The sequence below is a fragment of the Mesorhizobium sp. WSM4310 genome (assembly GCF_007003935.1).
GTDB lineage: Bacteria > Pseudomonadota > Alphaproteobacteria > Rhizobiales > Rhizobiaceae > Mesorhizobium.
The window spans coordinates 1-214870 of sequence record NZ_VFTA01000007.1 but is presented as its reverse complement, the minus strand read 5'-3'; the positions used below and the strand labels follow the sequence as shown (position 1 = coordinate 214870).

Annotated in this window: 200 protein-coding genes, 6 tRNA genes, 3 pseudogenes and 1 riboswitch; of the genes and pseudogenes, 119 read left to right on the top strand and 90 right to left on the bottom strand. The window is 63.1% G+C overall.

Annotation, left to right across the window (positions count from 1 at the left end; all coding sequences use genetic code 11):
- Window positions 1-23: 23 nt before the first annotated feature.
- From FJV80_RS11050 to FJV80_RS11030, 5 genes are all read right to left on the bottom strand, one after another.
- Window positions 24-1169, bottom strand: a complete 1146-nt coding sequence (locus FJV80_RS11050; RefSeq protein WP_185975180.1) for a slipin family protein — start codon at window positions 1167-1169, stop codon at window positions 24-26.
- A gap of 361 nt (window positions 1170-1530) precedes the next feature.
- Window positions 1531-1598: transfer RNA gene (locus FJV80_RS11045), tRNA-Asn, on the bottom strand.
- A gap of 4 nt (window positions 1599-1602) precedes the next feature.
- Window positions 1603-1673: transfer RNA gene (locus FJV80_RS11040), tRNA-OTHER, on the bottom strand.
- Window positions 1674-1902: 229 nt separating this feature from the next.
- A complete protein-coding gene (locus FJV80_RS11035; protein WP_142876359.1) occupies window positions 1903-2451 on the bottom strand; it encodes a histidine phosphatase family protein in 549 nt (182 codons plus the stop codon).
- Window positions 2452-2550: 99 nt separating this feature from the next.
- The gene (locus tag FJV80_RS11030; protein WP_142876358.1) at window positions 2551-5571 is read right to left on the bottom strand and encodes a caspase domain-containing protein; all 3021 of its coding nucleotides are present in this window, start codon (window positions 5569-5571) and stop codon (window positions 2551-2553) included.
- Between the two features lie 112 nt (window positions 5572-5683).
- Here FJV80_RS11030 and FJV80_RS11025 point away from each other — a divergent pair, with 112 nt between their 5' ends.
- The 3 genes from FJV80_RS11025 (at window position 5684) to FJV80_RS11015 (ending at window position 9406) form a co-directional block, all read left to right on the top strand.
- Window positions 5684-6634: an AEC family transporter gene (locus tag FJV80_RS11025; RefSeq protein ID WP_142876357.1), complete on the top strand. Its 951-nt coding sequence runs from the start codon at window positions 5684-5686 to the stop codon at window positions 6632-6634.
- A 201-nt stretch (window positions 6635-6835) separates the two neighbouring features.
- Window positions 6836-8293, top strand: a complete 1458-nt coding sequence (locus FJV80_RS11020; RefSeq protein WP_142876356.1) for an NAD-dependent succinate-semialdehyde dehydrogenase — start codon at window positions 6836-6838, stop codon at window positions 8291-8293.
- 90 nt (window positions 8294-8383) lie between these two features.
- Window positions 8384-9406, top strand: a complete 1023-nt coding sequence (locus FJV80_RS11015) for an aldose epimerase family protein (RefSeq protein WP_095787464.1) — start codon at window positions 8384-8386, stop codon at window positions 9404-9406.
- A gap of 12 nt (window positions 9407-9418) precedes the next feature.
- Here the strand turns inward: FJV80_RS11015 and FJV80_RS11010 are convergent, their stop codons facing one another.
- A complete protein-coding gene (locus tag FJV80_RS11010) occupies window positions 9419-10339 on the bottom strand; it encodes a sugar kinase (RefSeq protein ID WP_142876355.1) in 921 nt (306 codons plus the stop codon).
- 151 nt (window positions 10340-10490) lie between these two features.
- Between FJV80_RS11010 and FJV80_RS11005 the strand changes: the two genes are divergently transcribed.
- Window positions 10491-10940: a FixH family protein gene (locus tag FJV80_RS11005; protein ID WP_095787465.1), complete on the top strand. Its 450-nt coding sequence runs from the start codon at window positions 10491-10493 to the stop codon at window positions 10938-10940.
- 7 nt (window positions 10941-10947) lie between these two features.
- Entirely contained in the window at window positions 10948-12147 is a 1200-nt protein-coding gene (locus FJV80_RS11000) for a cytochrome-c peroxidase (protein ID WP_142876354.1), read from the top strand.
- A 57-nt stretch (window positions 12148-12204) separates the two neighbouring features.
- Here the strand turns inward: FJV80_RS11000 and FJV80_RS10995 are convergent, their stop codons facing one another.
- On the bottom strand, window positions 12205-12657 hold the full coding sequence (locus tag FJV80_RS10995; RefSeq protein WP_064988817.1) for an Lrp/AsnC ligand binding domain-containing protein: 453 nt from the start codon (window positions 12655-12657) through the stop codon (window positions 12205-12207).
- Window positions 12658-12820: 163 nt separating this feature from the next.
- Here FJV80_RS10995 and putA point away from each other — a divergent pair, with 163 nt between their 5' ends.
- Window positions 12821-16429, top strand: a complete 3609-nt coding sequence (gene putA / locus FJV80_RS10990; protein ID WP_142876353.1) for a bifunctional proline dehydrogenase/L-glutamate gamma-semialdehyde dehydrogenase PutA — start codon at window positions 12821-12823, stop codon at window positions 16427-16429.
- Window positions 16430-16441: 12 nt separating this feature from the next.
- Here the strand turns inward: putA and FJV80_RS10985 are convergent, their stop codons facing one another.
- From FJV80_RS10985 to FJV80_RS10970, 4 genes are read right to left on the bottom strand one after another with little or no spacing between them, the layout of a single operon-like run.
- On the bottom strand, window positions 16442-16756 hold the full coding sequence (locus FJV80_RS10985; RefSeq protein ID WP_095772901.1) for an antibiotic biosynthesis monooxygenase: 315 nt from the start codon (window positions 16754-16756) through the stop codon (window positions 16442-16444).
- A gap of 60 nt (window positions 16757-16816) precedes the next feature.
- A complete protein-coding gene (locus tag FJV80_RS10980; RefSeq protein WP_348643957.1) occupies window positions 16817-17905 on the bottom strand; it encodes a TonB family protein in 1089 nt (362 codons plus the stop codon).
- 41 nt (window positions 17906-17946) lie between these two features.
- Window positions 17947-18390, bottom strand: a complete 444-nt coding sequence (locus FJV80_RS10975) for a hypothetical protein (protein ID WP_142876352.1) — start codon at window positions 18388-18390, stop codon at window positions 17947-17949.
- A 4-nt stretch (window positions 18391-18394) separates the two neighbouring features.
- The gene (locus FJV80_RS10970) at window positions 18395-20584 is read right to left on the bottom strand and encodes a TonB-dependent hemoglobin/transferrin/lactoferrin family receptor (protein ID WP_142876351.1); all 2190 of its coding nucleotides are present in this window, start codon (window positions 20582-20584) and stop codon (window positions 18395-18397) included.
- 200 nt (window positions 20585-20784) lie between these two features.
- Here FJV80_RS10970 and hemP point away from each other — a divergent pair, with 200 nt between their 5' ends.
- The 5 genes from hemP to FJV80_RS10945 all read left to right on the top strand — a co-directional run bounded on the left by hemP (window position 20785) and on the right by FJV80_RS10945 (window position 25034).
- Window positions 20785-20991 carry a hemin uptake protein HemP gene (hemP, locus tag FJV80_RS10965; protein ID WP_027051401.1) on the top strand — a complete coding sequence of 69 codons (207 nt, stop codon included), beginning with the start codon at window positions 20785-20787 and terminating at the stop codon, window positions 20989-20991.
- 121 nt (window positions 20992-21112) lie between these two features.
- The gene (locus FJV80_RS10960; protein ID WP_142876350.1) at window positions 21113-22174 is read left to right on the top strand and encodes a hemin-degrading factor; all 1062 of its coding nucleotides are present in this window, start codon (window positions 21113-21115) and stop codon (window positions 22172-22174) included.
- An 11-nt stretch (window positions 22175-22185) separates the two neighbouring features.
- Window positions 22186-23088 carry a hemin ABC transporter substrate-binding protein gene (locus FJV80_RS10955; protein ID WP_142876349.1) on the top strand — a complete coding sequence of 301 codons (903 nt, stop codon included), beginning with the start codon at window positions 22186-22188 and terminating at the stop codon, window positions 23086-23088.
- An 11-nt stretch (window positions 23089-23099) separates the two neighbouring features.
- Window positions 23100-24203, top strand: a complete 1104-nt coding sequence (locus FJV80_RS10950) for an iron ABC transporter permease (protein WP_142876348.1) — start codon at window positions 23100-23102, stop codon at window positions 24201-24203.
- 39 nt (window positions 24204-24242) lie between these two features.
- Window positions 24243-25034, top strand: a complete 792-nt coding sequence (locus FJV80_RS10945; RefSeq protein WP_142876347.1) for a heme ABC transporter ATP-binding protein — start codon at window positions 24243-24245, stop codon at window positions 25032-25034.
- 67 nt (window positions 25035-25101) lie between these two features.
- Here the strand turns inward: FJV80_RS10945 and rirA are convergent, their stop codons facing one another.
- Complete coding sequence (rirA, locus tag FJV80_RS10940) at window positions 25102-25563, bottom strand: iron-responsive transcriptional regulator RirA (protein ID WP_142876346.1); 462 nt, start codon at window positions 25561-25563, stop codon at window positions 25102-25104.
- A 366-nt stretch (window positions 25564-25929) separates the two neighbouring features.
- Between rirA and FJV80_RS10935 the strand changes: the two genes are divergently transcribed.
- The 3 genes from FJV80_RS10935 to FJV80_RS10925 all read left to right on the top strand — a co-directional run bounded on the left by FJV80_RS10935 (window position 25930) and on the right by FJV80_RS10925 (window position 28513).
- The gene (locus tag FJV80_RS10935; RefSeq protein ID WP_142876345.1) at window positions 25930-27225 is read left to right on the top strand and encodes a DUF445 domain-containing protein; all 1296 of its coding nucleotides are present in this window, start codon (window positions 25930-25932) and stop codon (window positions 27223-27225) included.
- Between the two features lie 103 nt (window positions 27226-27328).
- The gene (locus tag FJV80_RS10930; protein ID WP_142876344.1) at window positions 27329-27757 is read left to right on the top strand and encodes a phasin family protein; all 429 of its coding nucleotides are present in this window, start codon (window positions 27329-27331) and stop codon (window positions 27755-27757) included.
- 258 nt (window positions 27758-28015) lie between these two features.
- On the top strand, window positions 28016-28513 hold the full coding sequence (locus FJV80_RS10925; protein ID WP_095772891.1) for a MaoC family dehydratase: 498 nt from the start codon (window positions 28016-28018) through the stop codon (window positions 28511-28513).
- A 137-nt stretch (window positions 28514-28650) separates the two neighbouring features.
- On the opposite strand, the gene FJV80_RS10920 is transcribed toward FJV80_RS10925, so the two are convergent.
- Complete coding sequence (locus FJV80_RS10920; RefSeq protein WP_142876343.1) at window positions 28651-30111, bottom strand: MFS transporter; 1461 nt, start codon at window positions 30109-30111, stop codon at window positions 28651-28653.
- A 128-nt stretch (window positions 30112-30239) separates the two neighbouring features.
- On the opposite strand from FJV80_RS10920, the gene FJV80_RS10915 reads away from it, so the two are divergent.
- Window positions 30240-31130 (top strand): LysR family transcriptional regulator, encoded by an 891-nt coding sequence (locus tag FJV80_RS10915; RefSeq protein WP_095790961.1) that lies wholly within the window; start codon window positions 30240-30242, stop codon window positions 31128-31130.
- Between the two features lie 2 nt (window positions 31131-31132).
- Here the strand turns inward: FJV80_RS10915 and FJV80_RS10910 are convergent, their stop codons facing one another.
- Complete coding sequence (locus tag FJV80_RS10910) at window positions 31133-32551, bottom strand: PLP-dependent aminotransferase family protein (protein WP_142876342.1); 1419 nt, start codon at window positions 32549-32551, stop codon at window positions 31133-31135.
- A gap of 106 nt (window positions 32552-32657) precedes the next feature.
- Here FJV80_RS10910 and FJV80_RS10905 point away from each other — a divergent pair, with 106 nt between their 5' ends.
- The gene (locus FJV80_RS10905; RefSeq protein WP_142876341.1) at window positions 32658-33521 is read left to right on the top strand and encodes a DMT family transporter; all 864 of its coding nucleotides are present in this window, start codon (window positions 32658-32660) and stop codon (window positions 33519-33521) included.
- 20 nt (window positions 33522-33541) lie between these two features.
- On the opposite strand, the gene FJV80_RS10900 is transcribed toward FJV80_RS10905, so the two are convergent.
- From FJV80_RS10900 to FJV80_RS10890, 3 genes are all read right to left on the bottom strand, one after another.
- Window positions 33542-34582 (bottom strand): zinc-dependent alcohol dehydrogenase family protein, encoded by a 1041-nt coding sequence (locus FJV80_RS10900; protein ID WP_142876340.1) that lies wholly within the window; start codon window positions 34580-34582, stop codon window positions 33542-33544.
- 305 nt (window positions 34583-34887) lie between these two features.
- Entirely contained in the window at window positions 34888-35538 is a 651-nt protein-coding gene (gene maiA, locus FJV80_RS10895; RefSeq protein WP_095790965.1) for a maleylacetoacetate isomerase, read from the bottom strand.
- A 10-nt stretch (window positions 35539-35548) separates the two neighbouring features.
- Window positions 35549-36247 carry a fumarylacetoacetate hydrolase family protein gene (locus FJV80_RS10890; protein ID WP_142876339.1) on the bottom strand — a complete coding sequence of 233 codons (699 nt, stop codon included), beginning with the start codon at window positions 36245-36247 and terminating at the stop codon, window positions 35549-35551.
- A gap of 225 nt (window positions 36248-36472) precedes the next feature.
- On the opposite strand from FJV80_RS10890, the gene FJV80_RS10885 reads away from it, so the two are divergent.
- Window positions 36473-37156 carry a response regulator transcription factor gene (locus tag FJV80_RS10885; protein WP_064984109.1) on the top strand — a complete coding sequence of 228 codons (684 nt, stop codon included), beginning with the start codon at window positions 36473-36475 and terminating at the stop codon, window positions 37154-37156.
- Between the two features lie 90 nt (window positions 37157-37246).
- Here FJV80_RS10885 and FJV80_RS10880 read toward each other — a convergent pair whose 3' ends face one another.
- The 3 genes from FJV80_RS10880 to FJV80_RS10870 all read right to left on the bottom strand — a co-directional run bounded on the left by FJV80_RS10880 (window position 37247) and on the right by FJV80_RS10870 (window position 40638).
- Window positions 37247-37681: a hypothetical protein gene (locus FJV80_RS10880; protein ID WP_142876338.1), complete on the bottom strand. Its 435-nt coding sequence runs from the start codon at window positions 37679-37681 to the stop codon at window positions 37247-37249.
- 475 nt (window positions 37682-38156) lie between these two features.
- Entirely contained in the window at window positions 38157-39497 is a 1341-nt protein-coding gene (locus tag FJV80_RS10875) for a hybrid sensor histidine kinase/response regulator (RefSeq protein ID WP_142876337.1), read from the bottom strand.
- Between the two features lie 4 nt (window positions 39498-39501).
- Window positions 39502-40638, bottom strand: a complete 1137-nt coding sequence (locus FJV80_RS10870; protein WP_095772884.1) for an FIST signal transduction protein — start codon at window positions 40636-40638, stop codon at window positions 39502-39504.
- Between the two features lie 313 nt (window positions 40639-40951).
- Here FJV80_RS10870 and FJV80_RS10865 point away from each other — a divergent pair, with 313 nt between their 5' ends.
- From FJV80_RS10865 to FJV80_RS10850, 4 genes are all read left to right on the top strand, one after another.
- Window positions 40952-41452 (top strand): (2Fe-2S)-binding protein, encoded by a 501-nt coding sequence (locus FJV80_RS10865; RefSeq protein ID WP_095772883.1) that lies wholly within the window; start codon window positions 40952-40954, stop codon window positions 41450-41452.
- A 115-nt stretch (window positions 41453-41567) separates the two neighbouring features.
- Window positions 41568-43916: a xanthine dehydrogenase family protein molybdopterin-binding subunit gene (locus tag FJV80_RS10860; RefSeq protein WP_095790966.1), complete on the top strand. Its 2349-nt coding sequence runs from the start codon at window positions 41568-41570 to the stop codon at window positions 43914-43916.
- 12 nt (window positions 43917-43928) lie between these two features.
- Window positions 43929-44726 carry a xanthine dehydrogenase family protein subunit M gene (locus tag FJV80_RS10855; protein WP_095787485.1) on the top strand — a complete coding sequence of 266 codons (798 nt, stop codon included), beginning with the start codon at window positions 43929-43931 and terminating at the stop codon, window positions 44724-44726.
- A gap of 267 nt (window positions 44727-44993) precedes the next feature.
- Window positions 44994-46016: an acyltransferase gene (locus tag FJV80_RS10850; RefSeq protein ID WP_142876336.1), complete on the top strand. Its 1023-nt coding sequence runs from the start codon at window positions 44994-44996 to the stop codon at window positions 46014-46016.
- A gap of 1 nt (window position 46017) precedes the next feature.
- Here FJV80_RS10850 and FJV80_RS10845 read toward each other — a convergent pair whose 3' ends face one another.
- From FJV80_RS10845 to FJV80_RS10835, 3 genes are all read right to left on the bottom strand, one after another.
- Window positions 46018-46515 carry an SRPBCC family protein gene (locus FJV80_RS10845; protein ID WP_095772880.1) on the bottom strand — a complete coding sequence of 166 codons (498 nt, stop codon included), beginning with the start codon at window positions 46513-46515 and terminating at the stop codon, window positions 46018-46020.
- Between the two features lie 61 nt (window positions 46516-46576).
- Entirely contained in the window at window positions 46577-47065 is a 489-nt protein-coding gene (locus tag FJV80_RS10840) for a GNAT family N-acetyltransferase (protein WP_142876335.1), read from the bottom strand.
- Window positions 47062-47820, bottom strand: coding sequence for a copper homeostasis protein CutC (locus FJV80_RS10835; protein ID WP_245318120.1), 759 nt, complete (start codon window positions 47818-47820; stop codon window positions 47062-47064). Before FJV80_RS10835 ends, FJV80_RS10840 begins: the two co-directional genes overlap by 4 nt.
- A gap of 274 nt (window positions 47821-48094) precedes the next feature.
- Between FJV80_RS10835 and FJV80_RS10830 the strand changes: the two genes are divergently transcribed.
- On the top strand, window positions 48095-48550 hold the full coding sequence (locus FJV80_RS10830; protein WP_019858596.1) for a carboxymuconolactone decarboxylase family protein: 456 nt from the start codon (window positions 48095-48097) through the stop codon (window positions 48548-48550).
- A 97-nt stretch (window positions 48551-48647) separates the two neighbouring features.
- Here the strand turns inward: FJV80_RS10830 and FJV80_RS10825 are convergent, their stop codons facing one another.
- Window positions 48648-49079: a cupin domain-containing protein gene (locus FJV80_RS10825; RefSeq protein ID WP_095787488.1), complete on the bottom strand. Its 432-nt coding sequence runs from the start codon at window positions 49077-49079 to the stop codon at window positions 48648-48650.
- 222 nt (window positions 49080-49301) lie between these two features.
- On the opposite strand from FJV80_RS10825, the gene FJV80_RS10820 reads away from it, so the two are divergent.
- Complete coding sequence (locus FJV80_RS10820; protein ID WP_142876334.1) at window positions 49302-49664, top strand: hypothetical protein; 363 nt, start codon at window positions 49302-49304, stop codon at window positions 49662-49664.
- 266 nt (window positions 49665-49930) lie between these two features.
- Window positions 49931-50131: a hypothetical protein gene (locus tag FJV80_RS10815; protein WP_095772875.1), complete on the top strand. Its 201-nt coding sequence runs from the start codon at window positions 49931-49933 to the stop codon at window positions 50129-50131.
- An 884-nt stretch (window positions 50132-51015) separates the two neighbouring features.
- Here the strand turns inward: FJV80_RS10815 and FJV80_RS10805 are convergent.
- Both FJV80_RS10805 and FJV80_RS10800 read right to left on the bottom strand, forming a co-directional pair.
- Window positions 51016-51231: a hypothetical protein gene (locus FJV80_RS10805; RefSeq protein ID WP_142876333.1), complete on the bottom strand. Its 216-nt coding sequence runs from the start codon at window positions 51229-51231 to the stop codon at window positions 51016-51018.
- Window positions 51232-51631: 400 nt separating this feature from the next.
- Window positions 51632-51706 (bottom strand) — tRNA-Asn (locus FJV80_RS10800).
- A 220-nt stretch (window positions 51707-51926) separates the two neighbouring features.
- On the opposite strand from FJV80_RS10800, the gene FJV80_RS10795 reads away from it, so the two are divergent.
- The 5 genes from FJV80_RS10795 to FJV80_RS10775 all read left to right on the top strand — a co-directional run bounded on the left by FJV80_RS10795 (window position 51927) and on the right by FJV80_RS10775 (window position 56236).
- Window positions 51927-52214, top strand: a complete 288-nt coding sequence (locus FJV80_RS10795) for a hypothetical protein (protein ID WP_095772873.1) — start codon at window positions 51927-51929, stop codon at window positions 52212-52214.
- 492 nt (window positions 52215-52706) lie between these two features.
- A tRNA-Cys gene (locus FJV80_RS10790) sits at window positions 52707-52780 on the top strand.
- 91 nt (window positions 52781-52871) lie between these two features.
- Window positions 52872-53540 (top strand): protein-L-isoaspartate O-methyltransferase, encoded by a 669-nt coding sequence (locus tag FJV80_RS10785; RefSeq protein ID WP_095787492.1) that lies wholly within the window; start codon window positions 52872-52874, stop codon window positions 53538-53540.
- Between the two features lie 165 nt (window positions 53541-53705).
- Window positions 53706-55106: a TolC family outer membrane protein gene (locus FJV80_RS10780; protein WP_179295841.1), complete on the top strand. Its 1401-nt coding sequence runs from the start codon at window positions 53706-53708 to the stop codon at window positions 55104-55106.
- Window positions 55107-55411: 305 nt separating this feature from the next.
- Window positions 55412-56236, top strand: a complete 825-nt coding sequence (locus FJV80_RS10775; RefSeq protein ID WP_095787493.1) for a PopZ family protein — start codon at window positions 55412-55414, stop codon at window positions 56234-56236.
- 59 nt (window positions 56237-56295) lie between these two features.
- Here the strand turns inward: FJV80_RS10775 and FJV80_RS10770 are convergent, their stop codons facing one another.
- Entirely contained in the window at window positions 56296-56928 is a 633-nt protein-coding gene (locus tag FJV80_RS10770; RefSeq protein WP_142876332.1) for a VOC family protein, read from the bottom strand.
- A gap of 265 nt (window positions 56929-57193) precedes the next feature.
- Here FJV80_RS10770 and FJV80_RS10765 point away from each other — a divergent pair, with 265 nt between their 5' ends.
- Window positions 57194-59977 (top strand): valine--tRNA ligase, encoded by a 2784-nt coding sequence (locus FJV80_RS10765; RefSeq protein ID WP_142876331.1) that lies wholly within the window; start codon window positions 57194-57196, stop codon window positions 59975-59977.
- Between the two features lie 18 nt (window positions 59978-59995).
- Here FJV80_RS10765 and FJV80_RS10760 read toward each other — a convergent pair whose 3' ends face one another.
- Window positions 59996-60256, bottom strand: a complete 261-nt coding sequence (locus FJV80_RS10760) for a hypothetical protein (protein WP_142876330.1) — start codon at window positions 60254-60256, stop codon at window positions 59996-59998.
- Between the two features lie 80 nt (window positions 60257-60336).
- Between FJV80_RS10760 and FJV80_RS10755 the strand changes: the two genes are divergently transcribed.
- The 3 genes from FJV80_RS10755 to FJV80_RS10745 all read left to right on the top strand — a co-directional run bounded on the left by FJV80_RS10755 (window position 60337) and on the right by FJV80_RS10745 (window position 64416).
- Window positions 60337-61584, top strand: a complete 1248-nt coding sequence (locus FJV80_RS10755) for an OmpP1/FadL family transporter (protein ID WP_095772868.1) — start codon at window positions 60337-60339, stop codon at window positions 61582-61584.
- 290 nt (window positions 61585-61874) lie between these two features.
- On the top strand, window positions 61875-63599 hold the full coding sequence (gene ilvD / locus FJV80_RS10750; RefSeq protein WP_095787496.1) for a dihydroxy-acid dehydratase: 1725 nt from the start codon (window positions 61875-61877) through the stop codon (window positions 63597-63599).
- Complete coding sequence (locus FJV80_RS10745) at window positions 63586-64416, top strand: tetratricopeptide repeat protein (RefSeq protein ID WP_095787497.1); 831 nt, start codon at window positions 63586-63588, stop codon at window positions 64414-64416. Before ilvD ends, FJV80_RS10745 begins: the two co-directional genes overlap by 14 nt.
- A gap of 47 nt (window positions 64417-64463) precedes the next feature.
- On the opposite strand, the gene FJV80_RS10740 is transcribed toward FJV80_RS10745, so the two are convergent.
- The 4 genes from FJV80_RS10740 to erpA form a co-directional block, all read right to left on the bottom strand.
- Complete coding sequence (locus tag FJV80_RS10740; RefSeq protein ID WP_185975179.1) at window positions 64464-64781, bottom strand: hypothetical protein; 318 nt, start codon at window positions 64779-64781, stop codon at window positions 64464-64466.
- A 92-nt stretch (window positions 64782-64873) separates the two neighbouring features.
- Window positions 64874-65668 carry an exodeoxyribonuclease III gene (xth, locus tag FJV80_RS10735; RefSeq protein WP_142876328.1) on the bottom strand — a complete coding sequence of 265 codons (795 nt, stop codon included), beginning with the start codon at window positions 65666-65668 and terminating at the stop codon, window positions 64874-64876.
- A 7-nt stretch (window positions 65669-65675) separates the two neighbouring features.
- A complete protein-coding gene (locus FJV80_RS10730; RefSeq protein ID WP_095787499.1) occupies window positions 65676-66068 on the bottom strand; it encodes a VOC family protein in 393 nt (130 codons plus the stop codon).
- A gap of 4 nt (window positions 66069-66072) precedes the next feature.
- Entirely contained in the window at window positions 66073-66420 is a 348-nt protein-coding gene (gene erpA, locus FJV80_RS10725) for an iron-sulfur cluster insertion protein ErpA (protein WP_019858570.1), read from the bottom strand.
- Between the two features lie 76 nt (window positions 66421-66496).
- On the opposite strand from erpA, the gene FJV80_RS10720 reads away from it, so the two are divergent.
- The 13 genes from FJV80_RS10720 to FJV80_RS10660 all read left to right on the top strand — a co-directional run bounded on the left by FJV80_RS10720 (window position 66497) and on the right by FJV80_RS10660 (window position 82507).
- Window positions 66497-67711: a deoxyguanosinetriphosphate triphosphohydrolase gene (locus FJV80_RS10720; protein WP_142876327.1), complete on the top strand. Its 1215-nt coding sequence runs from the start codon at window positions 66497-66499 to the stop codon at window positions 67709-67711.
- 60 nt (window positions 67712-67771) lie between these two features.
- Entirely contained in the window at window positions 67772-69529 is a 1758-nt protein-coding gene (gene argS, locus FJV80_RS10715) for an arginine--tRNA ligase (protein WP_142876326.1), read from the top strand.
- Between the two features lie 103 nt (window positions 69530-69632).
- Complete coding sequence (locus FJV80_RS10710; protein WP_142876325.1) at window positions 69633-73031, top strand: SPOR domain-containing protein; 3399 nt, start codon at window positions 69633-69635, stop codon at window positions 73029-73031.
- Between the two features lie 151 nt (window positions 73032-73182).
- On the top strand, window positions 73183-74202 hold the full coding sequence (gene nagZ / locus FJV80_RS10705) for a beta-N-acetylhexosaminidase (RefSeq protein ID WP_095772860.1): 1020 nt from the start codon (window positions 73183-73185) through the stop codon (window positions 74200-74202).
- Window positions 74203-74265: 63 nt separating this feature from the next.
- Window positions 74266-75069, top strand: coding sequence for a ScpA family protein (locus tag FJV80_RS10700; protein WP_142876366.1), 804 nt, complete (start codon window positions 74266-74268; stop codon window positions 75067-75069).
- Window positions 75066-75830, top strand: a complete 765-nt coding sequence (scpB, locus tag FJV80_RS10695; protein ID WP_142876324.1) for an SMC-Scp complex subunit ScpB — start codon at window positions 75066-75068, stop codon at window positions 75828-75830. Before FJV80_RS10700 ends, scpB begins: the two co-directional genes overlap by 4 nt.
- A 180-nt stretch (window positions 75831-76010) precedes the next feature.
- Window positions 76011-76232, top strand: coding sequence for a twin-arginine translocase TatA/TatE family subunit (locus FJV80_RS10690; protein WP_010909892.1), 222 nt, complete (start codon window positions 76011-76013; stop codon window positions 76230-76232).
- A 30-nt stretch (window positions 76233-76262) separates the two neighbouring features.
- Window positions 76263-76988 (top strand): Sec-independent protein translocase protein TatB, encoded by a 726-nt coding sequence (gene tatB, locus FJV80_RS10685; protein ID WP_142876323.1) that lies wholly within the window; start codon window positions 76263-76265, stop codon window positions 76986-76988.
- Window positions 76985-77860, top strand: a complete 876-nt coding sequence (gene tatC / locus FJV80_RS10680; RefSeq protein ID WP_095772857.1) for a twin-arginine translocase subunit TatC — start codon at window positions 76985-76987, stop codon at window positions 77858-77860. Before tatB ends, tatC begins: the two co-directional genes overlap by 4 nt.
- Window positions 77861-77964: 104 nt before the next feature.
- Entirely contained in the window at window positions 77965-79269 is a 1305-nt protein-coding gene (serS, locus tag FJV80_RS10675; protein ID WP_095772856.1) for a serine--tRNA ligase, read from the top strand.
- Window positions 79269-80027 (top strand): 5'/3'-nucleotidase SurE, encoded by a 759-nt coding sequence (gene surE, locus FJV80_RS10670; protein ID WP_095772855.1) that lies wholly within the window; start codon window positions 79269-79271, stop codon window positions 80025-80027. Before serS ends, surE begins: the two co-directional genes overlap by 1 nt.
- On the top strand, window positions 80024-80677 hold the full coding sequence (locus tag FJV80_RS10665; protein WP_142876322.1) for a protein-L-isoaspartate(D-aspartate) O-methyltransferase: 654 nt from the start codon (window positions 80024-80026) through the stop codon (window positions 80675-80677). The genes surE and FJV80_RS10665 overlap by 4 nt, the downstream gene beginning before the upstream one ends.
- Before the next feature lie 282 nt (window positions 80678-80959).
- Entirely contained in the window at window positions 80960-82507 is a 1548-nt protein-coding gene (locus FJV80_RS10660; RefSeq protein WP_142876321.1) for a peptidoglycan DD-metalloendopeptidase family protein, read from the top strand.
- Between the two features lie 110 nt (window positions 82508-82617).
- On the opposite strand, the gene FJV80_RS10655 is transcribed toward FJV80_RS10660, so the two are convergent.
- Window positions 82618-83508 (bottom strand): NAD-dependent epimerase/dehydratase family protein, encoded by an 891-nt coding sequence (locus tag FJV80_RS10655; RefSeq protein WP_142876365.1) that lies wholly within the window; start codon window positions 83506-83508, stop codon window positions 82618-82620.
- A gap of 111 nt (window positions 83509-83619) precedes the next feature.
- Here FJV80_RS10655 and FJV80_RS10650 point away from each other — a divergent pair, with 111 nt between their 5' ends.
- Window positions 83620-84444, top strand: a complete 825-nt coding sequence (locus FJV80_RS10650) for an AraC family transcriptional regulator (protein WP_142876320.1) — start codon at window positions 83620-83622, stop codon at window positions 84442-84444.
- Here the strand turns inward: FJV80_RS10650 and FJV80_RS10645 are convergent.
- Window positions 84434-85324, bottom strand: coding sequence for an ATP-binding protein (locus FJV80_RS10645; protein WP_142876319.1), 891 nt, complete (start codon window positions 85322-85324; stop codon window positions 84434-84436). The two genes, FJV80_RS10650 and FJV80_RS10645, sit on opposite strands and share 11 nt — an antisense overlap.
- Window positions 85325-85611: 287 nt before the next feature.
- Between FJV80_RS10645 and yajC the strand changes: the two genes are divergently transcribed.
- From yajC to FJV80_RS10615, 6 genes are all read left to right on the top strand, one after another.
- A complete protein-coding gene (yajC, locus tag FJV80_RS10640; RefSeq protein WP_010909882.1) occupies window positions 85612-85953 on the top strand; it encodes a preprotein translocase subunit YajC in 342 nt (113 codons plus the stop codon).
- A gap of 51 nt (window positions 85954-86004) precedes the next feature.
- Window positions 86005-88554, top strand: coding sequence for a protein translocase subunit SecDF (gene secDF / locus FJV80_RS10635; protein ID WP_142876318.1), 2550 nt, complete (start codon window positions 86005-86007; stop codon window positions 88552-88554).
- 26 nt (window positions 88555-88580) lie between these two features.
- Complete coding sequence (locus tag FJV80_RS10630; RefSeq protein WP_179295843.1) at window positions 88581-88976, top strand: Mth938-like domain-containing protein; 396 nt, start codon at window positions 88581-88583, stop codon at window positions 88974-88976.
- Between the two features lies 1 nt (window position 88977).
- Window positions 88978-89829, top strand: a complete 852-nt coding sequence (locus FJV80_RS10625; protein WP_185975178.1) for a phytoene/squalene synthase family protein — start codon at window positions 88978-88980, stop codon at window positions 89827-89829.
- A gap of 79 nt (window positions 89830-89908) precedes the next feature.
- The gene (locus FJV80_RS10620) at window positions 89909-90337 is read left to right on the top strand and encodes a hypothetical protein (protein WP_142876317.1); all 429 of its coding nucleotides are present in this window, start codon (window positions 89909-89911) and stop codon (window positions 90335-90337) included.
- Complete coding sequence (locus FJV80_RS10615) at window positions 90337-91287, top strand: sterol desaturase family protein (protein WP_179296427.1); 951 nt, start codon at window positions 90337-90339, stop codon at window positions 91285-91287. Before FJV80_RS10620 ends, FJV80_RS10615 begins: the two co-directional genes overlap by 1 nt.
- 10 nt (window positions 91288-91297) lie before the next feature.
- Here FJV80_RS10615 and FJV80_RS10610 read toward each other — a convergent pair whose 3' ends face one another.
- From FJV80_RS10610 to FJV80_RS10595, 4 genes are all read right to left on the bottom strand, one after another.
- Window positions 91298-91780, bottom strand: coding sequence for a T6SS immunity protein Tdi1 domain-containing protein (locus FJV80_RS10610; protein WP_095772847.1), 483 nt, complete (start codon window positions 91778-91780; stop codon window positions 91298-91300).
- Between the two features lie 112 nt (window positions 91781-91892).
- The gene (gene trmFO / locus FJV80_RS10605; RefSeq protein ID WP_095787514.1) at window positions 91893-93302 is read right to left on the bottom strand and encodes a methylenetetrahydrofolate--tRNA-(uracil(54)-C(5))-methyltransferase (FADH(2)-oxidizing) TrmFO; all 1410 of its coding nucleotides are present in this window, start codon (window positions 93300-93302) and stop codon (window positions 91893-91895) included.
- Window positions 93303-93869: 567 nt separating this feature from the next.
- Entirely contained in the window at window positions 93870-94010 is a 141-nt protein-coding gene (locus tag FJV80_RS10600; RefSeq protein WP_019858543.1) for a DUF1127 domain-containing protein, read from the bottom strand.
- Window positions 94011-94059: 49 nt separating this feature from the next.
- Window positions 94060-94200 (bottom strand): DUF1127 domain-containing protein, encoded by a 141-nt coding sequence (locus FJV80_RS10595; protein WP_013531315.1) that lies wholly within the window; start codon window positions 94198-94200, stop codon window positions 94060-94062.
- 235 nt (window positions 94201-94435) lie between these two features.
- Here FJV80_RS10595 and FJV80_RS10590 point away from each other — a divergent pair, with 235 nt between their 5' ends.
- Entirely contained in the window at window positions 94436-95554 is a 1119-nt protein-coding gene (locus tag FJV80_RS10590) for a DUF2157 domain-containing protein (protein ID WP_142876316.1), read from the top strand.
- A complete protein-coding gene (locus tag FJV80_RS10585) occupies window positions 95551-96135 on the top strand; it encodes a GDYXXLXY domain-containing protein (protein WP_142876315.1) in 585 nt (194 codons plus the stop codon). The genes FJV80_RS10590 and FJV80_RS10585 overlap by 4 nt, the downstream gene beginning before the upstream one ends.
- A 217-nt stretch (window positions 96136-96352) precedes the next feature.
- On the opposite strand, the gene FJV80_RS10580 is transcribed toward FJV80_RS10585, so the two are convergent.
- The gene (locus tag FJV80_RS10580) at window positions 96353-97426 is read right to left on the bottom strand and encodes a hypothetical protein (protein WP_142876314.1); all 1074 of its coding nucleotides are present in this window, start codon (window positions 97424-97426) and stop codon (window positions 96353-96355) included.
- Between the two features lie 438 nt (window positions 97427-97864).
- On the opposite strand from FJV80_RS10580, the gene FJV80_RS10575 reads away from it, so the two are divergent.
- Window positions 97865-98257 (top strand): RidA family protein, encoded by a 393-nt coding sequence (locus FJV80_RS10575; protein WP_095787517.1) that lies wholly within the window; start codon window positions 97865-97867, stop codon window positions 98255-98257.
- Window positions 98258-98346: 89 nt separating this feature from the next.
- Here FJV80_RS10575 and FJV80_RS10570 read toward each other — a convergent pair.
- Window positions 98347-98431 (bottom strand) — tRNA-Leu (locus FJV80_RS10570).
- A 371-nt stretch (window positions 98432-98802) separates the two neighbouring features.
- Here FJV80_RS10570 and tig point away from each other — a divergent pair.
- From tig to FJV80_RS10545, 5 genes are all read left to right on the top strand, one after another.
- Window positions 98803-100287, top strand: coding sequence for a trigger factor (gene tig, locus FJV80_RS10565; protein ID WP_095787518.1), 1485 nt, complete (start codon window positions 98803-98805; stop codon window positions 100285-100287).
- A gap of 163 nt (window positions 100288-100450) precedes the next feature.
- Window positions 100451-100975, top strand: coding sequence for a hypothetical protein (locus FJV80_RS10560; protein ID WP_095787519.1), 525 nt, complete (start codon window positions 100451-100453; stop codon window positions 100973-100975).
- 153 nt (window positions 100976-101128) lie between these two features.
- Window positions 101129-101509, top strand: a complete 381-nt coding sequence (locus FJV80_RS10555; protein ID WP_027046909.1) for a cytochrome c family protein — start codon at window positions 101129-101131, stop codon at window positions 101507-101509.
- 36 nt (window positions 101510-101545) lie between these two features.
- On the top strand, window positions 101546-102481 hold the full coding sequence (locus FJV80_RS10550) for a heme o synthase (protein ID WP_142876313.1): 936 nt from the start codon (window positions 101546-101548) through the stop codon (window positions 102479-102481).
- A 456-nt stretch (window positions 102482-102937) separates the two neighbouring features.
- Complete coding sequence (locus FJV80_RS10545) at window positions 102938-103750, top strand: DUF2189 domain-containing protein (RefSeq protein ID WP_095772839.1); 813 nt, start codon at window positions 102938-102940, stop codon at window positions 103748-103750.
- Window positions 103751-103905: 155 nt separating this feature from the next.
- Here the strand turns inward: FJV80_RS10545 and FJV80_RS10540 are convergent, their stop codons facing one another.
- The 7 genes from FJV80_RS10540 to FJV80_RS10510 all read right to left on the bottom strand — a co-directional run bounded on the left by FJV80_RS10540 (window position 103906) and on the right by FJV80_RS10510 (window position 109973).
- On the bottom strand, window positions 103906-104379 hold the full coding sequence (locus tag FJV80_RS10540; protein WP_095772838.1) for an aminoacyl-tRNA deacylase: 474 nt from the start codon (window positions 104377-104379) through the stop codon (window positions 103906-103908).
- A 138-nt stretch (window positions 104380-104517) separates the two neighbouring features.
- Window positions 104518-104907, bottom strand: a complete 390-nt coding sequence (locus FJV80_RS10535) for a cytochrome C oxidase subunit IV family protein (protein WP_095772837.1) — start codon at window positions 104905-104907, stop codon at window positions 104518-104520.
- A gap of 9 nt (window positions 104908-104916) precedes the next feature.
- The gene (locus FJV80_RS10530; RefSeq protein ID WP_095772836.1) at window positions 104917-105636 is read right to left on the bottom strand and encodes a heme-copper oxidase subunit III family protein; all 720 of its coding nucleotides are present in this window, start codon (window positions 105634-105636) and stop codon (window positions 104917-104919) included.
- A gap of 14 nt (window positions 105637-105650) precedes the next feature.
- Window positions 105651-106355 (bottom strand): cytochrome c oxidase subunit 3, encoded by a 705-nt coding sequence (locus FJV80_RS10525; RefSeq protein ID WP_095787521.1) that lies wholly within the window; start codon window positions 106353-106355, stop codon window positions 105651-105653.
- Window positions 106352-108121, bottom strand: a complete 1770-nt coding sequence (gene ctaD / locus FJV80_RS10520; RefSeq protein WP_095772834.1) for a cytochrome c oxidase subunit I — start codon at window positions 108119-108121, stop codon at window positions 106352-106354. Before ctaD ends, FJV80_RS10525 begins: the two co-directional genes overlap by 4 nt.
- Window positions 108122-108144: 23 nt before the next feature.
- Window positions 108145-109029 (bottom strand): cytochrome c oxidase subunit II, encoded by an 885-nt coding sequence (gene coxB / locus FJV80_RS10515; RefSeq protein WP_142876312.1) that lies wholly within the window; start codon window positions 109027-109029, stop codon window positions 108145-108147.
- 263 nt (window positions 109030-109292) lie between these two features.
- Window positions 109293-109973 carry a GntR family transcriptional regulator gene (locus tag FJV80_RS10510; protein ID WP_142876363.1) on the bottom strand — a complete coding sequence of 227 codons (681 nt, stop codon included), beginning with the start codon at window positions 109971-109973 and terminating at the stop codon, window positions 109293-109295.
- Between the two features lie 315 nt (window positions 109974-110288).
- On the opposite strand from FJV80_RS10510, the gene FJV80_RS10505 reads away from it, so the two are divergent.
- The 3 genes and pseudogenes from FJV80_RS10505 (at window position 110289) to FJV80_RS10495 (ending at window position 113013) form a co-directional block, all read left to right on the top strand.
- Entirely contained in the window at window positions 110289-111095 is an 807-nt protein-coding gene (locus tag FJV80_RS10505; RefSeq protein ID WP_095772833.1) for an SDR family oxidoreductase, read from the top strand.
- Between the two features lie 10 nt (window positions 111096-111105).
- Entirely contained in the window at window positions 111106-112053 is a 948-nt protein-coding gene (locus FJV80_RS10500; RefSeq protein ID WP_095787522.1) for a 3-hydroxyacyl-CoA dehydrogenase, read from the top strand.
- Window positions 112050-113013: pseudogene (locus tag FJV80_RS10495) on the top strand (3-keto-5-aminohexanoate cleavage protein). Before FJV80_RS10500 ends, FJV80_RS10495 begins: the two are co-directional and overlap by 4 nt.
- Before the next feature lie 90 nt (window positions 113014-113103).
- Here FJV80_RS10495 and FJV80_RS10490 read toward each other — a convergent pair.
- The 3 genes from FJV80_RS10490 to map all read right to left on the bottom strand — a co-directional run bounded on the left by FJV80_RS10490 (window position 113104) and on the right by map (window position 115875).
- Window positions 113104-113874 (bottom strand): hypothetical protein, encoded by a 771-nt coding sequence (locus FJV80_RS10490; RefSeq protein ID WP_142876311.1) that lies wholly within the window; start codon window positions 113872-113874, stop codon window positions 113104-113106.
- A 354-nt stretch (window positions 113875-114228) separates the two neighbouring features.
- Window positions 114229-114990 carry a DNA repair protein RadC gene (radC, locus tag FJV80_RS10485; RefSeq protein WP_142876310.1) on the bottom strand — a complete coding sequence of 254 codons (762 nt, stop codon included), beginning with the start codon at window positions 114988-114990 and terminating at the stop codon, window positions 114229-114231.
- Window positions 114991-115047: 57 nt separating this feature from the next.
- Window positions 115048-115875 carry a type I methionyl aminopeptidase gene (gene map / locus FJV80_RS10480; RefSeq protein WP_095772828.1) on the bottom strand — a complete coding sequence of 276 codons (828 nt, stop codon included), beginning with the start codon at window positions 115873-115875 and terminating at the stop codon, window positions 115048-115050.
- A gap of 40 nt (window positions 115876-115915) precedes the next feature.
- Between map and FJV80_RS10475 the strand changes: the two genes are divergently transcribed.
- The 6 genes from FJV80_RS10475 to FJV80_RS10450 all read left to right on the top strand — a co-directional run bounded on the left by FJV80_RS10475 (window position 115916) and on the right by FJV80_RS10450 (window position 119719).
- On the top strand, window positions 115916-116110 hold the full coding sequence (locus tag FJV80_RS10475; RefSeq protein ID WP_142876309.1) for a hypothetical protein: 195 nt from the start codon (window positions 115916-115918) through the stop codon (window positions 116108-116110).
- Between the two features lie 64 nt (window positions 116111-116174).
- Complete coding sequence (locus FJV80_RS10470; protein ID WP_095772827.1) at window positions 116175-116471, top strand: DUF982 domain-containing protein; 297 nt, start codon at window positions 116175-116177, stop codon at window positions 116469-116471.
- A 210-nt stretch (window positions 116472-116681) separates the two neighbouring features.
- Window positions 116682-116945: a DUF6074 family protein gene (locus FJV80_RS34990; protein WP_142876308.1), complete on the top strand. Its 264-nt coding sequence runs from the start codon at window positions 116682-116684 to the stop codon at window positions 116943-116945.
- Window positions 116946-117526: 581 nt separating this feature from the next.
- Window positions 117527-118753 (top strand): pilus assembly protein TadG-related protein, encoded by a 1227-nt coding sequence (locus FJV80_RS10460; protein WP_179296426.1) that lies wholly within the window; start codon window positions 117527-117529, stop codon window positions 118751-118753.
- 5 nt (window positions 118754-118758) lie between these two features.
- Window positions 118759-119199 carry a TadE/TadG family type IV pilus assembly protein gene (locus FJV80_RS10455; RefSeq protein WP_179296079.1) on the top strand — a complete coding sequence of 147 codons (441 nt, stop codon included), beginning with the start codon at window positions 118759-118761 and terminating at the stop codon, window positions 119197-119199.
- A 166-nt stretch (window positions 119200-119365) separates the two neighbouring features.
- Window positions 119366-119719 carry a TadE/TadG family type IV pilus assembly protein gene (locus FJV80_RS10450; protein WP_095772824.1) on the top strand — a complete coding sequence of 118 codons (354 nt, stop codon included), beginning with the start codon at window positions 119366-119368 and terminating at the stop codon, window positions 119717-119719.
- Window positions 119720-119751: 32 nt separating this feature from the next.
- Here FJV80_RS10450 and FJV80_RS10445 read toward each other — a convergent pair whose 3' ends face one another.
- Complete coding sequence (locus FJV80_RS10445; RefSeq protein WP_019858477.1) at window positions 119752-120288, bottom strand: J domain-containing protein; 537 nt, start codon at window positions 120286-120288, stop codon at window positions 119752-119754.
- Window positions 120289-120362: 74 nt separating this feature from the next.
- Window positions 120363-120536: a hypothetical protein gene (locus FJV80_RS34495; RefSeq protein ID WP_179296424.1), complete on the bottom strand. Its 174-nt coding sequence runs from the start codon at window positions 120534-120536 to the stop codon at window positions 120363-120365.
- Between the two features lie 825 nt (window positions 120537-121361).
- On the opposite strand from FJV80_RS34495, the gene FJV80_RS34985 reads away from it, so the two are divergent.
- Complete coding sequence (locus FJV80_RS34985) at window positions 121362-121562, top strand: nuclear transport factor 2 family protein (RefSeq protein WP_245318119.1); 201 nt, start codon at window positions 121362-121364, stop codon at window positions 121560-121562.
- 44 nt (window positions 121563-121606) lie between these two features.
- Here the strand turns inward: FJV80_RS34985 and FJV80_RS34980 are convergent, their stop codons facing one another.
- The 4 genes from FJV80_RS34980 to phaC all read right to left on the bottom strand — a co-directional run bounded on the left by FJV80_RS34980 (window position 121607) and on the right by phaC (window position 125924).
- Window positions 121607-122002, bottom strand: a complete 396-nt coding sequence (locus FJV80_RS34980; RefSeq protein ID WP_246688943.1) for a hypothetical protein — start codon at window positions 122000-122002, stop codon at window positions 121607-121609.
- 100 nt (window positions 122003-122102) lie between these two features.
- Window positions 122103-122177 (bottom strand) — tRNA-Glu (locus tag FJV80_RS10435).
- A 438-nt stretch (window positions 122178-122615) separates the two neighbouring features.
- The gene (locus FJV80_RS10430; RefSeq protein WP_142876307.1) at window positions 122616-123872 is read right to left on the bottom strand and encodes a YcbK family protein; all 1257 of its coding nucleotides are present in this window, start codon (window positions 123870-123872) and stop codon (window positions 122616-122618) included.
- 216 nt (window positions 123873-124088) lie between these two features.
- On the bottom strand, window positions 124089-125924 hold the full coding sequence (phaC, locus tag FJV80_RS10425) for a class I poly(R)-hydroxyalkanoic acid synthase (protein WP_095772820.1): 1836 nt from the start codon (window positions 125922-125924) through the stop codon (window positions 124089-124091).
- Here phaC and FJV80_RS10420 point away from each other — a divergent pair.
- The 8 genes from FJV80_RS10420 (at window position 125912) to recJ (ending at window position 133215) form a co-directional block, all read left to right on the top strand.
- A complete protein-coding gene (locus tag FJV80_RS10420) occupies window positions 125912-126418 on the top strand; it encodes a hypothetical protein (RefSeq protein ID WP_179296082.1) in 507 nt (168 codons plus the stop codon). The two genes, phaC and FJV80_RS10420, sit on opposite strands and share 13 nt — an antisense overlap.
- Window positions 126419-126463: 45 nt before the next feature.
- On the top strand, window positions 126464-127681 hold the full coding sequence (locus FJV80_RS10415) for an LL-diaminopimelate aminotransferase (RefSeq protein ID WP_019858471.1): 1218 nt from the start codon (window positions 126464-126466) through the stop codon (window positions 127679-127681).
- Between the two features lie 38 nt (window positions 127682-127719).
- Window positions 127720-129033, top strand: coding sequence for a homoserine dehydrogenase (locus tag FJV80_RS10410; protein WP_142876306.1), 1314 nt, complete (start codon window positions 127720-127722; stop codon window positions 129031-129033).
- A gap of 125 nt (window positions 129034-129158) precedes the next feature.
- The gene (locus tag FJV80_RS10405; protein WP_095772817.1) at window positions 129159-129518 is read left to right on the top strand and encodes a hypothetical protein; all 360 of its coding nucleotides are present in this window, start codon (window positions 129159-129161) and stop codon (window positions 129516-129518) included.
- A 69-nt stretch (window positions 129519-129587) separates the two neighbouring features.
- Window positions 129588-129755 carry a Thivi_2564 family membrane protein gene (locus FJV80_RS10400; RefSeq protein ID WP_010909767.1) on the top strand — a complete coding sequence of 56 codons (168 nt, stop codon included), beginning with the start codon at window positions 129588-129590 and terminating at the stop codon, window positions 129753-129755.
- A gap of 204 nt (window positions 129756-129959) precedes the next feature.
- Entirely contained in the window at window positions 129960-130943 is a 984-nt protein-coding gene (gene glpX / locus FJV80_RS10395; protein ID WP_095790047.1) for a class II fructose-bisphosphatase, read from the top strand.
- 73 nt (window positions 130944-131016) lie between these two features.
- Window positions 131017-131253, top strand: coding sequence for a DUF6434 domain-containing protein (locus tag FJV80_RS10390; protein WP_095790048.1), 237 nt, complete (start codon window positions 131017-131019; stop codon window positions 131251-131253).
- 180 nt (window positions 131254-131433) lie between these two features.
- On the top strand, window positions 131434-133215 hold the full coding sequence (gene recJ / locus FJV80_RS10385) for a single-stranded-DNA-specific exonuclease RecJ (protein ID WP_142876362.1): 1782 nt from the start codon (window positions 131434-131436) through the stop codon (window positions 133213-133215).
- A 12-nt stretch (window positions 133216-133227) separates the two neighbouring features.
- Here recJ and FJV80_RS10380 read toward each other — a convergent pair whose 3' ends face one another.
- The 4 genes from FJV80_RS10380 to folE form a co-directional block, all read right to left on the bottom strand.
- Window positions 133228-133794 (bottom strand): dihydrofolate reductase family protein, encoded by a 567-nt coding sequence (locus FJV80_RS10380; RefSeq protein ID WP_142876305.1) that lies wholly within the window; start codon window positions 133792-133794, stop codon window positions 133228-133230.
- A 159-nt stretch (window positions 133795-133953) separates the two neighbouring features.
- Window positions 133954-134925, bottom strand: a complete 972-nt coding sequence (locus FJV80_RS10375; RefSeq protein WP_095790099.1) for a patatin family protein — start codon at window positions 134923-134925, stop codon at window positions 133954-133956.
- Window positions 134926-135009: 84 nt separating this feature from the next.
- A complete protein-coding gene (gene hisI, locus FJV80_RS10370; protein WP_095773083.1) occupies window positions 135010-135471 on the bottom strand; it encodes a phosphoribosyl-AMP cyclohydrolase in 462 nt (153 codons plus the stop codon).
- Between the two features lie 90 nt (window positions 135472-135561).
- The gene (gene folE, locus FJV80_RS10365; protein WP_095772815.1) at window positions 135562-136197 is read right to left on the bottom strand and encodes a GTP cyclohydrolase I FolE; all 636 of its coding nucleotides are present in this window, start codon (window positions 136195-136197) and stop codon (window positions 135562-135564) included.
- A 240-nt stretch (window positions 136198-136437) separates the two neighbouring features.
- Here folE and FJV80_RS10360 point away from each other — a divergent pair, with 240 nt between their 5' ends.
- Window positions 136438-136884 carry an iron-sulfur cluster assembly scaffold protein gene (locus FJV80_RS10360; protein WP_142876304.1) on the top strand — a complete coding sequence of 149 codons (447 nt, stop codon included), beginning with the start codon at window positions 136438-136440 and terminating at the stop codon, window positions 136882-136884.
- A 2-nt stretch (window positions 136885-136886) separates the two neighbouring features.
- The gene (locus tag FJV80_RS10355; RefSeq protein ID WP_142876303.1) at window positions 136887-137381 is read left to right on the top strand and encodes a cell envelope integrity protein TolA; all 495 of its coding nucleotides are present in this window, start codon (window positions 136887-136889) and stop codon (window positions 137379-137381) included.
- Between the two features lie 25 nt (window positions 137382-137406).
- Here FJV80_RS10355 and FJV80_RS10350 read toward each other — a convergent pair whose 3' ends face one another.
- Complete coding sequence (locus tag FJV80_RS10350; RefSeq protein ID WP_095772812.1) at window positions 137407-138324, bottom strand: LysR substrate-binding domain-containing protein; 918 nt, start codon at window positions 138322-138324, stop codon at window positions 137407-137409.
- A gap of 334 nt (window positions 138325-138658) precedes the next feature.
- Here FJV80_RS10350 and yidD point away from each other — a divergent pair, with 334 nt between their 5' ends.
- Window positions 138659-139033, top strand: a complete 375-nt coding sequence (gene yidD / locus FJV80_RS10345; RefSeq protein ID WP_095772810.1) for a membrane protein insertion efficiency factor YidD — start codon at window positions 138659-138661, stop codon at window positions 139031-139033.
- A gap of 150 nt (window positions 139034-139183) precedes the next feature.
- A complete protein-coding gene (gene blaOXA / locus FJV80_RS10340; RefSeq protein WP_095790053.1) occupies window positions 139184-140011 on the top strand; it encodes a class D beta-lactamase in 828 nt (275 codons plus the stop codon).
- A gap of 5 nt (window positions 140012-140016) precedes the next feature.
- On the opposite strand, the gene FJV80_RS10335 is transcribed toward blaOXA, so the two are convergent.
- Window positions 140017-140853: an SAM-dependent methyltransferase gene (locus FJV80_RS10335; RefSeq protein ID WP_142876361.1), complete on the bottom strand. Its 837-nt coding sequence runs from the start codon at window positions 140851-140853 to the stop codon at window positions 140017-140019.
- A gap of 269 nt (window positions 140854-141122) precedes the next feature.
- Here FJV80_RS10335 and thrS point away from each other — a divergent pair, with 269 nt between their 5' ends.
- Entirely contained in the window at window positions 141123-143099 is a 1977-nt protein-coding gene (thrS, locus tag FJV80_RS10330; RefSeq protein ID WP_142876302.1) for a threonine--tRNA ligase, read from the top strand.
- Window positions 143100-143181: 82 nt separating this feature from the next.
- Complete coding sequence (locus FJV80_RS10325; RefSeq protein ID WP_095772806.1) at window positions 143182-144120, top strand: GNAT family N-acetyltransferase; 939 nt, start codon at window positions 143182-143184, stop codon at window positions 144118-144120.
- 24 nt (window positions 144121-144144) lie between these two features.
- Here the strand turns inward: FJV80_RS10325 and FJV80_RS10320 are convergent, their stop codons facing one another.
- Complete coding sequence (locus FJV80_RS10320) at window positions 144145-145107, bottom strand: hypothetical protein (protein WP_095772805.1); 963 nt, start codon at window positions 145105-145107, stop codon at window positions 144145-144147.
- Window positions 145108-145261: 154 nt separating this feature from the next.
- On the opposite strand from FJV80_RS10320, the gene FJV80_RS10315 reads away from it, so the two are divergent.
- Window positions 145262-145846 carry a nitroreductase gene (locus FJV80_RS10315; protein ID WP_095772804.1) on the top strand — a complete coding sequence of 195 codons (585 nt, stop codon included), beginning with the start codon at window positions 145262-145264 and terminating at the stop codon, window positions 145844-145846.
- Window positions 145847-146455, top strand: a complete 609-nt coding sequence (locus FJV80_RS10310) for a flavin reductase family protein (protein ID WP_095772803.1) — start codon at window positions 145847-145849, stop codon at window positions 146453-146455.
- An 18-nt stretch (window positions 146456-146473) separates the two neighbouring features.
- On the opposite strand, the gene FJV80_RS10305 is transcribed toward FJV80_RS10310, so the two are convergent.
- Window positions 146474-147184, bottom strand: coding sequence for a TetR/AcrR family transcriptional regulator (locus FJV80_RS10305; protein WP_095772802.1), 711 nt, complete (start codon window positions 147182-147184; stop codon window positions 146474-146476).
- Window positions 147185-147329: 145 nt separating this feature from the next.
- On the opposite strand from FJV80_RS10305, the gene FJV80_RS10300 reads away from it, so the two are divergent.
- Window positions 147330-148004 (top strand): isoprenylcysteine carboxylmethyltransferase family protein, encoded by a 675-nt coding sequence (locus FJV80_RS10300; protein ID WP_142876301.1) that lies wholly within the window; start codon window positions 147330-147332, stop codon window positions 148002-148004.
- A gap of 164 nt (window positions 148005-148168) precedes the next feature.
- On the top strand, window positions 148169-150070 hold the full coding sequence (locus tag FJV80_RS10295) for a hypothetical protein (RefSeq protein ID WP_142876300.1): 1902 nt from the start codon (window positions 148169-148171) through the stop codon (window positions 150068-150070).
- 19 nt (window positions 150071-150089) lie between these two features.
- Here FJV80_RS10295 and FJV80_RS10290 read toward each other — a convergent pair whose 3' ends face one another.
- Together FJV80_RS10290 and FJV80_RS10285 are read right to left on the bottom strand one after the other, a co-directional pair.
- Entirely contained in the window at window positions 150090-150971 is an 882-nt protein-coding gene (locus FJV80_RS10290; protein WP_142876299.1) for a CoA ester lyase, read from the bottom strand.
- Complete coding sequence (locus tag FJV80_RS10285; protein ID WP_142876298.1) at window positions 150971-151423, bottom strand: MaoC family dehydratase; 453 nt, start codon at window positions 151421-151423, stop codon at window positions 150971-150973. Before FJV80_RS10285 ends, FJV80_RS10290 begins: the two co-directional genes overlap by 1 nt.
- Before the next feature lie 154 nt (window positions 151424-151577).
- On the opposite strand from FJV80_RS10285, the gene FJV80_RS10280 reads away from it, so the two are divergent.
- Window positions 151578-152702, top strand: coding sequence for a DUF2336 domain-containing protein (locus FJV80_RS10280; RefSeq protein ID WP_142876297.1), 1125 nt, complete (start codon window positions 151578-151580; stop codon window positions 152700-152702).
- Here FJV80_RS10280 and FJV80_RS10275 read toward each other — a convergent pair.
- Together FJV80_RS10275 and parE are read right to left on the bottom strand one after the other, a co-directional pair.
- Entirely contained in the window at window positions 152699-154765 is a 2067-nt protein-coding gene (locus FJV80_RS10275) for an FUSC family protein (RefSeq protein ID WP_142876296.1), read from the bottom strand. The two genes, FJV80_RS10280 and FJV80_RS10275, sit on opposite strands and share 4 nt — an antisense overlap.
- A gap of 44 nt (window positions 154766-154809) precedes the next feature.
- Window positions 154810-156867 carry a DNA topoisomerase IV subunit B gene (parE, locus tag FJV80_RS10270; RefSeq protein ID WP_095790101.1) on the bottom strand — a complete coding sequence of 686 codons (2058 nt, stop codon included), beginning with the start codon at window positions 156865-156867 and terminating at the stop codon, window positions 154810-154812.
- Window positions 156868-157106: 239 nt separating this feature from the next.
- Between parE and cpaB the strand changes: the two genes are divergently transcribed.
- The 10 genes from cpaB to FJV80_RS10220 all read left to right on the top strand — a co-directional run bounded on the left by cpaB (window position 157107) and on the right by FJV80_RS10220 (window position 167300).
- Window positions 157107-158033, top strand: coding sequence for a Flp pilus assembly protein CpaB (gene cpaB / locus FJV80_RS10265; protein WP_246688941.1), 927 nt, complete (start codon window positions 157107-157109; stop codon window positions 158031-158033).
- 90 nt (window positions 158034-158123) lie between these two features.
- Window positions 158124-159509: a type II and III secretion system protein family protein gene (locus FJV80_RS10260; protein WP_246688940.1), complete on the top strand. Its 1386-nt coding sequence runs from the start codon at window positions 158124-158126 to the stop codon at window positions 159507-159509.
- Window positions 159510-159513: 4 nt separating this feature from the next.
- Window positions 159514-159783: a hypothetical protein gene (locus tag FJV80_RS10255; protein WP_095772793.1), complete on the top strand. Its 270-nt coding sequence runs from the start codon at window positions 159514-159516 to the stop codon at window positions 159781-159783.
- Window positions 159784-159818: 35 nt separating this feature from the next.
- Window positions 159819-161033: a response regulator/pilus assembly protein gene (locus FJV80_RS10250; protein ID WP_142876294.1), complete on the top strand. Its 1215-nt coding sequence runs from the start codon at window positions 159819-159821 to the stop codon at window positions 161031-161033.
- Window positions 161030-162451: a CpaF family protein gene (locus FJV80_RS10245; protein WP_095772791.1), complete on the top strand. Its 1422-nt coding sequence runs from the start codon at window positions 161030-161032 to the stop codon at window positions 162449-162451. The genes FJV80_RS10250 and FJV80_RS10245 overlap by 4 nt, the downstream gene beginning before the upstream one ends.
- A 4-nt stretch (window positions 162452-162455) precedes the next feature.
- The gene (locus tag FJV80_RS10240; RefSeq protein ID WP_095790065.1) at window positions 162456-163421 is read left to right on the top strand and encodes a type II secretion system F family protein; all 966 of its coding nucleotides are present in this window, start codon (window positions 162456-162458) and stop codon (window positions 163419-163421) included.
- Between the two features lies 1 nt (window position 163422).
- Entirely contained in the window at window positions 163423-164388 is a 966-nt protein-coding gene (locus FJV80_RS10235; protein WP_095772789.1) for a type II secretion system F family protein, read from the top strand.
- A 103-nt stretch (window positions 164389-164491) separates the two neighbouring features.
- Window positions 164492-165316: a hypothetical protein gene (locus FJV80_RS10230; RefSeq protein ID WP_142876293.1), complete on the top strand. Its 825-nt coding sequence runs from the start codon at window positions 164492-164494 to the stop codon at window positions 165314-165316.
- Window positions 165317-165476: 160 nt separating this feature from the next.
- Window positions 165477-165950 carry a hypothetical protein gene (locus FJV80_RS10225; protein ID WP_142876292.1) on the top strand — a complete coding sequence of 158 codons (474 nt, stop codon included), beginning with the start codon at window positions 165477-165479 and terminating at the stop codon, window positions 165948-165950.
- A gap of 174 nt (window positions 165951-166124) precedes the next feature.
- Window positions 166125-167300, top strand: a complete 1176-nt coding sequence (locus FJV80_RS10220; RefSeq protein WP_095772787.1) for a GGDEF domain-containing protein — start codon at window positions 166125-166127, stop codon at window positions 167298-167300.
- Window positions 167301-167305: 5 nt separating this feature from the next.
- On the opposite strand, the gene gcvP is transcribed toward FJV80_RS10220, so the two are convergent.
- The 3 genes from gcvP to gcvT are packed head-to-tail and all read right to left on the bottom strand — an operon-like array spanning window position 167306 to window position 171609.
- Entirely contained in the window at window positions 167306-170119 is a 2814-nt protein-coding gene (gene gcvP / locus FJV80_RS10215) for an aminomethyl-transferring glycine dehydrogenase (RefSeq protein ID WP_142876291.1), read from the bottom strand.
- Between the two features lie 15 nt (window positions 170120-170134).
- A complete protein-coding gene (gene gcvH, locus FJV80_RS10210) occupies window positions 170135-170503 on the bottom strand; it encodes a glycine cleavage system protein GcvH (RefSeq protein ID WP_095773081.1) in 369 nt (122 codons plus the stop codon).
- Between the two features lie 5 nt (window positions 170504-170508).
- Window positions 170509-171609, bottom strand: a complete 1101-nt coding sequence (gene gcvT, locus FJV80_RS10205; RefSeq protein ID WP_142876290.1) for a glycine cleavage system aminomethyltransferase GcvT — start codon at window positions 171607-171609, stop codon at window positions 170509-170511.
- Between the two features lie 149 nt (window positions 171610-171758).
- Window positions 171759-171845: riboswitch (glycine riboswitch) on the bottom strand.
- Window positions 171846-172018: 173 nt separating this feature from the next.
- Between gcvT and FJV80_RS10200 the strand changes: the two genes are divergently transcribed.
- Window positions 172019-173020 carry a hypothetical protein gene (locus FJV80_RS10200; protein ID WP_142876289.1) on the top strand — a complete coding sequence of 334 codons (1002 nt, stop codon included), beginning with the start codon at window positions 172019-172021 and terminating at the stop codon, window positions 173018-173020.
- Here FJV80_RS10200 and FJV80_RS10195 read toward each other — a convergent pair.
- From FJV80_RS10195 to FJV80_RS10165, 7 genes are all read right to left on the bottom strand, one after another.
- Window positions 173017-173454, bottom strand: a complete 438-nt coding sequence (locus FJV80_RS10195; protein WP_142876288.1) for a GNAT family N-acetyltransferase — start codon at window positions 173452-173454, stop codon at window positions 173017-173019. The two genes, FJV80_RS10200 and FJV80_RS10195, sit on opposite strands and share 4 nt — an antisense overlap.
- Window positions 173454-174245 carry a molybdopterin-binding protein gene (locus FJV80_RS10190; RefSeq protein ID WP_142876287.1) on the bottom strand — a complete coding sequence of 264 codons (792 nt, stop codon included), beginning with the start codon at window positions 174243-174245 and terminating at the stop codon, window positions 173454-173456. Before FJV80_RS10190 ends, FJV80_RS10195 begins: the two co-directional genes overlap by 1 nt.
- Window position 174246: 1 nt before the next feature.
- Entirely contained in the window at window positions 174247-175128 is an 882-nt protein-coding gene (locus tag FJV80_RS10185) for a cytochrome b/b6 domain-containing protein (protein ID WP_095772781.1), read from the bottom strand.
- 97 nt (window positions 175129-175225) lie between these two features.
- Window positions 175226-175903 (bottom strand): DUF1345 domain-containing protein, encoded by a 678-nt coding sequence (locus FJV80_RS10180; RefSeq protein ID WP_095772780.1) that lies wholly within the window; start codon window positions 175901-175903, stop codon window positions 175226-175228.
- Between the two features lie 26 nt (window positions 175904-175929).
- A complete protein-coding gene (locus FJV80_RS10175; protein ID WP_095772779.1) occupies window positions 175930-176397 on the bottom strand; it encodes a YaiI/YqxD family protein in 468 nt (155 codons plus the stop codon).
- 63 nt (window positions 176398-176460) lie between these two features.
- The gene (gfa, locus tag FJV80_RS10170) at window positions 176461-177030 is read right to left on the bottom strand and encodes an S-(hydroxymethyl)glutathione synthase (protein WP_142876286.1); all 570 of its coding nucleotides are present in this window, start codon (window positions 177028-177030) and stop codon (window positions 176461-176463) included.
- Window positions 177031-177097: 67 nt separating this feature from the next.
- Window positions 177098-178225 carry an S-(hydroxymethyl)glutathione dehydrogenase/class III alcohol dehydrogenase gene (locus tag FJV80_RS10165; RefSeq protein ID WP_095790078.1) on the bottom strand — a complete coding sequence of 376 codons (1128 nt, stop codon included), beginning with the start codon at window positions 178223-178225 and terminating at the stop codon, window positions 177098-177100.
- A 200-nt stretch (window positions 178226-178425) separates the two neighbouring features.
- Between FJV80_RS10165 and FJV80_RS10160 the strand changes: the two genes are divergently transcribed.
- The 3 genes and pseudogenes from FJV80_RS10160 to FJV80_RS10150 all read left to right on the top strand — a co-directional run bounded on the left by FJV80_RS10160 (window position 178426) and on the right by FJV80_RS10150 (window position 184921).
- Window positions 178426-180438, top strand: a complete 2013-nt coding sequence (locus FJV80_RS10160; protein ID WP_142876285.1) for an acetyl/propionyl/methylcrotonyl-CoA carboxylase subunit alpha — start codon at window positions 178426-178428, stop codon at window positions 180436-180438.
- Between the two features lie 106 nt (window positions 180439-180544).
- A complete protein-coding gene (dnaE, locus tag FJV80_RS10155) occupies window positions 180545-184072 on the top strand; it encodes a DNA polymerase III subunit alpha (protein WP_142876284.1) in 3528 nt (1175 codons plus the stop codon).
- A 52-nt stretch (window positions 184073-184124) separates the two neighbouring features.
- Window positions 184125-184921: pseudogene (locus FJV80_RS10150) on the top strand (ion channel).
- Window positions 184922-184932: 11 nt separating this feature from the next.
- Here the strand turns inward: FJV80_RS10150 and FJV80_RS10145 are convergent.
- Entirely contained in the window at window positions 184933-185814 is an 882-nt protein-coding gene (locus tag FJV80_RS10145) for a DMT family transporter (protein WP_095772773.1), read from the bottom strand.
- Between the two features lie 189 nt (window positions 185815-186003).
- On the opposite strand from FJV80_RS10145, the gene FJV80_RS10140 reads away from it, so the two are divergent.
- Window positions 186004-186510, top strand: a complete 507-nt coding sequence (locus FJV80_RS10140) for a hypothetical protein (RefSeq protein WP_142876283.1) — start codon at window positions 186004-186006, stop codon at window positions 186508-186510.
- Between the two features lie 42 nt (window positions 186511-186552).
- Here FJV80_RS10140 and FJV80_RS10135 read toward each other — a convergent pair whose 3' ends face one another.
- Window positions 186553-187881: a DNA polymerase IV gene (locus FJV80_RS10135; protein WP_142876282.1), complete on the bottom strand. Its 1329-nt coding sequence runs from the start codon at window positions 187879-187881 to the stop codon at window positions 186553-186555.
- Between the two features lie 66 nt (window positions 187882-187947).
- Between FJV80_RS10135 and FJV80_RS10130 the strand changes: the two genes are divergently transcribed.
- Window positions 187948-188523 (top strand): GNAT family N-acetyltransferase, encoded by a 576-nt coding sequence (locus tag FJV80_RS10130; protein WP_095772770.1) that lies wholly within the window; start codon window positions 187948-187950, stop codon window positions 188521-188523.
- Between the two features lie 317 nt (window positions 188524-188840).
- Entirely contained in the window at window positions 188841-190421 is a 1581-nt protein-coding gene (locus tag FJV80_RS10125) for a hypothetical protein (protein ID WP_095772769.1), read from the top strand.
- A gap of 68 nt (window positions 190422-190489) precedes the next feature.
- Here the strand turns inward: FJV80_RS10125 and FJV80_RS10120 are convergent, their stop codons facing one another.
- The gene (locus tag FJV80_RS10120) at window positions 190490-191143 is read right to left on the bottom strand and encodes a hypothetical protein (protein WP_095772768.1); all 654 of its coding nucleotides are present in this window, start codon (window positions 191141-191143) and stop codon (window positions 190490-190492) included.
- Window positions 191140-191439 carry a DUF3572 domain-containing protein gene (locus tag FJV80_RS10115; RefSeq protein WP_142876281.1) on the bottom strand — a complete coding sequence of 100 codons (300 nt, stop codon included), beginning with the start codon at window positions 191437-191439 and terminating at the stop codon, window positions 191140-191142. Before FJV80_RS10115 ends, FJV80_RS10120 begins: the two co-directional genes overlap by 4 nt.
- Window positions 191440-191686: 247 nt before the next feature.
- Here FJV80_RS10115 and FJV80_RS10110 point away from each other — a divergent pair, with 247 nt between their 5' ends.
- From FJV80_RS10110 to ugpC, 9 genes are all read left to right on the top strand, one after another.
- Complete coding sequence (locus FJV80_RS10110) at window positions 191687-192058, top strand: response regulator (protein ID WP_006334976.1); 372 nt, start codon at window positions 191687-191689, stop codon at window positions 192056-192058.
- Window positions 192059-192091: 33 nt separating this feature from the next.
- Complete coding sequence (locus FJV80_RS10105; RefSeq protein ID WP_095790083.1) at window positions 192092-193465, top strand: PleD family two-component system response regulator; 1374 nt, start codon at window positions 192092-192094, stop codon at window positions 193463-193465.
- Between the two features lie 511 nt (window positions 193466-193976).
- Complete coding sequence (locus FJV80_RS10095) at window positions 193977-195443, top strand: FAD-dependent monooxygenase (protein ID WP_142876280.1); 1467 nt, start codon at window positions 193977-193979, stop codon at window positions 195441-195443.
- A gap of 152 nt (window positions 195444-195595) precedes the next feature.
- Complete coding sequence (locus tag FJV80_RS10090) at window positions 195596-196330, top strand: FadR/GntR family transcriptional regulator (protein ID WP_095772765.1); 735 nt, start codon at window positions 195596-195598, stop codon at window positions 196328-196330.
- Complete coding sequence (locus tag FJV80_RS10085) at window positions 196327-197514, top strand: PLP-dependent transferase (protein WP_095790086.1); 1188 nt, start codon at window positions 196327-196329, stop codon at window positions 197512-197514. Before FJV80_RS10090 ends, FJV80_RS10085 begins: the two co-directional genes overlap by 4 nt.
- A gap of 29 nt (window positions 197515-197543) precedes the next feature.
- Window positions 197544-198821 carry a sugar ABC transporter substrate-binding protein gene (locus FJV80_RS10080; protein WP_142876279.1) on the top strand — a complete coding sequence of 426 codons (1278 nt, stop codon included), beginning with the start codon at window positions 197544-197546 and terminating at the stop codon, window positions 198819-198821.
- A gap of 209 nt (window positions 198822-199030) precedes the next feature.
- Complete coding sequence (locus tag FJV80_RS10075) at window positions 199031-199954, top strand: sugar ABC transporter permease (protein WP_095772763.1); 924 nt, start codon at window positions 199031-199033, stop codon at window positions 199952-199954.
- Window positions 199954-200802, top strand: a complete 849-nt coding sequence (locus FJV80_RS10070) for a carbohydrate ABC transporter permease (RefSeq protein ID WP_142876278.1) — start codon at window positions 199954-199956, stop codon at window positions 200800-200802. Before FJV80_RS10075 ends, FJV80_RS10070 begins: the two co-directional genes overlap by 1 nt.
- 4 nt (window positions 200803-200806) lie before the next feature.
- On the top strand, window positions 200807-201874 hold the full coding sequence (gene ugpC / locus FJV80_RS10065; RefSeq protein WP_142876277.1) for a sn-glycerol-3-phosphate ABC transporter ATP-binding protein UgpC: 1068 nt from the start codon (window positions 200807-200809) through the stop codon (window positions 201872-201874).
- A 592-nt stretch (window positions 201875-202466) separates the two neighbouring features.
- Here the strand turns inward: ugpC and rpmG are convergent.
- The 8 genes from rpmG to FJV80_RS10020 all read right to left on the bottom strand — a co-directional run bounded on the left by rpmG (window position 202467) and on the right by FJV80_RS10020 (window position 211561).
- Complete coding sequence (gene rpmG / locus FJV80_RS10055; RefSeq protein WP_006201775.1) at window positions 202467-202634, bottom strand: 50S ribosomal protein L33; 168 nt, start codon at window positions 202632-202634, stop codon at window positions 202467-202469.
- 152 nt (window positions 202635-202786) lie between these two features.
- The gene (locus tag FJV80_RS10050) at window positions 202787-203245 is read right to left on the bottom strand and encodes a hypothetical protein (RefSeq protein ID WP_095791031.1); all 459 of its coding nucleotides are present in this window, start codon (window positions 203243-203245) and stop codon (window positions 202787-202789) included.
- Window positions 203246-203357: 112 nt separating this feature from the next.
- The gene (locus tag FJV80_RS10045) at window positions 203358-204536 is read right to left on the bottom strand and encodes an MFS transporter (protein WP_095790089.1); all 1179 of its coding nucleotides are present in this window, start codon (window positions 204534-204536) and stop codon (window positions 203358-203360) included.
- A 78-nt stretch (window positions 204537-204614) separates the two neighbouring features.
- Window positions 204615-205355: an NUDIX hydrolase gene (locus FJV80_RS10040; protein WP_095772757.1), complete on the bottom strand. Its 741-nt coding sequence runs from the start codon at window positions 205353-205355 to the stop codon at window positions 204615-204617.
- A 73-nt stretch (window positions 205356-205428) separates the two neighbouring features.
- Window positions 205429-205881, bottom strand: a complete 453-nt coding sequence (locus FJV80_RS10035) for a DUF983 domain-containing protein (RefSeq protein WP_095773079.1) — start codon at window positions 205879-205881, stop codon at window positions 205429-205431.
- Complete coding sequence (rnr, locus tag FJV80_RS10030; RefSeq protein WP_142876275.1) at window positions 205881-208187, bottom strand: ribonuclease R; 2307 nt, start codon at window positions 208185-208187, stop codon at window positions 205881-205883. The genes FJV80_RS10035 and rnr overlap by 1 nt, the downstream gene beginning before the upstream one ends.
- Window positions 208188-208193: 6 nt before the next feature.
- Entirely contained in the window at window positions 208194-210815 is a 2622-nt protein-coding gene (topA, locus tag FJV80_RS10025) for a type I DNA topoisomerase (protein WP_142876274.1), read from the bottom strand.
- Between the two features lie 368 nt (window positions 210816-211183).
- Complete coding sequence (locus tag FJV80_RS10020) at window positions 211184-211561, bottom strand: hypothetical protein (protein WP_095790092.1); 378 nt, start codon at window positions 211559-211561, stop codon at window positions 211184-211186.
- Window positions 211562-211738: 177 nt separating this feature from the next.
- Here FJV80_RS10020 and FJV80_RS10015 point away from each other — a divergent pair, with 177 nt between their 5' ends.
- The 3 genes and pseudogenes from FJV80_RS10015 to FJV80_RS10005 form a co-directional block, all read left to right on the top strand.
- Window positions 211739-212485 carry a cytochrome c biogenesis CcdA family protein gene (locus FJV80_RS10015; protein WP_095772753.1) on the top strand — a complete coding sequence of 249 codons (747 nt, stop codon included), beginning with the start codon at window positions 211739-211741 and terminating at the stop codon, window positions 212483-212485.
- Between the two features lie 158 nt (window positions 212486-212643).
- Entirely contained in the window at window positions 212644-214020 is a 1377-nt protein-coding gene (gene glmU / locus FJV80_RS10010) for a bifunctional UDP-N-acetylglucosamine diphosphorylase/glucosamine-1-phosphate N-acetyltransferase GlmU (RefSeq protein WP_095790094.1), read from the top strand.
- Between the two features lie 200 nt (window positions 214021-214220).
- Window positions 214221-214870, top strand: a pseudogene (locus FJV80_RS10005) (glutamine--fructose-6-phosphate aminotransferase); the annotation flags it as partial.

The following is a 214870-nucleotide window of genomic DNA, read 5'->3' as shown; positions in this document are numbered from 1 at the left end:
CCCCCCCTTCCCATTACGTCAGGTTAGTTGTTGTCACGGAGCTTGACCAGGTCGTTCAGCAGCCCGCCCGTTCCGTTGTGGACAGTCAGCCGCTCGACCTTGCCGGCGATGGTTTCCAGAGCCTCGAGCTCCTTCAGCCGCAGCATCACCGGGTTCTCCGCCATCACCCTGGCCGTGTTGAGCAGGGAACGCGTGGCGTTCGTCTCCTCGCGGCGGCGGATGACGTTGGCCTCGGCCTGCTTTTCGGCCGAAACCACCTGGTTGAGGATCTCGCGCATCTCGCCCGGCAGGATCACATCCTTGAGGACGATATCGCTGACCTCGAGGCCGATATCGGCCATGTCGGCACGGACCTTGGCCGCGGCTTCCTCGTCGACTGTCACCTTCTTTTCAAGAATCTGGTCGAGCGTCAGCGCGCCCAGCGTCTTGCGGAAGGCGTATTGCAGGGCGCGATAAAGGGCCTCGGAGAAGTCCTTCACGGCGCTCACCGCCTTGACCGGGTCGACGACCCGGTATTCGGCGGCGATGTTGACGCGGATCGTTACGCGATCCTTGGTCAGCACTTCCTGCCCGGCGACATCGAGCGACTGGCGCTTGAGGTCGACGACCTTCACCTGCAGCAGGCGTCCGACATTCCAGAAGCCGTGCACGCCCGCGGCTAGCGTCCGGACCAGGACACCATCGACGAACAGCAGGCCGGCCTGGCCATCGACGACCGGATGGACGGACATCAACTCCGCCTTCCGGGCCTGGCCGAGCCGGCGCATGACCGCCGGATCGATGGCCAGATCGGCCGAAGTATCGACCGTCGTCACCGTCCACGGCCCGGCATCGGTCCACAGAACCAGCTTGCGGTCCGGCGCCAGAACGGCATGCAGGTTTCCGTCACGCTCGATGATGGCGACATCCGTGCGCCCGGTGCGAACGACGGTGAAATGACGCGCGGTCACATCCGGGAGCTTGTCGAACAACGCCTTCTCGTATGCCGAAACGAATTCCGGGTTCTTCAGATCGTGCCGTGACACTTCCAGGCTCCCGCGCCGGTTGGCTAGCCAGTGCTCGCCCGGCATCAGGACGGCCTTGATCTTACCCTTGTAGAGGGTGAGGGCACGTTCGTTTTCCCTTACGAGGACGCGCTCGCGTCCAAGAACCTTATCGAGAACAGTCATTGTCTTACTCCTGTCGGGCATGGCCCCATGCGAGGCGTCAACTCATGCGTCGATCTTCCCTTCGTTTCTCGTTTCACATCATCTTCCGGGCACGAATGATCCGGAGACCGGTGGCATCGATCCGTGGCGGGCCTTCGGGAGCGGATCGCGGGGCAGCGAAGCGGGCGCCGGAGGTCGAAGCCTCCCTTGCCGGCGACACTGCGCCTTGATCGTCACCGCGGACCTGGCCGCGAACCGATGGCGTCGGACCTTTCGATACGGCCCTGGCCCGCAGGCTTCGGCCGTTCGTCAGGTCTTCAGCATTCCGGTCCCCGGACCGTTTTTGGATAACACCACCCAAAGGTGTCGGCTTATCAGGCCGTTGGAGAAGGAATCGAACCTTCGACAGTCAGATTAACAATCTGATGCTCTAACCAAACTGAGCTATCCGTGATGCAGACAGCAGGAATCGAACCTGCGACCTCCGGACCCAAATCCGGCGCTCTTCCGCTGAGCTACGTCCGCGATCCCAATCCCCAAAGCGGCACCGTATACAGCGCGGCAAAGCCGCCTGCACGGGCGGAGACGAAAGCTCCAACCGTTGTGCTCACTTCGGTTTTCGTGACCGGGTGCGCGCCTATAGCCCCTGCGACGGGTTGTCGCAAGCGGCATTGTCGCGGCGAATTTACGGCTTCTTTCGGCGGTGGTATTTCGGCAACACTGTCTGCCGCGCCCGGGATGGAACGCAGTGGCCTCAGAAGGTGACGCGGCCGAGCACGCGCAGACCGTCGCCCTGCGGCTCGACGACCACGGCCTCGCCCTCGCGCGGGGAAACACCGGTCAGCGCCACGATGTCTTCCAAATGGGTGACCATGACCAGATTGTCGGAGCCGGAATAGGCGCGGATTTCCTTCATGATGGCGGCGATCTGTGCTGCCTTCTGCGCATCGTCGCCCTTCGGGAGATCGAGCGGGGCAAAAGGCGCCGGCTCGGCCTCGAAGGCGATACGCGCGGTGTCGAGACAGCGGCAGTAACGGCTGGACAGCACGCGTTCGATCGGCGCGGCGCGAGCGGCAAACAAGGCGCCGATCTTGCTTGCCTGCTGCTTGCCGCGCGCCGACAGATTGATCTGGGTGGCACAGCTGTCGATGTCGAAATTGGCCGGATCGGTGGTGCCGGTGACCATGGCATGGCGCAGCAGCACCACATGGCCGCCATCGCGCAGCAACGCCCAGCCGGCATCCGTGGCATGGGCCGCGACGGGAACGACGAGCAGCAACAGGGCCAGGGCAAATCGGATCATCGCAGTCCTTCCAGGGGCCCGACATCGGGTTCCGGCCATTCGCATATAGGGATCGGAACGCCGGCACAAAGACAAGCGGGCGTCGCAGATGTCCCAGCCTCACTTTTTGGCGATTTGCTTTTTCACCAGATCGATCTTCTGGTCGGTAAGCGGGATGGGAATGGTGTAGCCGGCTTCGGTAAAGCCCTGCTTGGCATTCTCGAAGAACGCGATAGCCCTGACATACTCGGCCTTGCCGCCGCCATAGCTGGCGCGGTTCCAGTGGATGTCGCCGAGATTGTTCTGCTCAAAGGCCCACTGCATGGGCTGGCTTTCCCTGGTGAAGACTTTCAGCGTCGCCGTGAAGGCCACCTCGGCCTCGTCGAGATATTTTCCGGTCCGTTCGATATTGCCGAGATTGAGCAGGCTCATGCCGATGCCGTTCTGGGCGTTGGCCCAGTCGACCGGTGCCGTCTCGATGGTCAGCACTTCGAGTGCCGCCCGCCAGGCGGCGATCGAATCCCGCAGGGTTTTGGGATCGGCATTGCTCATGCTCAGCCAGTGCAGCGTCGAGCCGAGGCCGGCCTGGGCGAGCGCCCATTGCCGCGGGTTGGTCTCGCGCTTGTACTCGCGCAACGCATTGCTGTAGGCGTCGACCGCCTCGCTGTAGTGCTCGGGCTTGTCCGTCACGCCGCCAAGCAGTTGCAGCGTGTTGCCGAGATTGTAGTGGCTCATGGCCCAATCCTGCGGGAATTTCCGCCTGACATAGACCTGCCCGGCTGCCTGGAACGCTGCCACCGACTGTTCGAGCCTGGCCGCGTCGCGGGTCCGCTGGCCAAGCGTCTGGTAGATCGAGCCGAGATTGTTCTGGGCGGACGCCCAGTCCATCGGGAAGCGCTGCCGGGTAAACACCGTCAGCGCATCGTCATAGGCCGCGGCTGCCTCTTCAAGCGTGCCCGTGCCCATGTCGAAGCGGGCAACACCGCTCAGCGCGTTGCCGAGGTTGAGCCGGCTGGTCGCCCACGAGACCGGGAAGGTCTCGCGGGTTCGCACCTTCAGCGCGGCGCGGAAGGCATCGGCCGCTTCGTTGATCTTGGCCTTGTCGTTCAGCTGGATGCCGAGCGTCACCAGCGTGTTGCCGAGATTGTTCTCGACCATCGCCCATTCCACGGGGGCTTTCTCGCGCGTGTATTCCTCGAGCGCCAGCCGGTAGGCGGCTTCCGCGTCCTTCAGGTGCTCGCCGGCTGGTTCGCGTTCGGAAAGCGCATAGAGCGCCAGGCCGAGATTGTTCTGCGAAGCTGCCCAGTCGAGCGGCAGCTTGTCGCGCGGGCGCTTTTCCAACGTGGCGCGCATCGCGGCCACTGCCTCGTTTAGACGCTTCGGATCGCTCTCGCGCTCGCCGATCTTCAAGAGGACATTGGCAAGGTTATTCTGCGCGGCCGCCCAGTTGCGATCGTCCTTGTCGCGCTCGAAGACGACGAGCGAAGCGCGGAAGATCTGCGCGGCTTCTTCCAAATGTGCGGTCTCGGTCTCGCGCTCGCCGATGGTCTGCAGCACCACAGCCATGTTGTTGCGGGTGATGGCCCAATCCCTGTTCTGCTCGCCATTGGGAATGAAGTTCAGGATGACGCGATAGGCCTCGATCGCGTGCTGCAATGCTTCGAGATCGCCGGTGGCGTAACCGTGGGCGTTGAGCGCCTCGGCTTCCTGGTTCTTGTAGTTCCAGCGCAGCTTGTCGTCCCATTTCTCGACCAGCGAGAAGGCCTTGGCATAGTCGTTGGCGGCGGATTTGTATTCGAAGACCAGTGCGGCGGCGTCGGCGCGTTTGGCATAGATGGCGGCGTCGGCGATGCGTTTCTGCCTGACCAGTTCTTCGGCCTCGTCGACGGCACCGCTGTTCTGCTCGACCCTGCTGACGGCGTCGTCGAGGAATTTGCGCGCCGTCACCATGGCGCCCTGGCCAATGGCCTTGTCGGCGGAGGCGACCAGCCGCTTGATCTCGGGATCGTCGGTGCGCAGTGCAGCACGCTCGGACATCATCTTCTTCAGGCGCTCGGCTTGCGCGTCGAGCAGCTTCTGCAGGTCGGTCGGATCCTCGGGGATCTTGTCCGTTCCCAGCGCCCTCAGCACGCCATAGAGCGCGTCGAGCGGCACGCCCTCCTGCAGCGAGGCCAGTTCCACCTGCGCCCGCTTCGGGTCGGGCAGGTCGGAAATGGTCAAGAGCAACTGCCGCCTCTCGCCGGTGATCAGCCCGTCGTCGCCGGTCGGTTCCGGTGGCGCGACGCCGAAATACAGCAGGCGGCGCAGGCTTTCATTGACCCAGGGGCGCTGCTTGGCCTTGGTGTCGAGATAGACTTCCTCCGTCACCATGCGCATGACGGAGCCGAACTCCGTGCCTTTCATCGCCGCGAGGTGGCGCAGCAGGGCGGCGGCATAGGGGCTGTTTTCGCCGGCCGCACCGTCGAGCGCCGGTCGGCCCGGTTCGGCGGCGAAGCCGACCACCGTGCCCAGGCTCGCATCTCGCGCCGACGCGTTGGCGAGCGCCTTAGCGCCGCGCACCGGTTCCAGCCCGCCGGCGCCGATCGGCTCGGCGGAAGCGGTCGGCGCCCGGCGCACCACGGCGTCGGCCGGAAACGGATTGGTGCGGCAGGCATCGAGCAGCATGATCGTCACCGGCACGGTCTTCTTCAACTCGTCCATGACGGCGGAAATCGGCACCAGCTCCTGGCCCGCGTCCTTGAGCGACGTGACATCGGCATCGACCGGAACCAGATAGTTCTCGCCGCCGGCTTCGATGCCGTGGCCGGAGTAATAGATGAAAGCGACGTCGGCGCCTTCGGCGTCCTCGACGAAGCGTTCGAGATCGCGATTCAGCTTGGCGGCATCGCGATCGGTGACGTTGCGGGCGTCGAAGCCGAGGTCGGTCAGCATCTTGGCCATGTCGCGGGCGTCATTGGCCGGGTTGGGCAGGGCGGCGATGTGCAGGTAGTTCGACTGGCCGATGATCAGCGCCACGCCCTTGAGGCTTTTCGCCTCGGCAAATGCAAGCGCCGTCGCGGCAAGACAAAACAGGGCGGCGACGAAAGCCGTCAGCCACATCCGTGCAAGAAGATTGCGTCCTGAGGTTTCGACAAAGGTCATTTGCCGTTCGTGTCCGCCCTGATGCTCCAAACCCTCTATAACGTTGCCAGCATACCATGATCAAATTCGGGCGCGATTGCGCCGCGCGCATGGCTCGCCTATCCCTGAAAAAATGTCTCCGCTTACAGAAACCGTGCTTTTCGTCTTCAGTCTCGTGGCGCTCGGCTATTTCGCCGGGTTGACCGGCTATCTCAGACCGGCGAGCGGCGAGAGGATATCGGATTTCGCGGTCTCGGTGGCGATGCCGCTGCTTCTGTTCCAGACAATGGTGAAGGCCGATTTCCACGGCGTTGCGCCGTGGCCGTTGTGGGGAGCCTATTTCGCGGCGGCGGCGATCACCTGGGCCGCCGGCCATCTCGTCACCACGCGGATCTTCGGGCGCGACGCGCGCGCCGGGGTCGTCGGGGGCGTATCGTCGGCCTATTCCAATGTCGTGCTGCTCGGCGCTCCCTTCATTCTCGGCATCTTCGGCCCGAGCGGCTTCGAGGTGCTGTCGCTGCTGGTCTCCGTGCATCTGCCGGTCATGATGATGGCCTCGATCGTGCTGTTCGAGATGTTCGGCCGAGGCGGTGACGAACATGTGCATCCGCTGCGGGTGCTGCGAAGCTTCCTGCGGCGGCTGTTCATCAATCCGCTGATCATCGGCATCCTGCTTGGCCTGGCATGGCGGCTGAGCGGCGTGCCGCTGCCCAGGCTCGTCATGCGGCTGGTCGATGCGCTGGCCAACACGGCAGGGCCGGTGGCGCTGTTTGCCATGGGGCTCAGCCTGCGCCGCTTCGGCATCTCCGGCAATGTCCGGCCGGCACTGGCGCTTTCGGCGCTGAAACTGTTCCTGATGCCGGCGCTGGTTCTTGCCTTCGTCTGGCTGCTCAGCCTGCCGCCGATGACCGCCAAGGTGGCGGTCGTGGTGGCGGCGCTGCCGTCCGGCATCAACTCCTACCTGATCGCCGTGCAGTTCAACACCGGCCAGGCGCTTGCATCGAACCAGATGACCATCGCCACCGCCTGCGCCGCCGTCACCACGGCTTTCTGGCTGACGATTGTCCTGCATGTCTTTGGCTAGGCGATGCGCAAATCCAGGCGAGGCGGTAAAGCTTGCTCTCGTCCCGGGCTGGCCCAACCCCTATATGCCATCTTGCGATTGCTTGCGGGCCTTGCCCTAGGTAAAGAGCAGTGGCTCCGGCGTGCCGGCTTCAAATCATGGCGCACGCTCACCGAAGATTTCACAGACCGGCCCGTCAGTGCGCCGAACGGAGGATAGACCATGCTTCAGAAAACCAGCCATTTCATGCGGCAGGCCAATCTCATCAATGGCGAATGGGTGCAGGCCGATAGTGGCCAGACGGTCGACGTCAACAACCCCGCCACCGGCCTCAAGATCGGCACCGTGCCGAAATCGGGCAAGGCCGAGACCCGCCGCGCCATCGAGGCCGCGGACGCCGCCTTCAAGACCTGGCGCAAGACGACCGCGCTCGAGCGTTCGAAGCTCTTGCGCAGGCTGCATGACGCGATGATGGACAATCAGGACGTGCTGGCCGAGCTCTTGACCATCGAGCAGGGCAAGTCACTGTTCGAATCGAAGGGCGAGATCGGTTCGGCCGCGGCCTACATTCTGTGGTTCGCCGAGGAAGGCCGCCGCACCTATGGCGACGTCGTGCCCTCACCATGGGCCGATCGTCGCATCCTGGTGACCAAGGAACCGGTCGGCGTCATCGCCGCTATCACGCCGTGGAATTTCCCGTCCTCGATGCTGGCCCGCAAGCTCGGTCCCGCGCTCGCTGCCGGCTGCACCGCCGTCGTCAAGCCGGCCTCGCAGACGCCTTATTCGGGTCTTGCCTGGGGCGCGCTTGCCGAGGAAGTCGGCTTCCCCAAGGGCGTCGTCAACATCCTGACCGGTTCGGCCAGCGAGATCGGCGACGAGATCTGCGCCAATCCGCTGGTGTCGAAGATCACTTTCACCGGATCGACCGAAGTCGGCAAGCTCCTCATCCAGAAGTCGTCGGTTACCGTGAAGAAGGTGTCGATGGAGCTTGGCGGCAACGCGCCGTTCATCGTCTTCGACGACGCCGATATCGACCGTGCCGTCGCCGGCGCGATCACCGCCAAATACCGCAATTCCGGCCAGACCTGCGTCTGCACCAACCGCTTCCTCGTCCAGGCCGGCGTCTATGACAAGTTCGTCGAGAAACTGGCCGCCGCCAGCAACGGGCTGAAGGTCGGTTCCGGCCTCGAGGAAGGCGTGCAGCAGGGGCCGCTGATCGACGAGAAGGCGGTCGAGAAGGTCGAGGAACTGATCGCAGACGCGACCTCGAAGGGCGGCAAGATTGTCGCCGGCGGCAAGCGTCATGCGCTCGGCGGTTCGTTCTTCCAGCCGACGGTGATCGCCAACGCGACGCCCAAGATGCGCTTCATGAAGGAAGAGATTTTTGGGCCGGTCGCTCCGGTGTTCAAGTTCGAGAGCGAAGCGGAAGCAATAGCGCTCGCCAACGACACCGAATTCGGCCTTGCCTGCTATTTCTACACCGGCGATCTCGGCCGCGCCTTTCGCGTCATGGAGGGGCTGAAATACGGCATGGTCGGCGTCAATGAAGGCCTGATCACCACGCCGGAGGCGCCGTTCGGCGGTGTCAAGGAATCGGGCCTCGGCAAGGAAGGCGGACATCAGGGCATCGAGGATTACCTCGATACCAAATATGTCTGTATCGGCGGCCTCGGCCTCTGATACCTTGTCCCTGAAGTCGGCGGGCCTGGCCCGCCGCCTTGGGTCGAGAAAACCAGCCGAAATCCTTTGGATCAACTGACGTTTGCGGGCATGGCAATGAAGGACGGCGAGGTTTTCGGCACGACGCAGGCGGGTGAGCCGGTACGCCGCTTCACCATCAGGGGCGGCGGCCTCACCGCCAACGTCATCGGGCTCGGCGCCATCATCCAGGATTTGCGCCTGACAGGCCATGATGCGCCGCTGGTGCTCGGCTACGACACGCTGGAAGCCTATGAGGCCGACAACGCCTTCTTCGGTGCGGTGGTCGGCCGCTATGCCAACCGCATCCGCGACGGCCGCTTCACCATCGGTGGCAACCGCTACCAGACCGAGCAAAACTTCCTCGGCAAGCATACGCTGCATGGCGGCTCACAGGGCTATGCGCATCGGCCGTGGGCGGTTTCGCTGCACGGCAGGGACTTCGTCACGCTGACGCTGCACGATCCCGACGGCGCGATGGGTTTTCCCGGTGCGCTCGACGTCACCTGCACCTACCGGCTGAAGATCCCCGGCACGCTCAGCGTCGAGCTGACGGCGACCTGCGAGGAGCCGACGCTGTGCAATCTCACCCAGCATTCCTATTTCAACCTGGATGATGGCGGCGCCGGTGACATTCTCGACCACAGGATGATGCTGAACGCCGGCGCCTATCTGCCTGTCGACGGCGACATGATCCCGACCGGCGTGGTCAAGCCGGTCGACGGCACGCCCTTCGATTTCCGTCAGGCGCGGCCGCTGCGCATGGAGACCGAGGGCGAGCAGCTCCCCTACGACCAGAATTTCTGCCTTGCCTCGGCACGCGGGCCGTTGCGGCAAGCGGCATGGACGCAAGGGGCGAGCTCCGGCGTCGAGATGGAGGTCTGGACCACCGAGCCAGGCGTTCAGCTCTACACCGGCCAGTATGTGACGCCGCGCAAGGGGTTGGAAGGCCGCGACTACCAGGCTTTTTCCGCCTTCTGCCTGGAGCCGCAAATCTGGCCGGATGCGCCGAACCGGCCGTATTTCCCGCAGGCAACGCTCTGGCCAGGTGCGATTTATCACCACGTGACGGAATACCGTTTCCGCCTTCCATAGGTCTCCGGGCGGCTAGTTTTCGAACGCTGCCCGCAGCGTCTCGAATGGCGCCAGGGCGCCGCGAACCTGGACCACGGCGGCGGCGACGCGATGCGCCCGGCTTGCCGCTTCGCGCGGGCCATGGCCGGCAAGACGCGCCGCCAGGTAGCCGCCATTGAAGGAATCGCCGGCGCCGGTGGTGTCGACGGCGGCCGCGACATGGATCGCCGGCACGTCATGCAATGTTCCGCTCTCGGCGATCAGCGCCGGCTGTTCGCCGTTCTTGACGACGACCTCGCCGACCCATTGCCTGAGCCGCTCGGCGGTCGCCAGCGGCGTTGCATCCTCAAACAGCATCTGTTCATCGGGGAAGGTTGGCAGGGTGATGTCGGTGACGCCGAGTGCCTCGACGATCGCTGCCTGCGCGCTTTCGCGGTTGCGCCAAAGCCGTGGCCGATAATTGGGATCGAAGGCGATCAGCGAGCCAGCGGCGCGTGCCTTGGCGACGGCTTCCAGCAGTGTTTTGCGTGCGGCATCGTCCAGAATTGCCAAAGTGATTCCGGAAAAGTACACAAGCGCCTGATTTTCAAGATTTTTCGACAGTGCGGCGGGATCCGAGGCAAGCTGCCGGGCGGCGGCGTCGCCGCGCCAGTAGGTGAAGGAGCGCTCGGCACCTGTCAGGGTGATCGCATAGAGGCCGGGCCGCGCGCCCGGTATTATCGGACTGGAACCGATGCCGATGCCGTTTTCGGCGAAGAAGCCGATCTGGCCTTGCGAAAAGGGGTCGTCGCCGAAGGCCGAGACATAGGTCGCCGGCCGGTCCTTGCTCAACGCGTGCAGCGCCCATAGCGTGTTGAACGTGTCGCCGGCAAAACCCAGGCGCCAGTTCGGCCCGGTCTGGCCCGACAGTTCGAGCATGCATTCGCCGATCGAGGCGACGCCGTTTCCCGCCATCTGCAATCCTCCATTGATTTCGGTGCTGTAGCTTTTTGCCGGCGGCAGCGCCATGCTTGGCAAGCAGGCTTTTTTGCGCCACAGCGTTTTCCCACAGGCTGGCGGGACGCGATCCACCCGGCCGAGCGTTATCCGCAGAAGAGGAACCGGTTTGGCATCGATATGGCGTTATCTTTTGGCGGGTCTTGGTCTGGCTGCTCTGCTGGTCGGCGTGCTCGCGGTCGTCTATCTAACGGCGCCGCAAAGCGCGCAGCTTGCTGGCCCGGATCTCTCGCGGACGAAGAAAACCGACAACGGGCTTTACATGGCGAGCTTCGTACCGGAACGGGGCGTGGTGCGGCAGGGCGAACTGGAATCCTGGCTGCTGACGCTGAAAACAAAGACCGGGGCTTCGGTGGAGCGAGCTGCGATCGCCATCTCCGGCGGCATGCCGCAACACAATCACGGCCTGCCGACCAGCCCGCAGGTGACCGACTATCTCGGCGATGGCCGTTACCGCATCGAGGGGCTGAAATTCACCATGAGCGGCTGGTGGCAAGTTCGGTTCGCCATCTCGTCCGGCGCCGGCTCAGATACGGTGCTGTTCAACGTGGTGCTGTGAGCGATCGATGAAGCGCCTTTTCTGCTTTCTGGCGCTGATGGTCGCCGTCATCCTCGTGGGCTGCGGCAAGCCGGATTTTTCCGACGCCGAGAGGAAAACCATCGCCTCGCTGGCCCTGAACACGCTGCCGTCGCTGAAACCCGACACCACCAATCGCTTCGCCGACGTGCCGGCCGCCGCGGCCCTTGGCTCGACGCTGTTCTTCGATCTGGGCATGAGCCGCGATGGCACGGTGTCATGCTCGACCTGCCACAAGATCGACCGCCAGTTCCAGGACGACCTGCCGCAAGCCCTGGGCGTCGGCCGCACCAACCGGCGCACCATGCCGCTGGCCGGCGTGGCTCGCGATCCCTGGTTCTTCTGGGACGGCCGCCGCGACAGCCTGTGGGCGCAAGCGCTGACGCCGCTGGAAAATCCGCTGGAGCAAGCAGGAAACCGTACTGCCTACGCGCACTACATCAAGGCACGCTTCGGCGAGCGCTATGAGCGCATTTTCGGGCCGTTGCCCGATTTTGCCGGCATTCCGTTGAATGCGAGCCCGCTTGGCAACGATGCCGAAAGGGCTGCCTGGAACGCGATGAGCGATGCGCAGCGCGACGCCATCAACCGCGTCTTTGCCAATATCGGCAAGGCGATCGCGGCCTTCGAACGCTCGATCGAGCCGGCGCAGACGCGCTTCGACCGGTTTGCCCTGGACCTTGCCACCGGCGCCGAACCTAAGGGCGATGCCGTCTTTACGCGGGAAGAAATCCTTGGGCTGAAACTGTTCATCGGCAAGGCCAATTGCGTGACCTGCCACAATGGCCCGCGCTTCAGCGACAACGGTTTTCACAACACCGGCGTACCGCCCGTCGCGGACCTGCCGCCGGATCGCGGCCGGGTCGACGCGGTTGCACAGGTCGAGGCCGATCCGTTCAACTGTTTCGGCGCGTATCGTGACGGCGACGTCAGCGCCTGCGGCGAGCTGCGCTTCATGGTCAAGGATGCGCCGGAACTGGTGCGCGCCTACAAGACGCCGTCGCTGCGCGGCGCGGCCACGCGGCCGCCCTATATGCATGCCGGGCAGTTTTCGTCGCTCGACGAGGTGGTGGCGCATTACGCCAAGGCGGCGGCGAGCGTGAGGGGGACAACCGAGATCCATCCGCTGCAACTGTCGGACCGCGAACGCGCGGCGCTGGTGGCGTTTTTGAAGACGCTGTCGGAGTAAGCTGTTGTTTGACCATGATCTTGTCCGAAAACCGGCATCCATTTTTCGGGATCATGGTCAGCGATCCTTCACCGTCTCCATCGCCACGAAGGTCGAGGTCTGGGCGACGTGGGGGAGCGCCGAGATGCGTTCGCCCAATACGCGGCGGTAGGCGGCGATGTCCCGGGTGCGGACCTTCAGCAGGTAATCGAAGCTCGACGCCATCATGTGGCACTGCTCGATCTCCGGCACCGCCTGCACCGAGCGATTGAAAGCGTCGAGCGCGGCGGAACGGGTATCGGACAATTTCACCTGGACGAAGGCGACATGGCCTTCGCCCATGCGCTCACGGTCGATGATCGCCTGGTAGCCCCTGATGTAGCCGTCCTTCTCCAGCCGCTTGACCCGCGCCTGCACCGGTGTCTTGGAGAGACCGACCTTGGCCGCGAGTTCCGACATGGAAAGGCGGCCATTGCTGGCCAGCGCCGACAGGATGTTGCGGTCGATGCGGTCCAATTGGTCTTCTGTCATAAAAATTACAGCCCAAACTCTGAGGAATTGACACGATGATAGATCGATCGGTCTGTCCTGTCGATTTCTTTGGACCGACTGGAATCCGCGCCTGTGCTAGCTTGCGCCATTCGGTCCGGTGACAACCGGCCCGCTCCCTGATGCTCGCTCCACGGGATCCGCCATGCCGCTCGACACCATCCGCCAGCAGATCCGTGCCAATTATCTTCCCGACGAAGACGAGGCCGTGAAGCGGCTGGCCGAGGCGACAGGGCTTTCGGCTGCGGATCGCGATGCGATCTCGGCGCGGGCGGCCGATCTGGTGCGGGCGGTGCGCGGCTCCTCCGATCCCCGGCTGATGGAAGTTTTCCTCTCCGCCTACGGCCTTTCCACCAAGGAGGGCGTGGCGCTGATGTGCCTGGCCGAGGCGCTGCTGCGGGTGCCCGACACCGAGACGATGGACGATCTGATCGCCGACAAGATCGCGCCGCATGACTGGTCGGCGCATTCCGGCGGTTCGAGCTCGATCTTCGTCAATGCCTCGACCTGGGCGCTGATGCTGACCGGCCGTGTGCTGGACGAGGGTGAGGGCGGCATCGAAGGCACGCTGCGCTCGATGGTGCGCAGGCTGGGCGAGCCGGTCATCCGCAAGGCGGTGGCCGCCGCCATGCGCGAGATGGGCGAACAGTTCGTGCTCGGCCGCACCATCGCGGAAGCCGTCAAGCGCGGCCGGCAGATGACCCAGAAGGGCTACCTCTATTCCTTCGACATGCTGGGCGAGGCGGCCCGCACCGAGGCCGACGCACTGCGCTACCACAAGGCCTATGCCGCCGCGATTTCCTCGCTCGATAGCGGTTCCAACGGACCTGACATCAGGCAGAACCACGGCATCTCGGTGAAGCTCTCGGCACTGCACCCACGCTACGAGGTGGCGCAGAAGGACGCGATGCTGCCTGTCATGGCCGAGCGGCTGCTGTCGCTGGCGCTTGCGGCCAGACATTCGCGCATGGGCCTCAACATCGACGCCGAGGAGGCCGACCGCCTCGATCTGTCGCTCGATATCATCGAGCGCGTGCTGGCCGAGCCGGAACTCGCCGGCTGGAACGGCTTTGGCGTGGTGGTGCAAGCATATGGGCCGCGCGCGGCCTTCGTCATCGACTGGCTCTATGCGCTGGCCAGGAAATACGACCGCACCATCATGGTGCGGCTGGTCAAGGGCGCCTATTGGGACACCGAGATCAAGCGGGCGCAGACGCTCGGACTGGCCGGCTATCCCGTCTTCACCCGCAAGGCCAACACCGACGTCTCCTACATGGCTTGCGCGAAGAAACTGCTTGGCATGACCGACCGCATCTATCCGCAATTCGCCACCCACAACGCCCATACCGTCGCCGCCATCCTGTCGATGGCCACGAACCGCGATTCCTTTGAGTTCCAGCGCCTGCATGGCATGGGCGAGGCCCTGCACGAGACCGTGCGCCAGGCCGAAGGCACGCGCTGCCGCATCTATGCGCCGGTCGGCGCGCATTCGGACCTGCTGGCCTATCTGGTGCGTCGCCTGCTGGAAAACGGCGCCAACTCCTCCTTCGTGCACCAACTGACCGACGAGGATGTCGAGCCGGAAGACATCGCGCGCGATCCGCTCGAAACGGTCGAAAGCCAAGGCCCCGCCGCCAATCCGGCGATTGCCAGGCCGTCGCAGATTTTTGGCGCGGGCCGCCGCAATTCAAGGGGATTCGACATCACCGACACGGTGACGCTGGCGGTCATCGACAAAGCCAGGGCGGCGTTCGCCGGGCCGGACCGCTGGCACGCCAAGCCGATCACGCGGGCTGCCGGTTATGGCAAGCCACGCCCGGTCGTCAATCCGGCCAAGCCCGGTGAAGTGGTCGGAACGGTTCACGAGGCCGCTGCCAAGCAGGTCACGATCGCCGTGCGCATTGCCGTGGAAGCGCAGCCGGCCTGGGCAAAGCGCCCCGTTGCCGAACGCGCTGCCATCCTCAACCGCGCCGCTGACCTCTATGAGGCCAATGCGGTCGAGTTCTTCGCGCTTGCCACTCGCGAGGCCGGCAAATCGCTGGCCGACGGTGTGGCGGAAGTGCGGGAGGCCGTCGACTTCCTGCGCTACTACGCCGCCGAGGCAGCCAATGCCGAGGCGGGCACGCAGGCGCGTGGCGCTATCGTCTGCATTTCGCCGTGGAACTTCCCGCTGGCGATCTTCACCGGCCAGATCGCGGCAGCGCTGGTTACCGGCAATTCGGTCATCGCCAAGCCGGCCGAACAGACGCCGCTGATCGCTTTCCGTGCCGTCGAATTGCTGCGCGAGGCCGGCGTGCCGGAAGACATCATCCAACTGCTGCCCGGCGACGGCCCGTCGGTGGGCGCGCCGCTGACCGCCGACCCGCGTATTGCCGGCGTCTGCTTCACCGGGTCGACCGATGTCGCCAAGCTGATCGAAAAACAGCTCGCCGAGACCGCCGCTCCAGACGCCATGCTGATCGCCGAGACCGGCGGTTTGAACGCCATGATCGTCGATTCCACCGCGCTGCCCGAGCAGGCGGTGCGCGACATACTGGCCTCGGCCTTCCAGAGTGCCGGGCAGCGCTGTTCGGCGCTGCGCGTGCTCTACGTGCAGAAGGACGTCGAGAAGAAGATGCTGGAGATGCTGAAAGGCGCCATGGAGGCGCTCAACATCGGTGATCCCTGGCGGATTTCGACCGATGTCGGCCCGGTCATCGATGATGAGGCGCAAGGTGCGATCCGCGACTATTGCACGAAGAAGGGTATCGAGGGCCGGCTGATCGCCAAGCTCGAGGCGCCGAAGGACGGGCGCTTCGTCGCGCCGCATGTCTTCCGGGTCAAGGGCATCGAGGAGATGGACCGTGAGGTGTTCGGGCCGGTGCTGCATGTCGCCAGCTTCGACGCCGATGAGATCGATGCTGTCATCGCCGCCATCAACCGCAAGGGCTATGGCCTGACCTTCGGGCTGCACACCCGCATCGAAGGTCGCGTCCAGCATTTTGTCGACGGTATCCATGCCGGCAACATCTACGTCAACCGCAACCAGATCGGCGCCGTCGTCGGTTCGCAACCCTTTGGCGGCGAGGGCTTGTCAGGCACCGGTCCAAAGGCCGGCGGGCCGCATTATCTGCGCCGCTTCCGCAAGGGGCCGGAAGCCGGTACGGCAGTTGGCGATGGCCACAAGGTGACGGCGACCGAACTGGCAGACAATCTACCCGATCCGACCCTTGGCGGCTGGTCGACGCGCCCGGACCGGATCGCCATCCTGAGGAAGCATCTGCGCGGCAAGGGCGCGGCCGCCATCGGCGCCGCCGCAGGCATCGATTTCGGCCAGGTCGACCTGCCCGGACCGACGGGCGAGGCCAACACGCTGTCGCTGTCGCCGCGCGGGCGGGTGCTGTGCCTGGGGCCGGATGCCGCGACGCTGCTGGCCCAGACGATCCAGGCGCTCGCCGCCGGCAATGCGGTACTGGCCGTGGCGCCTGGGGCGCCGGCTGCATTGTCGGCGTTGACCGGCAAGGGTTTGCCGCTGGCGGCAATAGATGGCCGCCCCGATCCGGTCGAAGCGCGTTCGCTGCGCGTCGATGTCGTCGCTTTCTCAGGCACACCGGAGGCGGCGCGCATCGTGCGCAAGGTCATCGCTGACAGAACGGGTCCGATCGTCCCGCTGGTCAGCGAGGTGCTCAACCCGGCGGCCTATGCGCATGAGCGTGCGGTCTGCGTCGACACCACGGCCGCGGGCGGCAATGCCAGCCTGCTAGCTGCGGCCTAGTTCAGCCCATTCTCAGGCGCCTTCGACGACCGAAAACCCCTCGAATTGCGGATGGCCGAGATAGTGGACCTTCGTCGTGCCGACATTCCTGTGCGCGGCGCGAAAATTCTCCGACCTGGTCCAGGCGACGAAATCGTCCTGGCTCGCCCACACCGTGTGCGAGGCAAACAGCGTGTAGCCTTCGGTCTCGTTCACCGGGCCGCGCAGCAGATGGAATTCCCGAAAACCCTTCATCTCGGCTAGGCTGGAATCGCGGTTCTTCCACACCGCTTCGAAATCGGCTTCCGAGCCGTTCTGCACCTTGAAGCGGTTCATGGCGATGTACATGGCGTTCCTTTCTGAATTGGTGGACTGCTGCGATTGAAGGATGCGGCGAGGCGTCGGCTCTCAGAACGGACCGATCGCGCCGGTGAATTCCAGACTGTTGCCAACCTTTGCCGGGATCGGAGGGAAAGGGGCCGCCTTGCGAACGAAACCAAGCACGATCTGGTCGAAAGTTGCCGAGCCCGAGCTTTCGACGACACGCAGCTCATCGATGTTGCCCTGCCTGCCGATGACGAAGGTGACAACGGTGTTGGTGCGCGCCGTCGCTTGCAACGAAGGCGGCACTGCTCGATACACGCGGCCAAGTTTGCCGATGACGTCGCTTCGGTAGCTGGATTCAGCGTCGGAGCCTGCCTCGTTCTGCCTTTTGCCCTTGCTGGCGGCCTGCGCCAGCCGGTCCTGGCCGTCTGCCGTGCCGCGCTTCTCGTCCGCTGCCTTTGAAGGAGCGATCGCCGGAGTGGGCCGAGTGCTGGGGATCGGCGGTTGGTCCGGAACGGCGACAGGCATCTCAGCGCTCTCGGCCTGGACGCTCGGCTGTGCCGGTGTTTCGGTCCTGGCAGCCACACTCTGGTTGTCAGGGCGCGGGGTCGCCGCCACCAGTATGTCCGGCGTGACTGCTGGCTGTTTGACAACTTCCGGCAAAGGTTTGGGAAGCGGTTCGGCTGGTTCCTGTGTGGGCTGAGAAGCTCGCTTCACGGTTTGCTGCTCAGGCTGCGAGGGTTTTGTCGACGGCACCGGTCTGACTGCCGGCTCCGGCTTGGGCGGCTGCGGTTTCGGCTCCAGCGTGACATTGATCGCCGCCGGGTCCTTGTCCAGGGCGCTGCCTGCCACCTTGTCGCCTGTGTGATCGCTGCCTTCCGGTTGCTCCGCATTCGGGAAATCGAATGTGCCGGCGGGCGAGATCAGAAAGAATGCCGCGACAGCGGCGTGAAGCAGGCCGGAGACGACTATGGCAACGGGCCATCGGGCCACCGGCCGCGCGACTGCAAACGGCTCTGCCGGCGCTATCGCCAGCTCGTTGCCAGCGTCGGGGAGGGGGCTGATTTCTTGCATCTCGCGGGCCGGAAATTGCAGCGGCCGGCGGGCAAAAGTCAAATCAAGATCGTTTGCCCGTGGCGTCACTGATCCATGGCCAGCCAGCGACCAGGCCATGGTGTCTCGCGTGAATGCGGGATGCAGTCCCAACGCCATTCTCAGACGCCGAAAGCGATGCCGGTCTTGGTGTCCGTCTTCAGCTTGTGCATGCAGGCGGCCGGTTCGACGCCCGCGCCTGCGCATTCGGTCGCGCTGTTGATCAGCACGCGGCTGACCTTGGTGCAGTCGGTGCCGGCGAGATCAAAGCGGGTCACCTTGGTCTTGCCAGCTGGCAGATCCTTGAAATCGAGCACGGTCAGCCGGTCGACGATGCCGGCCTCATTGAACAGCGCAATCTCGAACGCTGTCTTGGAGAGGTCGGCACCGAGATTGTTGTTGACCAGGAAGGTCAGCCGGCAGCCCTTGTCGGAAGGCCGCGCGGCATTGAGCTCCAGGGTCAGCGCGGGGGCCGGCGCGGACCCTTCAGCCCGCGCCGGAACCATCGCAAGCGACATCGCCAGCGTCGAGGTCAGCAGACGAAGCGATGTCGTCAAGCTTGTCATGCCATCAGCCTCCAAACCGCATGGTTGCCGCCAGTTTCAGCGTTATGCCCGGCTCATAGACCGCAACCGTCGTGCTGCCGTTCAGTGGGTTGGCGTATTTGACGTCGAACAGATTGTCGGCGCGGAAATCGACCTTCAGATTGTCGGTCGCCTGATAGCTGGCGAAGGCATTGACCAGCGTATAGTCCTCGGCCACCGCGTTGCCCTTTGGTTTGCCGTTGTACTGGACCTCACCACCAACGGTCAGCTTGTCCTCGAGGAAGCGCAGCCCGAGCTGGGCGGTGACCTGCGAGGAGGGGATGGTGGCGAGATCGGCTTCTACACCCTTGTAGGAAATGGTGTGGCCATTGGTGATCGAGGCCGAAAGCCCGGCATAGCCCCATCCGGCGTCGTAAACGCCTTCCAGTTCAAAGCCGTCGATCTTGGCCTGGGCGAAATTCTGATACTGGAAGCAGATCGGAATGCCAGGCCCGAACGGGCAGCCGCTGCCTGGAGCGAACGGCGACAGGGTCACGCCATCGATGTAATCGTCGACATTGTTGTGGAAGTAGGCCGCCTTGACGCGAAGCGCGTCGCCGGGTTCGAAGATGTCGTTCTGCTTGTAGTTGATGCCGAATTCCGTCGTCTTGCCGGTCTCGGGCCGCAGATTGGGATTGGGCAGGAACGGGAAGGTGACGCCGGCCGGATGGTTGCCGCTGATCAGCGTTTCCGTCAGCGACGGCGAGCGATAGCCTTCGGCGTAGGTACCGTAGAATTGCAGGCCCGCAAGGCCGGCGGTCTCGAACGGCGAGACGCCGACGGTGATGCGCGGCGACAGCCGGTCGCCCGATGTCTCGCGCGTGCTGTCCTTGAGGCTGTAATTGTCGTAGCGCAGCCCGGCGATGAACTCGAGCCAGTCCCAGGTGAGCTTGTCCTGGACATAGGCGCCGGACCCGTTGCGCTTGCCCGAGGGCGTGTAGAAACTGTCGCCGCCGGCCGTACCGCCGGTCTTCACATTGTCGCCGACCCAATCGCCGCCATAGGTCAATTCGTGGGCGATCCCGCCTGTTTCGAAGCGCGATGTGTTCCAGATGTCGATACCCGTGGTGCCGGCGTCGAAAGTCGATTGCGACCCCGCCGGCAGGACAGTGGGAAGACCCGTTACGGGATCAAACCGTTTTTGCGGAACGAGGCTGGTCAGGTCGAGATTGGTCTTGTTGTAGGAGGTGTTGATGTGGAGATCGAGCCAGCTCTTGTCCTCATCCGTGATGTTGTAACGGGCGGTGAAAGTGTTCGACTTCAGGTCGACATCGTTGACCGGCACGCCGCCGCTGGTTTCGTCCCAGCTGTCGCTTGAGCCGACCCAGCCCAGCTTCAACTCGCTGTTCTCCGTCGGCCGTATGCTGGTCTTGAGCAGGCCGCTCAGGACGTCGAATCCGGTGCCGTTGACGGTGTCGCCGTCGCCATCCTTGTAGTCGCCGTAGTTGCGGTAGACGATGTTGGCGAGCGCGTCCCAGTTCTCGTTGAAACGGTAGGCGCCGGTGGCGCTGGTGGTCCAGCCCTTGCCGTTGCTCTCATAGCGTCCGGTTACCGAAGCGCCCCATGCTTCCTCAGGCTTGAGGAAGTCCGCGGCGTCCTTGGTGTCGAAGAAGACGACGCCGCCGATGGCGCCCGAACCATAGGTGTTGGCGACCGGACCGCGGATCACATCGACGGATTTGACGAGCTCGGGGTCGATGTAAAAGGTCGACTGGGTGCCATGGTCTGAACGCTGGAAATCCTGGCGCGCGCCGTCCACAATGACCGCGACGCGGCCGAAATCCTGCAGGCCGCGGATGTTGATGCTGGTGCTGACGCGCCTGGCGTCGGCCTGTGTCGCGACGCCGGGCACACCCAACAGCATCTCGTTCGGCGTCGTCGCCATGCGGCGGTCGAGTTGCTCCTGGTCGACATGGCTTGCCGAGGCCAGTGATTCGATAGCCGTTTCGCCGGTACGGCTGATAACCAAAATCTTGTCGAGCAGCGTCGCGCCCGCGGGGGCGGCTTTTTCCTGGTCAGCCTGCTTCGACTGATCCGTCCGCTCGCCCGCCGGCTGCGTTGCCTGTTGGGCATGCACCGGTGGCGCGGACAAGGCGATCGCCGCCCCGCTCGCCAACAAAGCCGCGACACCGCTTGCCGTCGACCGGCCGCGCAATTCCCAGTTCAAAAACCCCATGCCCCAACTCCAGATTCCAGGTTTCATGCTGGCTGGCCCGGGGCTTGCTGGCATTTTTCATCGCGTCCGGCGTCTTAAATGTTGACTCGTTTACTCCGGTATTGCACTGACTAATAAACATGATTATTCAAGTCAAGAAATGAATCGGCAATTTCGCAACGCCTAGCCAGATGCCCGGCACAGGAAAGGGATCGACCCAGATGAACACGCACAATCCCAACGATTTTCGCTATCGCGTCCGCCGTTCCGATGATGCCTCCGCCCGCTTCGATCGGATCCCGTTGGCGGTGCGAACGCTCTCCAGCAACACGCTGTTCCAGGGCGAGCACGAGATCGGCATCGAGCATCATGGCGCGCTCTACCGGCTGAAGATCACCCGGCAGGGCAAGCTCATTCTCAACAAGTAAGGCAAGAGCGGTTCACCGTTTCGCGGAAACGCCGAACCACTCTATCTCTTTGTAACGCAATTCCGGACGGAAAACCGTTTCACACTTTTCCTGGAATTGCTCTAGGCAGCAGGGACGAGACATGGACCAGCGCGTAAAACCCGCCCCGCACGAAATCCGGCGGGCACGGACAGAAAACCCGAAAACGCGCGAGCGTGACCTGGCCGCCCAACTCGGCATTTCGGAAGCCGAGTTGGTCGCCGCGCATTGCGGCGACGGCGTCGTTCGCATCGAACCGCGCGTCAACGACCTCTTGACCGGTCTCGAGGCGGTCGGCGAGGTGATGGCGCTGACCCGCAACGAAAGCGCCGTGCACGAAAAGATCGGCGTCTATGACAAGGTCGTCACCGGCAACCACAATGCCATGGTGCTTGGCGAGAACATCGACCTGCGCATCTTCCCGAAGGTCTGGGCGCATGGCTTTGCCGTCGAGAAACGCGAGGGCGACGAGATCCGCCGCAGCCTGCAGTTCTTCGATGCGGCGGGCGAGGCGGTGCACAAGGTGCATCTGCGGCCGGCCTCCAGCCTCTACGCCTACCAGAAGCTGGTCGCCTCGCTGGAATCGCCCAACCAGGAACCGACGGTCGATATTGCAGGGCCAATCTCCGACGATCGGAGTGAGGCCGGGACAACCAGCGCCAACCCTAACGATCTGCGCGACCGCTGGAGTCGGCTGACCGACGTGCACCAGTTCTTCGGCATGCTGAAAACGCTCAAGCTCAGCCGCCGTCAGGCGGTGCGCATGGTCGGAACGGACTATGCCTGGCTGCTCGACAATGACGCGGTCCGCACCATGTTCCACCACGCCGCCGAAGGCGGCATGCCGATCATGTGCTTCGTCGGCAACCGCGGCTGCATCCAGATCCATTCCGGCCCGGTCAAGTCGATCAAGCCGATGGGGCCGTGGATCAATGTTCTGGACGAGACCTTCCACCTGCACCTGCGCACGGACCACATCCATGAAGTCTGGGCGGTGCGCAAACCGACCAAGGATGGCCATGTCACATCGCTCGAGGTCTTTGGCGCTGACGGCGAGATGATCATCCAATTCTTCGGCAAGCGCCATGAAGGCGAAAGCGAGCGCGACGATTGGCGATTCCTGGCCGAGAACCTGCCGCGTATCCCGAGCCCGACGGCAGCGTGAGGAACAGTGTGATGCGGTTTTTCCCGAACCTGCCGGCCATGCGCCTATCGATGCTTGCGCCGATCGTCGGCCTTTCTCTTGCCGCGCTGCAGCCGGCCGGCGCCGCCGAGGGCGTCCAGGTCTTCTCCGATCCGTCGAAGATCGCCGCCATAGGCGGTTCGATCACCGAAATCGTCTATGCGCTTGGCGAGGAGAAACGCCTGGTGGCGCGCGATTCCACCAGCAATTATCCGAAAGCGGCGCTTGCCTTGCCCGATGTCGGTTATATGCGCGCCCTGTCGCCGGAAGGCGTATTGTCGGTCAATCCGACCGGCATCCTGGCGCTGCACGGCAGCGGCCCCAGGGAGGCCGTCGACGTGCTGAAGAAAACCAGCATTCCCTTCATCGAGGTGCCTGAGCACTACAGCCACGAGGGCATCCTCGAGAAGGTCCGCATCGTCGGCAAGGCGCTTGGCGTTGATGCCAAGGCCGAGGTGCTGGCCAAGGAACTTGATGCCAAACTGACATCAGCCGAAAAACAGACGGCCTCGATCAAGGAGCGCAAGCGCATCCTGTTCGTGCTGTCGATACAGGGCGGCAAGATCCTGGCGGCCGGCAGCGAAACCGCAGCCGATGGAATGGTCAAGCTGGCCGGCGGGGTCAACGCCGTCGAAGGCTTCTCCGGCTACAAGCAGATGTCCGACGAGGCGATCATCACCGCCAGGCCTGACGTGATCCTGATGATGAGCAATGCCGGGCCGCCGGTGTCGGAAGACGAATTGTTCGGCACCCCGTCGATCGCCTCGACGCCGGCCGGAAGCGCGCGCAAGCTGATACGCATCGATGGCGGCTATCTGCTCGGCTTCGGGCCGCGCACCGCCGATGCCATTCACGACCTCGCCGTCTCGCTCTATGGCGCTGAAGTCACGGACTGAGCGGGCATATCATGGTAGATCAATCGATCGCCGGCCCGGTGACGGTGATGGCGAATGTATCCGAAGGTGACCGCTCAGGCCGCGCCCGCATCATCATCCTGCTCTTGTGCTTCGGGCTCGCGGCCGCCATATCTTTGTCGCTAACGTCAGGGGCATCGGATGCTTCGGCTGTCAGCGTCCTCAAGGACTGGCTGCTTGGGGCCATTCCGAGCGATGCGGCGCTGAGCGCCCGTGACAGCCTGATCATCTACGACATCCGTTTGCCGCGCATCATCCTCGGCATGCTGGTCGGCGCGGCGCTCGCGGTCTCGGGCGCCGTCATGCAGGGGCTGTTCCGCAATCCGCTGGCCGACCCCGGCCTGATCGGCGTCTCCGCCGGCTCCAGTCTCGGCGCGGTGGCCATCATCGTGCTTGGCACCACGGTGCTGGCGCCGTTGACGACCTTGCTCGGTACGCTTGCGCTGCCGCTGGCGGCCTTCTTCGGTGGCCTTGCCTCGACCCTGGTGCTTTATCAGGTAGCGACGCGACGTGGCCAAACCTCGGTCGCCACCATGCTGCTCGCCGGCATCGCGCTGACAGCCCTTGCCATGGCGTTGACCGGCCTCCTCATCTTCATGGCCGACGATCGCCAACTGCGCGACCTGACGTTCTGGTCACTCGGATCGCTTGGTGGCGCGACATGGGCGAAGATCGGTTCCGTCGGACCGATCATCATACTGGCGCTGGCGGCGATGCCTTTCCTGGCGCGCGGCCTCAACGCGCTGGCGCTGGGCGAGGCGACCGCCGGCCATCTCGGCTTACCGGTGCAGCGGCTGAAATACACAGCGATCATCGGCGTGTCGGCTGCGGTCGGTGCCTCCGTCGCGGTCAGCGGCGGCATCGGCTTCGTCGGCATCGTCGTGCCGCATCTGCTGCGCCTGCTGATCGGTCCGGACAACCGCTATCTCTTGCCGGCGTCGGCGCTGCTTGGCGCCTCGCTGCTGCTGTTGGCCGATGCCGTTGCGCGCACCATTGTGGCGCCAGCCGAATTGCCGATCGGCATCGTCACCGCGATCGCGGGCGCGCCGTTCTTCCTGTGGATCCTGCTGCGCAAGCGCGGCGTGATCGATCTGTGAGACGTGAGTTCGGCGAGACCTGGGACCTGTGAGGCTTTGATGATCGAGGCAAGGGATGTTTCCGTTGATATCGCCGGCAAGCGCATAATCCGTGGTGTCGATTTCGACACGCGGCCTGGCGAAATAGCGGCGATCGTCGGCCCCAACGGTTCGGGCAAGACGACCTTCCTGAAGGCGTTGTCGGGCGAACTCGCCTATACCGGGCACGTCGCCCTCAACGGCCGAAATCTTTCGTCGATGAAGCCGGCCGAGAGTGCGGTGCATCGTGCGGTGCTGCCGCAGGCGACGACGCTGTCCTTCCCGTTCACGGTGCGCGAGGTGGTCAAGCTCGGCCTCGTCGGCGGGCGCTCGGGTGCCTTGCCGGGCGAGGATGCGCGGCTGCCGGAGCGGGCGCTGGCGCGTGTCGACCTCGACGGTTTTGGCGGGCGTTTCTATCAGGCGCTTTCGGGCGGCGAGCAGCAGCGCGTCCAGCTGGCGCGCGTGCTGTGCCAGGTCTGGGCACCGGTGCTCGACGGCAAGCCGCGCTATCTCTTTCTCGACGAGCCGGTTTCCAGCCTCGACATCAAGCATCAGCTGATCATCATGGACATCGCCCGCGACTTCGCCAGAAGGGGCGGCGGCGTGGTCGCCATTCTGCACGACCTCAATCTGACGGCCATGTATGCCGACCGGATCTTCGTCATGCATCGTGGTCGGCTCGCGGCCACCGGTTCGCCACACGATGTGCTGAGTGATGATCTGATCGAAAAAGTATTCGATTGCCGGCTCAGGGTCGGCGTGCTGCCGGCCGGCAATATGCCGTTCGTGTTGCCGCAATCCGCGGTCTATTGATATTCAGGTGAGGCCGGCCTGACCTGGATCTCAACAGACCTACCCAGACGTGGGGAGAGAGACTTGCTCAGGCGGCCGGGGCGCGGCGTTCCAGCATGTCGATGCCGAGCAGGTTGCGCACATTCGGCCTTGCCGCCACCATGTCGGCGATGGTGTAGCGCGCGAGCACGCCGAAGAAGGCGTTGAGGGCCTCGCGCAGCGCCGAATTCAGCGCGCAGCTGTCGACCAGCGGGCATTCGGCGGCATCGTTCTCAAAGCATTCGGCCATGGCAAAGCTTTCCTCGGTCACGCGCACGACGTCGAAGAGGCTGATCGCCTCGGCGGCGCGGCCAAGCCGGACGCCGCCATTCCTGCCGCGCACCGTCTCGACCAGTCCGTTCTCGACCAGCGGCTGCAGGATCTTGAACAGGAACAGTTCCGACACCGAATAGGCGGTCGCGATTTCGGGAATGCGGCTCAACCGGTCATTGTTGGCGGCGCAATACATCAGGATGCGCATGGCATAGTTGGTCTGGCGTGTAAGCCGCATTTCGTCCTCACTAGGCGCCGGCGCGGTTCAACCACGCCTGATTCCTGAAACTTGGCCGCCGCGGTTCTGGTCCCGGAATTTCGGATTCGACGCGCTAGCCTTGACCCGAATATGGCCTATACCTTGGAACAATTCCAGACTAGCCGGGCATCATAGATGAATATTCTCGTCAACTTTATGTGCGCGGCCCTGCAAAACGAGGGGAAAACCGGCTGCTACGGGCATTCCGGCTGATGAAACCCTAGATAGGGCCGAGATCGACAAGAGGTCGACCAGAGATCGACAAGAGGTCGACCAGAGATCGACAAGAGGTCGACCAGAGGTCGACAAGAGGTCGACCAGAGATCGACGAGGAGCAGTTCATCCATGTCCCAATCGGCTTCGTCCTTGGCGCCTGTCCGTTTCGATACTGACGCGACCGCCAAGCTCTCGGCGTTGCGTCGCACCAAATTCATCGCCACGGCCGCGCTGGCGCTTTGCGTGCTGGTGTTCGCCTTGGCCAAGTCGTTCGAGAGCTCCCATCCATGGCTGGGGTTTGTCGCAGCCTTCGCCGAGGCGGCGACCATTGGCGGCCTTGCCGACTGGTACGCGGTGGTGGCGCTGTTCAGGCGGCCGCTTGGATTGCCGATCCCGCACACCGCCATCATCCCGGAAAACCAGAACCGCATCGCCGACAATCTCGGCCGCTTCATCGAGGCCAATTTCCTGGCGCCGGAACCGGTGCGGGAAAAGCTTGCCGAGGTCGATTTTGCGGCACTCGTCGCCGACTGGCTGACCAATGCCGAACGCGCCGCCGGCCTGTCGCGCTTCGTCGTGCGGCTGGTGCCGCAGACACTTGCCGCCGTCGAGCAGTCCGGTCTGCGCGGCTTCGTCACCAGCCGCATGCTCGAGCAGATCGAAAAAGTGCCGCTGGCGCCGCTGGCGGCGGAACTGCTGTCGGCGCTGACCGACGACCGCCGTCATCAAAAGCTGTTCGACGAGTTCATCAAGGTGGTCGGGCGCTTCCTCAACGACGAACAGGCCCTGGCGACGATGCGCGAGAAGATCCGCGAGGAGCTGCCGTCGCTGTTCAACCTGTTCCGCGCCGACGCCTATCTCCTGAAGAAGATCGTCGCCTCGGCGGGCTCCTTGCTTGACGAGGTGCGGGCCGATCCCGACCACCCGATGCGCGCCGAGTTCGACCGTTTCGCGCAAGGCTTCGTCGAACGGCTGCGGACGTCCAAGCAATATGCAAAGCGTGCCGAGAAGATGAAGCACGATTTCCTCGCCCGACCCGAAGTCAGGGCGCTGGCCGGTGACATGTGGGAGAGCCTCAGCCTGTTCATCGAGCAAGATGCCAAGGCGCCGAATTCATTGATCCGCGCTCATCTCGCCAACATGTTCGTCGAGGTCGGCCGCCATCTCGCCGGCGATGCGCAGATCCGGGCCGATATGAACCAGGGGTTCGTCGTGGCGCTGGCCTCCTTCGTCGAAAGCCAGAAGAGCGGCGTGTCGAAATTCATCGCCGATCAGGTCAAGCGCTGGGACCTGGCGCAATTGACGCGGCTGATCGAGATCAACATTGGCCGGGACCTGCAATATATCCGCTTCAATGGCATGATCATCGGCGGGCTGGCGGGTATCGTGCTCTATACGATCGAGCTGCTGCTCCCGGTCAATTGATGCGCATCGATCGTCGGGCCCGTCTTCGAAATGGACAGGCTGCAGCCGAGTGCTATGCTCCCTGCGAGGGCACCCGCATCCGCGGCAAAGGGGAGAAGACAGCATGGCCAAGCTACCGCAATCCGATTCCTTCATGGGTATGTTCGGCAGGTTCGGCCGCGACCTGAAGGTGCCCAATGTCGATGTCGAGGCGATCCTTGCCCATCACCGCAAGAACCTCGAAGCCTTGGAGAAATCGGCGCGAGCCGGCGCCGATGGCGCGACCTCGCTGTTGTCGAGGCAGCGCGAAATGCTGCAGGACACGCTGCTCGAAATTGCCGACATGGCGCAGAGCTACCGGGCGCCGGGCAACCCGCAGGACCTGATGGCCAAGCAGACGGAGTTCGCCAGGAAATCCTTCGAGGCCGCGCTCAAGAATGCCGGTGAAGTGGCTGAACTGGCTCGCAAATCCGGAACCGAATCGATCGAAATCCTGCGCACGCGCATCAAGGAGGCGATGGAGGAAATCCGCGCCGGCTACGGGCAGAAATAGGCTTCCGCGGCCTGTCGTTTCGTCTTCGGCGGGACATGCCGGTTTGCAATTTCGCAACCCTGCGCATAGTTGCATCCGCGCCACGTTATTGGCGTCGGCGCCGCTGGAAGGTCCGAAAATCCGAATTCGGCCTGCCATTGCGCGGCAAGGCATGGCACGGTTCAGCCGGAATTCGACGGAACCGATTCACAAGGGGTGAATTGACAGGAGCCATCCGTTCGTGGTCCGGAGGCACGGCAAGCGATCGGGAAAGCAGGAATGAACGAAGTACGGCCTAAAACGCCGCCGACCTATGAGCAGCTGAGAACGATGTCCGGGCAGGAACTCGGCGTCTCGGAATGGACCACGGTCGATCAGGACCGTATCAACCAGTTCGCCGAATGCACCGGCGACCACCAATGGATCCATGTCGACCCTGAGCGCGCGCGGCGGCAAAGCCCGTTCCGCACCACGATCGCGCATGGCTATCTGACATTGTCGATCATCGGCGCGTTGGCGCTCGGCATGGGCATAGTGCCGGAAAACACCCAGGCCGCCTTCAACTATGGCTTCGACAAGGTGCGTTTCCTGGCGCCGGTCAGGGTCGGCGCCCGCATCAGGCTGCGCACCGTCCTGCTTTCCATGGAAGACAGGGGGCCCGGCCAGTATCTGATGAAGGCAGCCAACACCGTAGAGATCGAAGGCGAGGAAAAGCCGGCGCTGACGGCCGAAACGCTGGTCATGCTCTATGAGCGCCGCAAACGGGCAGGGGCCTGAGCGTTCGCCCAAGCCCGCCGCCGGTTCCCATACTGCTGCCCCAAATTGACGTTGCAGGCATCCGCCTGCGCGCCGTTCAGTAGCAGCCCGGAATCGGCCCGGCAACCTTAGGCAGCACCGGCGAACGTCCAAATGGATCAGGCTATCCCGGGCTGGATACGGCCAGCAAAGCGCAGCAAGAACAGCGCGAGCAGCAGTGCCGCCAGCGCCAGGACCGTTGCCGTCTCAAAGGTGATCTGCATGCCTCGGGCGGCCGCGCCGGCGCTCAGAACATCCTGTCCTGTTCCTTGGCGAGCGCCGTTGGATGCAACCGCGAAGATGGCGCCCATCAGGGAAGCGCCGGTGACGAGGCCGAGATTGCGCGACAAATTGAGCAGGCCCGAAATGACGCCGCGCTCGCCGGCGCCGACACCGCTCATGACGGCCGCATTGTTGGACGTCTGGAACAGGGCGTAGCCGAAGCAGGTGACAGTGATGGGAACGACATAGCTGGCAATGCCGAGTTTCGTCATGGCGAGCGACAGCAGGAAGGTGCCCGTGGCGAGGCTGGTGAGCCCGGCGATCATCATCCGGTGGGCTCCGAAGCGATCGGAGAGCCGTCCGGCCAGCAGTGCCGACAGGGTCGAGACAAGCGGCCCGGTCGAAAGCACCACGCCGACCATTGCCGCATCGAGTCCCAATCCACGCGACAAATAGAACGGAGCGACCACCAGGGTCGCCATCATCACCGTGGCGACGATGAGGCTCATAACCAGGCTGGCGCTGAGCCGCGGATCCCTGAAGCTGGCGAGTTGGACTAGGGGGTTCTTCACCCGCTTCTGGGCGATGGCGAATAGACCGATGCCGAGAGCGGTGGCGGCCAGCAGGCCGATGTTGAGTGCACCGAAATGGCCCCGGCCAAGCGTCATGGCCAATGCATAGGCGGCCAGCGTCAGCGCCAACAGGACAGTGCCCATCGCGTCAAACTTGCCTTGAGCGGCCTGCGCGTTCTTGTTGCCGGTTGGCAAGGCGCGCCAAGCGAGGGCGAAAGTCAGGAGGCCCAGCGGGACATTGACCAGGAAAATCGCGCGCCACCCGAGGCCGGCGATCAGCAGGCCGCCGAGCGACGGACCGAGCGTCGTGCCGATCGCCGACATGGCGCCCAGCAGGCCCATGGCGCTGCCGGTCCGTTCCTTGCTCACCGTCTCGGCGACAAAGGCCAGCGTCAGCGCCATCATCAGCGCCGCGCCAAGCCCCTGCACGGTCCGTGCGGCGATCAGCAGCCAAAGCGTCGGCGCCAGGCCGCAGAGCACCGATGCCGACGTGAACACAGCGATGCCGCCAAGCAGCAGCGGCCGGCGCCCGAACATGTCGGCCAGCCGCCCGGCGCTGACGATCAACGTGGTGATAGCGAGGAGATAGGCCAGAACCACCCATTGCACGGCCTGGAACGACGCCCCGAACGTCTGCATCAGCGAGGGCAGCCCGACGCTGGCAATGCTGGTTCCGAGCGACGACAACAGCGTGGCGAGCGACAGGCTTGCCAGCGCCCAGCCGACCGATTGCTTCTGTTGCGAGGCTGATATCAGCCTTTCCCGATCTTGTGCGGCGACTGCCATGCGATCTCCTTTCCGTTCGCTCCGAAAGCGGAGCCGATGGAGATCTAATCTTGCGGATGATATGGCGGAAGGCGCAGCATTTGCATCATATCAGTGCATGAAACGCCACATCATGCTAAGATCCGCCAATGACGACGCCCGATCTCAACCTGCTCTTTGCTCTCGATGTGCTGCTGGCGGAAGGCAGCGTGGCCCGCGCGGCACGCCGTCTGCGTCTCAGCCCCTCGGCGATGAGCCGGACATTGGCGCGGCTGCGCGACGCAACGGGCGATCCTTTGCTGGTCCGTGCCGGCCGCGGCCTGGTGGCGACGCCGCGCGCGGAGGAATTGCGCCGCCAAATCAGTCCTGTCGTCCAGGAGGCGGAGGCGCTGCTGCGCCCTGCCGAATTGCTTGATCTCTCAACCCTGGACAGGGTCTTCACGCTGCGCACCAATGAAGGCTTCGTCGAGGAGTTCGGGCCTCGCCTGGTCGCCCGCATCGAGGCCGAAGCGCCGGGGGTGCGGCTGCGTTTCGCGCCGAAGTCCGACAAGGATGTGATGTCGCTGCGCGACGCGGCGATCGACCTGGAAATCGGGGTTGCCGGCGAAACCGGACCCGAAGTGCGCATCCAGGCGCTGTTTCGCGACCGCTTCATCGGCGCTGTCCGATCAGGCCATCCCTTGAGCGAAGGCACGGTGACGCCCGAGCGCTATGCGGCGGGCCGGCACATCAGTGTTTCGCGGCGCGGCCGCGAGAAAGGACCGATCGACGAGGCGCTCGGCGCGCTTGGGCTGCAGCGGACGGTCGTCTGCATGGTCTCGGGTTTCTCGGCCGCGCTCGCCATGGCGCGCGCGTCGGAGCTTATCGCCAGCGTGCCCGAGCGGCACACGGCCGGCGCGCGCGCCGGCATGCACAGTTTTCGGCTGCCGGTCACGACGCTGGAAGTCACCATTTCGATGCTCTGGCATCCGCGCCTCGATGCCGATCCGGCGCAACGCTGGTTGCGCGACTGCGTGCGGGAGGTCTGTGCGGGGCGCTGAGATCAGCGCGCCATCGCCGCCTCGAGCACCTTGAAAATCCTCTGGTCTTCGCACTGCGCGACGTTGAAGCGCAGGAAATGGCTGGCCGTCTGCGACAGGCTGAACGCATTGCCGGGCGCCAGCACGACATTGTCGGCAAGTGCCCGGCGGGCGACTTCGGCCGCGTCAACGCCATCGGGGAGCCTGCACCACAGGAACAGGCCGGCCGGCTGGTCGATCCAGGGCGTGATGCCGATCGCCTTCAGCCGGGCGCCGGTCTCGGCCATGGCGCGCGCCAGCCTGGCGCGCAGCAGATCCATATGCTTGCGGTAACTGCCGTCCTTCAGCAGGGTCAGCACCAATTCGGCGGCCAGGCGTCCGCCGCCGAAAGTGGTAGCGATCTTGAGGTCGGTCAGGCCCTCGATCCAGTCGCGGGGCGCGGCGATGAAACCGCAGCGCACCGACGCCGACAGCGTCTTGGAGAAGCTGCCGATGTGGACGACGCGGTTCAGGCCATCGAATGCCGCCAGCCTCGGGGCAGGGGCATGTTCGAAATCGGCGAAGATGTCGTCCTCGACAATGGTGAGGTCCGACTGGTCGGCGAGCTTCAGCAAACGGTGTGCCGTAACCGGCGACAGGATCGCGCCGGTCGGGTTGTGGATGGCGGAGTTGGTGATGTAGAGGCGCGGCCGGTGCTCGGCGAGCGCCTGCGCGAACAGTTCGATATCGGGCCCCGAGGGCGTGTAGCGAACGCTGACGACCTTGGCGCGGTGGGCGCGCAGCAGCGCGTGGAAATTGAAATAGCAGGGGTCGTCGACCAGCACGGTGTCGCCAGGCTCGATCAGGAACCGGCATAGGAGGTCGATGGCCTGCGTGCCCGATTCGGTCAGCATGATCTGTTCAGGCGAGACTTCGATGCCATGCCCGGCCATGCGCCGCGCCAAGAGTTGCCGCAGCGGCGGCAGCCCAAGCGGCGTGCCGTAGTCGGCAAGCGCGACATCATCGGCGCGCGCTGCCGTGCGGAGTGCGCGCCGCAGCCCGGCCTGCGGCATCCAGGAGGCCGGCAGCCAGCCGCAGCCGGGTTTCAACACCTCGTCGCCGGCGTCTAGCGACTGGCGCGAGACCCAGAGCGGATCGACGGCACGGTCGAGCCGGGGACCGATCTCGGCCAGGGACAACGGTGCCAGCGAGCCGGCGGCGTAGAAGCCCGAGCCCGGCCGGGAGCGGATCGTGCCTTCGGCGGCGAGCCGCTCATAGGCCTCGACCACGGTGGATTTGGACACCTGCATGGATTGGGCGAAGGCGCGGATCGACGGCAGCCGTGCTCCCGGCGTCAGGCTGCGCGCGGCGATCCGCTGGCGAATGGCCGCCATGACGCTTTCGACCAGAGTGGCGGCGCCCAGGGTTCGCGCGCCATCAGTTTCCAAGGTGAGGTCAGTCATCTGTACTGCTCAATATACCATTACAGTTTCGTAGAATTGTACCGCATTGTCTCTGGCCGCGCCACGGGCATCTGCCCGATAGAGGGCGAAAGCAATGGAGCCTGCAATGGACAAGACCGCGAGCGGCTGGGTGAACGGATTTGTCGGCGTGCTGATCTTCAGCGGCTCGCTGCCGGCGACGCGTGTGGCGGTGATGGATTTCGACCCGACCTTCGTGACATCAGCGCGGGCCGCGATTGCCGGACTGCTTGGCCTGGCGATGCTGCTGCTCTTTCGTGAGAAACGTCCGATGCGCGGCGACCTGGTGTCGCTGGTGATCGTGGCGCTGGGCGTGGTCGTCGGCTTTCCCTTGCTGACGGCATTGGCGCTCAAGCACATCACCTCGGCCCATTCGATCATCTTCATCGGCCTGCTGCCGCTGGCGACCGCGATCTTCGGCGTGCTGCGCGGCGGCGATCGCCCTCGTCCGGCATTCTGGCTGTTTTCGTGCATCGGCAGCGCGCTGGTCGCCGGTTTCGCGCTGGCGCAGGGCGTGACCGCCTCGCCGGTCGGTGATGGCCTGATGCTCGCCGCCGTCGTCGTCTGCGGCCTGGGCTATGCCGAGGGCGCCGCGCTGTCGCGCAGGCTTGGCGGCTGGCAAGTGATCTGCTGGGCGCTGACGCTGTCGCTGCCGATCATGCTGGTGCTGACTTTCGCGACCCTGCCGCCATCCTTTGCCGGCATCGGCTCCAACGCCTGGATCGGGCTCGCCTATGTCTCCCTGTTCAGCATGCTGATCGGCTTCGTCTTCTGGTATCGCGGCCTGGCGCAAGGCGGCATTGCGGCGGTGGGCCAGTTACAGCTGCTGCAGCCCTTCTTTGGCCTGGCGCTCGCGGCAACCCTCCTGCACGAGCAGGTCAGCTCGCTGATGGTGGTCGTCACGCTCGGCGTGGTGGCATGTGTGTTCGGGGCGAAGAAGTTCGCGCGGTAGTTCGGGAAGCGCCCCTCCGCCTAGAACTTCGTCACCACCCCAATGCCGATCCCCTCGAAACCGCCCATGGCCATCAAGGCCGCGGGCGCCTCGTCGAGGCTGATCTTCTTGCCGACCAGCAGTTCGGGCTTGAGCTTGCCGTTGCGGATCATGTCGATCATCGCCTGGTAGCGATAGGCCTGCATGCCGTGGCTGCCGAGGATTTCGAGTTCGAAGGCGATGATCTTGTCCATCGGCACTTGCGGTCGGGCGTGCTCGCCCAGCATCAGGCCGACCTGCACATGGCGGCCGCGCCGGCGCAGATTGGCGATCGAGTTGAACGAGGTGATCGGGTGCCCGAGCGCGTCCATCGACATATGCGCGCCGCCATTGGTGATCTGCTTGACCGCCTTGACCACATTCGGCGTCGTTGACGCATTGATGGTCGCCACGGCGCCGATCTTTTTGGCGAACTCCAGCTTCTCGTCGGTGAGGTCGATGGCGATCACATTGGCGCCCATCGAACTGGCGATCATGATCGCCGACAGGCCGACGCCGCCGCAGCCATGCACCGCCACCCATTCGCCGGGCTTGACCCGCCCTTGGTCGACGATGGCGCGAAACGAGGTGACGAAACGGCAGCCGAGGCTGGCGGCGGTGGCGTATTCCATCTCGTCGGGCAGGCGAACCAGATTGGTGTCGGCATGCTCTATGCCGACATATTCGGCGAACGAGCCCCAGCCGGTGAAGCCGGGCTGCGTCTGGTGCTCGCAGACCTGATGGTTGCCCGAGTTGCATTCGAAACAGCGGCCGCAGCCGACGGCAAACGGCACCGTCACGCGGTCGCCGGCCTTCCAGCGGCTGACCTGCTTGCCGGCGGCGACGACGACTCCCGCCAGCTCATGGCCCGGCACATGCGGCAAGGTGATGCCGTCATCATGGCCCATCCAGCCATGCCAGTCGCTGCGGCACAGCCCTGTCGCCTCGACCTTGATGACGACGCCATCGGCGGCCGGTTTCGGATCGGGGACGGTCTGGATCGTCGGCGCTTCGCCGAACTTCTCGAAGACGACGGCTTTCATCGGTCACTCCACCCCTGCGCGATAGATCGGTTCATCGCTTCATGGAAACGAAGAACCACTCTATCTCATTGTTTTGACGCAATCCCAGACGGAAAACCGCATCACACTTTTCCTGGAATTGCTCCGGGGAAACGATAGCCGATTCCCTGGCCGGTCAAGCGGAAATCGATTCCGCCAGCCTGACCAGTCTGCTGAACCGGCCAGGGTCAGCCGTTTTCCCGGTTGAGGAAATCCGCGAGCATTGTGTCGCCGGGCGGGCGGCCACATGATCTTCTACTCGCTCGGCGCGTCGGCAGTAGCAGCCCTTACTCCGCATCGATCTGGTTCTGCGGAGCGGCTGTCTGGAAAGCTGGCAGTGCCATGCAGGCGGCGTTGATGCGGGTGATCGTCGGGTAAGGGGTCAGGTCGACGCCGAAACGGGCGTTGCTGGTGATCTGTGCCGCCAGGCAGATATCGGCCAGCCCCGCCGCCTCGCCGTGGCAGAATGTTCCGGTCTGAGGCGAGGAAGCCAGAATCTTTTCAAGTGGCTGAAAGCCTTCGTTCACCCAGTGGCGGAACCAGTTGGTGATGTCCTGGTCGCCGGCGCCGAACAAGGTGCGCAGCGAGGTCAGCACGCGCAGATTGTTCACCGGGTGGATGTCGCAGGCGATCATCTGCGCCAGCATTCGCACGCGCGCCCGGCCAAGCGGATCCTTCGGCAGCAGCGGCGGCGCGGGCTGGATCTCGTCGAGATACTCGATGATCGCCAGCGACTGCGTCAAAAGCGTGCCGTCGTCGAGCACCAATGCCGGCACCAGCCCCTGCGGGTTGACCGCGAGATAGGCCGGCTCCAGATGCTCGCCATGGCGCAGATGATGCGGGACATAGTCATAGCTCAGCCCCTTCATCTCCAGCGCGATCCGCACCCGGTAGGAGGTGGAGGAGCGGAAGTAATTGTGCAGGACGATGTCGCTCATGGCCTGTCATTCATGATTGCGGCTGGCCGATCGTCGCTTCGATCGTGCCGATGCCGTCGACGCCGCCGGTCATCGTCTCACCCGGATTGACCGCGCCGACGCCGGCCGGCGTGCCGGTGAAGATCAGGTCGCCAGCCTGCAATTCTACGCCCTCGCTGCAGATCGAGACAATGTCGGCGATTGGCCAGATCAGCTCGGTGAGATCGGCGTCCTGCCGGACCTTGCCGTCGACGGCAAGCCAGATGCGCGCTTTCGTCGGATGGCCGGTCTTTTGTGCAGGAACCAGCGGGCCGCAAGGGGCGGAACGGTCGAAGGCTTTCGACCAGTCCCAGGGCCGCGCCGCCTTCTTGGCCTCATCCTGGAGATCGCGGCGGGTAAGATCGATGCCGACCGCGTAGCCCCAGACGTGGTCGAGCGCACGCTCGCGGGGAATGCGGAAACCGGCTTTGCCGATCGCGGCCACCAGCTCGATCTCGTGGTGCAGATTGGTCGTCAGCGGCGGGTAGGGGATGACGGTGCCGGAATCGACCACCGCGTCGGCCGGCTTGGTGAAGAAGAAGGGCGGATCGCGCTCGTCATTGCCGAATTCGCGCGCATGCGCCGCATAGTTGCGGCCCACGCAGAAGATGCGCCGCACGGCAAAGCGCTCGGCCGACCCGCTGATGGCGACGGAAGGCGTTGGCGGCACGGGAAGGACGAAGGCGGTCATGGCGGTCTCTGCATTGGATATCAGGATGATGGCGGCACCTTCGGCCGATTTCCGAGACCGGGCAAGGCGTCGCTTTTCATAAAGCACGGGCTTTGCCGGGCCGTACAAGGAATTCAGGGTCCCCATCACCTTTGCAGCGGCCTATCAACCGGCGATAGACTATTTGCTAATAATCCGGCCATGGTCGCGGGACTATGGTGTGGCAGGTAAACCGGAACGAGCCACATGACAGTACCCAACGATCGCGCCCGGTTCCTGATCATCGACGACCATCCGCTGTTTCGCGAGGCGCTGCACAGCGCCGTTCAGATGGCCTATCCGGAGGTCGACACGGTCGAGGCACGCTCGATCGCCGAGGCGCTCGATCTCCTGGCCGATGCCAAGCCTTTCGACCTTGCGCTGCTGGACCTTAGCATGCCCGACGTGCACGGCTTCGACGGGTTGCTGCAGCTCAGAACCCGCTATCCGCGCCTGCCGGTGGTGATCGTCTCCGGCTACGAGGAGCCGAGGATCATCTCCGAGGCGTTGTCTTATGGCGCGGCCGGCTTCATCCCGAAATCGGCGCGCAAGAGCGATCTGGCCGCCGCCATCCGTTCGGTGATGGACGGCGCGATCTATGTGCCGGAAACCTATGAAGGCCAGCCGGCGGACGCCGACAGCGTCGATCGCGCCGACATGGTCCAGCGCCTGTCGAAGCTGACGCCGCAGCAGTTGCGCGTGCTGCAGATGCTGCGCCAGGGCCTGCTCAACAAGCAGATCGCCTACGAGTTGCAGGTCGGCGAGACCACGGTGAAGGCGCATGTCTCGGAGATCCTGCGCAAGCTCAACGTCTACAGCCGCACGCAAGCGGTGATCGAGGTTTCGAAGCTGGATAATGCGGAGCTGTTTCGGGATCAGGCTGGGTTTTGAGCGGCGGGCGCCGATACTCCTGCAAACGAAGCAGCAACATGCTGCGATCCGGTGAGAACAATGTCTCAATGGCGTTTGATTTGCTTGTACCTATCCGAATGATATAGACGAAATGATTTCTCGCGTTTCGCCTAGTTCTTCATCGATGAGGTCGTATTCGTCGCCCTCGGCAAGGTAGGTCACGAATGCAAAATCGTTTCCATTGGACAGATACCATGCCGACAAGGTTTGATCTGCAGTCCGTGACGAAACGCCAACGCACATTACGTCGCCAAATTCTGTCGCAAAAATCCGCTCGACATCTATAAAATTGTTTCGACAAAACACTGTCACAAATGACCTGAGAACATCGAAATTCGCACTTGGCTTTTCCCCGCTACGATATTTCGCAATAGAGAATTGGAGTGCGCCGCCTGCATCTGATGCCTTTGCCAACGTAGGGGGTGACCCCAGAGGAAGGTCGTCAGTTATGTCTTCCCATCCGACGGGCGCGTCGAAGGTGATGCCATGGAATTGAACTATCATTGGATTTAGAGGATCTCTCAGTCGAGCATGGTGAACGCACTGCGTGGTTCACGGCACCGCATGCGCGCGCACTAGCGTGACCCGCCTTATCCGATCTGCACGAGGCTGATACTCAACATGTATTGAATGACGCGCCTCATCAAATCAAGGGCCGAATTCACCCAAAAAAAGATCTCGCCGTGCGGCGCCGTTTCTTTAGGGTGCGCCAAAGCTGCTCAGCACATCGTTGCGCCTGAATGAAAAGGGAATGTCCAAGAAATCTCGATCTAAATTTTCGGCCTCTATGAATATGGTGTCTATTGTTTCGTCGTCGTAGCAGATGAAGGAAAATTTGTCGCGCGCGGAGACGTAATGTATGCGGATTTCCGGAAGGTCAGGATCACCAGTCCGCTTGAACCTCCAGGACTCAAACGGCGGTGACGTCAAAAGAGATGACGCCGGCTTTCCCAGGTAATCAAGCAACGCATGAGCCATTCTAAGCCAGCAAATGCGCCAGCAGAGCGCGCAGTTGCGCCGGCTTCAGTGGTTTGCGCATCAGTTCGATGCCGTCGGCGCGCGCTGCCTTGGCGACGGCTTCGGAACTGTCAGCGGTGACGATCAGCGCTGGCACTGCGCGGCCGAGATAGTCGCGGACCTCCGATATGGTGGCGGTGCCGAGGTCGCCGCCGTCGAGATGCTGGTCGGCAATGATGATGTCAGGCACCCAGTCGGTGTCGCCGAGCAGGTCAAGCGCATCGTCGGTCGAGGTCGCTGCCCGCACCAGGCATTGCCAGCGCTCGAGCAGGAAGGTCATGGCCTCCAGCACCTCGGCGTCGTTCTCGACCAGCAGCACCTTGGTGCCGAACAGGCCGTATCCGCGCGACCGCTCCAGGCTGGTGGCGCTGGCGATGGCGTCGGCGGGGGCGCCGATGCCGACCGGGACATCGATGTGGAAGATCGTGCCGCGCCCGACCTTCGACGAGAAGGTCACGGGGTGGCCGAGGGCGCCGGCCATGCGGCGCACGATGGCAAGCCCGAGCCCCAGGCCGCCGCCGTCGAGCCCCGCATTGGCGGGCAAGGTGCCGCGATGGAATTCCTCGAACACCGCCTCGCGCTGGTCCTCGGGGATGCCGCAGCCGGTATCGGCGACGTCGATGCGGATCGTATCGCCGCGATGCCTGGTGCCGACGAGCACGCCACCCGAGCGGGTATAGCCCAGCGCGTTGGAGAGGATGTTCTGCAGGATGCGGCGCAGCAGCGTGCGGTCGGAGCGGACCACGGCATTGACCGGCCGGAATTTCAGCGACAGCCGCTTCATTTCCGCGACCGGCTGGAAATCCGAGCGCAGCGACGAGAACAGCGCCTCCAGGTTGACGTCGCCGATGTCGGGGTGCACCACGCCGGCGTCGAGCTTGGAAATATCGAGCAGGGTGCGCAGCAGGTCCTCCATCGTCTCCAGCGAGCGCTCGACCTGCCGCACCAGCTTCCTGCCTTCGTCGCTGGTCTGCACCTCGGCGAGCGCCGAGACGGACAGATGAGCCGCGTTCAGCGGCTGCAGCACGTCATGGCTGGCGGCGGCGAGGAACCTCGTCTTGGACAGGTTCGCGAACTCGGCGTTTTCCTTGGCGGCGCTGAGGTCGATGTTGGACTGTTCCAGCCGCCGCAAGGTCGAGTGCAACTCCTCGGTGCGCATGCGCACCCGGTTTTCGAGCGAGATGGCGGTCTGGAACAGCGAGAAGGCATTGCCTTGCTGGTCCATCGAGCGCTCGACGCGGCTGACCAGGGCGGCATTGATCTTCTTCAGTTTTTCGAGGTCGTTTATATCCTTGAGCGGCATCTTGTCATTCTGCAGCCTGGCGTTCGCCAAAGGCAATGCCGGTGAAGGTCTGGTTCAAATGCATCGACCGGTACTGTTCGCCATAGGTGCCGAAGCCGACGACATTGTTGACCCGGTAGAGTTCCGAAATATCACGAAAGACCTGCCGGTTGCGCGCATCGAGCCGGCGCAGCACGCAGTCGAAGCCGAGGATCAGGTCGATGCCGCCAAGCCTCGCCTCGACCTCGCGCAGGGCCGCGCGTGTCGATTCCACCATGTCCTTGGGTTGGGCGATCGACAGCACGACGCCGTCGTCGATGGCGCAGAAGAACGACAGCGAGCCGTCCGCGTGCATCCTCTGGATCGAGCGGCAATAATATTCACCGCCCACCTTCACCACGACCGGGTGCGAGGCGAAGCTCAGCGGCGTCAGGGTCTGCGGGACGATACCGACGGAAGCGGCATATTCTTCTGCCGCGTTGGTGGCGTTGAACTCGCGTACGATGCGGTGATCGGCATCGGACGCCGTGACCACCAGTTTTTCGTCGGTCGGAACGAAATTGTCGGTCTTGAAGACGTGGAACGGAATTTCCGTGGCGATCAGCACGATGATGGCGCTGTCCGAGGTGACCCTGCCGTTCGAGATCAGGCGCGTCGTCTCGAATTTCAGGTCGTCGCCGGCCGAGCCGCCGAGCAGGGGTATGTCGTCAAGACCCCAATGGATGGCAGAGCTGACCGCTTCCTCGGCGTAGGACAGCCCGTCGATGAAGCAGAGCGCGAAGGTGTTCCTGGTCCGCTCGCCGCCCACCCGGACGCGCAGCGTGCGCCGCAAGGCCTCGACCTCGCCGGTGATCCTGTCCATGCCCGACGAGGATAGATTGTCCACCATGGCGCTGACCGCGGTGAACGACGCCGAGGGAAGCAGCATCGCCAGCATGTGGCCTTCCTCGAGCCCCTGCGGCGTGATCTCGCCGGCGGTGGAGCAGCCAGCATGGTGAAGCCCCGGCGCATACGCCGAGAGCGCCCGCGACAGGGCGCCGGCCTCGACAAGGCTTTGGGAGAAGAACACGAGGGCAAAGCCGGCGTCGATTGCCGCGGCCTCGCTGGCGACCGCGCGAGCGAAAGCAACCGGGTCGGGCTCGTCCGTGGTCAGCGCCGACAGGCCGCAAGCGTAGCGCGTCCGTGAACTGGTCAGCGGCGTTCTCCCGCATTTCCTCCGACGCTCTTTTATACGCGGCTGTTTTTATAGGCTTCTGGCGCGCAGGCGTCGAAGGATATTGTTGCTTCCAATCGGTGTTTTGGCAATGGGGCGAGGGGAATGTGCCTCCGGCCGTGGCCATGACCGAAAGTACAATGATCCGCCTTTTCCGTCGCGCTGTTTTTTGTGCGTTGTGCGGTGTACGAATAACGCATGGCCGAAGTGCCAGCGGCGCGTCGGCAGCGTGATGACCAAGGTTGATACCCAGGGAGGATTCATGTCGGACGTTTCGTTGATGGTGAACGGCAGGCGGGTCAGCGGGACCGCCGAGGATCGAACGCTGCTGGTTCACTTCCTGCGCGAGAATCTCGGCTTGACCGGCACGCATGTCGGCTGCGACACCTCGCAATGCGGGGCCTGCGTCGTCCATGTCGACGGCAAGGCGGTGAAGTCCTGCACCATGCTCGCGGTACAGGCGTCCGGCTCGAGCGTTGTAACGATCGAAGGTCTCGCCAACGGCGCCGACCTGCATCCCGTGCAGGCCGCCTTCAAGGAACATCACGGCCTGCAATGCGGTTTCTGCACGCCTGGCATGATCATGGCGGCAACCGACATGATCAACCGCCATCCCGAAGGCCTCGACGAGGCGACGGTGCGAGCCGAACTGGAAGGCAATATCTGCCGCTGCACCGGCTACCACAACATCGTCAAGGCGATCCTCGCTGCATCGAAGACGATGGCGAAGGGGACCAAGGGCAGGGCCAAGCAAGCGGCGTGATGAACAAGACAGTAGGGCAGTAGGGCACTAAGGCAGTAGGGAACCAGCAGAAAAACTTCCCTGCTGCCTTAGTGCCCTGCTCACCTACTCCCCTTAAATTCGGGAGGAATTTCTGATGGGTATTGAAGGTGTTGGCGCTCGGGTCGCGCGCAAGGAAGACAAAAGGTTCATCACCGGCGCCGGCCGCTATGTCGACGACATGGTGGTTCCCGGCATGAAGCATGCGGCTTTCGTGCGCAGCCCGCACGCGCATGCGCAGATCAAGAAGATCGACGTCAAACGAGCGCAAGCCATGCCCGGCGTCATCGGCGTGCTGACCGGCAAGGAGCTCAAGGCCGACGGCATCGGCAACCTCATCTGCGGCTGGATGATCCATTCCAAGGACGGTTCGCCGATGAAGATGGGCGCCTGGTCGCCGCTGGCCGTCGACAAGGTGCGCTATGTCGGTGACGCCGTCGTCATCGTCGTGGCCGAGACCAAGGGGCAGGCCCGCGATGCGGCCGAGGCGGTCGAGATCACCTACAAGGAATTGAAGGCCGTCGTCGAAGCCACCAAGGCGCTCGAAAAGGGCGCGCCGCAGATCCATGCCGAGGCCGAGAACAACCTGATCTTCGACTGGGAGATCGGCGATGCCAAGGCGACCGACGCGGCGATCAAGGCCGCGGCGCATGTCACCCGCATGAAGATCGTCAACAACCGGCTGGTGCCGAATGCCATGGAGCCGCGCGCGGCTCTCGGCCACTACGACAAGGCCGAGGACCATTACACCTGCTGGACGACATCACAGAACCCGCATGTCGCGCGGCTGGTGATGAGCGCCTTCTACAATGTCGCGCCGGAAAACAAGCTGCGCGTCATCGCGCCGGATGTCGGCGGCGGCTTCGGCTCCAAGATCTACATCTATCCCGAAGAGATCGTCTGCCTGTGGGCTTCCAAGAAAACCGGCGTGCCGGTCAAATGGGTCGCCGACCGCACCGAAAGTTTTCTCTCCGATGCGCATGGCCGCGACCACGTCTCGACGGTGGAAATGGCTTTCGACAAGAACAACCGGGTCACCGGGCTGAAGGTCGACACGATCGCCAATCTCGGCGCCTACATGTCGCTGTTCTCGTCCTGCGTGCCGACCTATCTCTACGCGACGCTCTTGTCGGGCCAGTACGACATTCCGGCCATCCACGCCAATGTGCGCACGGTCTACACCAACACGGCTCCTGTCGATGCCTATCGCGGGGCAGGGCGGCCGGAAGCCACCTATCTCCTGGAACGCACGATGGAAGCGGCAGCGCGTGAGCTTGGCGTGTCGCCTGCCGAATTGCGGCGCAAGAACTTCATCACCTCCTTCCCGCACCAGACACCGGTGATCATGAACTATGACGCCGGCGACTATGGCGCCTCGCTCGACGCGGCCATGAAAGCTTCGGATTATGCCGGCTTTGCCAAGCGCAAGGCGGCGGCCGCCAAGAAGGGCTTGCTGCGCGGCATCGGCATGAGCTGCTACATCGAGGCTTGCGGCATCGCGCCGTCGGCGGCGGTCGGCTCGCTTGGCGCCGGCGTCGGCCTTTGGGAATCGGCCGAAGTGCGGGTCAATGCCGTCGGCACGATCGAGGTGCTGACCGGCTCGCACAGCCATGGCCAGGGCCACGAGACTACCTTCGCGCAACTGGTCAACCAGCGTTTTGGCGTACCGATCGATTCGGTTTCGATCGTCCATGGCGACACCGACAAGGTGCAGATGGGCATGGGCACTTACGGTTCGCGCTCGGGCGCGGTCGGCATGTCGGCGATATCAAAGGCCCTCGACAAGGTCGAGGCCAAGGCCAAGAAGATCGCCGCCCACCTGCTCGAAGCCGACGAGGGCGACATCGTCATCGAGAACGGTGCGCTGAAGGTTGCCGGGACCGACAAGAACGTGCCGTGGTTCCAGGTGGCGCTGGCCGCCTATACCGCCCACAATCTGCCGGCAGGGATGGAGCCCGGATTGAAGGAAACGGCCTTCTACGATCCGTCGAACTTCACCTTCCCGGCGGGCTGCTACATCTGCGAGGTCGAGATCGAACCGGAGACCGGAACGACAGAGATCGTCCAATTCGTGGCCGCCGACGATTTCGGCAACATCATCAATCCGATGATCGTCGAGGGCCAGGTGCATGGCGGCATCGCGCAAGGGATCGGCCAGGCGCTGCTGGAGGGCGCCCATTATGACGCCAGCGGACAGCTTCTGACCGCGAGTTACATGGACTATACGATGCCCCGCGCGGGCGACCTGCCGTCGTTCAAGGTCTCGACCTCGAACACGCCATGCCCGGGCAACCCGCTCGGTATCAAGGGGTGCGGCGAGGCCGGCGCCATCGGCTCGCCGCCGGCGGTGATCAACGCCATCACCGATGCCATCGGCATCGCCGACATCGCCATGCCCGCCTCGCCGCCCACCGTGTGGGCCGCGATCCGCGCCGCGAAGCACTGAGGAGGAACAACCATGTATTCGGTCAACTACCATCGCGCCGCCTCGGTTGCGGATGCCGCCAAGCTGGTGAAGAGCGGCGACGCCAAGCTGCTGTCCGGCGGCATGACGCTGATACCTGCCATGAAGACGCGGCTGGCGGCCCCTTCCGATCTCGTCGATCTGTCGCGCATCAAGGAGATGCAGGGCGTCAAGGTGTCGGGAAAGACGGTCACTATCGGCGCGGCCACCACGCATTTCGACGTCTCCAACGACGAGAAGCTCAAGAAGGCCTGCCCGGCGCTTGCCCATCTGGCATCGCTGATCGGCGATCCGGCGGTGCGCTACAAGGGCACGATCGGCGGTTCGATCGCCAACAACGATCCGGCGGCCGACTATCCGGCGGCCCTTCTGGCATTGGGCGCCACCATCGTCACCAACAAGCGCGAGATATCGGCCGACAAGTTCTTCAAAGGGCTGTTCGAAACGGCCTTGAAGGATGGCGAGATCATCACGGCGGTCTCCTTCACCGCCCCGGCAAAGGCGGCCTACGAAAAATTCCGCAACCCGGCCTCACGCTACGCGATCGTCGGCGTGTTCGTGGCCAAGGGCAAGGACGGCGTCAGCGTCGCGGTGACCGGCGCCGGTGACGACGGCGTGTTCCGCTCGAAGGAGATCGAGGCAGCCCTTGCGAAGAATTTCGACGCCGCATCGCTCGCCGGCGTGAAAGTGCCGGCGAAGAACCTGATGAGCGACATCCACGCTTCCGCCGACTACCGCGCCAACCTGATCGCAGTCATGGCCAAGCGCGCGGTGGCAGCGGCTAACGCCTGACAGCATTGGTTGCCGACATGAAAGGGGCCATCTTGGCCCCTTTTGTATGCGGTAGTGTAGCCGTGCGGCTCGTGAAGGAATTCCGCCACGCGGCCGCTCCCTTGCTCGAGGCATTTCCGCCAGCCTGCTGCCCAAGGAACTGCGTCGCTGCCAATCTCGCACTTGCACAAACCTATATTGCACTGCAGTATGGGTTGGGGCGGGAATGCGAGCCGGGTTCGGACATGTACCGCCGTGCCCTTTCGCATGCCAATGCGAAGGATCGGCATGTCCGAAATTACCGCGACCCAGATGGTTCCGTCCCGATCCGCCGTCGACAGATCGGCCCGAACAAGATTGGCCTATCTCGATGGCTGGCGCGGCCTGTCGATCGCCCTGGTGCTGATCGGGCATTTTTTTCCGGTTCCGGGAATCAATCTGGGCGTGCTTGGCGTCGAATTCTTCTTCGTGCTCAGCGGCCGGCTGATGGGCGAGATCCTGTTCATCGAACGCTATCCACTGAAGAAGTTCTTCAAACGCCGTTTTTCGCGCATCTACCCGGCGCTGCTGGTCTTCGTCGTCATCGCCATGATCGCGCTTTCCGGCACCTTCGTCGCCTTCAAGTGGAAGGCGGCGCTGACGGCACTGACATTCACCTACAATTACGCCGGAATTCTCGTCACCCGCGCCGGAGCGCTCGACCATATCTGGTCGCTTTGTGTCGAGGAGCATGCCTACATCATCCTGGCGTTGATCAGCGCGCTCGTCTCCAGCCGCAATCTCGTCATCCCTTTGCTGGTGACGCTCGCCTTGTTCGCAATGGCCAATGGCGCGGTGTCGTACTGGGTGTTCAGGCTGGATTACGAAGCTACCTACTGGCGCACCGATGTGCACATCGCCTCGATCCTACTGTCGGCTTCGATCTGCCTGCTCAAGGCCGAAGGCCGGCTGCCGGAGGTGCTGAAGGGGCCTTATATCGCCCTGGCAGCGGCGGCGGTCGCGGTTTTGCTGTTCATGGACCCGGTGCCGACGCCGATCCACTATCTCCTGGCGGTGCCGCTGCTAGCGCTGGCCGTCAATGCGCTCGATTTCAGCACGCCAATCTTTTCCAAATTGCTCTCGTCCTGGCCCATGGCGACGTTGGGCCTGTGGTCATACTCACTCTATCTGTGGCAGCAGCCCTTCTACAAATTCGTCTACGAGCAAGGCAGCAGTCCGTGGCCGATGCTGGCCGGTGTCTTTGCCTGCGCGCTCTGCAGCTATTACCTCATCGAGCGGCCGGCGCGTGAATGGCTGAACCGCAATTGGTGATTCAGGCGTCATCGCGCCGAGGCACTGTTGTTGCGAGCCTGAGATAGCGCCGCAGGCCGGCTTCGCCGCGCGGCATTGTCCAGCGATGGTTCCAGGCGAAGGCCGGCCGCAGCAGGGGTGCCAGGAATTTGAGGATCGGCCTCTCGACAGTGACCTGCCAGGTCAGTTGGACATGGGTGCCGCTGCCCGACGGCGACAGTTCGGCCCGCCAGAGCCCGTCGAAGTCGCCAAAGGTTTTCACGACGACCAGCCGGCCCGGCTCGAGTTCTGCGGCCTCGATGATGAAGTTCAGCTCATAGGGCAGGGCGCCGCGCGCCCGCGCCCTTGCCCGCGAGCCGACTGACGCCTTGCCCTTGCGGTCGAGCGGAACCACTTCCTTGTAGACCTCGCCCCACCAGAGCGGCAGCAATTCAGCGTCGGAGAGCACGTCCCACACTTGCTGCGGCGTGCCTTCGGGAATGTCCCAGCTTTCGTCGAAGCGGAAGACGTTGCTTGGCATCGCGGTTCCTCCATTTGGTGGAACGCTTATATTAGGCGCGTCTTCTTTATGTGGCCAGCAATCAGGTGACGATCTGCTTGACGTAATAGCGCACCGCTTTCTTGCCGCCGTGGATCACTGCTTCGCCGACCTCGGCAAAGCCCAGCGCGGCGTGGAAGGCGTCCGAGGCGGGGTTGGGCGGATCGGCGTTGACCTCGCAGGTGACCAGCGTGTGGCCGGCGCGTTCGGCATGTTCGAACAGGTCCTGATAGAGCCGGCGCGCATGGCCGCGGCCCCTTGCATGCGCCGCCACGACGACGCGGTCGACATAGATGAAGCGTTCGTAGCGTTCGCGGAACCAGATGAAGTTCGGGCTGTCGTAGTTGGCTTCCTGGTCGAAGGTCATGATGAAGGCTTCGAGATCGCCGATGCGCCGTGCGTAGAACGCCTCGCCGAGCAGGAACGACAGCCGCTCGGCTTCGAGCCAGGACAGTTCGGCGGCATGCTCGTTGTTGAGCGCCAGTATGTCCGCTTCGTCGCCTTGCGCTATGCGGTCTATCGGGGTGGTCATGCCTTGGCCGCCGCGATCGTCGCCGCCACCTGCGGTGTGTCGGTCACTGTGTTGCGGTATTCGCGATCGAGATCGGAGCCGCCCATGCCAACCTTGGGATTGCGGTAGTGCATGGCGCTTGGCACGTCCTTCAGCGCTGCAAAGTGCATTTCGGCCAGTCCGGTTCTTTGGCGCACCTCGGCGATGTTGCCGAGATCGAGCCCGCCGCAACCGAGGATGATGATGCGGTCGCCGGCCTGCCGCACGAGATCCGCCAGTATGGACAATCCTTCGATCGCGGTGTCGCGTTGGCCGCTGGTCAGCACGCGGCCGACCTTGCAGCCAATCAGCGCCTCCAGCGCCTCGGCCGGGTCGCGTGTCATGTCGAAGGCGCGATGGCAGGTGACGTTCAGGGAGCCGGCGGCCTCCGTCAATTCGCTCATGCGCTTCTCGTCGATGGTGCCGTCGGCGTTCAGGCAGCCGAACACCACGCCCGGCACGCCGAGATCGCGCAGCGCCGCGACATCGGCGAGCATCGAGCGGTATTCGGTCTCGCTGTAGAGAAAATCGCCGCCGCGCGGCCGTACCATGACGTGAAACGGCACTGTCGCCTGATCGAGAGCCGCGCGCACCGTGCCGAGGCTCGGCGTGATGCCGCCTTCGACCAAGCTGGCGCACAGTTCGACCCGGTCGGCGCCGGCAGCCTGCGCGGCGAGCAGGCCATCGATGCCTTCGACACAGATTTCGATCAGCGGCAGGCGGGTTTGCGTGGTCAAGGGACGATCCAGTTCATGATGTTGCGCAAAGCCCTAGCACCCGGGCGGCTGGCGCGAAAGCGTGAACGGCGCACCGCCATTTGGACCAGCCGACATTTCCCGGCTTGACAGTCCTATAACTGTGTAGTTATGAATAACCCATAGCTACACGGTTATGGATTGACCGGTGGCCGTGCGGCGGCAGCCGAAATTCCATCTGCTGAAAATCCCGGATGCGTTGCTTCCGGGCTCGGCAAAACACGTCCTGACGAAAACGCTTCAAAAGGAGAAGACCATGCAAGCTAGACTCAAGAATCCCGTGATGCTCATCCCAGGCGCCCTGCAGGCGCTGCTGGCGTTGGACAAGTCGACCGAGGCGGCCGACATACCCTATGTGACGCGCAAGCTCATTCATCTGCGCGCCAGCCAGATCAATGCCTGCAGCCTCTGCGTCGACATGCACGCGCGCGAACTGAAGAAGGCCGGCGAGAAGGACGAGCGCATTTTTGCGCTGGCGGCGTGGCGCGAGACGCCCTACTTCACCGACGCCGAACGGGCCGCCCTGGCGCTGGCCGAGGCCGGCACGAGGCTTGCCGACCGGCCCGACGCGGTGCCGGACGATGTCTGGGACGAAGCCGCCCGCCACTATGATGAGAAGGCCCTCGCCGCGCTGGTTGTCCAGATCGCCCTGATCAACGCCTTCAACCGGCTGAATGCGACGACACGACAGATGGTCGGCAGCTGGGGCTGAGCACTGGTCCTGCGCTGCAGGATGGTCATCCGATACGGAGCGGGAAGGCGGGCGGCGCGTTGCCTCCCGCCTTTCGCCACATGAGCGTGACGCCTGGCTACTGCCGCAATTCGGTGTTCTTGGCGCCTTGCTCGACCTGGTCGATCACCAGGAGCTTGACCGGGCCATCGCCGATGTTCGTGGCCTGATGCCACTGGCCGATCATCTCGATGATGAAATCGCCTGTGTTGTAGGTGTTGCTGTTGCCGGTCTCGACATTGGTGACCTTCAGCGTTCCGGCCTCGACATAGGCATAGCGCGGGAAGGGGTGCCGGTGCACCGGCAAGGTCGCGCCCGGTGCGATGTCATAGCTCGACACCAGCACCTGCACGTTCTTCTGCGGCAGCGTGATCGGCTGGCCGGAAGCGGTGGTCGTGCGTGATGCGAGCGGGGTGACGACGACAGGCGTGGTGCTGCTGTCCAGTGCCAGAGCGCAATTCGCGTAAAGCGCAACCGCGGCCAGCAGAACCGAAATCAGGATTTTGCGCATGATTCCTCCCCGAACCGAGGCATCTATCGCGCGGCGGACAACCGCGCGCAAGCGGGAGTGGCGTTCGACATTGCGATGAATGGCTCAATCGACCAGCCAGCCGAAGACTTCCTTCATATTCCGCCTGCTCCGCGTCGGGCAGCTTGCCGGAATTTGACGCAGAACAATGTGCCGCCCGATCGCCGGCCCTACAGAATTGCGTTCAGTCGTAGGAGCTCGGACATGATGTTTGATGCAATGACCAGACGCACGGTGGTAGGCACGATGGTCTCCTTTCCGCCCATGGGGGTCGCTGCGGCGGAGAAGATTTTTGCCGCAAACTCGAACGAAAGTCCCATCCTGGCGGGTTTTCGGCGCTGGGAGGCACTGACGAATTCGATCTCCCTGGACATTTCCGACCGCGATCTGAAACGCGTTTATCAAGACATGTCGGAGATCGTGAAGGCCATCCTTGCCATCCCGGCTACAAATACGCACGAGTTCGCGGCGCAGTTCCTGGTTGTTTGCAGCGGCGACGCGATCGAATACCAGCGGGCGGCCCAACAGCTCCATGCCCATGCGCAGAGCATTGTCGGTATGGCGTGAGGGGGGCGCCGTGGGATGGCTCCGCAGGCTTCCTCGCCGTTCCACGTAATCCATCGCAAGCTCCCTGGAAAGCAATGGTGAAGCGGCGATTTTTATTGCGCTCGCCCCGGGCTGCTCTCTGGTCTCCGCCGGCTTTGATCTACCTTTAGCGCGCGATCGAAGATGGGTTCGCTTCATTTAATTGATGGATGAAGCCTAATATGAGTAGGTGCTAATAAATACTCACGTCCTATGTTTTGCAGAGACTCGCTGGTGGGTGGCCCAATATGACCAAGACGACACTCATTGCTATCGCTGTCCTTGCCATCAGCATCGGCTATGCCGAGGCCAAGGACAGGGACCGGCCGGTTTGCACCGCGTCGAGCCCGCTCTCCAAGGTTCTCGGTAACAAATGTTTGCTCGTCAAGGGATCGATGATCTATGGCGACATTGCCGAGCTTTCCCAGATAGTTCGTTTGGCCTGGTAGCCAAGGCGGCGGCATGTTTCGCCATCCTGTTTGCCCTTAAGGTCGAGCACCGCGCCGGTCGACTACAAACGCAAACCAGCTCCCTTTCGGAAGTGCTGGACGATTTGGGGCGATGGCGCCGGCGAACTCGCCTTCGTGGAAGAGCTGATTGCCAGTTTGATCTGATTTGACGCGGCCTCTTTGCGGGTCATTCGCAGGGGTTTGCCAAAGCGAGCATGGTTTTCCACCGTTAACTCTTTCGATCGAGTTTTCTTGCTGGCGCTTCGGTGACTCGTTTATTAGAGACTCCTTATGGAGCGACGGCACGCAATCCGAAGGGTCAATGATGGCCTCTGGGAAGTCTACGACATAGACAACAACAAGGTTGTGCGCGTGGGTGGAGTGCCCTTGACAAACTTGTTGGGTGAAGACGCGCTCGACGCGTTGGACCTGATAAGGGATGGCTTCCTGACCCCGGGCCAGTCCAGGAGGACAAAGGCCTAAGCAAGGTGCCAGTTCAGGGCGACTAGTCGGGCGGCGGAAGTTGCAATTCCTGATGCAAACGCTGATTGACAGCGAAAGCGATCGCATCGGACTCACGTTCGAAGGCTCTAGAATAGGTGTTGCCGTCCGTTGTTACGATCGTAACAACCCACTCGCCTAGGGATTGGCTGATTTCTACAGTTGGGGCCATGCTCCTGCTTCAAAAACTGACGGTTTCGGAATGTCTCACGAAGTCGACGCCCTTCATATTAGCGATCCTGAATATAATGCCATGGCTGGCTGTGATTCTCCAAATCGTGCGCAAGCCGAAACCGACTTTCGAAAGCGCCAAGCGAGCGACCTGACAGTGGCCCATCGCGGCTTATTGGAGCAAGCCGGCTATTGCTTTCGTCGGGCCACGCTCATCGTCCGGGGCGGGTCGGCGGGCAGGGTGCTGATCGGCCGTGTCGCCTGACATCACCTTTTAGACCCTGCGCAGCTTTGATCACGGCCTTGCGGCTGTTACCGTGTTTTAGGATCAACTCCCAGACCAGGTCCGCAGTCAAACCGTTCTCCGAAGCGAAACTTTCGACCTGATGGTCGTGAATAGCATCATGCCAGGCCTTATAGCCGCCCATTTGGGTCTCCGCTCCAGGCGCCGCATGGCAAGTATATGCGTCTATGCTAATATTGTAGAAACATGCGAACGAAGGACGCAATCAGGCCCATGGCGCGGTCCAGGAGGCCGTTCAGACGCTTCTCGACTGACTGGCGGCATACCGAAAGGCGGTGGTGAGGGTCCCGCCGATCCCGACGACGACCTCAACTGCCCCAGAAGCGACGGCATTCCAAACCTTGGATGGCATCGCGCTAGCCCCTTTCATTGAAAGTTGGATAGTCGCGCAGGAACGCGTGCGAAAGCAACATCACGACCGGAAGCGACGGGAGACTCGCAATTATTGCCCCAGACATAGCCCCAAAGGCAAAAGCGCAATTTCGCGCTCACGCAGACATCATAGCCAAGTGCTTGGAAATGTTTGGCTCCCCGGGCCGGATTCGAACCAGCGACCAACCGGTTAACAGCCGGTTGCTCTACCACTGAGCTACCGGGGAACGGATGCTCTTCAGCAAGTGGCGCAGCCTATAGCAAACACCTTTCGGCTTTGCAAAGAAGCATTTCGCTTTTTTCCGAGACTTTTTCGCGCGGCGGTTTCTCGCAATCGGCGGCGTCCGCCCTCATATTAGCCGTCTTGGCGATAGGCGCGGAACCGAAACGGCGGTCGCGGCTTTCGTAAACAGGCTTTTTCGAGCGACCAGATGGGCAGCCATTGCGATGACGGCAGCAGACGAAAACCGGATACCGGCACGAAAGATCTCGATTTTCGGGCGCGAATTCACCATGCCGCAATCGCGCGGCCTCAGAATCACGATCGGCATTCTTTTGACCATCGGCGGCATTCTCGGCTTTCTGCCGATCCTCGGCTTCTGGATGGTTCCGATCGGATTGCTGGTGCTCTCCTATGAATTCGCCATGGTGCGCCGCCACCGGCGTCGCTTCGTCGTCTGGTGGGAGCGGCGGCGTCGGCCGGATGGAACGACGGGTACCAAGCCGGGCCTTTGACCGTGCCATCCTTCCGCGTCGTCATGCCCTTGTTCGCGTTTCGGATATTGGCGAATCCGCTTTTCGGTTCCCACCTCTCTCCAAATCCTCGCGGATTTCCCTGAGAACGGCGGCAGCCGAGGCGAGACGCGCGCGGTCGCGCGGCGAAAGCCTGGCGGTGCCATCTATCGCAAGGCAGTCGATGGCATGGCGCAGCAATGCCTCGCATGCTGATCGCGACAAGCCGTCCCAGGCGTTCCTTCCGGTGTTCGGCGCTGCCGGTCGCATGGCGAAGTCCTCCTCGTTTCTCAACGGTGGCGAGGGCGTGGAGTTTCTCGTGATCTGCTGCTATACTTAATGATCGTCTAATATTCGCCGTGACCCACCGTGGCCACGGCGCTCGATGTGGAGGGTCGGATTCTTGCAGAGGAAACCGCGCGGAATGCGTGGTGGCCGCTTGACGCCATTTTCGCCGCAACCTATTGGAACCGGGTGGAACGCCGGGAGCAACGAGGCCTCGTGGCGGAGTGGTTACGCAGAGGACTGCAAATCCTTGCACCCCGGTTCGATTCCGGGCGAGGCCTCCAATACCCGGGCTCCCGCGCGCTCAGCGCCGGAGCCTGACGTTCTCATCGAAATGAACCGCGGTTCTGGCGCGGCAAGCGGATTGGTTGGAACATGAGCGCTGATTTCTCCGAGCTTCGCGTCAAGATGGTCGACGGTCAGGTTCGCACCACCGACGTGACCAGCGCCCCGCTGCTGGAGGCCATGCTTACCGTGCCGCGCGAGGTTTTCGTCGGCGACCGCCAGCGCGATCTCGCCTATATCGACGAGGACATCCGCATTGCCGATGGCGCCGATGGCGCGCGCTATCTGATGGAAGCATCGCCGCTGGCCAAGCTGATGCAGCTGGCCGAGATCAATGCGACCGATTCGGCGCTCGATGTCGGCTGCGGCACCGGCTATGCCTCGGCCATCCTGTCGCGGCTGGCGAGGTCGGTCGTGGCGCTCGAAAGCGATTCGGCGCTGGCGCAAACCGCGGCATCGACCCTTTCCGGCCTTGGCTGCGGCAATGTGACCGTGGTCCAGGGTGCGCTGGCGCAGGGCCATGCGGCCAAGGCACCCTATGACGTCATCTTCATCGGCGGCAGTGTCGAGAAAGTGCCGGCGCCATTGCTCGATCAGCTGGCCGAAGGCGGCCGACTCGTCGCGGTCGAAGGGCGTGGCAATTCCGGCGTGGCGCGACTTTTTTTCAAGGCTGGGGGGGTTGTAACCGGGAGAAGGGCATTTAATGCGGCAATTAAGCCACTACCGGGATTCGAACGTGAGCATGCTTTTGAATTCTGAATGATTTAGCCTTGCAGCAGAGGCTTTGTCATGGTCGCTTACATTTGAACAATCGTTGCTAATCCCAGACTGGGGGCACTTTGGGACCGAGTGACAGGGAACGAAACACGCCACTCCGGCTGCTCTGACGAGAAGCTGGCGCGGCGAAGTTCCCATGGAAAACGAATGAGGGATGTACTCGTGCCGTCTGTATCCAAGACCCTTTTTGCCGCCGTCCTCGTCTCCGCGACCGCGCTGTCCCCACTAACCGCGTCGGCGGAAACCATCACCGGCGCGCTCGCCAAGGCCTATCAATACAATTCCACGCTGAATTCATCCCGCGCCGGCGTGCGCGTCACCGACGAAGGCGTGGCCATCGCCAAATCAGGCTGGCGCCCAACGATTACGGGATCGGCTTCCATCGACTATACAAACACGCGCCAGGCAAATGGCGGCGGCAACTCGAAGCTGACGAGCGGCGGCTACGGCATTCAGATCAACCAGTCGCTGTTTGACGGTTTTCAGACGAAAAACAACGTCGCGGCGGCTGAAGCCCAGGTCAAGGCGTCGGTCGAGAGCCTGCGCAACAGCGAAGAGAACACGCTGTTCAGCGCGGCCACGGCCTATATGGACGTGATCCGCGATCGGCAGATCGCGGTGCTGACCGAACAGAACCTGCAGTTCCTGACCGAGCAGGCGCGTGCCGCGCGCTCGCGTTTCGAGGTTGGTGAGGGCACGCGCACCGACGTCGCGCAGGCCGATGCGTCGCGCGCCTCGGCGGTGGCCTCGCTCAGTGCCGCCCGCGCGCAGGCGCTGGCCAGCGCCGCAACCTACCACCAGGTGGTCGGCGACGAGCCGGGCAAGCTCAAGCCCGCTTCGCCGTTGGGCAGGCTGCTGCCGTCGAGCCTCGATGCGGCGATTGCGATCGGGGCAAACGAACACCCGGCCATTCTCGCTACGCAACATCTGGTCGACGCGGCGGCGTTCTCGGTGAAGTCGGCGGAGGGCGCGCTGTTGCCGCAACTGTCGGCGTCGGCCGGCATCTCGGAAAACTACCGCAAGGCCATTCCAGACATCTCGGGCACCAACGGCAATTCGACCTCGGCGAATATCGGCGCGACGCTGACCATTCCGATCTATTCGGGCGGGCGGACCTCGGCGGTCGTTCGGCAGAACAAGGAATCGCTTGGCCAGGCCCGCATCCAGGTCGACGTCAGCCGCGACCAGGTTCGCCAGGCCGTTGCCACGGCATGGTCGCAATACACCGCCGCGCAGCAGAGCGTCTCGGCCAACAGGCAGGTGATCGATGCCGCTCAACTGGCGCTGAACGGCGTCATCGAAGAGCGCAATGTCGGCCAGAGGACCACGCTCGACGTCCTCAACGCGCAGGCCGCCGTCATCACCGCGAAGATCAACCAGGCCAATTCCGAACACGATGTGGTGGTGGCGAGCTATGCCATCCTGTCGGCGATGGGTCGCCTGTCGGTCGACCGGCTTGCCTTGCAGGTCACCAAGTACAAGCCCGAAGAGCACTACAACGCCGTCAAGGACAAATGGATCGGCCTGCGCACGCCGGACGGCCGCTAAGCGCCGGCGGCCCGACTTATGTCGGGCCAGTCCGAGCGCAACCTTGCTTGAAAACCGGTTCTGCTTCGGAATTGCGCCTGTCTCTTTGCACTTGCGCGATTCCGAAGGGAGCGCGCGGCGCGCTTTCCCCAGGAAACCCGTTTTCACACTTTTCCCGGAATTGCTTCTAATCTGTTGAAATCCCACATGTCCCCAGATTGGGGATTCTCGTGCCGCGATGCGTCGGTTACGCTGTCGCCATGATTCGAATCCGGCTTCTGCCGGAGCGAAAGAACTAACAGGTCACAAGGGCGGCGGATGTGACGATGGCAACGGCAAGCAGCGCACAGCGCGAACCTTCCATGGAAGAGATACTGGCTTCCATCAGGAGGATCATCGAGGACAGCGACAACGGTCGCAAGCAGTCGGGCGAGGCCGAAGAGCTGCGGCAGGATCTGGAGCCGTCGCCGGGCGAGGCTCCCGCCGCCGATGTCGATGCATTTCGCGCCGAGCTGCATGCAGCCCCCGAAAACAGAAAGCCGGGCGCGCTCGCGGAAATCCAGCCGCCTTCGCCCGAGCCGGTGATCGCGCGCGTGGAATCGCAGACGCGCGCCGATCCCGTGCCGCTCAAGCCGTCGATGACGCTTGCCGAGGTCAGCGCCAGGATCGCCGCCGAGCCGGCGCCCGCCGCCACGACCGAAGCGCCGGCCGCCCCGCAGGCCAGCGCGACAAGCGATGCCATCGTTGCCGATTGGCGGCGCGAGATCGCGGCGGTCGGGGAGCAGGCGAAAGCGATCCGCAAGCCGGTCGCCCAACCCGAGACGCCGACGAGCGAACCGGTGGTGGAGGCTGCGTTCGAACGGCCGTCTTCGAGCGAGGCTCCTGCAGACGCCGCTCAGGCGTGGGCGGCGGCGAGCGATGGGCCCGCGGCGCGCCCGGCAATCCTTTCCGAACATGCGGGCCGGCAGGTCGCGGCGGCCTTCGGCGAGCTGTCCGACGCCTTTGCCAGCCGCAGCAAGAAGACATTCGACGAGATGGCCGAGGAGATGCTGCGGCCGATGCTGCAGGACTGGCTGGACAACAATCTGCCGACGCTGGTCGAGCGCCTGGTGCGCGAGGAGATCGAGCGCGTCGCGCGCGGCGCGCAGTAATCTCCTCCAACGATCACTCTCGAAACGCCGCCCATGAGGCGGCGTTTTTGTCGATGAGGTCAGCCCGCGCTGGTCGCGAAGCAGATGAGGTTGCCGTCGGGGTCTTTGACGATGAAGGTGCGGGCGCCCCAGGGTTCGGTCCGCAATGTCTGGTGGAACGGGGCCGTGGCCGCCTGATACTCCAGAAATAGAGCCTTGATGTTGTCGACAACGATCGTCGCCGCCAGTAGGTCATCGGTCGAACTGGCGGCGAGTGGAGGCTTGTCGACATGGCGCAGGTTGAGCCGTGCGCCATCGCGGATGATTTGGGCGTAGAAGGGCGGCTCGCCATAGGTGTAGCGCGTCTCGAAGCCGAGCTTTTGCCGGTAGAAACTACAGGCCGCTACGATGTCGCAGACAAAGAGCTGTGGCTCGGCAAAGGCGAGATGCGGTTTTGCGGCGTCGGTTGCTAAATGATCGGTCACGGTTTGAAGGCCTTCCTTCAGCGCCCGCCAGCTCTCGAAACCTGACTTCCTGGCGACGAGTTCCTGGGCATCGGCAAGCTTGAAGCCGTGATCGAGGATCTGGCCGTCGCTGAGATGGTGAAAACGCGGCAGGACCCATCCAATCACAGCGGCGACGGGATAATACCGTTCGCGATGCCACTTCAGATAGAGTTTGGCCTGTTTCTTGTGGTGTTCGAGGGTCGGCATGGGCGCATTGTGGGTTGAGGTGGCGTAGGCGGGCAATGCCCCTCCGGCTGGAAGCCGATGCGCCCTACTGCAGCGCCCGCACCGTATGGCTGAGACGGCTGGCGGTCAAGGTGCGAGTGCCGAGCGCCACGACCTTCCGTTGAAATGAACGCGGACACACCTATTTGCTTCTCATGAACCGAGGCGGCCCTTGCGGTTGACTTGGCCAAGACCTTCCGATTTACACCGAACCAGCAAAAATCCCGACAGCGCGGACCGTTTCCCCATGCTTGAAAAGACCTACGACGCAAAGACCGTCGAGCCGAAGATCGCCAAAGTGTGGGAAGAGGCGGACGCCTTCCGCGCCGGCGCCGGGGCGGAGGAGGGCGCCGAAGCCTTCACCATCGTCATTCCCCCGCCCAACGTCACCGGCTCGCTGCATATGGGCCATGCGCTCAACAACACGCTGCAGGACATTCTGGTGCGCTTCGAGCGCATGCGCGGCAAGAACGTGCTGTGGCAGCCCGGCATGGACCATGCCGGCATCGCCACGCAGATGGTGGTCGAGCGGCAACTGATGGAGAAGCAGATCCATCGCCGCGACCTCACGCGTGAACAGTTCATCGAGAAAGTGTGGGAGTGGAAGGCCGAATCCGGCGGCACCATCTTCAACCAGCTGAAGCGGCTCGGCGCCTCAGCCGACTGGTCGCGCGAACGCTTCACCATGGATGAAGGCCTGTCCAAGGCCGTGCTCGAAGTCTTTGTCACGCTCTACAAGGAAGGGCTGATCTACAAGGACAAGCGCCTGGTGAACTGGGACCCGAAACTTTTGACCGCGATCTCGGACCTCGAGGTCGAGCAGCAGGAGGTCAACGGCAATCTCTGGCACTTCCGCTATCCCTTGGAGGGCGAGACCTTCGACCCGGAAAATCCGAAAACCTTCATCACGGTCGCGACCACGCGTCCGGAAACGATGCTGGGCGACACGGCGGTGGCCGTGCATCCGGATGACAAGCGGTACCGACGTCTGGTCGGTAAGAACGTCGTGCTGCCGATCGTCGGCAGAAAAATTCCAGTGGTGGCGGACGAGTATTCCGACCCCGAAAAGGGTTCGGGCGCGGTCAAGATCACGCCGGCACATGATTTCAACGACTTCGAGGTCGGCAAGCGCCACAAGCTGCCGGCGATCAACATCTTGACCATCGAAGCCGCCATCAAGTTGAAGGACAATGAGGATTTCCTCGCCGGTCTCGATGCGACACCGGAGCGCCAGGCCGTCTGGGACGAGCTTGACGGGCTCGACCGCTTCGTCGCGCGCAAGAAGATCGTCGAACTGATGGAAGAAGGCGGCTTCCTCGACAAGGTCGAGCCGCATCGCCATGCCGTGCCGCATGGCGACCGCGGCGGCGTGCCGATCGAGCCGTTCCTGACCGAGCAGTGGTACGCCAACGCGGCGGAACTGGCCAGGCCGGCAATCGCCTCGGTGCGCGAAGGCCGCACCAACTTCGTGCCGAAGAACTGGGAAAAGACCTATTTCGACTGGATGGAGAACATCCAGCCCTGGTGCATCTCGCGCCAGCTGTGGTGGGGCCACCAGATCCCGGCCTGGTACGGGCCTGACGGGCGCGTCTTTGTCGAGAAGACCGAGGAAGAGGCGTTGAGCGCGGCGATCGAATATTACCTGGCGCTCGAAGGCCCGTGGAAGGCCTGGGTCGAGGACAAGCTGGAAAACTTCCAGCCGGGCGAGATACTGACCCGCGACGAGGACGTGCTCGACACCTGGTTCTCCTCGGCGCTGTGGCCGTTCTCGACTTTGGGCTGGCCGGACCAGACGCCGGAACTGAAGACCTATTATCAGACCGACGTGCTGGTGACCGGCTTCGACATCATCTTCTTCTGGGTTGCCCGCATGATGATGATGGGCCTGCATTTCATGGACGAGGAGCCGTTCCACACCGTCTATGTGCACGCGTTGGTGCGCGACAAGAACGGTGCCAAGATGTCGAAGTCGAAAGGCAACGTCATCGATCCGCTCGACCTCATCGATGAATATGGCGCCGATGCGTTGCGCTTCACCTTGACCGTGATGGCGGCGCAAGGGCGCGACGTGAAGCTCGACCCGGCGCGCATCGCCGGCTACCGCAATTTCGGCACCAAGCTGTGGAACGCGACGCGCTTTGCCGAGATGAACGAAGTCGCGCGCAACGACGATTTCTGGCTGAATGACGCCAAGCTTGCGGTCAACCGCTGGATCCTGACCGAGTTGACGCGGGCAGCGCGCGAGATCACCGACGGCATCACCTCATACCGCTTCAACGAAGCGGCAGGAGCTGCCTACCGTTTCGTCTGGAACCTGTTCTGCGACTGGTATCTGGAACTCTTGAAGCCGGTGTTCATGGGCACGGACGAGGCGGCCAAGGCCGAGAGCCGCGCCTGCGTCGCCTTCGTGCTCGACGAAATCTACAAGCTCCTGCATCCGATGATGCCGTTCATGACGGAAGAGCTGTGGGCGCAGACGGCGGGCGAGGGCAAGGAGCGCGATTCGCTGTTGTGTCACGCCGCCTGGCCGTCGCCGGACTTCGAGGACGCGGATGCCGCCGCCGACATCAACTGGCTGGTCGACCTGGTGTCCGGCATCCGCTCGGTGCGCTCCGAGATGAACGTGCCGCCGGCGGCGATCGCGCCGCTGGTCGTGGTCGGCGCCAATGATGTGACGCGCGAGCGGCTGGTTCGCGAGGACTCGGCGATCAAGCGGCTGGCCCGCGTCGGCGACATCTCGTTGGCCGAGGCGGCGCCCAAGGGCGCGGCGCAGATCGTCCTCAACGAGGCGACGATCTGCTTGCCCCTCGGCAGCCTGATCGATCTCGCCGCCGAGGCTGCCCGGCTGCAGAAGGAACTGGCCAAGGTGACCGAGGAGATAGCGCGCCTGCACAAGAAGCTGTCGAATGAAAGATTCGTCGCCAGCGCGCCGGCCGAGATCGTCGACGCCGAGCGCGAAAAGCTCGCCGAATATCGCGACGCGCAGGACAAGCTCTCGGTGGCGTTGACCAGGGTTCGCGATGCCGGTTGAGGATAGATTCGCTGGACTTTAGCCGTCTCTAAAATGACGGCCCTTTTTGCCTCGAAAGTAGGCATTCCGTTGCGTTAATTTTGACGTAAACGGAAGTTTTAGCCCCATTGTTGCCATAATGTAACAATGGGGCCGAAAGCCCGTGAAAAGAGCTATTTTTAAGCCTTTTGGAACGAATCTTCCCCATTTTTCGGTCGGATAAGCACGCGTCTGGCCGTTTTTCGGCCTTGCGGTGCCTATCCGCATTTTGTCGGAAATGCGTTTGGCAAGCATGTACATGTACGCTCCAAGAATTCGTTATTGCACCGTTAACCCGAATTGGTTCTAGCTTGATGCACTCGAATTCGGGGAGGACATTCATGACTATTGTGCGACTGAAAGCACTGCTGGGGGCAGGGTGCTTTTCGCTGGCTTTGATCGGGACGGCGATGAGTTCGGCGCATGCCGGCGGCATTGAGCGTGGCGGCTACGATATCGATCTTCTGTTCGATCCGGCGCCGTTCGCAACGGAAGCGGAATCGACTTATGTTATGCCGCAGCGCAAGCTCAAGAATGCGGTGGATACCAACCCGCTCGACGGCAATTTGACATTCCTGGGCAGCACGGCGAAGGACAGCGAGAGCTACTGGGTGCCGCGCATCGGCGTCAAGGCGCAGATCGTTCAGGGTGTCGACTGTATGTTCGACTATTCCCAGCCTTGGGGCGCGCACACCAACCCGGGTCTGTGGGCCGGCGCCGAATCCAACATGGAAACCGATATCAAGAGCAACAACTACGCGACGACTTGCTCCTACAAGATGGATGCCGGCAAAGGCCAGATTCGCTTCATCGGCGGCGTGTATTACCAGGAAGTCTACGGTTTCAAGAAAGACCTGGTGTCGCCGTTGGTACCGGGTTTCCAGGGCACCGGTCAGGTTGATCTCAAAGGGACCGGCTGGGGCTGGCGCGCCGGCCTTGCCTATGAAATCCCTGACATCGCGCTGCGCGCCAGCCTCGTCTACAATTCGCGGGTCAAGCTCGATAATATCTCGGGCACGCTGGACCTGACGCATGTCGGCAGTGTCGTGCTGCCGATCTATGGCTCGACACAATACATGCCGGACACGGTCGAGTTTAAGTTGCAATCGGGCATTGCTCCCGGCTGGCTTGCCTTCGGCTCGCTGAAGTGGGTCAATTGGAGCCTGCTGCAGAGTGTTCCGATTTGCGTGGTCGGCACTCCTTCGGCGGCCTGCGTTACGGGTGATGCTCTGCATTCAGGCCAGATCACCTCGCTGGATCTGATGTATCGCGACGGCTGGACTGTCACGGGCGGAATCGGTCACAAGTTCAACGATCAGTGGAGTGCGGCCGGCCAGCTTTCATGGGATCGCGGCACGTCACACGGATATGGCTCACAGACCGATACCTGGACCGTGGGTGGCGGCGTCGCCTATACGCCCCAGCCCAATATCGAGGTTCGTCTGGCCGGTGCGATCGGCGTGCTGACCAGCGGCCATTCTGGGACAGTGAATGGCGAAAACGGCTATGTGGCCGGCAATGACGTCAGCTACGACTTCGGCAACGATCTGGTCACGGCAATTTCCGGCGGCATCAAGATCAAGTTCTAACCTTTTGAGAATTCGACAAAAAGGCCGGGCAATGCTCGGCCTTTTTGTTTGCAACCGACATCGTCGGTGCCTCCGGTATCCAAGCTGCGTTGTATATAAGCCGCACTGGGATCGCCCGCTGCGATTGTGACGTTTTGGCAACACTTTCTGAACAACCCCCGCGCTAGAAGTCAGGTCGGGGAAATTGCCCATTTCCCGCCATAAACCCGGCGCACCTCGAACCTGTCTCGGGACACGCGCCAAAAGGCTCGGCGACGGGGCAGGCCGCACCGCCCGCGGCAAGGATGAGAATGGACGCCAAGGTCATTTCAAAGGCTAAGCTCCCTAGCCGCTATGTGACTGTCGGTCCGGCGCGTGCGCCGCACCGGTCCTATCTCTATGCCATGGGCCTGTCGGCCGCCGAGATCGCGCAGCCGCTGGTCGGCGTTGCTTCCTGCTGGAACGAAGCCGCGCCCTGCAACATCTCGCTGATGCGCCAGGCGCAAGTGGTCAAGAAGGGCGTCGCCGCCGCCAATGGCACGCCGCGCGAATTCTGCACCATCACCGTCACCGACGGCATCGCCATGGGCCACCAGGGCATGAAGTCGTCGCTGGTGTCGCGCGAGGTCATCGCCGATTCGGTCGAGCTCACCATGCGCGGCCATTGCTACGATGCGCTGGTCGGCCTCGCTGGCTGCGACAAGTCGCTGCCCGGCATGATGATGGCCATGGTGCGGCTCAACGTGCCGTCGATCTTCATCTATGGCGGTTCGATCCTGCCCGGCAGCTATCGCGGCCGGCAGATCACCGTGCAGGACGTGTTCGAGGCGGTCGGACAGCACTCGGTCGGCACGATCGGCGATGCCGAGCTGCTCGAAATCGAGCAGGCGGCCTGTCCGTCGGCCGGTTCCTGCGGCGCCCAGTTCACCGCCAACACCATGGCGACCGTCGCCGAGGCGATCGGTCTCGCGCTGCCCTATTCCTGCGGCGCGCCGGCCCCTTACGAAATGCGCGACCGCTTCAATTTCGCCTCCGGCGAAAAGATCATGGAGCTGATCGCCAAAAACATCCGGCCGCGTGACATCGTCACGCTTAAAGCGTTGGAGAACGCGGCGACCGTGGTTTCGGCCACCGGCGGCTCGACCAATGCAGCGCTGCATCTGCCGGCGATCGCGCACGAGGCGGGCATCAAATTCGATCTCTTCGACGTCGCAAGGATTTTCGAGAAGACGCCTTACATCGCCGACCTCAAGCCTGGCGGCAAATATGTCGCCAAGGACATGTTCGAGGCCGGCGGCATTCCGCTCCTGATGAAGACGCTGCTCGATCACGGCTATCTGCATGGCGATTGCCTGACGGTCACTGGCCGCACTTTGGCCGAAAACATGGAGCACGTTTCCTGGAATGAACATCAGGATGTGGTCCGCCCGGCCAACAGACCAATTACCCAAACCGGCGGTGTCGTGGGCTTGAAGGGAAACCTTGCCCCCGAAGGCGCGATCGTGAAGGTCGCGGGCATGGCGGAGTTGAAATTCTCCGGCCCTGCGCACTGCTTCGATTCGGAAGAGGAATGTTTCGAGGCGGTGACGCATCGCAACTACAGGGAAGGCGAGGTTCTGGTCATTCGCTACGAAGGGCCGCGCGGCGGTCCCGGCATGCGCGAGATGCTATCGACGACGGCAGCGCTCTACGGCCAGGGCATGGGCGGCAAGGTGGCGCTGATCACCGACGGCCGCTTCTCGGGCGCGACGCGCGGCTTCTGCATCGGCCATGTCGGGCCGGAAGCAGCGGTGGGCGGCCCGATCGGCCTCATCCGGGATGGCGACGTGATTTCGATCGACGCCGTGAACGGCACGATCGAAGTGGCATTGTCGGAGGCCGAACTGGCGGCGCGGGCCAAGACATGGAAGGCGCGCACGACCGACTATCAGTCGGGCGCGATATGGAAATACGCGCAGACGGTCGGGTCGGCCAGGGATGGCGCGGTCACCCATCCGGGCGGTGCGAAAGAAACACACTGCTATGCGGATATCTGAGTTGTTGAGGTCATCTGTCCTTCCGGCACTGGTCGCTGCGGCGATCTTTGGCGCCGTGGGCCAGGCTTTGGCCTTCGATGACAAGGTGTTCGACGACAAAACCGGCGTGAAGCCACAGTCCAGTCCCTGGGCGGTGTTCCAGTTCGGCTTCTCCGCCTACAAGAACGGCCACAAGGAACAGGCCGCCGAAGCCTATAAATACGCCGCCGAAAACGGCCAGATCGGCGCCACCTGGAAACTTGCCCGCATGTATGCCGAGGGCGACGGCGTGGCGCGCGACGACTATGAGGCGTTCAAGTTCTTCTCCGAGATCGTCGACCAGGACGTCGAGCCCGGTTCGCCGGAAGAGAGCTACGTCTCCGACGCGCTGGTGGCGCTCGGCGATTACCTGCGCAAGGGCATTCCCGGCAGCCCGGTCACCGAGAACGAGGTGGCGGCCCAGGAATATTACATGCGCGCCGCCGCCAACTACCGCAACCCGAACGCCCAGTTCGAGATGGGGCAGATGTTCCTCAAGGGCGAGGGTGGCGTGAAGGCCAGCGTCAAGCAGGCCGGGCGCTGGTTCCAGCTCGCCGCCGAGAAGGGCCATGCCGGCGCGCAGGCGACGCTTGGCCATCTCTTGTTCCAGAGCGGCAAGATCGTTCGCGGCTTGGCGATGATGACCGCCGCACTCGAGCGCGCGTCGCCGGCCGACCAGCCCTGGATCCGCGGCATGCAGGAAGAGGCTTTCGCTGCCGCAGGCGAAGCCGACCGGCGCACGGCGATTTCGCTGGCCGATGACATCCTGACCAAGGGCACCACCAACGCGGACCAGTAAGGTCGTCTGCCGCTCTCCTCCACGGGGAGATCAATTAAGCGACAAAATCAATTCTCGGTTGGCTCCGTCGGCACCATGCTTGGCGCGGGCGTCGAGATCGGCGTGACATGCGGGTGCGGCGCCATCGTGTTCCCGGGGCAGCTGTCGCCGATCTTGGTCCAGGATGTGTTGTTGAGCACTATCTCGCAGCGCGCCAGATGGCTCTGGTCGGCAACCGTCAGGCAGGCGACCTGACCGACCGGATAGGACTTTCCATTGGCGAGACATTCGGGGGCGGCAAAAGCCGGCGCCACGGCGGCCGTGGCAAATGCCAAGCCGATCGGACACGCAAAAAATCGAATGGTCATGGGAACCCCAGCCGCCATGATGATTTTCCATCATGCGCCCGATTTGTGGCGATACAACGTCGTTGTGACAACACGAGGTCGGGGCGCTTCGCCGGCGGAAGGGTTCCCGGTCAGGCCGGCTGCAAGGCGAGGTCGATCGCCACCGGGACGTGATCGGATGGTTTTTCCCAGGCGCGTACATGCTTTTCGATCGAGGCCGACGAGAAGCGATTGGCGGCTTCCGGCGACAGCAGCAGATGGTCGATGCGGATGCCGTTGTTCTTCTGCCAGGCGCCGGCCTGATAGTCCCAGAAGGTGTAGGTGTCGGGTGCATCGGTGACCGCGCGCACCGCTTCGGTGAAACCGAGGTTGAGCAGCCGGCGGAAGGCTTGCCGCGTCTGCGGCTGGAACAGCGCGTCGCCCAGCCAGTTTTCCGGAAAGCGCGCGTCGATCGGCTCGGGAATGACGTTGTAGTCGCCGGCCAGCACGAGCGCCTCTTCCAGCCTCAGCCGCTCTTCGGCCCAACGCTCCAGCCGCGCCATCCATGAGAGCTTGTAGGGGAATTTTTTTTCGTCATCGATCGGATTGCCGTTCGGCAGATAGAGCGAGGCGACGCGCAACGCGCCCTTGTCGGTCGAGAACACGCCTTCGATGAAGCGCGCCTGCTCATCGGTGTCGTCGCCGGGCAGGCCTCTGATAACTTCGTCAAAGCGCAGCTTCGACAGCAGCGCCACGCCGTTAAAACCCTTCTGGCCATGGGTTTCGACATTGTAGCCCAGCGCCTCGATCTCGGCGCGCGGGAACTGGTCGTCGACCGTCTTGATCTCCTGCAGGCAGACGATGTCGGGCGCGCTCTCGGTCAGCCAGTGGGTCAGGTTGCCGATGCGGGCGCGAATGCCGTTGATGTTCCAGGTGACGATTTTCATGACGGTCTTATTCTTCCTGCGGCGGGTGGCGTTCCACCAGGCCGATCGTATTGCCTGCGGGATCCTTTAGGAAGGCCATCCACTCGCTTTCCCCCGGTGGTCCGAAGGTGCCTTCGGTATCGCGATGCACGAGCGCCGGTGGTGCGGTGAAGGGGACGCCCGCGGCTTTCGCCTCGGCGTGGAAGGCTTCGATGCCCGCTATGTCGAGATAGACTATGCCGGCCGGAACGCCGTCGGTGAACAGCAGCCTCACATCGCCGGCCATGATGAAGGCGATGCCCGGCGGATCGTAGCGGGCATGAACGGCCATGCCGAGCACATCACGCCAGAAGGCCAGCGTCGAATCAAGATTGCGTCCGGCCGACAGCGCGACCTGACGGACCGCGCCGATGGCCGGCATGCCGCTAGACGGAGAAGCTCGTGCCGCAGCCGCAGGAGGCGACCGCGTTCGGATTGCGGATCTGGAAGGACTGACCCATCAGATCGTCGACGAAGTCGATCACCGAGCCACCCATATAGACCAGCGACAAATCGTCGATCAGCACGGTCGCACCGTCCTTCTCGATGGCGACGTCGTCATCGTTGCGCGTGTCGACCAGGTCGAATTTGTAGGAGAATCCAGAGCAGCCGCCGCCTTCGACGGACACGCGCAACGCCGTCTTGCCGGCCTCGCCAGAGACAATCTTGGCGATCCGCCTAGCGGCGGCCTCGGTCATGTCCACTTTCATGGCGGTCTTGGCATCAGCGCCCATCGGCGTCACCTTGCTTTCGGTTTCACATGATAGGTATGAAGCGCAAGGGGCCAAGTCAACTGCGGCAGCATCAGCCATGACCAATGAGTTGGGCGACATCGGGTTCGGTTATCGGCCGCGCGCGGCCTATGCCACCGATCCGGCGCGCTCGCGCGGGCGGCTGTTCGACGAGGTCGAGAGCCCGACCCGCACGCCGTTCCAGCGCGACCGCGACCGCATCATCCACTCCACGGCGTTCCGGCGGCTCAAGCACAAGACACAGGTCTTCATCGCCCATGAAGGCGACCATTATCGCACAAGGCTGACCCATTCGATCGAGGTGGCGCAGATCGCACGTGCGCTGGCGCGGGCGCTGCGTGGCGACGAGGATCTCGCCGAGGCGGTGGCGCTGGTGCATGATTTCGGCCACACGCCCTTCGGCCATACCGGCGAGGACGCGCTGAACGACAAGATGGCGGCCTGGGGCGGCTTCGACCACAACGCCCAGTCGCTGCGCATCGTGACGCGGCTGGAGGCGCGCTACGCCGAATTCGACGGGCTGAACCTGACCTGGGAGACTCTGGAGGGCCTGGTCAAGCACAATGGCCCGCTGACGGACAGCAGCGGCAAGGGCCTGAAAGGGCCGGTGCCGCAAGCGATCCGCGATTATTCGCAGCTGCAGGATCTCGAACTCGACCGGTTCGCCGGCATCGAGGCGCAGTGCGCGGCGATCGCCGACGACATCGCCTACAACACGCATGACATCGATGACGGGTTGCGGGCAGGGCTGCTGACGCTCGACATGCTGAAAACCGTCTCGCTGCCGGGGAAGATCCTGGAGGACGTGCGCCAACGCTATCCCAGGCTCGATGACGTGCGCACCGGTCACGAACTGATGCGGCGGCAGATCACCGCCATGGTCGAGGATGTCATCGTTGCCGCGACGGCAAATCTGCAACGCGTCGGGCCGCGCAGCGCCGACGCGGTGAGGGCGGCGGGCGAGACGATGGTGAGCTTTTCCGCCGAGATGGCCGCGGCCGAGAAGGAGTTGAAGGCCTTTCTCTACAAGCACCTCTACCGGCACGAGGAGGTGATGCGGGTGCGCGCCGGTGCCGAGCAGATCGTCAGGGACCTGTTCGACGTCTATTTCGCCGACCCGCGCGCCATGCCGGACGGCTGGCGCGAGGGGCTGGACCGGGCCGAGGATCGCATCAAGGCGCGCAGCGTCGCCGATTTCCTGGCAGGGATGACCGACACCTATGCGCTCAAGGAACACAGGCGTTTGTTTGACCGCACCCCGGATTTGAGCTAGGGCGAGCGCGATTTTGCCGGCCAATGAGCCGGATTCGCCTAAACCGCCAGAGCAATACCCATGAACATCTTCGCCGATTTCACCGCGCGAGTCACAAAGGCTGTCGAAGCGCTTGATCTGAAAGACAAGGACGGCGTTTCGCCCGACCTTTCACGCATTGCCGTCGAACCGCCGCGCGACGCCAGCCATGGCGATCTCGCGACCAATGCGGCGATGGTGCTGGCCAAGCCCACCGGCCAGAACCCGCGCGCGCTAGCCGAAAGGCTGGCGTTGGCGTTGCGCGATGACAAGGATGTCGCCGCCGCCGAGGTTGCCGGCCCCGGCTTCGTCAATCTCCGGCTCAAGGACGGCTTCTGGCAGGCGCACCTGTCGGCGCTTCTGGGCGAGGGGCGCAATTACGGCCGCTCGACGATCGGCGCCGGCCGGAAAACCAATGTCGAATATGTCTCGGCCAACCCGACGGGGCCGATGCATGTCGGCCATTGCCGGGGCGCCGTTGTCGGCGACGCGCTCGCCAATCTGATGGCGTTTGCCGGTTACGAAGTGACCAAGGAATATGTCATAAACGATGCCGGCTCGCAGATCGATGTGCTCGGGCGCTCGGCCTTCCTTCGCTACCGCGAAGCGCTGGGCGACGACATCGGCGAAATACCGGCCGGGCTCTATCCCGGCGACTACTTGGTGCCGGTTGGTCAGGCGCTGGTCAAGGAGTTCGGCCGTTCGCTGATGCAGATGCCCGATGACGAGGCGCTGGCCATTGTCAAGGACCGCACCATCGATGCGATGATGGCGATGATCCGCGAGGATCTGGCGCTGCTCAACGTGCATCACGACGTGTTCTTCTCCGAACGCACGCTGCATACCGACAATGCCAGGAAAATCCGTTCGGCGATCAACGACCTGACGCTGAAGGGCCACATCTACAAGGGCAAGCTGCCGCCGCCCAAGGGCGAGAAGCCGGACGACTGGGAAGACCGCGAGCAGACGCTTTTCCGCTCGACCGCGGTCGGCGACGACATGGACCGGGCGCTGGTCAAGTCCGACGGCGCGTTCACCTATTTCGCCGCCGACGTGGCGTATCTGAAGGACAAGGTCGATCGCGGTTTCGTCGATCTGATCTATGTGCTGGGCGCCGACCATGGCGGTTACGTCAAGCGGCTGGAGGCGCTGGCACGGGCCATTGCCGGTGACGAGGTCAAACTAACCGTCCTGCTGTGCAATCTGGTCAAGCTGTTTCGTGAGGGCGAGCCGGTTCGCATGTCGAAGCGGTCCGGTGATTTCGTGACGCTTCGGGAAGTCGTGGAGGAGGTTGGCCGCGACGCCATCCGTTTCATGATGCTGTATCGCAAGAGCGATGCGCCGCTCGATTTCGATTTCGCCAAGGTGACCGAACAGTCCAAGGACAATCCGGTGTTTTACGTGCAGTACGCCTCGGCGCGCTGCCATTCGGTGTTCCGGCAGGCAAGCGAGCAATTAGCCGAGGCGAATTTCGATCGCAAGAGCCTGGCTGCCGCCGCGGCTTCGCTGACCGACGAGGGCGAGATCGGCCTGATCCGCAAGCTCGCCGAATATCCACGCCTGATCGAATCCGCGGCTCTTGCGCTGGAGCCGCATAGGCTGGCATTTTACCTTTATGACCTGGCTTCCAGTTTCCACGGACACTGGAACCGGGGTACGGATAATCCGGACTTACGTTTTGTTAAGGTTAACGACCGACAATTGACGCATGCCAGACTAGGGCTGGTGCAGGCTGTTTCGGACGTTCTGACGTCCGGCCTGACGTTGATCGGAGCCGCTGCGCCCACCGAAATGCGTTAGGTTTGACTAAAAAACCTGTCACCTTTTGCCCACATTGCGCTGGTAAGGGCCAACCCTGCGCGACGTCCATGGCGTCCGAATGAGTGCGAGTTCGGGAACAATAATGGCAGACAGAACCCAGCTGAGAGTAGCCGACAACAACGACATCACTGACGATGATCCGTTCGCGGAACTGACCAGGATCATGGGATTCGACCCACGCCAGCCAGTCAAGCCGCAGGCGCGGGTCGAGCCGCAGGCCGCTGTTGCCAGTCAGCCCGTGCAAGAGGACGATTTCGACATCGACCTCGAAAAGGAATTGATGGGCGAGTTCGACGCTGGCGACAGTGTCGCCGCTCCGGTTGTCGAGGCTCATGAGCCGGCATTCGAAACGGCTGCCACAGACGCGGCCGACGACGATCTTGCGCTGTCGCTCGACGACGATTTCCATCTGGACCTCGCGGGTGCCGACGAGCAGGGGCTCGTCGTCAGCCATGCCAACCCTGGCGCTGCCGAAGCCGCGCCGTCCGTCGAGCCTGCCTTCGACGCCGATTTCGACAATGCCGTCGCCAGTTCGCTCGAAGACGTTTCGCCCTTCGAGGACGACCTGCCGATGGAAGAAGAGCTTGCCGCTTCGCTCGACCAGGATTTCCACGTCGAGGACCATGCCGCCGAGATCGAGGACGAAGCCGTCGAGCCCCAGCAGGCCGTTGCCGAAGTGCCGATGGCTGTCGAGCCGGCCGCCGCGCACGAATTCGACGATGCGGTCGCGATTTCGCTCGAAGACGAGCTGATGCTCGACGACCATTCTGCAGATCAGCCCCATGCGGCTGCGGCCGCAGTAGACTATCCGGAGCCGGGGCTGACCGCCGCGAATGAAACCCCGGCGATCGCCGACGAGGATTTCGAGGGGCATTTCGACGACGCCATGGCGGATGTCGATATGGATTTTGACGTTCAGGCGGACCCGCCGGTGGCCTTTGATGCGGCGGAAGCGCACGAAGTGCCCGCTCATGCCGTGGATGCGATGGACGAGTTCTCGAACTCCGAAGCCGTTTCGGAAGATGATTTCGATCTGAACCTGGACGACTCGTTCGCCGAGGCTGCCGAAGAGCCGGTCGCCGAGGTTGCCGCTGCCGCGGTCCAGCCGATAGCTCCGGCAACGCCGGCAGCCGTCATGGCCGAGCCGGCGCCGGCCCCCGTGGCGGACGAGCGTAGCCTCGAAGACGAGTTGAACGCACTTCTGGGCGCCATGACGGCGCGCACGCCGCCGTCGGCCAAGGAGCCCGAGCCCGAGCCCGAGCCCGCCGCCGCTCAACCCGTTGCGGCTCAGCCGGCCGCTGCTCCCGTTCAGTCGTATGTTCCCGCGCCGGCAAAGGCCGCCGAGGAGCCTGCCGATCTCGACTGGGATCTCGACGAACATGCGACCGAGGATCCGCATGCCTCCAGCGCGGCTCACGCCGCCGATGCCGATCTCGACAATCTGCCGCTCGATGAGCTTCACGGCCAGGATCTGGGCGCGGACGCCGCCAATCATAGCGACATCGATTTCGACGATGATGCGTTCGACGCGGCCTTGGCCGGGGATCTCGATCCGCGCGACGAGGCAGCTTGGCGGCAGGATCAGACCGATTCCCCCGATTGGCTGGCCGAACGCTCCGCACCGACCGAGCCGACCCGTTCGTGGAGCCGCGTGACACCGGTTCCCCAACAGCCGGCATTCGCGGCGCAGCCGGCCGCTTCGATGACGGCAAGGACCGCCGCGCCTGAAATGGCCCCAGCGGCGGCTGTGGTGCCGCCCTACCGCGCGCCCGAGCCGGTTGCGGCCGCGCCCTATGCGGCGCCCGCATCCGCACCGCAGCCGCGACAGTCGTCGCGCTACGAAGAGATGCCCGATGTCGAAACGGTCGATGTGCCGGAGCGCGTCGTGGCGCTGGCGGACGATCTCGACATCCCGGAACTGCATTTCGAGGAAGATGAACCGGCCGCATCAGGCTATGACGATCTCGACGCAGAGTTCGCCAGCCTTCTGACGGAAATGAATTCGGTGGAGGTCGCGCCTGCTCCAGCCGCACCCGCAAGCAGCGCTGCCTATGCCGATGAATCCTTTGATGGCGGATTCAAATCGGCCTATCATGCGCCGGCGTACGAAGAACCCAAACCGGCTTATGGCGGGGTCAAACCGGCCCTTCAGCCGGAAGCGCGGACCTATGCGGCGCGGCCGGCGGAAATGCCCGCCCGTGCTGCAGCGAACACCGGCTATGCCGACGCCGCCGACGGCTTCGATCTCGACAGTCTGCCTGGCAGCCAGCCGGTCTCGCAGGCGGACGATTTCACCGTCGATGAGCTCGACTATGATCCTGAACTGGACGAAGCAATGTCCGTTCCGGGTCTCGGCGAGCGGCAAGCGGCCAGGCCGTCGGGCCGCCGTGGCCTGTTCATCGCGGCGATCGTCGGTGCCGTGGCGGTCGCTGGCGGTCTTGGCGCCTTTGCACTGTCTTTCGGCGGCAAGGGCGGCAGCGAAGCGCCGGTGATCGTCAAGGCCGACAATTCGCCGATCAAGGTCAAGCCGGAAAATCCGGGCGGCACCGTGGTGCCGAACCAGGACAACAAGGTTTACGACGCGGTGGTCAAGGGCGCGAAGCCCGCCGAACCGGTGCAGCAGAAGCTTGTCACCAACACCGAGGTTCCCGTGGATGTGCAGGCGAAGGATCCGGCCCGTGCCGCCGATCCTTCTGCCGGCCAGGGTGCTGTCGTCGGCGGAGCCGATGACGGCAATGCCGCGCCGACCGCCAGTGCGGCGCCGGCTGGCAATCTTGCGCCGACCGACAATGCGGCGCCAGCGCCCAAGTCCGAGGATCGCATCGCGCAGGTGCTGCAGGATACCGACAAGGGCAACAACACCGATGTCGTCGCCGTCGCACCGCGCAAGGTGAGGACGATGGTGGTCAAATCGGACGGCTCGCTGGTGCCGCGCGACGATCCGGCGCCGGCCGCGCCGCAGGTGGCGGCCGCTGAACCGAGCGATCCGGCGCCGCAGCACGTCGCGCCGTCCGCCGATGCCGACCAGACCGGCACCGTGGCGCCCGCCGCGGCCCAATCGGGCGATGAGCCGGCCCTCAAGCCGGCGGCCAAGCCGGCCAAGGCGCAGTCGGCCAATACTCCGGCCAAGGTTGCGATCGCGCCGCAGCGTCCATCCGACCAGCCCGTCGACGTCGTCGGCGAGGTCAAGCCCGATCAGGTCGCCTCCATCGACCAGGCAACGACGGCTACCGGCAGCGGTTCTTGGTCGATGCAGGTTGCTTCGCAGCCGACGGTGGAAAGCGCCCAGTCGACCTACCAGGATCTGCAGCGCCGCTATGGCAGCGTGCTTGCCGGCCGCACCGCCAACATCGTCAAGGCCGAGATAGCCGGCAAGGGCACGTTCTACCGCGTCCGCGTTGTGGCCCAGTCACGCAACGATGCCATCAATTTGTGCACCAGCTACAAGGCCGCCGGCGGCAACTGCTTCGTGTCGCGCTAGACGCGTTCAACCAATCAAAGCCGGCGCGGCCCAAGGTCGCGCCGGTTTTTTCATACGCCCAGCGCTTTTTCATGTGGAAGCATTTCGGGCGTCGGACCGCATGCATTTCCAGACGATTCCCTTTGGCCGCGCGAAGCCCTAGACTCCTGGCATGACCGAATCAAAATCCATGATCCTCGGCTGTGCCGGGAAATCGCTCACCCGCGAAGAAATCAATTTCTATCGCAATGAATGCCCGTGGGCCTTCATCCTGTTTGCCCGCAACATCGGCGAGACCGAGCAGATCCGCGATCTCGTCGCCGAGATGCGCGACTGTATCGGGCGGCCGGACGCGCTGGTGTTCATCGACCAGGAAGGCGGCAGGGTGCAACGCCTGCGGCCGCCGCTGGCGCCGAACTACCCTGCGGGCGGGGCGCTTGGAGCGCTGTGGCGCGACGATCATGAGGCCGGTGCCCGTGCTGCCTGGCTGATGGCGCGCCTGCACGCCTTCGATCTACTGCGCTACGGCATCACCGCGGATTGCCTCCCGGTGCTCGACGTGCCGATAGAAGGCGCCAGCGACGTCATCGGCGCACGTGCCTACGGCAAGGAGCCGCGCGCGGTCATCGAGCTCGGCCGTGCCGCCGCCGAAGGCCTGATGTCGGGCGGCGTGCTGCCCGTGATGAAACACATTCCGGGGCATGGAAGGGCCTTTGCCGACACGCATTTCGAGCTGCCGACGGTCGACGCGTCGCTCAGCGACCTGCAGCGGCATGACTTTGCCCCGTTCCGAGAGCTCAACGACCTGCCGATGGCGATGACGGCGCATGTCGTCTACAGCGCCATCGACCCCAAGAACCCGGCGACGACGTCCGGCAAGGTCATCGACGAGATCATCCGCCGCGACATCGGCTTCGACGGGCTCCTGATGAGCGACGACACCTCGATGAAGGCACTTTCTGGGGATTTCCCGACAAAGGCGGCGTCGATCCTTGCGGCGGGCTGCGATCTGGTCCTTCACTGCAACGGCGTTTTCGAGGAGATGGCGGGCATTGCGTCGCGCACCACGGGGCTTGAAGGCAAGTCGCTGGAGCGTGCAAAGCGGGCGCTGACCTATATAAGGAAACGCGACGCGGTAGAGGAAACCGAGATACGCGCTGAATTCGCCACCTATTTCGATGCGGTGGCCTAACCAAGGGAAGTGACAGAGGCAGTGGCGGAAACATTGGAAGGCAAGGCCGCGAAGGCCGCACCGATGGACCGCCTGTGGGCCGAGAATGACGATTCACGCGTCACCGGCGACCCGTCGCTGGTCGTCGATGTGGCCGGCTTCGAAGGCCCGCTCGATCTTCTGCTGCATCTTGCCCGCACCCAGAGGGTCGACCTGGCGCGCATCTCGATCCTGGCGCTGGTCGAGCAGTATCTGGCCTTTGTCGAGAAGGCGAGGGCGCTGCGGCTCGAACTTGCGGCCGACTATCTGGTGATGGCGGCATGGCTCGCCTTCCTCAAGTCGAAGCTGTTGATCCCCAAGCAGCCGGGCGAAGAGGGCGAGAGCGGCGAGGAACTGGCGGCCGTGCTGCAGTTCCGGCTGAAGCGGCTGGAAGCGATGCGTGATGCGGCGGCCCGCCTAGTCAACCGCAATCGCCTCGGCCGCGACGTGTTCGCGCGCGGCATGCCCGAAATGGTGATCATCGAGAAGCGCAACGCCTATTCGGCGTCGCTCTACGATCTCCTGACCGCCTATGCCCAGCAGCGGCAGAAGCAGGCGATCACCAATGTAACGATCGCCAGGCGTGGCGTCTGGTCGCTCAAGGACGCGCGCGACATCCTGACCCGGCTGATCGGCTCGCTGCGCGACTGGACGGCGCTGGACAGCTTCCTCATCCAATACATGACCAGCCCGGAAGAGCGGCGCACGGCGATCGCCAGCTCGTTCGCGGCGACACTGGAACTGGTGCGCGAGCGCAAGATGGATCTGCGACAGGACGAGGTGTTCGCGCCAATCTATCTGCGCGATCACCGCGCACCGGCAATCAAGGCAGTCGAGGTGGCATCATGAGCGAACGCGCCAACGCTTCGGTTATCCCCTTCAAGGTGGACGATGAGCTGGAAGGCGAGCTCGACCGGACTTCGGCCGAGGATCCGATGCAGAACCCGGCCGAGCGCCTGCATATTGCGGAGGCCGTGCGCATGGCGGAGGCGATCGTGTTCGCCAGCGCCGAACCCGTCAGCGAAAAGCAGCTTGCCGCGCGCCTCCCCGACGGCATCAACGTTGCTTTGGCCATGGCCGAGCTGCAGCAGGTCTACGCCCGGCGCGGCGTTAATCTGGTGCGGGTCGGCGACGCCTGGGCTTTCCGTACCGCCGGCGATCTCGCCTTCCTGATGAGCCGCGATACGGTGCAGCAGCGCAAGCTGTCGCGCGCGGCGCTCGAAGTGCTGGCGATCATCGCCTATCACCAGCCGGTGACGCGTGCCGAGATCGAGGATATCCGCGGTGTCGAGACGTCGAAGGGCACGCTCGACACGCTGCTCGAGACGGAATGGGTGCGCATGCGCGGCCGCCGCAAGACACCTGGCCGCCCCGTCACCTATGGCACCACCGAAACCTTCCTCGATCATTTCGCGCTCGAGGAAATCCGCGATCTTCCCGGTATGGAAGAACTGAAGGGGGCGGGCCTGCTCTCGGGCCGCATGCCGTCGAATTTCTCCATCCCGCAGCCGCCGGCCGATCCCGACTTGCTAACGGAAGACGAGGATCCGCTGACCGACATCGATCTCGAGGAACTCGGCCTGCTGACGCCACGCGTCACGGAAGATTGACCACTGGCGCTCTGTCCAAGCGCGCCGATAGGTCGTAGATGCGCCGATTGGTAGCGGGCCAGCGAGTCGAAAAAGCGTGACATCCGTCACCCTTTCATAAACTCTGTCGCTGTTGTGTTTGAATCCCAACGCGAAAACGCATAGATCATCGCCAGGGAAAACATTCGAGAGAGATTTGCTATGGGTTCATTTTCGATTTGGCACTGGATGATCGTGCTGGTGATCGTGCTGCTGGTCTTCGGCCGCGGCAAGATTCCCGAGCTGATGGGCGACATGGCCAAAGGCATCAAGAGCTTCAAGAAGGGCATGGCAGACGACGACGTCGCCGACGACAAGCGCACCGTCGAACACCGTGCCGACGAGACCGTTTCGGCCGTGAAGGAAAAAGCCAGCAAGAGCTGAGCCAAAAAGTTCTAGTCGGAACAGAGTGCCATGTTTGAAGTCGGCTGGACCGAAATGCTGGTGATCGCGGTCGTCATGATCGTGGTCGTCGGGCCGAAGGATTTGCCCAATATGCTGCGCACCTTTGGCCGCACGACGGCGAAGCTGCGCGCCATGGCCGCCGACTTCCAGAAACAGTTCAACGAAGCGCTGAAGGAAGCGGAACTCGACGACGTCAAGAAGTCGGTCGACGAGCTCAGGGGGCTCAGCCCCGTTGCCGAGATCAGAAAACAGCTCAATCCGTTCGAGCAGGCTGCGGCCGATGTGCGTGCCGGCGTCGACTCGGCGATGAAGCCGAAGCCGGCCGCCGATCCGGCAACGCCGGTGGCTACGGCGCCGCAGGCGTCCGAGCCGTTGAAGAACGGCGCGACGGAAATGCCTGGCGTCAGCGCCGCGGGAGCAACGCCGCCAACGCCGATTTTCCCGGCCATGACCGATGAATCGGTGGTGGTGGCGTCCACGGGACCTGTCGTGACGCCGAAGGCGGGCAGGAAAGCCGCCAAGGCCGCGCCGGCGGCAAAGGTGCCAGCCAAGGCCTCGACATCCGCGAAGACGGTGACGGTAAAAGCCGCACCCGCGCCTAAGGCGTCGACAAAGGCCGTGACGAAGCCTGCCGCCGCCAAGGCGACTGCGGCAAAGACCGTGGCGAAAGCCGAACCGAAGCCTGCGCCGGCGAAGAAGCCGGCGGCCAAGAAGACGGCTGGAGCCGCCAAGTGAGCGTTTCGGACAAGGAAAAGGACGAGATCGAGAAGTCGTCGGCGCCGCTGATCGAGCATCTCATCGAGTTGCGCCGCCGGCTGATCTGGTCGCTCGGCGGCTTTTTCGTCGCCTTCCTGGTCTGCTTCTTCTTCGCCAAGAGGCTGTTCAACCTTCTGGTCGTCCCCTTCAGATGGGCGACGAAATGGGCGGGTCTCGACCCGCACAAGGTCGAGCTGATCTACACCGCGCCGCAGGAATTCTTCTTCACGCAGGTCAAGCTCGCCATGTTCGGCGGCATGGTCATCGCCTTTCCGCTGATCGCCACGCAGATCTACAAATTCATCGCGCCCGGCCTCTACAAGAACGAGCGCAACGCCTTCCTGCCGTTCCTGATCGCGTCGCCGATCCTGTTCCTGATGGGCGCCTCGCTGGTCTATTTCTTCTTCACCCCGATGGTAATGTGGTTCTTCCTCGCCATGCAGCAGGCCGGCACGGACGAGCAGGTGCAGATTTCGCTGCTACCGAAAGTGTCGGAATATCTCAGCCTGATCATGACGCTGATCTTCTCCTTCGGCCTGGTGTTTCAGCTGCCGGTGGTGACCAGCCTGATGACGCGCGTAGGCATGCTGTCGTCCAAGGCGCTGGCCGAGAAGCGCAAATGGGCGATCGTCATCGCCTTCGTCGTCGCCGCCGTGCTGACGCCTCCCGATCCGATGAGCCAGATCGGCTTGGCCATCCCGACCATCCTGCTCTACGAGGTCGCCATCTGGTCGTCCCGGCTGATCGAGCGCAGCCAGGAGCGCGAGCGCCTGGCGCGTGAGAAGCAGGAAGCCGGGGAGACCGTGGCCGACAAGACACCGGACGAGCCTCCGGCGTCGGCTGCCTCGTAAGACCTCAGCGGCGGCGGAAAACGACAAGCGCCGCCCAGCCTCATCTTGCATCGGTCAAGGATGCGGTTTACGCCCTCGGAGCTTAGCTCAGGAGCGTTCAAACCATGCTTGACATCAAATGGATTCGCGACAACCCGAAGGCCCTTGTCGAGGCTCTGGTGAAGCGCTCGTGGTCGGCCGGCGAGGCGCAGTCCACGGTCGATGATCTGATCGCCAGGGACGAGGCGCGGCGCGAACACGTCACCGAGCTGCAGACCAAGCAGGAGCGCCGCAACGCCGCCTCGAAGGAGATCGGCAACGCCATGCGTTCGGGTGACGCCGCTCTTGCCGAAAAACTCAAGGCCGAAGTCGGCGATATAAAAACCTTCATCCAGAATGGCGAGGCGCGTGAGCGCGAGCTCGACAAGGCGCTGACCGACGCGCTGGCGGTGCTGCCCAACGTGCCTCTCGACGATGTGCCGGTCGGCAAGGACGAACACGACAATGTCGTCAAACACATTGTCGGCAAGGTGCCGACGCGGCCGAACTGGGTGAAGGAGCATTTCGAGGTCGGCGAAGCGCTCGGCATGATGGATTTCGAGCGGGCGGCAAAGCTGTCGGGCTCGCGCTTCACCGTGCTGAAGAGCGGATTGGCGCGGATGGAACGCGCGATCGGCCAGTTCATGCTCGACCTGCATACGACCGAGCACGGCTACGAGGAAGTGATCCCGCCGCTGATGGTGCGCGACGAAGTGCTTTTCGGCACCAACCAGCTGCCGAAATTCGAGGAAGACCTGTTCTTCACGCCGCATGGGGAGGGTAGGCTTGGCCTGATCCCGACCGCCGAGGTGCCGCTCACCAATCTCGTGCGCGAAGAAATCACCGCGCATGAAAAGCTGCCGCTGCGCTTCACCGCGCTGACGCCGTGCTTCCGTTCGGAAGCCGGCTCGGCCGGCCGCGACACACGCGGCATGCTGCGCCAGCACCAGTTCTACAAGGTCGAGCTGGTGTCGATCACCGACCAGGAATCCTCGCTCGCCGAGCACGAGCGCATGACGCAATGCGCCGAGGAAGTGCTGAAGCGGCTGGAACTGCCGTTCCGCACCATGGTTTTGTGCACCGGCGACATGGGATTTGGCGCGCGCAAGACCTATGACATCGAGGTCTGGTTGCCCGGCCAGAACGCCTATCGCGAAATCTCGTCCTGTTCGGTCTGCGGCGATTTCCAGGCGCGCCGCATGGACGCGCGCTACAAGGACAAGGACGGCAAGGGCAATCGCTTCGTCCATACGCTCAACGGTTCGGGCACCGCCGTCGGCCGCGCCCTGATTGCCGTCATCGAAAACTACCAGAACGAGGATGGCAGCGTAACCATTCCTGAAGTGCTGCGGCCTTACATGGGCGGTCTGGCAAAGATCGAAGCGAAGTAATGCGCATTCTTCTGACCAATGACGACGGCATTCATGCCGAGGGCCTGGCGTCGCTCGAACGCGTCGCGCGCACACTCTCTGACGATGTCTGGGTGGTGGCGCCGGAGCAGGACCAGTCCGGCTATGCGCATTCGCTGTCGATCTCGGAGCCGCTGCGGCTGCGCAGGATCGGCGAGAAGCATTTTGCCGTGCGCGGCACGCCGACCGATTGCGTCATCATGGGGGTGAAGAAGATCCTGCCCGGCGCGCCCGACCTGATCCTGTCAGGCATCAATTCGGGCGCCAATATCGCCGACGACGTGACCTATTCGGGAACCGTCGCCGGCGCCATGGAAGGCGCGCTGCTCGGTATCCGCTCGATCGCGCTCAGCCAGGGCTATTCCTATGTCGGCGAGGATCGCATCGTTCCCTATGAAACGACCGAGGCGCTTGCGCCGGCACTGCTGAAGAAGCTCGTCGCGACGCCGCTGCCGGACGGCGTGCTTCTCAACGTCAATTTTCCCAACTGCCTTCCCGAAGAGGTCGCGGGCACGGTGGTCACCACACAAGGAAAACTCGTGCACAGCCTGTGGGTCGACGAGCGCCGTGACGGGCGCGGCCTGCCTTACTACTGGCTGCGCTTCGGCCGCGAGCCGGTCGAGGGCAAGCAAGGCACCGACCTCCACGCGCTGCGCAACCGTCTGGTGTCGGTGACGCCGTTGCAGCTCGACCTCACCGCGCATGAGATCCGTGACCAGCTGAGCAAGGCGCTTGCATGAATCTGCCAATCGATGACCGCGAAGGATTTGCCGCTTTCCTGTTGCGCCTGCGCGGCAGGGGAACCGTGCCGAAGGCGTTGATCGCGGCTTTCGAGGCGACACCACGGCGCGGCTTCCTGGCGGCCCACTTCCACCAACTCGCCTGGTCCGACCGCATGCTGCCGATCGAATGCGGCGAGGCGATCGAAGGCGCTGACATGCAGGCGGCGGTGATCGCGGCCCTTGCCATCGAAGCGGGAAACCGCGTTCTCGAGATCGGCACCGGCTCCGGCTATACGGCGGCGGTGATGTCACGGCTGGCGGCGCGGATCGTCACCATCGACCGCTACAAGACCCTGGTCGAGCAGGCCAGGCAGCGTTTCGAGGCGCTTGGCATCGGCAACATCATCGTGCGCCAGGCTGACGGCTCCGGCGGCCTGCCTGCAGAAGGCCCGTTCGACCGCATTGTGGCCTGGGCCGCCTTCGACAGCCTGCCGCGCTTCCTGCTCGACCAGCTGTCGAGCGGCGGCATCGTCATCGCGCCGATCGGGCCGGAGGAGGGCGAGCAGGTGCTGGCCAAGCTCACCAAGGTCGGCAGCCGCTTCGAGCGCGAGGATATCGGCCTCGTGCGGCTGCAGCCGATCCTGCGCAGCATAGCTGCGGTCATCTAGGAGCATTGATATTCAGGTGAGACCGGCCTGCAAATGGCTGACACCTGCGCTTCCCCGTTCTACTGCGTCGCAGTAGAACTGTGCTCACGTACTGAAGTACGCTCCGCTCCGGTTCTCGGTATCAACCATTTTCGGCTCGGTCTGACCTGAATCTCAACGCGCCTCCGGCGCACTCGAATGTTTTAAGAAAATTTTCGTCGGATTCTAATGGGTTAACCGACCAGTAACATTAACGCGCTTTAATCCGATCCAGTTGGTGCAGCGTTTGTGCGGGTTAGTGCGATGCAACTCAGTGTTTTGAAGACAAACAGTCGCAATCTGGCGCGGGGCTGCGCTGTTCTCATGATTGCGGGGGCGGCCGCCGGGTGCAGTTCCCAGGCTTCGCGGTTCAACAGTGTCGACGACGTCTTCACTTCCTCGACCAACAATCAGCGCGCCATCATCAACAAGCAGGATGCCGTACAGCCCTATCCGGGCGATGTCTCGGCCGCGCCGCTTGACGGCAGCCACACGCAGTCGATCAGCCGCTCGAGCCTCGACCCGGTTTCGAGCCGGCCGTTGCCGCCGCCCGTTTCAGCCCAGGCGCAACCCGCGCCGGCGCTCGCGCCTGCCGCCAATCCAGTGCGTGTCGCTTCGGCGCCGGCCATGGTTCGGCCTGCTCCCCATGTCGACAGGACGACAACCGGCACCGTGGAGCCGGCCGCCAAGCCGTTCAAGAATGCCCAGCCCGACGCGCCGAAGGTGGCCGAGGCGGGCAGGCCGCACGCGACCGAGATCGTCGTCAGGGACGGCGAGACCATTTCCGGCCTGGCGGCGCATTACAAAGTGCCGGCCGATGTCATCATGAAGGTGAATGGCCTGAGCCCGACCAAGGGGCTGAAGACCGGCCAGAAGATCGTCATTCCGGCCTATGCCTATTCGAGCAAGGCCGAGCCGAAGGTCGCCGACGCCAGGCCGTTGAAGGACGGGCCGGCGAAGGATGGCAAGCACGACCTGCCGGCCACCGCGCCGGACAAGGTCGCCGTCCTGCCGCAGCAGCCTAAGCTCAAGGAAGGCAAGTCCGCCGCGCAGGTCGATGCTTCGGCCGCCGCAAGCCAGCCCAAGGAGCCCAAGCCGGCGCAGGTCGCCAAGGCAACAGGCGCCGCCGGCACCTACACGGTCCAGTCGGGTGACACGATGTCTTCGATCGCCAGAAAGACCGGCGTCGGCGTCGTTGCGCTTAAGCAGGCCAACGGCATGAAGGATGGCCTGCTCAAGATCGGCCAGACCCTGAAGGTGCCGGCCGGTGGAACCGCGACGGTCGCCAGCGCCAAGCCGGCAAAAGTCGATCCGGTGACCACGGCAACCACGCAGCCTCCGGCAAAGGCCACGCCGTCGGAAACGCTGGCATCCTATACGCCGCCGAAGAAGGACGCGAAGGTCATCCAGCAGGCCGAGGACGACGACGCGGTGGCGCCCGATGCCACGGGTATCGGCAAGATGCGCTGGCCGGTGCGCGGCCGGGTTATCTCCGGTTTTGGATCCGGCAAGGACGGCGTCGACATCGCCGTGCCCTCGGGCACGCCGATCAAGGCGGCCGAGAACGGCGTCGTCATCTACGCCGGCGACGGGCTCAAGGAATTCGGCAACACGGTGCTGGTGCGCCACGAGAACGGCCTGGTCACCGTCTATGGCCATGCCAGTTCGATCGAGGTGCAGCGCGGCCAGAAGGTCAAGCGCGGCCAGGAGATCGCACTCTCGGGCATGAGCGGCACGACGGACTCGCCGAAGCTGCACTTCGAAGTGCGCAAGAACTCGGCGCCGGTCGATCCCTCGACCTATCTCGAATAGAACAAAAAAAGCGATTTTGCGGGCCGTCTGACCTCCAGTCCGGCCCGCCGGCTCAGCCCGTTCCGCAAGGAGCGGGCTTTTTCAGTTTGTGCAAAGCCCGCCCGCGCGGTTCACAGATGATCGCGGAGCGTGTCGGCGATCATCTCCTCGAGGCTGCTGGCCTTCACGCCCAGAAGTGCTTCTGTGTCGGAGGCATCAACCAGCAGGGGTTTCTCGAAGAGGTAGCGCATCTCGATGGCCTCATGCATGCCCAGGGATTCGATCTCAGGGGCGGAATAGGAACGTGTCCCTGAAACCTCTCGTCCGAGCACCGCCGCGGTTTTCTGGATGAGCTCCCGTGGTGAGGCGTATTGCGAGGGAACGTGAAACGCGCGTCCCCATTCGCCGTTGTAGCGGGCCGCCGCGACCAGCGTCCTCGCGACGTCCTTGGTGAAGGTCCAGGCATGGGTTGCGTCGAGGTCGCCAATGAAGGCGGTAGGCTTGCCCTCGATGATGAAGGGCAGCGCGATCAGTGAAAAATAGCTGATCGCGCCATGTCCGAGATAGTCGCTGGAGCGTATTTCGATCGCCGGTACGTCGGCACGAACCGCCCGCTGCCACATGATCGTCCTGGCGGTTCCCTTCCTCGAAGTGGGATCCAGGGGCAGGTCGGAGCGAAGCGGGCTATCGGCATTTTCCCCATAGCCATAGAGGTTTCCGAGCACGATGAGTTTGGCGCCGACCGCTTCGGCCGCGCGCACGGTGCCATCGATGATGGGGAAAAAGTCGATCGGCCACCGATCATAAGCGGCCATGGCACACATGAAAATGGCATCGGCGCCTCGGCAGATACGCGATAGTTCCGAGGCATGCGTGGCATCGGCCTGTATGGTCCGCACGTTCGGCAGCGCGTTCGAACCGACGCCTCGGCTGGTGAGAACGACATCATGTCCTTCCTCTCCAAGAAGGCGCGCGGTCTCGCGTCCAACCGGGCCCGCGCCGACGACAACATAGAAACTCATGGCAACCTCTCTTCCAAGCTTGATGGAGAGACGTGCGTACAGGTTCGCGGCATTGAAAATCGCGCGGGAATTGCCAAATCTTGAACAGGTTTCGCCACGAATCGAGAGAGCATGCGTCCACAATTCGCTCCGGCCCGATCCCCATCCGACGTCGCAATGATCTCCCGGCACATCGAGGCAGGTGTCCATCGTCTGCCGCGGGCGCCGCACCATCGTGTCATGGTGCATGCAAGCGCGGCGACACGCTCCTACTGCAATCAGGTTCGGCGCCATTTCGTCAGGCGCGCCGGCGATATCGACCTGGTACCAGCTGGCGAGGAGGGCGGTTTCGAGGCCGAAACCGCGTTCGACACGATCGAGATCGTCTTGCAGCCAGCCCTGATGGAAAGGGTAGCGGCGGAACTTGGCGGCAGGGCGCTGATGTCGCGGCTCGACACGCGCCACCTGCTTCGTGACCAGCGCATCGAGCATCTCGCTCGCGCGCTCCAGAGCGATCTCGATGCGGGCGCACCGAGTGGCTCTCTATTCGCCGACAGCATTGGCGCCGCGCTGGCGGTCAGGCTGCTTGGTGCCGATGATATGGACATCGAACGAACGAACCGCCTGTCGGATATCCAGCTCAAGCGCGTCCTGGAGCACATCGAGGCCGCTCTCCACGAGCCGCTCTCGATCCATCGGCTGGCCCGGGTGGCCGGCGCGAGCAGCTCGCACTTGCGGACATGGTTCAAGGTGGCGACGGGCGTCACACTGCATCGCTATGTGTTGCGACGTCGGGTCGAACGCGCGCGTGCCCTGCTGCAGCAGGGAGATCTCAGCACCAGCGAGGTCGCGGAATTGACGGGCTTCGCGCACCAGTCTCATCTGGCGCATTGGATGCGCCGCGAGATCGGCCAAACGCCGCGCGACGTGCGACTGGCGCGACGCCTCAATCCTTGAGCGGCTTGCCAAGCCGGCCGGCCAGATCCTGCGTGAATTGCCAGGCGACGCGGCCCGAGCGGCTGCCGCGCGTCGTCGCCCATTCCAGCGCCTCCGCCCGCAGCTGCTCGGGGTCGATGTCGAGGCCATGATGGCTGGCATAGCCGTTGATCATCTCGAGATACTCATCCTGCGAGCATTTGTGGAAGCCGAGCCAAAGCCCGAACCGGTCGGAGAGCGAGACCTTCTCCTCGACCGCTTCGGACGGGTTGATGGCGGTCGAGCGCTCATTGTCGATCATGTCGCGCGGCAACAGATGGCGGCGGTTCGAGGTGGCGTAGAAGATGACATTGGCCGGGCGGCCTTCGACGCCGCCTTCAAGTGCCGCCTTCAACGACTTGTAGGACGTGTCGTCATGATCAAAGGACAGGTCGTCGCAAAACAGGATGACGCGGAAGGGCGCGGCCTTCAGCAGACCCATCAGCTTCGGCAGCGTATTGATGTCCTCGCGGTGGATCTCGATCAGTTTGAGCGGCAGGTCGGATTTAGCCTTTTGTGATTTGGCCCGGGCATTGATCTCGGCATGCACGGCCTTGACCAGCGACGATTTGCCCATGCCGCGGGCGCCCCACAACAGCACGTTGTTGGCGGCAAAGCCGGCGGCGAAGCGCTCGGTATTGTCGACGAGGATGTCGCGGACGCGATCGACACCGCGGATCAGGCCGATGTCGACGCGGTTTACCTTGCGCACCGGCTCAAGATAGCCGGGATCCGCCTGCCAGACGAAGCAGTCGGCCTCGCGGAGGTCGGTTTCATGCACCGGCGGCGGGGCGAGGCGGCCGACAGCCTCGATCAGGCGGTCAAGTTTCTTGTTGAGGGCGTCGATGGTGCTGTCGGTCATTTCAGGTCTTCTGGCTCGTTTCCTGGGCAGGCAGGTGGGACACGTTCGAATCCGTCGGGTTCGAAACCTGTCCCAACCTTTTGTTCGAGCGTGATCTTTTCGGTAAACCGGCTCTCGCTTTTCGCGATCCTGCTCTAACACGGGCGAACAGGCCGGAAAAGCAGCCGATTTGGTCGGTCGCGCAGTTGCATTGACAACTTTACCGACTATATTCCGGCCAAATTTCAAGGGGCCGCCAAACTCCGCAGGACGGTTGGCGGCTGTTTTCAAAATTCAGGAGTACCTCGATGTTCGTGACACCGGCATACGCCCAAGGCATTGGCGGCGCCTCTCCCGATATGTTCATCAGCATTTTGCCGTTTGTCCTGATTTTCGTGATCATGTATTTTCTGATCATCCGCCCGCAGCGCACGCAGCTGAAGAAGCGCGGCGAGATGCTGGCGGCGGTCCGCCGCGGCGACACGGTCGTCACCGGCGGCGGTTTCGTCGGCAAGGTGACGAAGGTGATCGACGACAACGAGCTCGAGATCGACCTTGGTGGTGGCACCAAGGTGACGGCGCTGCGCTCGACGATCGCCGATGTGCGCGTCAAGGGCGAACCGGTGGCCAACCAGAACGCCAAGAAATAACCCAATTCAAGGCGGAGCGATCCGCGGACACGCTCTGACGGACGACGCCATATGCTGTATTTTTCGCGCTTCAAGATGATCCTGATCTGGGTGGCCGTCGCCATCACAGTGATCCTCGCCGCGCCCAATCTGTTCCCCGCCAGCACGTTGGCCCAGCTGCCGAGCTGGGTGCCGAAGCGGCAGATGACGCTCGGCCTCGACCTGCAGGGCGGTTCGCACATCCTGCTGGAGATGAACCAGAACGATCTGATCAAGGATCGGCTGGAGACGACGCGCGACGAGATCCGCACGCTGCTGCGTGACGCCAAGATCGGCTATACCGGCCTTGCCGGCACCGGGCGGACCTTGCAGGTGCGCATCACGGATCCGGCCCAGCTCGACGCCGCGAAAAAGGCGTTGAAGACCTTGACCGATCCTGTTGCCGCTGGCCTGTTCTCTGGCGGCTCCATCCAGGAAATGTCGCTGGATGATTCCGAGCCGGGTCTACTCAAATTCACCGTCACCGACGCTGGTATCAAATACCGCACATCGACCGCGTTGGCGCAGTCGATCGAAGTGGTCGAGCGCCGCGTCAACGAACTCGGCACCACCGAGCCCATCGTGCAGCGGCAGGGCGACGACCGCATCCTTGTGCAGGTGCCAGGCCTGCAGGATCCGCAGCGGCTGAAGGAAATCCTCGGCCAGACCGCGAAGCTGACCTTCCAGATGGTCGACCAGTCGATGCCGGTGCAGGACGCGCTCAAGGGGCGCCCGCCCTCAGGCTCCTCGGTGCTTTATTCCCAGGACGATCCGCCGGTTCCGTATCTGATCGAAAACCGCGTCATCGTTTCGGGCGAAAACCTCGTCGACGCGCAGGCGACCTACAATTCGCAGAACAACGAGCCGGTGGTTTCATTCCGCTTCGATTCGAAGGGCGCCGCCCGCTTCGGCCAGGCGACCTCGCAAAATGTCGGCAAGCTGTTCGCCATCATCCTCGACAACCAGGTGATCTCGGCGCCGCAGATCCGTGAACCGATCCTCGGCGGCACCGGCCAGATATCAGGCAATTTCACCGCCCAGAGCGCCAATGATCTCGCCGTGCTTTTGCGAGCCGGCGCGCTGCCGGCGACACTGACGGTCATTGAGGAACGCACTGTCGGACCGGGCCTTGGCCAGGATTCGATCCATGCCGGCAAGGTGGCCGGCATCATCGGTTCGATCCTCGTCGTTGCCTTCATGTTCGTTGCCTACGGCTTCCTCGGCTTCCTCGCCAACATCGCGCTGGCGGTGCACGTGGCGATGATCGTCGGCCTGCTGTCGCTGCTTGGGGCGACACTGACCTTGCCGGGTATCGCCGGTATCGTGCTGACCATCGGCATGGCGGTCGATTCCAACGTGCTGATCTACGAACGCATCCGCGAGGAGCGACGCGCCGGCCGCTCGGTGATCCAGGCGATCGATACCGGGTTCTCGAAGGCGCTGGCGACGATCATTGATTCCAATGTCACTTCGCTGATCGCGACAGTGGTGCTGTTCTATCTCGGCACCGGCCCGGTGAAGGGCTTTGCCATCACCTACGCCATCGGCATCCTGACCACGGTGTTCACCGCGTTCACCTTCACCCGCATGCTGGTGTCGATCTGGTTGCGCCGCGCCCGTCCGAAGGAATTGCCGAAGGCCCCGGTGACCTTCATTCCGCCGGGCACCAAGATTCCCTTCATGGGCATCCGTCGCTGGACATTCACGCTCTCGATCGCGCTGTCGATCCTGTCCGTGGTGACGTTCATGACCGTCGGCATCAATTACGGCATCGACTTCAAGGGCGGTTCGCTGATCGAGGTGCAGGCCAAGAGCGGCAATGCGGACATCGCCGACATCAGAGGCCGGCTGTCGGATCTCAACATCGGTGAGGTCCAGGTGCAGCAGTTCGGTGCGCCAAACGACGTGCTGATCCGCGTCGGCACGCAGGATGCCGGTGAAAACGCCGAACAGACGGTCATCGACAAGGTGCGCGGCGAGCTGCAGGACAATTATGACTTCCGCCGCGTCGAAGTTGTGGGGCCAACGGTTTCCGGGGAGTTGGCCAAGCAAGGCACGATCGCAATGCTGGTCGCGCTGGTCGGCATCCTGGTCTATGTCTGGTTCCGCTTCGAATGGCAGTTCGCGGTCGGCGCCATCGTTGCGACGGTGCACGATGTGGTCATGACACTCGGCTTCTTCGTCATCTCCGGGCTTGAATTCAACCAGTCATCGCTGGCGGCGATCCTGACCATCATCGGCTATTCGCTGAACGATACGATCGTGGTCTATGACCGCGTTCGTGAGGATTTGCGAAAATACAAGCGCATGCCGCTGCCGCAACTGTTGAACAACGCCATCAACGAGACGCTGTCGAGAACGACGCTGACCTCGGTGACGACCAGCTTGGCCCTGCTGGCGCTGGTTTTGTTCGGTGGCGAGGTGATCCGCTCGTTTACGCTGGCCATGCTGTTCGGCGTCGTCTTCGGCACCTATTCGTCGATCTTCATCGCGGCACCGCTGCTGATCCTGTTCAAGCTGCGGCCGCAGGCTTCGGCCGACGAGGAGAAGCCGGTCAACGGCGGCAAGGCGGTCGCGACCTGACGCGCGGCCCCGAAGGGGTGACGAAAGTGGTGACCGGCAAAGGCATCGTCATCCGCGAGGCGCACTTCCCCGGCCGCGCGTCGATCGAGGCCTATGGCAATGGCGGGTTCCGCTTTGCCGACATGTCGCATCGCGGTTCGCTGCTGTGCCTGCCATCCGGCATCCATGGCTGGGAGCCGGCGGACGCTTCAGCGCTGACAGTGGCGGATTTCGAAAAACTGCTGGCCGAGGCCGACAAGGTCGAGATCCTGCTGGTCGGCATGGGCAAGGATTTGAGGCCATTGCCCGCGGCGCTGCGAGCGGCGCTGAAGGAGGCCGGTATTGCCTCCGACCCGATGTCGACCGGGGCTGCGGTGCGGACCTACAATGTCCTCCTGGCGGAAGACCGCGCCGTGGCTGCCGCGCTCATCGCCGTCGAGTGATATGTCGCAAAATGCCAAAATCGTCATGGACGCGGTGCGCGCCGCCGATCATGACCGCTATCTGACGGTACTCTACGCGCCGGCCGACAAGCGCGATGCGCTGTTTTCGCTCTACGCTTTCAATGCCGAAATCGCTGGCATCCGCGATCGCATCCATGAAGCATTGCCGGGCGAGGTGCGGCTGCAATGGTGGCGTGACCTCATCGCCGCCGACAGTGACGGCGCAGCCGTCGGCCATCCCGTCGCCGACGCATTGAAGGCGACAATTTCTGGCCATCACCTGCCGAAGCCGGCCTTCGACAACATGCTCGAGGCGCGCATCTTCGATCTCTATGACGATCCGATGCCGTCGCGTACCGACCTGGAAGGCTATTGCGGCGAGACGGCGGCCGCGCTCATCCAGCTTGCCGCAATGGTGCTCGATCCCGTCGAGGCGCCCCGCTTCGCCGAACTGGCAGGCAGGGCGGGCTGCGCGCAGGCCATGACCGGACTGCTGCTGCTGTTGCCGCTGCACCGCAAGCGCGGGCAGTGTTTTGTCCCGGCCGACATTCTGGCGGCGGCGGGATCGACGCCGGAGGAATTTGTTGCCGGCGATGGCGGGCCTGGGGCGCGGCGTGCCGTAGCGGCGATAACAGCGCTGGCACGCGAACACCTTTCCGCATTCGAGCGGGGCGCCGCCGGGCTGCCGGCGTCGTTGCGCCCGGCATTCCTGCCATTGGCACTGTCGAGCGCCTATCTCGACAGGATGGAAGGCTCGCGCCATTCGCCGCTCGACGGCGTCGCGCGGCTATCCGCCTTGCGCCGGCATTGGCTGCTGGTGCGGCGGGCGAGCAAGGGCTGGCCGGCACTTTGACGTAAACGTCAATCGTGCTAAGGAGTCGGCCATGCCGGGAACTGTCGCTGGAGATGACAGGCCGGCCCGGAGGAAATCCATGAGCTTGCCCGTTCTGGTCGCGATCGTCGTCCTTGGCATTGCGCTGTCGGTTGCCGCGGTGCATTTCACCGGCGGCAGCAAGACGGCCACGCTGGCCGATCCCGATCAGGCGTTGCACCGTTTCGCCGAGGATTTTCCCGACGAGATGGTTGCAACAGTTCGCCTGACGGCGGACGCCAAAACGGCATTTCTGGACCTTGGACGAGGGCGCACCGGCATCGTCCACAGCATCGGCGACTGCTTCTTGACGCGCATCGTCACCGCTACGGACGTCTCGGTGTCCAATTCCGACGAGACGAACACAATTCAATTGCGATTGACGGACTTCACCTGGAAGGGCGGCCGTTTCCGCTTCGCCAATGCCGGCGATGCGCAGGCCTTGCTGAAAGCTTTTGAAGCACGCCATGCCGCCAGGGAGGCCGCGTGATGGACAGCTATGATTTTCCGCAAGTTACCCAGTTGGCCATTCCGTTCTTCGTCGCCGCCATCCTGATCGAGCTCTGGCTGGTGCGCACCGGCCGCGCGAAAGGCTCGTTCGAGACGCGCGACACGGTGACCAGCCTGATGATGGGCACCGGCAATGTCGTCGCCGGGCTGCTGCTTGGCGTCGTCTCCTACTGGGCGCTGCTGTGGCTGTGGCAGTTCCGCGTCTTCAATCTCGGCCTGTCGGTCTGGGTGTTCCTGGCCGCCTTCCTGCTCGATGATTTGCGCTATTATGTCTATCACCGCATTGCGCACCGGGTGCGCTGGGTGTGGGCCGAACACGTCAACCATCACTCCAGCCAGCATTACAATCTGTCGACGGCGCTCCGGCAGAGCTGGACGGGCCTGTTCACCTTCATGTTCGTCCTCCAGGCACCGCTGGTGCTGCTCGGCTTTCACCCCGCGGTGATTGCCTTCACCTTCGGCTTCAACCTTGTCTGGCAGTTCTGGATCCACACCGAGGCCATCGGCAAGATGTGGGGCTGGTTCGAGTTCATCTTCAACACGCCCTCGCACCACCGCGTCCACCACGCCACCAATCCACGCTATCTCGACGCCAACTATGCCGGCACGCTGATCATCTGGGACCGCATGTTCGGCAGCTTCGTCGAAGAGCTGGAAGAGGACCGGCCGCGCTATGGCATCGTCAGGAATCTCGGCACCTTCAACCCGCTGAAAGTGGCGTTCCACGAATGGATCGGCATGTTCAGGGATGCGTTTGCGCCGGGTATTACGCTCAGCGATCGCCTGAACTACCTGATCAAGCCGCCCGGCTGGAGCCATGACGGCTCGCGCGAAACTTCGGAGAGCCTGAAGGCGGCCTATGTCAGGCGCAATCCTGCCGAGGCGGGGAAGCCGGGATTGCCGATGGCGGGTGCCGAGCCGGCGGAGTAGCGTTACGCGCCTAATCGATCACCTTGAGCCGTACCCTTGAGCCGTCGGACAATTCGCTCAGCCGGCGATGAATATCGGCCATGCCTACGAACTGCTCACTCACGGGGACCACAAACATGTTTTCGACATCGAATTTGCCCTCGGCAAAGGCGGGCAAGATGGTGAAGCCGTAGCATTCTCCCGTCTTCGGCTTCTTGTCTGCGGCGCGAAGGCGTTCCACAAGCGGCGGGAGGAACCACTCGTCAACGAGATCAGTACGAAGCCTGATCATCTCCTCAAAATCCGCCCGATTGTGAGCCACCTGCTCGACCAAGCCCGTCCCGGTATCGAGCCAGTGAACCCCGTTGTTCGGCTGCTCGATAAACACGCCTCCAACCATTGAGCAAACAACCGGGTTCCAAGGCTCCGGTAAAAGCCACGACCACGCTTTTGCCGCCGCCAGCGCGACGTCCGGTTCAAGTTGGAAAGCGATCTCCGGCCAGGTGACGCTCATCGGACCTCCACCATGAAGGTAGAGCTAGATGGAGAACTTCTGCAACTAGTCCGTGAAGAACTCTACTTGATGGCGGCCGAGACCGGGGCAGATTGGAGTATGCAATTAAAGGCTACTCTGCCGCCTCTGCCCGCGCCGGCAAACCCAGCCATTGCCGGCAATCGCCCAGCGCGCGCGATGTGATGGCATGGCGCTTGGCAACCGTCTTGTCCTTGCCGCGCAGACGCTTGCCTTCGATCTTCACCGCTTCCACCGGCGGGAACAGGCCGAAATTGACATTCATCGGCTGGAAGGAGCGTTTGCCCGGCTCGTCGTCCGAAACGATGTGGCCGCCGGTGATGTGGTTGAGCAGCGCGCCGAAAGCCGTGGTGAGCGGTGGCAGGGACGGCGCATGGCCGAGCCGCTCGGCGGCGGCGAAACGGCCGGCGAGCAGGCCGATCGCGGCACTTTCGACATAACCCTCGCAACCGGTGATCTGGCCGGCGAAGCGCAGGCCCGGACGCGATTTCAGCTGCAGCGAGGCGTCGAGCAAGGTCGGCGAATTGATGTAGGTGTTGCGGTGCAGGCCGCCGAGGCGGGCGAAGTCGGCGTTTTCCAGGCCCGGAATGGTGCGGAAGATGCGGACCTGTTCGGCATGCTTCAGCTTGGTCTGGAAGCCGACCATGTTGTAGAGCGTGCCCAGCGCATTGTCCTGCCTTAGCTGGACGACGGCATAGGCCTTGACCGTCGGGTTGTGCGCGTTGGTCAGGCCCATCGGCTTCATCGGCCCGTAGCGCAGCGTCTCGACGCCGCGCTCGGCCATGATCTCGATCGGCAGGCAGCCGTCGAAATAGGGCGTGCCTTCCCATTGCTTGAATTCGGTTTTGTGGCCGTCGATCAGCGCCTGGACGAAGGCGAGATACTGCTCCTTGTCCATCGGACAGTTGATGTAGTCCTTGCCGGTGCCGCCGGGGCCGACCTTGTCGTAGCGCGACTGGAACCAGCAGGTGTCCATGTCGATCGTGTCGAAATGGATGATCGGCGCGATGGCGTCGAAGAAGGCGAGCGCATCGGCGCCGGTCGCCTCGGCGATCGACTGGGCCAGCGATGGGGCGGTGAGCGGTCCCGTGGCGATGATCGCCTGGTCCCAGTCCGCCGGCGGCAGGCCGGGAACTTCCTCGCGCTGGATGGTGATCAGCGGGTGCGCCTGGAGCTTCTTCGTCACGGCCTCGGAGAAGCCGTCGCGGTCGACGGCCAGTGCGCCGCCGGCCGGCACCTGGTTGGCGTCGCCGGCGCTCATGATCAGAGAGCAGGCCAGTCGCATCTCGGCGTGCAGCAGGCCGACCGCGTTGTTCTCGGCGTCGTCGGAGCGGAAGGAATTGGAACAGACGAGTTCGGCCAGGCCATCGGTCTTGTGCGCGTCCGTGCCGCGAACCGGGCGCATTTCATGCAGCACGACGGGAACACCGGCCTGCGCGGCCTGCCATGCGGCTTCGGAACCGGCGAGACCGCCGCCGATTATGTGTATGGGATTTTTGCTCATGAGCGCCGGAATAATCGCTTGGGGCGGCGATTGCAATTGCCGTGCCTGGTGCGGGCAAACCGCAGATGGTGAACCAGGCGCCGAAAACAACAACACCCGCCGGGGGAGGAGGTCCGGCGGGTGTCGTTTTGGGGGTCGATCCTCGGGAGGAGGTGAAGATCGACCGTATTCGTCATCGCCGGGGAGGAGGTCGGCTTTGACGAAATCTCTTTCGCGTTTTGAAAAGGGGCGAAACCCTTTGGAGCAAAATTCATTTTGCTCCGGGGAAACAACGCCCGCCGCGGGAGGAGGTGCGGCGGGCGCCGTTTGGTTGGCCAACCCTCGGGAGGAGGTGAAGGTTGGACCTATTCGTCATTGCCGGGGAGGAGGTCGGCTTTGACGAAATCTCTTTTGCCATCTTTTAAAAGCGGCAAAACCCTTTGGAGCAAAATTCGTTTGCCCCGGGAACAGCGCCCGCCGCGGGAGGAGGTGCGGCGGGCGCCGTTTTGGTGGTCAACCCTCGGGAGGAGGATAAGGGCTGACCGTTCGCTGGAGGTCGGGGAGGAGGTCGACCCCAGCGAAATTCCGTTAGATCGCCCGGCGGGCGATGATCTTGATTTCGTCGCGGACGATACCGAGATCATGCAGCTGGCGGTTCGAAAGGCGACCCAGCTCGGTAACCGTCTCGCGATATACGCGCCAGTTACGATAGTTGCGGATCAGGTTCATTGTCGTTCTCTTTTCGGAAACTTGTTCGGACCATTTGCGGTCCGAAAAATTAGACCGCCTTGCGAGCGACGTAAGGAATGTCGCTGCGGCTGATGCCGAGGTCGGTCAGTTCGCGGTTGCTCAGGCGGCTCAGCTCGGACACGGTGTCCCTGTAGCGGCGCCAGTTGCGATAGTTGCGGATCAGGTTCATGGTAGTTCTCGTTTCGTCTTTCTTGCGGATCATTCCGTTTGTGTACGAACTATAAATAGGCGGGCTCATATCGATTTAAAAGCGCTATGGCTGCATGGCAGCAATGCAAATTGTGCAATGCAACATTAACGCGCCTTCATGGACCTGACACAAAGAAGCCAGAATCGGAAAGTGCCGTGACGTCAACGGTTTGGCTGGTTCGGTTAAAAAAACGACCTAGCGGGGGATGCAGGACATGGCGGGCTATTCGACACGGGTCAGATCCGACATTGTGCGGTGGCTCCAGGCAGGCCTGATCGACGCCGCGACGGCCGACGCCCTGACGCGAGACGTCGAGGCGAATACGCGCAAGTCGCTGAGCTTCGGTTCGATCCTGGCCATGATGGCGGCCCTGCTGTTCGGCGCGGCCATCCTGATCTTCGTCGCTGCCAACTGGGATGCCATTCCGCGGCTGGCGCGGGTCGCGGCGCTGTTTGCCATCATCCTTGGCGGTTATGTCGGCGGCGCGGTGCTGAAGACGCGCGACCATGCGGCGATCGGCGAAGCCCTGTGGATCGTGGCGGCGGCTGCCTTTGGCGGTTCGATCGCGCTGATCGGCCAGATGTACCATCTGTCCGGCGACGAGGCTTCCGCGCTGGTCACCTGGGGCGCCGGAGCGGCGCTGGCGGCGGTCGCGCTGCGGTCGAACCCGCTGACCGTCGCTTCGGTCGGCATCGCCGACGCCTGGCTGTTCCTGAAGGGGTTCGACTATTACAGCCGCAGCGAGTTTCCGCATGCCTTCGTCGTCATGGCCATCGTGCTGTTTGCCGTCTCGTTCTGGACCCGCAGCCAGGCCGCGCGGCATCTGATCATCCTGTCGCTGCTCTTCTATCTCGTGCTGTTGGCCAGCAATCACGCGGCGCTGCCGGTGGCGATCCCTCTGGTCATCGTCTCCGCCGTGCTCTTCGCGGCTTCTGTCTTCGCACCGGAACCTGTCGACAGGGTCGTGCAACTCGGCGGCCGCTTGCCCCTGCATGCGCTGCTCGGCTTTCTTACCGGGCTGGCCATCATCCAGTTCGAACTGGCCGACGAAAGTACTTACAACAGCGGTTTCGCCATTGCCTCGGTCGTCGCGCTGGCCGGCATAGTCGCCGCCATCGTGCTGGCGGGACGGGAGAGCCGTGGCCTGCGCTGGCTTGCCTATCTCGGCTTCGCCTTCGAACTCGCCATGATCTATGTCGTGACCTTGCAGTCCATGCTCGACACGGCCGGCTTCTTCCTTGCCGCCGCGGTGCTGCTCGGCATCCTGGCGATCATCATCATTCGCGTCGAAAAACGCATGAAGGGTCCGGCAACGGGGGGAGCCACCGCATGATGACCGGAAAGAGGCTTGTTATCTCGGCGCTGGTGCTGGCGCTCGTCCAGATCGGCTTCCTGAGCTGGATCATCGCCGGCCGGGCGGCGATCCTGCGCAACGGCAAGGAAGTGCTGCTGAGGATCGAACCCGTCGATCCGCGCGATCTGCTGCGCGGCGACTACATCATCCTCGGCTACGCGATTTCGCGTATTCCGGTGAAAATGATCGCCAACATTCCCGCCGGCAAATTCTCCAGCGACGATACGTCGATCGTGGTCCGCCTGAAAAAGGGTGCTGACGGCTATTGGACGCCGACCACCGCCTGGTTCGGCAAGGCGCCGGCGCCGGCCGCTGCCGACGAGGCTGATATTGCAGGCCATGTCGCCGAAGGCTGGGATCTGCGCAGCGAGGGCATGACCATCGCGCCGGACTACGGCATCGAGCGGTTCTACCTGCCGGAAGGCGAGGGGATGGCGATCCAGAGCGACATGCGGGTGCGCCCGTTCGGCATAAGGCTTGCGCTCGCCAGCGACGGCACCGCGCAGATCAAGGCATTGGTCGACGGCGACAAGACGCTATTCGAGGAACCGCTATATTAATAACGATGGATGCCGGTTATCGGTGCGAAGCAAGACCAGACGCCTCTAAATCAGTGTAAGGCCTTGCCGTACAAGCGTTGCGGCAGCGCGGCACCGGAATGGACTCACTTTGTATCAACTGTGGTGCCCACCGGGAGGGGCGAGTGCCACTATGCGAAATAGCTGAACAGATTTTTCGCAAGAGAGTTCACTAACTCAGGATGGAGGACTCCGCTGGTCAACTCCGGACCCTACTCGTCTCGGCGATGATTTTGAGATAGGGGCCAGTCGATATGGTGTAGCTAAAGTCTGCTACGCCTTTGTCCTGCTTGTGTGTCGAGGGGCTGCGCACGACCCAGTCATACACGCCAGAAACCATGCAGCGATCGTTTGCACAGGTGACCACAATGCTGTCAATGCGGACGTTATATATGCGTTCAGGCCATCGCCGGTAATAGTTCCTCTTGTCCTGAATGATCGAACTCAGGTTCGTCAACTTGCCATAATAGTCGACGGTGCGAGCGTAGGACGCCTGAACTTGAGCAAGAGCGAAATCGTCGTTGTCGCCATGATGCTCGATCAGATCCTTGACGAAGGCGACCGCAGCGCTCTCCGCCTGTTGCCTTGCGTCGGGTGCAGGCACTGGCACGGGCGCAGGATCTGGCCGCGTCGACACCTGCGACGTATCCACGGGCGATTGGTTCGCTGCGACATTGGTCACACGCAACTCTGCCATTTCGCTGGCCGATAGGTATCTTATGTCATGCTTGTCATAGCTCGATGCCAATTCAATCAGCTCGGGGTCCACTCCCATCTCGACTACATAGGATGTGATTGCGGCCGTTCCGAGCTCGACACGGGCCTTGGCTTCTTCTCTGGAAATCCCGTCAGTCCATTTCAACCAAGCCCGATGAATGCCGATAGTACCTGGTTCGGCAACACGGTGGACGCCACCCAAGAAGGCCAGCGAGCAGGCTGAAGCGCACTGCAATTGGCGAACCTGAAGCGTATCCAACCCCGCCGCGCGGATCATACGCCCCAACCGAAGCGCGCTGCCGACGTTGCCGCCGGGGGAGTTGAATACGATCATCCGGGCCCCGCTGCCCGCAACCGCGTTGCTAAAGGCGTTCAGGGGTTCATTGTCTTTGAACTCTCCGGAAACAACAAGAAACGGCTGCTGCCCTGGAGACGAAACAGGCGTGTATTCTAGGGCCTCAACCTGAGATGTTGCCGCCGCTAAAATCGACCCTACCGCCAGAACTAGAGACAATACACGCACAAACTGACAGAGCCCCAACCTGCCTTCAGCCAATAAGAACCTGTCTACGTGCTATTTCAAGAGCCTTCTTTGAAAGTTGGATTTCGTGGGGGCCATTCGCCGAAAAGATTGGTGCAGATGAAGGACCCCCACGTCTTTCGGCGCCGGAACCTAAATCCAGGGCATCTACCAGTTCCGCCAAATCCGCATGCTCCGGCGACATTTGGATGCGCCACCGCGCGCCGGCCGGATCAATTGACAGCACGCTGTCGACTGATCAATCATTGCCGGACACCCCATGCGAAATGCACTGAGTTAGCCGTGTTGATGGCGTTGAGCCCAATCGGCGCGCTGGCCAGCGCGTCGTCGCCCTGGGAGATTTCGCGCGGGGCCGTGCCGTTGATGTCACGCGCCCAGCGCTGTCGCCCTGTGTGCCAGCGGCGCGGTGATCATCACTATCGATTTCAGCCGAACAAAGCAGGAGATTGTCCAGTGTCGCTCGAACTCATCAACCCCGATGATCTGCCAGTTCCAGAGATGTACACACAGGTTGTCGTCGCGACGGGATCCAAGCTGGTATTCATCTCAGGTCAGCAGCCCGAAGACATAAACGGCAAGCTGGTTGGGCATGGTGATTTTGCGGCGCAAGCGCGCCTGGCATTCGGCAATCTCGGCCGGGCGCTCAGTGCGGCAGGCGCGCGGCCCGAGCAGGTTTGCAAGATTACGATCTACATTGTCGACTACAAGCGCGACGAACATGTGCCGATCATCGAAGAAGCGCAGATTTCGCTGTTTGGAGATCACAAGCCAGCCAATGTGGTGGTCGGGGTGGCGATAATGTCCCCAGGCTACCTCATAGAGGTCGATGCGATAGCGGTCATTTGACGAGGCCATCAGAAGCTAGCTTCCGAGGAGACTCTTTGCATCTAGCGAGCTTCAGGTGGCCTGCGACCCGAAGCTCGCAGAGCGAAGGGTGGTGCGGATGAAGGGACTCGAACCCCCACGCCTTTCGGCACTGGAACCTAAATCCAGGGCGTCTACCAGTTCCGCCACATCCGCATCGCCCGGCAATCCCATGTAGCCATCATTCTGTCAATGTCGGAGACGAGATGTCAGAGACGAGATGTGGGCCAGGGCTGAAATGTTGGTTATTCGCCTAAGCGCGAAGACTGTTGAAAATTAGGCTCGCCTGTGACAAAAGGCGTGTCAAATGTGACGGGACGCGACGATCCGCTTCTACAGAATGTGATAAGAAGTAGGAAAAACAAGAACTTATTCACATTTTGGAACGCAGTTTGGGAGAGTTTGAGCCGTAATTTCGGTCAAATCGCCAGGTTCCGTACCAAAAGCCATTCCCGGCAAGAATATACCGGCAGGCTGTAAACGGCAGAGGCCGTGGCAGTCTCATTGGTGAAAACAAAGGTTTTACGATGCAGGTCACCGAAACGCTTAATTCCGGTCTCAAGCGCGAGATCAAGATCACCGTGCCGGCCGGTGACATGGAAGCCAAGCTGATGGCGAGGCTCTCGGACGCGCGCAACAAGGTTCGCATCAACGGCTTCCGGCCGGGCAAGGTGCCGGTGCAGCACCTGCGCAAGGTCTATGGCAAGTCGTTCATGGCCGAAGTGGTCAACGAGATCCTCAACGACTCCACCCGTTCGATCATTACGGGCCGCGGCGAAAAGGCCGCCATGCAGCCCGAAGTCATCATGACCGAGGACGAGAAGGAAGCCGAGAAGATCCTGGCCGGCGGGACCGACTTCGAGTTCCGCCTCAACTATGAGGTCATCCCGGCGATCGAGATCAAGGATTTCTCCGATATCAAGGTGACGCGTCAGGTGTTCGACGTACCGGAGGCCGAGATCGACGACCAGGTCAAGCGCGTTGCCGAATCGGCACGCAGCTATGAGCCGAAGACCGGCAAGGCCGCCGAAGGCGACCGCGTCAGCATCGACTATGTCGGCAAGATCGATGGCGAGGCCTTTGCCGGCGGCGCCGGCACCGACCAGCCGTTGGTGCTGGGCTCCAAGGAATTCATTCCTGGCTTCGAGGACCAGCTTATCGGCACCAAGGCCGGTGACGAAAAGCAGGTCACCGTGACCTTCCCGGAAAACTACCAGGCCGCACATCTGGCCGGCAAGGAAGCCACGTTCGACGTCACCGTCAAGGAAGTGTCGAAGCCGGGAGAGCTGGAAATCAACGACGAGACCGCCAAGAACCTTGGCTTGGAATCGCTGGAGCGCCTGCGTGAGATCGTGCGCGGCCAGATCGAGAACCAGTTCGGCTCGATGACGCGCCAGAAGGTTAAGCGCCAGCTGCTCGACCAGCTCGATGCCGCCTATTTGTTCGAAGCGCCGTCGAAGCTCATCGAGGCCGAGTTCAACAACATCTGGGCTCAGGTCACCCGCGACCTGGAGGCCGCCGGCCGCACCTTCGCCGACGAAGAGACGACCGAAGAAGAAGCCCGCGCCGAATATCAGCGTCTTGCCGAACGCCGGGTGCGTCTCGGCCTGGTGCTGGCGGAGATCGGCGAGAAGGCCGGTGTCACCGTATCGGACGAGGAATTGCAGCGTGGCCTGTTCGAGCAGGTTCGCCGCTTCCCGGCCAACCAGCAGCAGGAAGCTTTCGAGTTCTACCGCAGCAACCCCGAGGCGCTGAATGCGCTGCGCGCGCCGATGTTCGAGGAGAAGGTCGTCGACCACCTTCTCGGCCAGATCTCGGTCACCGACGTCAAGGTCAGCAAGGAAGAGCTGATGGCCGACGACGAGGACGCGGAAACCACGACCAAGGCGAAGCCCGCGAAGAAGGCCGCGGCCAAGAAGGCTGAAGCCAAGGCGAGCGAGGCCGGCGACGAGGCGGAAGAGCCGAAGAAGAAGGCCGCGCCGAAGAAAAAGGCCGCCAAGGACGCCGAATAAGTCCCGAGCTTGATGGAATCGACGAAGGCCGCCCTCGAGGCGGCCTTTTTCGTTGCGAAACTGCAACAGCCGATTCGCTTTGCGGGAAATGGCACTTGGCGATACCTGGCGTTGAGCATTATCTGCGCTGCTGTTGCAAACCGTGTGGTTCCTGGAGGGGGCGTTGAGCCTATTCTTCGAAAAGGGGCGTCCCGTCGCCCTGGCGCTCGTTCTGGCCTTCGCCTGCGATGTTGCCCAGGCCGGCGCGCTTGCCGGCGAGTGGCGCTTCGGAACGGACGATGATGGCCTTGTGACCGCTTCGCTTCATGGCACCAACAAGCTGATCACGGGTGGCGGTGCCTTGAGTTACAGCCCGGTGTTGACCATTGCCTGCCGGGCAGACGGAGAACCGCGCTGGACCGAATGGCTGCAGTTGAATGACGGGGTTTCGGCCAGCCGCAAGATCACCATGTCCGTCACTGTTGACGACGGCGGCAAGTTCGACGAGAGCTGGTCGGTCGGATCGCGCGGCCGAATGCTGGTGCGCGACGGCGCCGACGGCATCAAGCGCCTTGTTCCCGCAAGCCGGCTGTCGCTTTCATGGCGGTTCGGCTTGTTGTCAGGCCGCGGCCAGGCGGATTTCGACCTTGCGGGGCTCGAAGAGGCGGTTGAGCAGATCGCCGGAAGCTGCCGGACCGATCCGCCTTGAGCGTGGCTGGGTTCTAAACCTTCGCAATGCTTGGCTTTTTCTACCCGCCGCCTGGATTCCATGGTATGTTTGTACCGCAATTCCACTGGGGAGAGATATTCTGCCCAAGGCGCGATCGTCCGAGGCATAAATGGCGATCAGGGAGGAAATGCCATGCGCGCTATAGCGTTTTTTGCTGGGGTGTCCGTTACGATCTTCATCGCGCATCCGTCGCAGGCACAGGATGCCGCGGCTGGTGAGAAGGTCTTCACCAAATGCCAAGTCTGCCACATCGCAAACGAGGACAAGAACAAGATCGGTCCATCGCTGCACGGCGTCATCGGCCGCACGGCCGGTACTCATCCGGATTTTAAATACTCCGATGCCATGATTGCGGCCGGCAAATCCGGCGTCAAATGGGACGAGCCAACGCTGACGACCTACCTTCACGATCCCAAGGCCATGGTCAAAGGCACCAAAATGACGTTTCCCGGCCTCAAGAACGATGCGGACGTGGCCAACGTCATTGCCTATCTGAAAACCTTCTCCAAGTGACCTGGCCCCCTCGCCACCTATCGGTGGTCGTCCGAGATGTCGACTAGGGAAAGCCCCCTCAAGGATACCTCCATCCGCCTTTCGGAAGCGACGGCGGCCGATTTCTTCGCGCTTTTGAAGCCACGGGTCATGGCGCTTGCCGTATTCACCGCTTTCGTAGGCCTGATGGTGGCGCCTGGCGCGATGAATCCGGTCATCGCCGTGATCGCAATCGGTTCGATTGCGATCGGAGCAGGAGCGGCGGGGGCCCTCAACATGTGGTATGACGCAGACATCGACGCGCTGATGTCGCGCACGTCAAGACGGCCGGTTCCGTCGGGCCGCGTCGCGCCGGGCGAAGCTCTCGGCTTCGGCCTTGTGCTTTCCGCGCTTTCGGTCATGACACTCGGCGTACTGGTAGGCTGGCTTGCCGCATCGCTGCTGGCCTTCACCATCTTCTTCTACATCGTCATCTACACGATGTGGCTGAAGCGCTCGACACCGCAGAACATCGTCATCGGCGGCGCGGCTGGTGCCCTCCCTCCTGTCATTGGCTGGGCGGCCGCAACCGGCGCCGTCGGCATCGAAAGCCTCATCCTGTTTCTGATCATCTTTCTGTGGACGCCGCCGCATTTCTGGGCGCTGGCGCTGTTCAAGGTTGGCGACTACGCCGCTGCCGGCATTCCGATGATGCCGAATGTGGCCGGCCCTGCTTCGACGCGTAGGCAAATCCTTGTCTATGCCTTGCTTCTGGCGCCGGTCGGCGTGCTGCCTTGGCTCTTCGGATACACCAGCGGCTACTACGGAATCGCCTCGGCCGCATTGGGCGTCGGTTTCATCTGGCATTCATGGAAGGTTCTGGCCGCTTCCGAAACGGAGCTGAAACCTGCCAAGGCGCTGTTTGCCTATTCGATCCTCTATCTTTTCGCGATCTTCGCCGCGCTGCTTGCCGACACCATTGCCATGCGCGCGCTGATCTCAGCCGGGATCTGAGCGCAGATCGCCATCCGCGAACCGCTCTGGCCGGCCGGCGATTGCCGTGCCGAAGACGGCGCAGTGCCGTCACGATGGCAGCGCACAGAATCCCAGCAACAGCAGAATGATTATGCCAAGGCCGACTATGAGAAGCGTCCTTGCGTCCATGACCTTCGCCTTCGACCCAGTGCATGGTCCTGAGGATCGGGATCGACTCTGCTGCGCCGCTCTCCGGTTCGCAAAGGATCCAAGTGGTCCAGCGCCTTTACGTGCCTCAAAAAGAGACATGCGGCGCAGCATGAGCATATCGAAGAAGGGTTTCCAGAGCCAGCCATGCGGCCCAACAACGGGCGACAAGTCCCTCACAAGAGAGTATATTGGTGGCGGTGCAGGTCGCGGTTTTGCGTGGCCAGTCACGCAAACGTCAGCACCGCTAAATCGCGACCTTTCCGGACCCGGTCTGGAGGAACGGTCATGGCAAGCTTTCATGTGATAGCAGGCGCCAGCGAGACGCTGGAACATACCAAAATTCGAAAAATCTCTGTTTCCGACCTTTTTGACGCGCTCAGGCGGGGCGTCGATGATTTCATGGTCAAACCGTCGCATATCATCTTTCTCTGCCTGATCTATCCGCTCGTGGGCGTCGTGCTCGCCGCCTGGACTTCAGGCGCCAATGCCTTACCGTTGTTGTTTCCGCTGGTTTCTGGCTTTGCGCTGGTTGGCCCATTCGCGGCGATAGGCCTCTATGAAATCAGCCGTAGACGGGAAGCCGGCCTCGACACCTCCTGGAGGCACGCTTTCGAGGTCAGGAATTCTCCGGCGCTGCCGGCCATCGCGGCGGTCGGGATCATGCTGTTTGCAATCTTCATCACGTGGCTTTTGACGGCGAAGATATTCTACGAATATCTTTTCGGCCCGGCTCCGCCGGAATCGATATCCAGCTTCATCAACGCGATATTTGCCACGGGACGCGGCTGGACGCTGATCATATTGGGGCACGCCATCGGCTTTGTCTTTGCCGTGGTGGTGTTGTGCACGACGGTCGTCGCCTTCCCATTGTTGCTCGACCGCGATGTCGGTGCCTATGAAGCGATCCACACCTCGGTGCGTGCGGTCCTGGCGAACCCGATCGTGATGGCTGTCTGGGGGCTGATCGTCGCCGTCGGCCTGATCATTGGCTCGCTGCCGGTGTTCGTCGGGCTCGCCGTCGTGTTGCCGATCCTCGGCCACGCCACCTGGCATGTCTACCGCAAGGTTGTGGAGTCGCCCGCCAGACCGACGAGTTGAGGACGTTTTGCTTCACCGCACCGGCCAGAGCATTTTACCGTTTCATGGAAACGGTAAAATGCTCTATCTCTTTGTTTTAACGCAATTCCGGACGGAAAACCGATCACACTTTTCCTGGATTGCTCAGGATGCCGGTGCGGGTTTGATCGAAGCCGTCAGTAAGCCCGGTGGCTGAAGCGGGCGCGGTAAGCGCCCATCGTCAAGTTGCGGAAATCCTCGCCGCTGACATGCACCAGCGTTCTGTGGTCGCCGCCTTCGAAGTAGATGTCGGCGGCATCACCAAGGCTGTCATCGACAATCACCGGCACATCGTAGGGGGCGCCGATCGGCGGAATGGCGCCGGTATCGCAATCAGCGAAGAGCGAAGTCACCTCGTCTTCGGAGGCCAGTCCGAGACGCTTGTCCATGACGTCTTGCAATGTGCCGAGCTCGATCCTGTGCGTGCTGGGAACCACGGCCAACGCATAGCCGAGCTCGTGGTGAACAACGACCGATTTGGCCACTATGCTGCCGGGTACATGCGCCGCGATGGCGGACTGTCTGCTGGTGGACGTACGATGGTGGGCGACTGTGTCGTATGAAATTCCCTTCCTGTCGATAAAGTCCTTCAGTCTGGTAGCGATCGTCATCTTGGCCTCCCTTTGCCGGAGTTCGCGACGGGTGGGGAAACGAGGGCAGTCATTCTCCTTATGTCGTTTCCGATACTAAAATAGACCAGCTGCTGATGGTTCGAGGCGCGGCGGCAAGATCTGAATGCGGTTCGTGCCTCAGGGTCCGGCTCCGAAAAATGCCAGCCGGGTGAAAAGCGTGTAGTCGGCTTCGAAGACCATCATTGTCACGAACACCAGCACCAGTATCGGCGGCAGGATGATCGCATAGGCCAGCGCCAGTCGTTCCCAGGCCATGTGCATGAAGACAGCGACGATCAGCCCTGCCTTGAGGATCATGAAGATCAGGATCAGCGACCATCTGAGATAGCCGTGGAGGCCGAAATAGTCGACCAGGTAGGAACAGGTGCTGAGGATGAACAGCCACGCCCAGACCACCAGATAGAGCTTGATCGGATGTTGCTGATGCACGTCGGCACGGGCGACGGCCGCCGGCGCTGCCGCATGAAGTGCGTGTTGTCCTAGGCCGTTTGCGGTTGCTTCAGCCATGTCTGCCTCTCACCAAAGATAGAAGAATGCGAAGATGAACACCCAGACCAGATCGACGAAGTGCCAGTACAACCCCATGATCTCGACATTCTCGTAGCGGCCGGTGCGGCTGGTGAAGAAGCCGCGCCGTCCGAGGTCGTAGTCTCCGCGCCAGACTTTGCGCGCCACGATGATCAGGAAGATCACACCAATCGTCACATGCGTGCCGTGGAAACCGGTGATCATGAAGAAACACGACCCGAATTGTGCGGCACCCCAGGGATTACCCCAGGGTCGCACCCCTTCAGTGATCAGCTTTGTCCATTCGAAGGCTTGCATGCCGACAAAGGTCGCGCCGAGTGCCGCGGTCAGAAGCATGAGGATGGCCGTCTTGCGGCGGTCGTGGCGATAGCCGAAGTTGACCGCCATGGCCATTGTTCCGCTGCTGGAGATCAGCACGAAGGTCATGATGGCAATAAGGATCAGCGGGATATCCGAGCCGCCGATACGAAGCGCAAAGACCTCGCTCGGATTGGGCCACGGCACCCGTGTCGAAATGCGCGCGGTCATGTAGGAGAGCAGGAAGCAGCCGAAGATGAAGGTGTCGCTGAGCAGGAATATCCACATCATGGCCTTGCCCCAGGACACGTTCTTGAACGCACGCTGATCCGAGGACCAATCGGCGGCAATGCCTCGCCAGCCTGTAGGCCGTGGCTCCGTATGGCCGATATGTGTCAGTGTCTCTGCCATCCGCTTGATCCCCTTTAGGTCAGCAACTCCCGGCAAATGTCGATGAACGTCGCGGCCCAGCCGGCCAGCAACGCGAAGATGGCAAGCCAGACGAAGAGCAGGAAATGCCAGTACATGGCGCATAGTTCCACGCCGAGGCGAAGCCGTTCCGGCCGCGCTCCAGTCCAGGCGCTCGTGGTCGTCCTGCCCAGACCCACCAGCCCTCCCAAGACGTGCAGGCCATGCATGCCGGTTATCAGGTAAAAGAAGCTGTTGGCCGGATTGGAGGCCAGGAAATAGCCGTCGGCGGTCAGCTGCCGCCATGCCATGAACTGACCGACCAGGAAGGCGAGCGCGGTGAGCCCGGCCGTGGCAAGGCCGAGCCTGACAGTGTCGATCTGACCCCTGCGCGCCGCCACCGAAGTGCATTGCAGGGCGACGCTGCTCAGGACCAGCACGCCGGTGTTGAGCCAGAGCAGTCGCGGCAGGGGCAACGGCTGCCAGTCCGACACCGCCATCCGCATGAAATAAGCACTGGTGAAGAGCGCGAACAGGCAGCCGACGACAGCAAGGAAAACGCCGAGACCTATCTTGGCTGTTGGCAGGGCCGACCGGTCGAGCTCGACAAAATCACCGGCCAGACCTTGCTCGAGCCATGGCTTCGTCATCAGCCGCTGGTGCGAAAGCCACCATCCGGCAAAACCGGCAATGACGAGCAGGAAGACCAGGATGACGCTCATGCCGGCTCCCTTGAGGGTCCGAAGGAGCCCGGCATGTTCTGCGGGATGAAGTCTTCCTTGGCACCCGGTACGCTGTAATCGTAAGCCCAGCGATAGACGATCGGCAGGTCCTTGCCGAAATTGCCGTGGGCCGGCGGTGTTTGGGGCGTCTGCCATTCGAGGGTCGTGGCCCGCCACGGATTGCCGCCGGCCTCGCGGCCATGGCGGATGCTCCAGATCAGGTTGAACAGGAACACCATCTGGGCGAAGCCGACAATGAAGGCCATGACGCTGATGAAAGAGTTCAGGTGATGGGCCGACTCCGTCATGATCGTCATGTCGGTCAGTTCGGCATAGCGCCGCGGCACGCCCATCAAGCCGAGGTAGTGCATGGGGAAGAAAATCAGGTAGGCGCCGAGGAAGGTGACCCAGAAATGGAACCGGCCCAGCGTTTCGTGGAGCATCCGGCCGGTGACCTTCGGGTACCAATGGTAGATCGCGCCAAAGACCACGAGGATCGGGGCGACACCCATGACCATATGGAAATGGGCGACGACGAACATCGTGTCGGACAGCGGAACATCGACGACGACATTGCCGAGGAACAGGCCGGTCAGCCCGCCATTGACGAAGGTGACGATGAAAGCCAGGGCGAACAGCATGGGTATGGTGAGATGGATGTCGCCGCGCCACAGGGTCAGCACCCAATTATAGACCTTGATGGCTGTCGGAATGGCGATGATCAGCGTCGTGGTGGCGAAGAAGAAGCCAAAATAAGGGTGCATGCCGCTGACATACATGTGGTGCGCCCAGACCACGAAACTCAGCGCGCCAATGCCGACGATGGCCCAGACCATCATCCGGTAGCCGAAGATGTTCTTGCGTGCATGGGTGCTGATCAGGTCGGATACGATGCCGAACGCCGGCAGCGCCACGATGTAGACCTCGGGATGGCCGAAGAACCAGAACAGGTGCTGGAACAGGATCGGGCTGCCGCCATTGTGTTGCAACTGCTCGCCCATCTCGGAAATCGCCGGCATGAAGAAGCTGGTGCCGAGCACGCGGTCAAGCAGCATCATCACGCTGGCGACGAACAGCGCCGGAAAGGCGAGCAGCGCCATGACGGTCGCGGTGAAGATGCCCCAGACGGTCAGCGGCAGGCGCATCATCGTCATGCCGCGGGTGCGACCCTGCAGCACGGTCACCACATAGTTGAGGCCACCCATCGTGAAGCCGATGATGAACAGGATCAGCGAGGAGAGCATCAGGATGATGCCCCAGTCCTGGCCGCCTGGCGTCCCGCTCATGATGGCCTGCGGCGGATAGAGCGTCCAGCCGGCGCCCGTCGGTCCGCCGGGCGCAAAGAAGCTCGACACCAGGACCAGCACGGCGAGCAGGTAGATCCAGTAGCTCAGCATGTTGACATAGGGAAAGACCATGTCGCGCGCGCCGACCATCAGGGGGATCAGATAGTTGCCAAAGCCGCCGAGGAAGAGGGCGGTGAGCAGGTAGATCACCATGATCATGCCGTGCATGGTGATGAACTGGTAGTAGGCCTCCGGGGTGATGAAGTCGAACGTGCCGGGAAAGCCAAGCTGCAGTCGCATCAGCCAGGACAGCACCAGGGCGACCAGGCCGATTGCTGTTGCCGTTGCCGAATACTGGACGGCGATGACCTTGGCGTCCTGCGAGAAGACGTATTTGGTCCACCAACTGTGCGGATGGTAGAGTTCTACTTCCGCGACTTCGGCCGGCGGGATGCCATCTGCAGGGGTGATGTCGACCATAGGAACACCTCCGTGTCCTTTTTTCAGCGAGACCCTACCGTTTCGAGCCTTGCTGCAATTTCGGAACCCGCTGCCGCGGTCTGTCCCGTCGTCTCGTCTGCCGACCCCGTCTTCTGGGGGGCCGACAATTGTGCAAAAGTCTGCTGCTGGCCGAGCCAGGCGACATAATCTTCCTGGGTGTCGACCATCACGACGCCATGCATCATCGGATGTCCCTGGCCGCAAAGTTCGGCGCATAGGACCTGGAAGGTTCCGGTCCTGGTCGGGGTGAACCAGAAATAGGTCACCGAGCCCGGGATCATGTCCATCTTGGCGCGGAATTCCGGTACATAGAAATCATGCAGCACATCGATCGAGCGGAGCAGCATCTTGACCGGTTTGCCGACCGGCAGATGCAGATCGGCCGCTGCGACCACGACATCGTCCTGACCATTGGGATCGCTGGGGATGACCCCCAGCGGATTGTCGGCACCGACGTCGCGCGTGTCTGATGTACCGAGCTTGCCGTCCCTGCCGGGCAGGCGGAAACTCCATTGCCATTGCTGGCCAATGACCTCGACCTCTGTCGCGTCGCGTGGAACGGTAACAAATCGGCTCCAGACGAACAGGCCGGGAACCAGTAGCGCCGTGACCCCAACCGCGGTGACGATCGTCAGCCACGATTCGAGCCGCTTGTTCTCCGGTTCGTACGCAGCACGATTGCCTTCCCGATGACGGAAGCGGAACACGCAATAGGCTATGAAAAGCACGACGGCGGCGAAGACGACGCCGGTGATCCAGAAGGTGATGATGATGGTGTTGTCGATATAGGCCCAGTTCGAGGCAATCGGCGTCCACCACCATGGGCTCAGGAGGTGAAACAACACCGAGCCCACGACGATCAAAACGAGTACAAGCGCTACGGCCATGTCCCGTTCCTCCGGCATTCAAGGGGGAGCGAAGCCGCCCGCAAGAAATGCCAAGCGCATCATAGCTTAATTTGGGGTCGCAATTCCAGAGGCTACTATCTTGACGGGAAAAATGCGTCCTTTGCCGCGGCGAGACGGGCTATCCCTGGATCAGCAGCAGGCTGGAATGACCTTCTGACCGCCTCAACGATCGTTCGAGCAGGAATTCCGAACGGCGCTTGAGGAGGATATGAGCGGAGGCTGTTTTAGCCGGATTCCCAGTGCTATTTCAGCAGGTCGACCAGGACGTCGAAGGCGGCGTCAATATCGGCGCGGACGGCCTGGCGGACGGCTTCGGCATCGCGGTCGCGCAGTGCCGCGAACATCTCCTGGTGATGCTCGTTGGCGGTCGAATAATTTCCGGAATCATGCAGCATGTTGAAATAGGGACTGATCTGCAGCCAGAGATTCTCGATGATGTTGAGGATGTTTTCCGAGCCGGCCGCGCGGTAGATGGAGAAGTGAAAGGCGTAGTTGGCGCGCAGATAGGATTTGACGTCTCCCGCCGCGTTGGCCTGTTCGAGCGCTGTCAGTTGCTGGCCGAGTTGCGCGATGCCCTGATCGTCGATGCGCTCTGCCGCCCAGGCGGCGGCGATCGCCTCGATCTCGAAGCGGACATTCCTGAGATCGATGAGGCGCGCGCGGCTGAGTGCGGGAATGCCGATCGAGCGCCCTGAAACGACCATCAGGGCATTGGCCGCGGTCAGTCGCCGCAATGCCTCCCTGACCGGCATAGGACTGACCCCGAAGGCGTCGGCCAGGCTTTGCACCGTCACCATCTCGCCAGGCACGATGCTGCCGTCGAGGATCAATTCGGTGACGTGGCGATAGACCCTGTCCTGCAGGGTCTCCTTGGACAGGGGCACGATCTCGACACCCGGCTTCCTGAACGCCGCTCCGGCCATTTCCATCAACCTTTCGGCGCAAAGGCCGCGCCATAACTCGTTCCCGGAATCAGGGTTCCGGCTGCCGCGTCAAGCGTCGGCGCCCCAGTCTTGATGTAAGATATTTCATCATTGATCGTTGATCAAATGATGATACGGTCTCCGACATCGAATGACGCGGGCATGCTCGGCGGCGTGCTGCTTTTGACGGCGCTGCAGATGCTGCTGGCCGGCACCACGCTGCCTACGCCACCAGGGCAATTCTTTACGGGCTGGTCGTTCTGGGCGCCGTCATGGCGCTGCGCGAACGGCGGCTGCAATGAAAAGGACAGGACGATGAGCGCAAAGGCACCCGCATCGGCGGACGAATTTCTGGCCGGGCTGAAAGGGCAGCGCGTGCTGGTGACGGCGGGCGCCGGCGGCATCGGCTTCGCCATCGCCGACACGCTGTCGCGGCTCGGCGCACGCATCGTCGTCTGCGACATCTCCGACGAGGCGCTGGCCGCGGCTCCCGGCAAGATCGACCTGGTCGCGGCGGTCAAGGCCGATGTCTCGCGCGACGAGGACGTCGACCGGCTGTTCGAGACGGTCAAGGAGAAACTCGGCGGGCTCGACGCGCTGATCAACAACGCCGGCATTGCCGGGCCGACAGGCGGTGTCGACGAGATCGAACCGGATGACTGGCGGCGCTGCATCGATATCTGCCTGACAGGGCAGTTCCTCTGCGCAAGGCGCGCCGTACCGCTGATCAAGGCAGCCGGCGGCGGCTCGATCGTGTCCATGTCGTCGGCGGCCGGCCGCCATGGCTACGCGTTCCGCACGCCCTATTCGGCCGCCAAATTCGGCGTCATCGGTTTCACGCAAAGCCTCGCCAAGGAGCTTGGGCCGCACGGCATCAGGGTCAATGCCATCCTGCCCGGCATCATCGAGGGGCCACGCATCGAAAGCGTCATCGCGGCGCGCGCCAAACAGGTCGGCATCAGCCACGAGGAGATGACGGGCCGCTATCTGCAGAACATCTCGCTGCGCCGCATGACCAGCCCCTATGACGTGGCCTCGATGGTGGCGTTCCTGCTCTCCGATGCGGGCATCAACATTTCCGGCCAGTCGCTCGGCGTCGACGGCAACGTCGAAACACTTTGAGGACCAAGCCATGGCCAATGTCGCGATTGTCGGAAGCGGGTTCATCGGGCGGGCCTGGGCAATCAGCTTCGCCCGCGCCGGCCATGATGTGCGCATGTGGGATCAGTCGCCTGCCGCGACGGGCGGGGCGCGCCACTACATAGAGGGCGTGCTCGGCGATCTCTCCGCGAACGACCTGCTGCGCGGGCAATCCGTCGACACCGTGCTTGGCCGCATCGCCATCGTTGGCGAGCTGGCGGAGGCGCTGGCCGGCGCAACCCATGTCCAGGAAAACACGCCTGAAAACCTGGATGTGAAGCGGGAGGTGTTCTCGCTGATCGATCGGCTTGCCGGGCCGCAAACGATCATCGCCAGTTCCACCTCGGCGTTGTTGCCGTCGAAATTCACCGACCATCTGCAAGGGCGGCACCGCTGCCTAGTCGTGCATCCGATCAACCCGCCCTATCTCATTCCGGCGGCAGAGGTGGTGCCGGCGCCGTGGACTTCCGCCGAGACGCTGGAGAAGACGCGCGCCTTCCTCATCGACGCCGGCCACGCGCCGCTGGTGATGAGGCGCGAGCTCGACGGCTTCATCATGAACCGCCTGCAAGGGGCCTTGCTGGAGGAGGCTTTCCGGCTTGTCGCGGACGGCTACGCCAGTGTCGAGGATGTCGATATCGGCATTCGCGATGGCTTGGCACTGCGCTGGTCCTTCATGGGACCGTTCGAGACCATCGACCTCAACGCACCCGGCGGCGTGCGCGACTATGTCGATCGTTACCAAGGCATCTATTCCAACATCTTCCCGCAGATGCTGCGCCGCGTCGACTGGGCGGGCGATGTCATGAAAACGGTCGAGGCCGAGCGCAGCAAGCGCCTGCCGAGGGAAAGCCTGGGTGACCGGCAGGTCTGGCGGGATCGCCGGCTGATGGCGCTGGCGGCACACAAGAAGAAATCGGATCAGGAGTTCGGACAATGAAAGAAACCAGCCGCAAATCAGGCGCATCGGCGGCCAAGGGCAAGGTCATCATCACCTGCGCGGTGACGGGTGCGATCCACACGCCGACCATGTCGCCCTATCTGCCGATCACGCCGGATCAGATCGCCTCGGAAGCGATCGCGGCGGCGCAGGCCGGTGCTGCGATCCTGCATCTGCATGCGCGAGACCCGGAAACCGGCAAGCCCGACCAGACGCCGGAGGCGTTCGCCCGCTTCCTGCCGCACGTCAAGCAAGGAACCAATGCCGCCATCAACATCACCACAGGCGGCAGCCCGTACATGAAGGTCGAGGAGCGCGTGCGCCCGGCTGCCCAAGTTCAAACCTGAGGTCGCCTCACTCAATATGGGCTCGATAAATTTCGGGCTCTATCACCTCGCCGACAAGTACGAGACCTTCAAGTTCGACTGGGAAAAGCCGCATCTGGAGGCGACGCGCGACCTCGTTTTCCGCAACTCGTTCAAGGACATCGAATACATTCTGGCGACTTGCTACGACAATGGCACGCGCTTCGAGTTCGAGTGCTACGACATCGCCCATCTCTACAACCTCGCCCACTTCGCCGATCGGGGGCTGGTGAAGCCGCCGTTCTTCGTGCAGTCGGTGTTTGGCCTGCTCGGCGGCATCGGCACCCATCCCGAAGACGTCGCCCATATGAAGCGCACAGCTGACCGGCTGTTCGGCGACCAGTTCCGCTGGTCGGTGCTGGGCGCCGGCGCCAGCCAGCTGCGCATCGCCGCGCAATCGGCAGCACTCGGCGGCAACATCCGCGTTGGGCTGGAGGACAGCCTGTGGGCCGGCAAGGGCAAGCTCGCCAAGTCGAACGCCGAACAGGTCTTGCTGGCGCGCAAGCTCATCGAAGGGCTTGGCATGGAGGTGGCGACGCCTGACGAGGCGCGCGAGATCCTGTCCCTGAAGGGCGGCGACAAGGTCGCCTTCTGACCCGGCCAGGACCGAGGGTGCGAGTTTTTCTCGATGGTCAAGAAATAGCAAGGCCGCCGGCGGCCTTGCTATTGCCGTTCCGGTCGACGCCTAAGGCGTCGTCTGCGGTTCGATCTTGGTAGCCATCTGGTCGATCTTGTCTGCAAGGACGCCTTCGGCCCAGGCGGTGACGTCGTCGTCGACGGGCTTGTTGGCCATGTCCGTCAGCGCTGCATCGAGCGATGCCTGGTCGGTGCCGACGGTTGCCGTGGCAGCCGCCGCCTCAGCCTGGTCCGCCGCTGCGTTGTCGGCGTCGACAACGGCCTGCTGGGCGGTGATCTGATCTTTCACAGCCTGGATCTGCGCAGCCGTGGCATTCGGATCAGCCTGCAGTGCGGTCAGTTGCGCATTCAGCTTATCCAGTTGGGCCTGCGCGGCGGCGGCCGTGGCGGCTGCCGTCTCAGCTGCGGCCTGGGCAACCTTGGCTTTCGCCGACTGTGTCACGAAGGCCTGTAGGGCAGCGAACTTCTTGCTCTTGGAATTCATATAGGCGTTGATGTTGCGCTGCAGCGAATTCAGCCGGCCGAGTTTGGCATGGATGTTTTTCTCCTTCGGCACGGCTGCGACCTTGGTGGTCGTGTCGACCGTGGTGTCGGTCGTGGCATCAGCATCCACCTTGCCAACACGTCCGGGGGCCGACGCAGACTTGCCATGCGAGGCACCGCTGTTGCCTTTGCCATTGCCGCCAGCATTGCCGTTGCCGCCACCGTGGCCGCTGCCATTGCCGCCACCGTGCCCGTTGCCGCCGGCCCCGGCGAGCGCCGGCGACGCCAGAAGCGTCAATGCGGCAAGCGCCGCGAACAGAGTTTTTCGGTTTGTCATGGTGTCTCCTCGGGGAATCGCCACCTCCGCCCAACCGCGCTAGATCAGCGTAATATGAGAATCCACTAATCGTACGGAGTAAACTTTAGACAAATGCGGTCGCAATGCGCGAGTCTGGTAATGGCTTGTGGCTTAACTTATTGATATTTCATGCAAATAGGCGCCGTGAGGTCGCTGTGCTACTGAAGTCCCATACCAGCCAGGACCATGGTCCCGTCCGTCAGACAATGTCGGTCGGAAACGCGTTGGAATACCGGAAGTCGATGACGAAAAGCCTGGCCGAATGCGTGAGGCAGGAACGCCATGGCTTTGCTCTCGGCGAAGACGGCATGGTCGCCATGTTGGTCGTTGCCCCTAGATCAGCAGCAGGCCCTTCATGCTGGCGTATCCCTTGCGCCCGATGATGATGTGGTCGTGCACGCCGATGCCCAGCCGTTTGCCCGCTTCGATGATCTCTTTCGTCATCTCGATATCGGCGCGCGATGGCGTCGGATCGCCTGACGGGTGGTTGTGCACCAGGATGATCGCGGTGGCCGACAGTTCGAGCGCGCGCTTGACCACTTCCCTGGGATAGACGGGCGTGTGGTCGACAGTGCCGGTCTGCTGCACCTCGTCGGCGATCAGCGCGTTCTTCTTGTCGAGGAACAGGATGCGGAATTGCTCGCGCGCCTCGAAGGCCATGGCCGAGCGGCAATAGGCGAGGAGTTGCGTCCAGGACGAAAGGACTTCACGGCCGTGCACCTCGCCATGCGCCATGCGTTGCGCTGTCGCGGCGACAACCTTCAGGTCGAACGCCACCGCCGGGCCGATGCCCTTGACCTCCTGCAGCAGGTTGACGGGCGCGCCAAGCACTTCGGCCAGCGTACCGAAGCGCGCCAGCAATGCCTTGGCGGCCGGTTTGGTGTCGGCGCGCGGGATCAGCCGGAAGAGCAAGAGCTCCAGAAGTTCATAGTCGGGCAGGGCGTCTGGACCCGCCGAGGCAAAGCGCTCGCGCAAACGGTCGCGGTGGCCGAGATATCCAGGCTTTTCAGCTGGAACGGGCCTCGCCTTCGCCGCGGGCCGAACCGGCACCTCGGCGAAGAAACTCCGCTCGTCGTCGTCGCTGGCCTTCCCCATCAGCCCCCGCATCCAGCCAATCAGTCGGGCAAGGCGCTCGCCCGACGTATTAAAATATCAGGCCGGCAGGCCGGGCCGGTCGAGGTTCTTGGGCGAGAGCGTGAAAATCTCGCAGCCGGTGTCGGTCACGCCGATCGTGTGCTCGTACTGTGCCGACAGCGAACGGTCCCGCGTCACCGCCGTCCAGCCATCCGACAGCACCTTCACATGCGGCCGGCCGAGATTGATCATCGGCTCGATGGTGAAGATCATGCCGGGCCGCATCTCGACGCCCTCATTGGCGCTGCCATAGTGCAGAATGTTGGGGGCGTCGTGGAAGAGCTGGCCGACGCCATGGCCGCAGAAGTCGCGCACCACCGAGCAGCGCTCCGCTTCGGCAAAAGTCTGGATGGCGGCGCCGATGGCGCCGGTGCGGGCACCCGGCCGGACGGCGGCGATGCCGCGCATCAGGCATTCATGGGTGACCTCGAGCAGGCGTTCGGCCGCGCGCTTGATGGTGCCGACTGGATACATGCGCGAGGAATCGCCATGCCAGCCATCGAGAATATAGGTGACGTCGATGTTGACGATGTCGCCATCCTTCAGCGGCTTGTTGTCTGGAATGCCGTGGCAGACGACGTGGTTGATCGAGGTGCAGGACGATTTCGTGTAGCCGCGATAGTTGAGCGTCGCCGGCAGCGCGCCGTGATCCATGCCGAACTCGAAGACGAAACGATCGATAGCGTCCGTGGTGACGCCGGGCGCGACCATCGGCACCAGCGCGTCCAGGCAACGGGCGGTGAGGTCACATGCCTTGCGCATGCCGGCAAAGCCGTCCTCGCCATAGAGGCGGATCTGGCCGGTGTTTCTGAGAGGGGCCGTGGCGGCGTCGAGATAGGTGACCATTTTGTCCGTATGGAAGAGTGAGCGCTGCAGGAGTTCTGGCGTGGGTATTCCGCCAGATTTGGCACTTGAGGGCAAAAGGTTCAAGGAAGAACTGGCTGATGCGGGCTTAGCCGGCGGGATATTCGTCTCGTCGGGCCAATTTCGATCGGTTTTTGCACGGTTGCTTTCCTTTCCGGCCATCGTGCGAAGCAAAAACGGCCGTTTCCGCAGTGACGACACATTTGCGTGGCACTGAGCGGGCAAAGCAACTTTTGACGACGAACGGCGCTGCCTGGGCGACGGGGTCGGGAGATTTGCGGATGGATAGATTGCAATTCGAGGTGCCGGTGCGCATTGCGCAAGGCCCCGGCTTGCCCGTCGAGGAGATTTACAGCGTCGAGCAGGCGCTGGATTTCCTGCAGGACTGGCCGGCGCGCCGGCAGGGACCGGTTTATCAGAAAGCCTTCAATGCCTGCTTCGGCGCCACGGTGGACGTGGTCAAGACCGAGGATGCCTGCCGGGCGTTCATGGCGTTCTGCCGTGTCACCGGACTGATGGCCAGCGACATGATGGCGCCGCGCAAGCGTGGCGGCGAGGCAAGCCTGCAGCGGGCCTGAGGGCTGCTTCGCCTGTTCCGATCGACCAACTCCGTTTTCTCAACCAACTTGGCTTGAATGTGCGTGGTGATCTCGTGCCTGGATCATCATCTGCATTTCCTCGCACGATGATGCATCGACAGCGGCGTTAAGCTTCCGTTTCCACCTTGGCGGCTACGCCATTGCTTGTTCAGCAATGGTTGATTCGTTGCGTCAGTTCAGGTTTGGAAGATGTCCCCAGAAAAAGTCCGTGCATTCCCGATCGACCGTCAGCTGTTCTTGGTCAGGGAAGTTGCAGCCAGGCTAGACAATCTGCATGGCGAGCCTGCAGCCTCGTTCTGGAGGGCTAAAGCGGCCGAGTTGCTTGACCTGGTTGTCGGGTCGGGCAGGGACAGAGCAACCGCAAGTGATGAAGTGCGCAGGTTTTTCCTGGCCGTACAGAGAGAGCTTTCGGCTGGATTGGCGACTGAGTCGACTCCAGTTCTTTCCGCCTGAAGAAAATATTTCTTCCAGGCAGCATCAGGCTGCACCTTCGTTGTCCAGGGGCGGCCGAGGACGCGGTCACCGTCAACGGGCGGAGATGGCGTTCGATGACGCTGACATCGAAGCGACATTGCGCGACCTTGATACATCAAAGTTAAATGCGGAGAATTCGCTTCGCTGCTAATAATAAGGTGGCGGGGGCTGCTCGGGAGGAGCGCCCATGGAAATACGGGACCTCGTTGCCAAGATATCAGTTGGGCTGCTGAAGCGCCGTGGCAATGCCCTATCGCTGTCCATCAAGCCGAGACGCGCATCCTTGGCGGACATTCCCATTAAATCGCGGCACAAGCCCGCGCATCGCCCACCGCCTCCGATTCGTCCAGCCAGCAACATGTAGTTCGAAGGCTTTTGCCCAGGCGCAAGGTGCCGAACCGTGCTGACGTTCCAGCGCCGTGAGTTTCTTGCTTATCGCGACGTCTGCATGCACTGATCAGCCGACGGCCCACTGTTTGAAGCCAATCGAAGCCCTCATCAAAAAATGAACCGAACTTTTTAGCCGTTCCTTCATATATGCATGCTTTCTAATTTAAGTTATGATTTTCAATTGCTTCGCCCGAATTCGGATCATGGCGACCGGTATACGCCGGAGCACACGGGCGAATGTTGCCACCATCTTCGCCCTCAGCCTGCCGATCGTCGTCGGCGCGGCCGGCTTTGGCGTGGAGACCTCCTACTGGTACTACAACAGCCTGAGACTACAGGCGACGGCCGATGCCGCGGCCTATGCCGGCGCGCTTGAACAGATCTCGGGTTCCGACAAGCCGACGATCGTCGCGGCCGCGACGCAGTCGGCAGCGACGAACGGGCTGGGCTCGGGCACGATCATCGTCAACACGCCGCCGGCGTCCGGGCCGAATACGGCGAAGAAGGCGGTCGAGGTCATCGTCGCTCAGAACCTCAACCGGATGTTCACCTCGATCTTCACGCAGAGCCAGGTTCCCGAACAGGCGAGGGCGGTGGCCCTCATCACCGATGCCTCGAAGGCCTGCATGACCGCGCTCGACCAGACCGCCTCGCAGGCTGCATCGTTTTCAGGCAATACCACCGTGAAGGTCACCGGCTGCGTGGTGATGTCCAATTCGATCGCTCCGGACGCCATCAAGCTCCAGGGCTCGGCGAGCCTCCAGGTCGATTGCCTGATATCGGCGGGCGGCGTCTCTCTCAGCAATCCCGTCACCACGGTCTGCGCGGCCCCGATCACCCAGGCGCTGCCTGCGGCAGATCCATTTGCAGACCTGCCGGTCCCGGCGGCCTCGAACCCATGCCAGAACGACAACAAGGCGACGCTGAGCCCAGGCACCTATTGCAGCGGCATGACGCTGAAGGGCAATGTCGCCCTCTCGCCCGGCGTCTATGTCGTTCAGGGCGATCTCAAGATAAACGCCAACGCGATCATCACCGGCAGCGATGTGACCATCTTCATGTCGGGCAGTTCGACCGTCAGCATGAATGGCAACGCCTCCGTGAAGCTCAGCGCGCCGACCTCGGGTATCTATTCCGGTGTGCTGTTCTACGGCGACAGGGCCGGCAACAGTGCATCCAGCACATTCAATGGAACAGCGGATTCGCTGCTAACCGGGGCCATCTACTTCCCCAAACAGCAAGTGAATTATCTTGGCAATTTCTCGGGCAACAGCGGCTGCACCCAGGTCGTCGCCAATACGATTCAATGGTCCGGCAGCACGACCATCAACCAGGATTGCACGAGCCTCGGAATGCGCGACATTCCGGCGGCGCGGTCCGTGGCGCTGGTGGAGTAGCCTCCGTGGAGCCCCGATCTGTGCCGATCCTGAGCGATAAAACGGGCGTTGCAGCGGTCGAGTTCGCGATGGTCCTGCCTTTCCTGTGCGCGGCGCTGCTCGGTATCATCGACGGCTGGTCCTATGTGACGAGTTCGCTGTCGATGCGTGCCGGCGTGAAGACCGCCGCGAACCTGATCATGGAAGGCTCGACGAATGATACGGCGACGCAGGCCGTCGCCATTTCGAGCTGGGAGAAACGGCCGGCGGACGGCCAGGTCACGCTAAGCAGGATCTATATGTGCGGGACGACCGTGGTCGACGCCTCCACTCTGTGCAGCGGACCAAAGGTGCCGTCGGTCTATGTTCAGATCCAGGCATCGGCCACCTGGACGCCGCCCTTCACCTTCGGCGTCTTTTCCGCTTCCAGCGTCATCGGCCATCTGGAGGTGATCCGTGTTCGCTAGGGCGTCTCACCGTTTCGCGGAAATGGCGAAACGCCCTCGCTCTTTGTTTTGCCGCGATTCCCAAGCGAAAGCGCTGCGCGCTTTTCCCGGGACAACCAGCTCACACTTTTCCTGGAATTGCGCCAGGCAAGGCGCCTTCCGGCGAGATCGTTCGGGCGGGGCCGGGTTGGAGTTCGCGCTGATCGCACCGTTCCTCATCATATTGCTGTTCGGGATCTTCGCCTTGGGCTGGTCGATGCATTCGGTGTCCAGCGTTCGCTATACGCTGGAGACATCATCGCGCTCGCTGCAGCTTCAGAACACGCTGACCCAGGCCGACATCCAATCGATCGCCAGGCAGAAATTGCAGGCCTTGGGTTTGAAGGATGTGAACGTGACGATCGCCATCGACCCGGCAAGCGGCGGTTTCCGCATGGCGCATCTGACCGCCACCTATGCCTTCGTCGTCGATTTTCCTTACCTCGACACCTTTCCGATCAACTACGCCACCACCGTTACCGTACCGCTGGTCGGCGGTTAGTGAAATGCGGCGCTGACGCGAGCTTCCGCGTTTCAGCCGGCATGGTCCAGCAGTCTTATCGTGGTGTCACGGCGATGTTCGGAATTGGCGCGATCGATGCCTTCCACGGTGATCGCGAAGGTTCCGTTCTCGATCCTTCCAATCCAGCCCTTGGCTTTCAGGTACCAGAGATGAAACTCAAGATGTTCTCGTGGACAGCCTGACAAACGTTCGATTTCTGTATCGCCAATGCCGGGATTGTTTACGTCTTGCCGGCGCTTGACGTAAAGCAGCGAGAGCAATTTCGCCTGAATGGCCACATCTCGTTCGATTGTTGTGTTGTTGCTGGCTTCCCCAATCAACTCCGTTCGCAGATTCAAATGGTCTTTGTGCTGGATATCATACCGCGCGCGCTTCACAGGATCCTTGAGCACATTGTGGGCTTCCAGGATTTCGCTAAAGCGTGATTCATCGCCGGTGTCCTGATTGTCAGGATGGTAGCGCATGGCAAAATAGCGGAATACCCGTTCTATCGTTTCCGAGTTGGCGTTCGGGCTGATTTCCAGGAGTTCGTAGTAATCAACGAACAAGATGGCGCCCCCACAACTTCGCTATTGCGCACACCGTCGAGAGCATGACTGCTGAAGGCAAGGAACGACAGTCCTCAACTTGCGGCTTGGATCGGCGCGAACCGAAGCTGGTCGAGAGAATCCGCGCGTGACATTGCCATCAGTCGCGCAACGGCGAAGGCGGCCAGAATGATGAAAACAGCCGTGAGGTTAAGGAAGGCGGGTGATGCAAAGATGCTCCCGCCCGGATCATAGCAGCTCAGTTCCATGGCGCTCTACCCCTTCAGCGACCTGATGGTTTGGATAATGATCCGGCTTGGTGAGGAACACAAGCGCTTGCTAATAAGATGGTTGATGCGGTTGCTCCGGGACGCAAGGCAAGGGCGGCTGAGATATTCGGCAAACAGGGGGTGGAGTGCACGAAAGCCTGTACGCCGAAGGGGAATCGAACCCCTTGTTACCGCCGTGAAAAGGGCGGGCTTTGCGAGGCTCCCTGGAAGGAAGGCGCCGTTGAAATCGATCGCGCCTGGTGGGCGGCGCCTGAGCAGGCCGGACGATGCGGCCGCGCAACTTGCGGCGACCGGTTCTTCCGTCCAGTAATGGATCAATCGTCGCTGGCACAACAATTGCATTGTCAGCGATGCCGGCTGTTGGGACCGGCAATTGGGGCCGAGGTTGGGGCAGGCCTCGCCGCTTCGCAAATGGAGCGGCGGGGTTTCTGCGTTCAAGCAGATTGCAGGTGCATCCAGAGACACAGCGACTGGCCATGGGCGGGCGTCAGGACGCACGGGAAGCCTCTGCCGCGTAGGACAGCGCCAGCGAGGAACGCGCGCTGGTGCGCCCGCCAGGCGGCATAACGCCTCACCTGAGGATGAAGTACAGCGGAACGAGTATCGAGAATGCCGCGATAGCGGTCAGAAAAATGTCTGTGGTCATGAGCCCCCGCTCGGAATTTCACGACCATCTCACATTCAATTAGCTAAAATGCAAATGAACTCGCGGCCGGCCTTTCGTGGGACAGCACCGGCGCGGCCGCCCGCGGCTGAGCAGGCCAACAGGCGCCCAAGGTTCCGTGGCCTTACCGGGAGGAAGTGATGTCGATCCGCGACGAACTGCAGGAGCTTTGGGACATCTACGTTGCGGCCTATCGGGCCGGCGATGCTGCCGGTTGCGCGGCGGTATTCACCTCTGACGCGGAATTGCATTCTCCCTATGCGCCGCCGGCTCGCGGCCGCGCGGCGATAGAGGCGCTGCATGGCGTCTGGACCCAATACGCCACCCCGACAAAACACTAGCCAGAGGCGGGGGCATCCGGGAAGCTGGCATGGTCTCTCGCGGCCTATTCGGAGGGTGAGGCGACCGGGAACGGAACTTCGCTCAGCGTTTTTGAGCGACAGGCTGCTGGCGGACGCTGGCTGATCCGCATGTGCAGCCTCAACAGCACCGATCCCGGCCAATGACCGACAAAGCCGGCCACAACCTGCTCGCCAGCGTCTTCGGCAAGGCGCACGTGCGCACTATCCTGACTACACAGGATGAGGGTGAAACCCAAGCGCCGGACAGGCGATGCTTCAGCATGGCGCGCGAGGGCTCGGGTCGAGGAGATCACCGAAGCCGAAGGAGCGCTAAAGGGCTCGGCGCAGGCGGCGACATGTCCGGTGATGGAATGGCGAATCTCCGAAAGGTCCGCCGCATCAGACATGCCGCATTCGGCGCGGGTGGTGACGTCCATCATGCACGCGAAATTGTTTGTGTTGCCATTTTGACCAATTCCCTGGAATCGGCCCAAAAATTGGACAGTAAGGACTGGGAGGTCGCTAAGTGTTTGAAAGGTCTGGTACGCCCAAGGGGAATCGAACCCCTGTTACCGCCGTGAAAGGGCGGTGTCCTAACCGCTAGACGATGGGCGCGCTCAGACGAAGCGGCTTATACTGACGTTGTGCGCAACCGGCAACCCGTCAGGTGCCGGCTTGGACAACTTTTTTCCGAGGCTTTGGAATCGGGGGCTTCATCACCCACGGCGCGGCTTGGTGACTAGCGAAAACGCCCATTGCTTCGTCATTCCAAGGCGGAGCAAGGAGCAAAGCTACTCGGCGCAGACCCTGGAGCTGCTCCGCAGCCAAAGGAATCCATGCCGCGACTTCAAGGCGTTGAAACGGTGCGGAATTCTGGTCGGCCTCGCTCGTCAACCAAGGCCACGGAATGGATCCTCGGGTCTTCGCGACGGAGCTTCGCTCCTGCTCCGCCCGTGGATGACGAGTTGGGGGGGCGCTCAGGCCAATGGAAAGTCCACTGGAACGATATTGATGGCACGACCCTAGCCGCTCTGGCCCGTCAAATCGCGCCGTTCAGCCGTCACCGCCGCCGCTTCGCCGGCGGCAGCGCCAGTTCCAGTCGCGCTCGGGCCCGACGTCGACATGTACCGATTCGGTATGGCAATAGGTGCCGACGCCACCGCGGCCGGGCATGGTCCTGATGTAGTTCGCCAGTTCCCATTTGGAGACGCCGGGCACCTGGATGTCGGCGGCGGCGCAGTACATGTGCAGCGAGTTCTTGGCGCCGTTGGCGCGGCGGTTGCGGGCAGGGTCGCGGTAACCTGACGTGACCATCATCTTGCGGCCGTAATGGCCTTCGATCGTCTTCAGCACGCGCACCAGAGACGGCTTCAGGCAGGCGACATCGACGCTTTCGTTCTGCTTCAGCAGGCCGTTTGGCGCGAGCCGGGCCATGCCGGCTGCGGACGCAACCTGATAGCTGCCGCCGATTGGACCCTCGTCCTCATTGAGGTCGACGTCGCTTTCGTCGTCGAGGCCGGATTTGCGCTTGATCTCGAACAGGGCGGTCTGGCGCACGCCAGGCAAGGCATCGCTGCCGGTGATATGACCTGCGTCGTCACCGGTCGAGGCCAACTGTATCGGCTTTGCCGTGGAGTCGGCCGAGGCCAACGTGATGATCGGCTTTGCCGCCGCCGCAGGCGCGGGTTTGGCCTGTGCGGTCGGCTGTTCGCCCGATCGCGTGTTGATGAGCGGAGCCGGTGTGGCCGAAGCGGGCGTGGCGCCGAACATCGAGGCCAGGAAGCCACGTTTCTTTGGCGCCTCGGCTGGTGGCGCCTCACCTGCGGTCACATAGACCGGATTGTTCATCACCGGCGCCGCGGCCGGCTTTGACGTTGTCACCGCGGCATCGGCGGCGGCGATCTTCTGGGCGACCGCGTCTGTCTGCTGCGCCGTCTGGGCCGGCTGCTGCAAGGCCTGCGGCGTTTGTCCCGCGATCGCTTCAGCGCCGGCCGGCGTTATCAGCGGAAAGGCTGCTTGCGGCTTGGCGATCGGTACGTAAGCGACTTTTTCGGGGAGTGCGGTGTCGCCTTCGCTCATCACGGTCGTTTGCGTGGCCGTTGTCTGCGATGTCGAATCGGCGGTGGCGATGGACTTGCCGGTGGCGGCCGCATTGATGTCAGAGGCGGAGGCATTGTAGCCGGGCATTCCGACCGACATTGTCGGGTCGCCGGCCGATGTGCAGGAGGCCAGGAGCACACAGCAGAGCGCTGCCAAGATGGCGCTGCGTTCTCCCTTTGCGAGGCTCCATCCTGCTGATTTCAAAGTCAAATTCCCCCTCGATGTCCGGTCGGTACGTCCTTGGCGCAGCACTGGAAGTCGCTGTCCAAGGTGACCTTTGTCTCCGATCCGGAAACGAGACCTGTGTCAAATCCGCAAGCCTGGAAGTATTTTTGCAGTGATTGCCGAATTACGGCTGCTTGATGGTTGACTACACCATTTCGCCCGCTTTTGACGGGCCGTCAACTCACCAGACATTACAGTCCGTTACACTCGCACCTTCACATAGCTGCCGGGAGCATCGCCCAAGGTTTTCATATGCTTGCCGGGTTTGCGGGCAGGCACACGGGTGTCGTCCTTGGCCTCGATCCAGCTTTGCCAGTGCGGCCACCACGACCCGGGATGCTCAGCGGCCCTGGCAATCCATTGGCCGAAATCGCCTTCCGGTTTGCCGCCGGTCCAATACTGGTACTTGCCGGAGGCGGGCGGATTGACGACACCGGCTATGTGGCCCGATCCCGCCATCACGTAGTCGACCTTGCCGCCGAAATATTTCGAGCCGAGGAAGACGGACAGCGCCGGCGCGATGTGATCTTCGCGCGAGGCGAGGTTGTAGATCGGAATGGTGATATCGCCGAGCGAGACCGTATGCCCCGCCAGTTCCATCTTGCCGCGCGAGAGGTTGTTCTCGAGATAGCAATTGCGCAGGTAGAAGGAATGGTTGGCCGCCGCCATGCGGGTCGAATCGGCATTCCAGTAGAGGAGGTCGAAGGGCAGGGGGTCCTTGCCTCGCATGTAGTTGTTGACGACATAGGGCCAGATCAGGTCGCCGGAGCGCAGCATGTTGAAGGCGGTCGCCATCTTGGTGCCGTCGAGATAGCCCTTCTCGTTCATTGACTTCTCCACCGCCGCGACCTGTTCCTCGTCGACGAAGACTTTCAGGTCGCCGGCATAGGTGAAGTCGACCTGCGTGGTGAAGAAGGTAGCCGACTTGATGCGGTCGTCGCCTTCCTGTGCCATCAGAGCCAGCGCCGCCGCCAGCAGCGTGCCGCCGACGCAGTAGCCGATCGCGTTGACGTCCCGCTCGCCGGTCGCCTCCTCGATCGTGTCGAGGCCATATTGCAGGCCTTCCCTGATATAGGCTTCCCATCCCTTCGCGCCGTGGCGCTCGTCCGGATTGATCCAGGAGATGACGAAGACGGTGTGACCCTGCTCGATCGCCCAGCGGATGAAGGATTTCTGCGGGTTGAGGTCGAGTATGTAGAACTTGTTGATCCAGGGCGGGCAGATCAGCAACGGGCGTTTCAGCACCGTCTCGGTCGCCGGATCATACTGGATGATCTCGGCGACATCGCTGCGGCCGACCACCTTGCCGGTTGTGGTGGCGATGTTCCTGCCGATCTCGAAGGGCGAATAGTCGGCCTGGCGCAGTTTCAGGTCGCCCTTGCCGGCGGCGATGTCCTCGGCCAGCATCTTCATGCCGCGCACCAGGTTCTCGCCGTTGGAAGCGACGGTCTCGCGGAAAAGCTCGGGGTTGGTCAGGATGAAATTCGACGGCGAGATGGCATTGGACACCTGCTTGACGTAGAAGCTCGCCTTGTGGCGGGTGTGCTCGTCCAGACCTTCGGCGTGCTCGACCAGTTCGGACGCCCAGCGCGAGGTGACGAGATAGGCCTGCTTGAGGAAATCGAAGAAGGCGTTGCGGCCCCATTCCGGGTCCTGGAAACGCTTGTCGCCGCGCTCCGGCTTGACGGCGTCGTCGGGGCCTTCGGCGTTGGGGCTGACGCGTTGGATGGCGTTCGCCCACACGGTCATGTAGCCGGCGAACAGCCGCGTCTGCGCTTCGAGCGCGCGCTGGGGGTCGGCGAGCCAGTATTCGCTCAGCTTGGAAAACGTCTTGACCATGTCGACGACCGGCTCGGCGACGTGGTCGCGCACTTCGCCGCGCTCGCGCGGTTCGGCCCAGGCGGACGCCGCCTTGCCGGCCTGCTCGATCATGCGCGCCATGTTCAACGCAAAGCGCTCCGGATCCTTCACCAGATATTGCTCGACGGTCGAAGGCTCGTCATCTTCCGTTTTGCCCGAATCGGGTGTTTTGGACATGGTTCGCAGGGTTCCTCCCGAAGCGTTTTCTTGACATATTAACATGGGACATCCGACAGGGTCCAATCTCGCTCTACCTCGGCTGCCAAGGAAACAATATGACGATTAATATTGGCGAGACTGTTTTTTTTGATGCCGCACGCTTTTGCCGCATCGGCGCGGCGATCGTGCTTTTGGGGATCGCCGGGTGTTCGAGCACGAATACCAGCGCTCCGGTGCCGATGGCCGACAATGCAGGTCCAAAGGATACCGGCACCTTTCCGAACCTCAACATCCCGCCCAAAGTGGCGAACAAGCAGCTGACGCAGGCCGAGACGAACGCCAAGCTCGCCGAACTCAAGGCTGATGGCGGCGCACAGGGCGCCAAAAGCGGCGGCGGCGCTGCGGTCGCCAATCAGGCGGCGTTGGCGGACCTAGCCACGAAACATGGTCCGCAGACGCTGAAGCAGATCGAAGGCAAATGCGATCCCGCCCTCGACCCTACCTGCAAATGAGTATATAGCGCGCGCCCATAGCCCCTTTTGCTGTCTGGAACTGCCATGGAAGAGTTTCACAAGGTCCGCCGGCTTCCGCCTTACGTGTTCGAGCAGGTTAACCGGCTCAAGGCCAGTGCCCGTTCGCGCGGCGCCGACATCATCGACCTCGGCATGGGCAATCCGGACCTGCCGACGCCCAAGGCCATCGTCGACAAATTGTGCGAAGTGGTGCGCGATCCGCGCACCCATCGTTATTCCTCCTCGCGCGGCATTCCCGGCCTGCGCCGCGCCCAGGCGGCCTATTATCAGCGCCGCTTCGGCGTGAAGCTCAACCCCGACACGCAGGTGGTGGCCACGCTCGGCTCGAAGGAAGGCTTCGCCAACATGGCGCAGGCGATCACCGCGCCTGGCGACGTCATCCTGTGCCCGAACCCGACCTATCCGATCCATGCCTTCGGCTTCATCATGTCGGGTGGCGTCATCCGCTCGCTGCAGGTCGAGCCGGACGATGGGTTCATTCCAGCGCTGGAACGCGGCGTTCGCCACTCGATCCCGAAGCCGCTGGCGCTGATCCTCAACTATCCGTCGAACCCGACGGCGCTGGTCGCTTCGCTCGACTTCTACAAGGACGTGGTGGCGTTCGCGAAGAAGAACGACATCATCATCCTGTCCGACCTTGCCTATTCGGAGATCTATTTCGACGGCAACCCGCCGCCTTCGGTGCTGCAGGTGCCGGGCGCCATCGATGTCTGCGTCGAATTCACCTCAATGTCGAAGACCTTCTCCATGCCCGGCTGGCGCATGGGTTTTGCCGTCGGCAATGAGCGGCTGATCTCGGCGTTGACCCGGGTGAAGTCCTATCTCGACTACGGCGCCTTCACGCCGATCCAGGTGGCGGCGGCCCATGCGCTCAACGGCGACGGCGCCGATATCGCCGAGGTGCGCGAGGTCTACCACAAGCGCCGCGACGTCATGGTCGATTCCTTCGGGCGCGCCGGCTGGAACATTCCAGCTCCCGCCGCCTCGATGTTCGCCTGGGCGCCGATCCCCGAACCGTTCAAGCATCTCGGTTCGCTCGAATTCTCCAAGCTGCTCATCGAGCACGCCGACGTGGCGGTGGCGCCCGGTGTCGGCTTCGGCGAACATGGCGACGATTTCGTGCGCCTGGCGCTGGTCGAGAACGAGCACCGGATCCGCCAGGCGGCGCGCAACATCAAGCGCTTCCTGTCGACCAGCGCCAAGCAGCCCAACAATGTGGTGCCGCTGTCCGCCCACCGGTAAGCAAAAATTCGATCTGATTTTGAGGGACGTCGCCTTCCATGGCTGAAGCTCTGCGTGTTGGAATTGCCGGACTTGGTACGGTCGGCGCATCGGTGGCGCGGGTGCTGCGCGACAAGGCAGCGGAACTGACCCGGCAATGCGGGCGCGACATTGTCGTGTCGGCGGTTTCGGCGCGTGACCCGAAACGCGACCGTGGCGTCGATGTCAGCGCCGCCAAATGGTTCGACGATCCGGTCAAGATGGCACAGATCGCTGACATCGACGTGTTCATCGAACTGATCGGCGGAGACGAGGGGCCAGCGCGCCTGTCGGTCAAGGCGGCGCTCGAAGCCGGCCGCCACGTCGTCACCGCCAACAAGGCGCTGCTTGCCAAGCATGGCGTGGCGCTGGCCGAGATCGCCGAGAAGAAGGGCGTGCTGCTCAACTACGAGGCGGCGGTGGCCGGCGGCATTCCGGTCATCAAGACGATGCGCGAGGCGATGGCCGGCAATTCGGTCAATCGCGTGTTCGGCATTCTCAACGGCACCTGCAACTACATCCTCACCCGCATGGAGGCCGAGGGCATTTCGTTCGACGCCTGCCTGAAGGACGCGCAGCGGCTGGGTTACGCCGAGGCTGATCCGACCTTCGACATCGAGGGCCACGACACCGCGCACAAGCTGTCGATCCTGACCAGCCTTGCCTTCGGCACCAGGATCGCCGCCAACGACATTTATATGGAAGGCATTTCCAACATCACCCAGGCCGACATCCGTGCGGCCGGCGATCTCGGCTACCGGATCAAGCTGCTTGGCGTTGCCCAGCGCACCGAAAGCGGCATCGAGCAGCGCGTGCATCCGACCATGGTGCCGACCGCTTCCGTCATCGCGCAGGTGCATGGCGTCACCAATGCGGTGGCGATCGAGACCGACATTCTTGGCGAATTGTTGCTTTCAGGCCCCGGCGCCGGCGGCAACGCCACTGCCTCGGCCGTCATCGGCGACATCGCCGACATCGCCAAGAGCAGGCCCGGCTTCCAGCATGGCCCGGTCTTCGGCCTGCCGGCGAAGGAGCTCAGGCCCTACAAGAAGGCGCAGATGCGCAGCCATGCCGGCGGCTACTTCATCCGGTTGACCGTGCATGATCGCATCGGCGTCTTTGCCGCGATCGCCAAGCGCATGGCCGACAACGATATTTCGCTGGAATCGATCGTCCAGCATGCGGTCAGCGGCGAGGCGGCGGCGCAGAAGACGGTGATCCTCGTCACCCACGAGACCACCGAGGCAGCCGTGCGCAAGGCCGTCGACGGCATCACCAAGGACGGTCACCTGACCGACAAGCCGCAGGTCATCCGCATCGAGCGGGCAGGGTAGTCGTCCCCCGGCGGGTAACGTCCTCGCCGGCGCCTGCGGTCGACAGATGGCGACCAGCCGCGCATTGGCCGGAACGAATTCGTTGCGGCGCCGTTCTCTTGGTCAGTAACCAAGGGAGCCGCTTCATGGCCGATACCAGCAAGTCCGACACCCCCTCCATCGACGATATCCAGAAAACGCTGGAAAAGCAGATCGCTGAACTGCGCAAGGAGATCACCAAGATCAACAAGAGCATTTCGGCAAGGGGCGCGGAAATGCTCGATGATGCCAGCGAACAGGCTTCGGATTTTTATGAGACGGCCGCGGCGCGTGCATCGCGCACAGCACAGCAGCTGCGCAGCCAGGCTCAGGCGGTTTCGGAAGTCGCGCGCGAAAACCCGGGCACGACGACAGCCGTGATCGGCGTCGTCGGCCTGCTTGGTTTTCTGGCCGGGATCGCCGTCGGCCAGTCGATGAACAACGACACGCCCCGCCGTTGGTATTGAGCGTGCCGGTAACGGGCTGGCAGTGCCGGCTCGTTTCCCGTTTCAGGAATTCATTTGAAGGAGGGCATCATGGCTTCATCCATGTTGATAGGCATACTGATCACATTCCTCGTCATCATTCTCGTTCTCTATCTCGTGCAGCGCCTGCCGCTCGACGCCAGGATGCGGCAGATCGTGCAGGTCATCGTTATCATCATCGGCATCATTTCGTTGCTCAGATATCTCGCGGTTTTCTAGATCGCGGCGGCAATCCTCAGTGCTTCTTCAAGGCGGCCCGGTCGTTTCCGACCGGTCCGCAATCTTGTCGGAAATGCGGTTCAATCGATTGATATTGCTGGCTTTTCGATAAAACGTCCGGCAGGTCTTGCCGTTGTCATGCTCGTTTGACAAAACAGGCCCGCCTCCGGCGGGAGGCGCTATGCCAACGAGGATTTGCCGAACATGAATGTGGCCCAGAACATCGTCGCCGGCCTTGACCGGATACTCACCATGGAACTGGTGCGCGTCACCGAAAGGGCCGCCGTGGCGGCCGCCAGGCTGCGCGGCCGTGGCGATGAAAAGGCTGCCGACCAGGTCGCTGTCGACGCCATGCGACAGGAGCTCAACCGTCTTGCCATCAAAGGCACGGTGGTGATCGGCGAGGGCGAGCGCGACGAGGCGCCGATGCTCTATATCGGCGAAGAGGTCGGCACCGGCAAAGGACCGGCAGTCGACATCGCGCTCGATCCGCTCGAAGGCACGACGATCTGCGCCAAGAACCTGCCCAACGCGCTTGCTGTCATCGCCATTGCCGAGAAGGGTAGCCTGCTGTTCGCACCCGACGTCTATATGGACAAGATCGCCATTGGTCCGGGCTATGCCGAAGGCGTCATCGATATCGATGCTTCTCCGGCCGAGAACATCGCGAGCCTGGCGCGAGCCAAGGGCGTCGCGGTCTCGGACATCACCACCTGCATCCTCGACCGGCCGCGCCACGCCAAGCTGATCGATGCCGTGCGCGCCACGGGAGCCGCGATCCGGCTGATCGGCGACGGCGATGTCGCCGGCGTCATCCACACCACCGACCCGGAGGAGACCGGCATCGACCTCTATCTCGGCACCGGCGGCGCCCCGGAAGGCGTTCTGGCCGCGGCCGCATTGCGCTGCACCGGCGGCCAGATGCAGGGCCGGCTGATCCTCGATACGCCGGACAAGGTCGCGCGCGCCGCCAAGATGGGCATTTCCGATCCGAAGCGGATCTACCATGCGGAAGACATGGCGCGCGGCGACGTGCTGTTCGCGGCGACCGGCGTCACCGACGGCAACATGCTGGCCGGCGTCAAGTTCGGCCGCACCTATATCACCACCCACACCATCGTACTGCGCTCATCGTCGCGGACCGTGCGCGAGATCAAGGCGCGGCATCAGGATCTGGATAAGTTCTAGGCCTCCTTGCGAAGCCGCACCGCAGTTGCTAGCCCTTGGCTGCATCTGAACCCTGGCGGCGCAAGGATTGACGATGAATGTGTTCGACTGGCACGCGGATCCGATTTCGTGTGCCACGCCCATCACGAAATCCTATCGCAACACCCAGAATGTGCGCCGCTATTTCACCCGCGAATGCGGCGATACGTTCAGGTTCGATCGGCCTTTCATGGCCTGGCTAAAGGACGGTCGGGACAAGACAATGGGCGACGCCGCCGACGAATGGATCAGGCGCGCCTGGCTGAAAAGCGGAAAGCGTGGTTTGTCTTGAATTCTCCTGCGACGCCACCCGCCGCGAACCACCTGGTTTTGCCCGTCTTTGGCCCTAAAGCGCGTCGCGTTCACGCGCAGCACTTTAGGCTGTTGTCCGCGCATGTCGTTAGCCCAAAACCGCTGCACATTTTTGCGCGACATGCTCTATCCTGCGGCCGACCATGAATTGGCAAAGCGCATAATGGGCGAAAGGCGCCTTTTCCTCGATGTCAGGCAGTCGGCGACCGGTCTCTCCTGGGAGCACCGGCTGACCGAACGGCAGGACATGGTCGCGCTTGCCATCGCGCAAGGTCATGGCGTGCCCGACATCGTCGCGCGCGTTCTGGCCGGACGCGGCGTTACCGCCGACGAGACCGAGCGCTTCCTCGATCCGACGATCCGCGACCTGTTGCCCAATCCGGTGTCGCTGACCGACATGGACAAGGCCGCAACCCGAATCGCGGCGGCGGTGATGGCGCGGGAAAAGGTAGCGATCTTCGGCGACTACGATGTCGATGGCGCCGCCTCGTCGGCCTTGCTGAAGCGGTTTCTGGCACATTTCTCCATACCGTCGGAAATCTATATTCCGGACCGTATCTTCGAGGGTTACGGTCCCAATCCCGATGCCATGCGCGAACTCGTGTCGCGCGGCGCGACGCTGATCGTCACCGTCGATTGCGGCACCAACAGTGCCATTTCCGTCGATGCCGCCAACGAAGCCGGCGCCGATGTCGTGGTGCTCGACCACCATCAGGTCGGCGGCGCGTTGCCGGCCGCGATTGCGGTGGTCAATCCAAACCGTGACGACGATCTTTCCGGGCAGGGGCATCTGTGTGCCGCCGGTGTCGTGTTCCTCGCCCTGGTGCAGACCGCGAAAATCCTGCGTGGCCTGAGCGATGTCGCGCCGCCAGACCTGCTTTCGCTGCTCGATCTCGTGGCGTTGGCGACCGTTTGCGATGTGGTGCCGCTCACCGGCGTCAACCGTGCCTTCGTCGTCAAAGGCCTGCAAATGGCGCGCCAGCAGAAGAATGAAGGCTTGGCCGCATTGGCGCGGGTATCGCGCATTGGCGAGCCGGTCAGCACCTTCCATCTCGCCTATCTGATCGGGCCACGCATCAATGCCGGCGGGCGCATCGGCGATGCGGCGCTTGGCAGCCGGCTGCTTGCGACCGACGATCCGGTCGAGGCGCGGACCATCGCCGAGACGCTCGACCGGCTGAACCAGGAGCGGCAGCTGATGGAGCAGGAGATGCTGGCCGCGGCGCGCGCCGAGGCCGATGCCGAGCTTGCCGGTGGCAGCGGCCCGGCGATCGTCGTCACCGCCAGCAACAACTGGCATCCCGGCATTGTCGGCCTGCTCGCCTCGAGGCTGAAGGATCATGCGCGCCGGCCGGCTTTCGCCATTGCCTTCAACGCTGTGGGCATCGGCACCGGTTCGGGCCGTTCTGTGTCGGGCTTCGACCTCGGCCGGCTGGTGCGCGAAGCCGCCGATGTCGGGCTGATCGTCAAGGGCGGTGGTCATGGCATGGCGGCCGGCATCACTGTGGAGCGCGCCAGGCTCGGCGAACTCAGGGCGTTCTTCGAGGAACGGGCGGCTGCCGACGTGTTTCGGCTACAGGACGAGGAGAGCCTGGCGATCGATGGCGCGCTTGCGGCCGAAGGCGCGACGCTCAGCCTGCTCGACGCGCTGGAAAAGGCCGGCCCCTTTGGCGCCGGCCACGTCGCGCCGGTCCTCGTGCTGCCGCGCCATCGGCTGGCCGACGCCAGGCCGGTCGGCACCAACCATATACGCTGTGAATTGCAGTCGGACAGCGGCGGCCGTATCCAGGCGATCGCCTTTCGTGCCGTCGATACGGTGCTTGGCGAATTCCTGTTCAAGAACCGTGGCAAGAGCGTGCATGTCGCCGGCTCGCTGTCTGGTAATTACTGGAACGGCAACCGCACGGTGCAATTCCGCATTGTCGATGCGGCGCGAGCGTAGCCGCGTCAGTATCTATGCAGCTTGGTTGGCCGGCGCATAACGCATTAGCGTCACATCCTGGGGCAGGCTTTCCCTGCCAAGCGGTTTCAGCCTCAGCGACAGGCCGGACTGGAAGTACGGCTTGCCGCCCCCCAGCACGACCGGGTGCATGTACAGCCGGTATTCATCGATAAGCCCTGCTCGTGCCAGACCGGCGGCAAGGTCTGCGCCGCCGAGGATGACGAGGCCATCCGTCTTTGACTTGAGCGATCTCACCGCGGTCTCGGCATCGCCATTCACCAGCCGGGCATTGGGCCCGACCTGCCGAAGCGTGGTCGAGAAGACGATCTTCGGTGTCTCTCGCCATGCGCGGGCAAAGTCCCGCTCGACCTCGGTGGAGCCGGTCTCGCGCTCAGGGCTGTCCCAGAAGCGCATCGTCTCGTACATCCGCCGCCCGGCAAGCACTGCTGAGGCTAGCCTCATCATGTCATTGAAATGCTGATGCAATTCTGTCTCCGGCACTGGCAGTGCTATGTCCTCGTCCGATCGGGCGATATAGCCGTCCAAAGAGGTGAGCATGGAATAAACGAACTTGGCCATTGGCGCCTCCGTATAAGCAGCACAGGCCAGCATAACCAATTGCGTTTTGCAATCAGTTTTTCACACAACAGGCAAATGAAAAGGCCGCCAACGCTTCAAGGGTGCAGCACCACTCCGTCGATGGGACGCAACGGACGGTGTTTCGGACAGCGGCTGGCCTCAGGCGAGAACGGTCTGCAGCCGGGTCAGTTCGCCGATCTGGGCCATCGTCGCCTGATAGCCGAGCTGGATCGCCTCGTCGGCGCGATGGAATTCGGTGAGGCCGATATGGCTGAGTTTGGGCTGCAGCGACATATCTGGCGGATCGCCCGCCAGCCTGGCGCGCGAGATGCGGTCCTGGATGATGTTGAAAGCCTCGACCATGACGCCGGTGATGCCGAGGCGGGTCTGATGCGACTGGTGCTCGGTGCCGACATGGCCGGGGCGCGGCGCGTCCTTTTCGACAACAAGTTCGCCGGCGCTGTGTTTGATCACGGCGGCGCGGCCGAACAGGTCGTAGTGAAGGTTGACCGCCACGACGAGCGGCTGCTCGTAGGCGCGGCAAACCGATACCGGCACCGGATTGACCAGCGCGCCGTCGACCAGCATGCGGCCGTTGCAATTCACCGGCTCGAACACGCCAGGCAATGCGTAGGACGCGCGCATGGCCGTGATCAGCGAGCCGTGCGACAGCCAGATCTCGTGGCCGGTGCGGATTTCCGATGCGACGCTGACGAAGGGTTTTGGCAGGTCTTCGAAACGGACGCCCGCCACATGCTCGCGCAGACGGGCATCGAGTTTCAAGCCGCCGAACAGGCCGCTGCCGCGCAGATTGAGATCGAGCAGGCCGAAAATGCGCCGCTTGGTCAGGCTGCGGGCGAACTCTTCCAGCTCATCCAGTTTGCCGGCGAGATAACAGCCGCCGACCAGCGCGCCGATCGAGGTGCCGGCGATCATCGAAACTTCGATGCCGGCTTCATCGAGCGCGCGCAGCACGCCGATATGAGCCCAGCCTCTTGCGCAACCGCCGCCCAAAGCGAGCGAAATGGCTGTTTTCTTGGGAGATTTCGTTTCGGACGCGCCGCCGGAAGAGGTCAGGCCGTTGGCCTCCCTGACATCTGGTCTGTTACGCAATGACGCCCACTCGAGCATCATGATCTCCCTTGTCCCAAGACTAATATACGGACAGGCCGTATCGAAATGATGAATCTGTGTGGTTGGTGTGAGGCAGATGGTTCAAGACGATGGCTTCCGATACGTGAATTCCGCATCGAACAGCGGCTTGCTGCCGTCGTCAACAAGTGTCCCCTTGCCGTCGACGAGTCCCACCGTCCGATAAAAGCATGAACGCCGGCCGGTGTGACAGGTTGCGTCGTGGCCCAACACTTTGACGCGCAGCCACAATGCATCCTGATCGCAGTCGGTGCGCATCTCGACGACATGCTGGAAATTGCCCGAGGTTTCGCCCTTCTTCCAAAGCGCGTTGCGCGAGCGCGACCAGTAGTGGGCGATGCCGGTTTCCAGTGTCAGCGCCAAGGCTTGCGCATTCATATGCGCGACCATCAGCAGCATGCCGTCTTGGGCATCGGTGACGACGACGGTGACAAGGCCGGCGGCGTCGAAGCGCGGCGAAAACACCGCGCCTTCCTCCAGGGCTTTCTTGTCTGATGGAGTTTTGGGAAATTCCAGTGCCGACATCGCCGGTGTATCTTCCTGTTTGACCATGATCTTACCCGAAAACCGGTCCGCGTTTTTCAGGATCATGGCCTAGCGATATCGGCCTAGACGTTATGCCCCGCCGCCGCGAACCATGGTGACGAAACGAACCTGCTCCTCGGGCGTGTCCTTGAAAACGCCGGTGAAGGTGGAGGTGAGCGTGGTGGAGCCCTGCTTGCGGATGCCGCGCATGGCCATGCACATGTGCTCGGCCTCGATCATGACGGCGACGCCGCGCGGGTTGAGCACATCCTGGATGACGCCGGCGATCTGCGCGGTCAGCGCTTCCTGCGTCTGCAGGCGATGGGCGAAGATATCGACGACCCGCGCGATCTTGGACAGGCCGACGACCTTGCCATCCGGCAGATAGCCGACATGCGCCTTGCCGATGATCGGCACCATGTGGTGCTCGCAATGCGAATGGAACTGGATATCCTTGACGATGACGAGATCGTCGTAGCCGGCGACCTCCTCGAAGGTGCGGCCGAGTTCATCGGCCGGGCACATGTCGTAGCCGCCGAACATTTCGCGGTAGGCCTTGGCCACGCGCTTGGGTGTGTCGATCAGCCCCTCGCGGTCCGGATTGTCGCCGGTCCAGCGCAGCAATGTGCGCACGGCGGCCTCGACCTCGGCCTCGCTCGGCCGGTCGGTGACCGGCTTTTCCATGTAGACGGACTGGGGCATGAGTTTCTTGATGACGGCATCCATAAAAGGCGTCTCCCGTAGTTCCTCTCCAAGGAGGAACGAGTTGAACGGACCACGACCTTTCGGTGTCGGAAACTCGCCCCGTTTCCAGCCCCGTAAGCGGCGTGAACTTCCCGGCCAGGACAGCGGCGCTCATCGCCTTGTCGTTACCGGACTGCCAGCATTATATAAGGTCGTAGCGAGCGAAAGGAAGACGCAGCAGCGGCAATCGCTGTTCGCTTGGCGGCGACGGATTGGAAAATAATGATCAACGATGTCTACAACGCGAAAATTCTCGGTTTTGCCGGAAACATCGCCCGCATCGGCCGGCTCGAGCATCCGGACGCGACCGCCAAGGCGCATTCCAAGCTGTGCGGTTCGACCGTTACGGTCGATCTCAAGATGGAGGACGGCGTGGTCACCGACTTTGCCCATGACGTGAAGGCCTGCGCGCTCGGCCAGGCGTCGTCCTCGATCATGGCGCAGCATGTCGTCGGCGCGAGCGCCGAGGAATTGCGCACGGTGCGCGACGCCATGCTGAAGATGCTGAAAGAGAATGGCGCGGCGCCGGAAGGGCGCTTCGCCGACCTCAAATATTTGGAGCCGGTGCGCGACTACAAGGCACGGCACGCCTCGACCATGCTGACCTTTGACGCCGTGGTCGACGCCATCGGCCAAATCGAGAAGAAGCGCGCCGAACAGGCGGCCTGATCTTGCCATTTCCCGTTCTGACGATGCGCGGACTTCGCGGCAGCCCGCGACACCGACCCTTTCATGGCCTGGTGTTCGTCTGGAGCCTTGCCGGCGCACTCATGTCAGGCTGTGGCTCGAGCCGGGCCGACGTGGCAGTCACGCGGGATATCCACGACTATCTCATGAAGGCTATCCAGACCTGTTGGGCAGTGCCTGCAAATGCCACGAGTGTTGCGCGCGTCCGGATCAGCCTGAACAAGGACGGCTCTCTCGCCGGTCCGCCAAAAATCCTCGATCCTGTCACACCACAGCCGGACAAGGTCGCCGAGGCTGCCGTCAGGGCCATCAAGCGTTGTGCGCCGTTTCCCGGCCTGACGTCCTATGCGGCGCACTACGATCTGTGGCGCGAGGTCGTCCTCACATTCCACCCGGCACAGGACACGTCGGGCGGGCGTCCAGCAGTCGGGGTAAACGACATCGACAAGCTTCTCGATAAATACAAGAACGCAAAGTAGCGGGAGCCCCGGCCCGGAAACCGGCTTAGACCTTTGCTTCCAATGTCCGTCTGCTTGAGGCAAATTCACTTCGGATCCAGTCGGCGAACGCTGCGGCCGGCTCGGAAAGCTCCTTCAAGCTCCTGGCCACCAGCCAGTAGCCGCCGGACGCAACGTCGATGTCGAACGGCTTGACCAGCGCGCCGGTTTCGAGCTCGTTGCCGATCTGCAAGAGATCGCCCAACGCCACGCCATGTCCGAGCAGGGCGGCCTGCTTTGAAAGCGATATATCCGCCAGCATCGGCCCGCGCGCGGGCACGGCATCGGCCGGCACGCCGGCGGCTTCGAACCAGCGCGTCCAGCCCTGGCGATTCTCCTCATGCAAAAGTGTGTAGCGGGCAAGGTCGATCGGCTTTTCGAGGGGAGGGCCCGAGGCGAGCAGCGCCGGCGACAAAACCGGTGAATCGACTGTGGAGGCAAGCCGCTCCGCCTGGTTGCGCGGCCACGAGGTCGCCTTTGCGCTGAAGCGCAAGGCAAGCTCGGGCTGATCGCTGCGGAATTCGATCAGCCTGGCATCGACTTCGAGGGACACGTCGATATCGGGCCGCAACTGGCGAAACCGGTTGAGCCGAGGCACCAGCCAGACGGAGGCAAGCGACGGCTCGACGCTGACGCGAACCACGGATTGCGCGGGGGCGGCGACCAATTCCGAAAGCAGTTTGTCGATGTCGTCGAAACTCCTGACCAGTTGGGCGAGCAGCCGGCGGCCGGTGTCGGTCAGTTCGACGCGGCGATGGTGACGTTCGAACAAGGGCTGGCGCAGGAAGGTTTCAAGTTCGCGGATCTGGCGGCTGATCGCCGCCTGGGAAACGAAAAGCTCCTCTGCGGCCTTGCTGAAGCTCAGGTGCCGGCCCGCCGCCTCGAAACTTCTCAATGCAGTCAACGGCAGCCGCCCGCGCTTCATTCGCATAACCCAGGATTATCCGAAGTGGAAATTATACTCGTTTGAAGGCCAAGGCCAGCGGCGATCTAATCGCGTCAAAGGAGACCGACCATGATCCAGTTCCTGAGCATCCTTGGCGATGTCATGCGGATCGCAACATTCCAATGGCGTGACGAAAGCCACCATGCAAAGTGCGGCGAGGAGCCTGTCCGCAACGGCCGCTGGGCGCCTCCGGTTGACAGGCTGCCGTCTCGTCGCTCCCGCCCATGACAGCACAGGGGAGCAAGGGGCAGGGATTGCGTTCTCCCGACGAAGCTCACATCTATCGCACGGGAAACGCGATACGGAGACTGCGGTGCACGACCCGCACGGGCATGCCCATACTGTCAGACCGCCGGGGCGAGGGCGCAACTGGCCCGGCCCGTGGCGCAAGACGCCTGGCCGTCTCGTCGGCACTTCGCTCGTGCGTCTCTACCAGCTGACGCTGTCCGGCTTTGTCGGCAATTCCTGCCGGCATCTGCCGACCTGTTCCGAATACGCGCATGAGGCGATCGCCCGCCACGGCCTGTGGGCCGGCGGCTGGATGGGGTTTTTCAGGGTGCTGCGCTGCGGGCCGTTCGGCACGCACGGTGTCGACCTCGTGCCGGAGTTGCTGGCGGATCGCTACGTCTGGTTCATGCCGTGGCGATACTGGCGGATCGGAAAGAAGCGTGGCGAAGCAAAGGGCTGATCGCACCTGACGGGTTTTGCGCGGGCGTCTCGTTCTTTACGAACTGGTAGGGTTAACGCCAGCCTGCACAACAACTGCGCATTTGAGACAAAATCGAGACAAGAGACCTCGCTAAGCCCGCTCGCGAACACCCTTCTGGAGCGAGCATCAATGCGTAACATCGACCGTCTTCCCTTTATCCTGGCTGGAGTCCTCTTCCTGCTCGCCTGGTTGCTGGGGTTCCCGATGCGCGCGCAATCGGCGCCGCTTGGGGATGTGCAGTGCACCCTCATTGCCGATGCGGCGAGCGGCAAGGTGCTTTACCAGGACGGCACCTGCGACCAGCGGTTCAGCCCGGCCTCGACGTTCAAGGTGCCGCTTTCGCTGATCGGCTATGACGCCGGCATCCTGGGCGACGAGCACACGCCGAGCTGGGACTACAAGCCAGAGTTCGCGGCCGTGAAGCGGGACCAGAAGACAGTCGACCCGACGATCTGGGAGAAGGATTCGATCCTCTGGTATTCGCGTGAAATCACTCGCAAGCTTGGACCCGAGAGCTTTGCCGGCTATGTCTCGAAACTCGACTATGGCAACAAAGACGTTTCCGGCAATCCCGGCAAGAATGACGGGCTTACCCATTCCTGGGTCAACTCCTCGCTCAAGATCACGCCGGTTGAGCAGGTCGATTTCCTGCGCAAGCTGCTGGCGCGCAAATTGCCGGTCTCGGCCAAGGCCTACGACATGACGTCAGCCATCATCCCGACGTTCCAGGCCGGAGGCTGGACGGTGCAAGGCAAGACTGGCAGCACAAGGCTGGCCAATGATGCCGACAAGATCAGGGACAAGCGTTCGCTCGGCTGGTTCGTCGGCTGGGCGAAAAAGGACGGCCAGCAGATCGTCTTTGCCCGCCTTGTTGTCGATGCCACCCGCACCGATATGCCAAAAGGCCTCAAAACGCGGGCGGCGTTTCTGAAAGACCTGCCACTGCTGGTGAAATAGGTCGCTCAGATGCTCCTGCGCGCGCGGATGATGTGGCCGCCGGAATTGTTCGTCATTTCCTTCGGGGCCTCGGAAAAACGGGCGGCGATATCGCCGCTCTCGATATCTTCAATCTCGTCGAAGCCGAGCTCGCCCATGGATTTCGCCAGCTCGGCCGGCACGAAGAAGCTGATCCATGGCTCCCCGACAGACGCGACGCGGGCCGCATGGAAGGCCAGCGCCGCCTGTCCCGCCGCGCTGCGGTTCGCAGCCGGTTCGCTGTAGTCGAACACGACCTCCGAGCCGGGGACACTGGCTATCCAGAACAAGGTTTTGAAGATCGCTTCCTTCGTCAGGTAGGGAACGACCCCCAGCCAGATGAAGAAGCTCGGCGCGGTCGACTGCAAACCGGCCGCGGCGAGTTCCGCAGACAGGCTTTGCCGCTCGAAATCGACCGGCACGAATCTGGTGGCGGCTGGCTCGGCGAGACCGCTGTCGGCAATGCATTTGCGTTTCCAGGCTTGCGTGGCCGGGTGATCGACTTCGAACACGCTGAGGTCCCGATACGGATTGCGCAGCGAAAACGTATCGAGGCCAGCGCCAAGCACGACGAGTTGGCGGACACCGCGACGCACCGCCGCCGCCAGCCAGTCCTCGGCGAAGCGGGCGCGCGCTGCCACGAACAGGCGCATGCGCCGGCGGCGCTCGTCTTCTTGCTCAAGCTCGCGCGCCGCGGGAGCGGCTTCACCCAGAATCGCGATCGCGTAGGGATCGCGAAACAACCCTGCCTGCGGTGAAAATTGATGCAGAGCCCTCATGCGGGCGACGCCAAGGGCGGTTCGGCTGGGTGTTGCGTTTTCCATATCGGCAATTCCAGACGATTGCGGGGATGTTCGCAAGCCTGGGCGGAGGGCTGCGACATCACTGCCGACATTTCCTGACGGCCGGCCAGTCAGCACTCTTTACCTGGCCCGGCACTGCCTCTAAAACCCGCGCGCTGCCGTTTGTCCATGTGATTTGGCGCATCCGGCTTTATCTTGTGTATGTCGTAACCCCAGGACCATCATACATTTTTGGGTGACATGCATTTCAACCACCCGCGCTCGTTTGCGGGACTGGATAGGAGAACCATATGCTGAATTCCGTTTCCCTGACATTTCCCGATGGCTCCGTCCGCGACTACGACGCGGCGATGACCGGTGCCGGCCTTGCCGAATCGATCTCGAAGTCGCTGGCCAAGAAGGCCGTCGCCTACGCTATTGACGGCACCGTGCGTGACCTCAGCGACCCGCTCGGCAAGTCCGGCAAGGTCGAGATCATCACCCGCGACGATGCGCGCGCTCTCGAGCTTATCCGCCACGACACAGCGCACGTGCTGGCGGAGGCCGTGCAGGAATTGTGGCCGGGAACGCAGGTGACCATCGGTCCGGTGATCGAGAACGGATTCTATTACGACTTCGCCCGCAACGAGCCGTTCACACCGGACGACTTTCCGGTGATCGAGAAGAAGATGCGCGAGATCATCGCGCGCAACAAGCCGTTCACCAAGGAAGTCTGGTCGCGCGACAAGGCGAAAAAGGTCTTCGCCGACAAGGGCGAGCGCTACAAGCTGGAATTGATCGACGCCATTGCCGAGGATCAGGACCTCAAGATCTATGCCCAGGGCGACTGGTTCGATCTCTGCCGTGGCCCGCACATGGCCTCGACCGGCCAGATCGGCAACGCCTTCAAGCTGATGAAGGTGGCCGGTGCCTATTGGCGCGGCGATTCGAACAACCCGATGCTGACGCGCATCTACGGCACGGCCTGGGCCGACCAGGCGCAGCTCGAAGCCTACCAGACGATGCTGGAGGAGGCCGAGAAGCGCGACCACCGCAAGCTCGGGCGGGAGATGGACCTCTTCCATTTCCAGGAAGAGGGGCCGGGCGTTGTCTTCTGGCACGCCAAGGGCTGGAAGATGTTCCAGAACCTGGTCAATTACATGCGACGCCGCCTCGACGAGCAGGGCTATCAGGAGGTCAACGCGCCGCAGGTGCTCGACAAGAGCCTGTGGGAAACGTCGGGCCATTGGGGCTGGTATCGCGACGCCATGTTCAAGGTGACGGTTGCCGGCGACGATACCGACGACGACCGCGTCTTCGCGCTGAAGCCGATGAACTGCCCTGGCCACGTGCAGATTTTCAAGCATGGGTTGAAGTCTTATCGCGATCTGCCCGTAAAACTTGCGGAATTCGGCAATGTGCATCGCTACGAACCGTCGGGCGCGCTGCATGGGCTCATGCGTGTGCGCGGCTTCACGCAGGATGACGCGCATATCTTCTGCACCGAGGAGCAGCTGGCGTCGGAATGCCTGCGCATCAACGATTTGATCCTGTCGACCTATGCTGATTTCGGTTTCGACGAAATCAGCGTCAAGCTGTCGACGCGGCCGGACAAGCGCGTCGGCACCGACGAGGCCTGGGATCATGCCGAGGCGATCATGGGCAGCGTGCTGGAGACGATCAGGACGCGGTCCGGCAACCGGATCAAGACCTCGATCAATCCGGGCGAGGGCGCCTTCTATGGGCCGAAGTTCGAATATGTGTTGAAGGACGCCATCGGCCGCGAATGGCAATGCGGCACCACGCAGGTCGATTTCAACCTGCCGGAACGCTTTGGCGCCTTCTATATCGGCTCGGATTCGGAGAAGAAGCAGCCGGTCATGGTGCACCGCGCCATCTGCGGTTCGATGGAGCGCTTCCTCGGCATCCTGATCGAGAATTATTCCGGCCATTTCCCGCTGTGGTTCGCGCCGCTGCAGGTGGTGGTGGCAACGATCACATCGGATGCGGACAGCTACGCGACCGAGGTGGTGGCAAAGTTGAAGGCCGCCGGTCTGCTGGCGGAAGCCGATCTGCGCAACGAGAAGATCAACTACAAGGTCCGCGAACACTCGCTGGCCAAGGTGCCGGTCATCCTCGTGTGCGGCAAACGCGAGGCGGAGGAACAGACGGTCAACATCCGCCGGCTCGGCTCGCGCGACCAGGAATCGCTTGGCCTTGCCGAGGCGATCACGCAACTGACCGAAGAGGCCGTTACGCCGGACCGCAGGCGCAAACGCGCGGCCTGATCCGTTAGTTCCCAGGAATGGCGGTGGAGCGATCCACCGCCATTTTCATATCCCTGTCACGCCAACCTTGTAACGAGCCCTCATGCTCAAGCTGAAGACGCGCGAAAAACCGTTTCCCGAGCTTTCCTATGCCAATCCGCGACAGCCGGCGCTGACGCGCTGGGTCATCCATTCCATTGAAGGCCTGTCGGGGCGCGACCGCTATGCCGCGCTCTATGATTTCTGGCGCCGCCAGGTGGTGCCATCAGGCGAGCGCGTGTTCAGCCGCATGCTCGACCTGATCGACGTGCGGATCCGCACCGCCGACCAATGGCCGCCCGCACCATTGCCGGACACACCGCTGGTGATCGTGGCCAACCATCCGTTCGGCATTGGCGACGGCATTGCCGTGCTGTCGCTGGCGGAGCAGTTGGGGCGGCCGTTCCGGGTGATGATCCACAAGGATCTGCTCAAGATCCGCGAGATGGAGCCCTATTCGCTGCCGATCGACTTTTCCGAGACCAAGGAAGCGCTGAAGAACAACATGGCCGTACGCCACGAGGCGGTACGGCTGCTGAAGGAGGGTGTCACCATCGTGGTGTTCCCCGCCGGTGGCGTCGCCACCGCGCCGAAAGGCTTTGGCCGGGCGCGCGACCTGCCATGGAAGATGTTTCCGGCGCGTCTGGTGCAGGATGCCAAGGCGTCCGTCATTCCGATGCATTTCTCCGGACAGAATGGCAGGCTGTTCCATCTGGTCAGCGGGCCGATGAACATGGCCGAGCGCGATGGCCGCGTGGCCAAATTCGTCGGCAAGGCTTCGCTGACGCTGCGCCTTTCGATGCTCATCCACGAATTCGCGCGGCTGTCCGGCAAGGCGATCGACGTGCGCGTCGGCGACGTTCTGAGCTGGAGCGAACTGGAGCCGCTGCGCGACCGCAAGGCATTGCTCGACCGGCTTTACCGCGGTGTGTTCGACCTGGCACCGCAGGTGCCGCGCCGCCGGATTCCCTTCCTGCCCGCGCGGACCAAGCTGGCCGCCTGAAAGCTAGAGAATTCGCAGCGGAGGCTAGTCCGCGCCTTCTTCGGGGTCCATGGCCGCCGCTTCGGTCGCCAGAACCTCGATTTCCTGGTTCTGCCCGGCCACGACCGTGAAATCCTTCTGATAGATGCGGTCGCGGTTCTTGGCGATGATGGTGTAGTCGCCCTCGGCAAGCACCATCGAGGCGAAGGCACCGACGGTCTCCTTGATCGGATCGCCGGATTCGTTCAGCAGCGACCATGACGTGTCGGCGATGGCCTCGCCACCGGCTTCGCGCACCAGCTTCATGGTGATCTCGGCGGCATGATGCTCGACAGTGGCTTCCGTCAGCTTGCCGGCCTCGACGCGAATGTCGGAGCGGATCACCGCATTGACCGCACCGTAGGTCGAGACGACATGGTAGATGCCGGCATTGAGCCGCACGACGCTGTTGGGTTCGACATCGGGAATGATCAGCGCGCGGTCGCCATTGGCCTCGGCGGTGCCCTCATAGATCGAGAAGCGCAGTTTTTTCGGGGGAATGCGCACGCCGCCGGACAGGACCGCGTCGAGCTTCAGGCCACCGGCGTCGAGCACCAGGCTTTCGCGCTTGGCTTCCTTGCCGACAGTGATGCGCTTGGTGGCGCCGGCGCGGCCATAGGAGGCATGGACCAGATAGCTGCCGGGTTCGAGCTGGAAGACGGCGCTGCCGCCATGCGCCGAGGCGACCATCGGCAATTTGCCGTTGACGGCTTCGGGCTTGAAGACACGCCAGACGAGGCCGCGGGTGATATCGGTGCCCTTGTCGGTCAGCTGCGCCGACAAAGTGATGGCGCCACCGCCGCCGAGCGCCAGCGGGGCTTCGCTCTTTGGCGTCGCGTAGCTCGAAATTCCGGGGAGTTTCAGGTCGCTGACGCCGTCCTTTTCCTGCCCAGCAGCCAGGGAGACCGGCAGCAGGAACAGCGCGGCGCAGAGCCAGACCAGGAAAAGACGCAGTCGCCCCTCAAACATGCCTTGCGTTGAAGCCCATGGCGGTGGCAATTTCAAGGCTTAAGAGTCCGATCGATAGACTCTTCAGCCGGCGCTTGCGCGCCTTTGCCCGAGCCGCCCGAATTCCCGATGGTGCGCTTCAGCTCAAAACAGAGTGTTCAGGAGACTTGCGCCCATGGCGTCGCCGATCATCGACTTCCTGCTGACCCGAAATTCAGCGCCGATTCCGGACCTCAAGGAGCCGGCGCCGAGCGACGCCGATATCGCAACGATGATCGCCGCCGCCACGCGCGTGCCTGACCATGGCCGGCTCGAGCCCTGGCGCTTCATCCTCTATCGCGGCGATGCCCGCATCGAGATCGGCAGGAAGCTAGCGACGCTTGCCGAACAGCGGGAAGGGCCGCTGCCCGAGGGCCGCCGCAACCAGGAACTGGCGCGCTTCTCCCGCGCGCCGCTGGTGATCGGCGTGGTGTCGGTGCCGAAAGAGAACCCCAAGATCCCGCAATGGGAGATGTTCCTGTCCGGCGGCATGGCGGCGATGAACCTTATGATCGCAGCCAATGCGCTGGGATATGGCACCAACATGATCAGCAACTGGTATTCCGACGTGGCGGAGGGCAGGGCGATCCTCGGACTGGCGCCGCAGGAGCGCGTCGTCGGTTTCATCCATATCGGCTCCTATGCCGGCCCGGCGCCGGAGCGGCCACGGCCCGATCCGGCAAAGCTCTATGCCGACTACTCAGGAGCCTGGGCAGGCTGAATGTTCTACGAGCCGCCCAAGGGACACGGGCTGCCGCACGATCCGTCGAAGGCGATCGTGGCGCCGCGGCCGATCGGCTGGATATCGACGCTGAACGGGGCAGGCGAGATCAACCTGGCGCCATACTCCTTCTTCAATGCTGTTTCGACGCGGCCGTTCATCGTCTGGTTCTCCTCGGAGGGCGAGAAGGACAGCGCCACCTTTGCCCAGGAGACCGGCGAGTTCGTCGCCAATCTGGTCAGCCGCGATCTCGCGGAGAAGATGAATTATACGTCCGTCAACGCGCCGCGCGGCGTCAACGAGTTCGTCTATGCCGATCTCGCCATGGCGCCTTCGCGTCTCGTGAAGCCACCGCGCGTGGCGGCCGCGCCTGCCGCGCTGGAATGCCGGGTGACGGAGGTGTTTCGCCCGAAGGCGCTGGATGGAACGCCGACGAGCGCCGTCGTTGTCGCCGGTGAGGTGGTCGGCGTGCACATTGACGACGCCTTCCTGAAAGATGGCCTGTTCGACATCATCAAGGCTGGCAATGTGGCTCGGCTCGGCTACATGGACTACGCCTGCGTCAATGAGGTCTTCTCGATGCGCCGGCCACGCTGGAGCAAGGAGTAGGTTTCTGGACCTGGCAAGTCACCGCGCCTTGTCGGCTTTCCGTCGGGCCGTCATGACGGCTCTGATATAGCCGGGTTCCCCGATCCGAATGCTGCCGTCGGGAAGGCCGAGGATGCGGTCGAGAGCGATTTCGTAGAGCCTGACGCGTTGTTCCAGGACTTTGATCGCGACCTCCATATCGGCGTCGCTACCGCCGGCGATCGCCTTGGCGACGACATCGTGCGTGGCCAAGCCGAACTGCATGACGATATCGGCGACACCCTCCGGATCGAAGGTCCTGAAGGTGCCGTCTTCGACACCTTGCCGGATGATCTTGACCAGCAGGGGCGAAAACGACGCGTTGGCCGCCAGGTTGATGCGGTGGAAAAGCACCAGATTCTCCGGCCGGAACATCGTTTCGAAAAGAGCCCAGGCCTCCGCCGCGGTCTCGATCTTGGCCTGCCGCGACTGGCTGAGCAGGCTGTTCAGCCGGCCAAGTGGGTCGAGGCCGGGATCGTCGAGTATACCCTGGACCCCAGCCAGTGCCTGCCGCGCGAAACGGTCAGCCAAGGCTTCCAGAAGAGCCTCCTTGGAGGGGAAGTAGTGATAGAAGGCGCCCTTCGAGATGCCGGCGGAGGCAATCACGTCGTTGAGGCTCGCTCTGTCGTAGCCCTGCGTCAGGAACAGGGCCTGGGCATGGTCCAGAATGTCTTCTCGCCTGATCTCTGGATGCTTGATGACACGGGGCATGACGAAACCTTCTGCACGCGACGGCCTTTCCCGTCCAGCACGGATATCAGATAGTTCGCTTGAAATACAGACCACTGGTCGGTATGATAGACCATTGGTCTGTTTCGGCCAATGCGGGCGAGGGGCATAACGTGGAAGGTCGATCATGATCGCGAAATTGGTGTTTCAGACATTCATCTGGTTCGGCGTCATGGGCGCCTTGCTCTTCCTGTCGGCCGGAACGCTGCATTGGCCCGGGGCGTGGGTCTATCTGATGGTGATGGTGGGGCTCAGCCTCACCATGGGCGTGGCGCTGGCGCGGCGCGATCCGGGCCTGATGAACGAGCGGCTGAGCCCTCCCATCCAGAAGAATCAGACCGCGGCCGACAAGGTCCTGCTCTCCATACTTCTCATCGGCATCTTCGGCTGGCTGAGCTTCATGGGATTCGACTTCCGTTTCGGCTGGTCGGCGGTCCCCTTCTGGGCGCAGGCGGTCGGCGCGCTGGTCCTGCTGGTCGGAATCTGGATCTGCTACCTGACCATGCTGGAGAACAGTTTCGCGGCCCCCGTGGTGAAGATCCAGGACGAACGTGGACAGCGCGTGATCACCACGGGACCCTACAGCTACGTTCGCCACCCGATGTATGCCGGCGCCATCCTCTTCTTCGCCGGCACCGCACTCCTGCTTGGCTCCTGGTGGGGGCTGGTATCCGTGCTCGTGTTCATCGTTCTCCTCGCCATGCGCACCTTCATCGAGGAGAAGACCCTGCGCACCGGCCTGCGCGGCTATGACGACTACGCAACCCGGGTCCGCTACCGCCTGATCCCGATGGTCTGGTAGCCGCCGCACCAGACCGGCGCGTCAGGTTCGCCTCACGGCGGCTTCCTTGGCAGTGACCGCGAAAAACGATTCCCCTTCCTCCGAACACACGCTAAGAGAGCGGCTTCGGCGATGCGTTGGGGTTGGCGCATCGACCTTGGGGATAGTGCGGGGGCACCACTGGCATGAAGAGACGAGACACGCTGGAAACCCGGCTGCGCTACGGCTTTGACAAGAGCATGGCCGCCGGCCCGATCGCGCTGATCGGCTGGCTTGCAGTCGTTTCCCTGCTGATCATCATCGCCGCCGCGGCTTTCCTTACCGTGACCCGCATCGCGCCGGAGGGTGGCGAGCCTCTGAATTTCTTCGAGGCGTTCTGGGAATCGCTGATGCGCACGCTCGATTCCGGGACGATGGGCGGCGACACAGGCTGGGCCTTCCGCCTCGTCATGCTGGCCGTCACGCTTGCCGGCATCTTCGTCGTATCGGCCCTCATCGGCGTGCTCAGCGCCGGCGTCGACGGCAAGCTCGACGAATTGCGCAAGGGCCGTTCTCGGGTGCTGGAGGCCGATCACACCATCATCCTCAACTGGTCGCCGTCGATCTTCGACGTCATCTCCGAACTCGTCATTGCCAATGCCAGCCGTCGCCGTCCGCGCATCGTCGTCATGGCCAATATGGACAAGGTCGCGATGGAGGATGAGATCGCGGCCAAGGTCGGCAAACTGGGCAACACGCGCATCATCTGCCGCAGCGGCGATCCGACCGATCTCTATGATCTCGCCATCGTCAATCCGCAGACCTCGCGGTCGGTCATCGTGCTGTCGCCGGACGGTGACGATCCGGATTCGCAGGTCATCAAGACGGTGCTGGCGCTGGTCAACGACCCAAGCCGGCGCACCGACCCCTACAACATCGCCGCCGAGATCCGCGACGGCAAGAATGCCGAGGTCGCCCGCGTCGTCGGCGGGTCCGAGGTGCAGCTCGTGCTGGCCGATCAGCTGATCTCGCGCATCGTCGTGCATTCGAGCCGGCAGTCGGGCCTCAGCGGCGTCTATTCGGAGCTGCTCGATTTCGACGGCTGCGAGATCTACACGACCGCGCAGCCGGAACTCACCGGCAAGACGTTCGGCGAGGCGGTGATGGCCTATGAGCATTGCGCGCTGATCGGGCTTTGCGACCAAAAGGGGCGCGTCAATCTCAACCCGCCGTCGGATACGGTGATCGGCAAGGACATGCGCGCCATCATCATCGCCGAGGACGATGCCGCGATCAGGCTCGGCAGCACCGGGATCAAGATCAATGCGGCGGCGATCCGCGGCCCCCGGCCCGTCGAGGCGAAGCCGGAGCGCACGCTGATCCTCGGCTGGAACCGGCGCGGTCCGATCATCACCTATGAACTGTCGCGCTATGTCGCGCCTGGTTCGATCCTGACCATCGCCGCCGATACGCCTGGCCTCGAGCAGGAAGTTGCCGGACTGCCGGTCGCCGGCGACAATCTGGAGGTTTCCTGCCGCATCACCGACACGTCGAGCAGCACGGCACTTTCAAGCCTAGACGTGCCTTCCTACGACCACGTGCTGGTCCTCGGCTACAGCGAAACCATGGCCGCGCAGCCGGCCGACACGCGCACGCTGGTGACACTGCTGCATCTGCGCAAGATCGCCGATGATGCCGGCCTGCACATCTCCATCGTCAGCGAGATGATCGACGTGCGCAACCGCGAGCTTGCGGCGGTGACCAAGGCCGAAGATTTCGTCGTCAGCAACCGGCTGGTCAGTCTGATGCTGGCGCAGGCGTCCGAGAACCAATATCTCGCCGCGATCTTCGATGATCTGCTCGACGAGCAGGGCTCCGAAATCTACATGCGGCCGGTCGCCGACTATGTCGCCATCGACCAGCCCTTGACCTTCTGGACGATTGCGGAATCGGCGCGGCTGCGCGGCGAGATCGCGATAGGCTACCGGCGCATCCGCGCCGGAGTTGCCGACCAGCGGGCGCTGGGCGGCGTCACCGTCAATCCCCTGAGGTCGGAAGCGCTGGCCTATCTGCCGGAGGATCGGATCATCGTGCTGGCGCGGGACTGACGAGCAAAGGCTCGCCAGACTAAGCGGAGAGCCCGGCTGCCTTGGCGCGTGCCAGCAGCCGTTCGGCCAGCCGCAGATGCGGGCGGTCGAACATCTTGCCGTCAATGCCGACGACGCCGGGATTCCCGGCCGCCTCAAACGCCGCGACGATCGCCGCCGACTGCTTCACCGCCTCGGCCGAGGGCGTGAAGGCGGCGTTGATCACGGGCACCTGATCGGGGTGGATGGCCATCTTGCCGGTGAAGCCGTCGCGTTCAGCCTCCGCGCATTCCGCGGCAAAGGCCGCCATGTCGCGAAAATTCGGGAACACGGTGTCGATCGCCGCGACCTCCGCGGCTGCGGCCGCCAGGATGGTCGTCAGGCGAGCGTGGCGGAACACGTCGGTGTAGCGTCCGTGCTCGTCGCGGGCCGTGCGCGCCCCGATCGCCGCAGACAGGTCTTCCGCGCCCCAGGTGAGACCGGCGAGCCGCGCGCTTGCGCCGGCGTAGGTCGCGGCGGCGAGCACACCCGCCGGGGTTTCGGTTATGATCGGTACAATCTTGATGGCGCCGTCGGCCAAGCCGTTCTCGGCCTCGCGCACCCTGAGTTTTGCAGAGAGCTGCTGCACATCCTGGCCGCTGTTGGACTTCGGCAGCATGATGCCGTCCGGCTTCGCCGGTACGAGCGCGGCAAGATCGTCATCCGTCAACCCGGTCGACAGGTCGTTGACCCTGATATAGATGGCCGAGCTGGTTTGGCCCCTGCGTTCGACGATAAAGCGTGCCGCGACCGCGCGCGCCGTCGCCTTGTTCTGCGGCGCCACGGAATCCTCGAGGTCGACGATCACCACGTCGGCGCCGGCGCCGAATCCCTTTTCCAGCTTTCGCTCGGAATCGCCGGGGACGAACAGCAGCGAGCGCATCAGGCGGCCTTCTTCAGCATCATCGCTTGCCTGGTGCACTTGGCGACCAGGTCGCCATGCTGGTTGTAGGCGCGGTGCTCGAATTCGACGATGCCGCGATCCGGCTTCGATTTCGATTCCCGTACCGAGATGACAGTGGTCTCGACGCGGATGGTGTCGCCGTGGAAAACCGGATGCGGAAAGGTGGTTTCCTTCATGCCGAGATTTGCGACCGTCGTGCCGACCGTGATGTCATTGACCGAAATGCCGATCATCAGGCCGAGCGTGAACAGCGAGTTGACCAGCGGCTTGCCCCATTCGCTTCTGGCGGCGAAATCGAAGTCGATATGCAGCGGCTGCGGGTTCAGCGTCATCACCGAAAACAGCATGTTGTCGCTCTCGGTCACGGTCTTGCGCAGCGTGTGCCGGAAGACATGGCCGACGACGAACTCTTCGAGGTATAGGCCGGCCATTTTTCAGTCTCCTGCGCTGATTGACGGTTGATAGGCGCTGCATCCGGTGGTCGCAAGCCAGTTAATGAACATGGTGAACCGTTCGTAAACCATTTCTGCCTACCGTCTTCAGCGGGGCCGGAAACCTTCCGGCAAGGGGCGTAAGCAGACGGGCATGGTTGTTGTTTCGCATTTCCTGAAATGGATATACACGGCAAGAGTGTCCGAGCGCGCAGCCGCGGCCAACGCGCTGGCCCGGGCCTATGTCAATTCCGAATTGCCGTTCGAGGACCGCTGCGCCGCCGAGGCGGCGCTGACGCTGCTGCTCGACGATGCCTCGTCGAAAGTGCGGCTGGCGATGGCCGAAGCGCTCTCCATGAGCCACCACGCGCCGCTGCAGATCATCAGTGCGCTGGCGTCCGACCAGCCGGAAGTCGCCGGTGTGGTGCTGGCGCGTTCACCGCTGCTCACCGATGCCGATTTGATCAACCGCGTGGCGGCGAGCCAAAAGGCGACGCAGAAGCTGATCGCCGACCGGCCTGTCGTCTCGATGGCGCTGGCGGCGGCAATCGCCGAGATCGGCGAGTCGGAAGCCTGCGCGGTGCTGCTCGCCAATAGCGGCGCCGACATCGCGTCGGTGAGCTTCCGCCGCATGGCCGAACGCCATGGGCATCTGCCGCTGGTGCGCGAGGCGCTGATTTCGGACGCCCGTCTTCCGGCCGACTGCCGCCACATGCTGCTCATCAAGCTCGGCGAGACATTGAAGACTTCACCGCTGGTCATGGCATTGATGGGCGCCGCGCGGGCCGATCGCGTCCTGCGGGACGCCTGCGTCAAGGCCTCGGTGACGCTGATCGAGGGCACGCGCCAGGAAGAGCATGCCGCGCTGATCGAGCATCTCAGGCTGCGTGGCGATCTCACCGCGAGCTTCCTCATCCGCACCATCGCGCATGGCAAGGTCGATTTCTTCGGCTCCACGCTGGTGGCACTCGGCCAGCAGTCCGAACCGCGGGTGAGGGCGCTGCTGGCTGGCGGCCACGATGTGGCCTTGCAGGCATTGTTCCGCGGCGCAGGCCTGGCTGCCCCCACGCATACGATCATCCTGCGTGCGCTGAAAATCTGGCGCGAGGTCGCCAATGGCAAGCGCGTCGCCGGCGTGCAGGAAGTCAGCTGGCTGATGCTCAAGGAGTTGGGCGGGCAATCCGCGGAAGGCGATCTCGCCGCCCTGGTCAAGTCGATCCATCTCGACGCGCTGCGCGAAAACGCACGCGGCCATGCGTTGGCGATAGCGGCGGCTTAGCCTCGGTCTTTCGCGAAGAAATCCGGAAAATCCTCCATCGCTGCGGCAATGATGCGCAGGGATGCCGCGATCTGCAGCATGTCGCCGGTGGCGTTGCGCTGGGCGATGCTCGCCGCATACTGCCGGGCGACAGCGACCGTCGCTGTCTGCGGATCACCCGGAGCGCGGAACAGCAGCTCGCGCGCCAGCCCTCTCAGGAAATTGGCGATCGAAAGTGCGGTTTCGGACGGGATGGCATGGTTTTGGTTTGTGCCGCGCAGCCTCAGGATCTCCAGGCCGACCGTCACGGCAGCAACGCCGCCGACCAACACCGCCTCGCCCTTCCTGCCGGAGTTCTGCACCAGCGGCATCAGCTGGTTGACGCGGTCATAGGCGAGGCTTTCGAAGGCTGAACGCCTCGGCACGCGCTCGTGCAGGCAAAGCCGTGCCAAATCCTCGCGCATGGCCCGCACGATGCGGTTTGCCGCGAGCCACGGATCGGCGGGCAGCACGGCAATGAAGACGCCGATGGCCAGCAGGATGCCAACCAGCACGGACGCCGAGCCGGCGAAGAACGGGCCAGGATCGTAGGTCATCGCCTGATGCGGACTGAGGAAAGCGAGGAAGTTGATGGCGAAGGCCGTGGCCACGCCGACATAGCGCGGATTGGCCATGCCCAGCGCCGTCGGCACCAGGATCGGCACGACAAACAGGACGAACCAGCCGAAGCCGGGCAGGGCGGGCAACGCTATCTGGCCTATGAGAAAGGCAAAGGGCAGGGCAAGCAGCGTTCCCTTGAAGAAGCCCCAGGACACCTGCACCGGATCGGGGCGAGCGGCGAAAAGGCTGGATACGACGGCAACGAGAATGACCGTACCCGCTGCCTCGGACCATTTCGTCGTCAGCCAGAAGGCCGCGACCAGCAAGGTGGCAAGGGCAGCGCGCACGGCATTGCGCGATGCGCCGGGGTAGTCGCGGTGCACCACCAGCGCAGGCTGCCTGCTGGCGCGGCCGGTACGTGTGACCGGCGCGCGCAAGGCATCGAGCCCGCGCAGCACCTGCTTGAGCGCCTCGGCAAAATCGGCGGCGATGGTGAGGCGCGTGATGGTGCCGACCCTGTCGTCGCCCTGGTCGACCGAGGCATCGGGCAGTTGCCGGGCCTTGGCCGAGATCGCGTCGAGCCGTTCCACCCAGGGTGCCGTATCGTCCAGTGCGCCGGGCTTTGCCGCCAGATCGCCGACAAGGGCCTGCAATTCCGAACGCACCGGGATGAGGGCGGCGTTTTTCGGCGCGGCGTGAGAATGCAGCGCGCGTGCCGCCGACAGGGCCGAGAGCAATTGTCCGATGGTGCGCCGAACCGGGTGGGCACGCGGCGCGAAGCTCGGCGCTTCCAGCCTGGCATAGGCGCGCATTTCGCCAAGTGTCTGGGTGTCCGCGACGAGTTTGCGATGGAGTGCGGAAAGTGTCGCTGTATCACCTCCCGAGAAGGCCCCTGCGGCATAGGTGGCAAGGTCAAGAATGCAGCGCTTCAGCCGCGATATGATGGCATCGCTGGCCAGTTTCGGCAGGATCAGCCTGCTGGTCACGCCGGCGCAGACGATGCCAAGCACGATTTCCGCGCAACGGGCGACAGCGAGATCGACGACCAGATGCGGCTGTCCGAAGGCAGGCAGGCCGATGATCATCGCCGTGTAGCCGGCAAGAGCCGCACCATAGGCTTCGGGATTGCGCAGCAAGGAGGAAACGAAGGTGCAGATGCCGATCCAGACGGCGAGCACCGTCACCAGAACCCATGGGTTGGTGCCGAAGACAGTGGTGATGCCGATCGCCGCCAGCCCGCCGGCCAGCGTGCCGAGCAACCGGTAGAAGCCCTTCGCCAGCACCATGCCCGCGACCGGCTGGGCGACGATGAACACCGTCATCATCGCCCATTGCGGGTGGTCGAGCTTGAGGGCATAGGCGGCGAGCAGCGCGATCAGGCCGGCCGAAACGGTGCGCAAGGCGAAAATCCAGTCCGAGCGCGTCGGCTGCGTCAACCCGGCCAGGCTCGTCTCGAAATAGGCCTTCAGCCGCGCCCAGGTCACATGCCGGTCTCCTTATCGGAAGCGCAAGCTAAACTGGCCAGCGGCTAGATATCCAGCACTTCCGTCTCGGCGAATTCGGCACGTTCCTGGATAAAGCGGAAGCGGGCTTCCGGCTTGGTGCCCATCAGAGCGTCGACTGCGTCCTTCGTCGCTGCCTCGGCGTCGATCACATCGACCCGCAGAAGCGTGCGCTTCCTCGGATCCATTGTGGTCTCCTTGAGCTGCGAGGCCATCATCTCGCCCAGGCCCTTGAAGCGGCCAAGTTCGACCTTGCCGCGCCCGGTGAATTCGGTGCGCAGGAGCTCGTCCTTGTGTGCGTCGTCGCGGGCGTAGGCGACCTTGCCGCCTTGCCGGATCGAGTAAAGCGGCGGCACCGCCAGATAGAGATGGCCGCCACGCACCAGCGCGGGCATTTCCTGGTAGAAGAAGGTGATCAGCAGCGAAGCGATATGGGCGCCGTCGACGTCGGCGTCGGTCATGATGATGACGCGGTCGTAGCGCAAATCCTCGTCGCGGTACTTTGATCGCGTGCCGCAGCCGAGCGCCTGGATCAGGTCCGATATCTGCTGGTTGGCGGCCAGCTTGTCATTGCCGGCGCTGGCCACGTTGAGGATTTTTCCGCGCAATGGCAGTACTGCCTGGCTGGCGCGGTCGCGCGCCTGCTTGGCCGAGCCGCCGGCGGAATCACCTTCGACGATGAACAGTTCGGCACCGGCCGCCGCGTTCTGCGTGCAGTCGGCGAGCTTGCCCGGCAGGCGCAATTTGCGCACCGCACTCTTGCGCGACACTTCCTTTTCCTGGCGCCGGCGCACCCGCTCGTCGGCGCGCGCGATCACCCATTCCAGCAGTTTCGAGGCTTCCTGCGGATTGTCGGCCAGCCAATGGTCGAACGGATCGCGGATCGCGGTCTCGACAATTCGAATTGCCTCGATCGTCGCCAGCCTGTCCTTGGTTTGGCCGACGAATTCGGGTTCGCGGATGAACACGGACAGCATGCCGGCCGCCGAGATCATGACGTCTTCCGAGGTGACGATCGAGGCGCGCTTGTTGCCGACGAGATCGGCATAGGCGCGCAAGCCTCGGGTCAGCACATTGCGGAAGCCGGCCTCGTGAGTGCCGCCTTCGCCGGTCGGGATGGTGTTGCAGTAGGAATTGATGAAGCCGTCGCCGCCGAACCAGGTCACCGCCCATTCGAGCGAGCCATGGCCGCCTTGCTTTTCGCTTTTTCCCGCGAAAATTTCCCGCGTCACCTGGAAGTCGTCGCCGAGCGAAGCCTTGAGATAGTCCTTCAGGCCGCCAGGGAAATGGAACTCCGCCTTGGCCGGCGTCTGGTCCTTTTCCTTGATCAGCGAGGGATCGCAGGTCCAGCGGATTTCGACGCCGCCGAACAGATAGGCTTTCGAGCGCGTCATGCGGTAGAGCCGCGCCGGTTCGAAGGCCGCGCCCTTGCCGAAGATCTGCTCGTCAGGATGGAAGCGGATTTTCGTTCCGCGCCGGTTGTGGACCTCGCCAAGCTGCTCCAGGCCGCTTACCGGAATGCCGCGCGAAAAGCGTTGGCGATAGAGCTGGCGGCCACGCGCGACCTCGACCTCGAGATGATCCGACAGCGCGTTTACGACGGAAACGCCGACGCCGTGCAGGCCGCCGGAGGTTTCATAGACCTTGGAGTCGAACTTGCCGCCCGAATGCAGCGTCGTCATGATGACTTCGAGCGCCGGCTTCTTGAATTTCGGATGCGGATCGACCGGGATGCCGCGGCCATTGTCGGTAACGGTCAGAAACCCGTCGGCCGAAAGCTCGACATCGATGAAGGTGGCATGGCCGGCAACCGCCTCATCCATCGAATTGTCGATGACCTCGGCGAACAGATGGTGCATCGCCTTGTCGTCGGTGCCGCCAATATACATGCCTGGCCGGCGGCGCACCGGCTCCAGGCCTTCCAGCACCTCGATGTCGGCGGCGCTATAGCCCTCGCTGCCATCCTTGGTTGCGGCCGGGCGCTTGGCTGCTGCCTGCACAAGCGGGTCGGCCGGGCGCGCCGTTGTCCGAACCGGCTGCGGCTGCTTGTCCATATTGCCGAAGAGATCGTTATTGTCGTCCATGCCTGCCATAGGGGTCCGGTGCTGCGAATCACCCGTCGATACTGCCACGCTTTTCAGCGCCAAGCGACGGAGGTTCCTGTTACGTTCGGGGATTTGACCCGTCTTATCCTAAAACCATTCGATAACCAAGCGGGCGGAAATAGGTCGAATGCCGCCTTTCAAAATTCCTGTTTCTTTAACAAACCCGCCTAGCGTGAGCCCCAACAAAACAAGAAACGACGGGCATCAGGGGTTTCGGCGTGAGGGGCAAGGCCATAACGATGATCGGCATCGCCGCCGTTTTCGGCGCGATCTCGATCTTTGCCGCGGATTTCTGGGTCAAGAGCCAGGCCAAGGCCGATGCCGAAGAGAAGACGGCGTCGATCGCCGCTCCCGCCCCGCCCAGGATCGAATTCAAGACCATCGTGGTGGCGAAAGCGCCGCTGCGCTACGGCCAGGAGCTCGACCGCGCCAAGCTGATCGAGATCCCGTGGCCGCAGGATTCGCTGCCGCAAGGCGCCTTTGCCACCATCGACGGATTGCTCGGCGAGGGCAATCGCATCGTGCTGTCGCCGATCGAGGTCAACGAACCGGTGCTGCTGACCAAGCTGTCGGGGCCGAACGGCCGCGCCACGCTCTCCAACATGCTGACGCCCGGAATGCGGGCGGTGACCATCCGCACCGACGAGATCGCCGGTGTCGGCGGCTTCGTCACGCCGGGCGACCGCGTCGATGTGGTGCTGACGCGCGATGCCGGCGAAATCCAGGAAGTCGCCAAAAACGCGCAAGGCGCGGCCGGTTCGACCGTCACCTCCGAGATCGTCGTTGCCGACGCCAAGGTGCTGAGTGTCGGCCAGGGTGCCGACGAGCGCCAGACGACGCCGCAGATCACGAATTCCGTGACCATCGAAGTGACGACCGAAGGCGCGCAGAAAGTGGCGCTTGCCCGCACCGTCGGCACGCTGTCGCTGTCGCTGCGCTCCGCCAGCGAAGGCGGCGACGGCAAGAACGGCGTCACCACCATCTCGTCCTTTGGCGGATCGGTGGCGGCCAAGGCTCAGGCCGCGGCCGGCTCGCTGTTCGACGCAGTGACCAAGGAGCCGGAGAAGCCGAAATTCAAGACGGTCATCGTGACGCGCGGCACGAAGGCCGAGGAATATCAGGTTCCTGAGCGGGACCAGAAGTAAAAGCCGGTGGGGACCGGACGGGACAGGGCAATGTTGATGCGTACCCTATATCGAATGATGGACCGATCGCGCTTTGCGCGCGCCTTGGCGATGGCTGCTGCGCTGGTTGCCGGCGGAATGCTCGCCTTGCCCGGCCTGGCCAAGGCGGACAATGACATCGTCTATGTCTCGGCGACCAAGAATGCGTCGATCAAGGTCGCCAAGGGCAAGCCCAAGACGATCGTGACGAGTGCCGCCTTCTACCAGATCGTCATCGGCGATCCTGAGATCGCCAACGTCAATCCGCTGACCGACAAATCCTTCTATGTGCTCGGCAACAATCTCGGCACAACCGGCATTGCGCTGTTCGACGAGAAGAAGCAGCTCGTCGGCACCGTCGACATCGAAGTGACGCTCGACACGGATCAACTGGCCAGCACCATCCGCGCCAGCGTGCCGGACGCCAAGATCAAGGTCGGCTCGGCCAATGGCCGTGTCGTGCTATCGGGCGAGGCGGATGATGCGGTCGCCGCCGAAAAGGCGAACAAGATCGCAACGCGCTTTTCCGGCACCGAGGAAGTGATCAACTCGGTCAACATCTCGTCGTCGCAGCAGGTTCAGCTCAACGTACGCTTCGTCGAGATCAACCGCCAGGCGGGGCAGGATCTGGGTGCCAAATACGCTGCCAATTTCGCCTACGGTTTCGGCGGGCGCGATGTTTCGCTCGACCCAGGAACCGTGCCGACGGCCGGAACCGGTGAAATCATCGGCCGGCTGCTATCGAACGGCGTGTCGATCGACATCGCCATCAAGGCCTTGGAAGAGCGCGGCCTCGCCCGCCGGCTGGCCGAACCGAACCTGATCGCCCGCTCGGGCGACACGGCGAGCTTCCTGGCCGGCGGCGAATTCCCGATCCCGGTCTCTGAAGACAACGGCAAGATCTCCGTCAGCTACAAGAAATACGGCGTCAGCTTGGACTTTACGCCGACCGTCCTCAAGGATGGGCTGGTCAGCCTCGACATCGCGCCGGAAGTCTCCTCGATCGATGCGTCGTCCTCCTACAACATCGGCACCATCTCGGTGCCGGGATTCATCGTGCGCCGCGCCAGGACCTCGGTCGATCTCAAGAACGGCCAGAGCTTCATGATCGCCGGACTGCTGCAGTCGCAAAACGACATCACCACGTCGCGCATTCCCGGCCTCGGAAAGATGCCGGTGCTCGGGGCGCTGTTCTCGTCGAAATCCTATCAGCGGCGCGAGACCGATCTGGTCATCATCGTCACGCCCTACCTGGTCAAGCCGGTCGATCCGTCGAAGAAAATGGTCGAGCCGACCGACGGCACGCGGCCGGCCAGCAATGTCGACTATTTCCTCAACAACACCGAGGAGGTGAAGGCGTCGGACACTGGCCGGGCGCTGGCACTGGCCGATGGCAGCGCCGCACGGACCGCTCCCGCCACCACGGTCGGGCACTTCCTCGACCTGCCGAAGGACTGAAGCCATGCGTGTGGCCTTGAAATCGAGTGTCGCCTTGCTTCTTGCCGGCTTGGCCGGCGGCTGCACCAGCGACGATTACATACGCACCGAAGGGGTGACGCCGGGCTCCGGCGACGCCCAGGCCGCCAACACCGTCATGCAGATGGTCGATCCCTGGAAGTACGGCGTCCAGAACACAAGGCTTCTCGTGCCTGCCAAGCGCGGCGACGCCGTGCCGGTCACGCCGGATCAGGCCGCCGCTACGAAGGCTTCGCAACAGACCACGGGCAACTGACCCCAAAGGGCGATCGCGCTCACAGGCTGACAAAAATGGCAAACGGCATCAAGACCAAGAAGATCCTGCTCGTATCGACGGACAGGACCTTCGTGCAGGACACGCGGACCGCATTCGCCGCCTCCGAGATCATCCAGCTCTCGACAGTGGAAAAGAATGTCACCGAACTGCGCGGCGAGATCCAAGAAGCGGACTTCGGCGCCATCATCGTCGACATGGACGCGGCGAGACTGGAGGAGGTCGAGTCGCTGCAGCGCGTCATGCGCCGGCTGGAGGGCAAGGCGCCGGTGGTCGTGGTCACCCAGGAGTTCAACGCCGCCGCCGTCCGCATCCTGGTGCAGCTCAAGGTCGCGGACTTCCTGGTCAAGCCGATCACCACGGCCGATCTGGTGCGCTCGGTGGTGCGGGCCCTGCAAGGGCCGGGGCGTGAGGAAAACACCGAGTCGCAGATCTACACCTTCATGCCGGCCGCCGGCGGCGTCGGCACCACGACGCTGGCGCTGCAGACTGCGTTCCAGCTGCATCACTCGGTGACGCGCGGCGCCTCGACCTGCGTGGTCGACCTCAATTTCCAGCAGGGCGCCTGTGCCGAATATCTCGACCTCGAGCCGCGTTTCGACATCACCGAGATCGAAAACCAGCCCGAACGCCTCGACCGGCAATTGCTCGACGTGATGCTGTCCAAGCATGCCAGCGGGCTTTGCGTTTTGGCCGCACCGACGCATCCGGCGGAGATGCGCTCGTTCAAGACCGACGTCGTGGTGCGCATGCTGGACCTCGTCTCGGCCTATTTCGACAATGTCGTCATCGACATGCCGCGCACGTGGTTTCCCTGGACGGAGACCGTGCTGCTTGGATCCAACAAGCTCTATATCGTCGCCGAAATGACGGTGCCGTGCCTGCGCCACACGCAAAGGCTGATCCAGGCGGTCTATGAGACCGCCGGCAAGGAAGTGAAGCCGAATGTCATCGTCAACCGTTTCGAGCAGAAGATGTTCGACAACGGCATCAAGCAGGCGGATGTCCAGGAGATCCTTGGCGAGCATTTCGTCGGCGGCATCGCCAACAATTACCGGCTGGTGCGCGAGGCGGTCGACCGCGGCGTGCCGCTGCACGAGATCGATCCCAATGCCAATGTCGTCAACGATCTGAAGAAGATCATCCTGCCGGAGGAGGCGGTCGCGACCGGAACCAAATCGAAGTCGCTGTTCGGTCTCGGCAAGGGCTTCTTGAAGAGGAAGGCCGGATGACCAGCCGTTTTTCCACCCTGCAGAACCGCGATGCGCGTCCGCAGCGCCCGGCGGAGTCGACGCCGGTCGCGCATCATGCGGTCGTCATCCCGACCAGCCGGAAGGCTTTGCCGGCAAAGCCCGATGTCGCGCCGGCAAAGAACGCCAACAAGGTGCTCGATGCACGCGTGCGCATTCATCGCATGCTGCTCGAGGAAATCAACCTGGTGGCGCTGGAGCGCTTGCCCAAGGAGGAGATGCGCCGTCAGGTGCATGATTTCGTTTCGGAAAAAACCCGCCAGGAGCGGATGGCGATCAACACCGCCGAACTCGAAGCGCTGGTCGACGATATCGTCGACGAGATGGTCGGCCTTGGTCCGCTCGAGCCCTTGCTCAAGGATCCCGACATCAATGACATCCTGATCAACGGCCACCAGAACTGCTTCATCGAAAAGAAGGGCAAGCTGCAGCAGGTCCATATCCCGTTCAAGGATGAGGCGCATCTGCTTAGAATTATTAACAAAATCGTCGCTGCGGTTGGCCGCCGCGTCGACGAATCGCAGCCGATGGTCGATGCCCGCATGCTGGACGGCTCGCGCTTCAACGCGGCCATCCGCCCGGTGGGCGTCGACGGGCCGCTGGTGTCGATCCGCAAATTCTCCAAGAACAAGCTCGGCCTGCACAAGCTCGTCGAATTCGGCGCCATCACCCAGAACATGGCCGAGGTGCTGGCGGCGGCCGTCCACGCCCGCAAGACGACGATCATTTCGGGCGGCACCGGCACCGGCAAGACGACGATGCTCAACGCGCTGTCGGCCTTCATTCCCGAAGACGAGCGGTTGATAACCATCGAGGATGCGGCCGAACTTCAGCTCCAGCAGCCGCATGTCGCGCGCATGGAGACGCGCCCCGCCAACATCGAGGGCCATGGTGAACTCAAGCAGCGCGATCTCGTCAAGAACGCGCTGCGCATGCGCCCCGACCGCGTCATCCTCGGCGAGTGCCGTGGCGAGGAGGCCTTCGACATGCTGCAGGCGATGAACACCGGCCATGAAGGGTCGATGGCGACGATCCACGCCAACACGCCGCGCGATGCCATTTCGCGCCTCGAGCAGATGCTGGGCATGACCGGCATGCCGATGACGGTGCAGTCGATCCGCAGCCAGATCGCCAGCGCCATCGACATCATCGTGCAGCTGACCCGGCTTTCCGACGGCAAGCGCAAGGTGACGAGCGTCGCCGAAGTGACCGGCATGGAAGGCGACGTCATCCAGATGCAGGAGATCTTCCGCTTCGTACGCACCGGCATGGATGCCGATGGCGGCATCCTCGGCTATTTCGAGGCGACCGGCATCCGGCCGCGCTTCCTTGAGGATCTGCGCGCCATGGGCATCGAGTTTCCCGGACGGTACTTCGAACCCGGCCGGCCGCAGGAGTAGCCAGGTGTTCGACGGGCTGAGCGCAATCTATGTCGTCTATGCCGGGGCTGCACTTACCGGCATCATGATCGCCGAGGCCTGCTATCTCCTCTATGCCGGACGCAGCGACAAACGCACCGCCATCAACCGGCGCATGAAGCTGCAGGAAAGCAAGATCAGCCAGGAGCAGGTGCTGATCCAACTGCGCAAGGAGCGCGGCCTCGACGCCGGCACCTCGCTGTTCTCGCCGGACCGGTTCCGCGCGCTGCGCACGCAGTCGGGCATGATCATGCCGCTGTCGAAATTCCTGATGATCACCTCGGGCGTGGCGATGGCCGTGGCCCTGGTCGCCATCTGGCATGGCTTGCCGCTGCTGATGGGGCTTCTCCTGTTCGTCGTGCTGATGCCGCTGGTGCCGGTGATGGTGATGCGCTCCAAGCGCAAGCGTCGGCTCAAGCGCTTTGGCATGCAGCTGCCCGAGGCACTGGAGCTGATCACGCGCGGCCTCAAGGCCGGTCACCCCGTGCCGGTGGCCATCGCCATGGTGTCGCGCGAAATGCCCGATCCGATCGGTACCGAGTTCGGCGTCATCGCCGATGAGGTGACCTATGGTTCCGACCTGGTCTCGGCGTTGAATTCGCTGTTCGACAGGGTCGGCCATGAGGATCTGCCGCTGTTCATCACCGCCGTGTCCATCCAGTCCAGTTCGGGCGGCAATCTGCGCGAAATTCTTGACGGCCTGGCGCTGACGATCCGCGAGCGCGGCAAGCTTCGCCGCAAGGTGCGCGCCATCTCGACCGAAGGCCGCATGTCGGCCTACATCCTGACGGCGATACCGGCGCTGCTGTTTGCCGCGATCATGGCGCTGATGCCGGGCTTCTACCGTGATGTCTGGGACGAGCCGAAAACCTGGTACCTGATCGGCGGATCGGTGACCTGGCTGATGCTGGGCAATCTGATGATGTTCAAGATGTCGAATTTCAGGTTCTGACATGCAGGGCTTCATCGAATTCCTCGCCTCGCTCGCACCGACCTCCCTGATGCCGGTGGCGATCCTACTTCTGGCCTTGGGCAGTGTCGCCGTCGCCTGGCCGATGGTGGCGGCGAAGGGCGACCGCAACGACGTCAAGCGCCGGCTCAAGGTCGACCATGGCGCCGTAGCCGCGAAGCCCGAGCCGCTGCAGAAGAAGAACGCCAATGTCGTGCGCGAAAAGGCGGTGAAGCGGGCGCAGGAATTCTACGCCAAGAGCGATCCGGAAAATGTCGCCCGGTTGCGCATGAAGCTGATCCAGGCCGGCTACATGGAGCCGCGCGCCGTCGGCACGTTCTTCATCATACGGTTCTCGGCGCTGGTCGGCGGCGCGATCGGCGCCTTTGTCCTCAACCAGTGGCTGGCCAGCGCCGAAGCGACGATGACCAGCCGCTGGGCTTTCGTCATCCTGTCGGGCGTGGCAGGCTATTTCCTGCCCGGCCTGGTGCTGACCCAGCAGGTGCGGGAGAAGATGCGCGAGTACCGCAACGGCTTTCCCGACTTCATGGATCTGATGATCGTCTGTTCGGATGCCGGCATGAGCATGGAAGCCGGTATCGAGCGCGTCTCGAAGGAACTCGCCAAGACCTATCCGGCGCTCAGCCAGAATTTGCAGCTTGTGTCGCTGGAACTGAGGGCAGGGCGCAGCCTCGACGATGCGCTGAAGGCGCTCGCCGACCGCCTCAGCCTGGACGAGGTTCGCTCCTTCGCCACGCTGCTGCAGCAGTCGAAGGAACTCGGCACCAGCCTGTCGGGCGCGCTGCGCGTCTTCTCCGACGAAATGCGCCACAAGCGCATGTCGCTGGCCGAGGAAAAGGCACATGCCTTGCCGGCCAAGATGTCGATACCGGTGACGGTGTGCATCCTGCCCGTTGTACTGATGATCGCTGTCATCCCGATCATCGTCAAGATGACGGGCAGCCACTAGGCGACATCGATGTTCAGCGGCCAGCCTGGCACATGGCGGCTTGCGGGGGTTAATGCCAAGCTGGGCCGACAGCCCGAACTCGGCCCTTCAACATGAGGATCCCATGCGAATACTGTTATGTGCCGCCGCTCTCGCCGCCAGCCTGTGGCCCGCCCTGGCCGCCGCCGACGATTGCGGCGATGCCGCCGCACTGTTGCGGCAGGCTTATCCCAAGCTTCAAAAGAGCGCCGACGGCCGCTCTTTCACGCTCGAACCGCATACCAGCATCCCGCTCGCGGTTCCTCAGGACGGTATTCCGGGCCTGGTCTGCAAGGTCTGGCCCGCCCATGACGATCTTCTGCTGGCCGCGGTGCCGCTGATCGACAGCGCCCAATCCGTCGACGGCCAGCATGTCGGCGACATCGAGCTTCTGGTCGTCGACAGGAAGACCCTGCAGGTACGCCAGCGACTGCTCCAGCCCAGGCTGATGAACGACGATGCCGTCGCCATCCGGGGCATCGAATTCGATACCGCCCGCTATGGGCTGGCGCCCGGTGTCACGGCCTTCGGCCTGCGCATCGACATGGCCAATCATTCACAGCCCAATCCCTTCAACGAAACCGACCTGCGGCTCTACGCCATATCAGGCAACGCGCTACGTGCGGTGCTCGACGGGCTTGCCGTAGCCGGCTATGGCGGCGAAGGCGACGCCAGTTGCGCGGGGTCCTTTCATTCCAGCCAGGTCAGCCTGGCGATGAGCCCGACGATCCATCGCGGCTATCATGACATCATCGCGGTCGAGCGGCAGGATACCGACGAGCCGTTGCCCGACAAGGATGGCGAGTGCCAGTCCCACCCCGGCAAGTCGGTGAGCCGGACCCACCGCCTGCGCTATGACGGCAGCCGCTATCCAGTTCCGGCGGCGCTCAAGGCCATCGATCCGCCGTGAGAGAACCTCCTGCGTCCGCCTGAGGCGTTGGGGCCCAGTGGTTAATGGCTGGTATTGCGGAACCCAAATCTTAGCTGCATTTCTGCACCGAAGCTTAATCGATTTGCTCTAAAGTCTTTACCTGAAGAACGACCCGGCAAATCGGGCGACGGGGCAGGGCATGCGTCAGACACAATTTGCGGCGGTGGCCACGATGGCGGCCGTCCTTGTTATCACCGGGTGTACGACGAACAACAACGTCGACACGACCAAGACGACCGCGATCCAGCCGGCGGCGAAGGATGTCGACACATCCGACCTGGCGCAGGGCAAGGCGCAGTTTCGCGACGCCAATTATGGTCTCGCCGAACAGCATTTCCGCAAGGCCGTCGAGCTGAAGGCCGACAATGCGGAGGCCTGGATGGGGCTGGCCGCCTCCTATGACGAGCTCGGCCGCTTCGACTTCGCCGACCGCGCCTATGGCCAACTCCTGAAGGTCGCAGGCCGCAAACCGCAGATCGTCAACAATATGGGCTATTCGCAACTGCTGCGCGGCAACAAGAAGAAGGCCAGGGCGCTGCTGCTCGAGGCGAAGGCCGGCTTGGCCGACCCGACGGTCGTCAACGCCAATCTCGCTTTGCTGAACAAGGGCTGATGCGCGTTCGATCCTCGCGCCGGCCAAGGGTCCGATTTCCGGCCAGGCACTGTCGACGCTTTGTAAACCCTAACCGCAGCTTGGGTCGAAAGGCCGGCTGAAAACCATGTTCGAGGGCTGCCGCTGACCTAGAATGCGGCGTAACCGCCGACGCTGGAGAGGCTCCCGCCCGATATGCTGGATTTCAGTTCGCTCCTGCTCGCGGCCGCGCTGTCGGGCACATGCCTGGCCGTCACCATGTTTGCCATCTGGCTCACCGCGCCGCGGGCGCGTTTCGTGTTTACGGTGGCGTGCGGCATTATCGTGCTTGTCGCGCATGTGATCCTGTTCTGGCGCTACACCAAGGAACCCGATCCTCTGCTTTGCCAGATAGCGCTGGCGCTGCTCAGCCTGGGCTTCCTGATCATCTGCCTTTCGGCCATGCAGTATCTCGGCATGCCGGACCACAGGCGTGCGATCGTGCCGACACTTGCCGCCATGGCGGTCTGCGCGGCCTTCACCTTTCTCGGTCTTGACGGTGTCGGCTTCATTGTCACCTACACGACGGTGACCGTGCTGCTGGCGACGATCGGAGCCATGTTCTGGGTCAATGGCAGCCACGATCGCCGGATCCTGCTGGTGGTTTCCTTCCTGAGCGGCACCTGCGCGGTGTCGTTTGCCCTTTGCGGTGTGGTTCTGATGGCCAAGGGGCAATGGGCGCTCGGGGCGGCGCCCGACAACTGGGCCGAACGTCTGAATTCCGTCGTGGCGGTGGCTTGCATGACGGGCCTGGGTGCCTTGACGCTCTCGCTGCACCATCTGCAGGCGCAGATCGAGCTGAAGGCCGAGACGATGACCGATCCATTGACCGGGCTGATGAACCGTCGCGGGTTGATGTCCCTCCACGGCGAGCGGCCGTTCGGTCCGTTCATGGCGGTCGTCATGTTCGACCTCGATCATTTCAAGAGGACGAACGACATCTATGGTCACCCGGTCGGGGACCAGGTGCTGTGCCGCTTCGCCACCGTCATCCGGAAATATGCCAGGACCGGCGTCGACGCCTTTCGCCTGGGCGGCGAGGAGTTCGCCATCGTCATGTCGCGGATGACGGAAGAGCGGGCCCATGATCTCGCCAGCAGGATCGGCGTGGCCTTCGGCACCGAAATCGTTCCTACCGCGCTCGGTCCGCTGCGCAGCACGGTCAGCGGCGGCATCGGCTTTGGCGGCGCCGACGGCAGCAGCCTCGACGAGGTGCTGGCCGAGGCGGACGCCGCGCTCTACGCGGCCAAGCGCGCCGGCCGAAACTGCGTCATCAGCCGCAAAAGAATGGGCAAGGCCGAACCGGTCAAGCCGGCCTTGCGCTCTGCGTAGGACTGCTACTCAGCCGCTCCCAGATAATCCGACAGCGGCGGGCAGGAGCAGACCAGATTGCGGTCGCCGGCGACATTGTCGATGCGCGACACCGGCGGCCAGTACTTGGCCGCCGTATCGGCGTCGCCGGCGGGATAGGCTGCTTCCAGGCGCGAGTAGGGGTGGGTCCACTGGCCGGCCAGCGTCTCGGCGGCGGTGTGCGGCGCGTTGACCAGCGGGTTGTCGGCCAACGGCCAGTCGCCCCTGGCGACTTTCGCGGCTTCGCCGGCAATGGCGATCATCGCCTCGCAGAAACGGTCGAGTTCGCGCTTCGGCTCTGATTCCGTCGGCTCGACCATCAGCGTGCCGGCGACCGGAAACGACATGGTCGGCGCGTGAAAGCCGTAGTCGATCAGGCGTTTGGCAATGTCGTCGACGCTGATGCCTGCGCTCTCCTTGAGTACGCGGGTGTCGAGGATGCATTCATGCGCGATGCGATCGTGCCGGCCCTTGTAGAGCAGCGGGAAGTGCGGCGCGAGCCGTGTCGCCACATAGTTGGCCGAGATGATGGCGGTCTCCGTCGCCTGCTTCAGTCCGGCGGCGCCCATCATGCGGATATACATCCAGGTGATCGGCAGGATGGAAGCGCTGCCGAAGGGGGCCGCCGACACGGCATGCGCCGAGCCTTCGGTGACATGGCCCGGCAGATAGGGCTTCAGATGCGCCTTGACGCCGATCGGGCCGACGCCGGGGCCGCCGCCGCCATGCGGGATGCAGAAGGTCTTGTGCAGGTTCATATGGCAGACATCGGCGCCGATGTCGGCGGGCCGGGCGAGCGCGACCAGCGCGTTGAGGTTGGCGCCGTCGAAATAGACCTGGCCGCCATGCTCGTGGATGAGGGCGCAGAGATGGCGGGCGCCTTCTTCATAGACGCCATGCGTCGAGGGATAGGTGAACATCAGCGCGGCGAGATTTTTGGAATGCTCGTTGGCCTTGGCCCGCATATCGTCCATGTCGATATTGCCGTCTTCCAGGCAGCGCACGACGACGACGCTCATGCCGGCCATTGCCGCGCTCGCCGGATTGGTGCCATGCGCAGAGGAGGGGATCAGGCAGACCGTGCGATGGCCTTCGCCGCGCGAGCGGTGATAGGCGCGGATGGCGAGCAGGCCGGCATATTCGCCCTGGCTGCCGGCATTGGGCTGCAGGCTGACCGCGTCGAAGCCGGTGATTTCGGATAGCCAGCCTTCCAGCTCGCCGATCATGGCGCGATAGCCGGCCGAATGGCTGGCCGGTGCGAAGGGATGCAGATTGGCGATGCTTGGCCAGCTCACCGGCATCATTTCGGCCGCCGCGTTGAGCTTCATGGTGCAGGATCCGAGCGGAATCATGGAGCGGTCGAGCGCCAGATCCCTGTCGGCCAACCGGCGCAGCAGGCGCATCATGTCGGTCTCCGACTTGTTCTCGTTGAAGACCGGCTGGGTCAGAAACTCGTTTCCACGCGGCTTGCCGGGAACGGTGCTGTCGGCAGAAGGGGCAGCCTTGGCGCCGAACAGGGAAGCGATCGCATCGAGATCGGCATCTGTCGAAGTCTCGTCGAAGGCGATGCCGACATGGTCGGCGTCGAGGACGCGCAGCAGCCGGCCGGTCTTCTCGACGGCTTCGGCGATTTGCGCGGCCTTGCCTTTCGCCTCAACCGTCACCGTGTCGAAGCGGCTGGCGCCGAGCACCGAAACGCCCGCCGCCTTGAGGCCGCTCGCCAGGCGGTTGGCCAGAGCGTGGATACGTCCGGCGATCGCCTGCAGCCCGGCGGGGCCGTGCCAGATGGCATAGGCCGTCGCCATGTTGGCGAGCAGCGCCTGCGCGGTGCAGATGTTGGAGGTCGCCTTGTCGCGGCGGATATGCTGTTCGCGCGTCTGCAGCGCCAGGCGGTATCCGGGCCGGCCCTTGCTGTCGGTCGACTGGCCGACGAGGCGGCCGGGCATCAGGCGCGTCAGTTTATCGGAGACGGCGCAGTAAGCGGCGTGCGGGCCGCCAAAGCCCATCGGCACGCCAAAGCGCTGCATCGGGCCGACGGCTATGTCGGCACCGAGCTTCGCCGGCGCTTCGGTGAGCGTCAGGCCAAGCGGATCGGCGATGAAGACGACCAGCGCGCCAGCGGCGCGGGCCTTGTCGATCGCCGCCTTATGGTCGCCATAGACGCCAAGGGTGTCGGGCCAGGAGACGAGCAAGGCAGCGGTGTTGTCGTCGATCGTCTCGCCGTCGATCTCGATGCCGAGCGGTTCGGCGCGGGTGCGCACCACATCCAGCGTCTGCGGATGCGGCGTGCCGGCGAACGCCACCTTGGTGCGCTTGTCGCGGTGGTGGCGCAGCGCAATGCCGACCGCTTCGGCAACAGCGGTTGCCTCGTCCAGCAGCGAGGCAGACGCCACCGGCAGTCCGGTCAGTTCGGTGACCAGTGTCTGGAAATTGAACAGCATTTCGAGCCGGCCCTGGCTGATCTCGGCCTGATAGGGCGTGTAGGCCGTGTACCAGGCCGGATTCTCGAACAGATTGCGCTGGATGACTGGCGGCACGTGGACGCCGTGATAGCCGGCGCCGATGAAGCTTTTCAGCACCGTGTTCTTCGCCATGATGGCCGACAATTCGGCCAGCGCTTCGGCCTCGCTGGCCGGCGCGGGCAAGGTCAGCGGCAGGTCGAGGCGAATCGACTGCGGTACGGCCTGGCTGATCAGCGTCTCGACGGAGGGAACGCCGATAACGGCAAGCATGGCCCTGACATCGTTGACGCCAGGACCGATATGGCGGGCCGAGAAGGGGGTAAGTGCTGCGGTCTTCATCTCTGTGTCCTGATTTCAAGCGATATGGGCTTTGTAGGCGGCCTCATCCATGAGGCCGGCGAGCTGACTTTCGTCGGCAAGCTTCATCTTCCACAGCCAGCCGGCGCCGGTTGCCGCCGAGTTGACCAGCGACGGGTCGGAAGACAGCGTGCCGTTGGCCTCGGTGATCTCGCCGTCGACCGGTGCGTAGACGTCGGAGGCCGCCTTGACGGATTCGACCACGACGGCGGTGTCGCCCTTGGTCAGCTTCTTGCCCGTTTCCGGCAGTTCTACGAAGACGAGGTCGCCGAGCTGCTCCTGCGCGTAGTCGGTGATGCCGACGGTGGCGATACCGCCGTCGACGCGGAGCCATTCGTGATCCGATGTGAAATAGGTCGTTGCCATAAAATTCATCCTTTGCGGTAGCGATGAGGGGTGAAGGGCAGGGAACTGATATCGACGGGGATCTTCGTGCCGCGTACCTCGGCGAACACGCGCGTGCCGGGCTTTGCCAGCGCCGTGGCGACATAGCCTATGGCGACCGGATGGCCGGACGAGGGGCCGAAGCCGCCCGATGTGACATGGCCGGCGGGATTGCCATCGGCGTCGAACAGAGCGGCACCGGCGCGCACCGGCTGGCGGCCTTCCGGCTTCAGCCCGACGCGCTTTTGTGCCGGGCCGCGTTCGACGGCGGCACGCAAGGCGTCGGCGCCGATAAAGGCGCCGGAAGCGCGGATATCCCTGGGGATCGCCCACATCAGCGCCGCCGCGGCCGGGTCGGTCTCGGGCGTGATGTCCTGGCCATGCAGGCAAAGCCCGGCCTCAAGCCGCAGGCTGTCGCGGGCGGCAAGGCCGATCCACAGCACGCGCTCATCGCCAAGCAGTTTGGCTACGAGATCCCGCGCGTCGGCCTCCGGCAGCCCGATCTCGAAACCGTCCTCGCCGGTATAGCCAGACCGGCTCATGAACCAGTCTTTCCGCGGCTCGACCCCGTGCATGAACAGCAGCGAACCGGTCTCGATGCCGGCGCGCGACAGCACTGCCCAGGCCTCGGGTCCCTGGATGGCCAGGAAGACGCGGTCGAGCGGCTCGACCTTCACATCGAAATTCGCGGCGAGCTCACGCAGATGCTTTTCGTCGGCGACGGCGTTGCCGGCATTGGCGACCACCATGAATCTGGTATCGCCGAGCCGGGTGACGATCAGGTCGTCAAGGATGCCGCCGGCCTCATTGAGGAAGAAGGACAGTTTCGACTGCGAGATTTCGAGCGCGCCGGCATCCAGGGGGCAAGCGCGGTTGAGTAGTGCAACCGCTTGTGGCCCGCTGACCTCGAACAGTTTCATGTGCGAGATATCGAAGAGACCGGCGTGCTCGCGGGTGTGCAGGTGCTCCTTCATGACGCCGGCCGGATAGGTCAGCGGCATCGACCAGCCGGCAAAGGCGCCGAAGCGCGCACCGGCGGCTGTGTGGATATCTTCGAGGGGAAGGTGTTTTGAGTCGTCGCCCGTCATGTCGTCTCCAGAGTCGCACGCAATCGGCCGCGAATGGCGACCAGTCCGTGCCCCTCTGTCTGAAGCCTGAGAGACTCGCGCAACCGGAACTCTGTCAGCGGCGCTTACACCTTCGGCGCGGGGGCAAGCCCCGACTTTCCAGAGTGTCTTTCCCGTCTACGGTTCTTTTGCCTGAGAGATTTCGGGCGATTTCCCCTTCGGCGGCAGCTCTCGCTGCTCTCTCCCGCAAACAGGTAGGACTCAGAATCCCGAGCCCTCGACGCGCCATCCATAGCCCGTCGGCGACACCTTGTCACCTCCCAGCGACATGTTACCGACAAGTCTTCGCTAACCACGCCGTTTGCCGGTTTTTCAAGACACTCCTGATATAGCAGGCCGAGGTAACGCTTTGGGGCGGACGGGGACGACAATGGGCGAATTGATCATGAGCGCGCCGGTGGCGGGGCTGACCTCGAAGAATCGCATTGCCCCGGAGGATGTGGTGATGCTGCGCCGCGACGTGTTCGCCGATGGCGTGGTGACCCGTGGCGAGGCCGAGGCGCTGTTTGCTCTCGACCAAACGGCCCAGGACAAATGCGCGGAATGGGCACCGTTCTTCGTCGAGGCGGTGACCGACTACATCGTTCATCAGGAAAAGCCGTCCGGCTATATCTCGCAGGACAATGCCGACTGGCTGGTCCGCACCATCTCGCGCGACGGCATGGTCGACAGCCGCACCGAACTCGAATTGCTGGTCCATGTACTGGAAAAGGCGAGATCCACGCCGAGCAAGCTTTGCGTCTATGCGCTGGAGCAGGTCGCCCATGCCGTCATCGACGGCAAGGGGCCGCTGATGCTGGGCGGCGCGCTGGTGCCCGGACTGATCGCCAAGGCGGAAGTCGAGCTGCTGCGCCGCATCCTGCATGCCCATGGCGGCGACGGCAACATCGCCATCACCCGCGGCGAGGCCGAGCTGCTGTTCAGGATCAACGAGCAGACCGCCCAGGCCAAGAACGATCCTTCGTGGAACGACCTTTTCGTCAAGGCGATCGCCAATTTCGTCATGTGTTCGGCCGGCTATGAGGCGCCGACCCGCGATGTGGCGCTGCGGCAGGAAAGCTTCCTCGAACACGCCGATCCTGAAATCGGCGGCTTCTTCAGCCGCATGGTGTCCGGCGGCCTTGCCGGCATCATCGAGGCCTATCGGTCCCCTGATGACATCGAGGCCGAGTGGGAGGCGAAGAACAGGGCGGCCGAGGCCCTGGCTCGCCGCGCCGAGACGATCGATGCCGGCGAAGCCAAATGGCTGATCGAGCACATCGGCGTGGACAGGCCCCTGTACGAAAACGAGCGCGCGCTGCTGACCTTGATCAAGCATGCCTCGCCGGAGATCCATCCGGCGCTGAGGCCGCTGCTTGAGAAGGTTGCCTAAAGTGCACCGTCCGCTGCTGTCGTTTTACAAAGGATGATGTTGGAGTGGCCTTCGGGCCATTGCGCCAGTTCGGCGATGCGCCGGAAGCCAGCCTTCTCGTAAAGGCCCGGCGCCTGGAAGTCGTGGCTGGAGACCCAAATTCTCCTGACTCCTCGAACGGTTGCCTCAGCCACAAAAGCGCTGAGCAACTGCGTTGCATAGCCGCGACCGCGATAGGCCTCGTCAATCCACATCAATGTCAGCTCGGACGTTCTCGCCCAAGAGTAGCCGGCGGCAACGCCGATCGCATGCCCTGCACCGTCACGAATAACGAAAGCCAGTCCCCGGTCATCGGCGCAGCCTGTCGCGCGCCGGTTGTCGGTGTGGAGGCGTTCCTCGAGCGAACTTAGCTCGATCGGCGTCAGATCGTGCTCGGCCTGCATGCGGATGGTCATCAAATCCCGCCATACCAATCGTAGCCATTGTCTTCCCAATAGCCGCCGCGGCCGCCGCCGACATTGGCAAAGCCGTCGACCAGCTCGATCTTGTAGAGGTATTTCGGCATCTTGTAGCCGAGCTGGCGTTCGACGCGGACGCGCAGCGGCGCTCCGTTCTCGACGGGTAAAGCCTTGCCGTTCAGGCCATAGGCGAGGATCGTCTGCGGGTGGCGGGCGTCAATCAGGTCGATCGTGCCATAATATTTGATGTCGCCGGACAGGCTGCGGTCGATCGTGTCGAGGCAATGGAACATGACGTAGCGCGCCTGCGGCTTGACCACCGCCTGGTCGAGCACCAGCGACAACGGCGTGCCGGTCCATTTGGCGATGCAACTCCAGCCCTCGACGCAGTCGTGGCGGGTGATCTGGGTGCGGCTCGGCATGTTCTGGAGTTGCTCGCGGCTGAGCGACAGCGGTTTCTCGACTAGACCCGACACCTCCAATCGCCAGTCGGCGAAATTGTTGGCGAGCAGACCCTTGTAGGTGTCATCGTCGGGGGCGGTAACGCCGTTCGGCCGCTGCGCCTGGCGGATATCGGCCTCGGTGAATTCCGGTGCCAGCGCGTCACGGCCGGCAAGCAGGCGTTGCGCGCGATACGTCAGGCCATTGGCGTTTTCGAGGAAACTGCGCAGGCCGCCGCCAATGCTCAACTGGCCGTCGAAGGCGTCGCAGCCCGACAGCATGATGCCGGAGCCGCCAAGGCTGGCGGCGGTCAGGAATTTCCGGCGGCTGATCTCAAACTTGGCCATGTCAGGCACTCCTCTCGGTCGTCTCGTCGTCATGCGCGGGAGGGTCGGTGCGGTACCAGCCGGTGATGATCGAGCGCAGTTCGTTGATCGGGCCGGCGGCCAGGATCATCAGAATGTGGATGATGAAGAAACCGACCAGCAGCAGCATGACGGTGAAATGGATGGTGCGCGCCGTCTGCCGGCCGCCGAGCACCTCGTTGAGGAAGGGCAGCACCGAATTCATGCTGGGCGACATGGCAAGGCCGGTGATGATCATCAGCGGCAACAGCACGAACAGCACGCCGCCATAAGCCATCTTCTGCAGCGTGTTGTATTCGCGCGTGTGATGGAATTTCAGCTTGGCGTGGTCGACTATGTCCCGCGGCAGGCGCTTGAGGTCGTCGAGGCGCGGGGCGAGGTCGCGCCTGATATGGCCGTTGACCAGGCTGGCGACCAGCCAGACGATCAAGGTGGTCGTCAGGATCCAGGCGAAGAAGAAATGCACGACGCGGGCGGTGCCGAGGTCATAATAGGATGGAATGGTCGCCCAGGACGGGAAGCCGCGCGCCGTCTCGTTGCCCGGCGGACCCGACCAGCCGAGCACGCCTGTCGTGTCGAAGCGATGCCCGAAGATTGCGGTGTAGCCGCGCGGCCCGGCGCTCGTGTTTTCGGCACCGATTTCGAAGATGGTGTTGTTGTAGCCGAAGCCGGATTGCTTGCCGATATAGAGCTGCGGCCGGGCGTTGAAGATCTGCAGGCCGGAAAGCAGCATGAAGAACAGCGAAATGGCCCAGATCCAGTGCGTCAGCCGCGTCCAGCGCGACTGCCGGTAGATCAGCGTGCTGTCACTCGACACGGGAGCGTCCGGTCCGGTGGCGGATTGGCTTCTGGCAACGGATTCCATCTTGTCTCGTCTCCCGGCCTCGCGGCGTGGCCTGCGCGTTCATTGTCCTCCTGATACGTCGCGATCCAAACCGATGTTTCACCCGATCACGGATTTATTACGGAGCACCCAGGCTGACGGCGAGATTGACGGCCGCGGCGACGATGACGGTGTTGAAGAAAAACGACAGGATCGAGTGAACAAGCACGACACAGCGCATATGCGTGGTCGATATGTTGGTGTCGGCGGTTTGCGCGGTCATGCCGATGACCGCCGAGAAATAGAGGAAATCCCAGCCTTCCGGCCGTTTGTCGCCTGGGAACAGCAATCCGCCGACCGGGATTTTCTTATTGGTTTCGGCCTCCACCGCATCGCCGTCCATCCAGTAGACATGCGCATAATGAAGTGCGGCCATGGCATGGATGGTGAACCAGCCAAGCGGGATCGACAGCAGCGCGAAACCAAGCTCGACGGAATTGCCTCTGTTCTTCTGATTGATAAGCAGGAACAACGAGACAACGGCGACGACAACGACGACGAGCGTCACTGCGAAGATGACCAGCACCGGCTGGTCGGTGGCGCGCGCATTCTTGCTCAGATATTTGCCGGTGAATTTGGGCATCTGGCTGACGACAAGAATGACGTAGGCGGCGAAAAAGGCATTGGCGCCGATCGAGTAGGCGAGCGGGGCGTGCAGCAGCAACGCCACAAGGAGCGCGAGCGCGCCGAAACACGCCGACATTGCGAACAGCATATGGCGCTGCATGGGTCCCTGGATCGGGGTTTCGGTGGCCATGACGTCTCCACCCTCGCGCTCGGTTTCTAGCCGGGTGTGGCGGATTTCAGCGCGCGCCGCAAGATGCGGTCGAGTTCGCCGAGGAACCGCGAGCGGTCCTGTGGCGCGAAGGAGGCGTTGTAACCCTTGCTCTCGCCGGTCTCGCGCAGATGCTGCTTGAGGTCGCGCATGGCCACCGCCATGCCGATGGTTTCGGGCGTAAACGGCCGCCCCGTAGGCCCGAGCACATGGGCGCCTAGCGCCACCGCGCGGGCGGCAAGCGGAATGTCTGCCGTCACCACGACATCGTTGGATCTGGCGTTCTCGACGATCCAGTCGTCGGCGGCGTCCGCGCCCTTGGAGACCACGACATTGCGGATCATCGGATCGCGCGAGGGCCGCAAGCCGCCATTGGAGACGTAGGTGACGACGACGCCGAGGCGCTCGGCGACTTTCTCGACCTCGGCCTTGACCGGGCACGCATCGGCGTCGACGTAGATGGCGGGTGCGGACATTGTTTCTCCGAAACGGACAGGGGCCGGAAGCATGTCCGGCCCCTGCCTGAAATCCTGCAGCGTTCAGGCCGGCAAGGCGCCAGACTTCTTTGCCGTCCAGGTAGCGATATAGTCCATCAGGCCGGGGTTGAGACAGTCATATGGTTCGAGCCCGATTGTCCTTAGCTGCGCGCGAATACCGTCCATCCGCTTTGGATCGACGCCGGATTCGATGATCGACGAGACGAAGGCGGTGAAGCCCGGCGGCGACCAGCCATCCTCGACGAAGCGCTCGGGGTGGATGAAGGTCAGGCCCTTGAACGGATGGTCGCGCTCGACCGGGCCGTGCATATGGACACTGCAGCCGGTGCAGGCATGGCGCTGGATCAGCGCCGAGGGGTCGACCACTTTCAGCTTGTCGCCGTTCTCGCTGACGGTGACGTCGCCCGTGCCGGCGACGGCAACCACCGAGAATATAGCGCCTTCCGGCTTCCAGCATTTGGTGCAGCCGCAGGCGTGGTTGTGGGCGATCTGGCCCTTGACCTTCACCTTGACCGGCTTGCTGGTGCAAGCGCAGACCAGCGTGCCGCCGGCAAAGCTCGCGCTCTCCTTGGGCAGGCCATTGTCGATTTTCGGATGCAGTTTCTCCGCCATTCTTTTCTCCTCCCAGTTGTGAACCACAGAGGTCGCAGGCCGGTCGGTCGGCGGCGTGTGGCTTGCTTCAGTAAACGACGACGCTGCGGATCGACTTGCCCTCATGCATGAGGTCGAACCCCTTGTTGATGTCTTCCAGCTTCAGCAAATGGGTGATCATAGGATCGATCTGTATCTTGCCGTCCATGTACCAGTCGACGATGCGCGGCACGTCGGTGCGGCCGCGCGCGCCGCCGAAGGCGGTGCCCATCCAGGTGCGGCCGGTAACCAACTGGAACGGCCGCGTCGAGATTTCCTGGCCGGCGCCGGCGACGCCGATGATGACCGACTTGCCCCAGCCGCGGTGCGAGGCTTCCAGCGCCTGGCGCATCACCTTGGTGTTGCCGGTGCAGTCGAACGTGTAGTCGGCGCCGCCGATCTGGTCGGCGCCGCGCTTGGTCATGTTGACGAGGTGCGGGACGATGTCGCCGTCGATCTCCTTCGGATTGACGAAATGCGTCATGCCGAACCGCTCGCCCCATTCCTTCTTGTCGTTGTTGAGGTCGACGCCGATGATCATGTCGGCGCCGGCAAGCTTCAGGCCCTGGATGACGTTGAGGCCAATGCCGCCGAGGCCGAAGACCACGGCGGTGGCGCCTTGCTCGACCTTGGCGGTGTTGATGACCGCACCGATGCCGGTGGTCACCCCGCAGCCGATGTAGCAGATCTTGTCGAAGGGGGCGTCGGGATTGACCTTGGCCAGCGCGATCTCGGGCAGCACGGTGAAATTCGAGAAGGTCGAGCAGCCCATATAGTGGAAAATCTTGTCCTTGCCGATCGAAAAGCGCGACGAGCCGTCGGGCATCAGGCCCTGGCCCTGCGTGGCGCGGATGGCAGTGCACAGATTGGTCTTTCTCGACAGGCAGGACGGGCACTGCCGGCATTCGGGCGTATAGAGCGGGATGACATGGTCGCCCTTCTTGACCGAGGTGACGCCCTTGCCGACATCGACCACCACGCCAGCGCCCTCATGGCCGAGAATGGCCGGGAACAGGCCTTCGGGATCGGCGCCCGACAAAGTGAACTCGTCGGTGTGGCAGATGCCGGTCGCCTTGATCTCGACCAGCACCTCGCCTTCGCGCGGACCGTCGAGGTCGACCTCCATGATCTCCAGCGGCTTTCCGGCGGCGACGGCAACAGCGGCGCGGGTTTTCATAGGGCGTCCTCCAAATGCGAATTTTTTTCCAAGGTTTCAGGTTTTTTCGACACGATCAACTGGAAGCTGGCGCCGAGACTGGGCCACAGCGATGAATTGGAATCGCAAATCGATTGAAAGGCAGTGATTTGCATGGTCGGCTTGACCCCGCAAGCACAGGTCATAAAAGGAACGACCGACCGGAGGGGAACGACCTCAGCATGTTCACGAAAATCCTGATCGCCAACCGTGGCGAGATCGCCTGTCGCGTCATCAAGACGGCGCGCATGATGGGGATTGCCACGGTCGCGGTCTATTCCGATGCCGATCGCGATGCCGTGCATGTCGAGATGGCCGACGAGGCGGTGCATATCGGGCCTTCGCCCGCCGCGCAAAGTTATCTTGTCCCTGAAAAGATCATCGCCGCCTGCAAGGAAACCGGGGCTCAGGCCGTGCATCCCGGCTATGGCTTCCTGTCTGAACGGGCCGCCTTCTGCGAAGCGCTGGAGAAGGAAGGCATCGTCTTCATCGGCCCGAAGCCCAAGGCGATCAAGGCGATGGGCGACAAGATCGAATCGAAGAAATTCGCCAATGCCGCCAAGGTTTCGACGGTCCCGGGCTGGCTCGGCGTCATCGAGAATGCCGACCATGCCGAGAAGATCGCCGGCGAGATCGGTTATCCCGTGATGATCAAGGCCTCGGCCGGCGGCGGCGGCAAGGGCATGCGCATTGCCTGGAACCAGTCGGAAGTGCGCGACGGCTTCGACCGGGCGCGCTCGGAGGCCAAGAGCTCGTTCGGCGACGACCGCGTGTTCATCGAAAAATTCGTCGTCGATCCGCGCCATATCGAGATCCAGGTGCTGGCCGACGCGCATGGCAATGCGCTCTATCTCGGCGAGCGCGAATGCTCGATCCAGCGCCGCAACCAGAAGGTCGCGGAAGAGGCGCCGTCGCCATTCCTCGACGCCAAGACGCGCAAGGCCATGGGCGAGCAGTCGGTGGCGCTGGCCAGGGCCGTCGACTATCAGAGCGCCGGCACGGTCGAGTTCATCGTCGACAAGGACAAGAACTTCTATTTCCTTGAAATGAATACACGATTGCAAGTCGAGCACCCCGTGACGGAGCTCGTCACCGGCATCGATCTGGTCGAGCAGATGATCCGGGTCGCCGCCGGCGAGAAGCTCGCTTTGAAGCAAAGCGACATCAAGCTGAATGGCTGGGCGGTGGAAAGCCGGCTCTATGCAGAGGATCCCTATCGCAATTTCCTGCCGTCGATCGGCCGGCTGACGCGCTACCGGCCGCCGGAGGAAGGGCAATTCGGCGATGTCGTCATCCGCAACGACACCGGCGTCACCGAAGGCTCCGAGATTTCGATGTTCTATGACCCGATGCTCGCCAAATTGTGCACCTGGGCGCCGACGCGCATCGAAGCGATCGACGCCATGTCGGAAGCGCTCGACAGTTTTGTGGTGGACGGCATCGAGCACAACATTCCGTTCCTGGCGGCGCTGATGCAGCATCCGCGCTGGCGGGAAGGGGCGATATCGACCGGCTTCATAGCAGAGGAATATCCCGACGGTTTTGCGCCCATCGTGCCGAACAGCGAAGAAAAGGCGGTGCTGGCCTCCATCGTGACCGCGGTGGAACTGCTGCGACGCGACCGGCTCGACCGGCTGGGTGGGCGGCTGGCGCCGCATTTGGGCGTACTCAAGCGCGATTGGGTGGTGAAGCTCGGCGGCGAATATCTCCAGGCGTCCATCCTCGAAGGCATGATCTCCATTCCGATGGAGATCGACCTGTCGATCGACGGCGGCAAGGCGCTGACCGTTTCATCCGACTGGCGGCCGGGCGACCTGATCTGGCGCGGCACGGTCGGCAAGCGCTCCGTTGTCGCCCAGATCCGGCCTGTCGCCAACGGTCTTCGCATCGCCTGGAAAGGCATGTCGGTGACCGCGCGCGCCATGCTGCCGCGCATCGCCGAGCTGGAACGGCTGATGCCGGAGAAGGTGGCGCCGGACACGTCGAAACTGCTGCTCTGCCCTATGCCCGGCCTCGTCGTGTCGATCGCTGTCACCGAGGGCCAGGAGGTCAAGGCCGGCGAGACCTTGGCCGTAGTCGAGGCGATGAAGATGGAAAACGTGCTGCGCGCCGAGCGCGATCTCATCGTGTCGAAACTCAACGCCAAGCCCGGCGACAGTCTCGCTGTGGACGCAGTGATCATGGAGTTCGCCTGAACAAGCGGCAAGCCTGTGATTGGCGGTCGTTTGTGCTGGACTGGTATCGCCCGGTCCCGGACAATACATCTCCATCGACTCAGAGCCTTCGAGTGCGCGAGAAACCATGGCGGATGACAGACTTCCACGCGATCCCTTGAAGCGCGAAGCCGCCATTGCGGCCGCGCGGCCGGAGGTGCCGGCGCGGCCGTTCGTGCATCTGCGCGTGCATTCGGCCTATTCGCTGCTCGAGGGCGCGCTCCAGCTCGGCAAGATCGTCGGCCATGCCGTGAAGGACGAGGCGCCGGCGATCGCCGTCACCGACACCAACAATCTGTTCGGCGCGCTCGAATTCGCGCAGAAGGCGGTGAAGGACGGCATCCAGCCGATCATCGGCTGCCAGATCGCGCTCGCCTTTTCCGGTGAGAACAGCGATGGCCAGCGCGACCGCCGACGTCAAGGCCCGGAGATGCGGCCGGTCGTTCTGCTCGCCGCGACCGAAGCCGGCTATTCCAACCTGGTCAGGCTGGTCAGCCGCGTCTACCTGGAAACGCCGCCCGGCGAAGCGGTGCATCTGACGACTGAGATGCTGGAGGGAAAGGCCGATGGGCTGATCTGCCTCAGCGGTGGGCCGCGCGGCCCGATCGGCAACGCCTTGAAGGAGGATCGCCGCGATCTGGCCGAGGCGCGGCTTTTGACGCTCAAGGCGATGTTCGGCGACCGGCTCTATGTCGAATTGGACCGGGTCGCGGGCTACGACCGGGTCATCGAACATCAGACGATCGATCTCGCCTACGCGCACGAACTACCGCTTGTCGCCACCAACGAAGCCTTCTTCTCGTCGCGCGACGATTATGAAGCGCATGACGCGCTGATTGCCATTGCCGAAGGCTCCGTCGTCGCCGTCGACACCCGCCGCCGGCTGTCGCCGGACAATTTCCTGCGCAGCCAGGCCGAAATGGCGCAATTGTTCGCCGACCTGCCGGAAGCGATCGACAACACGGTCGAGATCGCGCAGCGCTGTTCCTACTATCCAAAAACCCGCAGCCCGATCCTGCCGCGCTTCACCGGCGGCGATGGGTCCGATAAGGATGCGGCCGAAAAGGCCGAGGCCGCGGAGCTGGCGCGCCAGGCGCGCGAGGGGCTCGACGCGCGGCTTGCGCTGCACGGGCCGACGCCGGGCTACACGGTCGAGCAATATCGCGAACGGCTCGAGTTCGAGCTCGGCATCATCGAGAAGATGAAATTTCCGGGCTACTTCCTGATCGTTGCCGACTTCATCAAATGGGCCAAGGCGCAAGGCATTCCAGTCGGACCGGGCCGTGGTTCGGGCGCCGGATCGCTGGTCGCCTATTCGACGACCATCACCGATATCGATCCGCTGCGCTTCTCCCTGCTGTTCGAGCGCTTCCTCAATCCCGACCGCGTGTCGATGCCCGACTTCGACATCGACTTCTGCCAGGATCGTCGCGAAGAGGTGATCCGCTACGTCCAGCAGAAATACGGCCGCGACCAGGTCGGCCAGATCATCACTTTCGGTACGCTGCAGGCGCGCGCCGTGCTGCGCGACGTCGGCCGTGTGCTGCAGATGCCTTATGGCCAGGTCGACAAGCTGTCCAAGATGGTGCCGCAGAACCCGGCCAATCCGGTCAAGCTCGCGGATGCCATCGCCAACGAGCCGCGCTTTGCCGAAGAGGCCGAGAAGGAGCCGATCGTCCAGACGCTGCTCGACATGGCGCAGAAGCTGGAAGGCCTTTACCGCCACGCTTCCACACACGCCGCCGGCATCGTCATCGGCGACCGGCCTTTGTCGGAACTGGTGCCGATGTACCGCGATCCGCGCTCGGACATGCCGGTCACCCAGTTCAACATGAAATATGTCGAGCAGGCCGGGTTGGTGAAGTTCGACTTCCTCGGCCTGAAGACGCTGACCGTGCTGGAGACGGCGGTGAAGCTGATCCGCCGGCGCGGCATCGACATCGATCTGGCGACGATCCCGCTCGACGACCCCGAGACCTACGCCATGCTGTCGCGCGGCGAGGTGGTCGGCGTGTTCCAGGTGGAAAGTGCCGGCATGCGCAAGGCGCTGATCGGCATGCGGCCCGACTGCATCGAGGACATCATCGCGCTCGTTGCCCTCTACCGGCCGGGCCCGATGGAGAACATCCCGACCTACAATGCCAGAAAGCATGGCGAGGAGGAGATGGCCTCGATCCATCCGAAGATCGACCATCTGGTGAAGGAGACGCAAGGCGTCATCGTTTACCAGGAACAGGTGATGCAGATCGCGCAGGAGCTGTCCGGCTATTCGCTCGGCGAGGCCGACCTTCTGCGCCGCGCCATGGGCAAGAAGATCCGCGCCGAGATGGACAAGCAGCGCGAGCGCTTTGTCTCGGGGGCGGTCGAGCGCGGTGTCAGCAAGCCGCAAGCCGACTTTATTTTCGACCTGCTGGCCAAGTTCGCCGACTACGGTTTCAACAAGTCGCACGCCGCCGCCTACGCCGTGGTCTCGTACCAGACCGCCTATCTCAAGGCGCATTATCCGGTTGAGTTCCTGGCCGCATCGATGACGCTCGACATGGGCAATACCGACAAGCTTGCCGACTTCCGCCAGGACGCACTGCGCCTCGGCATCGAGGTTCTGGCGCCGTCGGTGATGACGAGTTTCCGGCCTTTCGAGGTCGGCGAGAACCGCATCTATTACTCGATGGCGGCGCTCAAGGGCGTCGGCGACGCGGCGGTCGAGCACATCGTTGCCGTGCGCGGCGAAAAGCCGTTCAAGAATCTCGCCGATTTCTGCGAGCGGGTCGATCCCAAGATCGTCGGCAAGCGCGTCTTCGAAAGCCTGATCATGGCCGGCGCGCTCGACTGCTTCGGCCATGACCGCGCCCAGATGATGGCTGGCGTCGAACGGATGATGGGATTGGCGTCACTTGCCCAGCAGAACGCCGTTTCCGGACAGGCCGATATTTTCGGCGCCTCGCTCGGCGCACAGTCGCAGGCGCTGAACCTGCCGGCGACGGACCCATGGCTCGCGGCCGACCGGCTGCACCGCGAATTCCAGGTCGTCGGCTTCTATTTCTCGGCCCATCCGCTCGACGAATACAAGGCGGCTTTGCAGAAGATGCGGGTGCAGAACTGGGCGGAGTTCTCGGCCGCCGTCAAACGCGGCGCTTCCGCCGGCCGCCTGGCAGGCACGGTGACCAGCAAACAGGAGCGCAAGACGCGCACCGGCAACAAGATGGGCGTCGTGGCCTTTTCCGATACTTCCGGCCAGTACGAGGCCGTGCTGTTTTCCGAAGCGTTGGCGCAGTACCGTGACCTGCTCGAAGCTGGCCGCTCCGTCGTGATCACCGTCGCGGCCGAGGACCGGCCCGAGGGCGTCAATTTGCGCATCAACTCCGTGCAATCGCTGGAGGAGGAGGCAAGCCGCATCCAGAAGGCGCTGCGCATATTCGTCAGGAACGATGGACCCGCCTCGATAATCCAATCCCAGCTGACCCAGCGCGGTGAAAGCCAGGTGAGCATCATCGTGATCAAGGAAGAGGCCCAGGGCGAGGTCGAGATCGCCTTGCAGGGCGGCTACCGCGTTTCGCCGCAGATCGCCTCGGCAATGCGCGCCGTGCCCGGTGTGGTCGAAGTGGAGTTGGTGTGACCCTCGCCCTTGGCAGGCGTCGGCACATGCCGCCCATGTCATCGCGATCGGCATGAAGGCCGCGGACAAGCGAGCATCACAGGATCGTTCCGCCATGGCGCGGCTGCGCGACACGCTGCGCAGGCTCTATCATGGGCGCATGCCCGCCGCCTTCCGGTTTCAGGTTGCGGCAATCGTCATCGATCTCGCCATTGTCGCCTTCTTCATCGCGACACCCGTCATCCAGCAATCGGCCTCGTTCCTATGGCTGGATTATGCGGTGGCCGCGCTCGTCGGCGCCGATCTGATCGCCCGGCTGCTGGCCTCAAACGACATGCTGCGCCTGATGAAGCAGCCGACTTCCTGGGTGGATGTCTTCATCCTGTTGACGCTGCTGATGCCGACGGCGCTCGCCAATCTCTGCGCATCCTGCGGCTGTGGTCGCTGTCGCGCAGCGGTTCGATCTGGCGGCATTTCGAGATGCGTGGGCTCAGGCCCTGGCGCGAGGCAAGCCATGCGGTCATCAACCTCCTGACGTTTCTGTTCGTCATCACCGGCTTCGTCTACACCTTCTTCTTCCGTAATGGAGCCGGCCTGGAAAACTACATCGACGCGCTTTATTTCACCGTCGCCACGGTGACGACGACCGGCTTCGGCGACATCGTGCTGCCGGGAATGGCCGGCAAGCTGACGGCGATCGTCACCATGATCATCGGCATATCGCTGTTTGTCAGGCTGGCGCAGGCGATGTTCCGGCCGGCCAAGGTGTTCTTTCCCTGTCCGCAATGCGGGCTGCAGCGGCATGAACCGGATGCCGTGCACTGCAAGGCCTGCGGGCAAGTCCTCAACATACCGAACGAAGGCGGCTGACGGGCCGAACCCTACGATGCCGCCACTTCAGCCGGCTGTACCGGTTTGCGCTGCAGATTGAGCAGATTGCCCATCAGGATCAGCAGCGCGCCACCAGCGGTGAAAGCGTCGATCTGCTCGTGATAGAGCAGCCAGCCGACCAGCGCCGACAAGGGCACCCGCAGGAAATCCATCGGCGAAATGACGGTGGCATCGGCATAGGTAAGCGCGCGGGCCATGCAGAAATGTGACGACATGCCGGTGAAGGCGATCAGCAGGATCCAGGGCCAGAGTTCAAGCGATGGGGTGCGCCACACGTAGAGCGCGGGGATGAGGCCGAGCGCCGACTGGATGATCAGCATCCAGAAAATGATGCGCACGACGCTGTCGGTGCGCGTCAGCGATTTCACCAGCACCAGCGATATGCCGAAACAGACCGCGGCGCCCAGCACGACCAGATGTCCGGGATCGACCGCGTCGACGCCTGGACGGACGATGACCACCACGCCGATCAGGCCGAGCACGACTGCCGCCAGTTTCGGCCGGCTCAGCCTTTCGCCGAGAAAAGTCACCGCCAGGATCGCCGTCCAGATCGGCGTAGTGAATTCGATCGAGATCAGCACAGCCAGCGGGATCAGCGTCAAGGCGTAGAGCCATGCCGCCTGGCCGCTATAGTGGACGACGTTGCGGGCGAGATGGGCGAGGGGACGCTGCGTGCGCATTGCCGCGAAGCCGCCGCTCGCCAGCACCAGCGGCAAGAGGATGAAGAAGCCGATCACCGAGCGCAGTTCCAGCACCTGGAAGACGTTGAGTTCGGCCGTCGTGGCGCGGCCGGCGACCGACATAGCCAGGAAAGAGCTGATCGACAGCGCCATCCAGAACGCGGCCTTGGGGATCGAGGGGGTGGGTGCCATGGCAGCTATCTCGCAGGCTGGGGCTTTTGCCGCAATTGCTAGTCACTCCATTCTTCTGGGCCAGTTGCAGTGGCGTGATGTGCAAAACGGTCATGTCGCGAGCGGAACCCGATAGGGCAGTGGGCGTTGAGTCCCGGTATTCAGCCGAGCTTCGCAGGACGTCTTTCAGCGTCGACAGGGAGAATTTCGATGAGACCATTCGCGCAATTTGCGCTTGCCGGCTGTCTCCTGGTCGCGGCAGGCACGGCACATGCCGACGAGACCAAGTTTCTCCAGTCGTTCAAGGGCAGTTTTGCCGGCAAGGGCACTGTCCAGTTGACCACCGATGTGCCGAACGTCAGTGTTTCCTGCAGCTTCAAGTCGAACGCGACCTCGACCTCGCTCTCGCTGGATGGCAATTGCCGCGGTCTCGTTTTGGTGACGCGGGCCATCAGTGCCAAGTTGAAGGTGGCGGGTGCGAAATATAGCGGCGTCTATGTCGGGTCGCGCACCGGACCGGCACAGCTGAACGGCAGCCGTTCGGGCGACGCGATCAATCTTGGCATCCGCTGGGCCCAGGAGGTCAATGGCGATCGCAAGGCGCGGATGACGGTCGAGAAGCGAGGCGAGAACGGCATCCGGCTCACGGTCACCGATACCGATCCGAAAACCGGCAAGAACGTGGTGATGAGCCTGATCGATCTGACGCGCGTCTGACGGCAGGATCCGACTGAATCTCGACACATCCGGTATCTAGGCTCAGTCTTCCAGCGGCTCCGGCGGATGGGCATCGCGACCCCTGCCGAACGTATAGCCGGTCTCCACCGCCTTGCGGCCGAATTTGTCGCGCAGCGCATCGATCGCGCCTTCGGCCATGGCGCGTTTGCGCGACTTGACGTCGACCAGATCCGGCGGGTCGGCCTTGTCGTCGTCGGAGAGGTCGCTGACGCCGATGCCGAGCAATCGAAATTTCGTGCCGTCCGTTTCCCTGCGAAGAAGCTCCACCCCGGTCTGGAAGATACGGTCCGCGAGCCGCGTCGGGTCGCCGAGCTGGCGGTTGCGCGTGCGCAGTTTGAAATCCTGGGTCTTCAGCTTCAGCACCACGGTGCGTCCGGCAATGCCTGACTTTTTCAGCCGCGCCGAGACCTTTTCCGAGAGCCCTCTCAGCACCGCGACCAACTCGTCCAGCGACGCGATGTCGGTATCGAAGGTGGTTTCGGCCGACACGCTCTTGGCGTCCTGGTCGGGGTCGACGCGGCGAACGTCCTCGCCACGCGAAAGCCGGTAGAGCCGGTCGCCCATCACGCCGTAGCGGCGCATCAGGTCGCCACGCTCCATCGTCTGAAGCTGGCCGATGGTGCGGATGCCGTCGCGTTCCAGCGTGGCGTTGAACGCCTTGCCGACGCCCCAGATCATGGTCACCGGCTGCGTCGCCAGGAAGCCGACCGCCTCGGCCTCGCCGATGACCGAAAAGCCGCGCGGCTTGCGGAAGTCCGACGCGATCTTGGCGAGGAACTTGCAGTAGGAGAGGCCCGCGGAAACGGTGATGCCGATCTCTTTCTCGACGGCCAGCGCGAAGCGCGCCAGAACCACGGCCGGCGGCAGGCCGTGCAGCCGTTCGGTGCCGGCGAGGTCGAGAAACGCCTCGTCGATCGACAGCGGCTCGACCAGCGGCGTCAGCGCCTGCATCATGGCGCGCACCTCGCGGCCGACACGTACGTACTTTTCCATGTTGGGCGGGATCACGACCGCCTCGGGGCAGGCCTCGAGCGCCTTGAACATCGGCATGGCGGAGCGCACGCCCCGGATGCGGGCGATGTAGCAAGCGGTGGAGACGACCCCGCGCTTGCCGCCGCCGATGATCAGCGGCTTGTCCTTGAGCGCCGGGTTGTCGCGCTTTTCGATCGCCGCGTAGAAGGCGTCGCAATCGATATGGGCCAGATGCAGCTGGTAAAGCTCGTGATGACGGGCAAGGCGAGGGCTGCCGCAGCGCTGGCAGCGGCGCGATTCACCGCGCTGAAACGTCAGGCAGTCACGGCAAAAACCGTGATCGGGATTGTTGACAGGGGCCGCCATCACTGCGAACATAAAGAGAACAGAGGCAATGGTACGACAGTGCAGGGCTAGCGACAAGCTTGGCCTGGGGAGAACCATATGAGCACGACCGTAGTACCGCTGGCGCCCGAGCTGTGGCCTGATTTCGAGGACCTTTTCGGCAAGCAGGGCGCCTGCTACGGCTGCTGGTGCACGCATTTCCGGCTGGCGCCGGCGGCGCGGCGCGAGAGCAGCCGCGAACGCAACAAGGACCATATCAAGGCGCGCATCGAGGCCGGCCCGCCCCCCGGCCTGCTGGCCTTCGAGGACGGCAAGGCGGTCGGCTGGATGCAGATCGGGCCGCGCGCCGACGTGCCTGAATGGAACAACAAGGGCAGGGGCTCGGCGCCGATCGATCCCGCCGACGCTTCCGATCCGGCCGTCTGGGCGATCTCCTGCTTCTTCGTCCGCGCCAAGGCGCGGGGCCGGGGCATCACGCACCGCCTCGTCGAAGGCGGCATCGATTTCGCCCGCGGCAACGGCGCACGGCTTGTCGAGGCCTGCCCGATCGACCTGTCGCGCGATTCGCGCTCGATCGGCCTGTTCGTCGGCTCGTCGGGGGTGTTCGAGAAAGCCGGGTTCGAGAGGCTGGTGGAACGCAAGGCGGGCCGGCCGCTGATGCGGCTGGTGCTTTGATCTCGTTTTTGTCGGCGGGCGTTGTTGATTTCATCTTGCAGTTGTGGCGGTAACTTCATACCCGCATGAAAGAAACGGAGAATTCTTGTGAAACGTGCCCTGCCTTTCGCTTTCATGGCGACGGCAGCCAAGACGGTGACGGCGATGCAGGCGCGAAACAGAGCCCTTGAAGGTATAGCTTCACAGCGCTGATAACCGGCTCCTGCTTTTGGCTGACAGCCTGACTGTCATCATCTTGCAGTTGTGATGGTATTTCCCTACCAGAAGCACGAAACGATTTTTGCCTTTTCGATCAACGGAGACTTCCCGTGAACCGTATGTTGCCAATTGCCTTTGCCGCGCTTCTCTTCAGCGCGCCCGCCTTCGGCCAGACCGTCGACAGCAAGGGTGCCAAGCAATTGTCCGATGACCTGTCCCGCTATGTCGGCAAACAGGCGCTCGACAAGGGCATTCTGAAGGTTTCGGTCGAAGGCGACGCCTACAAGGTCGCGTTCGATCTCAAGGCGCTTGCCGCGACGGTTCCCGCACAGGGAAAGGTGAAACTCGACTTCGCGCCCTACGCCGTGCTGGTGAAGCCGCGCAGCGACGGGACCTGGGATGTCTCGATGGATTTTTCGCAGAGCGGATCCTTCGAGTTCAACGGGCCCGAGGGGCTGCAGAGCACGCAGTTTTCGATCAAGGACGGCAAGGGTTCCGGCATCTATGATCCCAGTCTGGCGGCATTCATCAGCGGCACCAGCTCGTTGGCCGGCATGACGATGGCATCGAAGGATGCCAAGCAGCAGATGGAGGCCAGCACCGGCGCCGGCACCGCGACGATCGCCGCCACCAAGGCCGCCAATGGCGGCGTCGATTTCACGATGTCGCAAAAAATTTCGAATTTCGCCGAGGCGATCAAACTGGACGATCCCGAGAACGGGCTGAATTTTCCGGTCACCATCAAGTCGCCGGAATTGTCGGTGGAAGCCAGCGGCAAGGGCGTGCAGACGAGGCCGCTGCTCGACCTCCTGGCATTTGCCGTGGCCAATGAGGACGAGAAGACGCTGAAGGCAAACCAGGCGCAGCTCAAGTCGCTGCTGCGCGCAGCGCTTCCGGTGTGGGAGCGCATCGACGGCACCTATGGCTTCAAGGATTTCGCGGTCGACAGCCCGATAGGCACTTTCGGCGCGACCCAGCTCAGCACCGCGTTCGGCAGCGATGGCGTTTCCCAGAGTGGCAAGGTCACCTACGGCATCAAGGCGTCGGGCCTGACCGTGCCGCAGCAGCTTTTGCCGAGCTGGAGCGTGGCGTTGCTGCCCACCGATATCGACCTGAACTTCGGCGGTGCCAATATCGATCTCGACACCATGGCGAAGAAGGCGATCGAAGCCTTTGATCTCAATCAGGATCCGCCGCTGTCGGCCGAGTTCGGCGACCAGCTCAAGACCGACTTCCTGGCCAAGGCGCCGAAGGTCGTCATTAGCCACAGCGTTGTGAAGAACAAGGACATGGAGATCGCGCTGGAAGGCGAGATGACGAGCTTCGGCCAGAAACCCGACGCAAATCTCACCGTCGATGTCGCCGGCTTCGACAAGATCATGGCGCATCTGCAGGAAGCGGCAAAGGCGGAACCGGAGGTCGGGCAGTATGTGCCTGTCGCTCTCATGGTCAAGGGCTTTGCCAAGACGCTGCCGGACGGTCGGCTGGAATGGGCCGTCAGCACCAAGGCCGATGGCTCGGTCACCGTCAACGGCGTCATGCTGAAGCCCGCCGATCCGGCGGTGGACGACAGCGTCGACGACGGTGACGGCGCGGACGACAGCAGCGGCGGCGACAATGGCGATGGCGCCAATGGTGGCGGCAGCGACAATGGTGGCGACAGCGATAATGGTGGGGCCGGCGCGAAGCTGAATCCTTGAGGTTGGGCTTTCCAGCAATTCCAGGAAAAACGCACAGCGTTTTTCCCTTGGGAATTGCGTGTAACGTTTTAGAGCCCCAGCGCGCCGACGATCTTCGGCGCGGCTTCGTGCCAGTCCTGGACGACGATGACATCGTCCGGGACGGGCGGCAGGAACGCACGCAGCGAATTGTCCGCCATCAGGTGGAAAAGATTGGCGTCGGTGACCGATTCCCGCACCGACGCCAGATTGTGCGGCTGATCGTCGACGAAGGCCACCGGCCGGCCGCTCTTGCCGCGCAGCCTGGCCACTGCCGGTCCCTTGGCCATTTCGGTGGTCAGCAGCGGATAGTTCAGACCCAAGGCATCGAGATGCGCGCGGCGCACGGCACGATGCCGGTGCGGCATGGCCGTGAGCATTATGATTTCCGCGCGGTCGCCAAGCCTTGCCAAGGATTCCGCGGCGCCGTCGGTTATGCTTTGCCAATCGGCCTGCGCGTCAAAGAAATCACCCAGAAGTGCCGTGACTTCCGGCTGTTCGATCAGCCGGCCGCTGGCCGTTTCGGCAATGTTGCCGGTCAGCCGGAAGGACGCCAGCGTCAGCCCATAGCCGCGCGACTTCAAGAAATGCGGGAAGGGGCGGATGAATTCGAGCACGACATCGTCGACGTCGAGCACCAGCAGCGGCCGGTCGTCCGCTGACAGTTCCTCGATCTGGCGCGCGGTCTCGGGATCATCGCTCATATGGACCGCTCATGGTTGTCGTCGCCGAGCGGCAGTGCGCGCAACGCCTTGCCGACGGCGGCCGGCGGCGTGCCAGTTTCCTCGGCAAAGCGCATCAGGGTCGGCTCATGGGCAAGCATGAACTGCAGCACGCCGGCCAAAAAGCCGGGCTCGCCTGCGGCCTTGCGGATCGAATGCGCGTCTATTCCGGTGATCGCCAGAAAGCGCGGCAACAGCTCCGGATCAGAGGCGACGAAGCCCAACGCCTTCACGGCAATGGTTTCCGCCTCTTCGCGCATTGACGCCGCGTTTGCCATCACTACCTTCGGTACGTGGAATGAGTCTCTTCCGCAGTAATGGCAAGAGTTGCTTGCGGCAAGCCTTTACAGCGCCGCGCGCCGTTTGGACGCGCAGCGAGGCGAGGTGGAATTCGCGCTGCTTTGCAGCCCGGAGGTTTCCGTTTCGTCAATTATATTGCCGTATAGTGAAGCAGGGTTTGGTGCGTTCAACCGGGAGCGCATGACGGCCACCTTCGAGCGGAAGGACGGCCGGGACGGGATGTCGATGCCTAAGAAGGTCATGATCGTCGAGGACAATGAGCTCAACATGAAGCTCTTTCGGGACCTCATCGAAGCGAGCGGTTACGAGACAGTGCGCACCCGCAATGGTCTGGAGGCGCTCGACCTGGCACGTCAGCACAGGCCGGATCTCATCCTGATGGACATCCAGCTGCCCGAAGTGTCGGGGCTGGAAGTGACCAAATGGCTGAAGGAAGATGACGATCTGCACGTCATCCCGGTCATCGCCGTGACCGCCTTCGCCATGAAAGGCGACGAGGAGCGCATCCGCCAGGGCGGCTGCGAGGCCTATATTTCGAAGCCGATCTCGGTGCCGCGTTTCATCGAAACCATCAAATCTTACCTGGGCGATGCCTGATGTCCCTTTCCAGCCGAGCCGGAGCCTTGTGAAATGACCGCGCGGATCCTCGTCGTCGACGACATCCCTGCCAATGTGAGGCTGCTGGAGGTCCGGCTGCTGGCCGAATATTTCGAGGTGCTGACCGCCACCAACGGGCCTGACGCCATCGAGACCTGCGAGAACGGCAAGGTCGATGTCGTGCTGCTCGACGTGATGATGCCCGACATGGACGGGTTCGAGGTCTGCCGCCGGCTGAAGAGCGACCCCGCGACGTCGCACATCCCGGTGGTGATGATCACCGCGCTCGACCAGGTTTCCGACCGCGTGCGCGGGCTCGAGGCCGGCGCCGACGATTTCCTGACCAAGCCAGTCAACGATCTGCAACTGATGACGCGCGTCAAGAGCCTGGTCCGGTTGAAGTCTCTCACCGACGAGCTCAGGCTGCGTGCCTCGACGACGCGCAACATCGGCATCGAGGAGCTGCTCAGCCGCAATTTCGCGTCCGAGGACACGACGCCGAAGGTGCTGTTGATCGACGAGCGCAAATCGTCGGTCGAGCGCATCCAGAAAATGCTGCGCGACCGCGCCGATCTCGATGTCATCGGCGACCCGCATGCCGGGTTCTTTCAAGCCGCCGAGACGTCCTATGAATGCGTGATGATCTCGACGGCCTTCGCCGATTTCGATCCGTTGCGGCTCTGCTCGCAATTGCGCTCGCTCGACCGCACCCGTTTCGTGCCGATCATCCTTTTGGCCGAGGAGGGCGAGGAGGAGCGTATCATCCGCGGCCTCGAGCTCGGCATCAACGACTATCTGATGCGGCCGATCGACCAGCAGGAGCTGACGGCGCGGCTGCGCACCCAGGTGCGCCGCAAGCGCTACAACGACCAATTGCGCGCCAGTGTCACCCAGACCATCGAGATGGCGGTGACCGACGGTCTGACCGGGCTGCACAACCGCCGCTATCTCGACAGCCATCTGCAGACGCTGTTCGACCGCGCCGTGGCGCGGCGCCGGCCGCTGTCGGTGATGATCACCGATCTCGACCGTTTCAAGTCGATCAATGATGCGTATGGCCATGATGGCGGCGACGAGGTGCTGCGGGAATTCGCGCGGCGGCTGCGCAAGAATGTCAGGGGTATCGACCTTGCCTGCCGGTTCGGCGGCGAGGAGTTCGTCGTGGTGATGCCGGACACCGATGGCGCCGTGGCAGAGAAAGTGGCCGAACGCATCCGCGCCGAAATCGCCCAGAAGCCGTTCGCCATTGGCGCCGACGGCAAGACGATCGAGGTCACCGTCAGCGTCGGCGTGTCGTCGGTGCTGAAGGGCGTGGACACGGTGGCGGCACTGATGAAGCGCGCGGATCTCGCGCTCTATGAAGCCAAGAGCGGCGGCCGCAACCGCGTCGTAGCCAAGGCGGCGTAGGCGCCCGCGACCGATTCCACGGTCAATCCAATAAGGTTAGCTATTTACCTTAATCCAAGCGATTCGCGAGCCTTGGTTAAGAAATTGTTGATTTTCATAAGCTCTTGCGCAAATGTGAAGGCCAAGACGAAGCCGGCACGAGGGTAGTCAACCGGCTCGATCCCTGAAATACCCCATGATGCTCAGGTCCGCCGCATCTCCTGGGTCCGTGGGGTCGGCCGGCCGGCGCTGGCACATAGTGGCCTCCTCGTACCGCTGCCAAACGCCGACCGGCCCCCTTCCTCCAAACAGAACATCAGAACTTCGTGCCAAGGCACGAAGTTCTCTGATTTTTTTGCCTGTGAGCAATCAGGGCTCCCGTCCTCGATCCACGGCCGTCGGCCGGCCAAGCGATCACGGCGGCAGAGTACCCCTTCCATTTCATACATATGGCGCACAAGGGGCTTGCGGCAAGACCCGTCTCCTCCCGTAAAAACCACGCGATCAGGCGCGAAAACGGGAGTAGCGATTAATGATTTCGGAGCATGCGGTGGCGATCGCCGGGGGCGGTCCGACAGGATTGATGCTGGCGGGGGAGCTCGCTTTGGCGGGCATCGACGTTGCCATTGTCGAGCGGCGCCCGACCCAGCAGCTGGTCGGGTTGCGCGCGGGCGGCCTGCACGCGCGCACCATCGAAGTTCTCGATCAGCGTGGAATTGCCGACCGGTTTCTCTCGCAAGGGCAAAGCTTCCCGACCGTCGGCTTCCACATGATCCGTTTGGATATCAGCGATTTTCCCAGCCGGCACAACTACCTGCTGGCGCTGCGGCAAAACCATATCGAACGGATATTGGCCGACTGGATCGACGAGTTGGGGGTGCCGATCTATCGCGGACAGGACGTCACCGGTTTCGCGCAGGATGATGGCGGCGTCGACGTGGAGCTGTCCGGAGGCCAACGGTTGCGGGCACAATACCTCGTTGGCTGCGACGGCGGGCGCAGCACGATCCGCAAGGCGGCGGGTATCGAGTTCCCCGGCTGGGATCCGACGATAAGCTGGATGATCGCCGAGGTCGAAATGTCCAGTGAGCCGGCACTGGGCTTTCGCAGCGACGCCTACGGAATTCATGCGATAGGCAAGATCGAAGACAGCGACCGGCTGGGTGTCGTTCTGACCGAGAGACAATTGACCATCGGCGGCGAACCGACGCTGCAAGATCTCCGTGAGGCGCTTGCTGCAGTCTATGGCACCGATTACGGGATCCACAGTCCGACCTGGATCTCGCGCTTTACCGACATGACACGGCAGGCCGCCGCCTACCGGGACAGACGTGTCCTGCTGGCCGGCGACGCCGCGCACATCCATCCGCCGATGGGCGGGCAGGGCCTCAACATCGGCGTGCAGGACGCGGTCAATCTGGGGTGGAAGCTGGCCCAGGTGGTCAAGCGGACCTCACCGGAAAGCCTTCTCGACAGTTATCACGCCGAGCGTCATCCGATCGCCGCTCGCGTGCTGCGCAACGCGAAGGCACAGGTTGCGCTTCGCCGTATGGATGCCAGCACCAAGGCGTTGAACGACATCTTTACCGAACTGCTTGGCATGGATGAGCCGCGCAAACGGATCGCGGGGGAGATGTCCGGTCTGGGTGTACATTACGATCTCGGCGAGGGACATCCACTGCTTGGGCGGCGGATGCCCGACCTCGACCTGGCCACCGCCAACGGTCCGGTGCGGGTCTTCAGTCTGCTGCATGACGCCCAACCGGTGCTTCTCAACCTCGCTGAGCCAGGCGGACTGGACATTGCGCCCTGGGCGGATCACGTCCGGCAGATGGAGGCTGGATATGACGGCCCCTGGGATCTGCCGGTTCTCGGGACGGTGGCCGCACCGGCCGCCGTGCTGATCCGGCCCGATGGCTATGTCGCCTGGGTTGGGGTCGGAACCCAACAGGGGCTGGCTGAGGCGCTGACCACCTGGTTCGGACCGCCCGCCGGCTAGCGCATAGATGGAGTCGGGTCCACGCGATGTCTTGAAGCGCATCGCGTGGCAGCTTGCGATAAGGCAAAGCCGACAGTCCTCCTGACAATTGGTTGACAGGAAGTTTCATCTGTGCAGAAATTGGTTGGACCATTGGACCACTTGGAGGATTTGTGGACCAGAACAGCCTGCCACCCATTCAGACGACGGCGCGCGATGACGCCGTGCTGAAGGCGTTGGTGGGTTTTGTTCGCGCCGAGGCCTTGCAGCCCGGCGACCGGCTTCCGACCGAACGCATCCTGGCCGAGCGGCTGAAGGTCAGCCGCAACACGGTGCGCGAGGCGCTGACGCGGTGGGAGGGGCTTGGCCTGGTCGAGCGCCGGCAAGGCAGCGGCACCTATCTCAAGGCGGCTGTTTCGCCCGACATGCTGCACATGCCGCTGACGCTGGCAGGCGGCAACGACTTCACCAGCCTGATGCATACGCTTGAAATTCGCCGCGCGCTGGAAGCGGAGGCGGCGGCCCTTTGCGCCGAACGCGCCAGCCCCGCGGACATTGCCGAAATCATGCGCAAGCTCGACATCATGGAGCAGGCCTTCCGCACCCGCGACGGCATGTCGTCGGAAGAGGACTGGGAGTTCCACCAGGCGATCTACCGGGTCTCCGGCAATCCGCTGTTCGAGCAGATCATCGCCGCCATGCACGAGCTGTTCCATCGCTTCTGGGAGCATCCGCTGGGCGTGCGCGATTTCGGCCACGCCAGCTTTCCCTATCACCGCACCATCTACGAATGCATTGCCGCACGCGACCCGCAAGGCGCCCGTGCCGAGGCGCTCAAGCTGATCGCCACCGTCGAGGACGATCTCAAGCGCGGTGCTGCGAAACTCAAACTTTCGAGCCAGACATGAACGAGCATCCGACCGGTTTCGATCACGATTATCTTGCTGAGGCGGCGACATTGCTGGCGCATGACGAGCCGTTTCCCGGCGGCGCGGTGGTGCCGCCGATCTATCAGACCTCGCTGTTCACTTTCGCCAGCTATGCCGAAATGGCCGATACATTTGCCGGCAAACGAAAGCAGCCGATCTATTCGCGCGGCGACAATCCGACCGTGATGGAGTTCGAAGCGCGCGTCGCCGCGCTCGAGGGCGCCGAGGCCGCACGCGGCTTCTCCAGCGGCATGGCGGCGATCAGCGCCACCGTACTTGCCTTCGTTGGGGCGGGCGAGCGCATTGTCGCCGTGCGCAACTGCTATGGCGATGCCTACCGGCTGTTCGAACGGTTGTTGCCGCGGCTCAACATCAAGGTCGACTATGTCGACGGCTCCGATCCGGATGCGGTCGCGGCGGCACTTCCCGGCGCCAAGCTGCTCTACCTGGAAAGCCCGACCTCGATGATGTTCGAACTCCAGGACATCGCGCATTTGACCCGGCTGGCGAAAGAGCAGGGCATCGTCACCACGATCGACAATTCCTGGGCAACGCCGGTGTTCCAGAAGCCGATCTCGCATGGCGTCGACCTGGTTTTGCATTCGGCCTCGAAATATCTCGGCGGCCACAGCGACACAGTCGCCGGCGTGGTGGCGGGCTCGGCCGCCCATATCAGGCATATCAACGAGCAGACCTATTCTTATCTCGGCGGCAAGCTGTCGCCATTCGAGGCCTGGCTGCTGCTGCGCGGCCTGCGCACGCTGCCGCTGCGCCTGCCGCACCACATGAAGAGTGGCCTCACCATCGCCGAACGGCTGAAGGCGCATGCCCATGTCGAGCGCGTCAACCATCCAGCCTATTCGAACCATCCCGGCAAGGCGACACTGGCCGGCTATGCCGGCCTGTTCTCCTTCGAGGTCACGGACGATATCGACATCCCGGTCTTCGTCGACGCGCTGAAATATTTCCGCATCGGCGTCAGCTGGGGCGGGCATGAAAGTCTGGTCGTGCCGGCCAAGGCGTCGCTGGAGCAGACGCCGGGACTGAATTCGATGGCGCGCTTCGGCGTCAGCCCCCGAACCATCCGCTTCAATGTCGGATTGGAAAGTGTCGAAGACCTCTGGGCCGACGTCGCCCAGGCCTTCGAAAAAGCCAGAAAATAACAAGCGGGTTCAAAATGGGAGTCTTGAACATGAAAAAACTGACCGTCATGCTTGCCACCGTTGCGGGGCTGGCAATTTCCGCCGGGAGCGCGCTGGCCGATTCGACCCTGAAGATGGTCGAAGTCATCACCAGCCCGCCGCGCACCGAATTCCTGAAAAAGCAGATCGCCGAGTTCGAGGCCGCCAATGCCGGCGTCAAGGTCGAGCTGATCTCACTACCCTGGGGCCAGGCCTTCGAAAAGTTCCTGACCATGGTGCAGGCAGGCGACACGCCCGACGTGGTCGAGATGCCGGAACGCTGGATGGGCCTCTATGCCAACAATGCCCAGCTCGAGGATCTCGGTCCCTACATGGCCAAATGGGATGACGCCAAGACGCTCGGCGAGCGCGCCAAGCAGTTCGGCTCGACGGTCAACAACACCCAGTTCATGATCCCGTACGGCTACTATGTGAACGCGCTGTTCTGGAACAAGAAGCTGTTCAAGCAGGCCGGCCTCGACGGCCCGCCGGCGACGCTCGACGAGTTCGTCGCCGACTCCAAGAAGATCTCCGCCATTCCGGGCAAATACGGCTACTGCCTGCGCGGCGGACCGGGCGCCTTCAACGGCATGCACATGTTCATGAACATCGCCCAGGGCAAGGGCGGATACTTCAACGAGGACGGCACCTCGACCATCAACGAGGAGGGCTCGGTCAAGGGCCTGCAGATGCTGGCCGACATGTACAAGGACGGCTTGGCGCCGAAGGACGCGGTGAGCTGGGGCTTCAATGAGACCGTCACCGGTTTCTATTCCGGCACCTGCGCCATGCTCAACCAGGATCCGGACGCGCTGCTCGGCATCGCCGACAAGATGAGCGCCGACGACTTCGCCGTGGCGCCGCTGCCGGTTGGCCCGAGCGGCAAGTCCTATCCGACGCTCGGCTATGCCGGCTGGGCGATGTTCGCGAACTCGCAGCACAAGGACGATGCCTGGAAGCTGATGGCGACGCTGCTCTCGCCCAAGGACAATCTCGAATGGGCCAAGGAAGTCGGCGTGGTGCCGATCCACAACGGCGCGGACCAGGATCCGCATTTCAAGACCGAGCAGTTCAAGGGCTGGTTCACGGAGCTCAGCGACACCTCCAAATATGAAATGGTGACTCCGCCGACGCATCTGGAAAACCTCGGCAATTTCGTCGACCAGGTGGCGATCAAGAACTTCCAGGAAGTGCTGCTTGGCCAGAAGACCGCCAAGGACGTCGCCGACCAGTGGGCCGCTTTCCTGACCAAGGAACAGCAGGACTGGCTGGCGAAGAACAAGAAGTAGTCTTTCTTCCCTTCTCCCCGTTCACGGGGAGAAGGTGTCACGAAGTGACGGATGAGGGGCGGCGCCAAGTTTTGAGAAGCCAGCGCCGCCCTCATCTGCCTGCCCGTCCTCCGCAGCTTCGGAGGGTTGACCTGCATCTTCTCCCCGTCGAACGGGTGAAGGACGCTGTTTTGCCTTCCGGCACCATCCTCCACCGTAGAGCCAAATCGATGACCTACGCCGTGTCCGAAATCCGATCCGCCAGCAAGCCGCGACGAAAGCGGCTGTCGCACGCCGCCATCGAGCCCTGGCTCTATCTCAGCCCGGCGATCATCCTGCTGGTCGTGGTGCTTTTGGTGCCGCTGGTCATCGGCATCAGCTACTCCTTCCGCAAATTCTCGGCGTTCAAGTCGGAATATGTCGGGCTTGGCCAGTATCAGGCGATGCTGTCGGACCAGGTGCTGGGCCAGGCGCTGGTCAACACGCTGTGGTGGACGGTTGCCAGCCTGTTCTTCCAATTCTTCCTCGGCCTTGGCCTGGCGCTGCTGCTAGACAAGCCGTTCCGCGGCCGCAAGGCGGTGCAGGCGCTGGTGTTCCTGCCCTGGGCGGTGCCATCCTTCCTGTCGGGCCTGACCTGGGCCTGGCTGTTCAATCCGATCATCGGGCCACTGCCGCACTGGTTGTTCGCGCTTGGGCTGAAGGCGGAACCGACCAATGTGCTCTCCGATCCTGCCACGGCGATGTGGGGGCCGATCGTCGCCAATGTCTGGTTCGGCATTCCGTTCTTCGCCATCACGCTGCTGGCGGCGCTGAAGTCCATTCCGTCGGAACTGCACGAGGCTGCGGCGATCGACGGCGCTTCGCCCTGGCAGCGCTTCACCAAGGTGACGCTGCCGTTCCTGGCGCCGACGATTGCCATCACGGTGATGCTGCGCACCATCTGGATCGCCACCTTCGCCGACCTGATCTTCGTCATGACCGAGGGCGGACCGGCCGGCTCGACCAACACGGTACCGGTCTACATCTATGTCAGCGCCTTCAAGTCGCTGGACAAGGGCTATGCCTCGGCGGTGGCCGTGCTGCTGCTTGTGTTGCTGATCGCCTATGCCATCGCGCTGATCGGCATACGCCGCTCCCTGGTGAGGCACGTCTGATGATCGCGGGACGCTCAACCTCACAACGGTTCTTCGGCGGCGTCGGCCTCTACGCGGCGATCGCGGCCTATGTGGTCTTCGCCTTGTTCCCCATCTACTGGACGCTGAAGATCTCGGTGACGCCGGAACGGCTGCTCTATTCCGAAGGCATCACCTTCTGGCCATCGCGCATGACGCTGCAGAACTTCGTCACCGTGCTCGAGGCCACCGATTTCCCGCGCTACTTCCTCAACAGCGTCATCGTCTCGGTGTCGACGGCGGCCTTGGTCACGATCATCGCCACGCTTGCCGGCTACGCCATGTCGCGCTTCACCTTTCGCGGCAAGGCGGCGCTGGCCTTGATGCTGCTTTTGACCCAGACGTTTCCGCTGGTCATGGTCATTCCGCCAATCTACCACGTCATGGGGCAGATCGGCCTGATCAACAGCCTGACGGGGCTGATCATCATCTACACCGCCTTCAACACCGCTTTCGCCACCTTCCTGATGCAGTCCTTCTTCGATGGCATCCCGAAGGATCTGGAGGAAGCGGCGATGATCGACGGCTGCACCCGTGCGCAGGCGATGCGCAAGGTGATCGTGCCGCTGACACTGCCGGGCATGGGCGCGACGCTCGGCTTTGTCTTCACCGCCGCCTGGAGCGAACTCCTGTTCGCCCTGATGCTGATCTCCAGCGACGACCAGAAGACTTTCGCCGTCGGCCTGCTCACCTTCATCGGCAAGTTCGCCGTCGACTGGGGGCAGATGATGGCGGCGTCCATCCTTGCGCTGATCCCGGTCTGCATCTTCTTCGCCTTCCTGCAACGCTATCTCGTCACCGGCCTGACCGCCGGCGCCGTCAAAGGATAGATCGATGGCCTCTGTTACGCTCGAAAAAGTCCGTAAGGATTATGGCGCCGTCCGCGTCCTGCACGCGGTCGATCTTGAAATCGCCGATGGCGAGTTCGTCGTCCTGGTCGGGCCGTCCGGCTGCGGCAAGTCGACGCTTTTGCGCATGATCGCCGGACTGGAGGAGGCTTCAGGCGGCGAGATCCGTATCGGCGAGCGGCTGGTCAATGATGTGGCGCCCAAAGACCGCGACATCGCCATGGTGTTCCAGTCTTACGCGCTCTACCCGCACATGGACGTGTCGAAGAACATGGGCTTCAGCCTGCTCCTGAAGAAGGCGCAGAAGTCCATGATCGATGCAAGGGTGGATGGCGCGGCCAAGCGGCTCGGGCTCGACACATTCCTGCAACGCTTGCCACGGCAATTGTCGGGCGGCCAACGCCAGCGCGTCGCCATGGGCCGCGCCATCGTGCGCGATCCCAAGGTTTTTCTCTTCGACGAGCCGCTGTCCAACCTCGACGCCAAGCTGCGCGTGCATATGCGTGCCGAGATCAAGGCGCTGCACCAGCAGTTGAAGACCACCTCGGTCTATGTCACCCACGACCAGATCGAAGCGATGACCATGGCCGACCGGATCGTCGTCATGCATGACGGGCTGATCCAGCAGGTTGGTGCGCCGCTCGATCTCTATGACCGGCCGGCCAACATGTTCGTTGCCGGCTTCATCGGCTCACCGGGAATGAATTTCCTGCCGGCAACCGTGGAGAAGGCCGGAAAGGTGGACGCGGTGCTTTCCGATGGCCAGAAGCCGCGGCTGCCGGATGGCTTGCCGCTGAAGGACGGCGACGCGATCACCATCGGCCTGCGGCCTGAACATATAAGGCTGGCCGATGACGGCGCGCTGCAGGGTGAGGTGGTGGTGGTGGAGCCGCTCGGGCTTTCGACGCAGTTCTACGTCAAACTGGCCAACCAGCAGCTCTGCGTCTTTGCCATGGGGCGGGCCGGCGTGAGGCCCGGCGACACCGTGCGGCTGGCGGCCGATCCTGCGGCGCTGCATCTGTTCGATCCGAAAAGCGGCGATCGCATCGGCTGAAAGAGATTTCGGGCGGGGCCGAGGGAACCCAACTCGCAGCCTCAGCAGGCGCTGCGCTGCAATTGCCAGGGAGGTACACCGCTTCACCAGATTTACGAGGCTCCCTCGCTCCGAAAGGAGAAGCGGGTCTTTCGTGCCCAAGGCCCGCACCGTGCGGGCTATTTGTTGGGCTACCTCGGCGGCCGACTTTTCGGGAAAGGCACGACCGTCAGCGGCGACTTCTGAAATTCCGCAGCCGCTATTTCTTCGATCATTAGATCCAGCCTGGCCCGTATGCTTTGGCTTGTTTCGTCCTTGCCGCACAGGCGGTTTTGTGCGCATTCCAACAGCTCGCGCGCCGCTGCAAAGTCGCTTTGCATCGCAACACCCACTAGCCAACCCAACGCCGCATCGTCCTTCCACTTAGTTTAGAGATTGCTAATAGAAAAATCGGCAATTTAAGGAATAGCGGCTCGTGGTTTAGCCATATTGGCTACCCGACGCGTTATGCTGGCCGCTATGCCGTCCATCGCCTGTCTTAACGAAAACAATGACTTAGAAACAAAAACGCCGCCCGATGGGCGGCGCTTTTGTTTGCAAGGGCAAAACCAGATTACTTGATCTTGGTTTCCTTGAATTCGACGTGCTTCTTGGCGACCGGGTCGTACTTGCGGAACGACAGCTTGTCGGTCTTGGTACGGCTGTTCTTGCTGGTCACGTAGAAGAAACCAGTGTCGGCGGTCGACAGAAGCTTGATCTTGATGTTTGCGGCTTTGGCCATGGTATCAGTCCGTTTGTTCGTGGGGTTTTGGCCGCTGGAGCACGGGAAAACACCCGGACGCGGGAAACTTGGCGCGACACATAAAGAACGTGCCTGGAAAGTCAAGCCCGGCGGAGCTTCTCCGCCCCACCGGAACTGCCCATGGCCTCAAATCATGCGGTTTCTGTCTCCGGCGCCGCAATCTTTTTCCAGTCCCCGGTGGTGTTCCACCAGCGATTCGGATTGGCACGGTCGTCCAGCCCCTTGGAGCGGCTGGCGAGGATCGGCTGGATGCGGATCACCGGCTCCTGGTAGGAATGGGCCTGGAAAATCGCCTCGACGACACGGCTGGCCAAAGCCTGGTCATCAGGCAATTCGAAGGAAACCTCGACCGTGCCCGGGCGGCGGCGCAATTCGGTCTCGGCGCCGGCTGCGGCCCCCTCAAGCGGCCTGTAGCGCTCGATGCCGTGCGCCGACTGATAGGCGTTGCGGTCATATTTGCCCATCGCCAGCGGGGCGATCGCAACCACCGCGTCCATGATGCGGTCGACATCCGCCGCCGGGGCCTGGAAGGTCACGAGCAGCAGAAGCGTCATTCTCAGGGATGTGGTTTCAAAGCCGCTGTCTATCATGGGAGTGTCCTCAACTTCCGATGTTTGGGGACACTCTTTTACCGCGCTGCTGCTGACATGGTTCTGTCAGCAGCCTGCCGCGTACGCGAACAGAATCGCTGTCCCGGTCGCGCTACAAAAGGATCTTGCGCACCAGCCTGAAGCAGACCAGGGCGATATAGGCGCCGAAGAACAGGCCGAGCGACCAGCCGAAGCCGGAAGGCCCGAAGCTGTCCATGCCGATGCCGATCGCCTGCGGACCAAGCACCATGCCGACGCCGTAGCACAGCACGAAGGCCGCGTTGGCCGACGCCAGTTCGTGGCCGGAGAGCTGCGAACCGAGATGGGCGAGGCCGATCGTGTACATGGCCGCGACGACACCGCCCCAGACGAACAGAAGCGCTGCCATCAAGTGCCAGTTCGCGGCAAAGAAGGGCATGAACAGCGTACCGGCAAGGCCAACCGTGGCGCAGGCGAGCAGCAGATGGCGCCGGTCCGAAACGCGGTCGCTGATCATGCCGATCGGAATCTGCAGGAGCACATTGCCCAGCCCGATCATGGTCAGCAGCAATGCGGCGTCGGCTTCGGAATAGCCGATGCGGTTGCCATAGACCGGGAACAGCGCGAAGCCGCCTGTTTCGACCGCGCCGAACACCAGCACGGCAAAAGTCGCGGTCGGCACCAGCCAGACGTAGCGCAGGAAATTGCTGGTTTCGCCATCGGCCACGATGGAGGGGCTTTCGTTGCGCGCGGCCAGCACCGGTACGGCGGCCAGCGTCACCAATCCAATGATTACGCCGAACGGCCTGAAGCCGGAGCTGCCGAGATGGGCGAACAGCCAGGGGCCGGCGGCAAACCCGAGCGAAAGGACGGTGGCGTAGATGCCAAGGACAAGGCCGCGCCGGTGCGGCGGCGCCGACGTGCTGATCCAGAATTCCGACAGGATGAACAACACCGTCAACGCGACATGCAGCACGATGCGCAGCGGGAACCACATCCAGAAATTGGGTGCGAAATGGAAGCCGACGAAGGCCAGCGCGCCGGTGGCGATCATGGCGATCATGGTCCAGGCGACGCCAAAGCGCATGGCGAGCGGCGTCGCCAGCGGCGCACCGGCGATCGAGGCCAGGCCGGCGACGGCGGTGTTGAGGCCGATCATCGAAGCCGAGTGGCCGCGCGTTTCGAGGATGACGCTGAGCAGTGGCATGCCGAGGCCAATGGCGATGCCGACGACGCTGATCGACGAGATCGCCGCCACCATCGGCAGCCAGTGTACGCGTTCGTCGCCCTTTGGTTGGGTATCGACCGTCATGGGATGCTGAATACTCTGTCTCGTTGATCTTGCGCAATTCCGGGCGGAAAACCGCGTCACCCTCTTCCCGGAATTGCTCTACAAAAGTTCGCGGGTGAAGCTGTTGCGGACAAGCCGGTAGAAGGGCACGGGGCCGCCCGGACGCAGCAGCGGATCTTGGGCGAGGCGTTTTTCCAGCTCGTCCAGGATCATTCGGGTGATGTCGGGTATGTCGGCTTCCCTGGCCTTGGCAAGCGGCAGCCAGACCAGTTCCTCGAGTTCATTGGTCGGGCCGCCGCCCGGCAGTTCAACGGCGACGTCGCTGCGCCAGGCGCTGAAGAAACGCGTGTCGAAGCGGCGCACCCGGTTGGGCGGAGTGATGGCGCGCGCGATGAAGCGCAGCGTTTCGAGCGAAGGCTTTACGCCGTGTTCGACAAAACCTTGCCAGTCACGCTTGTCGGTGGCAAAGGCGGCCCTCTCGCCGATGAGCAGACCGGCTTCCTCATAGGTCTCGCGAATTGCCGACAGAGCGACAGCGCGGGCCCGCGCGGCACTGGTGCGGCCGGGACCCGCACGCAGCTTCGCTTCCTCGTCGCGATGCAATGCCGTGGCCGTCGCGATGCGGCTGTCGGCCGGGTCGGTACGGCCACCGGGAAACACGAATTTTCCGGGCATGAAGGCGTGGCCGGCGTGACGGCGCCCCATCAGCACCAGCACCTCATCGCCCTCGCGGTCGAGAAGAATCAGCGTCGCGGCGTCACGCGGACGCAGGGGCCGGCCGCCATGTGCGGCAAGACCCTTGTCGAGCTTGTCGACATCCGCCTTGGTCATTGCTTCCATGCGCAGGGACCTAGCGGAAACTTCTTGCATGCGAAAGTGGCCTTAGCGATTGGCGTGTTGCGCCAGCGGCGCATCAGGCGCCGTGGGGGGAGCCCGCCCCATCCTTTTCGCCACCGAATCCGTGCATATAGAACGCCCATTGCAGTCCGATGACGGCGCCTTTGACAGGCTGCAGCAGCGCAACCGACAAGATGATGGTCAACGGCACCCAGATGAGGATGTGCTGCCAGGTGGACAGCGTCGATGCCGCTTCGACGCCCATGAAGGCGCCGAGAACGATGTGGCCGACGATGACGATGACCAGATAGGCCGGCAGGTCGTCGGCGCGATGGTGATGGATTTCCTCGCCACAGACGCTGCAGGTCTCGACAGTCTTGGTGAAGCCGCGAAACAGCTTGCCTTCGCCGCAGTTCGGGCAGCGGCCCAAAAGGCCGCGCTTCATCGCCGTCCACAAGGGGCGGGCGACCCGACCCGTGTGATGTTCGCCGCCGAAAACCTGTTCTTGTATCCCTAATTCCTCTGGCATCATCGTCTCCTGCCGCGCGAACCCGGTCGCGATTGCGACGCACGGGCGCGGCCCTTAGCCTTGTGAAACGACCTGGTAGAGCCTGGCAGGGGCTTCGGGTCGGTCAGCATTTCGAAGCGCATGGCGCCGGCCATCGGTGCCACCTCGACGAGCCGGACCTCGACATGGTCCGCGAGCTGGTAGCCTTTGCCTGAGCGTTCTCCGAAGAGCGAGCGAGCCGTTTCGTCGTATATATAGTAATCGCCGCCCAGAGTTGACACGGGGATGAAGCCATCGGCACCATATTGCGGCAATTGGACAAATAGTCCTGATTTGGTGACGCCGGAGATTCGGGCGTCGAACCGGTCGTCGATGCGCTCGGCGAGATAGGCTGCAATCAGCCGGTCGACCGTGTCGCGCTCGGCCGCCATGGCACGCCGTTCCGTGCCGGAGATCAGGATCGCAACGTCTTCGAGCCGGGCTGCTTCGTCCTGCGTCAGTCCTCCCTGACCGAGGCCGAGTGCGGCAATAAGCCCACGATGCACGATCAAATCGGCATAGCGGCGGATGGGCGAGGTGAAATGCGCGTAGCGCCTGAGGTTGAGGCCGAAATGGCCGATATTCCCGGGCGAATATTCAGCCTGGCTCTGCGAGCGCAGCACCACTTCGTTGACCAGTGCCTCATTGTCGGCGCCGCGCACGCGCTCGAGAATGCCGTTGAACTGGCTGGGTCGCATCTGCGCGCCGCGCGCCAGCGACAGGCCGAGCGTCTGCAGGAATTCGCGCAGCGATTCCTGTTTGGCGAGCGACGGCGCGTCGTGCACGCGGTAGACCAGCGCCTGCTTCTTCGCCTCCAGCGTCTCGGCGGCGGCGACATTGGCCTGGATCATGAATTCTTCAATGAGCTTATGGGCATCGAGGCGTTCCGGCACGATGACACGGTCGACCGTGCCATCCGGCTTGAGCATGATCTTGCGCTCCGGCAGGTCGAGTTCGAGCGGCTGGCGGCCGGCGCGACCTTGCTTGAGGATCGCATAGGCATCCCAGAGCGGCTTCAGCACCGTGTCGAGGATCGGGCCGGTCTTGTCGTCGGGCACTCCGTCGATCGCCGCCTGCGCCTGCGGATAGGCGAGCTTCGCCGCCGATTTCATCATCACGCGATGGAAGGAGTGGCGGATCTTGTGGCCATCGGCGGAGAAGGTCATGCGCACGGCCAGCGCCGGGCGATCCTGGCCCTCGCGCAGCGAGCAGAGATCATTGGAAATACGCTCGGGCAGCATCGGCACGACGCGATCCGGAAAATAGACCGAATTGCCGCGCTTCAAGGCTTCGCGGTCCAGCGCGGTGCCGTAGCGGACATAGGCGGCAACATCGGCGATCGCCACCGTGGCGATCACGCCGCCAGGGTTCTTTTCGTCGAGATCAGGCGTCGCAAAGACAGCGTCATCATGGTCCTTGGCGTCGGCCGGATCGATGGTGACCAGTGGCAGGTCGCGCCAGTCCTCGCGGCGGTCAAGCGTCGCCGGCTTGACGGCTTTGGATTCGGCGATGACATCGGCCGGAAAGATGTGCGGGATGTCGTGGGCGTGAATGGCGATCATCGAGACCGCTTTTTCGCTGGTCAGCGAGCCCAGCACATTGAGCACCTTGGCTCTCGGTAGCCCGTAGCGGGAAGCCCGCGCGGGCTCGACCTCGACGAGGTCGCCATTCTTGGCGCCGTTCTGGAATTCCTTGTCGACGATCAACTCCGGCTGGCGCCGTTCCACCGGCTCGATGCGGAAGGTGCCGTCCTTTAGCACGCGGAAGACGCCGAGGACGGCATCTGTACGTTTCTCAAAAATCTTCATCACCCGGCCGGTATAGGCGGGGCCTGACGGATCATCGGTCGGGAAGGTCTTGGCCAGGACGCGGTCTCCAATGCCCGGCGCCGGACCGTTGCCGCTGCGCGAAACGCGGATCGAGACGACAGGTGGCTCCCCGATGCCTACGGACTCCGCCGGATGCGCCAGCAAAATGCCGTCGCCGTCACGGCCAAAAATGTCGAGCACGGCGACATGGGGCAGGGCGCCGACGCGGGCCAGCCGCCTGCGCTCCTTGGTGAGCACGCCTTCATCCTGCAGGTCGCGCAAAATATCCTTCAGCCAGATGCGGTCGTCACCACGCAGCGCGAAGGCCTTGGCGATGTCGCGCTTTCCGGCACGGTCGGGATTTTCGGCGATATAGCGCAGGATTTCGTCGCGCGAGGGCCGGTAGTCGTCCTTGACCTTGGCCCTGGTGTCGGCGGTGCGCGGATCGCCGTGGCTCCGTCCGGTGATCCTGCGCGCCACGCCGTCCTACCCTTTTTTCTTCGCTGCCGGCTTCTTGGCCGCGGTCTTCTTGGCTGCCGGCGCTTTGGCCGCGGCAGCCTTGCGGAACGGCTTCTTGCCGCCGCCGCCCTTGGCTTCCTTCTCGGCGATCAGCGCCAGCGCATCCTCGATGGTCACCGATTGCGGATCCTTGCCCTTGGGCAGCGTGGCATTGACCTTGCCGAAATTGACGTAAGGCCCGTATTTGCCGTCGCGCACGACGATCTTGCCGCCGCCATCCGGATGGTCGCCAAGCTCCTTCAGGGCCGCCGGCGTGCCGCCATTGCGGCCGCCCTTGCCCTTCGACTGCTTCTCGGCAATCACCGTGACGGCGCGGTTGAGGCCGATCGAGAAGACATCCTCGATGCTGTCGAGATTGGCGTAGGTGCCATCATGCAGCACGAACGGGCCGTAGCGGCCGAGCCCGGCCGAGATCATCTTGGACGTCTCGGGATGCTTGCCGATATCGCGCGGCAGCGCCAGCAACGCCAATGCTTTCTCATGGTCGATGGTCTCGGGCGTCCAACCCTTGGGCAGGCTCGAGCGCTTGGCTTCCTTGCCGTCGCCGCGCTGGAGGTAGGGACCGAAGCGGCCCGAGCGCAGGGTGATTTCCTCCGCCGTGTAGGGGTCCTTGCCGAGCACCTTGATGCCGTCCTCGGCGCCGCCATTCTCGCCATTCGGATTGGCGGCGTCGCCGAGCTGGCGGGTGAAGGAACATTCGGGATAGTTCGAGCAGCCGACGAAGGCGCCGAACTTGCCGAGCTTCAGCGAGAGGTTGCCGGTGCCGCATTTCGGGCAGATGCGCGGGTTGGAGCCGTCTTCGCGCGCCGGGAAGACCAGCGGCGCCAGTTCCTCGTTCAGCGCATCGAGGACGTCGGTGACACGCAGCTCCTTGATGTCGGCGACCGCGCCCGAAAAATCCTTCCAGAAGTCGCGCAGCACGTCCTTCCAGGCGAGCTTGCCGTCGGAAATCTCGTCGAGCTTTTCCTCCAGCGATGCGGTGAAGTCATATTCGACATAGCGCTCGAAGAAGCTTTCGAGGAAAGCTGACAACAGACGGCCCTTGGCCTGCGGCACCAGCCGGCGCTTGTCGATCGTGACATAGTCGCGGTCCTCAAGCGTCTTCAGGATTGCCGTATAGGTCGAAGGCCGGCCGATGCCGAGCTCTTCCAGCTTCTTGATCAGCGTGGCTTCGGAATAGCGCGGCGGCGGCTCGGTCGTGTGCTGGGTGGCGTTGATTGCCTGGCGGGCAAGCTGCTCGCCGGCGCGGATTTCCGGCAGACGGCGGTTTTCCTCGTCCTCCGCGTCATCGTCCTTCTGATCGGTGTAGGCGGCGATGAAGCCGTCGAAGCGAACGACCGAACCGACCGCGCGAAGCTCGGCGCTGCGGGCGCCGTTCACCCCCTCGATCTCGACGGTGGTGCGCTCGATCTCGGCCGGCTGCATCTGGCTGGCGATGGCGCGCTTCCAGATCAGCTCATAAAGCCGCATCTGGTCGGAATCGAGATATTGCCGAACCGAGGCCGGGGTGCGCATGAAATCCGTCGGGCGGATCGCTTCGTGCGCTTCCTGGGCATTCTTGGCCTTGGTCGTGTAGAAACGCGGCTTTTCCGGCAGGTATTTCGGGCCGAATTCCTTGGCGATGGCCTCACGGGCAGCGTCGATCGCCTCGGGCGCCATCTGAACGCCGTCGGTTCGCATATAGGTGATCAGGCCGGCGGTCTCGCCGCCGATCTCCATGCCTTCATAGAGCCGTTGCGCCACCTGCATGGTGCGGGTGGCGGAGAAACCGAGGCCCGATGAAGCGGCCTGCTGCAGCGTCGAGGTGGTGAAGGGCGGGCCTGGATTACGCTTGGTCGGCTTGGCTTCCACCGACAATGCCTTGAAGGTCGCGCCCTCGAGCATTGCCTTGATGTCGTCGGCCTGCGCCTTGTTGGCAATGTCGAGCTTTTGCAGCTTCTTGCGCTCGAAGGCGGTCAGCCGCGCCTCGAAAGTCTCGTTGCGTGGCGTGCCGAGGATGGCGGCGATCTGCCAATATTCCTCGCGGATGAAGCGTTCGATCTCGGATTCACGGTCGCAGACCAGGCGCAGCGCCACGGACTGGACGCGGCCGGCCGAGCGGGCGCCGGGCAATTTGCGCCACAGCACCGGCGACAGCGTGAAGCCGACGAGATAGTCCAGCGCCCGGCGGGCAAGATAGGCATCGACCAGCGGCGCGTCGATCTGGCGCGGATTGGCCATGGCCTCCAGCACCGACGATTTGGTGATGGCGTTGAAGACGACGCGGCTGACCGGCTTGTCCTTCAGCGCACGCTTCTGCCTCAGAACTTCCAGCACATGCCAGGAAATGGCCTCGCCTTCGCGATCCGGGTCGGTGGCGAGGATCAGGCCGTCGGCATCCTTGACCGCCTTGGCGATGTCGGCGAGCCGCTTGCCCGAGGCGGTGTCGACCGCCCAGGACATGGCGAAGTCTTCATCCGGGCGCACCGAGCCGTCCTTGGCCGGCAAATCGCGGACATGGCCGAACGAGGCCAGAACCTTGTAGTTCTTGCCGAGGTATTTGTTGATTGTCTTCGCCTTGGCCGGCGATTCGACGACGACGACGTCCATGAGGTCTCATATCAGCTGTGATGCGGCAGAAGAATTCCGCTGCGCGCGACGAAATCTCGTTCTATTTGCCGCTCACATGGCCGCGCTTTTGCATCCGGTCAAGGGGAAGCGCCCAAATTGCGGGGCTGTTCGCAGCAATACACTCTTAGAGTGTATGGAGAAAATCACAGATTTTGGCCTGGAGGGATGACGTCGCTTGCTCGGGGCGAACGGCCCGATTCATTTTTCGCCGAGTCGCGGAGAAGGCGGCTTGCGTACGATGCCGGGACGACGAGGGGAAAGGCCGCCTGACGCTGGCCGCCGGCCCGCATGGAGGATGCCCGGCGACCAGCCTTGTCCCGCCGTCAGGGGGGCGATTGTATCGAGGATCAATCGGCTTTCAGCATGTGCCAGACGCCGGCGACACCGTCACCGTTCACATCGCCGGCCTTCTTGTCCTTGATGAAGGTGTAGACCGGCTTGCCGTCATAGGCCCACATCTTGGTGCCGTCGGTGCGGTCGATGACGCTCCATTCGTCGTCCGCCTTGGCGCCGGCCGCGGCCTTCAGCGCCGGCCAGTTGGCGGCGCATTTGTCGTAGCAATTGGTCTTGCCCTTCTCATCCTTGTCATAGGTATAGAGCGTCATGCCCTTGGCGTCGGTGTAGATCTTGGTGCCGTTGACCTCGGCTTTCTTCCACGCGTCGGCGGCGAAGGATGCGGCGGTGCTGAGAAGCAGCGCGGCCAGCCCTATGGTCATGGTTTTCATGGAAATCTCCCTGGCTGATATTGGAGAGGCGCGGGAAATCGCGGCCTCTTTGATATCAACGTCCCATGCCGCCGCTTTCGTCCCCATGTCGGTATGCCGCTGACGTTCCACATAATGGTGATTGGCAGACAGGCCTGGCCGTCGCTATATCCGCCCGGGAGCAGTTGGAGTTTTGGAATGGCATTGGACATCGGCTATGTCAGCGCCGTCGGGGCGGGAGCCATCTCGTTCCTGTCGCCTTGCGTGCTGCCGCTGGTGCCGCCCTATCTCTGCTACATGGCAGGCGTGTCGGTCGACGATTTTCGCGGCGATGCGGGCGTGACAGCCCGCGAAGGCACGCGCGGCGCGCTGCTCTATTCCTCGATCGCCTTCGTGCTCGGCTTCTCGACGGTGTTCGTCGCGCTCGGCGCCGGCGCCTCGACCATCGGCCGGTTGCTGCGCGTCTGGCAGGAGCCGCTGGCGATGGGCGCCGGCGTGCTGATCATCCTGATGGGCCTGAATTTTCTCGGCATACTGCGTATTCCGCTTCTGTCGCGCGAGGCGCGCTTCCAGTCGCAAGGCAAGCCGGCCAACGCTATCGCCGCCTATGTCATGGGGCTCGCCTTCGCCTTCGGCTGGACGCCCTGTATCGGCCCGGTGCTGGGGCCGATCCTGACGCTGGCCGGCGGCCGCGAAACCGTAGGCGAGGGCGCGCTGCTGCTCGCCGCCTATTCGCTAGGGCTGGGCATCCCCTTCCTGATCGCCGCGCTGTTTTCCGGCGCCTTCATGCGCTTCCTCGGCAAATTCCGCGTCCATCTCGGCCGCGTCGAAAAGGCGATCGGCGCGCTGCTGGTGGTCGCCGGCGTGTTTTTCCTCACCGGCGGCGTGCAGACCGTGTCCTACTGGCTGCTGGAGAATTTCCCGGTGCTGGGCCGGCTGGGGTAGATCGCCACTGCCGCTATTGCTGTTAGGATCGAGCTGTGGGGTAGCTGATCAAGAGTCAGCTGCTCCGCCACCTCACCGGAATTTAACCGCATTGGTGCAGCATGGCGCCACTGCTATCCTGTCTTGATTCCCAACCCTTTTCACACGGTTGCCCATCCATGAGCCAGAGATCCTGCCTGTCCGTCATTCTCGCCGCCGGCGAAGGCACGCGCATGAAGAGCGCGCTGCCGAAGGTGCTGCACCAGATCGCAGGCCTGCCGATGGTCGCCCATGTGGTGAAGGCGGCCGACGCCGCCGGTGCCAGCAGCGATGCGATCGTCATCGGCCATGGCGCGGAAGAGATGCGCAAGGCGGTGGCGAAGTTCTCGCCCAAGGCCGAAACCTTCGTGCAGGAAGAACGCCTGGGTACGGCGCACGCCGTTCTTGCCGCACGTGAAGCGATATCAAGGGGTTATGACGACATCCTGGTGATGTTCGGCGACACGCCGCTGATCGATGCGGAAGCGCTGAACCTGGCTCGGCTGAAGCTCGCCGAAGGCGCGGCCGTCGCGGTGATCGGCTTCCGAACGCCCAATCCAAACGGCTATGGCCGGCTGGTCGAAAAAGGCGGCAAGCTGATCGCCATCCGCGAGGAAAAGGACTGTTCCGAGGCGGAAAAGAAGATCGGCTTCTGCAATGCCGGCATGATGGCGGTGGCCGGCGCCCATGCGCTGAAGCTGCTCGACGCGGTCGGCAACAAGAATGCCAAGGGCGAGTATTATCTCACCGACATCGTCGAGATCGCGGGCGCGCAAGGCCTTGATGTCGTCGCCACCGAGGCCAGCTTCGAGAATGCGCTCGGCATCAACAACCGCGCCGAACTGGCCCAGGCCGAAGGCATCTGGCAGGCACGCCGCCGCCAGGAGGCGATGCTGTCGGGCGTGACGCTGATCGCGCCGGAGACGGTGTATTTCTCGCACGACACCGAGATCGGCGCCGACACCATCGTCGAGCCGAATGTCTGGTTCGGCCCGGGCGTGAAGATCGCCGGCGGCGCCAAGATCCATGCCTTCAGCCATATCGAAGGCGCGACCATTGCCGCGAACTGCGATGTCGGTCCGTTCGCGCGGTTGCGGCCGGGGGCCGATCTTCGGAACAAGGCAAAGGTCGGCAATTTCTGCGAGGTCAAGCAGGCTGTCATCGAGGAGGGCGCCAAGGTCAACCATTTGACCTACATCGGCGATGCCCGTGTCGGCGCGGGGGCCAATATCGGCGCCGGCACCATCACCTGCAATTATGACGGCTATTCGAAATTCTTCACCGACATCGGCGAGGGCGCCTTTGTCGGTTCGAACTCCTCGCTGGTGGCGCCCGTATCGATCGGCAAGGGTGGCTACATCGCCTCCGGCAGCGTGATCACCGAAAGCGTGCCCGACGATGCGCTGGCCTTCGGCCGCGCCCGCCAGAAGACGATCCCCGGCAAGGGCAAGGAATTGCGCGAGCGCTTTGCCTCGGCCGCGGCGGCGAAGAAGAAAGCGGCTGGCGCCGATCACTAGCGGTCAGCCAGCGGGTTTACTTCCCGCCGAAGCAATCGAAAAACCGACCAATTGCAGTAACCGGATTGCAACAGCGGTCTGTCATGGTGCATGGGTGCACAACCGTCCGTTACACCGGGCGAAATGCAATGTGACTTTCGCGGCGGGCCGGCCATCCCTAAGTATCGCTGGTTTTCCATGGGGAATCGGGGGCTATCTGCATGTGCGGTATCGTTGGAATCGTCGGCCACTCGCAGGTTGCGCCGCTCATCGTCGATGCACTGAAGCGGCTGGAATATCGCGGCTATGACTCGGCCGGCGTCGCCACCATCGAGCATGGCGAGCTCGCCCGCCGCCGCGCCGAAGGCAAGCTGATCAACCTCGAACGCCGGCTCAAGGACGAGCCGCTCGACGGCACGATCGGCATCGGCCACACACGCTGGGCCACCCATGGCGTGCCCAACGAGACCAACGCGCATCCGCATTTTTCCGACGGCGTCGCTATCGTCCACAACGGCATCATCGAGAATTTTGCCGAGCTGCGCGACGAGCTGGTGCGCGACGGCTATGCCTTCTCCTCGCAGACCGACACCGAGGTCGTGGCGCATCTGGTGGCGCGGGAACTGGCCAAGGGGCTGAAGCCGGTCGAAGCCGCGCACCAGGCGCTGAAGCGGCTGGAAGGCGCCTTTGCGCTGGCCATCATGTTCAAGGGCGACGAGGACCTGATCGTCGGCGCCCGCAACGGCCCGCCGCTGGCCGTCGGCCATGGCGACGGCGAGATGTTCCTGGGCTCGGACGCCATCGCGCTGGCGCCGTTCACCAATTCGATCACCTATCTCGAGGATGGCGACTGGGCGGTGGTGCGCCGCGA

Bases quoted from the DNA above. Each gene is read 5' to 3' on its own strand.
- FJV80_RS11050 (WP_185975180.1), bottom strand. From the start codon at position 1,169: ATGACTGTTCTCGATAAGGTTCTTGGACGCGAGCGCGTCCTCGTAAGG.
- FJV80_RS11035 (WP_142876359.1), bottom strand. From the start codon at position 2,451: ATGATCCGATTTGCCCTGGCCCTGTTGCTGCTCGTCGTTCCCGTCGCG.
- FJV80_RS11030 (WP_142876358.1), bottom strand. From the start codon at position 5,571: ATGACCTTTGTCGAAACCTCAGGACGCAATCTTCTTGCACGGATGTGG.
- FJV80_RS11025 (WP_142876357.1), top strand. From the start codon at position 5,684: ATGTCTCCGCTTACAGAAACCGTGCTTTTCGTCTTCAGTCTCGTGGCG.
- FJV80_RS11020 (WP_142876356.1), top strand. From the start codon at position 6,836: ATGCTTCAGAAAACCAGCCATTTCATGCGGCAGGCCAATCTCATCAAT.
- FJV80_RS11015 (WP_095787464.1), top strand. From the start codon at position 8,384: ATGGCAATGAAGGACGGCGAGGTTTTCGGCACGACGCAGGCGGGTGAG.
- FJV80_RS11010 (WP_142876355.1), bottom strand. From the start codon at position 10,339: ATGGCGGGAAACGGCGTCGCCTCGATCGGCGAATGCATGCTCGAACTG.
- FJV80_RS11000 (WP_142876354.1), top strand. From the start codon at position 10,948: ATGAAGCGCCTTTTCTGCTTTCTGGCGCTGATGGTCGCCGTCATCCTC.
- FJV80_RS10995 (WP_064988817.1), bottom strand. From the start codon at position 12,657: ATGACAGAAGACCAATTGGACCGCATCGACCGCAACATCCTGTCGGCG.
- putA (WP_142876353.1), top strand. From the start codon at position 12,821: ATGCCGCTCGACACCATCCGCCAGCAGATCCGTGCCAATTATCTTCCC.
- FJV80_RS10985 (WP_095772901.1), bottom strand. From the start codon at position 16,756: ATGTACATCGCCATGAACCGCTTCAAGGTGCAGAACGGCTCGGAAGCC.
- FJV80_RS10980 (WP_348643957.1), bottom strand. From the start codon at position 17,905: ATGGCCTGGTCGCTGGCTGGCCATGGATCAGTGACGCCACGGGCAAAC.
- FJV80_RS10975 (WP_142876352.1), bottom strand. From the start codon at position 18,390: ATGACAAGCTTGACGACATCGCTTCGTCTGCTGACCTCGACGCTGGCG.
- FJV80_RS10970 (WP_142876351.1), bottom strand. From the start codon at position 20,584: ATGGGGTTTTTGAACTGGGAATTGCGCGGCCGGTCGACGGCAAGCGGT.
- hemP (WP_027051401.1), top strand. From the start codon at position 20,785: ATGAACACGCACAATCCCAACGATTTTCGCTATCGCGTCCGCCGTTCC.
- FJV80_RS10960 (WP_142876350.1), top strand. From the start codon at position 21,113: ATGGACCAGCGCGTAAAACCCGCCCCGCACGAAATCCGGCGGGCACGG.
- FJV80_RS10955 (WP_142876349.1), top strand. From the start codon at position 22,186: ATGCGGTTTTTCCCGAACCTGCCGGCCATGCGCCTATCGATGCTTGCG.
- FJV80_RS10950 (WP_142876348.1), top strand. From the start codon at position 23,100: ATGGTAGATCAATCGATCGCCGGCCCGGTGACGGTGATGGCGAATGTA.
- FJV80_RS10945 (WP_142876347.1), top strand. From the start codon at position 24,243: ATGATCGAGGCAAGGGATGTTTCCGTTGATATCGCCGGCAAGCGCATA.
- rirA (WP_142876346.1), bottom strand. From the start codon at position 25,563: ATGCGGCTTACACGCCAGACCAACTATGCCATGCGCATCCTGATGTAT.
- FJV80_RS10935 (WP_142876345.1), top strand. From the start codon at position 25,930: ATGTCCCAATCGGCTTCGTCCTTGGCGCCTGTCCGTTTCGATACTGAC.
- FJV80_RS10930 (WP_142876344.1), top strand. From the start codon at position 27,329: ATGGCCAAGCTACCGCAATCCGATTCCTTCATGGGTATGTTCGGCAGG.
- FJV80_RS10925 (WP_095772891.1), top strand. From the start codon at position 28,016: ATGAACGAAGTACGGCCTAAAACGCCGCCGACCTATGAGCAGCTGAGA.
- FJV80_RS10920 (WP_142876343.1), bottom strand. From the start codon at position 30,111: ATGGCAGTCGCCGCACAAGATCGGGAAAGGCTGATATCAGCCTCGCAA.
- FJV80_RS10915 (WP_095790961.1), top strand. From the start codon at position 30,240: ATGACGACGCCCGATCTCAACCTGCTCTTTGCTCTCGATGTGCTGCTG.
- FJV80_RS10910 (WP_142876342.1), bottom strand. From the start codon at position 32,551: ATGACTGACCTCACCTTGGAAACTGATGGCGCGCGAACCCTGGGCGCC.
- FJV80_RS10905 (WP_142876341.1), top strand. From the start codon at position 32,658: ATGGACAAGACCGCGAGCGGCTGGGTGAACGGATTTGTCGGCGTGCTG.
- FJV80_RS10900 (WP_142876340.1), bottom strand. From the start codon at position 34,582: ATGAAAGCCGTCGTCTTCGAGAAGTTCGGCGAAGCGCCGACGATCCAG.
- maiA (WP_095790965.1), bottom strand. From the start codon at position 35,538: ATGAGCGACATCGTCCTGCACAATTACTTCCGCTCCTCCACCTCCTAC.
- FJV80_RS10890 (WP_142876339.1), bottom strand. From the start codon at position 36,247: ATGACCGCCTTCGTCCTTCCCGTGCCGCCAACGCCTTCCGTCGCCATC.
- FJV80_RS10885 (WP_064984109.1), top strand. From the start codon at position 36,473: ATGACAGTACCCAACGATCGCGCCCGGTTCCTGATCATCGACGACCAT.
- FJV80_RS10880 (WP_142876338.1), bottom strand. From the start codon at position 37,681: ATGATAGTTCAATTCCATGGCATCACCTTCGACGCGCCCGTCGGATGG.
- FJV80_RS10875 (WP_142876337.1), bottom strand. From the start codon at position 39,497: ATGCCGCTCAAGGATATAAACGACCTCGAAAAACTGAAGAAGATCAAT.
- FJV80_RS10865 (WP_095772883.1), top strand. From the start codon at position 40,952: ATGTCGGACGTTTCGTTGATGGTGAACGGCAGGCGGGTCAGCGGGACC.
- FJV80_RS10860 (WP_095790966.1), top strand. From the start codon at position 41,568: ATGGGTATTGAAGGTGTTGGCGCTCGGGTCGCGCGCAAGGAAGACAAA.
- FJV80_RS10855 (WP_095787485.1), top strand. From the start codon at position 43,929: ATGTATTCGGTCAACTACCATCGCGCCGCCTCGGTTGCGGATGCCGCC.
- FJV80_RS10850 (WP_142876336.1), top strand. From the start codon at position 44,994: ATGTCCGAAATTACCGCGACCCAGATGGTTCCGTCCCGATCCGCCGTC.
- FJV80_RS10845 (WP_095772880.1), bottom strand. From the start codon at position 46,515: ATGCCAAGCAACGTCTTCCGCTTCGACGAAAGCTGGGACATTCCCGAA.
- FJV80_RS10840 (WP_142876335.1), bottom strand. From the start codon at position 47,065: ATGACCACCCCGATAGACCGCATAGCGCAAGGCGACGAAGCGGACATA.
- FJV80_RS10830 (WP_019858596.1), top strand. From the start codon at position 48,095: ATGCAAGCTAGACTCAAGAATCCCGTGATGCTCATCCCAGGCGCCCTG.
- FJV80_RS10825 (WP_095787488.1), bottom strand. From the start codon at position 49,079: ATGCGCAAAATCCTGATTTCGGTTCTGCTGGCCGCGGTTGCGCTTTAC.
- FJV80_RS10820 (WP_142876334.1), top strand. From the start codon at position 49,302: ATGATGTTTGATGCAATGACCAGACGCACGGTGGTAGGCACGATGGTC.
- FJV80_RS10815 (WP_095772875.1), top strand. From the start codon at position 49,931: ATGACCAAGACGACACTCATTGCTATCGCTGTCCTTGCCATCAGCATC.
- FJV80_RS10805 (WP_142876333.1), bottom strand. From the start codon at position 51,231: ATGGGCGGCTATAAGGCCTGGCATGATGCTATTCACGACCATCAGGTC.
- FJV80_RS10795 (WP_095772873.1), top strand. From the start codon at position 51,927: ATGACGGCAGCAGACGAAAACCGGATACCGGCACGAAAGATCTCGATT.
- FJV80_RS10785 (WP_095787492.1), top strand. From the start codon at position 52,872: ATGAGCGCTGATTTCTCCGAGCTTCGCGTCAAGATGGTCGACGGTCAG.
- FJV80_RS10780 (WP_179295841.1), top strand. From the start codon at position 53,706: ATGAGGGATGTACTCGTGCCGTCTGTATCCAAGACCCTTTTTGCCGCC.
- FJV80_RS10775 (WP_095787493.1), top strand. From the start codon at position 55,412: ATGGCAACGGCAAGCAGCGCACAGCGCGAACCTTCCATGGAAGAGATA.
- FJV80_RS10770 (WP_142876332.1), bottom strand. From the start codon at position 56,928: ATGCCGACCCTCGAACACCACAAGAAACAGGCCAAACTCTATCTGAAG.
- FJV80_RS10765 (WP_142876331.1), top strand. From the start codon at position 57,194: ATGCTTGAAAAGACCTACGACGCAAAGACCGTCGAGCCGAAGATCGCC.
- FJV80_RS10760 (WP_142876330.1), bottom strand. From the start codon at position 60,256: ATGTACATGCTTGCCAAACGCATTTCCGACAAAATGCGGATAGGCACC.
- FJV80_RS10755 (WP_095772868.1), top strand. From the start codon at position 60,337: ATGACTATTGTGCGACTGAAAGCACTGCTGGGGGCAGGGTGCTTTTCG.
- ilvD (WP_095787496.1), top strand. From the start codon at position 61,875: ATGGACGCCAAGGTCATTTCAAAGGCTAAGCTCCCTAGCCGCTATGTG.
- FJV80_RS10745 (WP_095787497.1), top strand. From the start codon at position 63,586: ATGCGGATATCTGAGTTGTTGAGGTCATCTGTCCTTCCGGCACTGGTC.
- FJV80_RS10740 (WP_185975179.1), bottom strand. From the start codon at position 64,781: ATGGCGGCTGGGGTTCCCATGACCATTCGATTTTTTGCGTGTCCGATC.
- xth (WP_142876328.1), bottom strand. From the start codon at position 65,668: ATGAAAATCGTCACCTGGAACATCAACGGCATTCGCGCCCGCATCGGC.
- FJV80_RS10730 (WP_095787499.1), bottom strand. From the start codon at position 66,068: ATGCCGGCCATCGGCGCGGTCCGTCAGGTCGCGCTGTCGGCCGGACGC.
- erpA (WP_019858570.1), bottom strand. From the start codon at position 66,420: ATGGGCGCTGATGCCAAGACCGCCATGAAAGTGGACATGACCGAGGCC.
- FJV80_RS10720 (WP_142876327.1), top strand. From the start codon at position 66,497: ATGACCAATGAGTTGGGCGACATCGGGTTCGGTTATCGGCCGCGCGCG.
- argS (WP_142876326.1), top strand. From the start codon at position 67,772: ATGAACATCTTCGCCGATTTCACCGCGCGAGTCACAAAGGCTGTCGAA.
- FJV80_RS10710 (WP_142876325.1), top strand. From the start codon at position 69,633: ATGGCAGACAGAACCCAGCTGAGAGTAGCCGACAACAACGACATCACT.
- nagZ (WP_095772860.1), top strand. From the start codon at position 73,183: ATGACCGAATCAAAATCCATGATCCTCGGCTGTGCCGGGAAATCGCTC.
- FJV80_RS10700 (WP_142876366.1), top strand. From the start codon at position 74,266: ATGGACCGCCTGTGGGCCGAGAATGACGATTCACGCGTCACCGGCGAC.
- scpB (WP_142876324.1), top strand. From the start codon at position 75,066: ATGAGCGAACGCGCCAACGCTTCGGTTATCCCCTTCAAGGTGGACGAT.
- FJV80_RS10690 (WP_010909892.1), top strand. From the start codon at position 76,011: ATGGGTTCATTTTCGATTTGGCACTGGATGATCGTGCTGGTGATCGTG.
- tatB (WP_142876323.1), top strand. From the start codon at position 76,263: ATGTTTGAAGTCGGCTGGACCGAAATGCTGGTGATCGCGGTCGTCATG.
- serS (WP_095772856.1), top strand. From the start codon at position 77,965: ATGCTTGACATCAAATGGATTCGCGACAACCCGAAGGCCCTTGTCGAG.
- surE (WP_095772855.1), top strand. From the start codon at position 79,269: ATGCGCATTCTTCTGACCAATGACGACGGCATTCATGCCGAGGGCCTG.
- FJV80_RS10665 (WP_142876322.1), top strand. From the start codon at position 80,024: ATGAATCTGCCAATCGATGACCGCGAAGGATTTGCCGCTTTCCTGTTG.
- FJV80_RS10660 (WP_142876321.1), top strand. From the start codon at position 80,960: ATGCAACTCAGTGTTTTGAAGACAAACAGTCGCAATCTGGCGCGGGGC.
- FJV80_RS10655 (WP_142876365.1), bottom strand. From the start codon at position 83,508: ATGAGTTTCTATGTTGTCGTCGGCGCGGGCCCGGTTGGACGCGAGACC.
- FJV80_RS10650 (WP_142876320.1), top strand. From the start codon at position 83,620: ATGCGTCCACAATTCGCTCCGGCCCGATCCCCATCCGACGTCGCAATG.
- FJV80_RS10645 (WP_142876319.1), bottom strand. From the start codon at position 85,324: ATGACCGACAGCACCATCGACGCCCTCAACAAGAAACTTGACCGCCTG.
- yajC (WP_010909882.1), top strand. From the start codon at position 85,612: ATGTTCGTGACACCGGCATACGCCCAAGGCATTGGCGGCGCCTCTCCC.
- secDF (WP_142876318.1), top strand. From the start codon at position 86,005: ATGCTGTATTTTTCGCGCTTCAAGATGATCCTGATCTGGGTGGCCGTC.
- FJV80_RS10625 (WP_185975178.1), top strand. From the start codon at position 88,978: ATGTCGCAAAATGCCAAAATCGTCATGGACGCGGTGCGCGCCGCCGAT.
- FJV80_RS10620 (WP_142876317.1), top strand. From the start codon at position 89,909: ATGAGCTTGCCCGTTCTGGTCGCGATCGTCGTCCTTGGCATTGCGCTG.
- FJV80_RS10615 (WP_179296427.1), top strand. From the start codon at position 90,337: ATGGACAGCTATGATTTTCCGCAAGTTACCCAGTTGGCCATTCCGTTC.
- FJV80_RS10610 (WP_095772847.1), bottom strand. From the start codon at position 91,780: ATGAGCGTCACCTGGCCGGAGATCGCTTTCCAACTTGAACCGGACGTC.
- trmFO (WP_095787514.1), bottom strand. From the start codon at position 93,302: ATGAGCAAAAATCCCATACACATAATCGGCGGCGGTCTCGCCGGTTCC.
- FJV80_RS10600 (WP_019858543.1), bottom strand. From the start codon at position 94,010: ATGAACCTGATCCGCAACTATCGTAACTGGCGCGTATATCGCGAGACG.
- FJV80_RS10595 (WP_013531315.1), bottom strand. From the start codon at position 94,200: ATGAACCTGATCCGCAACTATCGCAACTGGCGCCGCTACAGGGACACC.
- FJV80_RS10590 (WP_142876316.1), top strand. From the start codon at position 94,436: ATGGCGGGCTATTCGACACGGGTCAGATCCGACATTGTGCGGTGGCTC.
- FJV80_RS10585 (WP_142876315.1), top strand. From the start codon at position 95,551: ATGATGACCGGAAAGAGGCTTGTTATCTCGGCGCTGGTGCTGGCGCTC.
- tig (WP_095787518.1), top strand. From the start codon at position 98,803: ATGCAGGTCACCGAAACGCTTAATTCCGGTCTCAAGCGCGAGATCAAG.
- FJV80_RS10555 (WP_027046909.1), top strand. From the start codon at position 101,129: ATGCGCGCTATAGCGTTTTTTGCTGGGGTGTCCGTTACGATCTTCATC.
- FJV80_RS10550 (WP_142876313.1), top strand. From the start codon at position 101,546: ATGTCGACTAGGGAAAGCCCCCTCAAGGATACCTCCATCCGCCTTTCG.
- FJV80_RS10545 (WP_095772839.1), top strand. From the start codon at position 102,938: ATGGCAAGCTTTCATGTGATAGCAGGCGCCAGCGAGACGCTGGAACAT.
- FJV80_RS10540 (WP_095772838.1), bottom strand. From the start codon at position 104,379: ATGACGATCGCTACCAGACTGAAGGACTTTATCGACAGGAAGGGAATT.
- FJV80_RS10535 (WP_095772837.1), bottom strand. From the start codon at position 104,907: ATGGCTGAAGCAACCGCAAACGGCCTAGGACAACACGCACTTCATGCG.
- FJV80_RS10530 (WP_095772836.1), bottom strand. From the start codon at position 105,636: ATGGCAGAGACACTGACACATATCGGCCATACGGAGCCACGGCCTACA.
- FJV80_RS10525 (WP_095787521.1), bottom strand. From the start codon at position 106,355: ATGAGCGTCATCCTGGTCTTCCTGCTCGTCATTGCCGGTTTTGCCGGA.
- ctaD (WP_095772834.1), bottom strand. From the start codon at position 108,121: ATGGTCGACATCACCCCTGCAGATGGCATCCCGCCGGCCGAAGTCGCG.
- coxB (WP_142876312.1), bottom strand. From the start codon at position 109,029: ATGGCCGTAGCGCTTGTACTCGTTTTGATCGTCGTGGGCTCGGTGTTG.
- FJV80_RS10510 (WP_142876363.1), bottom strand. From the start codon at position 109,973: ATGGCCGGAGCGGCGTTCAGGAAGCCGGGTGTCGAGATCGTGCCCCTG.
- FJV80_RS10505 (WP_095772833.1), top strand. From the start codon at position 110,289: ATGAGCGCAAAGGCACCCGCATCGGCGGACGAATTTCTGGCCGGGCTG.
- FJV80_RS10500 (WP_095787522.1), top strand. From the start codon at position 111,106: ATGGCCAATGTCGCGATTGTCGGAAGCGGGTTCATCGGGCGGGCCTGG.
- FJV80_RS10490 (WP_142876311.1), bottom strand. From the start codon at position 113,874: ATGACAAACCGAAAAACTCTGTTCGCGGCGCTTGCCGCATTGACGCTT.
- radC (WP_142876310.1), bottom strand. From the start codon at position 114,990: ATGGGGAAGGCCAGCGACGACGACGAGCGGAGTTTCTTCGCCGAGGTG.
- map (WP_095772828.1), bottom strand. From the start codon at position 115,875: ATGGTCACCTATCTCGACGCCGCCACGGCCCCTCTCAGAAACACCGGC.
- FJV80_RS10470 (WP_095772827.1), top strand. From the start codon at position 116,175: ATGGATAGATTGCAATTCGAGGTGCCGGTGCGCATTGCGCAAGGCCCC.
- FJV80_RS34990 (WP_142876308.1), top strand. From the start codon at position 116,682: ATGTCCCCAGAAAAAGTCCGTGCATTCCCGATCGACCGTCAGCTGTTC.
- FJV80_RS10460 (WP_179296426.1), top strand. From the start codon at position 117,527: ATGATTTTCAATTGCTTCGCCCGAATTCGGATCATGGCGACCGGTATA.
- FJV80_RS34495 (WP_179296424.1), bottom strand. From the start codon at position 120,536: ATGGAACTGAGCTGCTATGATCCGGGCGGGAGCATCTTTGCATCACCC.
- FJV80_RS34985 (WP_245318119.1), top strand. From the start codon at position 121,362: ATGTCGATCCGCGACGAACTGCAGGAGCTTTGGGACATCTACGTTGCG.
- FJV80_RS34980 (WP_246688943.1), bottom strand. From the start codon at position 122,002: ATGATGGACGTCACCACCCGCGCCGAATGCGGCATGTCTGATGCGGCG.
- phaC (WP_095772820.1), bottom strand. From the start codon at position 125,924: ATGTCCAAAACACCCGATTCGGGCAAAACGGAAGATGACGAGCCTTCG.
- FJV80_RS10415 (WP_019858471.1), top strand. From the start codon at position 126,464: ATGGAAGAGTTTCACAAGGTCCGCCGGCTTCCGCCTTACGTGTTCGAG.
- FJV80_RS10410 (WP_142876306.1), top strand. From the start codon at position 127,720: ATGGCTGAAGCTCTGCGTGTTGGAATTGCCGGACTTGGTACGGTCGGC.
- FJV80_RS10405 (WP_095772817.1), top strand. From the start codon at position 129,159: ATGGCCGATACCAGCAAGTCCGACACCCCCTCCATCGACGATATCCAG.
- FJV80_RS10400 (WP_010909767.1), top strand. From the start codon at position 129,588: ATGGCTTCATCCATGTTGATAGGCATACTGATCACATTCCTCGTCATC.
- glpX (WP_095790047.1), top strand. From the start codon at position 129,960: ATGAATGTGGCCCAGAACATCGTCGCCGGCCTTGACCGGATACTCACC.
- FJV80_RS10390 (WP_095790048.1), top strand. From the start codon at position 131,017: ATGAATGTGTTCGACTGGCACGCGGATCCGATTTCGTGTGCCACGCCC.
- FJV80_RS10380 (WP_142876305.1), bottom strand. From the start codon at position 133,794: ATGGCCAAGTTCGTTTATTCCATGCTCACCTCTTTGGACGGCTATATC.
- FJV80_RS10375 (WP_095790099.1), bottom strand. From the start codon at position 134,925: ATGCTCGAGTGGGCGTCATTGCGTAACAGACCAGATGTCAGGGAGGCC.
- hisI (WP_095773083.1), bottom strand. From the start codon at position 135,471: ATGTCGGCACTGGAATTTCCCAAAACTCCATCAGACAAGAAAGCCCTG.
- folE (WP_095772815.1), bottom strand. From the start codon at position 136,197: ATGGATGCCGTCATCAAGAAACTCATGCCCCAGTCCGTCTACATGGAA.
- FJV80_RS10360 (WP_142876304.1), top strand. From the start codon at position 136,438: ATGATCAACGATGTCTACAACGCGAAAATTCTCGGTTTTGCCGGAAAC.
- FJV80_RS10350 (WP_095772812.1), bottom strand. From the start codon at position 138,324: ATGAAGCGCGGGCGGCTGCCGTTGACTGCATTGAGAAGTTTCGAGGCG.
- blaOXA (WP_095790053.1), top strand. From the start codon at position 139,184: ATGCGTAACATCGACCGTCTTCCCTTTATCCTGGCTGGAGTCCTCTTC.
- FJV80_RS10335 (WP_142876361.1), bottom strand. From the start codon at position 140,853: ATGGAAAACGCAACACCCAGCCGAACCGCCCTTGGCGTCGCCCGCATG.
- thrS (WP_142876302.1), top strand. From the start codon at position 141,123: ATGCTGAATTCCGTTTCCCTGACATTTCCCGATGGCTCCGTCCGCGAC.
- FJV80_RS10325 (WP_095772806.1), top strand. From the start codon at position 143,182: ATGCTCAAGCTGAAGACGCGCGAAAAACCGTTTCCCGAGCTTTCCTAT.
- FJV80_RS10320 (WP_095772805.1), bottom strand. From the start codon at position 145,107: ATGTTTGAGGGGCGACTGCGTCTTTTCCTGGTCTGGCTCTGCGCCGCG.
- FJV80_RS10315 (WP_095772804.1), top strand. From the start codon at position 145,262: ATGGCGTCGCCGATCATCGACTTCCTGCTGACCCGAAATTCAGCGCCG.
- FJV80_RS10310 (WP_095772803.1), top strand. From the start codon at position 145,847: ATGTTCTACGAGCCGCCCAAGGGACACGGGCTGCCGCACGATCCGTCG.
- FJV80_RS10305 (WP_095772802.1), bottom strand. From the start codon at position 147,184: ATGCCCCGTGTCATCAAGCATCCAGAGATCAGGCGAGAAGACATTCTG.
- FJV80_RS10300 (WP_142876301.1), top strand. From the start codon at position 147,330: ATGATCGCGAAATTGGTGTTTCAGACATTCATCTGGTTCGGCGTCATG.
- FJV80_RS10295 (WP_142876300.1), top strand. From the start codon at position 148,169: ATGAAGAGACGAGACACGCTGGAAACCCGGCTGCGCTACGGCTTTGAC.
- FJV80_RS10290 (WP_142876299.1), bottom strand. From the start codon at position 150,971: ATGCGCTCGCTGCTGTTCGTCCCCGGCGATTCCGAGCGAAAGCTGGAA.
- FJV80_RS10285 (WP_142876298.1), bottom strand. From the start codon at position 151,423: ATGGCCGGCCTATACCTCGAAGAGTTCGTCGTCGGCCATGTCTTCCGG.
- FJV80_RS10280 (WP_142876297.1), top strand. From the start codon at position 151,578: ATGGTTGTTGTTTCGCATTTCCTGAAATGGATATACACGGCAAGAGTG.
- parE (WP_095790101.1), bottom strand. From the start codon at position 156,867: ATGGACGACAATAACGATCTCTTCGGCAATATGGACAAGCAGCCGCAG.
- FJV80_RS10260 (WP_246688940.1), top strand. From the start codon at position 158,124: ATGGCTGCTGCGCTGGTTGCCGGCGGAATGCTCGCCTTGCCCGGCCTG.
- FJV80_RS10255 (WP_095772793.1), top strand. From the start codon at position 159,514: ATGCGTGTGGCCTTGAAATCGAGTGTCGCCTTGCTTCTTGCCGGCTTG.
- FJV80_RS10250 (WP_142876294.1), top strand. From the start codon at position 159,819: ATGGCAAACGGCATCAAGACCAAGAAGATCCTGCTCGTATCGACGGAC.
- FJV80_RS10245 (WP_095772791.1), top strand. From the start codon at position 161,030: ATGACCAGCCGTTTTTCCACCCTGCAGAACCGCGATGCGCGTCCGCAG.
- FJV80_RS10235 (WP_095772789.1), top strand. From the start codon at position 163,423: ATGCAGGGCTTCATCGAATTCCTCGCCTCGCTCGCACCGACCTCCCTG.
- FJV80_RS10230 (WP_142876293.1), top strand. From the start codon at position 164,492: ATGCGAATACTGTTATGTGCCGCCGCTCTCGCCGCCAGCCTGTGGCCC.
- FJV80_RS10225 (WP_142876292.1), top strand. From the start codon at position 165,477: ATGCGTCAGACACAATTTGCGGCGGTGGCCACGATGGCGGCCGTCCTT.
- FJV80_RS10220 (WP_095772787.1), top strand. From the start codon at position 166,125: ATGCTGGATTTCAGTTCGCTCCTGCTCGCGGCCGCGCTGTCGGGCACA.
- gcvP (WP_142876291.1), bottom strand. From the start codon at position 170,119: ATGAAGACCGCAGCACTTACCCCCTTCTCGGCCCGCCATATCGGTCCT.
- gcvH (WP_095773081.1), bottom strand. From the start codon at position 170,503: ATGGCAACGACCTATTTCACATCGGATCACGAATGGCTCCGCGTCGAC.
- gcvT (WP_142876290.1), bottom strand. From the start codon at position 171,609: ATGACGGGCGACGACTCAAAACACCTTCCCCTCGAAGATATCCACACA.
- FJV80_RS10200 (WP_142876289.1), top strand. From the start codon at position 172,019: ATGGGCGAATTGATCATGAGCGCGCCGGTGGCGGGGCTGACCTCGAAG.
- FJV80_RS10195 (WP_142876288.1), bottom strand. From the start codon at position 173,454: ATGACCATCCGCATGCAGGCCGAGCACGATCTGACGCCGATCGAGCTA.
- FJV80_RS10190 (WP_142876287.1), bottom strand. From the start codon at position 174,245: ATGGCCAAGTTTGAGATCAGCCGCCGGAAATTCCTGACCGCCGCCAGC.
- FJV80_RS10185 (WP_095772781.1), bottom strand. From the start codon at position 175,128: ATGGAATCCGTTGCCAGAAGCCAATCCGCCACCGGACCGGACGCTCCC.
- FJV80_RS10180 (WP_095772780.1), bottom strand. From the start codon at position 175,903: ATGGCCACCGAAACCCCGATCCAGGGACCCATGCAGCGCCATATGCTG.
- FJV80_RS10175 (WP_095772779.1), bottom strand. From the start codon at position 176,397: ATGTCCGCACCCGCCATCTACGTCGACGCCGATGCGTGCCCGGTCAAG.
- gfa (WP_142876286.1), bottom strand. From the start codon at position 177,030: ATGGCGGAGAAACTGCATCCGAAAATCGACAATGGCCTGCCCAAGGAG.
- FJV80_RS10165 (WP_095790078.1), bottom strand. From the start codon at position 178,225: ATGAAAACCCGCGCCGCTGTTGCCGTCGCCGCCGGAAAGCCGCTGGAG.
- FJV80_RS10160 (WP_142876285.1), top strand. From the start codon at position 178,426: ATGTTCACGAAAATCCTGATCGCCAACCGTGGCGAGATCGCCTGTCGC.
- dnaE (WP_142876284.1), top strand. From the start codon at position 180,545: ATGGCGGATGACAGACTTCCACGCGATCCCTTGAAGCGCGAAGCCGCC.
- FJV80_RS10145 (WP_095772773.1), bottom strand. From the start codon at position 185,814: ATGGCACCCACCCCCTCGATCCCCAAGGCCGCGTTCTGGATGGCGCTG.
- FJV80_RS10140 (WP_142876283.1), top strand. From the start codon at position 186,004: ATGAGACCATTCGCGCAATTTGCGCTTGCCGGCTGTCTCCTGGTCGCG.
- FJV80_RS10135 (WP_142876282.1), bottom strand. From the start codon at position 187,881: ATGTTCGCAGTGATGGCGGCCCCTGTCAACAATCCCGATCACGGTTTT.
- FJV80_RS10130 (WP_095772770.1), top strand. From the start codon at position 187,948: ATGAGCACGACCGTAGTACCGCTGGCGCCCGAGCTGTGGCCTGATTTC.
- FJV80_RS10125 (WP_095772769.1), top strand. From the start codon at position 188,841: ATGTTGCCAATTGCCTTTGCCGCGCTTCTCTTCAGCGCGCCCGCCTTC.
- FJV80_RS10120 (WP_095772768.1), bottom strand. From the start codon at position 191,143: ATGAGCGATGATCCCGAGACCGCGCGCCAGATCGAGGAACTGTCAGCG.
- FJV80_RS10115 (WP_142876281.1), bottom strand. From the start codon at position 191,439: ATGGCAAACGCGGCGTCAATGCGCGAAGAGGCGGAAACCATTGCCGTG.
- FJV80_RS10110 (WP_006334976.1), top strand. From the start codon at position 191,687: ATGCCTAAGAAGGTCATGATCGTCGAGGACAATGAGCTCAACATGAAG.
- FJV80_RS10105 (WP_095790083.1), top strand. From the start codon at position 192,092: ATGACCGCGCGGATCCTCGTCGTCGACGACATCCCTGCCAATGTGAGG.
- FJV80_RS10095 (WP_142876280.1), top strand. From the start codon at position 193,977: ATGATTTCGGAGCATGCGGTGGCGATCGCCGGGGGCGGTCCGACAGGA.
- FJV80_RS10085 (WP_095790086.1), top strand. From the start codon at position 196,327: ATGAACGAGCATCCGACCGGTTTCGATCACGATTATCTTGCTGAGGCG.
- FJV80_RS10080 (WP_142876279.1), top strand. From the start codon at position 197,544: ATGAAAAAACTGACCGTCATGCTTGCCACCGTTGCGGGGCTGGCAATT.
- FJV80_RS10075 (WP_095772763.1), top strand. From the start codon at position 199,031: ATGACCTACGCCGTGTCCGAAATCCGATCCGCCAGCAAGCCGCGACGA.
- FJV80_RS10070 (WP_142876278.1), top strand. From the start codon at position 199,954: ATGATCGCGGGACGCTCAACCTCACAACGGTTCTTCGGCGGCGTCGGC.
- ugpC (WP_142876277.1), top strand. From the start codon at position 200,807: ATGGCCTCTGTTACGCTCGAAAAAGTCCGTAAGGATTATGGCGCCGTC.
- rpmG (WP_006201775.1), bottom strand. From the start codon at position 202,634: ATGGCCAAAGCCGCAAACATCAAGATCAAGCTTCTGTCGACCGCCGAC.
- FJV80_RS10050 (WP_095791031.1), bottom strand. From the start codon at position 203,245: ATGATAGACAGCGGCTTTGAAACCACATCCCTGAGAATGACGCTTCTG.
- FJV80_RS10045 (WP_095790089.1), bottom strand. From the start codon at position 204,536: ATGACGGTCGATACCCAACCAAAGGGCGACGAACGCGTACACTGGCTG.
- FJV80_RS10040 (WP_095772757.1), bottom strand. From the start codon at position 205,355: ATGGAAGCAATGACCAAGGCGGATGTCGACAAGCTCGACAAGGGTCTT.
- FJV80_RS10035 (WP_095773079.1), bottom strand. From the start codon at position 205,881: ATGCCAGAGGAATTAGGGATACAAGAACAGGTTTTCGGCGGCGAACAT.
- topA (WP_142876274.1), bottom strand. From the start codon at position 210,815: ATGGACGTCGTCGTCGTCGAATCGCCGGCCAAGGCGAAGACAATCAAC.
- FJV80_RS10020 (WP_095790092.1), bottom strand. From the start codon at position 211,561: ATGAAAACCATGACCATAGGGCTGGCCGCGCTGCTTCTCAGCACCGCC.
- FJV80_RS10015 (WP_095772753.1), top strand. From the start codon at position 211,739: ATGGCATTGGACATCGGCTATGTCAGCGCCGTCGGGGCGGGAGCCATC.
- glmU (WP_095790094.1), top strand. From the start codon at position 212,644: ATGAGCCAGAGATCCTGCCTGTCCGTCATTCTCGCCGCCGGCGAAGGC.